Origin of the sequence: Haloplanus vescus, assembly GCF_900107665.1 — an archaeon.
GTDB lineage: Archaea > Halobacteriota > Halobacteria > Halobacteriales > Haloferacaceae > Haloplanus > Haloplanus vescus.
This window is the reverse complement of sequence record NZ_FNQT01000001.1, coordinates 714,762-932,386: the sequence shown is the minus strand read 5'-3', so window position 1 is coordinate 932,386 and position 217,625 is coordinate 714,762. Positions and strand designations below refer to the sequence as shown.

General features: G+C 67.0%; 241 protein-coding genes and 2 tRNA genes (2 of these 243 cut by a window edge). 119 read left to right on the top strand and 124 right to left on the bottom strand.

Going from position 1 to position 217,625, the window contains the following annotated elements; all coding sequences use genetic code 11:
* Positions 1-493, top strand: partial view of a CPBP family intramembrane glutamic endopeptidase gene (locus tag BLU18_RS04955; RefSeq protein WP_092632386.1) — the 3' portion only. The gene continues 248 nt to the left of window position 1, outside the view; only the last 493 of its 741 coding nucleotides appear in the window; the start codon falls outside the window, past its left edge; it ends in the stop codon at positions 491-493.
* 14 nt (positions 494-507) lie between these two features.
* On the opposite strand, the gene BLU18_RS04950 is transcribed toward BLU18_RS04955, so the two are convergent.
* Positions 508-954 (bottom strand): MGMT family protein, encoded by a 447-nt coding sequence (locus tag BLU18_RS04950; protein WP_092632382.1) that lies wholly within the window; start codon positions 952-954, stop codon positions 508-510.
* Between the two features lie 74 nt (positions 955-1,028).
* Here BLU18_RS04950 and trpC point away from each other — a divergent pair, with 74 nt between their 5' ends.
* The 8 genes from trpC to BLU18_RS04910 all read left to right on the top strand — a co-directional run bounded on the left by trpC (position 1,029) and on the right by BLU18_RS04910 (position 7,890).
* Positions 1,029-1,784 carry an indole-3-glycerol phosphate synthase gene (trpC, locus tag BLU18_RS04945; RefSeq protein ID WP_092633624.1) on the top strand — a complete coding sequence of 252 codons (756 nt, stop codon included), beginning with the start codon at positions 1,029-1,031 and terminating at the stop codon, positions 1,782-1,784.
* Positions 1,781-3,031 (top strand): tryptophan synthase subunit beta, encoded by a 1,251-nt coding sequence (trpB, locus tag BLU18_RS04940; RefSeq protein WP_092632378.1) that lies wholly within the window; start codon positions 1,781-1,783, stop codon positions 3,029-3,031. Before trpC ends, trpB begins: the two co-directional genes overlap by 4 nt.
* Complete coding sequence (gene trpA / locus BLU18_RS04935; RefSeq protein ID WP_092632375.1) at positions 3,028-3,870, top strand: tryptophan synthase subunit alpha; 843 nt, start codon at positions 3,028-3,030, stop codon at positions 3,868-3,870. Before trpB ends, trpA begins: the two co-directional genes overlap by 4 nt.
* 23 nt (positions 3,871-3,893) lie before the next feature.
* Complete coding sequence (locus BLU18_RS04930) at positions 3,894-4,685, top strand: 2-amino-3,7-dideoxy-D-threo-hept-6-ulosonate synthase (RefSeq protein ID WP_092632372.1); 792 nt, start codon at positions 3,894-3,896, stop codon at positions 4,683-4,685.
* 51 nt (positions 4,686-4,736) lie between these two features.
* Positions 4,737-5,912, top strand: coding sequence for a 3-dehydroquinate synthase II (locus BLU18_RS04925; protein WP_092632369.1), 1,176 nt, complete (start codon positions 4,737-4,739; stop codon positions 5,910-5,912).
* A 26-nt stretch (positions 5,913-5,938) separates the two neighbouring features.
* The gene (locus BLU18_RS04920; protein ID WP_342702046.1) at positions 5,939-6,691 is read left to right on the top strand and encodes an MBL fold metallo-hydrolase; all 753 of its coding nucleotides are present in this window, start codon (positions 5,939-5,941) and stop codon (positions 6,689-6,691) included.
* 37 nt (positions 6,692-6,728) lie between these two features.
* Complete coding sequence (locus BLU18_RS04915; protein ID WP_092632363.1) at positions 6,729-7,394, top strand: YkgJ family cysteine cluster protein; 666 nt, start codon at positions 6,729-6,731, stop codon at positions 7,392-7,394.
* A gap of 94 nt (positions 7,395-7,488) precedes the next feature.
* A complete protein-coding gene (locus tag BLU18_RS04910) occupies positions 7,489-7,890 on the top strand; it encodes a TRAM domain-containing protein (RefSeq protein WP_092632359.1) in 402 nt (133 codons plus the stop codon).
* Between the two features lie 55 nt (positions 7,891-7,945).
* Here BLU18_RS04910 and BLU18_RS04905 read toward each other — a convergent pair whose 3' ends face one another.
* Positions 7,946-9,667: a radical SAM protein gene (locus BLU18_RS04905; RefSeq protein ID WP_092632355.1), complete on the bottom strand. Its 1,722-nt coding sequence runs from the start codon at positions 9,665-9,667 to the stop codon at positions 7,946-7,948.
* A gap of 75 nt (positions 9,668-9,742) precedes the next feature.
* On the opposite strand from BLU18_RS04905, the gene BLU18_RS04900 reads away from it, so the two are divergent.
* From BLU18_RS04900 to BLU18_RS04895, 3 genes are read left to right on the top strand one after another with little or no spacing between them, the layout of a single operon-like run.
* Positions 9,743-11,074: a cytochrome P450 gene (locus BLU18_RS04900; RefSeq protein WP_092632352.1), complete on the top strand. Its 1,332-nt coding sequence runs from the start codon at positions 9,743-9,745 to the stop codon at positions 11,072-11,074.
* Positions 11,075-11,121: 47 nt separating this feature from the next.
* Positions 11,122-11,280, top strand: coding sequence for a DUF7559 family protein (locus tag BLU18_RS14760; protein WP_176791178.1), 159 nt, complete (start codon positions 11,122-11,124; stop codon positions 11,278-11,280).
* A complete protein-coding gene (locus BLU18_RS04895) occupies positions 11,277-11,702 on the top strand; it encodes an Hsp20/alpha crystallin family protein (RefSeq protein ID WP_092632349.1) in 426 nt (141 codons plus the stop codon). The genes BLU18_RS14760 and BLU18_RS04895 overlap by 4 nt, the downstream gene beginning before the upstream one ends.
* 21 nt (positions 11,703-11,723) lie before the next feature.
* On the opposite strand, the gene BLU18_RS04890 is transcribed toward BLU18_RS04895, so the two are convergent.
* From BLU18_RS04890 to BLU18_RS04880, 3 genes are read right to left on the bottom strand one after another with little or no spacing between them, the layout of a single operon-like run.
* Positions 11,724-12,329 (bottom strand): NUDIX hydrolase, encoded by a 606-nt coding sequence (locus BLU18_RS04890; protein WP_092632346.1) that lies wholly within the window; start codon positions 12,327-12,329, stop codon positions 11,724-11,726.
* A 38-nt stretch (positions 12,330-12,367) separates the two neighbouring features.
* On the bottom strand, positions 12,368-12,844 hold the full coding sequence (locus BLU18_RS04885) for a DUF7109 family protein (protein ID WP_092633622.1): 477 nt from the start codon (positions 12,842-12,844) through the stop codon (positions 12,368-12,370).
* A 2-nt stretch (positions 12,845-12,846) separates the two neighbouring features.
* Positions 12,847-13,941 (bottom strand): glycosyltransferase family protein, encoded by a 1,095-nt coding sequence (locus tag BLU18_RS04880; protein ID WP_092632342.1) that lies wholly within the window; start codon positions 13,939-13,941, stop codon positions 12,847-12,849.
* Positions 13,942-14,034: 93 nt separating this feature from the next.
* On the opposite strand from BLU18_RS04880, the gene BLU18_RS14755 reads away from it, so the two are divergent.
* Positions 14,035-14,205 (top strand): HVO_0758 family zinc finger protein, encoded by a 171-nt coding sequence (locus BLU18_RS14755; protein ID WP_176791177.1) that lies wholly within the window; start codon positions 14,035-14,037, stop codon positions 14,203-14,205.
* Position 14,206: 1 nt separating this feature from the next.
* Here the strand turns inward: BLU18_RS14755 and BLU18_RS04875 are convergent, their stop codons facing one another.
* From BLU18_RS04875 to BLU18_RS04815, 13 genes are all read right to left on the bottom strand, one after another.
* A complete protein-coding gene (locus tag BLU18_RS04875; protein ID WP_092632339.1) occupies positions 14,207-15,295 on the bottom strand; it encodes an aldo/keto reductase in 1,089 nt (362 codons plus the stop codon).
* A gap of 71 nt (positions 15,296-15,366) precedes the next feature.
* Entirely contained in the window at positions 15,367-16,392 is a 1,026-nt protein-coding gene (locus tag BLU18_RS04870; protein WP_092632336.1) for a DUF7972 family membrane protein, read from the bottom strand.
* A 49-nt stretch (positions 16,393-16,441) separates the two neighbouring features.
* Positions 16,442-17,599: a DHH family phosphoesterase gene (locus BLU18_RS04865; protein ID WP_092632333.1), complete on the bottom strand. Its 1,158-nt coding sequence runs from the start codon at positions 17,597-17,599 to the stop codon at positions 16,442-16,444.
* Between the two features lie 66 nt (positions 17,600-17,665).
* On the bottom strand, positions 17,666-18,532 hold the full coding sequence (locus tag BLU18_RS04860; protein ID WP_092632330.1) for an SDR family oxidoreductase: 867 nt from the start codon (positions 18,530-18,532) through the stop codon (positions 17,666-17,668).
* Positions 18,532-18,957 carry a DUF5791 family protein gene (locus tag BLU18_RS04855; RefSeq protein ID WP_092632327.1) on the bottom strand — a complete coding sequence of 142 codons (426 nt, stop codon included), beginning with the start codon at positions 18,955-18,957 and terminating at the stop codon, positions 18,532-18,534. The genes BLU18_RS04860 and BLU18_RS04855 overlap by 1 nt, the downstream gene beginning before the upstream one ends.
* 31 nt (positions 18,958-18,988) lie before the next feature.
* A complete protein-coding gene (locus BLU18_RS04850) occupies positions 18,989-22,033 on the bottom strand; it encodes a DUF7286 family protein (protein ID WP_092632324.1) in 3,045 nt (1,014 codons plus the stop codon).
* The gene (locus tag BLU18_RS04845) at positions 22,024-22,887 is read right to left on the bottom strand and encodes a DUF7284 family protein (protein WP_092632322.1); all 864 of its coding nucleotides are present in this window, start codon (positions 22,885-22,887) and stop codon (positions 22,024-22,026) included. The genes BLU18_RS04850 and BLU18_RS04845 overlap by 10 nt, the downstream gene beginning before the upstream one ends.
* Positions 22,878-23,276: a DUF7285 family protein gene (locus BLU18_RS04840; RefSeq protein WP_092632319.1), complete on the bottom strand. Its 399-nt coding sequence runs from the start codon at positions 23,274-23,276 to the stop codon at positions 22,878-22,880. Before BLU18_RS04840 ends, BLU18_RS04845 begins: the two co-directional genes overlap by 10 nt.
* Positions 23,257-23,724 (bottom strand): DUF7283 family protein, encoded by a 468-nt coding sequence (locus BLU18_RS04835; protein ID WP_092632316.1) that lies wholly within the window; start codon positions 23,722-23,724, stop codon positions 23,257-23,259. Before BLU18_RS04835 ends, BLU18_RS04840 begins: the two co-directional genes overlap by 20 nt.
* A 38-nt stretch (positions 23,725-23,762) precedes the next feature.
* Positions 23,763-25,475 carry a hypothetical protein gene (locus tag BLU18_RS04830; RefSeq protein ID WP_092632313.1) on the bottom strand — a complete coding sequence of 571 codons (1,713 nt, stop codon included), beginning with the start codon at positions 25,473-25,475 and terminating at the stop codon, positions 23,763-23,765.
* Positions 25,472-27,370 (bottom strand): type II/IV secretion system ATPase subunit, encoded by a 1,899-nt coding sequence (locus BLU18_RS04825; protein ID WP_092632310.1) that lies wholly within the window; start codon positions 27,368-27,370, stop codon positions 25,472-25,474. Before BLU18_RS04825 ends, BLU18_RS04830 begins: the two co-directional genes overlap by 4 nt.
* 31 nt (positions 27,371-27,401) lie before the next feature.
* Positions 27,402-27,836, bottom strand: coding sequence for a DUF7311 family protein (locus tag BLU18_RS04820; protein WP_092632307.1), 435 nt, complete (start codon positions 27,834-27,836; stop codon positions 27,402-27,404).
* Positions 27,833-28,450, bottom strand: a complete 618-nt coding sequence (locus BLU18_RS04815) for a DUF7310 family coiled-coil domain-containing protein (protein WP_092632304.1) — start codon at positions 28,448-28,450, stop codon at positions 27,833-27,835. Before BLU18_RS04815 ends, BLU18_RS04820 begins: the two co-directional genes overlap by 4 nt.
* A gap of 87 nt (positions 28,451-28,537) precedes the next feature.
* Here BLU18_RS04815 and BLU18_RS04810 point away from each other — a divergent pair, with 87 nt between their 5' ends.
* On the top strand, positions 28,538-29,611 hold the full coding sequence (locus tag BLU18_RS04810) for a tubulin/FtsZ family protein (protein WP_092632301.1): 1,074 nt from the start codon (positions 28,538-28,540) through the stop codon (positions 29,609-29,611).
* A gap of 19 nt (positions 29,612-29,630) precedes the next feature.
* On the opposite strand, the gene BLU18_RS04805 is transcribed toward BLU18_RS04810, so the two are convergent.
* Positions 29,631-30,983, bottom strand: a complete 1,353-nt coding sequence (locus tag BLU18_RS04805; protein WP_092632298.1) for an alkaline phosphatase family protein — start codon at positions 30,981-30,983, stop codon at positions 29,631-29,633.
* A 212-nt stretch (positions 30,984-31,195) separates the two neighbouring features.
* Here BLU18_RS04805 and BLU18_RS04800 point away from each other — a divergent pair, with 212 nt between their 5' ends.
* On the top strand, positions 31,196-31,441 hold the full coding sequence (locus BLU18_RS04800; RefSeq protein WP_092632295.1) for a DUF7123 family protein: 246 nt from the start codon (positions 31,196-31,198) through the stop codon (positions 31,439-31,441).
* Here BLU18_RS04800 and BLU18_RS04795 read toward each other — a convergent pair.
* The 3 genes from BLU18_RS04795 to BLU18_RS04785 are packed head-to-tail and all read right to left on the bottom strand — an operon-like array spanning position 31,429 to position 33,878.
* On the bottom strand, positions 31,429-32,058 hold the full coding sequence (locus tag BLU18_RS04795; protein ID WP_092632292.1) for a winged helix-turn-helix transcriptional regulator: 630 nt from the start codon (positions 32,056-32,058) through the stop codon (positions 31,429-31,431). The two genes, BLU18_RS04800 and BLU18_RS04795, sit on opposite strands and share 13 nt — an antisense overlap.
* 53 nt (positions 32,059-32,111) lie before the next feature.
* A complete protein-coding gene (locus BLU18_RS04790; RefSeq protein WP_245697880.1) occupies positions 32,112-33,284 on the bottom strand; it encodes an SPFH domain-containing protein in 1,173 nt (390 codons plus the stop codon).
* Between the two features lie 54 nt (positions 33,285-33,338).
* Positions 33,339-33,878 (bottom strand): tRNA (cytidine(56)-2'-O)-methyltransferase, encoded by a 540-nt coding sequence (locus BLU18_RS04785; RefSeq protein ID WP_092632289.1) that lies wholly within the window; start codon positions 33,876-33,878, stop codon positions 33,339-33,341.
* A gap of 85 nt (positions 33,879-33,963) precedes the next feature.
* Here BLU18_RS04785 and BLU18_RS04780 point away from each other — a divergent pair, with 85 nt between their 5' ends.
* Together BLU18_RS04780 and BLU18_RS04775 are read left to right on the top strand one after the other, a co-directional pair.
* Positions 33,964-34,893, top strand: coding sequence for an NAD-dependent epimerase/dehydratase family protein (locus BLU18_RS04780; RefSeq protein ID WP_092632286.1), 930 nt, complete (start codon positions 33,964-33,966; stop codon positions 34,891-34,893).
* A gap of 35 nt (positions 34,894-34,928) precedes the next feature.
* Entirely contained in the window at positions 34,929-35,675 is a 747-nt protein-coding gene (locus BLU18_RS04775; protein WP_092632284.1) for a DUF2797 domain-containing protein, read from the top strand.
* 1 nt (position 35,676) lies between these two features.
* Here BLU18_RS04775 and BLU18_RS04770 read toward each other — a convergent pair whose 3' ends face one another.
* The gene (locus tag BLU18_RS04770; protein ID WP_092632280.1) at positions 35,677-35,991 is read right to left on the bottom strand and encodes a hypothetical protein; all 315 of its coding nucleotides are present in this window, start codon (positions 35,989-35,991) and stop codon (positions 35,677-35,679) included.
* Positions 35,992-36,090: 99 nt separating this feature from the next.
* On the opposite strand from BLU18_RS04770, the gene BLU18_RS04765 reads away from it, so the two are divergent.
* The gene (locus BLU18_RS04765) at positions 36,091-36,507 is read left to right on the top strand and encodes a hypothetical protein (RefSeq protein ID WP_092632277.1); all 417 of its coding nucleotides are present in this window, start codon (positions 36,091-36,093) and stop codon (positions 36,505-36,507) included.
* Here the strand turns inward: BLU18_RS04765 and BLU18_RS04760 are convergent.
* Positions 36,504-37,607, bottom strand: coding sequence for a glycosyltransferase family 4 protein (locus BLU18_RS04760; protein WP_092632274.1), 1,104 nt, complete (start codon positions 37,605-37,607; stop codon positions 36,504-36,506). The genes BLU18_RS04765 and BLU18_RS04760 overlap by 4 nt on opposite strands.
* A 24-nt stretch (positions 37,608-37,631) precedes the next feature.
* Positions 37,632-38,699, bottom strand: coding sequence for a glycosyltransferase family 4 protein (locus BLU18_RS04755; RefSeq protein WP_092632271.1), 1,068 nt, complete (start codon positions 38,697-38,699; stop codon positions 37,632-37,634).
* A 95-nt stretch (positions 38,700-38,794) separates the two neighbouring features.
* Here BLU18_RS04755 and BLU18_RS04750 point away from each other — a divergent pair, with 95 nt between their 5' ends.
* The 3 genes from BLU18_RS04750 to BLU18_RS04740 all read left to right on the top strand — a co-directional run bounded on the left by BLU18_RS04750 (position 38,795) and on the right by BLU18_RS04740 (position 40,296).
* Positions 38,795-39,070 carry a ribonuclease P protein component 4 gene (locus tag BLU18_RS04750; RefSeq protein ID WP_092632267.1) on the top strand — a complete coding sequence of 92 codons (276 nt, stop codon included), beginning with the start codon at positions 38,795-38,797 and terminating at the stop codon, positions 39,068-39,070.
* Between the two features lie 78 nt (positions 39,071-39,148).
* On the top strand, positions 39,149-39,397 hold the full coding sequence (locus tag BLU18_RS04745) for a YhbY family RNA-binding protein (protein WP_092632264.1): 249 nt from the start codon (positions 39,149-39,151) through the stop codon (positions 39,395-39,397).
* Entirely contained in the window at positions 39,394-40,296 is a 903-nt protein-coding gene (locus BLU18_RS04740) for a mechanosensitive ion channel family protein (RefSeq protein ID WP_092632260.1), read from the top strand. Before BLU18_RS04745 ends, BLU18_RS04740 begins: the two co-directional genes overlap by 4 nt.
* Here BLU18_RS04740 and BLU18_RS04735 read toward each other — a convergent pair.
* Both BLU18_RS04735 and BLU18_RS04730 read right to left on the bottom strand, forming a co-directional pair.
* Entirely contained in the window at positions 40,293-41,096 is an 804-nt protein-coding gene (locus BLU18_RS04735) for an HD domain-containing protein (protein WP_092632257.1), read from the bottom strand. The two genes, BLU18_RS04740 and BLU18_RS04735, sit on opposite strands and share 4 nt — an antisense overlap.
* Before the next feature lie 39 nt (positions 41,097-41,135).
* A complete protein-coding gene (locus tag BLU18_RS04730) occupies positions 41,136-41,609 on the bottom strand; it encodes a redoxin domain-containing protein (protein WP_092632253.1) in 474 nt (157 codons plus the stop codon).
* Between the two features lie 174 nt (positions 41,610-41,783).
* On the opposite strand from BLU18_RS04730, the gene tatA reads away from it, so the two are divergent.
* From tatA to crcB, 3 genes are all read left to right on the top strand, one after another.
* Positions 41,784-42,059, top strand: a complete 276-nt coding sequence (gene tatA, locus BLU18_RS04725; RefSeq protein ID WP_092632250.1) for a twin-arginine translocase TatA/TatE family subunit — start codon at positions 41,784-41,786, stop codon at positions 42,057-42,059.
* Positions 42,060-42,217: 158 nt separating this feature from the next.
* Positions 42,218-42,604 (top strand): fluoride efflux transporter FluC, encoded by a 387-nt coding sequence (locus BLU18_RS04720; RefSeq protein ID WP_092632247.1) that lies wholly within the window; start codon positions 42,218-42,220, stop codon positions 42,602-42,604.
* A complete protein-coding gene (gene crcB, locus BLU18_RS04715; RefSeq protein WP_092632244.1) occupies positions 42,601-42,963 on the top strand; it encodes a fluoride efflux transporter CrcB in 363 nt (120 codons plus the stop codon). Before BLU18_RS04720 ends, crcB begins: the two co-directional genes overlap by 4 nt.
* 32 nt (positions 42,964-42,995) lie before the next feature.
* Here crcB and BLU18_RS04710 read toward each other — a convergent pair whose 3' ends face one another.
* Positions 42,996-43,517, bottom strand: coding sequence for a cupredoxin domain-containing protein (locus BLU18_RS04710; protein ID WP_143025228.1), 522 nt, complete (start codon positions 43,515-43,517; stop codon positions 42,996-42,998).
* A gap of 133 nt (positions 43,518-43,650) precedes the next feature.
* Between BLU18_RS04710 and BLU18_RS04705 the strand changes: the two genes are divergently transcribed.
* Genes BLU18_RS04705 through BLU18_RS04675 form a run of 7 tightly spaced genes read left to right on the top strand, consistent with a single transcriptional unit; the run spans position 43,651 to position 52,268 of the window.
* Positions 43,651-46,611 carry a type II/IV secretion system ATPase subunit gene (locus tag BLU18_RS04705; RefSeq protein ID WP_092632238.1) on the top strand — a complete coding sequence of 987 codons (2,961 nt, stop codon included), beginning with the start codon at positions 43,651-43,653 and terminating at the stop codon, positions 46,609-46,611.
* Position 46,612: 1 nt separating this feature from the next.
* Entirely contained in the window at positions 46,613-48,646 is a 2,034-nt protein-coding gene (locus tag BLU18_RS04700) for a type II secretion system F family protein (protein ID WP_092632235.1), read from the top strand.
* Positions 48,643-49,185, top strand: coding sequence for a DUF7287 family protein (locus tag BLU18_RS04695; RefSeq protein WP_092632232.1), 543 nt, complete (start codon positions 48,643-48,645; stop codon positions 49,183-49,185). Before BLU18_RS04700 ends, BLU18_RS04695 begins: the two co-directional genes overlap by 4 nt.
* 3 nt (positions 49,186-49,188) lie before the next feature.
* The gene (locus BLU18_RS04690) at positions 49,189-49,782 is read left to right on the top strand and encodes a DUF7288 family protein (protein ID WP_092632229.1); all 594 of its coding nucleotides are present in this window, start codon (positions 49,189-49,191) and stop codon (positions 49,780-49,782) included.
* Positions 49,770-51,038, top strand: a complete 1,269-nt coding sequence (locus tag BLU18_RS04685) for a DUF7261 family protein (protein WP_092632226.1) — start codon at positions 49,770-49,772, stop codon at positions 51,036-51,038. Before BLU18_RS04690 ends, BLU18_RS04685 begins: the two co-directional genes overlap by 13 nt.
* Positions 51,035-51,508 carry a DUF7266 family protein gene (locus BLU18_RS04680; protein WP_143025226.1) on the top strand — a complete coding sequence of 158 codons (474 nt, stop codon included), beginning with the start codon at positions 51,035-51,037 and terminating at the stop codon, positions 51,506-51,508. Before BLU18_RS04685 ends, BLU18_RS04680 begins: the two co-directional genes overlap by 4 nt.
* A complete protein-coding gene (locus BLU18_RS04675; protein WP_092632219.1) occupies positions 51,501-52,268 on the top strand; it encodes a DUF7289 family protein in 768 nt (255 codons plus the stop codon). The genes BLU18_RS04680 and BLU18_RS04675 overlap by 8 nt, the downstream gene beginning before the upstream one ends.
* A 65-nt stretch (positions 52,269-52,333) precedes the next feature.
* Here BLU18_RS04675 and BLU18_RS04670 read toward each other — a convergent pair whose 3' ends face one another.
* From BLU18_RS04670 to BLU18_RS14750, 4 genes are all read right to left on the bottom strand, one after another.
* Entirely contained in the window at positions 52,334-53,791 is a 1,458-nt protein-coding gene (locus tag BLU18_RS04670) for a DUF7289 family protein (RefSeq protein WP_092632216.1), read from the bottom strand.
* Positions 53,792-53,882: 91 nt separating this feature from the next.
* Entirely contained in the window at positions 53,883-54,308 is a 426-nt protein-coding gene (locus BLU18_RS04665) for a DUF7475 family protein (RefSeq protein WP_092632213.1), read from the bottom strand.
* Positions 54,309-54,378: 70 nt separating this feature from the next.
* Positions 54,379-54,954: a response regulator gene (locus BLU18_RS04660; RefSeq protein ID WP_092632210.1), complete on the bottom strand. Its 576-nt coding sequence runs from the start codon at positions 54,952-54,954 to the stop codon at positions 54,379-54,381.
* A 71-nt stretch (positions 54,955-55,025) separates the two neighbouring features.
* Complete coding sequence (locus BLU18_RS14750) at positions 55,026-55,184, bottom strand: hypothetical protein (protein WP_176791143.1); 159 nt, start codon at positions 55,182-55,184, stop codon at positions 55,026-55,028.
* Positions 55,185-55,350: 166 nt separating this feature from the next.
* Between BLU18_RS14750 and BLU18_RS04655 the strand changes: the two genes are divergently transcribed.
* The 3 genes from BLU18_RS04655 to BLU18_RS04650 all read left to right on the top strand — a co-directional run bounded on the left by BLU18_RS04655 (position 55,351) and on the right by BLU18_RS04650 (position 56,766).
* Complete coding sequence (locus BLU18_RS04655) at positions 55,351-55,572, top strand: DUF5795 family protein (RefSeq protein ID WP_092632207.1); 222 nt, start codon at positions 55,351-55,353, stop codon at positions 55,570-55,572.
* A 45-nt stretch (positions 55,573-55,617) separates the two neighbouring features.
* Positions 55,618-55,794 (top strand) — tRNA-Trp (locus BLU18_RS14745).
* Positions 55,795-55,914: 120 nt separating this feature from the next.
* A complete protein-coding gene (locus BLU18_RS04650) occupies positions 55,915-56,766 on the top strand; it encodes a hypothetical protein (RefSeq protein ID WP_092632204.1) in 852 nt (283 codons plus the stop codon).
* Positions 56,767-57,709: 943 nt separating this feature from the next.
* Here the strand turns inward: BLU18_RS04650 and BLU18_RS04645 are convergent.
* Positions 57,710-58,528, bottom strand: a complete 819-nt coding sequence (locus tag BLU18_RS04645; RefSeq protein WP_092632201.1) for a PGF-CTERM sorting domain-containing protein — start codon at positions 58,526-58,528, stop codon at positions 57,710-57,712.
* A 299-nt stretch (positions 58,529-58,827) separates the two neighbouring features.
* Here BLU18_RS04645 and BLU18_RS04640 point away from each other — a divergent pair, with 299 nt between their 5' ends.
* From BLU18_RS04640 to BLU18_RS04630, 3 genes are all read left to right on the top strand, one after another.
* Positions 58,828-59,028 (top strand): hypothetical protein, encoded by a 201-nt coding sequence (locus tag BLU18_RS04640; protein ID WP_092632198.1) that lies wholly within the window; start codon positions 58,828-58,830, stop codon positions 59,026-59,028.
* Positions 59,029-59,086: 58 nt separating this feature from the next.
* Positions 59,087-59,314: a hypothetical protein gene (locus BLU18_RS04635; protein ID WP_092632195.1), complete on the top strand. Its 228-nt coding sequence runs from the start codon at positions 59,087-59,089 to the stop codon at positions 59,312-59,314.
* A 120-nt stretch (positions 59,315-59,434) separates the two neighbouring features.
* A complete protein-coding gene (locus BLU18_RS04630; RefSeq protein WP_092632192.1) occupies positions 59,435-60,598 on the top strand; it encodes a pyridoxal-phosphate-dependent aminotransferase family protein in 1,164 nt (387 codons plus the stop codon).
* On the opposite strand, the gene BLU18_RS04625 is transcribed toward BLU18_RS04630, so the two are convergent.
* On the bottom strand, positions 60,595-61,359 hold the full coding sequence (locus tag BLU18_RS04625; protein ID WP_092632189.1) for a GTP cyclohydrolase IIa: 765 nt from the start codon (positions 61,357-61,359) through the stop codon (positions 60,595-60,597). The two genes, BLU18_RS04630 and BLU18_RS04625, sit on opposite strands and share 4 nt — an antisense overlap.
* Positions 61,360-61,451: 92 nt before the next feature.
* Between BLU18_RS04625 and BLU18_RS04620 the strand changes: the two genes are divergently transcribed.
* Positions 61,452-62,231, top strand: coding sequence for an HAD-IIA family hydrolase (locus BLU18_RS04620; protein WP_092632186.1), 780 nt, complete (start codon positions 61,452-61,454; stop codon positions 62,229-62,231).
* Here the strand turns inward: BLU18_RS04620 and BLU18_RS04615 are convergent.
* The 4 genes from BLU18_RS04615 to BLU18_RS04600 all read right to left on the bottom strand — a co-directional run bounded on the left by BLU18_RS04615 (position 62,228) and on the right by BLU18_RS04600 (position 65,610).
* A complete protein-coding gene (locus BLU18_RS04615) occupies positions 62,228-62,875 on the bottom strand; it encodes a potassium channel family protein (protein WP_092632183.1) in 648 nt (215 codons plus the stop codon). The genes BLU18_RS04620 and BLU18_RS04615 overlap by 4 nt on opposite strands.
* Positions 62,876-62,884: 9 nt before the next feature.
* A complete protein-coding gene (locus BLU18_RS04610; RefSeq protein WP_092632180.1) occupies positions 62,885-64,324 on the bottom strand; it encodes an APC family permease in 1,440 nt (479 codons plus the stop codon).
* Positions 64,325-64,479: 155 nt separating this feature from the next.
* The gene (locus BLU18_RS04605; RefSeq protein ID WP_092632177.1) at positions 64,480-64,878 is read right to left on the bottom strand and encodes an OsmC family protein; all 399 of its coding nucleotides are present in this window, start codon (positions 64,876-64,878) and stop codon (positions 64,480-64,482) included.
* A complete protein-coding gene (locus BLU18_RS04600; RefSeq protein ID WP_092632173.1) occupies positions 64,879-65,610 on the bottom strand; it encodes a metal-dependent hydrolase in 732 nt (243 codons plus the stop codon).
* Between the two features lie 86 nt (positions 65,611-65,696).
* Between BLU18_RS04600 and BLU18_RS04595 the strand changes: the two genes are divergently transcribed.
* The 8 genes from BLU18_RS04595 to tpiA are packed head-to-tail and all read left to right on the top strand — an operon-like array spanning position 65,697 to position 72,095.
* On the top strand, positions 65,697-66,428 hold the full coding sequence (locus tag BLU18_RS04595) for a fumarylacetoacetate hydrolase family protein (protein ID WP_092632170.1): 732 nt from the start codon (positions 65,697-65,699) through the stop codon (positions 66,426-66,428).
* Between the two features lie 54 nt (positions 66,429-66,482).
* Positions 66,483-67,013 carry a gluconate 2-dehydrogenase subunit 3 family protein gene (locus tag BLU18_RS04590; RefSeq protein ID WP_092632167.1) on the top strand — a complete coding sequence of 177 codons (531 nt, stop codon included), beginning with the start codon at positions 66,483-66,485 and terminating at the stop codon, positions 67,011-67,013.
* The gene (locus BLU18_RS04585; RefSeq protein ID WP_092632164.1) at positions 67,006-68,580 is read left to right on the top strand and encodes a GMC family oxidoreductase; all 1,575 of its coding nucleotides are present in this window, start codon (positions 67,006-67,008) and stop codon (positions 68,578-68,580) included. Before BLU18_RS04590 ends, BLU18_RS04585 begins: the two co-directional genes overlap by 8 nt.
* A gap of 57 nt (positions 68,581-68,637) precedes the next feature.
* Positions 68,638-69,720 (top strand): histidinol-phosphate transaminase, encoded by a 1,083-nt coding sequence (hisC, locus tag BLU18_RS04580; RefSeq protein ID WP_092632160.1) that lies wholly within the window; start codon positions 68,638-68,640, stop codon positions 69,718-69,720.
* A complete protein-coding gene (locus BLU18_RS04575; protein ID WP_092632155.1) occupies positions 69,717-70,232 on the top strand; it encodes an adenylate kinase family protein in 516 nt (171 codons plus the stop codon). The genes hisC and BLU18_RS04575 overlap by 4 nt, the downstream gene beginning before the upstream one ends.
* The gene (locus tag BLU18_RS04570) at positions 70,229-70,831 is read left to right on the top strand and encodes a CDP-alcohol phosphatidyltransferase family protein (RefSeq protein ID WP_092632152.1); all 603 of its coding nucleotides are present in this window, start codon (positions 70,229-70,231) and stop codon (positions 70,829-70,831) included. The genes BLU18_RS04575 and BLU18_RS04570 overlap by 4 nt, the downstream gene beginning before the upstream one ends.
* Positions 70,832-70,877: 46 nt before the next feature.
* On the top strand, positions 70,878-71,408 hold the full coding sequence (locus BLU18_RS04565) for a multiprotein bridging factor aMBF1 (protein WP_092632149.1): 531 nt from the start codon (positions 70,878-70,880) through the stop codon (positions 71,406-71,408).
* Positions 71,409-71,450: 42 nt separating this feature from the next.
* Positions 71,451-72,095, top strand: a complete 645-nt coding sequence (gene tpiA, locus BLU18_RS04560) for a triose-phosphate isomerase (RefSeq protein ID WP_092632146.1) — start codon at positions 71,451-71,453, stop codon at positions 72,093-72,095.
* Between the two features lie 17 nt (positions 72,096-72,112).
* On the opposite strand, the gene BLU18_RS04555 is transcribed toward tpiA, so the two are convergent.
* Together BLU18_RS04555 and dinB are read right to left on the bottom strand one after the other, a co-directional pair.
* The gene (locus BLU18_RS04555; protein ID WP_092632143.1) at positions 72,113-74,107 is read right to left on the bottom strand and encodes a helicase HerA domain-containing protein; all 1,995 of its coding nucleotides are present in this window, start codon (positions 74,105-74,107) and stop codon (positions 72,113-72,115) included.
* Between the two features lie 55 nt (positions 74,108-74,162).
* The gene (gene dinB, locus BLU18_RS04550) at positions 74,163-75,440 is read right to left on the bottom strand and encodes a DNA polymerase IV (protein ID WP_092632140.1); all 1,278 of its coding nucleotides are present in this window, start codon (positions 75,438-75,440) and stop codon (positions 74,163-74,165) included.
* A gap of 350 nt (positions 75,441-75,790) precedes the next feature.
* Between dinB and BLU18_RS14500 the strand changes: the two genes are divergently transcribed.
* The 3 genes from BLU18_RS14500 to BLU18_RS14495 all read left to right on the top strand — a co-directional run bounded on the left by BLU18_RS14500 (position 75,791) and on the right by BLU18_RS14495 (position 77,830).
* Positions 75,791-76,219 (top strand): hypothetical protein, encoded by a 429-nt coding sequence (locus BLU18_RS14500; RefSeq protein WP_143025225.1) that lies wholly within the window; start codon positions 75,791-75,793, stop codon positions 76,217-76,219.
* A 107-nt stretch (positions 76,220-76,326) separates the two neighbouring features.
* Positions 76,327-77,241, top strand: a complete 915-nt coding sequence (locus BLU18_RS04545; protein WP_092632137.1) for a restriction endonuclease — start codon at positions 76,327-76,329, stop codon at positions 77,239-77,241.
* A gap of 157 nt (positions 77,242-77,398) precedes the next feature.
* Positions 77,399-77,830 (top strand): hypothetical protein, encoded by a 432-nt coding sequence (locus tag BLU18_RS14495; protein ID WP_143025224.1) that lies wholly within the window; start codon positions 77,399-77,401, stop codon positions 77,828-77,830.
* A 105-nt stretch (positions 77,831-77,935) separates the two neighbouring features.
* Here the strand turns inward: BLU18_RS14495 and lrpA1 are convergent, their stop codons facing one another.
* From lrpA1 to BLU18_RS04510, 7 genes are all read right to left on the bottom strand, one after another.
* Entirely contained in the window at positions 77,936-78,364 is a 429-nt protein-coding gene (gene lrpA1, locus BLU18_RS04540) for an HTH-type transcriptional regulator LrpA1 (protein WP_092632134.1), read from the bottom strand.
* Between the two features lie 61 nt (positions 78,365-78,425).
* Positions 78,426-79,364, bottom strand: coding sequence for a thiamine pyrophosphate-dependent enzyme (locus tag BLU18_RS04535; protein WP_092632131.1), 939 nt, complete (start codon positions 79,362-79,364; stop codon positions 78,426-78,428).
* 3 nt (positions 79,365-79,367) lie between these two features.
* The gene (locus tag BLU18_RS04530; protein WP_092632128.1) at positions 79,368-81,254 is read right to left on the bottom strand and encodes a 2-oxoacid:acceptor oxidoreductase subunit alpha; all 1,887 of its coding nucleotides are present in this window, start codon (positions 81,252-81,254) and stop codon (positions 79,368-79,370) included.
* A gap of 145 nt (positions 81,255-81,399) precedes the next feature.
* Complete coding sequence (locus BLU18_RS04525) at positions 81,400-82,161, bottom strand: DICT sensory domain-containing protein (protein ID WP_092632125.1); 762 nt, start codon at positions 82,159-82,161, stop codon at positions 81,400-81,402.
* A gap of 65 nt (positions 82,162-82,226) precedes the next feature.
* Positions 82,227-83,384 carry a chorismate synthase gene (gene aroC / locus BLU18_RS04520; RefSeq protein ID WP_092632122.1) on the bottom strand — a complete coding sequence of 386 codons (1,158 nt, stop codon included), beginning with the start codon at positions 83,382-83,384 and terminating at the stop codon, positions 82,227-82,229.
* Positions 83,374-84,672, bottom strand: coding sequence for a 3-phosphoshikimate 1-carboxyvinyltransferase (aroA, locus tag BLU18_RS04515; RefSeq protein WP_092632119.1), 1,299 nt, complete (start codon positions 84,670-84,672; stop codon positions 83,374-83,376). The genes aroC and aroA overlap by 11 nt, the downstream gene beginning before the upstream one ends.
* A gap of 69 nt (positions 84,673-84,741) precedes the next feature.
* Complete coding sequence (locus BLU18_RS04510; protein WP_092632116.1) at positions 84,742-87,024, bottom strand: hybrid sensor histidine kinase/response regulator; 2,283 nt, start codon at positions 87,022-87,024, stop codon at positions 84,742-84,744.
* 106 nt (positions 87,025-87,130) lie between these two features.
* Between BLU18_RS04510 and BLU18_RS04505 the strand changes: the two genes are divergently transcribed.
* Both BLU18_RS04505 and BLU18_RS04495 read left to right on the top strand, forming a co-directional pair.
* Positions 87,131-88,180 carry an NAD(P)-dependent glycerol-1-phosphate dehydrogenase gene (locus BLU18_RS04505; RefSeq protein ID WP_092632112.1) on the top strand — a complete coding sequence of 350 codons (1,050 nt, stop codon included), beginning with the start codon at positions 87,131-87,133 and terminating at the stop codon, positions 88,178-88,180.
* Positions 88,181-88,491: 311 nt separating this feature from the next.
* Positions 88,492-89,136, top strand: a complete 645-nt coding sequence (locus tag BLU18_RS04495; RefSeq protein WP_092632108.1) for a DUF420 domain-containing protein — start codon at positions 88,492-88,494, stop codon at positions 89,134-89,136.
* On the opposite strand, the gene BLU18_RS04490 is transcribed toward BLU18_RS04495, so the two are convergent.
* On the bottom strand, positions 89,117-89,548 hold the full coding sequence (locus tag BLU18_RS04490; RefSeq protein ID WP_092632105.1) for a universal stress protein: 432 nt from the start codon (positions 89,546-89,548) through the stop codon (positions 89,117-89,119). The genes BLU18_RS04495 and BLU18_RS04490 overlap by 20 nt on opposite strands.
* Positions 89,549-89,631: 83 nt before the next feature.
* On the opposite strand from BLU18_RS04490, the gene BLU18_RS04485 reads away from it, so the two are divergent.
* Genes BLU18_RS04485 through BLU18_RS04475 form a run of 3 tightly spaced genes read left to right on the top strand, consistent with a single transcriptional unit; the run spans position 89,632 to position 92,868 of the window.
* On the top strand, positions 89,632-90,693 hold the full coding sequence (locus BLU18_RS04485) for a glycosyltransferase (RefSeq protein ID WP_092632102.1): 1,062 nt from the start codon (positions 89,632-89,634) through the stop codon (positions 90,691-90,693).
* Between the two features lie 42 nt (positions 90,694-90,735).
* Positions 90,736-91,002, top strand: coding sequence for an MTH865 family protein (locus tag BLU18_RS04480; RefSeq protein ID WP_092632099.1), 267 nt, complete (start codon positions 90,736-90,738; stop codon positions 91,000-91,002).
* A 24-nt stretch (positions 91,003-91,026) separates the two neighbouring features.
* Positions 91,027-92,868: a S9 family peptidase gene (locus BLU18_RS04475; protein ID WP_092632096.1), complete on the top strand. Its 1,842-nt coding sequence runs from the start codon at positions 91,027-91,029 to the stop codon at positions 92,866-92,868.
* Between the two features lie 3 nt (positions 92,869-92,871).
* On the opposite strand, the gene BLU18_RS04470 is transcribed toward BLU18_RS04475, so the two are convergent.
* On the bottom strand, positions 92,872-93,414 hold the full coding sequence (locus BLU18_RS04470; protein WP_092632092.1) for a hypothetical protein: 543 nt from the start codon (positions 93,412-93,414) through the stop codon (positions 92,872-92,874).
* Positions 93,405-93,602 (bottom strand): hypothetical protein, encoded by a 198-nt coding sequence (locus tag BLU18_RS04465; protein WP_092632089.1) that lies wholly within the window; start codon positions 93,600-93,602, stop codon positions 93,405-93,407. The genes BLU18_RS04470 and BLU18_RS04465 overlap by 10 nt, the downstream gene beginning before the upstream one ends.
* Positions 93,603-93,692: 90 nt before the next feature.
* Between BLU18_RS04465 and BLU18_RS04460 the strand changes: the two genes are divergently transcribed.
* Genes BLU18_RS04460 through BLU18_RS04450 form a run of 3 tightly spaced genes read left to right on the top strand, consistent with a single transcriptional unit; the run spans position 93,693 to position 96,115 of the window.
* A complete protein-coding gene (locus BLU18_RS04460; RefSeq protein WP_092632086.1) occupies positions 93,693-94,106 on the top strand; it encodes a cobalamin B12-binding domain-containing protein in 414 nt (137 codons plus the stop codon).
* Positions 94,103-95,152 (top strand): methylmalonyl Co-A mutase-associated GTPase MeaB, encoded by a 1,050-nt coding sequence (gene meaB, locus BLU18_RS04455; RefSeq protein ID WP_092632083.1) that lies wholly within the window; start codon positions 94,103-94,105, stop codon positions 95,150-95,152. Before BLU18_RS04460 ends, meaB begins: the two co-directional genes overlap by 4 nt.
* 24 nt (positions 95,153-95,176) lie before the next feature.
* On the top strand, positions 95,177-96,115 hold the full coding sequence (locus BLU18_RS04450) for an alpha/beta fold hydrolase (protein ID WP_092632079.1): 939 nt from the start codon (positions 95,177-95,179) through the stop codon (positions 96,113-96,115).
* Here the strand turns inward: BLU18_RS04450 and BLU18_RS04445 are convergent.
* Together BLU18_RS04445 and BLU18_RS04440 are read right to left on the bottom strand one after the other, a co-directional pair.
* Entirely contained in the window at positions 96,096-96,470 is a 375-nt protein-coding gene (locus BLU18_RS04445) for a Zn-ribbon domain-containing OB-fold protein (RefSeq protein ID WP_092632076.1), read from the bottom strand. The genes BLU18_RS04450 and BLU18_RS04445 overlap by 20 nt on opposite strands.
* A complete protein-coding gene (locus BLU18_RS04440; protein ID WP_092632072.1) occupies positions 96,467-97,633 on the bottom strand; it encodes a thiolase domain-containing protein in 1,167 nt (388 codons plus the stop codon). The genes BLU18_RS04445 and BLU18_RS04440 overlap by 4 nt, the downstream gene beginning before the upstream one ends.
* Positions 97,634-97,794: 161 nt before the next feature.
* Here BLU18_RS04440 and BLU18_RS04435 point away from each other — a divergent pair, with 161 nt between their 5' ends.
* The 4 genes from BLU18_RS04435 (at position 97,795) to BLU18_RS04420 (ending at position 101,502) form a co-directional block, all read left to right on the top strand.
* The gene (locus BLU18_RS04435; protein WP_092632070.1) at positions 97,795-99,096 is read left to right on the top strand and encodes a M28 family peptidase; all 1,302 of its coding nucleotides are present in this window, start codon (positions 97,795-97,797) and stop codon (positions 99,094-99,096) included.
* Between the two features lie 35 nt (positions 99,097-99,131).
* A complete protein-coding gene (locus BLU18_RS04430) occupies positions 99,132-100,178 on the top strand; it encodes a PAS domain-containing sensor histidine kinase (protein WP_092632067.1) in 1,047 nt (348 codons plus the stop codon).
* Between the two features lie 154 nt (positions 100,179-100,332).
* Entirely contained in the window at positions 100,333-101,037 is a 705-nt protein-coding gene (locus tag BLU18_RS04425; RefSeq protein WP_092632064.1) for an NAD(+)/NADH kinase, read from the top strand.
* A gap of 24 nt (positions 101,038-101,061) precedes the next feature.
* Positions 101,062-101,502 (top strand): DUF7313 family protein, encoded by a 441-nt coding sequence (locus BLU18_RS04420; RefSeq protein WP_092632061.1) that lies wholly within the window; start codon positions 101,062-101,064, stop codon positions 101,500-101,502.
* 25 nt (positions 101,503-101,527) lie between these two features.
* Here the strand turns inward: BLU18_RS04420 and BLU18_RS04415 are convergent, their stop codons facing one another.
* The 7 genes from BLU18_RS04415 to BLU18_RS04385 are packed head-to-tail and all read right to left on the bottom strand — an operon-like array spanning position 101,528 to position 105,617.
* A complete protein-coding gene (locus BLU18_RS04415; protein WP_092632058.1) occupies positions 101,528-101,800 on the bottom strand; it encodes a DUF7314 family protein in 273 nt (90 codons plus the stop codon).
* Positions 101,793-102,152: a DUF7315 family membrane protein gene (locus BLU18_RS04410; protein WP_092632055.1), complete on the bottom strand. Its 360-nt coding sequence runs from the start codon at positions 102,150-102,152 to the stop codon at positions 101,793-101,795. The genes BLU18_RS04415 and BLU18_RS04410 overlap by 8 nt, the downstream gene beginning before the upstream one ends.
* Positions 102,153-102,159: 7 nt before the next feature.
* Positions 102,160-102,930: a cytochrome b family protein gene (locus BLU18_RS04405; RefSeq protein WP_092632052.1), complete on the bottom strand. Its 771-nt coding sequence runs from the start codon at positions 102,928-102,930 to the stop codon at positions 102,160-102,162.
* Positions 102,931-102,932: 2 nt separating this feature from the next.
* Positions 102,933-103,727, bottom strand: a complete 795-nt coding sequence (locus tag BLU18_RS04400; RefSeq protein WP_092632049.1) for a cytochrome b — start codon at positions 103,725-103,727, stop codon at positions 102,933-102,935.
* Complete coding sequence (locus BLU18_RS04395; protein WP_092632046.1) at positions 103,727-104,113, bottom strand: DUF7318 family protein; 387 nt, start codon at positions 104,111-104,113, stop codon at positions 103,727-103,729. The genes BLU18_RS04400 and BLU18_RS04395 overlap by 1 nt, the downstream gene beginning before the upstream one ends.
* Entirely contained in the window at positions 104,114-104,743 is a 630-nt protein-coding gene (locus BLU18_RS04390) for a halocyanin domain-containing protein (protein ID WP_092632043.1), read from the bottom strand.
* A gap of 43 nt (positions 104,744-104,786) precedes the next feature.
* Positions 104,787-105,617 carry a DUF7319 domain-containing protein gene (locus BLU18_RS04385; RefSeq protein ID WP_092632039.1) on the bottom strand — a complete coding sequence of 277 codons (831 nt, stop codon included), beginning with the start codon at positions 105,615-105,617 and terminating at the stop codon, positions 104,787-104,789.
* A gap of 118 nt (positions 105,618-105,735) precedes the next feature.
* On the opposite strand from BLU18_RS04385, the gene BLU18_RS14740 reads away from it, so the two are divergent.
* Positions 105,736-105,891 carry a hypothetical protein gene (locus BLU18_RS14740; RefSeq protein ID WP_176791176.1) on the top strand — a complete coding sequence of 52 codons (156 nt, stop codon included), beginning with the start codon at positions 105,736-105,738 and terminating at the stop codon, positions 105,889-105,891.
* 72 nt (positions 105,892-105,963) lie between these two features.
* A complete protein-coding gene (locus BLU18_RS04380; protein WP_092632035.1) occupies positions 105,964-106,443 on the top strand; it encodes a DUF7321 family protein in 480 nt (159 codons plus the stop codon).
* Positions 106,444-106,446: 3 nt separating this feature from the next.
* On the opposite strand, the gene nth is transcribed toward BLU18_RS04380, so the two are convergent.
* Complete coding sequence (gene nth / locus BLU18_RS04375; protein ID WP_092632031.1) at positions 106,447-107,133, bottom strand: endonuclease III; 687 nt, start codon at positions 107,131-107,133, stop codon at positions 106,447-106,449.
* A 109-nt stretch (positions 107,134-107,242) separates the two neighbouring features.
* Here nth and BLU18_RS04370 point away from each other — a divergent pair, with 109 nt between their 5' ends.
* The 5 genes from BLU18_RS04370 (at position 107,243) to BLU18_RS04350 (ending at position 110,779) form a co-directional block, all read left to right on the top strand.
* Positions 107,243-108,463, top strand: coding sequence for a hypothetical protein (locus tag BLU18_RS04370; RefSeq protein ID WP_092632028.1), 1,221 nt, complete (start codon positions 107,243-107,245; stop codon positions 108,461-108,463).
* 1 nt (position 108,464) lies between these two features.
* Entirely contained in the window at positions 108,465-108,953 is a 489-nt protein-coding gene (locus BLU18_RS04365) for a hypothetical protein (RefSeq protein WP_092632025.1), read from the top strand.
* Between the two features lie 38 nt (positions 108,954-108,991).
* Positions 108,992-109,858 (top strand): shikimate kinase, encoded by an 867-nt coding sequence (locus tag BLU18_RS04360; RefSeq protein ID WP_092632022.1) that lies wholly within the window; start codon positions 108,992-108,994, stop codon positions 109,856-109,858.
* Positions 109,855-110,142 (top strand): chorismate mutase, encoded by a 288-nt coding sequence (locus BLU18_RS04355; RefSeq protein WP_092632019.1) that lies wholly within the window; start codon positions 109,855-109,857, stop codon positions 110,140-110,142. Before BLU18_RS04360 ends, BLU18_RS04355 begins: the two co-directional genes overlap by 4 nt.
* Positions 110,143-110,386: 244 nt before the next feature.
* Positions 110,387-110,779 (top strand): type II toxin-antitoxin system VapC family toxin, encoded by a 393-nt coding sequence (locus tag BLU18_RS04350; RefSeq protein ID WP_092632016.1) that lies wholly within the window; start codon positions 110,387-110,389, stop codon positions 110,777-110,779.
* A 102-nt stretch (positions 110,780-110,881) separates the two neighbouring features.
* On the opposite strand, the gene BLU18_RS04345 is transcribed toward BLU18_RS04350, so the two are convergent.
* From BLU18_RS04345 to BLU18_RS04300, 10 genes are all read right to left on the bottom strand, one after another.
* Complete coding sequence (locus BLU18_RS04345) at positions 110,882-111,562, bottom strand: carbonic anhydrase (protein WP_092632013.1); 681 nt, start codon at positions 111,560-111,562, stop codon at positions 110,882-110,884.
* 43 nt (positions 111,563-111,605) lie between these two features.
* Positions 111,606-112,394, bottom strand: a complete 789-nt coding sequence (surE, locus tag BLU18_RS04340) for a 5'/3'-nucleotidase SurE (RefSeq protein ID WP_092632010.1) — start codon at positions 112,392-112,394, stop codon at positions 111,606-111,608.
* A gap of 42 nt (positions 112,395-112,436) precedes the next feature.
* The gene (locus BLU18_RS04335; RefSeq protein ID WP_092632008.1) at positions 112,437-113,822 is read right to left on the bottom strand and encodes a small ribosomal subunit Rsm22 family protein; all 1,386 of its coding nucleotides are present in this window, start codon (positions 113,820-113,822) and stop codon (positions 112,437-112,439) included.
* Entirely contained in the window at positions 113,819-114,547 is a 729-nt protein-coding gene (locus BLU18_RS04330; RefSeq protein WP_092632005.1) for a prephenate dehydrogenase/arogenate dehydrogenase family protein, read from the bottom strand. Before BLU18_RS04330 ends, BLU18_RS04335 begins: the two co-directional genes overlap by 4 nt.
* A 49-nt stretch (positions 114,548-114,596) precedes the next feature.
* Complete coding sequence (locus BLU18_RS04325; RefSeq protein ID WP_092632002.1) at positions 114,597-115,766, bottom strand: MFS transporter; 1,170 nt, start codon at positions 115,764-115,766, stop codon at positions 114,597-114,599.
* A gap of 320 nt (positions 115,767-116,086) precedes the next feature.
* Positions 116,087-117,247, bottom strand: coding sequence for a M24 family metallopeptidase (locus BLU18_RS04320; RefSeq protein ID WP_092631999.1), 1,161 nt, complete (start codon positions 117,245-117,247; stop codon positions 116,087-116,089).
* Positions 117,248-117,288: 41 nt separating this feature from the next.
* A complete protein-coding gene (locus BLU18_RS04315; RefSeq protein ID WP_092631996.1) occupies positions 117,289-117,984 on the bottom strand; it encodes a LysE family translocator in 696 nt (231 codons plus the stop codon).
* 74 nt (positions 117,985-118,058) lie between these two features.
* Complete coding sequence (locus tag BLU18_RS04310; protein ID WP_092631993.1) at positions 118,059-118,769, bottom strand: TMEM165/GDT1 family protein; 711 nt, start codon at positions 118,767-118,769, stop codon at positions 118,059-118,061.
* Positions 118,766-119,467: a metal-dependent transcriptional regulator gene (locus BLU18_RS04305; protein WP_092631990.1), complete on the bottom strand. Its 702-nt coding sequence runs from the start codon at positions 119,465-119,467 to the stop codon at positions 118,766-118,768. The genes BLU18_RS04310 and BLU18_RS04305 overlap by 4 nt, the downstream gene beginning before the upstream one ends.
* A gap of 57 nt (positions 119,468-119,524) precedes the next feature.
* The gene (locus tag BLU18_RS04300) at positions 119,525-120,691 is read right to left on the bottom strand and encodes a pyridoxal-phosphate dependent enzyme (RefSeq protein ID WP_092631987.1); all 1,167 of its coding nucleotides are present in this window, start codon (positions 120,689-120,691) and stop codon (positions 119,525-119,527) included.
* Positions 120,692-120,769: 78 nt separating this feature from the next.
* On the opposite strand from BLU18_RS04300, the gene BLU18_RS04295 reads away from it, so the two are divergent.
* Complete coding sequence (locus BLU18_RS04295; RefSeq protein ID WP_092631984.1) at positions 120,770-122,053, top strand: NAD(P)/FAD-dependent oxidoreductase; 1,284 nt, start codon at positions 120,770-120,772, stop codon at positions 122,051-122,053.
* Here BLU18_RS04295 and BLU18_RS04290 read toward each other — a convergent pair.
* Positions 122,050-122,721 carry a ribonuclease H-like domain-containing protein gene (locus BLU18_RS04290; RefSeq protein WP_092631981.1) on the bottom strand — a complete coding sequence of 224 codons (672 nt, stop codon included), beginning with the start codon at positions 122,719-122,721 and terminating at the stop codon, positions 122,050-122,052. The two genes, BLU18_RS04295 and BLU18_RS04290, sit on opposite strands and share 4 nt — an antisense overlap.
* Before the next feature lie 81 nt (positions 122,722-122,802).
* On the opposite strand from BLU18_RS04290, the gene BLU18_RS04285 reads away from it, so the two are divergent.
* Together BLU18_RS04285 and BLU18_RS04280 are read left to right on the top strand one after the other, a co-directional pair.
* The gene (locus BLU18_RS04285; protein WP_092631978.1) at positions 122,803-123,417 is read left to right on the top strand and encodes a PH domain-containing protein; all 615 of its coding nucleotides are present in this window, start codon (positions 122,803-122,805) and stop codon (positions 123,415-123,417) included.
* The gene (locus BLU18_RS04280; RefSeq protein ID WP_092631975.1) at positions 123,410-124,024 is read left to right on the top strand and encodes a PH domain-containing protein; all 615 of its coding nucleotides are present in this window, start codon (positions 123,410-123,412) and stop codon (positions 124,022-124,024) included. Before BLU18_RS04285 ends, BLU18_RS04280 begins: the two co-directional genes overlap by 8 nt.
* Before the next feature lie 28 nt (positions 124,025-124,052).
* Here the strand turns inward: BLU18_RS04280 and BLU18_RS04275 are convergent, their stop codons facing one another.
* Genes BLU18_RS04275 through BLU18_RS04250 form a run of 6 tightly spaced genes read right to left on the bottom strand, consistent with a single transcriptional unit; the run spans position 124,053 to position 126,907 of the window.
* Complete coding sequence (locus BLU18_RS04275; RefSeq protein WP_092631972.1) at positions 124,053-124,646, bottom strand: J domain-containing protein; 594 nt, start codon at positions 124,644-124,646, stop codon at positions 124,053-124,055.
* Positions 124,647-124,697: 51 nt separating this feature from the next.
* Entirely contained in the window at positions 124,698-125,456 is a 759-nt protein-coding gene (locus BLU18_RS04270; protein ID WP_092631969.1) for a proteasome assembly chaperone family protein, read from the bottom strand.
* Positions 125,457-125,461: 5 nt separating this feature from the next.
* Positions 125,462-125,644 (bottom strand): RNA-protein complex protein Nop10, encoded by a 183-nt coding sequence (locus BLU18_RS04265; protein ID WP_092631966.1) that lies wholly within the window; start codon positions 125,642-125,644, stop codon positions 125,462-125,464.
* Between the two features lie 3 nt (positions 125,645-125,647).
* A complete protein-coding gene (locus BLU18_RS04260) occupies positions 125,648-126,448 on the bottom strand; it encodes a translation initiation factor IF-2 subunit alpha (protein ID WP_092631963.1) in 801 nt (266 codons plus the stop codon).
* Positions 126,449-126,455: 7 nt separating this feature from the next.
* Positions 126,456-126,629 carry a 30S ribosomal protein S27e gene (locus tag BLU18_RS04255; RefSeq protein WP_092631960.1) on the bottom strand — a complete coding sequence of 58 codons (174 nt, stop codon included), beginning with the start codon at positions 126,627-126,629 and terminating at the stop codon, positions 126,456-126,458.
* Entirely contained in the window at positions 126,626-126,907 is a 282-nt protein-coding gene (locus BLU18_RS04250; protein ID WP_092631957.1) for a 50S ribosomal protein L44e, read from the bottom strand. Before BLU18_RS04250 ends, BLU18_RS04255 begins: the two co-directional genes overlap by 4 nt.
* A 119-nt stretch (positions 126,908-127,026) precedes the next feature.
* On the opposite strand from BLU18_RS04250, the gene BLU18_RS04245 reads away from it, so the two are divergent.
* Positions 127,027-127,281, top strand: coding sequence for an HAH_0734 family protein (locus tag BLU18_RS04245; protein WP_092631954.1), 255 nt, complete (start codon positions 127,027-127,029; stop codon positions 127,279-127,281).
* Between the two features lie 3 nt (positions 127,282-127,284).
* On the opposite strand, the gene BLU18_RS04240 is transcribed toward BLU18_RS04245, so the two are convergent.
* Positions 127,285-129,606 (bottom strand): DUF2298 domain-containing protein, encoded by a 2,322-nt coding sequence (locus tag BLU18_RS04240; protein WP_092631951.1) that lies wholly within the window; start codon positions 129,604-129,606, stop codon positions 127,285-127,287.
* Between the two features lie 107 nt (positions 129,607-129,713).
* On the opposite strand from BLU18_RS04240, the gene BLU18_RS04235 reads away from it, so the two are divergent.
* The 4 genes from BLU18_RS04235 (at position 129,714) to BLU18_RS04220 (ending at position 131,484) form a co-directional block, all read left to right on the top strand.
* Positions 129,714-130,484 carry a glycosyltransferase gene (locus BLU18_RS04235; RefSeq protein WP_092631948.1) on the top strand — a complete coding sequence of 257 codons (771 nt, stop codon included), beginning with the start codon at positions 129,714-129,716 and terminating at the stop codon, positions 130,482-130,484.
* On the top strand, positions 130,481-130,942 hold the full coding sequence (locus BLU18_RS04230; RefSeq protein WP_092631945.1) for a GtrA family protein: 462 nt from the start codon (positions 130,481-130,483) through the stop codon (positions 130,940-130,942). Before BLU18_RS04235 ends, BLU18_RS04230 begins: the two co-directional genes overlap by 4 nt.
* A gap of 56 nt (positions 130,943-130,998) precedes the next feature.
* Positions 130,999-131,073: transfer RNA gene (locus BLU18_RS04225), tRNA-Met, on the top strand.
* Positions 131,074-131,259: 186 nt separating this feature from the next.
* Entirely contained in the window at positions 131,260-131,484 is a 225-nt protein-coding gene (locus BLU18_RS04220; RefSeq protein ID WP_092631943.1) for a hypothetical protein, read from the top strand.
* 5 nt (positions 131,485-131,489) lie between these two features.
* Here BLU18_RS04220 and BLU18_RS04215 read toward each other — a convergent pair whose 3' ends face one another.
* The 3 genes from BLU18_RS04215 to BLU18_RS04205 all read right to left on the bottom strand — a co-directional run bounded on the left by BLU18_RS04215 (position 131,490) and on the right by BLU18_RS04205 (position 133,407).
* Positions 131,490-131,906, bottom strand: coding sequence for a Rieske (2Fe-2S) protein (locus BLU18_RS04215; RefSeq protein WP_092631940.1), 417 nt, complete (start codon positions 131,904-131,906; stop codon positions 131,490-131,492).
* Between the two features lie 103 nt (positions 131,907-132,009).
* Positions 132,010-132,546, bottom strand: a complete 537-nt coding sequence (locus BLU18_RS04210) for a helix-hairpin-helix domain-containing protein (RefSeq protein WP_092631937.1) — start codon at positions 132,544-132,546, stop codon at positions 132,010-132,012.
* A 45-nt stretch (positions 132,547-132,591) separates the two neighbouring features.
* Positions 132,592-133,407, bottom strand: a complete 816-nt coding sequence (locus BLU18_RS04205; protein WP_092633619.1) for a shikimate dehydrogenase — start codon at positions 133,405-133,407, stop codon at positions 132,592-132,594.
* Between the two features lie 308 nt (positions 133,408-133,715).
* On the opposite strand from BLU18_RS04205, the gene BLU18_RS04200 reads away from it, so the two are divergent.
* The 8 genes from BLU18_RS04200 to BLU18_RS04165 all read left to right on the top strand — a co-directional run bounded on the left by BLU18_RS04200 (position 133,716) and on the right by BLU18_RS04165 (position 141,328).
* On the top strand, positions 133,716-135,041 hold the full coding sequence (locus BLU18_RS04200; RefSeq protein ID WP_092631934.1) for a sodium:calcium antiporter: 1,326 nt from the start codon (positions 133,716-133,718) through the stop codon (positions 135,039-135,041).
* A 2-nt stretch (positions 135,042-135,043) separates the two neighbouring features.
* Complete coding sequence (locus BLU18_RS04195) at positions 135,044-135,877, top strand: universal stress protein (protein ID WP_092631931.1); 834 nt, start codon at positions 135,044-135,046, stop codon at positions 135,875-135,877.
* Positions 135,878-135,925: 48 nt separating this feature from the next.
* A complete protein-coding gene (locus BLU18_RS04190; protein WP_092631928.1) occupies positions 135,926-137,287 on the top strand; it encodes a D-aminoacyl-tRNA deacylase in 1,362 nt (453 codons plus the stop codon).
* A 113-nt stretch (positions 137,288-137,400) separates the two neighbouring features.
* Positions 137,401-138,558: a cell division protein FtsZ gene (ftsZ, locus tag BLU18_RS04185; protein ID WP_092631924.1), complete on the top strand. Its 1,158-nt coding sequence runs from the start codon at positions 137,401-137,403 to the stop codon at positions 138,556-138,558.
* A 157-nt stretch (positions 138,559-138,715) separates the two neighbouring features.
* Complete coding sequence (locus BLU18_RS04180) at positions 138,716-139,810, top strand: sensor histidine kinase (RefSeq protein WP_176791175.1); 1,095 nt, start codon at positions 138,716-138,718, stop codon at positions 139,808-139,810.
* A gap of 92 nt (positions 139,811-139,902) precedes the next feature.
* Complete coding sequence (locus BLU18_RS04175) at positions 139,903-140,076, top strand: protein translocase SEC61 complex subunit gamma (RefSeq protein WP_092631917.1); 174 nt, start codon at positions 139,903-139,905, stop codon at positions 140,074-140,076.
* A gap of 1 nt (position 140,077) precedes the next feature.
* On the top strand, positions 140,078-140,515 hold the full coding sequence (locus tag BLU18_RS04170) for a transcription elongation factor Spt5 (protein WP_092631914.1): 438 nt from the start codon (positions 140,078-140,080) through the stop codon (positions 140,513-140,515).
* A 78-nt stretch (positions 140,516-140,593) separates the two neighbouring features.
* Complete coding sequence (locus BLU18_RS04165; RefSeq protein ID WP_092631910.1) at positions 140,594-141,328, top strand: PHP-associated domain-containing protein; 735 nt, start codon at positions 140,594-140,596, stop codon at positions 141,326-141,328.
* Here the strand turns inward: BLU18_RS04165 and BLU18_RS04160 are convergent, their stop codons facing one another.
* Positions 141,329-141,838 carry a metal-dependent hydrolase gene (locus BLU18_RS04160; protein ID WP_092631906.1) on the bottom strand — a complete coding sequence of 170 codons (510 nt, stop codon included), beginning with the start codon at positions 141,836-141,838 and terminating at the stop codon, positions 141,329-141,331. It lies immediately after the preceding gene.
* 79 nt (positions 141,839-141,917) lie between these two features.
* Here BLU18_RS04160 and BLU18_RS04155 point away from each other — a divergent pair, with 79 nt between their 5' ends.
* Positions 141,918-143,015: a pyridoxal phosphate-dependent aminotransferase gene (locus tag BLU18_RS04155; protein WP_092631903.1), complete on the top strand. Its 1,098-nt coding sequence runs from the start codon at positions 141,918-141,920 to the stop codon at positions 143,013-143,015.
* On the opposite strand, the gene BLU18_RS04150 is transcribed toward BLU18_RS04155, so the two are convergent.
* Positions 143,012-143,338, bottom strand: a complete 327-nt coding sequence (locus BLU18_RS04150; protein WP_143025223.1) for a DUF7979 domain-containing protein — start codon at positions 143,336-143,338, stop codon at positions 143,012-143,014. The genes BLU18_RS04155 and BLU18_RS04150 overlap by 4 nt on opposite strands.
* A 78-nt stretch (positions 143,339-143,416) precedes the next feature.
* Between BLU18_RS04150 and BLU18_RS04145 the strand changes: the two genes are divergently transcribed.
* Positions 143,417-144,529 (top strand): ArsA family ATPase, encoded by a 1,113-nt coding sequence (locus tag BLU18_RS04145; RefSeq protein WP_092631897.1) that lies wholly within the window; start codon positions 143,417-143,419, stop codon positions 144,527-144,529.
* Here the strand turns inward: BLU18_RS04145 and BLU18_RS04140 are convergent.
* Positions 144,526-145,350 carry an SDR family oxidoreductase gene (locus BLU18_RS04140; protein WP_092631894.1) on the bottom strand — a complete coding sequence of 275 codons (825 nt, stop codon included), beginning with the start codon at positions 145,348-145,350 and terminating at the stop codon, positions 144,526-144,528. The genes BLU18_RS04145 and BLU18_RS04140 overlap by 4 nt on opposite strands.
* A 25-nt stretch (positions 145,351-145,375) precedes the next feature.
* The gene (locus tag BLU18_RS04135) at positions 145,376-145,858 is read right to left on the bottom strand and encodes a DUF7984 family protein (RefSeq protein WP_092631891.1); all 483 of its coding nucleotides are present in this window, start codon (positions 145,856-145,858) and stop codon (positions 145,376-145,378) included.
* Between the two features lie 237 nt (positions 145,859-146,095).
* Between BLU18_RS04135 and BLU18_RS04130 the strand changes: the two genes are divergently transcribed.
* Both BLU18_RS04130 and BLU18_RS04125 read left to right on the top strand, forming a co-directional pair.
* Entirely contained in the window at positions 146,096-148,018 is a 1,923-nt protein-coding gene (locus BLU18_RS04130; RefSeq protein WP_092631888.1) for a beta-CASP ribonuclease aCPSF1, read from the top strand.
* Positions 148,019-148,103: 85 nt separating this feature from the next.
* The gene (locus tag BLU18_RS04125) at positions 148,104-148,493 is read left to right on the top strand and encodes a DUF5684 domain-containing protein (RefSeq protein WP_092631885.1); all 390 of its coding nucleotides are present in this window, start codon (positions 148,104-148,106) and stop codon (positions 148,491-148,493) included.
* Positions 148,494-148,495: 2 nt separating this feature from the next.
* Here the strand turns inward: BLU18_RS04125 and BLU18_RS04120 are convergent, their stop codons facing one another.
* Genes BLU18_RS04120 through BLU18_RS14735 form a run of 3 tightly spaced genes read right to left on the bottom strand, consistent with a single transcriptional unit; the run spans position 148,496 to position 149,944 of the window.
* Positions 148,496-149,290: an endonuclease III domain-containing protein gene (locus tag BLU18_RS04120; RefSeq protein WP_092631882.1), complete on the bottom strand. Its 795-nt coding sequence runs from the start codon at positions 149,288-149,290 to the stop codon at positions 148,496-148,498.
* Between the two features lie 36 nt (positions 149,291-149,326).
* Complete coding sequence (locus tag BLU18_RS04115) at positions 149,327-149,737, bottom strand: DUF371 domain-containing protein (RefSeq protein WP_092631879.1); 411 nt, start codon at positions 149,735-149,737, stop codon at positions 149,327-149,329.
* Between the two features lie 51 nt (positions 149,738-149,788).
* Entirely contained in the window at positions 149,789-149,944 is a 156-nt protein-coding gene (locus BLU18_RS14735; RefSeq protein ID WP_176791174.1) for a hypothetical protein, read from the bottom strand.
* Positions 149,945-150,270: 326 nt separating this feature from the next.
* Between BLU18_RS14735 and BLU18_RS04110 the strand changes: the two genes are divergently transcribed.
* The 3 genes from BLU18_RS04110 (at position 150,271) to BLU18_RS04100 (ending at position 153,461) form a co-directional block, all read left to right on the top strand.
* A complete protein-coding gene (locus BLU18_RS04110) occupies positions 150,271-151,194 on the top strand; it encodes a coiled-coil protein (RefSeq protein WP_092631875.1) in 924 nt (307 codons plus the stop codon).
* 98 nt (positions 151,195-151,292) lie between these two features.
* Positions 151,293-152,288 (top strand): signal peptide peptidase SppA, encoded by a 996-nt coding sequence (gene sppA / locus BLU18_RS04105; RefSeq protein ID WP_092631871.1) that lies wholly within the window; start codon positions 151,293-151,295, stop codon positions 152,286-152,288.
* A gap of 45 nt (positions 152,289-152,333) precedes the next feature.
* Positions 152,334-153,461 carry a DUF373 family protein gene (locus BLU18_RS04100; RefSeq protein ID WP_092631868.1) on the top strand — a complete coding sequence of 376 codons (1,128 nt, stop codon included), beginning with the start codon at positions 152,334-152,336 and terminating at the stop codon, positions 153,459-153,461.
* Here BLU18_RS04100 and BLU18_RS04095 read toward each other — a convergent pair whose 3' ends face one another.
* From BLU18_RS04095 to BLU18_RS04080, 4 genes are all read right to left on the bottom strand, one after another.
* Positions 153,462-154,268, bottom strand: a complete 807-nt coding sequence (locus BLU18_RS04095) for an aldo/keto reductase (protein ID WP_394327319.1) — start codon at positions 154,266-154,268, stop codon at positions 153,462-153,464. It abuts the gene before it with no gap.
* A 63-nt stretch (positions 154,269-154,331) separates the two neighbouring features.
* Complete coding sequence (locus BLU18_RS04090; protein WP_092631863.1) at positions 154,332-155,570, bottom strand: digeranylgeranylglycerophospholipid reductase; 1,239 nt, start codon at positions 155,568-155,570, stop codon at positions 154,332-154,334.
* Between the two features lie 96 nt (positions 155,571-155,666).
* Entirely contained in the window at positions 155,667-156,530 is an 864-nt protein-coding gene (locus BLU18_RS04085; RefSeq protein WP_092631861.1) for a 2-oxoacid:ferredoxin oxidoreductase subunit beta, read from the bottom strand.
* Positions 156,527-158,290: a 2-oxoacid:acceptor oxidoreductase subunit alpha gene (locus BLU18_RS04080; protein WP_092631859.1), complete on the bottom strand. Its 1,764-nt coding sequence runs from the start codon at positions 158,288-158,290 to the stop codon at positions 156,527-156,529. The genes BLU18_RS04085 and BLU18_RS04080 overlap by 4 nt, the downstream gene beginning before the upstream one ends.
* 200 nt (positions 158,291-158,490) lie before the next feature.
* Here BLU18_RS04080 and acs point away from each other — a divergent pair, with 200 nt between their 5' ends.
* A complete protein-coding gene (gene acs, locus BLU18_RS04075; protein ID WP_092631857.1) occupies positions 158,491-160,488 on the top strand; it encodes an acetate--CoA ligase in 1,998 nt (665 codons plus the stop codon).
* A gap of 7 nt (positions 160,489-160,495) precedes the next feature.
* Here the strand turns inward: acs and BLU18_RS14490 are convergent, their stop codons facing one another.
* The 3 genes from BLU18_RS14490 to BLU18_RS04065 all read right to left on the bottom strand — a co-directional run bounded on the left by BLU18_RS14490 (position 160,496) and on the right by BLU18_RS04065 (position 162,929).
* The gene (locus tag BLU18_RS14490; protein WP_143025222.1) at positions 160,496-160,615 is read right to left on the bottom strand and encodes a heme exporter protein CcmD; all 120 of its coding nucleotides are present in this window, start codon (positions 160,613-160,615) and stop codon (positions 160,496-160,498) included.
* Complete coding sequence (locus BLU18_RS04070) at positions 160,612-162,093, bottom strand: sodium:solute symporter family transporter (RefSeq protein ID WP_092631855.1); 1,482 nt, start codon at positions 162,091-162,093, stop codon at positions 160,612-160,614. Before BLU18_RS04070 ends, BLU18_RS14490 begins: the two co-directional genes overlap by 4 nt.
* Before the next feature lie 80 nt (positions 162,094-162,173).
* Positions 162,174-162,929 (bottom strand): GNAT family N-acetyltransferase, encoded by a 756-nt coding sequence (locus BLU18_RS04065; protein WP_092631853.1) that lies wholly within the window; start codon positions 162,927-162,929, stop codon positions 162,174-162,176.
* Positions 162,930-163,019: 90 nt separating this feature from the next.
* Here BLU18_RS04065 and BLU18_RS04060 point away from each other — a divergent pair, with 90 nt between their 5' ends.
* The 7 genes from BLU18_RS04060 to BLU18_RS04030 all read left to right on the top strand — a co-directional run bounded on the left by BLU18_RS04060 (position 163,020) and on the right by BLU18_RS04030 (position 169,456).
* Positions 163,020-163,691, top strand: a complete 672-nt coding sequence (locus BLU18_RS04060) for a haloacid dehalogenase type II (protein WP_092631851.1) — start codon at positions 163,020-163,022, stop codon at positions 163,689-163,691.
* Positions 163,692-163,771: 80 nt separating this feature from the next.
* Positions 163,772-165,130 (top strand): substrate-binding protein, encoded by a 1,359-nt coding sequence (locus BLU18_RS04055; RefSeq protein WP_092631848.1) that lies wholly within the window; start codon positions 163,772-163,774, stop codon positions 165,128-165,130.
* 134 nt (positions 165,131-165,264) lie between these two features.
* On the top strand, positions 165,265-166,206 hold the full coding sequence (locus BLU18_RS04050; RefSeq protein WP_092631845.1) for a branched-chain amino acid ABC transporter permease: 942 nt from the start codon (positions 165,265-165,267) through the stop codon (positions 166,204-166,206).
* A complete protein-coding gene (locus BLU18_RS04045) occupies positions 166,203-167,282 on the top strand; it encodes a branched-chain amino acid ABC transporter permease (protein WP_092631842.1) in 1,080 nt (359 codons plus the stop codon). Before BLU18_RS04050 ends, BLU18_RS04045 begins: the two co-directional genes overlap by 4 nt.
* Positions 167,282-168,040, top strand: coding sequence for an ABC transporter ATP-binding protein (locus tag BLU18_RS04040; protein WP_092631839.1), 759 nt, complete (start codon positions 167,282-167,284; stop codon positions 168,038-168,040). Before BLU18_RS04045 ends, BLU18_RS04040 begins: the two co-directional genes overlap by 1 nt.
* Positions 168,037-168,780 carry an ABC transporter ATP-binding protein gene (locus BLU18_RS04035; RefSeq protein ID WP_092631836.1) on the top strand — a complete coding sequence of 248 codons (744 nt, stop codon included), beginning with the start codon at positions 168,037-168,039 and terminating at the stop codon, positions 168,778-168,780. The genes BLU18_RS04040 and BLU18_RS04035 overlap by 4 nt, the downstream gene beginning before the upstream one ends.
* A gap of 1 nt (position 168,781) precedes the next feature.
* On the top strand, positions 168,782-169,456 hold the full coding sequence (locus tag BLU18_RS04030; RefSeq protein WP_092631832.1) for a thioredoxin family protein: 675 nt from the start codon (positions 168,782-168,784) through the stop codon (positions 169,454-169,456).
* On the opposite strand, the gene BLU18_RS04025 is transcribed toward BLU18_RS04030, so the two are convergent.
* The 6 genes from BLU18_RS04025 to BLU18_RS04000 form a co-directional block, all read right to left on the bottom strand.
* Positions 169,453-169,848, bottom strand: coding sequence for a universal stress protein (locus BLU18_RS04025; RefSeq protein ID WP_092631829.1), 396 nt, complete (start codon positions 169,846-169,848; stop codon positions 169,453-169,455). The genes BLU18_RS04030 and BLU18_RS04025 overlap by 4 nt on opposite strands.
* A gap of 23 nt (positions 169,849-169,871) precedes the next feature.
* Positions 169,872-170,132: a DUF7520 family protein gene (locus tag BLU18_RS04020; protein ID WP_092631826.1), complete on the bottom strand. Its 261-nt coding sequence runs from the start codon at positions 170,130-170,132 to the stop codon at positions 169,872-169,874.
* Positions 170,133-170,336: 204 nt separating this feature from the next.
* Positions 170,337-172,043 (bottom strand): cbb3-type cytochrome c oxidase subunit I, encoded by a 1,707-nt coding sequence (locus BLU18_RS04015; RefSeq protein ID WP_092633618.1) that lies wholly within the window; start codon positions 172,041-172,043, stop codon positions 170,337-170,339.
* A gap of 145 nt (positions 172,044-172,188) precedes the next feature.
* Positions 172,189-172,482, bottom strand: a complete 294-nt coding sequence (locus BLU18_RS04010) for a DUF6684 family protein (RefSeq protein ID WP_092631823.1) — start codon at positions 172,480-172,482, stop codon at positions 172,189-172,191.
* A gap of 84 nt (positions 172,483-172,566) precedes the next feature.
* Complete coding sequence (locus tag BLU18_RS04005) at positions 172,567-172,929, bottom strand: DUF7541 family protein (protein ID WP_092631820.1); 363 nt, start codon at positions 172,927-172,929, stop codon at positions 172,567-172,569.
* 112 nt (positions 172,930-173,041) lie between these two features.
* A complete protein-coding gene (locus BLU18_RS04000; RefSeq protein ID WP_092631817.1) occupies positions 173,042-173,245 on the bottom strand; it encodes a VNG_1110C family protein in 204 nt (67 codons plus the stop codon).
* Between the two features lie 113 nt (positions 173,246-173,358).
* Between BLU18_RS04000 and BLU18_RS03995 the strand changes: the two genes are divergently transcribed.
* Together BLU18_RS03995 and BLU18_RS03990 are read left to right on the top strand one after the other, a co-directional pair.
* A complete protein-coding gene (locus tag BLU18_RS03995) occupies positions 173,359-174,471 on the top strand; it encodes an OBG GTPase family GTP-binding protein (RefSeq protein ID WP_092631814.1) in 1,113 nt (370 codons plus the stop codon).
* Positions 174,472-174,529: 58 nt separating this feature from the next.
* Positions 174,530-175,315 (top strand): VOC family protein, encoded by a 786-nt coding sequence (locus tag BLU18_RS03990; RefSeq protein WP_092631811.1) that lies wholly within the window; start codon positions 174,530-174,532, stop codon positions 175,313-175,315.
* On the opposite strand, the gene BLU18_RS03985 is transcribed toward BLU18_RS03990, so the two are convergent.
* A complete protein-coding gene (locus BLU18_RS03985; RefSeq protein WP_092631808.1) occupies positions 175,316-176,326 on the bottom strand; it encodes an NADP-dependent oxidoreductase in 1,011 nt (336 codons plus the stop codon).
* A gap of 89 nt (positions 176,327-176,415) precedes the next feature.
* Here BLU18_RS03985 and BLU18_RS03980 point away from each other — a divergent pair, with 89 nt between their 5' ends.
* Positions 176,416-176,940 (top strand): helix-turn-helix domain-containing protein, encoded by a 525-nt coding sequence (locus BLU18_RS03980; RefSeq protein WP_092631805.1) that lies wholly within the window; start codon positions 176,416-176,418, stop codon positions 176,938-176,940.
* Between the two features lie 35 nt (positions 176,941-176,975).
* Complete coding sequence (locus BLU18_RS03975; protein WP_092631802.1) at positions 176,976-178,160, top strand: alanyl-tRNA editing protein; 1,185 nt, start codon at positions 176,976-176,978, stop codon at positions 178,158-178,160.
* Here BLU18_RS03975 and BLU18_RS03970 read toward each other — a convergent pair.
* Both BLU18_RS03970 and cysE read right to left on the bottom strand, forming a co-directional pair.
* The gene (locus tag BLU18_RS03970; RefSeq protein ID WP_092631799.1) at positions 178,157-179,368 is read right to left on the bottom strand and encodes a carboxypeptidase regulatory-like domain-containing protein; all 1,212 of its coding nucleotides are present in this window, start codon (positions 179,366-179,368) and stop codon (positions 178,157-178,159) included. The genes BLU18_RS03975 and BLU18_RS03970 overlap by 4 nt on opposite strands.
* Positions 179,369-179,416: 48 nt before the next feature.
* Positions 179,417-180,064 carry a serine O-acetyltransferase gene (cysE, locus tag BLU18_RS03965; RefSeq protein ID WP_092631796.1) on the bottom strand — a complete coding sequence of 216 codons (648 nt, stop codon included), beginning with the start codon at positions 180,062-180,064 and terminating at the stop codon, positions 179,417-179,419.
* 141 nt (positions 180,065-180,205) lie between these two features.
* Between cysE and BLU18_RS03960 the strand changes: the two genes are divergently transcribed.
* From BLU18_RS03960 to idsA3, 3 genes are all read left to right on the top strand, one after another.
* Positions 180,206-180,886 (top strand): HAD family hydrolase, encoded by a 681-nt coding sequence (locus BLU18_RS03960; protein ID WP_342702045.1) that lies wholly within the window; start codon positions 180,206-180,208, stop codon positions 180,884-180,886.
* Between the two features lie 198 nt (positions 180,887-181,084).
* The gene (locus BLU18_RS03955; protein ID WP_092633614.1) at positions 181,085-182,437 is read left to right on the top strand and encodes a ribonuclease J; all 1,353 of its coding nucleotides are present in this window, start codon (positions 181,085-181,087) and stop codon (positions 182,435-182,437) included.
* The gene (idsA3, locus tag BLU18_RS03950) at positions 182,434-183,480 is read left to right on the top strand and encodes a geranylfarnesyl diphosphate synthase (RefSeq protein ID WP_092631793.1); all 1,047 of its coding nucleotides are present in this window, start codon (positions 182,434-182,436) and stop codon (positions 183,478-183,480) included. The genes BLU18_RS03955 and idsA3 overlap by 4 nt, the downstream gene beginning before the upstream one ends.
* Here the strand turns inward: idsA3 and BLU18_RS03945 are convergent.
* The 7 genes from BLU18_RS03945 to BLU18_RS03915 all read right to left on the bottom strand — a co-directional run bounded on the left by BLU18_RS03945 (position 183,477) and on the right by BLU18_RS03915 (position 189,498).
* Positions 183,477-184,418, bottom strand: a complete 942-nt coding sequence (locus BLU18_RS03945) for a metal-dependent hydrolase (RefSeq protein ID WP_092631790.1) — start codon at positions 184,416-184,418, stop codon at positions 183,477-183,479. The genes idsA3 and BLU18_RS03945 overlap by 4 nt on opposite strands.
* Positions 184,419-184,473: 55 nt before the next feature.
* Complete coding sequence (locus BLU18_RS03940) at positions 184,474-185,019, bottom strand: mechanosensitive ion channel domain-containing protein (protein WP_092631787.1); 546 nt, start codon at positions 185,017-185,019, stop codon at positions 184,474-184,476.
* A gap of 30 nt (positions 185,020-185,049) precedes the next feature.
* Positions 185,050-185,385, bottom strand: coding sequence for a DUF7116 family protein (locus BLU18_RS03935; protein WP_092631784.1), 336 nt, complete (start codon positions 185,383-185,385; stop codon positions 185,050-185,052).
* Between the two features lie 63 nt (positions 185,386-185,448).
* Entirely contained in the window at positions 185,449-187,407 is a 1,959-nt protein-coding gene (locus tag BLU18_RS03930; RefSeq protein WP_092631781.1) for a methyl-accepting chemotaxis protein, read from the bottom strand.
* A 74-nt stretch (positions 187,408-187,481) separates the two neighbouring features.
* Positions 187,482-187,847, bottom strand: coding sequence for a HesB/IscA family protein (locus BLU18_RS03925; protein ID WP_092631778.1), 366 nt, complete (start codon positions 187,845-187,847; stop codon positions 187,482-187,484).
* Between the two features lie 41 nt (positions 187,848-187,888).
* A complete protein-coding gene (hisD, locus tag BLU18_RS03920) occupies positions 187,889-189,157 on the bottom strand; it encodes a histidinol dehydrogenase (protein ID WP_092631775.1) in 1,269 nt (422 codons plus the stop codon).
* A gap of 68 nt (positions 189,158-189,225) precedes the next feature.
* Positions 189,226-189,498 (bottom strand): DUF8028 family protein, encoded by a 273-nt coding sequence (locus BLU18_RS03915; protein ID WP_092631772.1) that lies wholly within the window; start codon positions 189,496-189,498, stop codon positions 189,226-189,228.
* A 274-nt stretch (positions 189,499-189,772) separates the two neighbouring features.
* On the opposite strand from BLU18_RS03915, the gene BLU18_RS03910 reads away from it, so the two are divergent.
* Positions 189,773-190,879: a putative sulfate/molybdate transporter gene (locus BLU18_RS03910; protein ID WP_092631769.1), complete on the top strand. Its 1,107-nt coding sequence runs from the start codon at positions 189,773-189,775 to the stop codon at positions 190,877-190,879.
* Here BLU18_RS03910 and ggt read toward each other — a convergent pair.
* Positions 190,876-192,498 carry a gamma-glutamyltransferase gene (gene ggt / locus BLU18_RS03905; protein ID WP_092631765.1) on the bottom strand — a complete coding sequence of 541 codons (1,623 nt, stop codon included), beginning with the start codon at positions 192,496-192,498 and terminating at the stop codon, positions 190,876-190,878. The genes BLU18_RS03910 and ggt overlap by 4 nt on opposite strands.
* A gap of 188 nt (positions 192,499-192,686) precedes the next feature.
* Positions 192,687-192,977: a translation initiation factor eIF-1A gene (eif1A, locus tag BLU18_RS03900; RefSeq protein WP_092631761.1), complete on the bottom strand. Its 291-nt coding sequence runs from the start codon at positions 192,975-192,977 to the stop codon at positions 192,687-192,689.
* A gap of 107 nt (positions 192,978-193,084) precedes the next feature.
* Between eif1A and BLU18_RS03895 the strand changes: the two genes are divergently transcribed.
* Positions 193,085-194,101 carry an alcohol dehydrogenase catalytic domain-containing protein gene (locus BLU18_RS03895; protein WP_092631758.1) on the top strand — a complete coding sequence of 339 codons (1,017 nt, stop codon included), beginning with the start codon at positions 193,085-193,087 and terminating at the stop codon, positions 194,099-194,101.
* Here the strand turns inward: BLU18_RS03895 and BLU18_RS03890 are convergent.
* The 3 genes from BLU18_RS03890 to BLU18_RS03880 all read right to left on the bottom strand — a co-directional run bounded on the left by BLU18_RS03890 (position 194,098) and on the right by BLU18_RS03880 (position 198,213).
* On the bottom strand, positions 194,098-195,738 hold the full coding sequence (locus BLU18_RS03890; RefSeq protein ID WP_092631755.1) for a potassium channel family protein: 1,641 nt from the start codon (positions 195,736-195,738) through the stop codon (positions 194,098-194,100). The two genes, BLU18_RS03895 and BLU18_RS03890, sit on opposite strands and share 4 nt — an antisense overlap.
* A 3-nt stretch (positions 195,739-195,741) precedes the next feature.
* The gene (locus BLU18_RS03885) at positions 195,742-197,046 is read right to left on the bottom strand and encodes an MFS transporter (protein ID WP_092631751.1); all 1,305 of its coding nucleotides are present in this window, start codon (positions 197,044-197,046) and stop codon (positions 195,742-195,744) included.
* 99 nt (positions 197,047-197,145) lie between these two features.
* The gene (locus tag BLU18_RS03880; protein WP_092631748.1) at positions 197,146-198,213 is read right to left on the bottom strand and encodes a hypothetical protein; all 1,068 of its coding nucleotides are present in this window, start codon (positions 198,211-198,213) and stop codon (positions 197,146-197,148) included.
* A gap of 83 nt (positions 198,214-198,296) precedes the next feature.
* Between BLU18_RS03880 and BLU18_RS03875 the strand changes: the two genes are divergently transcribed.
* The 4 genes from BLU18_RS03875 (at position 198,297) to BLU18_RS03860 (ending at position 202,930) form a co-directional block, all read left to right on the top strand.
* Positions 198,297-199,679 (top strand): cytochrome P450, encoded by a 1,383-nt coding sequence (locus tag BLU18_RS03875; RefSeq protein ID WP_092631745.1) that lies wholly within the window; start codon positions 198,297-198,299, stop codon positions 199,677-199,679.
* A 75-nt stretch (positions 199,680-199,754) separates the two neighbouring features.
* Positions 199,755-200,744, top strand: coding sequence for a ring-cleaving dioxygenase (locus tag BLU18_RS03870; RefSeq protein ID WP_092631742.1), 990 nt, complete (start codon positions 199,755-199,757; stop codon positions 200,742-200,744).
* Between the two features lie 96 nt (positions 200,745-200,840).
* Positions 200,841-202,052, top strand: coding sequence for an outer membrane protein assembly factor BamB family protein (locus BLU18_RS03865; protein WP_092631738.1), 1,212 nt, complete (start codon positions 200,841-200,843; stop codon positions 202,050-202,052).
* A gap of 41 nt (positions 202,053-202,093) precedes the next feature.
* Entirely contained in the window at positions 202,094-202,930 is an 837-nt protein-coding gene (locus tag BLU18_RS03860) for a hypothetical protein (RefSeq protein ID WP_092633612.1), read from the top strand.
* A gap of 532 nt (positions 202,931-203,462) precedes the next feature.
* Here BLU18_RS03860 and BLU18_RS03855 read toward each other — a convergent pair.
* Positions 203,463-204,830 (bottom strand): NAD(P)/FAD-dependent oxidoreductase, encoded by a 1,368-nt coding sequence (locus BLU18_RS03855; RefSeq protein ID WP_092631735.1) that lies wholly within the window; start codon positions 204,828-204,830, stop codon positions 203,463-203,465.
* A gap of 92 nt (positions 204,831-204,922) precedes the next feature.
* Between BLU18_RS03855 and BLU18_RS03850 the strand changes: the two genes are divergently transcribed.
* A complete protein-coding gene (locus BLU18_RS03850) occupies positions 204,923-205,876 on the top strand; it encodes a D-2-hydroxyacid dehydrogenase (protein ID WP_092631732.1) in 954 nt (317 codons plus the stop codon).
* A gap of 9 nt (positions 205,877-205,885) precedes the next feature.
* Here the strand turns inward: BLU18_RS03850 and BLU18_RS03845 are convergent, their stop codons facing one another.
* The 3 genes from BLU18_RS03845 to BLU18_RS03835 are packed head-to-tail and all read right to left on the bottom strand — an operon-like array spanning position 205,886 to position 208,829.
* The gene (locus BLU18_RS03845) at positions 205,886-206,608 is read right to left on the bottom strand and encodes a fumarylacetoacetate hydrolase family protein (protein WP_092631729.1); all 723 of its coding nucleotides are present in this window, start codon (positions 206,606-206,608) and stop codon (positions 205,886-205,888) included.
* 43 nt (positions 206,609-206,651) lie between these two features.
* Positions 206,652-207,389: a universal stress protein gene (locus BLU18_RS03840; RefSeq protein WP_092631726.1), complete on the bottom strand. Its 738-nt coding sequence runs from the start codon at positions 207,387-207,389 to the stop codon at positions 206,652-206,654.
* Positions 207,390-208,829 (bottom strand): APC family permease, encoded by a 1,440-nt coding sequence (locus BLU18_RS03835; protein WP_092631722.1) that lies wholly within the window; start codon positions 208,827-208,829, stop codon positions 207,390-207,392.
* Positions 208,830-208,990: 161 nt separating this feature from the next.
* Here BLU18_RS03835 and BLU18_RS03830 point away from each other — a divergent pair, with 161 nt between their 5' ends.
* Positions 208,991-210,694: a glutamate--tRNA ligase gene (locus BLU18_RS03830; RefSeq protein ID WP_092631719.1), complete on the top strand. Its 1,704-nt coding sequence runs from the start codon at positions 208,991-208,993 to the stop codon at positions 210,692-210,694.
* 14 nt (positions 210,695-210,708) lie between these two features.
* Here the strand turns inward: BLU18_RS03830 and BLU18_RS03825 are convergent, their stop codons facing one another.
* Positions 210,709-211,593, bottom strand: coding sequence for a hypothetical protein (locus BLU18_RS03825; protein ID WP_092631716.1), 885 nt, complete (start codon positions 211,591-211,593; stop codon positions 210,709-210,711).
* A 112-nt stretch (positions 211,594-211,705) separates the two neighbouring features.
* Here BLU18_RS03825 and BLU18_RS03820 point away from each other — a divergent pair, with 112 nt between their 5' ends.
* A complete protein-coding gene (locus tag BLU18_RS03820; protein ID WP_092631713.1) occupies positions 211,706-212,035 on the top strand; it encodes a 4Fe-4S dicluster domain-containing protein in 330 nt (109 codons plus the stop codon).
* A gap of 79 nt (positions 212,036-212,114) precedes the next feature.
* Here the strand turns inward: BLU18_RS03820 and tmcA are convergent, their stop codons facing one another.
* Entirely contained in the window at positions 212,115-214,325 is a 2,211-nt protein-coding gene (gene tmcA / locus BLU18_RS03815; RefSeq protein ID WP_092631709.1) for a tRNA(Met) cytidine acetyltransferase TmcA, read from the bottom strand.
* Positions 214,326-214,559: 234 nt separating this feature from the next.
* Between tmcA and rpl7ae the strand changes: the two genes are divergently transcribed.
* The 4 genes from rpl7ae to ndk are packed head-to-tail and all read left to right on the top strand — an operon-like array spanning position 214,560 to position 215,811.
* Positions 214,560-214,922, top strand: a complete 363-nt coding sequence (gene rpl7ae / locus BLU18_RS03810) for a 50S ribosomal protein L7Ae (protein WP_092631706.1) — start codon at positions 214,560-214,562, stop codon at positions 214,920-214,922.
* A gap of 6 nt (positions 214,923-214,928) precedes the next feature.
* The gene (locus BLU18_RS03805) at positions 214,929-215,153 is read left to right on the top strand and encodes a 30S ribosomal protein S28e (protein WP_049936843.1); all 225 of its coding nucleotides are present in this window, start codon (positions 214,929-214,931) and stop codon (positions 215,151-215,153) included.
* Entirely contained in the window at positions 215,153-215,350 is a 198-nt protein-coding gene (locus tag BLU18_RS03800) for a 50S ribosomal protein L24e (RefSeq protein WP_092631702.1), read from the top strand. Before BLU18_RS03805 ends, BLU18_RS03800 begins: the two co-directional genes overlap by 1 nt.
* Complete coding sequence (gene ndk / locus BLU18_RS03795) at positions 215,347-215,811, top strand: nucleoside-diphosphate kinase (RefSeq protein ID WP_092631699.1); 465 nt, start codon at positions 215,347-215,349, stop codon at positions 215,809-215,811. The genes BLU18_RS03800 and ndk overlap by 4 nt, the downstream gene beginning before the upstream one ends.
* A gap of 94 nt (positions 215,812-215,905) precedes the next feature.
* On the opposite strand, the gene BLU18_RS03790 is transcribed toward ndk, so the two are convergent.
* On the bottom strand, positions 215,906-216,964 hold the full coding sequence (locus tag BLU18_RS03790) for a methionine synthase (protein ID WP_092631694.1): 1,059 nt from the start codon (positions 216,962-216,964) through the stop codon (positions 215,906-215,908).
* On the bottom strand, positions 216,961-217,625 hold the 3' portion of the coding sequence (locus BLU18_RS03785) for a 5-methyltetrahydropteroyltriglutamate--homocysteine methyltransferase (RefSeq protein WP_092631691.1). Its footprint extends 322 nt past the window's final position; the window shows 665 of its 987 coding nt (coding positions 323-987); its start codon lies off the right edge, out of view — the gene reads right to left on this strand; the stop codon is at positions 216,961-216,963. The genes BLU18_RS03790 and BLU18_RS03785 overlap by 4 nt, the downstream gene beginning before the upstream one ends.

Here is a 217,625-nt window from a genome sequence, read left to right as displayed (position 1 = left end):
CGGCGTCCCGGCCGCGGCGCTCGGACTCTCGGCCGACGCGGTCGACCCGGTGGCGCTGGGCGCGGGCGTCGGCGTCGGTGTCGCGCTCCACACCCTGAACACGCTCGGCTCGCGTCTCGGTGACCGGTTCGGGTTCGGCGACACCGCGGCGCTCCGGGAGGCGTTGGCGCCGGAGTCGGCCGCCGGCTGGGCGGTGCTGCTGTTCGTGGCGCTTCCCCTCGTCGCCGGCTTCGAAGAACTGCTCTTTCGGGGCATCCTCGTCGGCGCGTTCGCCACCGGCTTCGGCGTCTCGCCGTGGCTGCTCGCCGCGTGTTCGTCGGTCGCGTTCGCCCTCGGACACGGCGCGCAGGGCCGGGTCGGTATCGTCGTCACCGGGCTCCTCGGGTTCGTCCTCGCGGCGGCGTTCGTCGTGACCGACAGCCTCCTGACGGTAGTCGTTGCGCACTACCTCGTGAACGCTCTGGAGTTCGTCGTCAACGAGCGCAGCGCGTGACCGTCCGCGCTGAGTTACTGCGTCTCGACCTCGCGAAGCCGTTCGGCAACGTCGCCCGGGGTGGCGCCCGGTCCCGACACGCGGTGGTCGGGGATGACCAGCGGCGTCGGATTCGCGCGGAGCGCTTCGCGGACGGTGTCGAGGTCGGCTTGGTCCTCGTCGTCGAGGCCGGCGAGACGCGCCACGCGGGCGACATCGACCGTCTCGCCGTAGGGGACGTTCCGGACGGCGTCGAGGACGGCCCGTTGGTCCGTCGGGACGGTGAGACCGACCGGCACGTCGTCGAAGTGGTCTTCGGCACCGTCCAGATACGCGAAGATACGGTCGAGAATCGGGTGGTCGGGCTCGGAGTCTGCGGGCGGGTCGTCGGGGAACGAGACGCTGATGACTCGCTCCGCGACGACGCCAATCTGCACCGCACGACCGAGTCGCGGCGATGCCCGTGCGTAGATGCCTTCCATGGAGTGTGGTGGAGCGGTCGACGCAAAAATGGGACGCAAGTCTTATGTGCAAATCAGTTCGTTAGTGTACAATGATGGACGCTAATGGTGAAGAACTCGCGCCCGCAGTGCGCTCGATTCTCTCGGCCGCTCGCGAGCGCGCGGGCGGCGACGAGCGCGTGTCGGTCGACGCACGGTCGTTTTCGGCGGCGCTCGCCGACGCCGAGGCCGACGGTCGGGTGCCAGTCATCGCGGAGATGAAACCGACCAGCCCCACGACCGAGGGGCGACGCGACGACGACCCCGTCGAACTCGCGCAGGCGATGGTATCGGGCGGGGCCGCGGCGCTGTCGGTTCTGACCGAACCCGAACACTTCGGCGGGTCGATGGCGGCGCTCGAACGCGTCAGAGACGCCGTCGACGTGCCGGTCTTGCGCAAGGACTTTATCGTCGAGGAGGCGCAACTCGACCTCGTGGAATCGGACCTGGTCCTGTTGATTGCGCGGTTCGTGGACGACCTGCCCGGTCTGGTGACGGCCGCCGAAGACCGGGGCTTCCAGCCGTTGGTCGAAGTCCACACGCGTGCGGAGTTAGACCGGGCGCTCGCGGCGGACGCGGACCTGATCGGCGTCAACAACCGCGACCTCGGGCAACTGGAGGTCGACCTCGACACCTTCGAGTCGATTGCGCCCCACGTCCCCGAGGACGTGACGCTGATCGCAGAGAGCGGTATCGGTTCGGTGGCAGACGTGCGGCGGATGCGCGAGGCGGGCGCGGACGCCCTCCTCATCGGGAGTGCGATCATGGACGGCGACGTGACCGACAACGTGCGGCAATTTACCACAGCATGAGTTCTGATACAGGAAAATTCGGCGAGTACGGTGGACAGTACGTTCCGGAGGCCTTGATGCCGGCCATCGAGGAACTGGAGGACGCCTACGAGCGCTACGTCCTGAACAACGAAGACGGCTTCATGGACGAGTTCCGGCAGCGACTGGCGGATTTCGGCGGGCGCCCGACACCCGTCCAACACGCCGACCGCCTCTCGGAGCGCTACGACTGTGACGTGTACCTTAAGCGCGAGGACCTCCTCCACGGCGGCGCTCACAAGTTGAACAACGCGCTCGGACAGGTGTTGCTCGCGAAGTACATGGGCAAAGAGCGCATCATCGCGGAGACGGGTGCGGGTCAGCACGGCACCGCGACGGCGATGGCCTGTGCCCACCTCGGCATGCCCTGCGAGGTGTACATGGGGCGGCGCGACATCAACCGCCAGCGCCCCAACGTGTTCCGGATGCGCCTCAACGACGCCGAGGTGAATCCCGTCACCGTCGGGCGCGGCACGCTGAAAGAGGCCATCAGCGAGACGATGCGCGACTGGGCGGCCAACGTCGAGGACACCCACTACGTCATCGGGAGCGTCGTCGGCCCCCACCCCTTCCCGGCGATGGTGCGTGACTTCCAACGCGTCATTTCGGAAGAGGCGCGCGCACAGATGCGGGAGAAGACGGGCGGCCTCCCCGACGCCGTCGTCACCTGCGCGGGCGGCGGGTCGAACACGATGGGCGTCTTCGCGGAGTTCGTCGACGACGAGGACGTGGACCTCTACGCCGTCGAAGCCGGCGGGAGCAGTCTCGAAGTCGACGAGGAAGCGGGCGTCGCGCCCAACTCCGCGACGCTTTCGACGGGGACGGAGGGCGTCCTCCACGGGTCGCGAACGCGCGTCCTGCAGGACCGCGACGGACAGATAATGGAGTCTCACAGCGTCTCGGCGGGACTGGACTACGCCGGCGTCGGGCCGGAACTCGCGGACCTCGTCGATAGCGGGCGCGTCACGCCAGCCAACGTCGACGACGACCGCGCTATCGAGGGCTTCCACCGCCTCTCGCAGTTGGAAGGCGTCATCCCTGCGCTGGAGTCCGCACACGCCGTCGCGTACGTCGAGGAGTCCCAGGCCGACCTCGGCGACACCGTCCTGCTCAACGTCTCCGGGCGCGGTGACAAGGACCTCGAAACCGTTCTGGAGGAGACCCACGAGCGAGATATCGAGGACGCGCCGGAGATGGACACCTTCGCGGAGACGGGAGGGTTCCAGTGAGCCGAATTGCCGAGGCCTTCGCCGACGGTCCGGCTTTCGTCCCCTATCTCGCCGCTGGCGACCCCAACTACGAGGCGTCGCTCTCGTACGTCGAAGCCCTCGAGCGCGGGGGCGCGGACATCATCGAACTCGGCCTGCCCTTCTCCGAACCCATCGCGGAGGGGCCGACCATCCAGAGCGCCATCGTCCGCGCGTTGGAGGCGGGCATGACGCCCACGCGCTTCTTCGAGTTCGTCGAGGACCTCGACGTGGACGTACCGCTGGTCTGTATGACCTACTACAACCTCATCTACCAGTTCGGCGAGGGCGAGGAGCGGGGGCCGGCGGCGTTCGTCCGCCGCGCCGCCGAAGCGGGCATCGAGGGCTTCGTCGTCCCCGACCTGCCCGCGGAGGAAGCGGAGCCGCTCCGGGAGGCCTGTGACGAGTACGACTGCGAACTCGTCTTCATCGTCGCGCCGACGACGAAGGGTGAGCGACTGGAGCGCATCATGTCGCAGGTGTCGGGCTACGTCTACGTGCAGGCCCGTCTCGGGACGACAGGTGCGCGAACGTCGCTCTCCGACCAGACCGACACGAGTCTCGAACGAATCGCCGACTGGGACGTGCCCAAGGCCGTCGGCTTCGGTATCTCGTCGGGCGACCACGCCCAGCGAGTCGTTGAGGCCGGTGCCGACGGGGTCATCGTTGGTTCCGCGCTGGTCGATATCGTCGAACAGGGCGTCGAGCGCGGCGACCCGCCCGTGACGGTGGCCAGTCGACTGGAGGCGAAAGCGCGGGAACTGAAAGAGGGTGCGCTCCGAGGTGCGGCGTCGGACCAACCGCATCCGGAACGTACATAAGCGCCACTGGTACAGGGTAACACATGAATGCGGGAACACGCGCACGCCTTCAGCGCATCTCCACGAACGACCGATTCCTCATCGTTCCCATGGACCACGGGGTAACGATGGGGCCGGTGAAAGGACTCGTCGACATCGAGGGAACCATCGATTCGGTGACGGCCGGCGGCGCGGACGCCGTCCTCACCCAGAAAGGGGTCGCGCCGCGCGTCCACGACAACAAGAACGACGCGGGCTTCATCGTCCACCTCAACGGGTCGACGAACATCGGCCCGGACGAGGCCGACAAGCGACGCACGGGCACGGTCGAGTCGGCACTTCGTGCCGGCGCCGACGCCGTCTCCTTCCACATCAACGTCGGCTCCCAGTACGAACCGGAGCAGATGACCCAGCTCGCGGACGTGACAGAGCGCGCCACCGAGCTCGGCCTGCCGACGCTCGCGATGGCCTACGCCCGCGGCCCGGACATCGAGGAAGACGACCCCGAAGCGCTCGCTCACGCCGTCCGCCTCGCCGAGGAACTCGGCGCCGACGTGGTCAAGACGGGCTACAGCGGCGACGGCGACAGCTTCGACCCCGTCTGCTCGGGGACGCGCCTGCCCGTCGTCATCGCCGGCGGCAGTCGCGGCACCGACCGCCAGACGCTGGAGATGGTCCGCGGCGCGATGGACGGCGGCGCCGCCGGCGTCTCCATGGGCCGCTCCATCTTCCAGCACGACGACCCCGGCGCCATCACGAGCGCCATTGCGGCGATTCTCCACGACGACGTGGGCGTCGACGAGGCGCTCCGTCGCGGCGGCCTCCTCGAAGCGTAGCTACCGGCACCATCCGCCACGTTGAAGCCACGCCCCGCCGACTTCCAGACAATGACACGCAGCGTGTGGCTGAAGGCCGACGGGGACGTCGGCGACTGGGAGTCGCGGAAAGAGCGCATCACCGCCGGCCTCGAAGCCGGCGTCGACTGGGTGCTCGTTGACGAAGCCGACGTGGCACAGGTCCGCGAACTCGGTGACGTGAACGTCGCGGCCTTCCGCACCGACGCCAATCTCGTCGAAGACGCAGAATCCGAGCAACCGGCCGCCGACGCGTACATCGTCGGCAAGAACGGCGAGGGCGACGGCACGGTCGACCTCCCGCCTGATTTCTCCGGCTCTGCCGACCTGTCGACGCTCCGCCGCGACGACGAGCGTGCGAACGGCGCGTACGTCCGCATCTTCGACGAAGACTACGAAGAGTTCGCCGAAACGGCCGCCGAGGACGCCGACTACACCATCGTCGTCGGCGAGGACTGGACCATCATCCCGCTGGAGAACCTCATCGCCCGCATCGGCGAGGAGACGGACCTCATCGCGGGCGTCACCACCGCGGAAGAGGCCCAGACCGCCTTCGAGACGCTGGAACTCGGCGCCGACGGCGTCCTGCTGGATTCAGGTAATCCCGACGAGATTCGGAAGACCTGCGAGGTGCGCGACGCCGCCGACCGCGAACACCTCGACTTGCAGTTCGCGGAAGTGACGAAAGTCGAGCGAACCGGGATGGCCGACCGCGTCTGTGTCGATACGGGGTCGCTCATGGAACACGACGAGGGGATGCTCGTCGGGTCGATGTCGCGCGGGCTCTTCTTCGTTCACGCCGAGACGGCCGAATCGCCCTACGTCGCCTCCCGACCCTTCCGCGTGAACGCAGGCGCCGTCCACGCCTACGCTCGTTCGCCGGGCGGCGGCACGACGTATCTCGCCGAACTCCAGAGCGGCGACGAGGTGCAGGTGGTCGACACCGACGGGACGACACGGGAGACTGTCGTCGGCCGCGTGAAAATCGAGAAACGCCCCATGTTCCGGATTCAGGCGGAGGTCGAAACCGAGGAGGGCGTCGACCGCATCGAGACACTCCTCCAGAACGCCGAGACCATCAAGGTCCACACCCAGGAGGGGCGGACTGCCGTCACCGACCTCGAAGCCGGCGACGAGATTCTCGTCTACTACGAGGACGTGGCTCGGCACTTCGGCGAGGCGGTCGAAGAGAGCATCATCGAGAAGTGAGCGGGCGGGCCGTCCGACGCGTCTCGGTGCCGACGGAGACGACGGCGCCCGGCGGCGCGACGAACGCCTATCTCGTCGAGGCCGACGCGGGAACCATCCTCGTCGACCCCGCCGGACGCATCGACGCCCTTGACGCCGCCGTCGCGGAGGGAAGCGTCGACCACGTCCTCGTCACGCACGCGCACCCGGACCACGTCGGTGGCGTCGCGGCTTACGCGGCCGAGACGGGCGCGACCGTCTGGGCGCGGCGCGGGCGGGAAGCACGGTTCGAGGCCGCGACCGGCGTCGCCCCCGACCGCACCTTCGCCGAGGGCGAACGGGTAGCGGGGGCGACGGTCCTCGACACGCCCGGTCACGCGCCGGACCACGTGGTCATCGAGACGCCGGACGGCATCCTCGCGGGTGACCTCGTCCGGGCGACGGGGAGCGTCGCCGTCGCGGCCCCCAAAGGCGACGTTCGCGCCTACCTCGTCGCGCTCCGTCGTCTGCTCGCCCGCGACCCGCCGCGCCTGTATCCAGGGCACGGGCCCGTCGTCGACGACCCGCGGGCGACGATTCGCCGTCTCTACGACCACCGACTGGACCGTGAGCGCCGCATCGAACGCGCCGTCCGGGAGGGGGCGGCCTCCGTCGACGCCGTCCTTGACGCCGCGTACGACCGCGACCTCTCCGGGGTGCGTTCGCTCGCGGCGGCGACGGTGCGCGCCCACCTCGACAAACTCGCCCTCGAGGGGCGGATTCGAATCGACGCCGAGACGGGACGCCTCGACCCGGCGTAGCCGACGGCCTTTTTTCGTTCCTCCGCCCAGCGGGGGTATGGACTCGCTCGAAGCCGAACTCGACCGGGCGCGGGCCCTCGACGTGAGCGACCTCGCCGACGGCATCGAATCCATCGGCTTCGAGTGTACGCGCTGTGGGGCGTGCTGTAAGGCGAACGAGGGCGACGACGGCGAGAGCGACCCGCACACGGCGACGGTGTTCCCGGACGAGGTGCGCGAGCTGCAGGCGACGACGGAGTACGACTGGCGCGACGTGGCGCGACCGATGCCCTACGGACTCTCTGCCGACGAGACGGAGGGAGAGACCTTCGAGTGGGCGCTCCAGACCGACGCCTGCGGCGACTGCACCTTCTACGAGGAGGCGGACGGCCAAGGGAAATGTACCGTCCACGAGGACCGCCCGCTCATCTGCGAGACGTATCCGTTCAGTGTCGCGCTCGGCGGGACGAGCCAGCCCATGGGCGAGGCCGTCGACGAGGCGGGGATGGTCCGCGCCCACGAGTGCGAGGGCCTCGGCCGCGACATCTCGCGCGAGGAGGCGGAGGACCTTGCTGCGGCCCTCAAAGAGCGCGCGGTTCGCGAACTCGAGGAGGCTATCGGCGTCCGCGACAACTACGAACCGACGGACGCCGAGGGCGTGGTGGTCCACGATTCGGAGGGGCAGAAGCGCCCCGACGGCACCCCACTCGGCGCTGACGAGTGACCGCGACGCCGGGAGCTACAGTTCTCGGGGCTGTGACCGCTGCGTCGGTACTCATTTAACGGTCGCGACACAGGTTGACATGGAGGTTTACACTATGGAGATCTCAGATAACCTGTTGTGTCTGTTCAGCGCGCGAGTGCAGTCGGAAGACGGATCGTACGTCATCGAGATTCCGCAGCGCGAAATCGAGACTGGGTCCGTCGAGGCCGACGAGACCTATCGCGTCGCTCTCATCTCTCGTGAGCGGGCGGAGTCAACGACCGAGGAGACCGAGACGGAGTCAGCGACCGCCGAACCCCAGCCACCGGTCGAACCCGGCGAGATTCGCTACGTCGAAATCGAGGACATCGGCAAACAGGGCGACGGCATCGCCCGCGTCGAGCGTGGCTACGTCATCATCGTCCCGGGAGCCGAAATCGGCGAGCGCGTCAAAATCGAGGTCACGGAAGTCAAGTCCAACTTCGCGGTTGGCGAGATTATCGACGAAGACCTCTGACTGCCGCTATCTCTGACACCGTTTCTCGGCGCGGGCGACTCGCCCGCACACGCCGTCAATCCGCCGAGCCGATGGCGTCGACAGCGGCGAACGCCGACAGGTCGGCGTCGACGTTCACTTCGTCCAGCGAGGCGTAGGGTCGGTTCACGACGATATCGCCCGCCGTCGACTGGCCGACGCCCGGGAGCGCCGCGAGTTCGTCCATCGACGCCGCGTTCAGGTCGAGCGGGTGCGGGACGCCCGTCACCGACCGGTAGCCGTGGTCGACGAGGGCCACGTCGAGTGTCGTGCCCAGGTCGTACTCGCCGGGGATGGCGACGAGGAGTGGGTAGGTGCCGAGTTGGCGGCCGAACGTCTTGCCGCCCTCGTGGTACTCCAGGTGGACGTTCGGCAGGACGGTCCCACGGGGGGCGACCCGACGAAGCATCGGCTGGTCGATTTCCTCGCGCACTTCGCTTTTGTACTGCTTGAACTGCTTCTTGTGGTCGCGAGCGATGTCGGCGCCGGTGTCGTTCATCTCCGTCCCCGCGAAGGCCATCACCTGTCGGATGTTGATGCGCCGGAGCATCAGGCCCTCGTCGTACACCTGCTGGAGGAAGCGCTTGTTGTGCTCGAACGTCTCCTCGCGCTCTCCCGCGAGGCCGTGGACGAGGTTGATGCCCGGGAGGAGCTTGGGCAGGCGGTTCGACGCCGCTTCGCCCGTCGTCGGCGCGGCCGAGGGGTCGTCACCGGGGCGCCAGCCCGCTTCCTCGTTGACGACGCGGACGGCCTCGAGACACTCGTCGGCGGAGACGAGGAGGTTGTTCTCCTCGCGGACGACGGGGTCGGCGGATTCGAGGCCGAAGGCGGCGGTGTCGCCCGCCGTGTTGTGTTCGGCGATGATACGGATGGCCTCTCGCGACTTCTCGGGGTAGTCGACGATGGTTACCGGGTTCATGTTGTCGAGGTGGAGTGTCTTCAGGTCGGGCGCCACCTCGCGAATCCCGGCGTAGAGTCGGCGGAGTGCGTCCGGATTCGGGGCCTCGCCGTCGCCGCCGAACGCGAGGATGTCCGCCTGTCGGCCCAGTCGGAAGTGTCGGACGCCCCGTTCGTAGAGCGCCTCGACTTCGCGGACGACCGATTCGGCGGTTCGGAAGGCCGGGTTGCCGTAGAGGGGTTCGGTGCAGAACGAGCATCGGTAAGCGCACCCGCGCGACGTTTCGAGTTCGGCGATGAGGTAGTCTGGGTGGTTGGGGTGGTCCTCGACGACGAACGCGCCTTTCGCCGCCCAGCGGTCGAGTTCCTCGTTATCGCGCATACGGTCGCCGAAGCCTTCCAGACCACTCGCGACCAGGTCGTGGGCCGCGGCCTCCACGTCGCCTTTGGCGACGAAGTCGTAGTCGAGGTCCTTGCGTTCCATCTCCTGGCCGCCCGCGTTCTCGTCGCCGACGCCGAAGCGGACGGGGCCGCCCATGAGCGTCGTTCCGTCGGCGGTCCACGCGAGTTCGCGCACCTCGTCCGGTTCGGCGGGAGTGCCACCGACGTACTTGCCGGGGACGGTCATGCCACCGAGGTAGACGAGGAGGTCGGCGTCGGCGACGTCGCCCCACTTCGACCGCTCGTCGCGGAGTTCGTCGATGGTGTGGTAAGCGATGTGGGACTCGGGGACGCCGGCGTCGACGAGGGCGCCAGCGGTGAAGCGGGGGTACGTCGAGACGTACGGCGGGACCCCGAAGTGTGCGGGTTCGTCGACGTAGCCGTCGACGATCGTAACCGTGAGTTCGGCGGGGTCGGTCATGCGCGATCGTTCGCGTCCGACGCGTAAAACCGTGTTCGTCCAAGGGTACAAGTCGGTCACGTCCCACGTGACGACATGTCTCGAACCCTCCCGGAGCCACCGGACGCCGGTATGCTGAACGCGATTCGATTCGGGTCCGATACGTTCCGATTCCTCGAGGGAGTGCAGGCGAGATACCCCGACGGCGCGGCCGTCCCCATCCCCGGCCGCGCGCCCCTCGTCGTGGTGACGAACCCCGAACTCGTCCACGACGCCCTATCGCGTCCCGACGACTTCCGACGCGTCCCCGCCCAAGCCTCGGCGGCGCTCATCGCGGAAAACGGCCTCGTCCAGAGCGACGGCCCACTCTGGCGCCAGCAGCGTCGCATCATGAACCCCGCGTTCGACAGCCGGCAGGTCAAGACCTACGCGAACGAGGTCGGTCGCCGAGTCGAAGGGCTGGCGGACGATTGGGCCGACCGCGTCCCCTTCGAGACCAACCTCCACCGCGCCATGACCCAACTGACGGTCCGAGTCGCCAGCGAGGTGTTGCTCGGCGAGGACATCGGGCCCGAACGCGCCGCGCAGTTCCACGAGTGGATGCAGACTGCGGGCGCCGAGTTCGAGTTCGACCTCACCAGCGTCGCACCCGACTGGCTCCCCGACCGTATCTCCCCCGAGTTCCGCGAGGCTGCTGAGGGCATCCGCGGCCTGAGCGAGGACATCATTGACCGACGGCGGGACCTGCTGGCCGAGGGCGACGACGATGTGAACTTGGTGACGATGCTCCTCCGTGCGGCCGACGACCCCGACGTCGACTACCCGCCGAACCAGATTCGAGACGAGGTGGCGACCTTCCTCATCGCCGGGCACGAGACCACGGCCCTGAGCCTCACCTACACGCTGGCTCTCCTGTCGTGGCACCCCGAGTGCCGCGAACGGGTGCGCGACGAGGCGGCCGCCCTCAATTCCGACTCGCCGACCCACGACGACCTGTCTTCCTTGCCGTACACCCAGCGTGTCTACCGTGAGGCGTTGCGACTCTACCCGCCCGCGTGGGCGACGTTTCGCCGCGCGAGTCGGCCGGTTCGGCTCGGCGACTACCGGGTGCCCGAGGGAGCGGCCGTCGTCATGCCTCAGTGGTCGATTCAGCGCTCCGGGCGTCACTTCGAGGCGCCGACGACGTTCGACCCCGACCGCTGGGAGCGACGCTCACCGACCGACACGCCCGCGTACTTCCCGTTCTCGACCGGGCCGCACGCCTGTGTCGGCCGCAACTTCGCGCTCTCGGGTGCGACGCTGACGCTCGCGCGCTTGGTCCGCGAGTTCGATATCGAGGTGGCCGAAGACGCCCTCGACGACCTGCGAATCACGCCGACGCTTCGGCCCGTGGGCGGCGTTCCGGCGCGGATACGCCCCGCCGACTGACCCCCGTCTCCACGCCACTTATGCCGGTCGCGGCACTATCCGAGCGTATGCCCGCGACGAAGGAACTCGTGTGTACCAGCGACGACTGCGAGCTCGACATGTTCGAGAACCACTACACGTACGACATCGCCGACGACCACTCGGTGAGCGACCTCTCCTGTCCGCTCTGTGGGGGGACGGACTGCCTCGAAGAGATAGAGCTATGACGGGGTTCAAGGAGTTCGGCAAGTCGGCCGCGAGCGCGGTGCTGGAACGCGTCGGGCGCGGCGTCAGCAAGGTCCAAGAGCGCAAGCCCCTCCCGTACGACGTCCTCGAATCCGAGGACGCCTACCTCGTCGTCTTCGACGCGCCGGGCGTCACCCAGAGTGACGTGCAGGTGCGCTACGTCGAGGGCGAGGTGCAGGTGCGTCTCGACCGCTTCCGCGACCACCGCGAGGGCTTCGAGATGCGCTTCCCGGGTCGCGGCCTCTCGCTCGACGGCCGGGCGCGCCTCCCGCCGGACGCCGACGTGGACGCCGACGAGGCGTCGGCCACGCTGAGCGAGAACGGGACGCTCCGCGTCGAGGTACCGAAGCGCGGCACGGGCACCGACGTCGAAGTCACGGCCGAAGACGGCGACGACGCCTAATTCTCTCGGTTTCGCGGGCCGTCACGTCGGGAAGTCGGCGTCGGGGTCGACCACGCGGTCGACCTCCGGCGGCATCTCCCAGTCGGTCGTCAGTTCGAGCAACTGGACGAGCATCCGCCCGGTCGCCCCCCAGACGGTGTAGCCGTCGACGTGAAAGAAGTGGAGGCGAACCTCGCCGTAGTGGGGGTGGTCGCGGCGCTCGGACTCGTAGTTCGAGTCGTCGGTCAGCGCCTCGGCGTCGAGGACGGCGATTTCCGCCACTTCGCGCTCGTCGGGGACGTACGTCCGGTCGGGGACGCGCGAGACGAACGGGCGGACCGCGTACTCGCTGACGGTGGGAATATCGTCGAGTTCCCCCACGATGTCGACTTCGTCGCGGCGAAGTCCGATTTCCTCCTCGGCCTCGCGACGCGCCGTCGCCTCCAGGTCGGCGTCGCTGGGTTCGCGCCCGCCGCCGGGGAAGCTCATCTGTCCCGGGTGCTGGCCGAGGTGGTCCGCGCGCTTGGTAAAGAGGAGGGCGTCGTCGCCGTCTCGGTCGACGACGGGGGCGACGACCGCCGCTTCACGCTCCGCGTCGTCGATGCGTCGTGGCGTGTGGCGGCCGAGCGCGGCGAGGTCTAAGCGCATGGTGCGGCGTGGTCGGGCCTACGCACCCAGGGGTGCTTTCAGTTGCGGTTCTCGAGTGCGTCGTCCAGTCGCTCCCGAATCTCGCTGGCGTCGGTGTCGCCCCACGTCTCCAGGTCGTAGCTCACGTCGAGGAGGTGTTCGATACGGTCGGTGTCGCCGTCGTCGACGGCGCTGGCGGCGTCGGCCCGGAGGCGACGCTCCACGGCCTCTACGAGTGTCTCGCGGTCGACCGTGCGGTCGGGCACGTCCATGATGTGTGGCAGGTCCTCCGCCCCGTCCGAGAGCGTCGGGAACGCAACCGGGCCGGGAACGAGCAGCGATTCGTCATCCTCGTCGACGGCGACGAGGTAGTACGCCTCGATGGCGTCCGCGACGGTGGCCTCGATGGCGTCTTCGTCTGCGCTCTCCCCGCGCTTGAACGCGAGTTCGTCGAGCGCGCTTTCGAGTTCGTCGCGGGTCAGCGCCCCGAAGAGGTCGACCACGCCCGCGAGTTCGTCGCCCGTCGACGACGGGATGCTCATCGCACCGCCTCCACGTCTTCGGCGGCGGCGTCGGCGACGTCGCCCGGCGAGAGCGGCGCGTCCGCCCACGCGGGCAGGCGCCGGTCGGTCCCCGGCGGGTCGATGGCTTCCGCGTACGTCTCGATTTGGTCGAGTTCGTCCGCTCGGTCGTACGCCAGTCCGTTGAATCTCGCATCGAGTTCGTAACTGCGGACGAGCGACTTCGCGGCCGACCGATAGCGGTCGGGCAGCGTCTCGTAGTCGGGGTCGATGCCGCCCTCGGTGACGACGCGAAAGAGCGCAGCGCCGACGTGTTCGCTCATGTCGGAGAGGCCGGTCGGTCCGCTCACCGCGCGGTGGTCGTGTTCGTACGTCCCGAGGTCGACCTGCGCGCTCCCATCGAAGCCGGTGTGGTCGAAGGCGTCGCCGAGCGTCCCGACTTCGAGCCCCCACGACCGCTGTGGGCGGAACGTCGCCGCGAGGTCGGTCGTCGCCGCGAACTCCCCCGCGAGCGCGTAGCGAAACGCCTCCAGATAGCGAAGCACGGCCGCGTCGTCGCGGCCCTCGCTCAGCGCCCGTACCAGCGGGACGAAAAACAGGCGGAACAGCCGGCCGTAGAGCCGGTCGTTCTCGACGCGCGCGTAGTACCCCTTGGCGAAGTCGTAACCGTGGGCGAGGGGGAAGAGCAGGCGCGACACGTCGGCCCGGGAGTAACTCTTGGTGTCGGCGTCGTGGACGACGACGTACTCCCGGTCGAGCGCTTGGCCGAGGCCCAGCCACACGTCGCGACCCTTGCCCACCGCCCCGTCGAGTCCGTGCTCGTCGAGGAGCGATTCGAGACGAGGGCCGTTACACCAGAGCACCGACAGCGAGAGGTCGAAGCCGTCGAGCCAGTCGTAGAAGTCGTCGACGCGGTCCGCGGTGGCCCGGAGCGGAACGACGACGTGACCCGGGTCGAGCGCTTCGAGTTCCGAGAGGACGCGGTCCGGTGCCAGCCCGCCGTACTCTCGTTCGGTCATGGGAACGACGACGGCGGCCCGGTCGGTCGGTGCCGCCGGCGTCGGGTCGGTCAGGTCGTGGAGCGTCGTCACGCGTTCCTGGACGTACTCCATCACCTCTCCCTGTGGCCGGGGCGACCAAAAGCCCGCGGGTCCATCGTCGAGTTGGCCGGTCCGTTTTTTAAAGAGGGCGCCCAAGACAATTGCATGAAATCGACGCGGAAGGGGCTCCGGGACGGCGAGCTCGAGAAGGACACCTACGAGCGCCTCACCTGCGCGGAGTGTGAGAAGGTGCTCAAGAAGCGCGACGACCCCGACGAGATTTTCACCCTCCGCATCTGTCCCGAGTGCGGACGGGAGTGGAAGGACCTGCACTGAGTCACTCGAAGACGGCGTCGAACGCCCGCGCTCCCATCGGGTCGAACGTTCCCGCCGCGATGTTTTCCGCGACGTGCGCGGGGTCGTGTGACCCGACGAGCGCACAGGTGACGGCGGGCGCGCTCCGCGCGAAGTTGATGGCGCGTTGGGCGGGCGTCTCCCCCGTCAGTTCGGCGTCGACTGCCTCCGGAAGTCCCGAGACGAGCTCTCCCTGTCCGAGACTCGCGCTCGTGACGACGTCTAAGTCGAGTGCATCCGCGACGGCGAGTGCCGACCGGCGCTCGCCCTCGAACTCGTGGGCTGCGACGCTGAACGCATCGGCCATGTGGACGTTGAAGGGGAGTTGCACGACTTCGAACCCCGTCTCCTCGCGACCGACCGTCTCAGCGGCGGCGCGGGCGCGGTCGACCACCGCCGGCAGCGAGAGGTAGGCGTCGTCTTCCGGCGGGACGCGAAACGCCTGCCACGTCGCCACGCCGTACCGACCGATGTCGCCCGCGGCCACGCGGCGCTCGAGGCGTTCGAACGTCGCTTCGAGTTGGTCGTAAACTGCCTCTCGTGACCGCTCTCGAAGCTGCGTCTCCGGGTTGTGAACGTAGTAGCAGTCGACCGTTTCGACGCCGAGTGCGTCCAGCGAGCGGTCGAGCGACGCTTCGATGGCGTCGGGCGCGATGCAGTGGTAGCCGGCGACGAGGTCCGCGGGGTCGACGGGGCCGTTCTCGACGAAGCGCTCGCGGACGTAGCGCGCGGGGTCGTCGGGTCGCTCGCCGTCGAAGGGGAGGAACCCGCCCTTGGTGGCGACGACGACGGCCTCCCGGTCTACGTCGGCGTTCTCCAGTGCGCGCCCGACCACGCGCTCGCTTCGCCCGCAGCGGTAGTTGGTCGCGGTGTCGACGACGTTGCAGCCACCTTCCAGCCCCGCGACGAGTGCGCGTTCGTACTCGGCGTCGACGGTATCGGTCGGGTCGCCGAGGTAGGTGCCGAGGCCGACGCTCGACACCACGCCGGGGCCGAATCGCCGGAAGTACGTCCGCCCGAAGGCGTCGCCGAACTCGTCTCGGTACGCCCACGTGCCGCGAGTGGTCGCCATACGCTCGCTACGCGCGATGGGCCCATATGATCGGCGATGCGGGTCATACTATTGACTTACAGCCGACAGTATCAGTCGTCGCGGTCCGGCGGGGCGATGCCCTCGATATCGCCCGTCACGCTGTCGCTGACGACGAACTGGCCGGCGGCGTTCGTCCGGCGACTCACCGCCGACACACGGAGGACGTAGCTACCGACGAGGACGAACGGCGCCAGTGCGATGGCTTCGACGCCCGTGACGAGCAGGTTCGTCGCCGGAATCGACTCGAGAAAGTGCAGGAACGACGCCGTCGTGGCCACGGACACGATGGAGGTGAACACGAGGTTCCGGGAGAGGTTCGCGAACTCCTGCCGGATGTAGAGCGACTTGAAGTAGGCGCGACCGGTCGCGACGTACTGGAGGAGCTGCAGGAGGTCGTCGATGGCCTCGTTCGTTCGCTCGGGAAGGGCGTCGCTGTGGCTCGACTGGAGCCGTCTCAGGTCGTGAATTTGTCGGTCGTGATTGTAGTCCATCATCGCGATGACGAGGTCGGCGTTCGACGCCGCCCGCGCCAGTTGGTCGTTCATCTCGCCCGTCTCCGTCGCGAGCGAGTCGAGGTAGCTGTCGAAATCCGCCCGCAGGTCCACCTCCGTCGCGTGCAGGTCGTCCTCGATTGATTGCGCGCGCGTCAGAATCTCGGCGGAGAGCAGTCGGACGAACTGCACCGGTTCTGCGGGGACGTGGTCGACGTCCAGGATGTCTTCGAGTCGGCGGCGATACTCCACGACGCTCTGGATGCGCCCGAACTCTCGGTCGAGCGCGGACACCTCCTGCGTGACGAACAGCGAGTTGACGGAGACGACGATGGAAAACAGGAGGAAGTTACCGCTGAGAAGCGCGCTAACCAGTGGGACGGTGGTCCGACTGTGGTCGCGCAAGGCCGCGGACAGCGGCTCTCCGGCGACCACCGAGCCGACGACGCCGACCAGGAGAAACCCGCCGACGAGCCCCGCCCCCGCGACGGCGACGCGATTGCCGTCGAGGAGCACCCATCGGTACAGCCGACCGAGAACGGGCATCCGCCGCGTCCCGTCGGTGGGACCACTCGTCGCCGTCATCGTCCGTCCATGTCGCCCACATCCGGCGACTTAGTGATTGCGCAGTCGGTCACAGGTCGCCTTCGAGCGCCCGCCAGAGGCGGTCGGTCAGTGTCGTTTTCCGGGCCGGCCAGACGAAGTCGTCGTCGTCGATCGGGACCTGTCCCCCGCCCATTCGGGCGTGGCCGCCACCGCTCGCGTTCGGCACGTCCGACAGCGCCGATTCGATGGCCCGCCCCATGTGAACTCGGTCGTCGCGGGACCGCCCCGAGAGATAGAGCATCCCGTCTCGGGTGCCGTAGACGATGGCCGCGGTGACGCCTTCGAGCAAGATGAGTTCGTCGACCGCCTGTGGAATCGCGTCCACGTTCGACACCGCACCCACGTTGCTGATGGCGAAGGCGCCCTCTACCTCGCGTTCGCGGATGGCGGTCGCCTTGATTTCCAGCGTCTCCGCGCTCACCTGCGGGTTGGCGATTCGGTCGAGGAGGCTCTCGTCGACGCCGGGGGAGAGGAACCGACTCGCGTCGAAATCGGCGGCGTGGATGCCCGAGGTGAGTCGGTTCGTGTCGGTGAGAATCCCGAAAAACAGTCCCGTCGCGACCCGTGAGGGGACGACGTACGTCGAGTCGATTTCGCTCTCGTGGTTCTCCGGCGGCACCGGTGTCGCGTCGAGGTCGTCGAAATACTCCGCGATCACGCTCGAACAGGCGCCGTAACTGGTCCGAACGTCGGTGAACGCCTCGCCGCGTCCCTCGCCGGGGTGGTGGTCGACGACGGCGACGGGGCGAACCGTCTCCGACCCGGCGAAGCCCCGTGGCTCGTTGTGGTCGACGAGTACGACCGTCTGCGACGTCAGATCCTCCGCTCGCTCGATTGGGTTCAGTTCGGCTTCGAGGACGTTCCGAAACGCCCGGTTCTCTTGGTGGCGAATCTGGCCCGAAAACTGAATCGTTGCGGCCGTCCCCACCTGCTCGGCCAGCGAGGCGACGCCCATGGCTGCCGCCATCGCGTCCGGGTCGGGGTTCGGATGCGTGAGCACCGACACGTCGTCGTACTCCGCCAGCATCGCCGCGAACCTGACACCGCGCGGCCGCGACAACCGATGCATGACGTAGCCGCCGCCGACCAGAACGACCAGCGTGACCAAGAGCGCCGCCAGCAACTCCGGATGCGACTGCGCGAACGCCACCGCACGGCGAACGACATCGTCGGCGGCGACTGACATACTCGTGCCGACTCGGGCGAGTCGGAAGAGTATTCTCCTGTTACGTCGTCGCGCTCCCGACGGAATTCACGCCGACCGGAACGCGTGGATTGCGGAGCGATACCCCGCCCAGACCGTCGGATACTGGAGGTCGTATCCGACCGCGTGCAAGCGGTCGTTGATGCATCGCTTGCTCGCTCGCACCCGCCGACTCGCGTCGTCGCCACGCTCTTCGACCGTCTCCTTGGGCGGCCGGTCGACGCCGCACTCGTCGGCCAGCCAGTCGGCGAAGGCCCACTTCGAGACGGGTTCGTCGTCGACGGCCAACACCACGTCGTCGCGGCCCTGGTCCGTGGTGAGCAGATGCGCGACGACGCCGGCGGCATCGTCGCGGTGAATCGAGTTGAGATACCCCTCCGTCACCGGGCCGTCGAGATAGTAGTCCAGGCGGTAGCGGTCCGGACCGTAGAGGCCACCGAACCGCACGACGGTACCGTCTATCGGGCCGTCGAGCGCTATCTCTTCGGCCTCCACGAGGACGCGCTGGCGCTCGGTCGCTGGCTCCAGCGTCGTCGCTTCGTCAACCCACGCACCGTCGTGGTCGCCGTAGACGCCCGTGCTCGACGTGTAGACGAGGCGGTCCGGCGGCGACGGCCGCTCGCTGAACGTCTCCACGGCGGTCCGCAACCCCTCGACGTACGCCGCGCGCGCCGCCTCCGGCCCGCGACCACCCGCGCTGGCGGCGTAGACGACCCAATCGACATCCGGGACGGCGTCGAGCGACGCCGCGTCGGTCACGTCGGCGCGGACGGCGTCGAATCCCGCGTCTTCGATGGCTTCGAGGCCCGCGTCGGACCGGCGGACGCCGACCACGTCGTGGCCGGCGTCGGTCAACTGGCGCCCGAGTTCGATGCCCACGTAGCCACAGCCGAGAATGGCGACCTGCACGGTAATCAGTGGGCGTTCCGCCCCGCGACGTAGTTGTGGATGGCAGCGAGTTCGGCGAGCGTCATCCGCGTTCGCCCCTCGATTGCCTGCTGGACTTCCTGTCCAGAGAGGTCGAGGTCGACGTTCGAGGCGATGGTGTCGACGTCGAGGACGCCGGTCGTCATCCCCATCAGCAGGTGGTCGCGTACCTCTTGGACGATGGCGTCGGCGTCCGGACCGTCCACCGCGAGAATCGCGGCTGCCTCCGACAGGGTGAGCGACGGCGACTCGCCGGCGGCGAGGGCTCGAATCGTCTCCGCCGACACCCCCGTCTCCGAAGCGACAGCGTCGGCGTCCAGTCCCTCGATTGCGGCTCGTAATTCTGCCTCGTATGCCTCGTGGAGTTCGGCCGGCGTCAGCGTCGCCGGTTCGTCCGCGGCGTCGTAGAGCATACGCCGGTTCAACGCCCCGCCGACAAAAGTGTCACTCTGTGTCGCTACACGCCGCCGACCACGACGTGCATCCGGGCTGGGGCCACGTCCCCGAACGTTCGTCGGCGTTTCCGTCCACGTCGCCAACGCCGCTCCGAGACGGAGGTACGGCTACCGTGACGACCGTTTCGGTCCGGAACTCGACGCGCTCGTCACGGCCGAGGTGTTCGGCCGTCCCGTCGCCGTCCACGTCGACCCGGACCGCGGAGCCGTCGCGGACGTACCGAATCGCCGTCTCGGGTGTCGCCCCCGGCGCTCCGCGGTCCGTCTGGAGCGTGAAGCGAGCGTACGCGCCCTTGACCTCGACGGTCCAGACGTTCACCGTCGCGTACCAGTAGCCCGGAACCGGCGCGACTGGCAGGCCAGCGGGCGTGACCTCCAGCGTCTCGTTCACTCGCTCGCGGACGCGAGCGCTCCCTCGCTCCGCCGCCCGCGTCACGAGTCGTTGCTGGACGCGACGCAGCGTCTCGTCGACTCGCTCCTCGTCGACCGTCGTGGCCGACGACCGCCGCGCCGCCGCGAACGTCGCGTCGAGACGCGTTTCCAGTCGGTCGACGCGTCCGGGTTCATTCCCCGGTGCCCGTTCGTCGGCGGCGACGGCGATGGATTCGGCCAGCGATCCGTTGCTCGCCGCCAGCGCCCGGCGTGCGGGGCGGTCCCACTCTCCCATTCCCTCTGCGACCGCCGCCTGCGCCTCGGACCGGGTGAGTCGCGTCTCGTTCGCGACGGCTCGCCGCGCACGCGACCGAATCACGCCGACGCCGTCGGCCACGGATTCTCGGAGCTGGCGACGTGACTCGTTCGACCCCGACGCGAGCAGGGCCTGCGCCCCCGACCGTAACCGAACGCCGGACGAGCGGTTGGACGCATCTCCCGCCACCGCGTCCGCGGCGTCGCCGTACGGCGTCGCGAACAGGTTGACGTTCTTCGCGGAGAGCGGGTGATACGAGCGGGATGGCGGGACGCCCGTCGCTCGGTCGTGACTCACCGACGCCACGGTGAGGTAGGAGGGCGAGCCACGCGGCACGATGCCGACGGCGCCGCCCGGCGGTGACCCGGCAATCGTCGCCCGCCCCCGCGGCATCGGCGTCTCACGCCGTTCGAGGATTTTCTGTAGCGTCGCTACCGACCCGACGCCGGTCGCTTCGAGCACCGCGTCGAATCGCTGTCGCGTCGCGTTATGTCTCGCTGCACGCCGCTCCAACCTGCGTATCGTCGCGTCTATCAGCGCCACTCGCGCACCGACGCGCGCCCTATCGGCGGCCCCGCGGTAGCGGTCCGGGGCGTCGATGAGTTCCGACCGACGCTCGCGAAGGGCCGCAGCGAGTCGTTTCGGCGGGTTCGCCGAGTACGTCGCGAGGGCTCCCGCTTCGACCGAGACGTTCTCTGCGTCGAGTCGCTCGGCGAGGGTGGCGAGGTCCGCGTTCGTCCACGGTCGAAGCGACGATGGTCGGTCACCGTAGACGACACGACCGCTCGCATTCAACTCACCCGTCGCCGCCGCCGTCGCTACCGCGTCCCGTCCGCCTCGACGCTCGACGAGCACGCGTTCGGCTTTCCCGGCCACGTCCGCGAGGTTCGGGCCGTCGAGCGGCCCACCGCGTTCGAATTGGGGACTCGTCGGCCGGTCCGGCGCCGTGCCGTTCGGGGCGTATCGTCCGACGACTGTGACGCCGATTCGGTAGCGGTCCGTCCACTCGGCGGACGTGGTCGTCGTGTCGTTCTCGTGGCTCCACTGCCACGTCACTCGGCGTTCGAGCGTGACTTCGCGGACGAACCCGTCGAGTCGGTGCTCGTCGTCGTAGACCGCTGGTGTCGAGCCAGTTCCGGATTCGACCGTCGCCGTCGCCGATTCGCTCACGTCGGTGAGCGACCACTCCTCGCCCGGTTCTTCGGGGTCGGGCCGTGGCTCGTCGTGTGTCTGGCGTCGCGCCGTTCGAAGCTCCGTTTCGACCCGATAGGCGGCCCGCAAGACCGCTTTGAGCGAGCGGTTCGACCGGAGCGCTTCGGTTCGCATCCCCGCCGCGGCGTGTGTGGCCAGCGGGTCGACGCCGACCGAAACGTTCCGGTCGGGTGAGGCGTTCGATTCGTGTCGACGCGGTATCCCGACCGTGGCGTTCCGGTTCAGATTCGGGCGCGCGAGCACTCGGTCCGCCCACGCGCTGTCTGCAGACGTCGCCGCCGTGAAGTCTCGAACACCGAGTTCGACGAACGCACGCTGGGTCGCCCGTTTCCCTGCGGGGTCGCTCCGTCCGAAGACGGCCCGCTGCGTTTCGAGGACCGCACCGTTCGTCGACGTCTCGACGTGTCGGTTCGCGACGACGTTGGCGATGGGCGCGCCGTAGTACTGCCCCCAGCCTCGCGTCCACGCGACGGGGTAGAGACGCGCGGTCAGTCGCCGTCCCAGCCCCGGACCGTCGAGCGGGCCGCGATTCAGGCGCGTCTCGAACGTCGTCGCCCGGTCGTGTAGTGCGAGCACTGGCGTCGATACCGTCACCGTCCGGGTGCGCTGCTCTTGGGCGACGACCCGTCCTGACTCCCGAGCGGTCACCGTCAGGTTCCGGACGGTCACGCGAAGCGCCGTCCCGTTCTCGACCCCGCGAACGTCGATTCGAGCCATCCCGTCCCGGAGTTCGGGCACCGTCGTCGCTTCCGGCACCGACGCGACGGCGACCACGTCGCCCCGGCGGTACTGCGTCGACGCCAACGCCTCCTCGACGGCCAGATAGATCCGGAGACGAAGCGAGTCGCGGAACGGCGTGTCGTGGCTCAGGAGCCGTCCGTACGCCGTGTCGGCGGGTTCGGTCACCGGCTCGCTGGCCGCCTCGCGCGCTGCGTCGTCGACTGCCGACCGCAACGCCGTCGTCGTCGCGGCCGTTGTCCGCTCCATCGCCACGTCGACGTCTTGGTCGATGCGCGACGGCCCCTGCGTCGAGAGCGCCGTCCCGAACGTCGCCGCCCCGACCAGCAACAGCGCACCGACCAGCGCGAACGGCACCCGCGCCCGCCGGTCGTCGGCGAGGCGAGTCACGGCCACGTCCTCACGACGATTCGCACGTGACCGACGCGCACCGTCTCGGCCGTCTCGACCGTCGATGCGTTTCGAGAGCGAAGGTCCTGTTCGACCCGTCCAGCGAGCGCCGTGGCGAGTCGGTCGTTGGCGGTGTCGACGCCGCCGTCGACGAGCGTGGACGAGTGCGTGACGCCGAGCACCTGTTCGGCGCGACGGTAGCGGTGACGGACCAGCGACGCGGACGCCGAGGACTCGCCCGCAGCGATTCGGGTTCGGGTCGGTGGGAACCAGCCGTCGACGACGCTTCGTGCGACGACGGCCGCCGTCCCGTTCGCGCCGCGTGCGCGAGCAGCGTTCACGGCAGCGGCTCGCGTCGGTGGCAGGCCACTCGGCGCCTCCAGCGTCGCCGCGTGGACCGTGCGCCCCCGCGGCGGCGGGTCGCCGATTACAACTCGGCCACGCACCGACGAGCCGCGATGGAGACGCCACGTCGCGGTGATTTGGGTGTGGTTGGTCCGAATCGCGCCCCGGACGGCACGGACGACAGCGCGCTCGAACCCCTCCTCCACGTGCCACAGGCGTTCGCCGCCGACCGTCGTTCGACTCACAGCGGCTCGCGCCAGCAGTCCGGCGAGCGTCCCGTGGGCCGTGCGCTCGGACGCGCTCGCTTCGTCCGGCACGTCGACGCTCGTCGTCTCCGTTCTCGGCGTGAGAGAGTAGTTCACCGACGCCGTCGTCGTCGCGAGCGTCGAAGCCGTGGCGGGTGCGTTCCCCTCGCCCGCTGGCGCACGCGGCGTCGCCGTCGTGACGGTCACCACCGCGGCGCTAACGAGGAGGAGACAGAGCACGCCGTCGAGGACGGTACTCGTCACGTCCACACCACCACCCGGACGCGACCCGGACGGACCCGTCCCGGAGCCAACCGAACGCCGAGCCGACGGACCGCCGTGTCGACCACCTCTCTCCGCCGACTGGGCGGCGTCGGTCCCGCGCTCCAGCGCTCGCCCGCCGCCGCAATCGTGACCCGACAGCGATAGCCGCTCGGTCCCGCGTCCTGCGCGCGGTCCAGTCGCTCCGTGTGCGCGACCCCACCCGTGACGAGTCGGTCGGTCACGCGGTCGAGCGTCGGCGACGCGAGATTCCGACGTTCTGCCATCCCTGCGCCGTCGAGTGCGACCGCGTACGTCGACACGGCGCTACACACCGCGAGGAGGACGACGAGCGCGGCGGTCGGCTCGACCTGTCCCCTAGCCGACGAGTGTGACATCACACTCCTCCCAGACGACGTGGCGGACGATTAGCGGGCCCTCGGCGGGACGCCAGCGCGGCGTCTGCGCGCGGGCCTCGGCGCTGGCCTCGCAGAGTGCGTCGCCCGTTTCGAACCGCGACTCCGGCGGTGCGCCCCGGAGGACGGCACGGAGCGCCTGCGACCCCGTCGCTGGTGTCACGGGGCCGAACGCGAACGCCGCGTGCGTCGTTCCGGCATCGTTTCGCAGGCCGATGCGGCTCGCTCCGATTCGAATCGCCGTCGCGTCCAGCGGGTGTTCGGCTGTGGCCGACCGCTCCGTCGCCGCTAGTCGGTCGACCGTGTCGGCGGCCGACGCTGCGGCGGGCGGCGGCGCCGTCGGCAGCGTCGCGCCGACGCCCACGAGGACGACGCCCGCGAGCGACAGGCCGAGCCAGACGTGCCACGCGTCGACTGGAGGTCCGAGCATGGGCCGGCGTGGCCCCGTCACCCTACTTGAAGTCGGGGTCAGAGGAAGAGTCCCGCGCCGACGTACGCCGCGAGGTAACAGAGCGTGGCGAGCGACAGCGCGACGCCGACGCGGTGCCCGACGAGCGTCCGGTCGAGGCCGCGCGTCAACCCGACCGAGAGGACGGTGAGCGCGACGGCTAGCCAGAGGACGTACGCGCCGACGACGAGGCCGAGGTGGGCCGTCGGGAGCGCGCTGGCGCCGAACTGCGCCGCCGTCCCCTCTCGGGCGACCCGGGCGGACAGCGCGACGGTCGTTCCCCCCACGACCGGCCCGAAGACCGCCGCCGTGTTCGAGAGGGTATCGGTCAGTCGCGAGAGGTCGCGCCGCGCCGCACGCTCGACCCGGCCGAGCTCCTCGATGTGCTCGGCGGTCGACACCAACGCGTCACCGGCCGGCTGCCCCTCGACTGCTGCAAGGTCGAACAGCGACGCCACCTCTCGCAGTCGCTGGCTCGGGACCGTCTCGACTGCGTCCGCGCACGCCTCGCCGACCGGCACGCCGAGTCGTCGTTGGCGGCGGGCGACCTCGTCGAAGAGCGTCCCGGTCGCACCGGGAACCCGTTCGGCGGCGTCGGTGAGTGCCGTTTCGACGGCGTCGCCCGCGGCGACCCGACGCCCCACGAGATAGCAGGCATCGTGTAACTCGGCTTCGACCGCTTCGACGTGCTCGGCCACCTGCTTTGCTTCGCGAGCGTCGAGGACGAGTGCGACTCCGCATCCGAGTCCGACCGCAGCGATAGGCGCCGTCCACGGGTCGAGGGCGTGGAGGGCGACGCCCCCGCTGCCGACGGCCGCGACTGCGCCGCCAGCGACGGGGACCACCCGACTACTCGGTACGTCGGGGTGGTCGCGCGTGATTCGCGGCGGCGGGAAGGCGACGGGGCGACGAGCCAGCAGCCACGCTCCCGCCACCGTCACTCCGACGGGGAGCAGACCGTCGTATAGGACCGTGAGAACGGGGATTGAGAGCCTGACTCCCGTCGCTCGGGCGGCGGGGAGCACGCCGACCAGCGCGAGCGGGAGGAGGACGCCGAACGCGTACAGCCCGGTCACGGCGCCCCTGATGTCGCTCGTGAACGACGCCAGTTCGTCCCGGACGCCATCGAGCGACGCCTCGACGGCGCGGTCCAGCTGTCGCTCCCGCTCCGCAGGCGGCGCGGACGCGGCGGCGCCGAGTCGGGCGACCGACCGCTCCAGCGCCGGGAAGTCCTCCTGCCATTCCCGTGCGAACCGCTCGAACCCACTCCGTGGCGTTCCGGCCGCGCGGGTAACGTGTGCCTCGAGACTCGCAGCGAGCGCGCCAGTCCCCGAATCGGCGGCGAACGCCGCGGCACGCTCGACCGTCGGGTCGATTCGAAGCCGAAGCGCGGCCCGGCCGATGAGCGACGCCGCCGCCCCCAGCGCCCGCGTCCGCGCCATCGTCGCCAGAAACGGCGGGCCGTGGCGCGCGGCGACTGGGACTGCGAGACCGACCGCACCGATACCTGCACCCACGCCGATGCCCACCCGAACTGTCGTTTCGGTTGCGAGCACCGTCCCGACTGCGACGCCGAGGACGAACACGGCCGTCGCGACGACATACGCCGCTCGAACCAGCGTCTCGCCGTCGACGCCCGCGTCGAGATACGTGAGCGCTCGGTCGAGGTTCGGGTCCGGGTCGACACGCCACGGCCACCACGAGGCCACCCGAGCCATCCAATCGTCACTCATTCGTCCACCCGCTGACGGTGGGCCGCGTCCACCTCTCCGGGTGCCGTTCGGTTGGCGGTGACGAGACGCTCCAGCGTCGATTCTCGCTCGTCGAGTGCCTCCAGTACGTCCGCGTACGACTCCGTCGGGCCGGCGAGCGACGCCACGAGGTGACTGTTCCCGCGCCGGACGACGCCAGTCGTGGCTATCCCGTCGTCGCCGAGTTCGAACAGCGTCTCGAACGTGACGCCGTCCTCGGTGGTGCGGACCTCCTCGATGCTCGCCACGCGCCGACGCTCGTCGCCGGCGAGCGTCACGAGGAGGTCCGTCGCGGCGAACGACGATGCCGGCACGCCGAGGTCGGTGACGACGCGTTCGACCACTGCGTCGGCGCCGTCGCCGTGAATCGTCCCGAGGACGGCGCTCGACGCCGCGCCGACGCGCATCGCCTCGTAGAGCGTCGCTGCCTCCTCGCCGCGCACCTCGCCGACGACGAGAGCACCGTCGCCCAGTCGGAGCGCCGTTCGCAGCGCGTCCGTCGCCGAGAGTTCCGGCCCGTCGTCGGCCTCGGTCCGAATCGCCTGCACGTCGCGGTCGGCGTCCCGGAGCGTCGACACCGGGAGTTCCGGCGTGTCTTCGACGACGACGGTCCGCGTCGCCGGCGGGAGCTCCCAGAGGAGCGCGGAGAGAAACGTCGTCTTGCCTGCGCCACGCGGTCCGGCGATGAGCCCCGCCGCGGCGCGCTCGACGGCGAGCGAGCAGAGCGCCGCCGCTTCGACCGAGAGCGTGCCGTTGGCAACGAGCGCTGGCAAGGTCCACGCCGACGTCCCGTGACACCGGAAGACGAACCCCGTGCCGGTGCTGGCGGGGTCTGTGACGCCGGCGACGCGGACGCGTTCGCCGAACGGTCCCGTCGTCGTCGCGTCCAGCGTCGGCGCCGCTCGCGAGAACCCGCGGCCGCTCTCGCGCCGGAACCGCGCCGCGAGCGCGGCCACGCCCTCTGGCGTCAGGTGGACGTTCGTCGGCACGCGCTCGCCGTCGATGGCCACCCGAACTGGGCCGTCGCTCACCGGCGCGGTGACGGTCACTTCGGCCACCTTTGGGTCGGCGAAGAGGTCGTCGAGGACGCCGTGGCCCGCCGTGTGCTTCCGCAGGACGCGTTCGACCGCCGCGGCGGACGCAGCGTCGATATCGACGGCTCCGACAGCGCGGGTGAGCGCTCGGCCGTCGTTCGCGCCGTCGCTCTCCGAGAGGCGAGCGTACGCGGCCGAGAGCGCGCGTAGCGCCTCGTCGTCCAGCCGCCAACCGAGCGGGTTGAGAGCGTACTGGTCGCCTCGCTCCGTCCGGTATCGCCGCACCGTCGCGCCGGTGTCGATATTCCACGTATCGACCAACGTCGCGCCCGCGGGCGGCCGCTCGACGAGTCGCGCGTTCGCCACCGTCGGCCCAACCGTCGCCCCGAGGGCGTCCGCGTAGCCGTCGACGCGACCTGCCCCTGCGGCCAGCCCCGTCGTCGCCGCCAGTCGCTCGACCGGTCCGGCGCGACCGGTCGCCTCGCGAGCGGCGCCCAACGGGTCGCGGCGAGCTCGCTCGGCGAGTCGCTCGTCGTGGACGGCCACGCGCGCCGCGAAGCGTCCGGCGGCGACCAGCAGTCCGACCGCATCGTCGTCGTAGACGCGTTCGCGCCCCGACCGTTCGACGTGGACGGCGTCGGCCTCGCGTTCTGCGAGCGTGCCGACGACCGTCGCTCGGCAGTCGGGATTGGTCGCGAGGTCACCGTCGCCTCCGCAGTCGTTGGCGTCGACGACGAGCGTTCCGTCCGACCCACCCGCGTCGCGAAACGAGGGGTCGCAGTCACACGACGACTCCAGCGGTCCGTCGTTCCGCCGCTCGCGTAGTCTATCGAGCAGTCGCATACGGCGGGTGCCGCGCTATCGCTCTTGAACCTCAGCCCCGAGTGACAACGACGCCGACCCCGTCAGCGCGCACGAGCGAGAGTTCGAGCCGGTAGCGACCCGCAGCGTCGAACCGAATCGGCCCGTTGGGTGTTCGGAGGTCAATTTCCCGAAGCGTCGTCCGATGGGGTCGCTCGCCCGCGAGACGGTAGCCGATCTGGTCGTCCTCGCCGTCGACCCACAGGCTCGCGTCGACGGCGGTCCACGACCGTTCGAGGAGCCGAAGTCGGACGAGGCGGCGCGCACCGGGCACGCCCGGCGCAGTCGGGTCTTCGTGGGCGACGAGGGAGTTCGCCGCTCGCGCCACTCGCTCCGTCACGCGGTTGAGATGGATAGCCGTCCGCGACGTTCGGCTCTCGTCGATGGCGGGCGTGACTGCCGCCAAGAGAGCGACCGTCAGGAGCACCGCGAGGACGACGCGAATCACAGGAGTCGCCGGAGTCGCTCGCCCAGCGACGCCGCTTCGGAGTCGTCGTCCTCAGTCGGCTGGTCGGCCGCCGCGGCTGTCGCCGCGAGCGTCGCATCGGTTTCGGTTCGGACTCGTTCCTGTAACCCGTCGGTCGCGTCCTGTGGGCCGACCGTCGTCGCACGCGGGTTCGTCTCCGTGGCGCGCTGGTCCATCGCCGTCGTTCGGTCTTCGTCTGTCGCCGTCGAGTCCGGGGATTCGAACCCTCCTGACTCGGTGGCGGGACTGGTATTGCCCTCGTGAGTGGCGTCTAGCGTGCTGCTCTGCTCGGCGCGGTCAAGTCGCTCCTCGACCGCTCGCAGTTCGGTTTCGAGGCGCTCGGCCCGGGCGACGGCGTCGTTCGCCCGGCGCTCGACCGCTTCGTCGACGGCGCGGACGCCGCCCGCGAAGCCGCGAAGTGCTTGGACTGTCGCTTCCAGTTCGGAAACTCGGTCGTCGAGCGCCGACGCCCGTTCTTCGACTTCGTCGAGACGAGCCGAGGTTCGGGCGGCGTCGGGCAGGCCGTCGTCGGCGTGTCCGTCGGTGACTGCGCGTTCGAGTGCGGCGACGCGGTCTGCCAGTGTATCCTCGACCATACCGGCCGGTGGTCCCGCTATCGTACCTAAAGGTTCGGCGTCGTGGCGGCGGTGCGTTGAAGGGGACGCACGACACACGTCAGACGTATGAAGTCCGTCCTGATTGGTGTCGGACAGGCCGGCGGCAAGGTGACCGCCGCGCTGTCCGACTTCGACGCGCGGCACGGCTTCGACGCGGTCACCGGGTCGCTCGCGATAAACAGCGCACGGTCCGATCTCCAGTCCCTCCCACTCGACACCGTCCTCATCGGCGGCGCGACGGTGAACGGTCACGGCGTCGGCGGCGACAACGAACTCGGCGCCGAGGTGATGCGCGACGACATCCAAGAGGTACTCGGCGCCATCGACGGCCGAACGACGGCCGAAGCCGAGGCCATCTTCGTCGTCGCCGGCCTCGGCGGCGGCACCGGGAGCGGCGGCGCGCCCGTCCTCGTCGAAGAACTCCAGCGAATCTACGACATCCCCGTCTACGGCTTGGGTATCCTCCCCGGCCGCGACGAAGGGTCACTGTATCAGGTGAACGCCGGGCGCTCGCTGAAGACGCTCATCCGCGAGGCCGACGCGACGCTCCTGATAGACAACGACGCGTGGCGGTCGTCAGGCGAGAGCCTCGAATCCGGCTACGAGGCCATCAACGAGCGCATCGCCCGACGCGTCGGCCTCCTCGTCGCGTCGGGCGAGGCCGTCGACGGCGTCGGCGAATCCGTGGTCGACAGCTCCGAAGTCATCAACACCCTCCGCGGTGTCGGGGTGGCGACGCTCGGGTTCGCCGCCGCCGACGCCTCCTCAGACACCGCCGCCAACGTCAACGTCGTCACGAGCACGACCCGCCGAGCGGTGCGCTCGGGGTTGAGCCTCCCGGACACGACGCGGGCGGAGCGCGGACTCCTCGTCGTCGCCGGCCGCCCAGACGCCATCTCCCGGAAGGGTGTCGAGAAAGCGCGCTCGTGGCTGGAGACGGAGTTGGAGACGATGGAGGTTCGCGGCGGTGACTTCCCGCTTCGACAGGACCGCCTCGCGTCGCTCGTGTTGCTCGGCGGCGTCGCCGACTCCGACCGCCTCGACGACTTCCTCGAGCGAGCCAGAGAGGCGGCGCGAGAGAAAGAAGATGACGACGACGAATCGTCGCTCGTCGACGACCGAATCGACGGGTTGCTCTGAGGCCGACGGCCGAACGGCGTTACTTCGACGTGACGAGGCTGCCGCCGTCGAAGTCGGTGCGGCCGTAGTCGACGTCCATCAGGTCGAGGATGGTCGGCGCGATGTCGAACAGGTCCGCGTCCGTAATCGAGACGTTGGGGTCGTCGACGAACAGCGTCGCGTTGTCGAAGCTGTGCATCCCGTTGCGCGGGCCGATGCCGAACACTTCGTCGTGGCCCCTGAAGCCGGACTTGAGGTCGAACCCGTGGTTCGGGATGGCGACCAGGTCGGGCGCGATGTCGTCGTGGTCGCCGCGGAAGGCGTCCTCCTTCTCGACGACGCGTTCACACACCTTCTCGCCGTTCGGGCCTTCGAGCGCTTCGAGGGCCACCTTCAGTTCGTCGCGGGTCGCCTCGTACTCCTCCTGGGGGACGGATCCACGCGGCTCGCGGCCTTCGAGATTGATATAGAAGCGACCGGGGATGAGCGAGTATGCGCGCGACTCCTCGGCGATGTCGGTCAGGTCCTCGTGGTCGTCGTCCTCGTAGGAGAGCCAGCCCTCCTGTTCGAGCCACGCGTTGCAGTGGACCTCGTGGTCGAGCGTGGTGAACCCGTGGTCGCTGGCGACGACGAGCGTCACGTCGTCCGCGAGGAGGTCCCGAATCTGGCCGATGTAGTCGTCGACGGCGCGGTAGAACTCCATGAACGCCTCCTTGTTCGGACCGTCGCGCTCGTAGTCCTCGAACAGGAAGTGGTTGACGCGGTCGGTCGTCATGAAGACGCCGAAAAACAGGTCCCAGTCGTCCTGCTGGAGGTACTTCGAGAAGGCCTCGAAGCGCGTATCGAGCGTCTCGTGTGCGTCCTCGATGAAGTCGCTCTTGTCGTCTTTGTGCCCGAGCTTAGCGTTCACGTCGATGGCGTAGTCGATGGACTGGAGGTAGTCCCGGAGCTCGTCCGGGGTGGCCGCCTTGTCGACGCCGGGCGAGAGGAACCCGGAGACCATGCGGGAGACGTTTCGCTGCGGCGGGAACGTGACGGGGACGTTCATCACCGTCGCGTCTCGGTCGGCCTCGTCGACCCGGTCCCAGAGACGCGGCGCCTGCACGTCCTGCCCCATCGGGACGTACGTGTCGTAGGAGCCGACTTCGCGGTCCTGGAAGCCGTAGACCCCGGTTTCGCCAGGATTGACGCCCGTCGTCAGCGACGGCCAACAGGCGCTCGATTCCGGCGGGACGATGCTGTCGATAGCGCCAGCGCTGCCCTCGTCGGCGAGTGCCGCGAAATTCGGAAATTCTTCGGGATGATTCTCGAGAAGACTGAACGGCACCCCGTCGATGCCGATAAACGCGACGCGCGGATGGTCCTCGCCGCGCAATCGATCGAACAGGCCCATATCACCGTATACCTATGTCACAAATAAGTATCTTCGTTTCCCGACGGATACGGACGCGAGCGACGACGCGGCCGCCAACTGTTAGGGAACCGTACCTCGTGGTCCGGTTGGCACCCCCGTCAGCCACCACCGAAGCGCGATAATCGACAGACTGGAGCGTGTTAACCGCGCGTACCAAACCCCCTATTATCGTCTCGGCCATCGGTAGTGCCATGAGCACGACTGCCGCGGGAAGCGACCTGAACGAGAAACAGCGACGCATCCTCGGCTACCTGCGCGAAGAGGCGCCGACGAAGACGTATTTCAAATCGCGACTCATCGCCCAGGAACTCGGGATGACCGCCAAAGAGGTAGGTGCAAATATGACCGCTATTCGGACCGGCGAGTTCGACGTCGACGTGGAGAAGTGGGGCTACTCCTCGGGGACGACGTGGAAAGTCGACGTTCAGGGTTCGTAACGCAGGAGGGTGTCGGCGTCGGCGGCGAAGTCCCGCGTCTCGTCGTCGAAGGAGTCCGCGTATCGCACCAGCAGCGTGATGACCGTCTCGGGGCGAGCGATTTCGTAGCCGTCCGTCCGGTCCAGCAGTCCGGCCTCCTCCAGCTGTGAGGCGTACGTGCTCACCGTCGCTCGCGACACGTCGAGCGCCCGAGCGACGTCGCTCCCCGACGCAGTCGGGTGGCGCAGAAGCGCCAGTATCATCCCTCGCGGCGTCTCGCGCCGGAGGTAGCCGAGCGCGACCTGTTCGAACGTCGAGAAGCGGTCGGCGACGAAGAAGCGACGGTAGTCGCCGTCGCGTCGGGAGACGAGAATGTCGTCGTCGAGGAGTCGCCGGAGGTGGTGTTGGGTCTCTCCCGTCCCGAGTTTCAGGTCGTCGCGGAGCTTCGAGAAGTGAGCGCCGGGCGTCGTGTTCACGTAGCCGAGGATGGCGTCGCGGGCGTCGCTCCCGTCGGTCGCCGCCCGTGCGTCGCCCGTGCTCAATCCAGCGAACGGCGCAGCGGCTCCGAGTGCAGCGAAGCGCCGTAGCGTCGCTCGTTTCTCGGCGTCGACCCCCCGTTCCCGGTCCCCATCCGGCATAGACACCTACACGGTTGCGTCGGGCCGGCAAAAGGGTGTCGCCGACCGTTCGCTTACTCCGGTTCCGTCTCGGGGTCCGTCTCGCCGTCGGGCGTCTCTGCAGGACCTTCTCCATCCATCTCCGGTGGTTCTTGGGCGTCTTGCATCACTTCGTCCGCGCTCTTGATGCTCGTCCCCGACCCGGACTTGATGGCTTCGGCCTCCTGTTCGAGCTCTTCGATGTCCATCTCGGCTGCTTCGTCGATCTGTCCGAGAATCTCCTCGATGTCGTCGAGACCGATCAGTTCTCGCGTCTCGTCGTCGAACTCCAGCGAGTCCAGTCCGTCCATCTCTTGGACGTCGCTTCCGCTCAACTGCTTGCCGTAGCGACCGACCAGTGACGTGAGTTCCTGCGGGAGGACGAACGTCGTCGACTCGCCCTGTCCCATGCGTTCGAGCGTCTCCATCCCCTTGTCGATGACCGCGCGTTCACCCATCGACTCCGCCGACTTCGCGCGGAGAACCGTCGAGATGGCGTCACCCTGCGCTTCGAGAATCTGGCTCTGCTTTTCACCCTGCGCGCGGATGATGTTCGACTGCTTCTCACCCTGTGCCGTCTCGACGGCGCTCCGTCGCTCACCCTGCGCTTCGAGAATCATCGCCCGCCGGCGACGCTCCGCGGAGGTCTGTTGCTCCATCGCCTGCTGGACGTCCTTCGAGGGGTTGACCTCACGGACCTCGACGGACTCGACGCGGACGCCCCACTCGTCGGTGGGTTCGTCGAGTTCCTTCCGGATGCGCGCGTTGATCTCTTGGCGCTTGTTCAGCGTGTCGTCGAGTTCCATGTCGCCCAGCACGGCGCGGAGCGTGGTCTGGGCGAGGTTCGAGACGGCCATCTTGTAGTTGTCCACCTCGAGGAACGCCTTCCGGGCGTCCATCACCTTGATATAGACGACGGCGTCGGCCGTCACCGGCGAGTTGTCGCGCGTGATTGCCTCCTGTCGCGGCACGTCGAGGGTCTGTGTCCGCATGTCGAAGGCGTACGTCCGGGAGACGAACGGGGGGATGAACGTGATGCCCGGTTCGAGCAGGCGGCGGTACTCACCGAACACCGTCAGCGCCTTCTTCTCGTATGCGTTGACGATTTCGACCATCTGGTAGACGGTCACGATGGCGAGAATCAGTACGAGGATGCCGACCACCAGCGACCCGACACCCAGACCGAGTTGTAAGATAACGGGGGCCATGGTGGGCATTAGGCGCTGGCCATCAAAAGCGTTCGCCCGGATTGCGATTTCGCCCTAGTCGTCGACTTCTTCGACGCGTTTGCCCGTCGCCTTCGGGACGACTCGGCGGTCCGCGTTCTCCCACTCGCGGTCGAGTTCCTCGCCCTCGAACAGGCGGTCCAGAAACACCGCCAGCGCCGCCACCTCGGAGTGGGGTTGGTTCGTCACGCCCACGTTCCAGTCGGCGCGGTCGTACACCTCGAAGTCCACTTTCCCCGCGCCGACGACGACTAGGACCGGCGCCTCGACGTGGTCCGCTCGAATCTCCGGCGTGACCTCCTCGACGGGTTCGCCGTACATCGTGAGGTGGACGACGGGCCCCTCCCAGTCTTCGAGTGTCGGGCGGTAGGAGTCGGTCACCGTCACCTCGAACGGCCCGCCGAAGCGGTCGGTGATGTCTTCGACCGTCTCCGCGGCCTGTGTCGTCTCGCCGACGAGGACCGCCCGGTCGGCGCCGAGGGCCCGCGCCGTCAGAGCGACGTGCGTGGTCATCCGGTCGTCGCGGCCGGGGCGATGCCCCAGTCGCAACACGACGACCTCCGGTGAGTCTTGCATGGCAGAGCGATGGGCGCGGAGGTGGTAACGGCTTTCGAATCCGCCGTATCGGAAGGCACTTGCGCCGGCCGGGGCATGCGTCGCTATGGACCTCACCGACCAAACGGTCGTGATAACCGGCGGCGCGGGCCTCATCGGCTCCCACCTCGCCGCCCGTCTCGCCCCCGACAACGAGGTTATCGTCGCCGACGACCTGTCGAAAGGCGACGCGGACCGTCTCCCGGACGACGCCCGCCTCGTCGTCGCCGACGTGACCGACCCCGACGACGTGGCCGACGTCGTCACCGAGGACGTGGACATCGTCTTCCACCTCGCGGCCTACACCGACACGAACTACGCCGACCCCCGGCAGCTGTTCGAGGAGAACACCGAGATGACCTATACCCTCCTCGAACGCGCCGACGAGGTGGGTGTCGACGGCTTCGTCTTCACCTCCTCTTCGACGGTCTACGGCGAGGCGCCCCGCCCCACGCCGGAGGACTACGCGCCTCTCGAACCCATCAGCGAGTACGGCGCGAGCAAACTCGCCGACGAGGGTCTCGTCTCGACGTATGCCCACTCCTACGACCTGCAGGCGTGGACGTTCCGCTTTGCCAACATCGTCGGCCCCCACCAGCGCGGGAACGTCATCCCCGACTTCATCGAGAAACTGCTCGACGACCCCGAGACGCTCACCATCCTCGGCGACGGCCGACAGGAGAAGTCGTATCTCCACGTCGAGGACTGCGTCGACGCCATCTGTCACGTCGTCACCCACGCCGACGCTCCCCTCAACACGTACAACCTCGGGTCGCGGACGACCACCTCCGTCAACCGCATCGCCGACATCGTGAGCGAGGAGATGGGAATCGACCCAGACTACGAGTACACGGGCGGTGACCGCGGGTGGACGGGCGACGTGCCGAAGATGCGCCTCTCCATCGAGAAGCTCTCGGCGCTCGGGTGGGAGCCGCCGGAGTCGAGCGACGACGCCGTCCGCCGGGCGGCCCGCCAACTCCTCGACGAACTCGCATAGACACCCCTTTACTCGTCGCTCGCTAGGCTCCGGGCGTGCAAATCGTCGGCTACGACGCGAGCGACGGCCGCCTCGTCGTGAGCGACGACGCCGGCGTTGACTTCGTCTCGCTCGACCCCGGGGCGACGCTCTCCTACCGTCTCGGTGACCGGCACTGCGCGGGCGTCGTCGCCGACGACGGCCACCACGCTTGCGACGCCGACGCCGCCCCCCACTGCCCCCAACACACCTCGACGTGGGTCTGTGCGCGGTGTACGGGCACCTGCCTCAAAGACGAGATGGACTGTTTCGACGACCACGCCATCTACCTCGCCGCCTTCGCACCGGACACGTTCAAGGTCGGCGTCACGAAGGCGTGGCGACTGGAGACGCGTCTCCGCGAGCAGGGGGCGGACCGCGGCGCGCACATCCGCACGGTGGAAAATGGACGCATCGCCCGCGAAATCGAGGCGGAACTGGCGGCGGAAATTCCCGACCGGGTTCGCGTCCCGACGAAACGGGCCGGCCTCGGCCAGTCGGTCGACGAGGCGGCGTGGCAGGCCCTCAGTGACGACTTCGACCCGATAGAGACGTTCGCGTTCGACTACGGGCTGGACCTCTCGGAACGCCCGGTGGCGGAGACGCTGGCGACGGGGACGGTTCGCGGGACGAAGGGGCGCTTGCTCGTTCTCGACCACGCCGGCAGCACCTACGCCGTCGATATGCGTGACCTCGTCGGCTACGAGGTGCGCGAGGGCGAAACCGACCGACGGCTCCAGTCCAGTCTGGGTGCGTTCGGATGACTCATCCAATCCGCTCCCACGACGGCGCGTCGTCGAGTCGCGGGAGGGCGTCGCCGATGTCCATCAACGCGGCGCCGTAGAACCGCTCGCGGCCGGTCGGGGTTCGGACGCGCACCACGACCGTCTCGCCCGTCACGCGAAAGACGGCGAGCGACCGCGTCGACTCGACGTGCGTCCAGCGCCCGAGGCGGGTCGCTTCGTCGTCGTCGACCACCCGAGAGCCGAGTTTCCAACTCAGCCGGCTCAGACAGGAGAGGTCGAGGGGGACGGCGGGTGGGAGGCATGCTCCGCCGTCGCTATCGTTGCGTGTGGCCATACCACGCCTCACCGTCCGTCGATAAAAACGCAACCGGTTCGGTCGCGCGCGACTCGGGAGACGACAACCCTTTTCGGCGTGGCTTGCGAACTCGCTGGCATGGCAGACGACGAACCCAACGACGACGGTGCAGAGGGTGGCGAGGCCGACGGCGAGGAGAAGTCGTTCCGCGAGCGCGTCGAGGAGATTCGCGAGCGCCGCGCCGAAGAGCGCGAAGAGGGCGAGCGCCCCGACCCCGAAGAGATGATGGGTGGCGAGGGCGGCCCCGGCGGCAACCCCTTCGCACAGATGATGAGTGGCATGATGGGCGGTGGCGGCCCCGGCGGCATGGGCGGCGGTCCCCCCGGAATGGGCGGCGGTGGCGGCCCGCCGGGCATGGGTGGCGGCCGTGGCGGCGCCGAGGAGGACTCGGTCGGCAACGAAGAACTCGTCCGCGAAGTGCGTCAGCTCCGCGACGAAGTCCGTGACGCCACGCGGCAGCTGCAGCGCATCGCGCAGGCCATCGAAGACGACTAACTCACGCGGTCGTACACGTCCACGAGGCGGTCGACCGAGCGGTCGACCCCGTGGTGCTCGCGCCGTTCGAGACACCGTTCTCCGAGTGCCTCCCGCTCCGCCAGCGTCCGCTGAATCGCGTCGCGGAACGACGCTACGTCGCCCGTCTCGAAGTGATACCCCGTCACGCCGTCTTCGACGGTATCAGCGAGTGCGCCTTCGTCGGCGCCGACGACGGGCGTGCCGCAGGCGTTCGCCTCCAGCGCCACGAGGCCCTGCGTCTCGACGGGACTGGGGAAGACGAAGGCGTCGAGTGCGCTGTAGAAGGCGGGGAGGTCCGCGCGGTCGAGGAAGCCGAGGAAGCGAGCGTCGACACCGCGCTCGGTCGCCTGCCGTTCGAGGTCGTCTCGCGCTGGCCCGTCGCCGCCGAAGACGACGGTCACGTCGAGCTCGGCGGCGGCGTCGATGACGTCTTGGAGGCGCTTCTCGTAGCCGTGCCGCCCCGTGTAGCCGACGAGCGTGTCGGCGTCGTCGAGGCCGTGGCGCGCCCGGAATGCCGCGCCGTCGACGGGCTGAAACTGCGTCAGGTCGATGCCGTTCGGGATGACGGTCACGGGCGTCGAGACACCCACCTCGTCGGTGAGGTGGGTCGCCGTCGCCTCGCTCGGCGTGAGGACGGCGTCGGCGTGGTCGAGGAACCAGCGCTCGTAGCGCTCGCTAATCCGCTCGATGCCGGTTTCGATGGCCTCGGTCGGCGCCACGTAGTCCGCGTACTCCGCCGTCGGCGTGTGATAGGAGGCGACGAGCGGGCGGTCACGCTTTCGCGCGAGTCGAAGCCCCGCGAGGCCGACGGCGAACGGCGTGTGCGCGTGGACGATGTCGACGTCGCGCACCCGGCGCGGAATCACGGGCGTGCCGAGTCGAAAGCCGGGGTAGAAGGGAAAGGGGAGGCTGGAGACGGGATACTCGCCCGCGCGGGCGGCGTAGCCGCCGGTCCGGGGGTAGACGATGTCCATCCGGCCACCGCGCTCCGCCCAGCAATCGCGCCACGCTTTGACGGCGTAGGTGACGCCGTTGACCGTCGGCAGGTAGGTGTCGGTGAAGACGGCGACCGAACGCATTGGCTCCGTTTCGGCGAGCAGCCGTTAATCGTTTGTGACTTCCTCGTCCAGCACGCGCTCATACGTGTCGACGAGTTTCTCGCCCACTCGCTCCAGCGAGTGTTCCGCCGCCGTCTCCTTCGCGTTCGCCCCGAGTCGCTCGCGCAGGTCCGGGTCGTCGGCGAGGCGGTCGAGCGCCTCGCGGAACTCCGCTCGCGTCTCGCATTTCAGGCAGTCGTGACCGTGAGTGTAGAACTCCTCGAAGACGGGGATGTCCCGGAGGACGACCGGCTTGCCACACGCCATCGCTTCGAGGACGGCGATGCCCTGATTCTCCGCCTTGGTCGGGAAGCAGTAGACGTCGCCGGCGGCGAAGGCGCCGCGCTTGTCGTCGACCCAGCCGGTGAAGGTGACGTTTGCCGGCGGATTCTTCGTCCAGCGCCGGACCGTCTCGGAGGCCTGCGGCCCCGAGTCGTAGGGGCCGAACCACGCAAACTCGTACTCCGTCTCCTCGGCGAGACGGCAGAACGTCGTCAGCCCCTTGCGCTCGAAGACGTTGCCGACGGAGAAAACGACGAGGCCGTCGAGGTCGAACCGCTCGCGATACTCCTCGCGCAGGTCCTCGAACCCGGCCAGCGACGCGGTGTCGACGCCGTTGGTTATCGGCTGAATCGGCGCGTCGATGGGGTAGGCTTCGAGGATGCGCTTCGTGTACGCGCTCGGACAGAGCACGAGGTCGGCCTGCGAGTAGAACCAGCGGAGATAGCGACCCAGCGGCCCGGCGAGATACGTCGACCCGCGGAAGCTCTCGGCGAAGTCCTCGGCGGTGACGTGGGCGTGGAGGACGAGTGGCGTGTCCGTCCGGGCGGCGTGGCGAGCGACGGCGACGGTTCCCGGTCCGATCATGTTGCAGTGGGCGACGTCGTAGTCGCGGAACGCGCCCCGGCCACGAAGGGCCGCGGCGGCGGTCCCGACGGGTGACTCGCCCCGCCACGGCGACGTGACGACCGACACGTCGGTCGTCGCGAGCGCGGCCCGTTGCTGGTCGGCGGCGGTGCCGATGCCGCTCCGGTCGAGTCGCTCCGCCAGTTCGAGGTAGTTCAACACCCGCACGGGCGGCGATTGCGCGGTGACGCTCTTGACGCTACCGATAGCGCGAGCGCGGCCGTGGTCGGAAGGCCTTTGCCACCCGGCGCCCCGCGCCGTGTATGGGCATTCCCGAGGAGCGCGTGGACCGACTGGCGGCGCTCGCCCGCGACGCCGTCGCCGAGGGCCACGAGGACCGCGCCCGCGAGTACGTCCGCCTCGCCCGTCGCATCGCCGAGCGCAACCGCCTCACCCTCCCGCGCTCGTTCCGGCGGTTCACCTGCGATGCCTGTGACACCTACCTGCTCCCGGGGCGGAACGCTCGCGTCCGCCTGCAGGACGGTCACGTCGTCGTCCGATGTGACTGCGGGGAGACGGCCCGGTATCCGTACGACTGATACCGCCGACTCATGCCGACACTCTCCCCGAGGACGGTAGTATAAAGTTTCAAACCGATTCGGCACCAGGTTCGGCCTATGGATACGCAAGCGCTGCGCAAGCAGGCCCACGACCTCGACGTGACGGTGTGGGTCGGCAAGAGCGGGCTGGACGCGGTCGTCGACGAGTGCGACGACCAACTGACCGACCGAGAGCTGGTGAAGGTGAAGTTCCTGCGGTCGGCCCGCGGTGGCACGGACGTGCCGTCGCTGGCCGACGAGTTGGCCGAGCGGACCGACTCGTCGGTCGTCGAGACGCGGGGCAACACCGCGGTGCTGTATCGATGAGCGCCACGCCCCTCCAGGCCGGTAACGGGGGCGGCATCATCTCGGAGCTACTCGCCGACAGCGGCGTTCCGTACGCCGACACCCTCGGGGCGGCCATCGCCTTCGTCGTCGCCCTCGCCATCGTCTACCTCATCGGCCGCGTCGTCGTCATCCCCCTCGCGGACCGAGTGATGAACTCGCGGGGACTGGAGGTGCACGCTCGCCGACCGCTTCGGAAGCTCCTCCTCGTCATCGTCGTCTTCGCCGGCATCGCCATCGCGTTCGGGTTCGCGGGCTACGGCAACTTCCTGCAGTCGCTGGCGACGATTGCCGCGGCGGCGACGCTCGCCATCGGCTTCGCCATGCAGGACGTCATCGCCAACTTCGTCGCCGGCATCTTCATCTTCACCGACAAGCCGTTCCGCATCGGCGACTGGATCGAGTGGGACGGCAACTCCGGCATCGTTGAGGACATCAGCTTCCGCGTCACGCGGGTCCGAACCTTCGACAACGAACTGTTGACGGTGCCCAATTCCCACCTCACCGACGGCGTCATCAAGAATCCCGTCGCGAAGAAACAGCTTCGCCTGCAGGTGCCCTTCGGCATCGGCTACGACGACGACATCGAACTGGCGAACGAGATAATTCTGGAGGAGGCAGAGGCCCACCCGGAGATTCTCGACGACCCCGCGCCGACGGTCCGACTGACCGAACTCGGTGACTCCTCGGTCGTCCTCAAGTCTCGTATCTGGATCGACGAGCCGAGCCGTGCGGACTTCGTGAAGACTCGCGGCGAGTACGTCACCACGGTGAAAGAGCGCTTCGACGCGGAGGGAATCAACATCCCCTACCCCAACCGGACGCTCGGTGGCTCCCTCGAACTCGACGGCGTCACCGAAGAACGCGTCGTCGACGACTAGAGTTCGATTCGCTCGACCAGCCCGCTCTCCTCTTTCGTGTTTATCGCGACGATGCGGACGTACTCCTCAAGCATCGAGTCTTCGAGTTTCTCTTTCAGCAGGTTGTCGACCTGGTAGACGCCCGCGGCGTTCACCATCTCGATTTCGACCAGCACCGGCGCGTCCTCGCCTTCGGCGAGCGTGACGTTGCGAATCGCCTGACTCGAGAGCGTGTTGATGCCACGCCCGCCCTTCTCGTAGGGGATGCGTGACCGCCCGCGCTCCATATCGAGGGCGTCGGCGACGCGGATGACGCCGGCCTCGCGGGTCAGCGGGTCCTCCTCCGTGTGGTGACAGAGGATGGCGTGGAGCGTCTCGGCTTTCACCCGCACCGCGTCGGCCGTGTCGTAGAACTCGGGGAGGAGTCGGTCGAGGAGGTCCGCCGCCAGCGGGATGGAGTAGTAGGCGTGGCGGTCACGGTGGACGACGTGGCCCACGTCGTGGAGCGTGGCCGCGAGGGCGACGATGACGGGTTCGTCGGCTTCGTCGAGGCCCTGGTCGCTCGCGCCGTTGAACGGCACGTCCGCGCGCTTCAGCAGTTCGTACAGGCGGAGCGCACGGTTGCGGACGATGTCGATGTGTTTCGGGCCGTGGTCGTTGTACTCCTTTCGCGTGACAGCGTTGACGTTCTGGGCTTCGAGATACGCCGTCACCTCGTCGTCGTCGAGCAGCGTCGACAGGACGCGATTCAGTCGCTCGTCGGGGAAGGCGTGGTCGGCGTCGGGGTCATAGGTGTAGCGGCCGTCATCGTCCGTGCTCATACGGGTCGTTTCGCGTCGGCGGAAAAAAGTGCGCTGGCTTCAGCGCCGTGCCTCGGCGGCCGCCTCTCGCACCGCGTCGTAGTCCGGTTCGTCTTTCGCGCTCCCGCGCCAGACGTACGTCACCGTCCCGTTGCCGTCGACGACGAACACGGACCGCTGTGCGACGCGCATATCCAGCGGCGAGAACGTCGTCTCCACGTCGTACGCGTCGATCAGTTCGCGTCGCTCGTCGCTGATGAGGCCGAAGTTGAGGTCGTTCTGTCGCCGGAACTCGTTGAGCGTGAACGGGAGGTCGACGCTGATTCCGTACACCGTCGCGCCGACATCCTCGAAGTTCGACAACTGGTCCCGGAACGTACACATCTCGGTAGTGCAGGTACCGGTGAACGCCGCGGGGAAAAAGGCGAGGACGATTGGCGCTTCCTCCAGGTGGTCCGAGAGGGTGAACGTCTCGACGTCGCTGTTCGCGAGCGGAGCGGTGAAATCGGGTGCCTCGTCGCCAGTGTCGAGCATAGCTATCCGTTGGTCGACCGCTGTATATACCCTCGGCTGCCGGCGATTCGTACGTGCTACGCGGGGAGCGTGTCGGTCGGTCGGCTCGTGAGTGGCGACTCGGGTCGCCCCCGTTTTGCGAGAGTCAGGACAGCAAAAAGCCTATAATTGCGAACTGGCTAGCAGGTGGTAGTGATGCAAAACGCAATCGTGCCACTGTTCCCCGGGTTGCCCGGCGGGCCGGAGTTGCTCATCGTGCTCTTCGTCCTCGTCTTGCTGTTCGGGGCGAACAAAATCCCCAAGCTCGCCCGTTCGACCGGGCAGGCGATGGGTGAGTTCAGACGCGGCCGCGAGGAGATCGAGGAGGAACTGCAGGAGGGCGCCGAGGAGTCCAGCGCCGACGCCGACAGCGACGTGTCGAGCACGGAGTCGTCCACAGAGTCGACCGCCGACGCCGAGAAGTCGAGCTGATTCCACGGCCTCTCTCCCTTTCTCCGTTTTTCACCGCCCAGCGGCATCGCTCTGAACCGTAACGACTGTACGCTCGCTCCACCGTCGATGGGTATGCATCGCGCTCGCTCTCCTCCGCACACCGCTCGGTCGCCGGCATCCGTCCGCCGTCCCCCACGATGAGTGAATCCGCACCCCTCCAGACGCTGGAGGTACTCTGTCTCGTCGCCCTCGGTGGCTTCGCGGGCGCCAATCTCAGACACGCCTTCGCGCTCGCGATTCCCGGCCTCGGTGGCACACTCGCCGCCAACGTCCTCGGTTGTCTCGCCCTCGGCGTCGTGGTCTACGAGGCGGAACTCGCGGGCGTGCTCGCTCGCGAGACTCGCTACGCCGTTGCGACGGGATTTCTTGCCTCGTTCACGACCTACAGCACGTTCGCGCTCGAAGTCATCCAGTCGCCGACGCCGGCCGGTCTCACCTACGTCGGCGCGACGTACGCACTCGGATTCGCCGCGGTCCTCCTCGGTCGGCGATTGGCCCGCATTCTGGCGGGGGTGGCGGGATGAATCCGGCGTATCTGATCGGCACCGGCGCGGCCGTCGGTGCTGTCTTGCGCCATCTCACGGGACAGTGGGTCGGCGGCCTGCGCGTGTTCGACGACCGTCGCTTCCCGTACGCCACCGCCACGGTCAACGTCGTCGGCGCGTTCGTCCTCGGCCTCGTCACCGCGCTCGGTGCGCCCGATAGCGTGCAGTATCTGGTCGGGACGGGTGCCTGTGGCGCGTACACGACGTTCTCGTCGTTCTCGGTCGACGTGGTGCAGCTGTGGGAGACGGGTGCGCGACGCCTCGCCACGTGGTACGCCGCGAGCACGCTTGCCGGCGCTCTCGGGAGCGTCTGGCTGGCGTTTGCACTAGTCGGGTGAGAAGTCGACGGGGTGACCGACCCCAAGGACCGTTACTGCGGTTCGCAGGGCAGCATCTCTTGGTCGTAGTCCTGGTCGCCGACCACGACGGCCGCACAGCCGCCGATGTGACCGAAGTCGTAGTTACACTTGTACTCGTAGACGCCCGGTTCGGGGAAGTAGTGGGTGACTGGCTCGCCGCCCATGTCCTCGTTCATCTCCCATTCCGACGCAACCTCGGGGTTCCATGCCCTCCGCCCGCTCTCCGAGGCCGACGGGTACATCGACGTGACGCTGTGGGAACTCAGGCTCTCGGTCGTCCACTCGACGACGGTGCCCGGGTCCACCTCCGCGACCATGGGGATGAACGTCTTGTTCTCGTTGGTGACCGTGAACGTGGGCGCGTCTTCCGGCGGGCCGGAGGGCGTCGCCGTCGCAGTCGCCGTGGGTTCCTCCGTCGCCGTCGCCGTCGACGTTGCCGTGCCCTCGCCACCGTTTCCACCGCTCGAACAACCAGCGAGTGATCCGACGAGTCCAGCTGCCGCCGCCACAATCTTCCTGCGACTATATGTCATGGTTCGGTCGTGCAAGGCGCTTAGCGATACCCCTTCAAAAAACATTCGAGGTTAATCGGCGCACGTCTGTTCGATTATCAACCACCTAGATCGGCCAACAGAGTTTATATTCGTGAACGCCGTCATTCGCACAATGGCTATCGACGACGCCGAGAGCTCCGTCAGTTCGGAGTTCGACGGCGCAGTCGCCGACAGCGAGGGTCATCCCGGGAACGACGACACCGACCTCGCGTCACTACTCGCAGCCGGCGAGGCGGCGGCGACCCGACTCAACGCCGTCGTCTCCCAAGAACTCGAGGCCGGGACGCCCGTCGTCAAGGACCTCTGGACGTGGGAGGATTACAAAGCCGAGTTCTACTACGACGACGACGGGACGCCGCCGACCAACAGCGAAGGGGAGCCGGTGCCGTTCGACCCGAGCGACGCCCTCGGATTCGACCCCGAGAAGACCGAAAACGTGCTGTCGTACGCCCAGAATCTCGGCGCCCAACTCGACGACGTCGTCGACGAGCGGACGGTCGACGTGGACGAGAACCTCGACGAAGACGCCTTCTTCACCACCGAGTTCGGCACCACGACGGTCACCAACCGCTACGACTTGGAGAAAACCGTCCCGCTGGAGAAGAAACTCCACTTCCGGGAGATAGACCGCTACTGGGTGAACAAACCCTACGCGTTCGTGGTCATCTTCCAGTCGAGCAAGGAAAACGAGAAGAAGTACTACGTTATCCAGCCCCACACGACGCCCATCGAGGACGACCTCCTTGAGTTCCTCACGACCAAACTCCAGAACGCCATCAAATACGCCGACGTGGAGGTGGCGAGCGGCCTCGACGAGCGAGAGCGCGTCATCCAAGACGAGACGTACGACCTGCTCGAACGGTACGACCTCTACGCTCGGACCGATGGGACGAGCCTCCTCGACACCATCGCCCGCCGTGCGGGCGTCGAGGATGCCGAGGGGACGGTCGGACGGCTCCTCTCGCGACTCGGCTGGCGGCCGGCGACGACGGAGGTGGACGAGGAACTGTCCGGCCTGAGCGTCCGCCCCGAACCCGCTATTATCGAGGAAGACCCCGACGACCTCTCGGAGTACCAAGTCGAGAAGCTGCTCTACTTCCTCAAGCGGGACTTCATCGGCTACGAGCGCATCGACGGCATCAAACACGACATCAACGTCGAGGACATCTCGTGTGACGGCTACCACTCGCCCGTCTTCGTCTACCACAGCGACTACGAGCAGATCATCTCGAACATCTACCACGGCGACGACGAACTCGACGATTTCGTCGTCAAACTCGCCCAGCGGTCGGGGAAGGGCATCAGCAAGCGTCGCCCGCAGGTGGACGCCACCCTCCCCGACGGCTCGCGTGCCCAGCTCACTCTCGGGAAGGAAGTGTCGGACCACGGCACCAACTACACCATCCGGCAGTTCAAGGACGTGCCGTTCACGCCAGTCGACCTCATCAACTGGAAGACGTTCTCGCTGGAGGAGATGGCGTACCTGTGGCTCGCCATCGAGAACAACAAGTCGCTCATCTTCGCGGGCGGGACGGCGTCGGGGAAGACGACCAGCCTGAACGCCGTCTCCCTCTTTATCCCCTCGAACTCCAAAATCGTCTCCATCGAGGACACTCGCGAGGTCGAACTCCCCCAGCGCAACTGGGTGGCGTCGGTCACGCGGCCCTCCTTCTCCGACGACGAACAGGGCGAAGTCGACGAGTTCGACCTGCTGGAGGCCGCCCTCCGCCAGCGACCCGAGTACATCGTCATGGGCGAGATTCGAGGCGAAGAGGGGCGGACCCTCTTCCAGGTCATGTCGACCGGGCACACCACGCTCACCACCTTCCACGCCGACTCCGTTGGTGAGGTGCTGAAGCGATTCACGACCGAACCCATCAACGTCTCGAAGACCATGTTCTCCGCGCTGGACCTGGTGTCGATTCAGACCCAGACTCGCGTGGGCGGGCGGAAGGTGCGCCGGAACAAGAACCTCACCGAAATCAACTTCTACGACGCCGAGAACGACGAAATCAACGTTCAGGACGTCTACCAGTGGCAGGCCGAAACGGACGAGTTCCTCCGGATGAGCAACTCCAACACCCTGGAAGAGATTCGGTTCGACCGCGGGTGGACTCGAGCTACGTTGGAGGAGGAACTGTTCAAACGGCAGGTCGTCCTCGCGTACCTCATCGAGAACGGACTCAACACCTACACCCAAGTGGCGGCGACGGTGCAGGCGTTCATCAACGACGAGGAGACCATCCTCGCGCTGATGGCCAACGACCACCTCGAACGGAGCCTGGAGGACCTCCGCGAGATGGAATCTGTCCTCATCGACATCGACCCCGAGAAGGAGGCGATGGTCCCGCGCCCGGACCCGGCGGAGGAGGAACTGGGTCGGTGTGCGGACATCCTCGAACGCGCGGAGACGGAACTGCTCGAGGAGTACCGCGGCGAGGCCGTGCCCGGTATCGAGACGGCGCTCTCGGACGTGTCTCCCGAACCGGACGTGACGCCCGACCCGACGCCGTCGTCGACGCCCGACGTGGGCGAGGACGCCCCCGCGGACGAGGAATCGACCGATACGTCTCCAGACGAGGCGTCCCCCGACACGTCACCCGACGAATCACCGGCGGGCGAGCAATCGGCTGATCCAGACCCCGTCCCAGAGACGGAGACGGGAACGGAGATGGGGGCCACCGGTGGCTCGGCCGACCTTGACGAGGAGATTTCGTTCGGTGGCGAAACGGGCGCTGGCGAGGATGACTACGGCATCTCCTTCGACGACGGTGCCGCGTCGGTCGGGGAGTCGACCGAGGGCAACGAGTCGGTGGACGGGTTCGACACCGGTGCGACCGACGATTCAGGCGAGTTCGACACCGGTGCGACCGACGATTCAGGCGAGTTCGACACCAGCGCGACCGACGATTCAGGCGAGTTCGACACCAGCGCGACCGACGACTCGGACGAGGACGAATCCGACGAGGACGAGAAAACGGACGACTCGGCCGCCGAGGCGGCGGACACGGCGGACGTAGACGAGTGGGGGTTCGGTGACGTGACCGACGCTGACGCGGACACGGAGGGCTAACGTGAGTCTGGACTCTGCCGGGGGACTGGACCGCAGCGTCGACAGCCTCGGTGACCTGTTCTACCCGCTGTACCAGCTGATATTCGACGACGATGGTGACTTCGTGAGCGAGGTCGAGACGAAGCTCGTGCAGGCGCGGATGGCGACGACGGTCGAACTCTACCTGTCGCGAGCGCTCGCGGTCGGCGTCCTCCTCGGCGGCGTCCTCTGGATAGTTGGCACGCTCCTCGGCTACAGCCTCTTCGCGTTCGGCATCGTCACCCCGGAGACGTTCTCGACGGGTGCGCGCATCCCCAACGAGACGGTCGTCGCCATCTTCGAACGTCTCAAAGTCCCCCTCGCCATCGGTATCGTCGGTATCCTCGCCGGCTCCATCGGATTCACGACGGGGTTCGGGACGCTCATCGCCATCCCCTACTCGAAAGCCTCCTCCCGGGAGCGCGAAATCAACATGCTGCTCTCGGACTCGATTTCGTTCATGTACGCGCTGTCGGTCGGGGGACTCAATCAACTTGAGATTCTGGAGGCGATGGCGCGCGCCGACGACACCTACGGCGAAGTCGCACGGGAGTTCCAGAGCATCGTCCAAGAGACGGAGTACTTCGGGACGGACTACCGCAACGCCATCCAGCAACAGGCCGTCGAGACGCCGAGCGACGACCTCTCGCAGTTCCTGACGGACATGCTGTCTATCGTCAACTCCGGCGGGAACATGCAGGCGTTCCTCTCCGACAAGAAGGACAAGCACATGCGGACCGCCAAGCAGCAACAGGAGGTCACCCTCGACACGCTGGAACTGTTCGGCGAGATGTACATGACGCTCTCGCTGTTCCCGCTGCTGCTGATAATCATCCTCGTCATCATGAGCATGCTGGGCGAGGCCCAGTCGTTCATGCTGTTCGCGACGGTCTACGGCCTGATTCCCATCACCGGCGTGATGTTCATGGTGTTGGTGTCGACGGTGAAACGCGACGAACCCGGTGACGGCTACCTCGAAACGCCAGGTGGGAACGACCGCACGCAACGAGCGTCCAACGACGGCCTGTTCAGCCTCGGCCTCATCGAGAACTACGTGGGCGAGTTCGGCATCTTCGACCGCATCAAATTCCGCGAGGGAACCTTCCAGACCAAGCAGCTGCTCCAGAAGCCACACCTCTTCTTCCGCAACCATCCCGGGTTCACGCTCGCGTTGACCGTGCCCGCTGCGCTCGTGTTGGTCGGGTTCGCCGCGGTGAGTGGCGCGGCGCCGACGACGTGGGACGGTCTGGTGCAGGCACCCGTCTGGGGGACGTTCGTCTGGCTGTACGTCCCGCTCTATCTCACCCTCATTCCCCTCGGCGTCTTCCACGAGTGGAACGTCCGTGCTCGCGCCGCCATCACCGGCAAGCTCTCCGACAACCTCCGGAAACTGTCGAGCGCCAACGACACGGGCCAGACCCTCTTGGAGTCGATTCAGACCGTCGCCGACACGTCCTCCGGGAAGCTCGCAGACGAGTTCGACGTGATTTACGCGAAGGTGAACTACGGCATGAGTCTGCGGAACGCGCTCATCGAGTTCAACAACAAGTACCACGTGCCGCGACTGGCGCGGACGGTCAAACTCATCGGGAAGGCACAGGAGGCGTCGAGTCAGATCACGCAGGTGCTGACGACGGCCGCGCAGGCGAGTGAGAACCAAGACGACATCGAGCGCGAACGCCGGTCCCGGACCCGGATGCAGGTTGCCATCATCCTGATGACGTATCTCACCCTGCTCGGAGTCATGGCCATCCTGAAGACGCAGTTCCTCGACGTGATGGCAGGGCTGACTCAGCAGGCGGGAAGCGGCGGCGGTGGCGGTGGTGGCTCCTCGCAGTTCGGTGGCAACATCGACACGCAGCTACTCTCTCTTCTGTTCTTCCACGCCGTGACCCTCCAGGCCATCCTCTCGGGTATCATCAGTGGCTACATCCGGACCGCTCGGCTGATGTCCGGAGTCAAGTTCGTCGTCATCCTGCAGACAATCGCACTCGCCGTGTGGTTGGTGGTTGGATGAGTCGCGGCCAGACGACCATCGACTTCGCCATCGGGACGAGCGTCTTCCTTCTCGTGGTCGCGTTCGTCGTCGCGTTCATCCCCGGCATCTTTCAGCCGTTCACCGGCGGGCCACAGGAAGAGCTTGCGGGCATCGACCGCGTCGCCGATACGGTCGTCTACGACCTCCTCGACGGCGACGGTGACGGGAACCGCGCGACGCTCGACCGTCGGTGTACGATTGCCTTCTTCGACGATGACGGGACCGACACAGGGTGTGCCTTCGACGACAGCGAACCGCTTTCCGAACAGGTGGCGCTCACGAGCGGCCACCACGCGAACGTGACCGTCGTCGCGGGCGACCCGGACACCGCTGGCGGCAGTCAGTACCCCGTCTGTGCCGACGGCGGCCAAATCACGGTCAGCGACACCGATACGTGTTCGAGTGGGGTCGCGCTCGACGCCGGCGAACCGCTCCCGCCGAACGGCGCGTCGGTCATCGGCCGACGCGTCGTCTCCGTCGACGGGATTACGGCGACAGTCGTCGTCAGGATGTGGTAACTCGTGCGCGCACAAGCCCACACGCTGGAGGCAATCGCGGCGAGCCTCATCGTCCTCGCGAGCGTCGTGTTCGCCCTGCAGGTGACGGCAGTCACGCCGCTGTCGGCCAGTACGGCCAGCCAGCACATCGAGAACCAGCAGCAAGCGTCGGCGGAGGGCGTCCTCGACGCCGCCCGCGAGAACGGCGCCCTCGACGCCGCCGTCACCTACTGGGACGACACGAACGGGACGCTCCACGGCGTCACGGCGGGTGCGTACACGACGGACGCGGAGGTCAACCAGACGCGGTTCGGCGCGATGCTCCTCAACACCTTCGAGTCGCGTGGCGTCGCCTTCAACGTCTACTTCACGTACACGACGGACACGCAGACGTTCGTCAGCAAGCAGTTCATCTACCGCGGCGAACCCAGCGACAACGCGGCGACGGCGTCGGCAACGCTGTCGCTCTACGACGACCACCCGCTCTACGACGCCGACGGTCACCCGACCGACACGACGGTCAACGAGTCGGCGTCGTATCGGACGTACATCCCACCGGATTCGACGACTGGGCTGTACAACGTCGTCCGCGTGGAGGTGGTGGTATGGCGGATGTGAGGCGTCACGACCGGGCGCAACTCCTCCTCGTGGGTGCGCTCGCCCTCGCAGTCATCCTGCTCTCGCTCAGTATGCTACTCAACTCCGTCATCTTCACGGAGAACCTGGCGACGCGACAGACTCACGCCGACGCCGAGAAGGTGAGTAGCCTCGAATCGGCCGTCGTCGAGGGGGTCGGCGGCGCTATCGAACACGCCAACCGTCGCGATACGACCAGTTTCGCCGACCGGAACGACACCTACTACGACGTGACGAACGCGCTGATACCCACCCTCGCCAACTACTCCGCGACCGACGGCGTGGCCGCGGGTATCGAGCGAGACGGCGTCTACCAGGGGACCCGTATCGTCGACGCCAACCGGTCGACCGGACTGACAAACCGCGCCAACGAGTCGGACTGGACTATGGTGAACGATTCACGCGTCCGCGCGTTCCGCCTCCAAGTCAACGTCTCCTCGGTCGAATCCGGTGACGAGGTCCACATCCAACTCGACAACGGCACGACTCACGAAGTCATCGTCGAACCCGACGGCGGCGGCGGCGCGCACGTCCGTATCGAGCGCCCGGGTGACACGTCGACGTGCGCGTTGGAAGCGGGGCAGATAGACGTCACTGCCGGGAGCGTCGACGGCGAGTACTGTCGCGGACTGGCGGACCTGAGTACCGACGCTCCCTTGGACGAGCCGGTCAACGTCTCGGTCACGAACGGTGACCAGATTCGGGCCACATACTCGCTCGTCGTCGACCGCCACCAGACGGGGCTTCGCACCGCCGTCGACGCCGACAACTACCCCGGGAGCTGTTCGCCCCCGAGTCCGCCGACCTACGGCACGGCGAGCGGCGACGACCCGTACACGACACCCGCCATCTACGCCGCGACGACGTACCTCGACGCCGGGACGACGGACCTCGACTACCAGCGGACCCTCCGACTCGCGCCGGACGAGGTCGGTCCAGCCGCGACGGGGCCGACGTTCACGACGTTCAACGTCACGGCCGGCGAGACGTCCACCATCGACTGGAAAGTGGCCGATCCGGACGGCAGCAGTGACGTCGGGACCGTCAACATCAGTATGGCGTACGCCTCCAACGGGACGGGCATCGCCGACCAGACCTACAACGGTGATACGGACCAGACGACGACCTTTACGGGCGTGCCCAACGACACGGCGGTGTACGTCAACGGGAGCGTGTCAGACGGGGCCTCGCTCCGTCAGGTGACGGAGCGACACGACACCGGGGGGTGCTCGCCGTGACGCTCTCTCTCGACCGCCGGGCCACGTCGACGGCGCTTGGTTACGTCCTGTCGCTCGGCATCGCCGCCATCCTCATCACGGGACTGCTCGTCGCCGGCGGCGAGTTGGTGCAGAATCAGCGCGAGCAGTCCGCCCACACCGAACTCGAGGTGATCGGACAGACCATCGCCGACGACTTGGCGAGCGCCAGCAGACTCGCGGACTGTGACTCCTGTGAACTCTCCCTGCGGATTTCCGTCCCCGACCGCGTCGCCGGCGAATCGTATTTGATCGACATCGTCGAAGTCGAAGCCAACCCGGCGTACCCCGAGTACATCTACCGACTCGACCTGGAGACCGGTCGCTCCGGTGTCACCGACTCCGTGATGGTTCGGACCCGACTGCCCGTCGCGGAGACGAGTCTCGCCGGCGGGTCGCTCGTCGTCGACTACGATTCGGGGGCGGGGCAGTTGGAGGTGCGAAATGCCTGACCGAGCCGTCAGCGAGGTGTTGAGCTTCGTCCTCGTGTTCTCTCTGATCACCCTTTCCGTCGGGACGGTGTCGGTGTTCGGCCTCTCGAGCCTCCAAGACACCCGCAATCTCGAACGCATCGACAACGGCGAACGCGCCTTCGACGTGCTGGCGGACAACCAGCTCGACATCGCCCACGGTGGGGCGCCGTCGCGCGCCACGGAGATCAAACTCGCGGAGACGACGCTCACGCTTGCCGACTCACTGGATTCAGAGGTGACGCTCTCGGACGGGACGTCGCTCGGAAGAACGGAGTCCAGGCCGGTCGTGTTCGGGCAGGCAGGCGATAGCGGGAACCTCTCGCGGGGTGTCGTCTACGAGATGGGCGCCGTCCTGCGCGTCGACCAGGGCGGCGCCGTGATGCAGCGGACGCCCCCGTTCAGATTCGACGAGAATCGGACCGTGATTCACTACCTGACGCTCGAATCGCAGACGGGCACGGTCCAGCGCCGAAGCGGGTCGACGACGGTGCTCGTCCGGTCCGTGCACGGGACGACGACGCTGCTTGCCCACCACGAACCGTCGGACGAAGTGACAATCACCGTCGACACGGAGCCACGACGGGCGGAAGCGTGGAAGCGATACTTCGAAACCGAACTCGACGGGATGTCGGACGGCACGCCCTGTCAGCCACTCGATGGCTCGGGGACCGTCACGTGTTCGTTCGAGACGGAGGACATCCGCATCACGCGGACGACCATCCGCGTCCAGATTGACTGACCGCTGGCTCGTGGCGTTTGCTGGAAGTCAGAATGGTGACGACACACCGGCACCCCCAATCACCGTCAGTCGACCGTCGCGGTCACGTTGTGCTCGCTGATGTGGAGATACGTGACGACCTTCCCACTCCCCTCGTAGTCGATGTAGCCCGCCGACCCGGACTCGCCGACGCCGGCGTTGTTACCGTCCGCGACGACGAGGTCGAAGCCGGGGCCCATCATCGCGAAGTAGTGTCGAGTGACGAGCGCCAGTTCCTCGGTCTCACCGTCGCTGTAGGCTTCGTCCGGGTCGTCCGCGTGGCCGGTCTCGTTGAACCGTGCGTCGGTGGCGAGCGACGTCGACCCAGATTTGAACTGCGTCATATCGTTTTTCACGTCCTGGTAGGTCAGGTCGGCCGATTCGTTGGTCAGGTCGACGTCGACCCAGATTTCGTCGCCGTCGGCCGGCTTGCCGTTCACCTCGCCACACTCGGTCTGGAGGTAGTCGTCGGAGTACCAGCCGTGGTGGGTCGCGCCCCCGTCGTCGCTGTAGTAGATGGCGAGTGCCACGTCCTCGCCACACGAGTTGACGCCGTTGCCGCCGATGTGAATCTCGAACTGTTGCTGCCCCTGTTCCGCGTACAGCGACCAATCGAGATTCGAGAACGAGGACGATTCGGTGTCCTGCGGGCGGATGGTGAAGGAGAAGTCGTTTAGCGAGTGACCGCTGTCCATCCCGCGGATGGTGAGTCCCTGCGTCTCCGGTGGCATCTGGAAGTTGCCGAGCGTCCCGATACTGACGAGTTCGACGGCCACCGTGTTCGGACCGGGGTACGAGACGTTGCCGTCGGTCCGCGTCTCGAAGTACGACCCCCACGCCGACGCGTACTCGCTCTGGATGATGACCTCGACCGTCCCGTTCTCGACGGGATTGCTGTTGGTGGCGTTGGGATATATCTGCGTGCCGTCGCCGGTCGAGCGCGCACTTATCGTCGCCTGACCGGTCGCGCTCCCGGAGCCCTGAATCCGGACCAGCGGGAACGTGAGCGTCCCCTGCCGGTAGTGGAACTCGGGCGGTGAGACCATCTGGCTCGAACCGCCTTCGTGTGCCCGCCAGACGCCACCGCCCTGATACGCGATGGACTGGCCGCCCTGTCGGTAGACGATGGCGCCGAGCGAGGTGTTCGAGACGATGTCCTTGTCGCTAGTACCCTCGCCGCTGGCGTTTCGGTGAACGATGCGGATGGTGCCCGCGTCCGGGTCGACGGTGTAGCCACCGCTCGTCGTCGGGAGGTCGACCTGCTGGCTCTCGGACTCACCGAGCGCCACCGTTGAGAGACGGGAGTCGAGGAGCGTCATCCCGTTTTCGGCACGGTCGAGTTCCGACTGCGACTGCACATCGCCGATGGCCGCCGACCCGAACGTGAGGACGGCCGTCGTCGAGACGATGACGAGACCGAGCACGAGAATCACGCCCACGGGGGCGGCCTGTGAGCGCCGGTCGCGCTCGAATCCGGGCCGCCAGGGGATACGTGACCGCGTCATTGCTCTACAGAGGGTTGCGAGACGTAAAAGACGACTGGCCGATTCTCGGGGCTGAGAGCCTCACGGCCAAGAGCGAGGCGTCTACGGCGGTTCAGCTCTCCGAATTCGTGAACAGGGCGAGCGAGCAGACGACCAGCAGCAGTTCCGCGGCTTTCGCGCCGACCGCGTTCCAGTTGAGGCTCCCCTGCATGTAGAACGCCGAGACGACGCCCTCGAACCCGCCGTACACGAAGAAGGCGACGAACGTCACGAGAGCGTAGCCGGCGGCGACGAGGTAGAGCTCTCGGCGCCAGTAACTGGTCATATAGACCGCGACGCCGCCGATGAAACCCAGTCCATTGAGGGCGAAGAGAATCCCGAGCGTCGAACTGAAGCCGATGACCTGCGGTGCCAGAAGCAGGTGTATCACGCCCGTGATTACCGCCAAGTCGTTCGCGATGATACCCAGCAGATTCGTGGGAAGACTCACAACTGAGTTCGCGCTACCCCCTGCCGTACCGCTGTCGGCGCGTGCCATACCCAAGTATGTCACCGCCGCGAAATAAATGTCGATTGGTACGATTCTCGAAACCCGACCCGGGCGCTGATTACAGGTCGATCTGGTCGAAGTCGTAAAACACCGCATCGAAGTCAGATTCGCTCATCTCCGCTTCGAGGGCTTTCACGCGGTCTTTCGCGCGTTCGAACGCCTCCCGGGCGTGCCGATACTCCTCGCTGTCTTCGAGTTCCTCGGGGCGTTTGTGCGCTTCGAGTGCGGCGAGTTTCGACGCGGAGGCGAAGAGTTCGGAGAGTCGCTTGTCGTACGCGTGTCGCTCAACGAGGCCGTCGACGAGGCGGCGGACGTCCTCGCGAAAGACCGGTTTGACGACGTAGTCGTCGAACCCCATCCCGAGCACGTCGAAGTCGGGTTCGACGGCCGTCACCATCGCGACCCGGCAGTCATACTCTTGGTCACGGATGGTTTCGAGGACTTCGTCGCCGGAGATACCGGGCATCAGGCGGTCGAGCAACACCACGTCGACGTCGGCGTCGATTTCGGCGAGCGCTTCCTCACCCGTCGTCGCAATCCGCACGTCGTACTCCGCGTTCAGCCACTCCGCGAACAGTTCGGCCAGTTCGGTCTCGTCCTCAACGACGAGGACACTGGGTGGAGACGAGGTCATAGCAACGCCGAGTCCAGCCGGCTACGTCCCCTTGTCACGGCAGGGTGATATAACTGTGTTCGCCTAATTGTTCAGGACTCTGCGGAAGGTGGCCGACGCTCGACGGTCAGCGTCCCACAGACTGGACAGAGATACTGGTCGTCGTCGAACGTCGAGTCACAGCGAGAACAGACGTACTCCGTTCCGTCTTCCGGTCCCAACATCCCATCGTAGCTATACGGTGCGGTCACCGTCGCCACACCTCGCCACCGTTTCGGCCGCTTACGCCACCGTACATAGTGATTGGTCTGTATCCCTCCATACTCCTCCATAGTACCAAAAGGTATCGGTCGGCGAACCCCGTCGCTCGCGGCGCGGTACACAGGGCTTACCTGCATGCGCAACTAGCGTCGGACCATGTCAAATCGCGTCGTTCAGGGGCGGATGGTGACCGCCGAGCGCTTGGCCGAACTGATAGAGGGCGAGTCGCCGATGGAAGCCGACGGCATCGAGGACGCCGACCGCGACTGTCCCGAGTGCGGTGGCGACGTCATCACCGTCGACTACATGCCGTCCGTGACGGAACTGGTGACGGGCTACAAGTGCCAAGACTGTGACTGGTCGACGACGGACCGATAGCCGAATCGAAATCCCTTTACCGTCCTTTGGATAACGGGCTATCGAGGGGTCGTGGCCAAGCCCGGCATGGCGACTGACTCCAGAGGCAACGCTCGGTGACGACACTCCAGACTGATATTCCGAGCGCGCGACTGATCATCGTCGCGCGATGACGACCCACTGGAGTACCGAGGCGGAACCGGAGATATCAGTCGATCGGGGGTTCAAATCCCTCCGACCCCATTCTTAATCTCCTCACTCACATCTTGGAGAGTCTCGTCTCTGTACGATGAATAGCCGTAGAGAAGCTCTCGTCAGCGGAGAGGGCTGGGAATTAGTAGCCTGCGAGAAAAGTAGTCTGTAATGACCGATACGGCGGTCCGCCGATCCATCACGTTGGACGCTACCGCTCTTCTTTCGATTCCCCTCCTCCTCATCGCAATCCACTTCCTCACTCCTACCACCCTCCAGAACCTACTAGTCTTCGACCACACCCGCTTCAATATCTACACCCTCCTCACCGCCGCTTACGTCCACGCCTCCAACCTCCACCTCTACAGCAATCTCCTCGGCTACGGCCTCACCGCCACCTACACCTACGCCCTCTGTCTCGACGTCGACGAACTCCCGTGGTTCCGTCGTACGCTCCCGCTTCACCTCATCGCCCTCCCAATCCTCGTCAACCTCACCAGTTACGCCATCTTCCAGTTCCAGTACCCCGAGGCGGACCCCGTCTCCCGCGGGTTCTCCGGCGTCGTCGGCGGCCTCGGTGGCTTCCTCCTCGTCGCTCTCTACGTGTTCGTGAAAGAGCGCCACGACGGCGAACTTGCCTACGCCATCGGATTGGTCGTCTTCCTCCTCCTGATGCAGTTGATCGACCTGCGCTACGCGGGCGGATTCCGGTCCTCCGTGACGGGCCTCGTCGTTCTCGGCGGACTACTGGTGTTCGTCCCGTACGTTCGGAACGGCGTCGAGATTCCCGACGGCGCGGCGCGACGCGAGGCCGTGATTACGGCGGGCGCGGTGGGGTTGGTGGGCGTCGTCCTCGGCGTGTTGATTCTGGGGCTGTTTCCCGACTCCGAGGCGCTTGTGGAGGGTGGGACGTTTACGAACGTCTTTGCTCACGCGGCGGGGTTTGTGTGGGGGATAATCATAGGACTACTCAGCAGAGTGGGCTTCTTCAAGAACAAGGAGATACTGCGGGATGTCAAATGATGTGATGATGGACCTTACTCAACTTGAGACTGGTAAATAACTCGTGTGGAGTAGCCGATCGTCCAATTTCGCATTTTGGGACCCATGTTCAAGTAAAGATTCAATACCTTCCGCAAGGTTCATCGGTCAAATAATTTCTAATTACGAACCCCGATTGGGGGGCCAGTCCGTTTCAACTCGATCTGGCTGAATAGAATCATACTCCTGATTCCGGAGGTTTCGAATCTTTTCAGATAGCTTGGGTGGTATTTGAGTGGCCTTTTCATGCGCTTTATAAAGAAATGCTAGCATAATTATGAGGATCAATGCTAGGATTTGAACGGCTAATTCTGGGATTCCCTGTAAAACTAGCGCCGTGACAAATCCAGCAAATGCGCCGCCAATAACATCGCTACTTGCTTTGAACAAGGCGCTCTCGGATTCAGTCAACCTGTATATTAATATACATTCGGGTGACAAAAATCAATCGGCATTATTGACTGGGTAAATCTCTCGCCCTCCTGGAGTTGTCCACCAGTGCTGCCATTTCCTTCTTTCTCCGATAGGATATGACAATTATATAATCAAATTTACTAATTATTCACGCAGATCTCTGTGGATATAATTCGCCTGAGCCGAACACCGGAGCCGTTTTATACCACCGACGATACCTATAGAATAGGCGGCACGGTCAGCAGTCACCTTTCGCTCACGTGTATTCCACGTGTAGTTTCGCACTGACTGACCTACACCGTCTCTCTAACATTCCTGAGCGACGGCTATCGTCTCGCTGATTCCACCCCAAGAAGAGCGACGGCGCCGACGCGCCATCCGAACGGTCGACGATACAACTCTCTTGGTCGATTCGGATGGGCAGAAAAATGACCTGACGCGGCGATGCCGCGAGAAGAATTTCAGCTGTGGAGGGATAGTCGTCAGGGCGTCCCGACGAACTCTACCTGTATCAGTCTCGGCGGAGCAGGAGCGTCACTGCGACGACGGCGAGTAGCGCCGTGACGGTTCCGAAGCCGGGACCGCTCCCGCTGGTTTCGGTAGGCGTCGCGGTGTCTTCACCCATCGAGCTCTCGGTGGGGGTCGCCGTGCCTTCGTCCATGGAACTCTCGGTCGGCGTTGCCGTCGATTCGCTCGTGGCGGTGGTCGTCGCGGTAGCCGTCGACGTACTGGTACTCGTCGCAGTCGCCGTGGACGTACTCGTCGCGGTGGCCGTGCTCGACGTACTGCCGGCGACGACGGTGATGGCGTCCGTGGCCGTGGTTCGGGCTTCACTCGTCGACGAGTCCTGCGCGATGACCGTCACGTCGTAGGAGGTGTCCTCCTCGACCGTGGGATGGGTCAGGCTGAACTCGTAGGTCGCTCGAATGTCGTCGGTGTCGTAGTCGGCGTCGTTGCTGATGCCGGTACGGAGCGTCTCCTGCACGCCGTCACCGTCGGGACCGTCGACGATGCTCGTACTGGAACTGACCGAGACGGTCGCCCCGCTCGTCCGGTTGACGAACTCGGCGCCCGAGACGGAGATGTTCCCGGCGTACGTGTCGGGGAAGCGGACGAACAGCACGTCGGTCGTGCCGTCGGCGCTGATGCCGTCCGCCTGATATTCGAGCGTGTGCGTCGTCGTCTGTCCGCTCTCGACCTCTGCGTTCGTGAGCGAGGTGACCGACAGACCGCTCACGGCGAGTGTCGACCCGCTCAGGACTGCGAGCGCGAGGAAGACGACCCCGACGACCGTTCCGATCTTCCGCAAACTCCGCTGATTTCGCTGCATGTTGTGAACGTCTGATAGCCGGGTGGCTCGGGGATAAACCCTCTCAATACTGGGTGTCACTGCCACGCAGCGGCAGTATCGGCGATACTCCGATAGCGGAGGGGGTGCCTCGAGGGGGGACGCTATCGGAGTCCGGGCCACGCTGGCCCGTCTCGCATCCAGAACTGTCGATAGATAATGGTGTCGGCCGTCTCTGTGGTCAAAAAGGGCTGAGAATCGCGCGCTCGCTCGCGGCGCCCACCGCGAGCCTAAGTAATTACCCCCCGGGCTTACCCCGCGGAATCGGTGACGACCCGACAATGACTGAGTTTCCAGTCCGATATTTTATCGGCGGGGGCTGTGGCGTCGTCGCGTTCGCCGTGATGACTCCGATTCTCGGGATTCCTGCTTCCTTCGCCGCGTTCGTGGCGCAGGCGCTTGCTATTCTGCTCGGGTCAACTGCCCTCGGAATCTGGCTGTTCGACCGCTACGTCGCGGACGGAGACAGGCCCCAGTCGTGATGGCGACATTTCGGGCGGTCGTCCCCGCCCTTTTGGGACCGGCGACCCCACGCGACGTATGACGACTGACACGCCGATCTCCACCGCCGACGACTCGTCTCTACTCGGACTGACTTGGTATCACCACGCCGTCGCGTTCGCCTACAGCGTCAGCGCGGCCGTCTCGGCTTCCCCGGCGCCACTTGACCGCCTCGCGGTCGAATTCGTTGGCTCGCTGCTGGGCGCGTACATCGTCGTCGTCCTCTTGACGTTCGTTTGGCGCCGCGTCGTCCCGCGATTCCTCTGACGAGGCGTGTTACTCGGTCACGCATTACGCGGTAACACACGACGCTCGTCGAACCACCTCTTCGACAATATATTGCCACCAACACGCAGGTTTTTATTCCGTTCGGCCGTCATCCGAGATATGAGGAGCCCACCCGAGACGAGCGAGCTCGACACACCGTCACGAATTCTGATGGGTCCCGGCCCGAGCATGATCGACCCGCGCGTGCTCCGCGCGATGTCGACGCAGGCGCTCGGGTACATGGACCCGTCCTTCCTGGAGATCATGGACGACATCCAGGAACTGCTTCGCTACACGTTCCAGACCGACAACGAGTGGACACTCGCGACGAGTGGCACGGGGACGGCAGCGATGGAGACGGCCATCGGCAACATCGTCGAACCCGGCGACACGATGCTGGTGCCCACCAACGGCTACTTCGGCAACCGGATGGGGAAACTCGCCAAGCGCGCCGGCGGCGACGTGGTGACCGTCGACGCGCCGTGGGGCGAACCCCTCGACCCGGCGGACGTGGCCGACGCCTTCGACGAGCACCAACCCGACGTGTTCGGCTTCATCCACGCCGAGACAAGCACGGGCGTCTGCCAGCCCGACGTGCCGGAGCTCACCGACATCGCCCACGAACACGACGCTATCACCATCGCGGACTGTGTCACGTCGCTCTCCGGTGTCGAACTCCGTATCGACGACTGGGGCATCGACGCCGCCTACGGGAGCCCGCAGAAGTGTCTCTCCTGTACGCCGGGAGCGACGCCCCTGACCATCGGCGAGCGCGCCCGTCAGAAAATCGAGAACCGCGACACCGACACCGGGTCGTGGTATCTCGACCTCGACCTCGTCATGGAGTACTGGGGCGACGAGCGCAACTACCACCACACTGCGCCGACGACGAACTTCTACGGCCTCCGCGAGGCGCTCCGCCTCGTCGCCGAGGAAGGCCTCGAAAACCGTTGGGAGCGCCACCTCGAAGTTGCTGGCGAACTCCGTTCGGGCCTGCAGGAACTCGGCCTTGAACCCGCCGCCGAGAAGGAGTACTGGCTCCCCAGCCTCAACTCCATCGAGGTGCCCGACGGCGTCGACGACACCGCCGTCATCGACTACCTGATGGACGAGTACGACATCGAAATCGCCAGCGGCCTCGGTGCGCTCGAAGGCGACATCTGGCGCATCGGCTGCATGGGGTACTCCGCTCGTCGACAGAACGTCGCGTGCCTCCTGACGGCGATGGAGGACGCGCTCGAAGCGCAGGACTTCGACGTGGAAGAGGCGGCTATCGAAGCCTAAGACTCCGACTCGTTCATTTCGACGACCGTCCCGCGGTGCCGGCACTCTTCGAGTGCGTGTTTCGCCGCCATGCCGGCGTCGTGTGCCGTCTCACCCTGCCCGACACCGACCTTCAGGTCCACGCCGACCGTCTCCTCGACGTGGTCGATGGCGGAGCGGTAGGCGTCGGCGTCTAGGTCGGGCGTGACGGCGATGATGTTGTCGCCGCCGACGAAAAACGAGAGGCCGCCGTGTTCTTCGCGCAGGTGTCGCATCAGCGTCGCGTACCCCTGTTCAATCTGGATGAACGAATCGAACTCATTGAGTCGGTCCGTGTACTTCTCCGTCGCGTCGTTGACGTCGAAGTGAGCGATGGCCACGTCGTCGTCCGCCGACGCCTCGACGGGCGTTCCGGCCAGCACCTCGCGTCGCTCGCGGTCTTGCGCGCTGCCGGCGTGTTGGAGGTGTTCGGTCGCTTGCTCCAGCGCCACGACCGGGTTGGCGTCGACGGCGATGCCGAGGCTGACGGTGACGGGGTAGCGGTTCCCCGTCGACTCTTGGAGCAGTCGGTGGTCGTCCGCGTCGAGGCCGTTGGTCACGGCGACCATGTTGTCGAAGCGGGTGAAGAAGGCGTAGCCGCCGCGGTGGCCGACGAACTGCGCGATGTCGGCGAAGAGTCGCGACTGGAGCGTCTGGAGGTCCATCTCGCGGCGCGGCTCCGGCGTCACCGTCCACGGCCCGTAGTTGTCTATCTGAACGAGCGTCAGCTGCGTGTTCGTCACGGTATCGGAGTCAGGGTCGGCCCACCCATTTCTCTTTGGTTCTGTGCCGGCGGAGCGCGGGATTCATGCGGGTCGCCCCCCTATCGCCGCCAATGCCTTACCGAGGCGTCGTCCTCGACGTGGACGGAACCGTCGTCCGGGGCGACGAGCCGATACCCGGCGCCGCCGAGGGACTCGACCGACTGGCGGACGCGGGTCTCGACCGACTCTTCGTCTCGAACAATCCGACCAAGCGCCCGCCCGCCTACGCCGAGCGACTCCGCCGCGCCGGTTTCGACGCCCACCCCTCCGAAATCGTCACCGCGGGGACCATCACGGCGTCGTATCTCGCCGAACGACACGCCGACGACACGCTCTTCGTCGTCGGCGAACCGTCGCTCGTCGAGCAACTCACCGACGTTGGGCTGACGGTCGCCACCGAGGGGACAGACGCCGACACCGTCGTCGTCTCCATCGACCGTTCGTTCGACTACGACCGCCTCTGTGCCGCGCTCCGGGCTTGTGCCGACGACGACGTCACCATCGTCGGCACCGACCCCGACATGGTGATTCCGGCCGCCGAGGGCAACGTCCCCGGGTCCGGCGCCATCATCAACGCCGTCTCGGGCGTCGTCGGGCGCGACCCCGATGTCGTCCTCGGGAAACCCTCGAAACCGGCGCGGCGAGTCGTCGACGAGCGACTCGGTCTCCCGGCGAGTGACTGTCTGGTCGTCGGCGACCGCCTCGACACCGACATCGCACTCGGCGAGCGAGCGGGGATGACCACGGTACTCGTCAAGACCGGCGTCACGGACGACCGCGATTTGGCGCGGAGCGAGGTGACGCCCGACCACGTCGTCGACTCGTTGGCCGACATCGGGGCGGTCCTCTAACCGCGCAACAGGTTCAGCACCTCGTCGACCACGTCGGGTTCGACGGCGATGACGTAGCGTTTCCCCGGCGTGAGCGTCGTCTCCGGGCGCGCGACTCGCTCGCCGTCGTCGTCCGAGATGACGAGCGTCCCCGCCGGGAACCGCACCGATTCGAGTTTCTTGCCCGCGGCGGAGGCGCCTTCCTGCACTTCCACCTCCATGATGTCGAGCGTCCCCGTCACGTCCGAGAGCGTCCGCACCGCCAGTCCCTCGATTTCGTTGACGGCGATTCGGGCGCCGGCTCCCTCCGGAAACACTGTCTCGTCGACGAACTGCGCGTACTCTTCTTGGTCGCGTTCGGCAATGCGCGCGACGGTCCGTATCTCTGGATTCATCTCGGCGGCCGCCATACAGATCGCGAGGTTCAGTCCCGGTTCGCCGGTCAGGCCGGCGATTACGTCGCTCCCCGTCACGTCCGCCTGCCGGAGGATGTCCGGGTTGGCGGCGTCGCCGCGGATGACCGTCGCGACGTATTCGTCGGCTATCTCGTCGCATCGCTCGGCGTCGGATTCGACGACGGTGATGTCGTGCCCGCGGTCACCGAGGAGGGTCGCTGCTTCGAAGCCGACGCGCCCGCCGCCCGCGATGATGATGTCGAGTGTCATGGTCGTGAGTTAGTCGTCCGCGACCGTGGTCGTTTCCCCGCCCGTCTCGTCGCCGTCCGAGAAGACGGTGTAGACGCCGTAGGCGGCCACGCCGAGCAGAATCCACCCGCCGCTCAACACGAGCGCCAGCACGTCCGTCCGGAGCAGGTACCGAACCAACACGCCGGTCAGTACGAGGTTGAGCAGGATACCGAGAATCGGCGGAATCGGGTAGTAGGGGATTTCGTACGGTCGGTTCATGTCCGGGCGCTCGCGCCGGAGTTTGATGACCGAGCCGTTGACGACGATGAAAGAGAGCAGGAAGAAGAGACTGGACATGTTGCCCGCGCTCTGGGTTGGGAGGACGACGGAGCCGAGCATCACCACACCGCTGGCGAGGATGGCGACGAAGGGCGTCCCGTAGCGGTGATGCAGCTGGCCGAACGAGGGGAGAAGTTGGTCTTCTCGCCCCATCGAGAACGCGACGCGCGAGGAGGCGATGACCACCGCGTTCAGCGCCGTCAGCGTCGAGAAGACGGCGCCGAAGACGATTATCGCGCCGCCGTTCTGAATCACCGGCAGCCCCGTGGGCATGAATTCCGTCGCCGCCTGCGCGATGCCCGCCTCGCCCGCCTCGGCCAGTCCCTCTGCGCCGAGCGTTCCCACCGCGACGCTCACCACGGCGAGGTAGACGACGACGGTCACGGCCAGACTCAGGAAGATGGCTTTGGGGATGTTCTCCCGCGGGTTCTTCACCTCCTCCGTCACCGTCGTGATGAGGTCGTACCCCTCGAACGCGATGAACGTCAACCCCATCGCGGGGAGGATGCTGAACGCGCCGCCGTCTCCCGGGAACAGGGGTTGGAACTCCGCCGTCGAGAACATGGGCGCCGTCGCGCCGAAGGCGACGAAGACGACCAGGATGCCCACTTTGACGAGCGTGAATATCGTCTCGACGCTCCCGCTCGCGGCCGTCGAGACGGCGTTCAGCGCCACCAGTCCGAGGACGGCGACGAACGCGAGGCCGACGGCCACCGGCACGTCGATGCCGACGAGGGGGAGGGAAACGGCGCCCACCTGCCCCGGCGCCGGCGTCACGTCGTAGACGTGCAGGAGTTCGAGGAAGTTGGGCGCGAACCCGAGGGCGTACAGCCCCCCGGCGATCATGTACGCGAACCAGAGCATCCACCCCATGACGAACGAGGGGAGGTCCGCGAACACCTCGCGAACGAACGCGTACCCGCCGCCACTCTTGGGAATCGACGCCGCGAGTTCCGCGTAGGACAGCCCAGTAAACGCCGTGACGACGCCGTTGAGCGCGAACACGAGGATGGCCGCCGGCCCCGCGAGCTCGGCGGCTAACCCCGTCAGGACGAAGATGCCCGCCCCGATCATCGCTCCCATGCCGATCATGGTCGCGTCGAGGAGGCCGAGGTTGGCCTCCGGGGCGCGCTCACCGTGACTGCTCACGGGTTCCCCCGTCCTGTCCCGTCGAGACTGTCGACGCAGTCGCCCGATTTACTGCGATCCATCAGGGTATCCCACACGAGAGCGACACCGCACAAGAAAGTACGGCCTGACTATCAGCGGTCGGTAACTCGCAGATTCACGGCCGCGTGCCCCAGTCAGAACGCGTCGGGGTAGACGTCGACCGCCGCGTGCAGGCCCTCGCGGAGCGCCGCGTGCACGTGACAGATATCCTCGGCACGTTCGACGATGTCGTCGACGGCCTCGTCGTCGAGGTCGGCGGCGACGTGGACGGCGAAGTGGATGGATTCGAGGTCGTCGTCCTCGTCCACCTCGGCGCTCGCGTCGATCTGAATCTTGCCGAGGTCGTCGTGGCCGCGCTGTTGCCCGCCGACGCGGAACGCCGGCAGGAAACAGGAGGCGTACGTCGCGACGAGCGTCGCGTTCGGGTTCGGCCCCGTCTCGTCGGTGGCGTCGACGGTGAACTCGAAGTCGCCGACCTGGTTGACGGAGGCGAATCCCTCCTCGCTGACGGTGCTGGTCTCGATGTCGCTCATCTATTCGCCCCCGTACGGGCGCTCGAAGGTGAAACTCTCGTCGCCGTCGAGGACGTGGACGTCAGCGGTCGACCCCGTCGCCGCCACCTCTCGTTCGAGGTCCTCCACCTCGATTTCGATTGGCGGGAAGGTGTCGTAATGCATCGGGAAGACGTGGTCGACGTCCAGCCAGTCGGCGGCGATGGCGCCCTGCGCCGGGCCCATGGTGTAGTGGTCGCCGACCGGGAGCGCCGCGGCGTCGGGTTCGAGGAACGGGCCGATCACGTCCCGCATCTCGCTCATCAGCGCCGTGTCGCCGGCGTGGTAGAACGCGAAGGAGTCCTCGTCGGTCTCTTGGGTCGGCACCGTGTCGCCGATGACGTAGCCCGCCGGCGGCCCGGCGCTGTACTCGTAGTCGGTGCCGATGCCGTTCGTGTGGTCCGCGCGGTGCATCGTCACGTACGCGTCGCCACACTCGACGGTGCCGCCGAGGTTCATCCCGAGGGTGTCCTCGGCGCCGTGTTCGTCCGCTACCCACGCCGTCAGCTCCGGCGTGCCGACGATTGTCGCGTCGGTGAACTCACCCACGTCGCCGACGTGGTCGGCGTGGGCGTGGGTCAGGAGGACGTAGTCCGGGTCGAGCTCCGCGGGGTCGACTGACGTGAACGGGTTGTCGAAGAAGGGGTCGATGAGCAGCGACGTGTCGTCCACGGTGACGTACCAAGTCGAGTGGCCGTGCCAAGTGAGCTCCATGTGCGAACCTTCGCCCGAGACGAACGTGAATCTTACCCCGTGCCGAACGAGGAAGGCTTATCTCGTCCGCGATTGACGCCCCGTGCATGCGACGCGTCCGATTCCGCGACCCTGCTGGCATGGTCCGCACGGGCGAATGGCACGGCGACAGCGTCAGTTTCGCCGACTCGACCTACGAGCTCAGCGAGGTCGACGTACTCGCTCCCACGGACCCCTCGAAGATAATCTGTATCGGCATCAACTACGCCGACCACGCCGAGGAGACGGGCATCCCCGTCCCCGACCGGCCGATGCTCTTCCTCAAGACGCCGAACACCGTCGCCGCCCACGGCGACACCGTCACACTCCCCGAGGGCAAAGAGCAGGTCGACTGGGAGGCCGAACTCGGCGTTGTCATCGGCGAGCAGTGCCGCAACGTCGACGCTGCGGACGCCGAATCGGTCATCGACGGCTACACCGTCGTCTGTGACCTCTCGAACCGCGATGACCAGCGAGAGGAACAGAACTGGGTGCGCGGCAAGGCCTTCGATGGCGCCGCACCCATGGGCCCCGTCGTCGCCGACCCCGACCACCTGCCCGACGACGCCGAGGTCTCCCTCCGCGTCAACGGCGAGACCAAACAGTCCTCCGACATCTCACAGCTCATCTTCGGCGTCCCCGAACTCGTCGAGGAAATCTCCTCGTACATGACGCTGGAACCGGGCGATATCATCTCGACGGGCACGCCCTCGGGCGTCGGCGGCCTCGAAGACGGGGACGAGGTGGCCGTCGAAATCGAGGGCGTCGAAACCCTCGAGTTCACGGCGCGACGCGACTGACTGCCCGAGCCGCAAAGACAAGCCCTAAATTTAGGCTACCCTAATCCGGGCGCAATGGAACTGAGCCGACGGGACGCACTCGTCGCCCTCGCGGCCGCTGGCGTCGCCGGCGCCGCGGGCGCGACGCTCCTCGACGACGACTCCTCTGACTTCCTCTCCGACGACGCCCGCGCCGTCCTCGTCGCCGTCGCCGAGACGGTCTACCCGACCGAGGCCGAGGGCGTCGCCTCGTTCGTCGAGACGTACGCCGAGGGCCGCCTCGACGACGCCGACCGCCGCGAGGGCGTCGTCGAGGCCGCGGCCGACCTCGACGCCACCGCGCGCGACTGGCGCGACGCCCCCTTCGCCGACCTCGACAGACAGGCCCGCGACCAGTTGCTCCGTGACCTCGGCGTCGACACCGCCGACCCGTCGCCCGACGGCACCGTCCCCAACCGGATTCGCTTCTATCTGGTGAACGAACTGCTCTACGCCTTCTACGCGTCGCCGACCGGCGGGCGACTGGTCGGCATCGAGAACCCCGTCGGCTACCCCGGCGGCACCGAAAGTTACCAGCGCGCCCAGATGGAGGACTCGGATGGCTAGGGAGCCAGTCCCCGACGCCGACGTCTGCATCGTCGGCGCCGGGCCCGCGGGCGCCATCGTCGCCGCCCGCCTCGCTGAAGCGGGCCACGAGGTGGTCGTCCTCGACGCCGGGCCGCGCTTCGACCTCGACGACCGCACCGAGCAACTCGACGCCCACCTCCGACCGGGAATCGAGGGGCTCTGGGGGATGGGCGGCCCGCGCGACGCCTACACCTCCAGCGGTCCGAAGGGCTACCCCCTGAACGCCGCCCGCGTGAAGGGCGTCGGCGGGTCGACGCTCCACTGGCAGGGGATGGTGATGCGCCTCCACGAACGTGACTTCGAGATGGAGTCCCGGCACGGCGTCGGCGCGGACTGGCCCATCGACTACGCCGACCTGCGCCCCCACTACGCCGCGGCCGAACGCGAACTCGGCGTCGCCGGCGCCGACGACAACCCATTCGCCCCACCCCGCGAGGAACCCCATCCCCTCCCCGCCTTCCCGCCCTCGCACAGCGACGCCATCTTCGCCGAGGCCTGCGAATCGCTCGGCCTCCCAACCCACTCCGTGCCGAACGCGCGCAACTCCGAACCCTACGACGACGCCTCCGCGTGTGTCGGCTACGGCACCTGCAAGCCAGTCTGCCCCTCGGGCGCGAAGTACACCGCCGAGCGCCACGTCGCCCGCGCGGAAGCGGCAGGGGCCCGCGTCATCGACCGCGCGCCCGTCCAGCGTCTCGACCACTCCGGAGAGCGCGTCGACGCCGCCGTCTACGCCACCCCCGACGGCACCGAACACCGACAGGAGGCCCGCGCCGTCGTCCTCGCCTGCGGCGGCGTCGAGAACGTCCGCCTCCTCCTCCTCTCCGCCTCGGACGACCATCCCGACGGCCTCGCCAACTCTTCCGGCGCCGTCGGCCGCTACTTCATGGACCACTGCTTCGCGGGCGCGGGCGGCCGCATCGACCGCGAGACGCGACAGAACCACGTCGGCTTCAACACCACCGAATCCCACGCCCTCTACGACGGCGAGGATCCGCTTCCCGGCGTCAAACTCGAATTCCTCAACTACGCCGGCCCCTCGCCGGTCATCGAAGCGCTCAACGGCGACGACTGGGGCGACTCACTCCTCGCCGACCTGCGAGAGTCCTACGGCACCCACCTCGCCGTCGGCGCCCTCGTCGAGCAGTTCCCGCGGGCGGAGAACCGCATCACCCTCGACCACTCCACCACCGACGACCACGGCAACCCCGTCCCGGACGTTCGGTGGTCGGTCGGCCCCGAGACCCACGAGGCCATCAAACGCGTCAACGAGGTCCAACGCGCCATCCTGACCGAACTCGGCGCGGACATCGACTGGGTGGTCGGCCCCGACGCGACGGGGCCCGCTTTCCACCACATGGGGACGACGCGCATGGGAACCGACCCGACCGAGAGCGTCGTCGCCCCGGACTGTCGCGCCCACGACTGCGACAACCTCTGGATAGCCGGCAGTAGCGTCTTCCCCACCGGCGGCGCGATGAACCCGACGCTCACCATCGCGGCGCTCTCCTGTCGGCTGGCCGACCGCCTCGACAGTTGGCTGTGACCGGCGACGAGTGACCGAGTAATCACGCTTAAGCGTCGGCGTCCGCATGCTCTCACCATGCAACCACGGGATCTCTCCGACCTTTCGCCGTACGTTCCCGGCCGCGGGGCCGAGGAGGTGGCCCGCGACTTGGGGATGGACCCCGACGACCTCACCAAACTCTCGTCGAACGAGAACCCGCACGGCCCGAGTCCGGCGGCCGTCGACGCGATTCGCGAGACGGCGCCCCGCGTCGGCGTCTACCCCAAGGCCTCTCACACCGACCTCGGCGAGAAACTCGCCGCCCACTGGGACTGTGCGCCCGAACAGGTGTGGGTGACCCCCGGCGCCGACGGCGCTATCGACTACCTCTCGCGGGCCTTCCTCGAACCGGGCGATCGGATTCTCGCGCCCGACCCCGGCTTCTCCTACTACCAGATGAGCGCCCGCTATCACCACGGCACGGTGACGACCTACCCGCTCTCGAAGGCCGACGACTTCGCCCAGACGCCCGACACCGTCCTCGACGCCTACGACGGCGAGCGGATGGTGTACGTCACCACGCCACACAACCCCACGGGAGCGGAGTTCTCCCGCGACGCCATCCGGACCCTCGCGGAGTCCGTCGACGACCACACCCTCCTCGTCGTCGACGAGGCGTACGCCGAGTACACGGACACGCCCTCGACCATCGACTTGCTCGACACCTACGACAACGTCGCCGTCCTGCGGACCTTCTCGAAGGCGTACGGACTGGCGGGCCTCCGTGTCGGCTACGGCGTCGTGCCCGAGGCGTGGGCGGACGCCTACGCCCGCGTCAACACGCCCTTCGCCGCCAGTGAAGTCGGGTGTCGGGCCGCCATCGCCGCCCTCGACGACGACGACCACCTCGAAAAGACAGTCGAGACGGCCCGCTGGGCGCGGTCGTATCTCCGCGAGAACCTCGACGCGCCGACGTGGGAGAGCGGCGGCAACTTCGTCCTCGCGGAGGTTGGCGGCGCGTCGGCCGTCGCCGAGGCGACCCAACGGCAGGGCGTCATCGTCCGCGACTGCTCCAGTTTCGGCCTGCCCGAGTGCATCCGCGTCTCCTGTGGCACGCGCGAGACGACGCCCGCGGCCGTCGACACTATCAACGACGTACTCGCGGAGGTGGTCGCATGAGCGACGACGCCGACTACCGCGTCGCCGTCACCGGCACGCCCGGAACCGGCAAGACCACCGCGACGACGCTCCTCGACGCGCCGGTCATCCACGTCAACGAACTGATTCGGGAGGCCGGCCTGTGGTCGGAGCGCGACGCCGACCGCGACTCGCTTGTCGCGGACCTCGACGCCGTTCGGGAGGCACTCGGCGACTGGTCGGGCGTCGCGGAGTCGCACTTGGCCCACCACCTCGACGCCGACCGAGTGGTCGTCCTCCGCTGTCGGCCCGACGTGCTCGAAGAGCGCCTGCGTGACCGCGGCGCGGACGAGTCGAAGGCGGCCGAAAACGCCGAGAGCGAGGCGCTCGACGTCATCCTCTCGGAAGCGGTCGACCGCCACGGCGTCGAGAACGTCTACGAAATCGACACGACCGAGCGCACGCCCGCCGACGTGGCCGCCGACATCCAAGCGGTCGTCGACGGGGACCGCGAACCGAGCGCCGGCACCGTCGACTTCACGGACTACCTGTGACGCTTGACCGCCTGCGCCACGTCGCCGAAATCGCCCTCGACCCGATGGTCGCCGCCGCCGACCGGGTTGGCCTCACCCCCGACGGCGTCAGCGTCATCGCCTTCGGCTTCGCCGTCGCCGCCGCGGGCGGGTTCTACCTCGCCACACCCGTCAGCTACGTCCTCGGTGCGTTCTGCGTGCTCGCAAACGGGTGGCTTGACCTGCTTGACGGCGCCCTCGCCCGCACGCAGAACGCCGAATCGCGGGGCGGTGACCTCCTCGACCACGTCCTCGACCGCTACGCCGACATCGTCCTCGTAGTGGGACTGGCCGCCGGCATCGGCCGCTACGACCTCGGTCTCCTCGCCGTCACCGGCGTCCTCATGACCTCCTACCTCGGGACGCAGATTCAGGCGGTCGGCCTCGGCCGGGAGTACGGCGGCCTCGTGGGGCGGGCGGACCGCCTCGCGCTCATCGGGGTCGTCGCCGTCGTCGCCGCCGTCGTTCCCGAACCGGTTGGCCCGCTCTCGGCCGTCGGGTGGCTCCTCGTGTTCTTCACAGTCATCGGCCACCTCACCGCATTCCAGCGGTTCTGGGGCGCGTGGCACGACCTCTCCTGACCGGCCGGGCGTACCTTTTATCCCCGGCGACCCGCTACGACTGGGTATGCCCCAGTGTGAAATGTGTGGCGCCGAGAGTTCGTCGCTCACCACGACGAAAGTCGAGGGGGCCGAACTGGAACTCTGCGACGAGTGTTCCGACTTCGGCACCGAGGTTCGGACCCAATCGAGTGGGTCGTCCTCGACGAAGTACTCTACGTCGTCGTCCTCGGACTCTTCCTCCTCGTCTTCGTCCTCGACGTCGGGCGGGTCGGGGTCGTCCGGTAGCACGCGACGCCGGCAGGACATGTTCGACGACATGGACGAGGTGGCCACCGACTACGACGAACGCATCCGCACGGCCCGCGAGGACCGCGGCTGGACCCAAGAGGACCTCGCCAACGAACTCAACGAGAAGGCGAGCCTCATCCGCAAACTCGAACGCGGTGACGTCCTCCCCAGCGACGAGGTGCAGACGAAACTCGAGAGCGAACTCGACATCTCGCTCTCGGAGGGCGGCGGCGGCGACGACTCCGACTGGTCCGGCGGTTCCTCCACGACGACGACGCTCGGCGACGTGGTCAAGCGCAAGGACTAGCAGATAACCACGTTTTTTCCCCTGCCCGTTGCTTCCCCCGGTATGTTCGTTCTCGTCAACCTGAAGGCGTATCCCTGTGACCCGGCCGCCGTCGCCGCCGCGGCCCGCGACGTGGCCGAGGCAAGCGGTGTCCGCATCGCCGTCGCCCCGCAGGCCGCACACCTCGACCGCGTCGCCGCCACCGGCGTCGAGACGTGGGCCCAGCACGTCGCCCCCGTCGAGCACGGCAGTCATACCGGCCACACGCTCGCCGAGGCCGTCGCCGACGCGGGCGCCGAGGGAACGCTTCTCAACCACTCCGAGCACCGCCTGACGCTCGCGGACATCGACGGCGCCCTCGACGCCGCCGACCGCGCCGACTTGGAGACGGTCGTCTGCGCCAACAACCCTCAGCAGGTGGGCGCAGTGGCCGCACTCGCCCCCGACGCCGTCGCCGTCGAACCCCCCGAACTCATCGGCGGCGACGTGTCGGTCAGCACCGCCGACCCCGGCATCGTCGAAGGGGCCGTCGCTGCCGCCGAGGCGGTCGACCCCGCGGTCGACGTCTACTGCGGCGCCGGCGTCTCGACGGGCGAGGACCTCGCCGCCGCCGGATCGCTCGGCGCCGAGGGTGTCCTCCTCGCCAGCGGCGTCGCGAAGGCCGACGACCCGCGGGCGGCGCTCGAAGACCTGGTTTCCGGCGTCTGAAAGGATAGCAAGGCCGTCTAGAGAATCTCCGCGTCGGTCCGCGCTTCGTCCTCTGACTCCGAGGACATCTGCTGGCGCGTCGCGTCGTCCGCCGACGCTGGCGCCCCGTCGCTCTCGTCGACGAACTCCGCGTCTTCCGCCACGAAGCCGTCGTCACCAGCCACGTCCTCGTCGACGAACTCCGCGTCTTCGTCCACGAACCCGTCGTCGCCGGGTACGTCCTCGTCGACGAGTGCCACCTCGTCGCGTTCGTCGGGCGCCCGCGGGTCCGTCGCCTCGGCATCGAGCGTCGCTTCGTCGACGAACGACCGTTCCACCTCGCGCACGGCGTCCTCGAGAGCGTCCGCGTCGAGGTGGTCCTCGAAGGCGCGGGCGACTCGGTCGGGGAGCGCGTACCGATACTCGTCGCCGTCGACGCGTTCGACGAAGCCGGCCGTCCGGAGCGGTCGGTTCCGACCGTACGCCATCGGCTGGTCGGGGGTCCCGCCCGCGGCGACATGGGCGTCCACCGGGGTCGACGTGCGCTCGCGTCGGTAGTGGGCCAGCATCTCCCGGGAGAGTCGCGGCAACTCCTCGATTTCGGTGCGGAGTTGGGTGACGACTGCCCCACGCGTGGCGGGCGTGGCGTCGGCCGTCGGTCTGTCGCCATCCGCGTCGGCCGCCGGTCCGTCGTCATCCTCGTCGGCCGTCGCCGTGTCGCCGAAGGTCACGTCGGCCTGTTCGTCGGCCGCGTTCGACTCCGTCTCGTCGGCTCTCTCCTCCGCGGCCTCTGCCATCACGTCGGGCGTCGGCCACTCGTTTGGCTCGATTTCCGGCCGGTCGTCCTCCGTCGCCGCTTTCTCTTCAGTCTCGTTGGCCTCCGTCTCGTTCGATTCTTCGTAGTCGTGGAGTTCGGCTTGGTCGTCCGCGGGCGCCGCCGCAGTCGGCCGCCCCTCGCCGCCGCGGTACGGCGCCTCCGCCTTCTGGAGCATCGCCTGCGCGAAGCGGTCGGCCATCCGCGACAGGTCGCGGGCGTCCTCTAACTCCGCTTCGAGTTCGCGGATGCGCTGTTCCTTCTTCTCCACCTCTTGGCGCAGGTCCGCGAGTTCGCTCTCGCGGCGCTCTTGTTCGTCGCTGATTTCGCGGAGGTCGGAGACCAAATCGTCGCTGATGGACTTGAGTTCGGGGCGCTCGAAGTCGTCGAGTCCGGGCGTCGCGCCCGCGTCGAAGGTACGCTTGCGGTGGAACTGCACCCGCCGCACCGATTCGCTCCAGTCGGTCATCAGGAACGCCTCGCCGTCGCCCAAGTCTTCCACTGCGTTCGCGTGTTCGGCGTCGATGATGCGGCTCACCACGTTGGTGTCGTTGTTCCACGTGAGCCGGTGCCACACCAGCCAGTCACACTGCGTGATGAAGTCTTTCTTCACGTCCGCCGGGCGCTGACTGATGCCGACGATGCCGAGGCCGTGTTTCCGGCCTCGCTTCCCGATTTTGATGAGCATCTTCCCCGTCTCGTCGAGGCCGCCGCCCTCGGGGATGTACTCGTGGACCTCCTCGATGAGCATCAGGAAGGGCTTCTTCAGCTTCTTCTCCTTGGCGAACAGGTGGCGCGCGACAGAGAGGAGGAGCTCTTTCGCCTCGTCTTCGTCGAGATAGCCGGACACGTCGAGGATGATGGGGACGTTCCCCTCGAGCGCGAGACTCGCGATTTTCTCGGCGTGCTCCGGGCTGACCTGGATGTCGCACTCGTCGTCGGCGCCGGCGTGGAGGAGTTCGAACTCCTCTTTCAGGCCGTAGTACTCGCCGTCCGTGTCGACCACGAGGACGGGAAAGTTGTTCGCGAGTAGATTCTCCACCAGTACCGACGCGGTGTTCGACTTGCCCGAACCGGATTTCCCCGTGACGAACCCGCGGCCAGTGAGTAGTTCCACGACCGGGAGCGAGACGGACGTTCCCGGGTCGGCGTCGGCGTCGCCACCGGGTCCGTCGCTCACGTCCGCGACCGTGATGGTTTCCGTGTCCGTCTCCGTCATCGCTCCGAGAGTTGGTCCCGGCCCCCATAGTACCGCGTCAGACGGGCGTCCGATGCTACCCCTCGAAATCCGTCAGCGACGACTGCCCGTCACGCTCCCGTGACTCGGTGGCCGACTCCTCGCCCTCCGTCTCCCACCCGTCGAGCCGTGCCTGCGACGCCGCGTCGAACTGGAGGTTCGAGACGCGCACGCCGAGTTTGCGAACCGCCGTCCCCGCGAACTCTTGGAGGAGGTCGAGCGCCACCTCGCGGACGAGGTCCGGGTCGGCGACGGGACCCGGCAGCGACCGCTCGCGCGTGTTCACGTCGTACGGCGGCGTCACGGCCTTGATGCCGATGGTCCGGTAGAGCGCGTCCTCGCCCTCGGCTCGCTCGGCCACGTCCGCCGCTAGCCCCGCGACCGTCTCGCGCTGTCGGTCAGCGTCGTCCGTCGCCTCCGTGAACGCCGACTCTCGCGAGAGGCTCTTGGGCCGGCCCGTCGGCGTCACCTCCCGGTCGTCGTCGCCCCGCGCCCGGTCGTAGAGGGTCTGACCGCGCTCGCCGAACCGCTCCCGGAGCACGCCGGGGTCGGCAGCAGCGAGGTCACCCGCCGTCTCGACGCCCAGCTCGCCCAGTTCGCGCGCCGTCACCGGGCCGACGCCGTGGACCGCCTCGACCGGCAGCGGCGCGAAGAACTCGCGGACTGCGCCCGGTTCGACCACCACCAGTCCGTCGGGCTTGTCGTGGTCGCTCGCCACCTTCGCGGCGCTCATCGTCGGCGCGACGCCGACGCTCGCGGGCACGCCCACCTCGCGGGCGATGCGCTCCTTGACGTGGCGGGCGTACCCCGCCGCCAGCGGGCGGCCGTCGACGACGGTCCACGCCGTCCGCTCGGTCACGTCCAGATACGCCTCGTCGATGCTCACCTCGCGCACCCGGTCCGCGCAGTCGTGGAGAATCTCCTTGATTTGCCCCGCCACCTCGCGGTAGTAGTCGAGGTCGACCGGGCGGTAGTGGCCGGCGTCGGCGCGGTCGAGGTCCGGGTCGTCTTCGGCCGTCGTCACTCGCGGCAGGCGGTCGAGCGCCGTCGAAATCGGCTGGGCGCTCTCGACGCCGTACGCTCGCGCCTCGTAACTCGCGGTGGCGACGGCGCCGTGTGGCTCCCCGCTCTCGTAGCCCATGCCGACGACGACCGGCTCACCCCGTAGCGACGGCTCTCGCAGGCGCTCACAGGAGGCGTAGAAGCAGTCCATATCGACGTGACAGACGATGCGGTCTTCGGCGTTTGGACTCACTCCGGGCGTATTCTCGTCAGACCAATCTTCGAGATTCCGCTCTGATTCGGGGGGATTCATAAGGCAACTATGACCGAATTTGAGCCGATTACTCCTCGTGACGCTTTGGAGATGTACCTCCAAGACGTTGACGGGGATCTAAGTCTCAACTCAGTCCAGGCGAAGGAATACTAACTCGGATTCTTTGTCCGATAGTGTGAAGGCAAGGATGTTGATAAGACATAAGTTGAGAATCTCGACGTAGTAAGTGACGGCCGCCACACGTGGCTGCGGTAATTGTATCTTCTTGGCTGATCTCTGAGTGTACTAAGCAGAGGGAGTGAGTGCGGCTTGGAATAAATCACCATACAAATATCATCACTGGCTATACTGTCGCCACTATTTTTGTCAACAAGACATATATTTCACGTATGGATGTGCAAAGTTACGTTCGGGAGCAGGAAGATCCCGAACTTCCATCACAGGCGATAAAGGAACAGTTTGAGCTGTGGCATGAAGAATACACAGTGGACTCACTCTCCGATTTGACCCCTTCAAAGTTGGATCTACAGAGAGCGGATTTTGAAGGTGAAGTAGGTACTTTGCTGGCGAAACATAACCCAGGTAAGCAGATAGCGAACAGGCCCGCCTTAGCATACGTAGTGGATAAACCACCGTATACTGCTGAAGAGTGGGAGCGTGCTAGAGAGATGATTAGGAATGAAGCAAAGAAAGTACGACTCCGATTTGATCGAGCCGAGAGCATTGTCGGACGAGATCAAACTGAGCGAAAACGAGAGTGGATTATTCGACTGGTTGATTCCCTCCCAAGTCCTAATTTCAACCTTAATCTACGATAGTTCGTAGATTCATAGACTGATCTGCAATCGCTGTGAAGAGTTCGCTATCGCTCATCTGTTACTAATTGAGATAAATATCAAGTAATCGTAGGAGTCAACACTGTAACATGGATGCCGACCGATTTGAAAGGACTGTGGCCCGTTGGCTGCAGAAAGAAGGTTTTAGGACTGAACTCACTCCACCAACAAATGATAGAGGTGCGGACATTATAGCCAAGAAGCATGGCAGAAATTATGCCGTCCAGGCAAAGGCATACGCTACTGGAAACCGCGTTGGTAGCCCTACAGTACAGAAAACATCTGGTCTTTTGACACGGCCAGATATTCACGGTGCGATTGTTATTACTACTAGTTCATTCACTTCTGAAGCGAAAGCAGTCGCCGAAAATCGCGGGGTCAAACTTGTCTCTATTGATGGCAACTCTCCAACCTACTCTCAAAGCCGAAACAAGAGGCATTCATCTTCGGTAAACAAAGATTTCCACTCTGACCCTCGTATTCAACATCATCAAGAGGAGGCTGGTATCTCTCCTGTAGATGACGAGGATGACAGTTCTGATGGAGACTTCACAGCGTCAATTACCTGTCCGACGTGTGGCGAGAAGATAGACGGAGATCAGGTGGCGTTCGTGAGCCATTGGGTGAATTGTAGTATACCTAATGAACGCCCATCGGAGATACCAACGAAATATTGGTGGAACATTAAGGATAAGGTCGATACGAGTAGTCCAGACTTGGAGTTTGACGGGGTAGCTTCTGAGACAGACATTGAGAATGCAATAACCATGTTGTCTCTTGTGAGTCAGAAACAAGACGAGGTTGATTCCTCCGATCCAGAGGGGGCACCAAGGAAGGAAGTGATCTCAGAGTGCGAAAACGAATTTGGAATGGAGACTTCCTATGCGGAAAAATTGTTGCGAATACTCCGAAACGAGGGAAAAATATATTCTGTTAATTTTGGTGTATCTTTAAGAACAGAAATCAAAAATCCCGACGACAAACTGCCTTCCGAAATTTCATAGGGACCTCTGCGGACAGAGGCATAGTTTGCTCGTCTCTATATGGCCCTGATTCACCAAATCAACAGAAAGAAAAATTTCAATCTACTAGTGAGATACCCCTCTGATAGTGCCTGATTCCTAGCATTTTTACTTCTATATATTCGCATGACATTTGGATATGATAGATGAGATCAAGGAATATGCCTCCGTAGGTGCTGAAACTACTCTTATCATCGCAATTGAGAATGACGCTGTCCGCTCAAAGGCTCCTGAAGATTCAGATAAATTCGATTTGGGTGAGGAAATACTTGAATATACAGATGCCTTCACCGGGACGGTAAAAACCGAGACTGGTATCAGAGAATCATACGGTGAGGATGGATGGTGTATCTATGTCGATCCTCGTACAATTCTTGCTGAACTTGCCCACGAATACGATGGAAAAGTCGCTAGATGGGCTATCGGGGAGGTCCTTGAACTCAACCACAAGGGTCACACCGTTCGTAATGTCGAAAACGTTCGTGAGTCTGACCCTGATGATTCGATTGATATCGATACTGCAGTTGGTCCATCCATTGCGAATAAGACGACGACCGATGACAGGTCCTAATCGGGGAACGGCCGCAACATAATTTCAACATCGTCAGCCCCAGGCAGCGTCTCGCCCTCACCAGCCATACCTACGCTTCGGCGCCGCAGACCCTCGAGAGTCCGCTCACTTCAGACGCTCTTGGAGGAAAGAGGGATGCGTCGCGGTCACGCCGTCGATGTCGCGAATGTCGTCGCTGATTACGTCGCCGAGAGCGTCGCCGTCCGGCGCCCGGACTTCGGCCATCAGCATGTGGTCGCCGGAGGACGTGTAGAGTGCTTCCACGGCGTCCATCGCCTTGAGCGCGCGCGTCACTTCGACGTAGCGTTCGCTCTCGACTTCGATGCCGACCATGGCAATCGACTGCCCCGAGAGTTTCTTCGGGTCGACTTCGGCGGAGTAGCCGACGATGATGCCGTCTTCTTCCATGCGTTGAATGTACTTTCGAACCGTCGGCTTCGACACCCCGGCCCGGTCGGCAATCTCGCCGTAGGAGGCCTGTGCGTCCTCCTCGAGGATAGAGAGAATGCGACGTTCCGTATCGAGCGTACCCATACCTCTTCGTTTCTGTTCCCGGAAAAAATATGTTCCGAAGACGAAAATCGATTCGTCTCGGCTACTTGTGACGGTCGAGGAACATGTCGTGGGTGCGCTCCCACTCGTAGTCCTCGTCGAAGTAGCGCTCTGCGAGGGGGTCGTCGGGCATCTCGCCGATGGCCTGTTTCTCCTCGGAGTAGGACGGTCGGTCCTCGTCGACGTAGAACCGGCCGGTGAGGACTTCACCCTCGTACAGCGTCCGTTCGGCCTCCGTGGCCATTCTCGACGCCTCTTCGCGGTTGGTCGGGTCGAAGTCGTAGTCGTCGGAGTCGTTCACGTCGGTGTAGGGGACGTACTGTCGGGCGTCCTTGTTCCAGGTCGGACACTGGGTGAGGAAGTCGACGTGGGCGAAGCCGTCGTGTTGCATCGCCTCGACGAGAATCTCCTTCGCCTGGTTGGGGTTGACCGCCGCCGTCCGGGCGACGTAGGAGGCGCCGGAGGTGATGGCGAGCGACAGGGGTCGGATGGGGTCCTTGGCGCTCCCGTGGGGTTGGGTCTTCGACTTGTGGCCCTTCGGCGACGTGGGCGAGGTCTGCCCTTTCGTCAGGCCGAAGATTTCGTTGTCGAAGACGATGTAGGTCATGTCGTGGTTCTCGCGGGCGGTGTGCATGAAGTGGTTCCCGCCGATGCCGTAGCCGTCGCCGTCGCCGCCGGCCGCGATGACCTCGAGTTCGGGGTTGGCGAGTTTGGCCGCGCGCGCGATGGGCAGCGAGCGTCCGTGAATCGAGTGGTAGCCGTAACACTCGAAGTAGCTGTTGAGCTTGCCCGAACAGCCGATGCCGGTGACCAGCAACACCTCGTCGGGGTTGCGGCCGATTTCCGGCATGGCCTGTTTCAGCGCCTTCAGGACGCCGAAGTCGCCACAGCCCGGACACCACGTCGCCTGCGGTTCGAGGGTGGGCGTGAACTCTTCGCGGTCTATCTCTCGCTCTTCGCCGATGGCTGAGAATGCACTCATTGGTTAGTCACCTGCCGCTGGTACGTACGTCGTCTGCTGGTCGGGGACGTCCTTCCCCTCGATGCTCGCTTCGAAGCCCGCGACGATTTCGGCGGGTTCGAACGGTTCGCCGTTGTACTTCAGGAGGCTCGACAGCTTCTCGCCGAAGCGACCGAGCTCCTTCTGGGTGAGGCCGCGGAACTGCCCGGAGGCGTTCATCTCGACCACCAGCGCCTCGTCGACGCTCTCGAGGAACTCCGTCATCTCTGCCTCGGGGTAGGGCATCATGTCGCTGACGCCGATACCCTTCACGGAGTGGCCGGCGTCGTTGAGGCGGTCGACCGCCTCCGCGACGGTGCCCTGCTGACTCCCGAAGGTGATGAGGCCGTACTCGGCCTCGTCGGGCCCCATGTACGTCTGAGTCGACTTCCCGTCGAGTTCCTCGCGGATGGCGTCGAGTTTCGACATCCGACGCTCCATCTGCGTGACGCGGTTCGTCGGACTCTCCTCGATGTGCCCCGCCTGATTGTGCTCGTTCCCGGTGACGAGGAAATGCCCGCCCTTCTGGCCGGGGATGGAGCGCGGACTGGCGCCGTCCTCGGCGTCGTAGCGGTAGCGGTGGAACTTCCCACCCGGTCCGTGGGGGGCGTCCTCCAGCGCTTCCTCGGTCATCACGGCGCCGAGGTCCGCGTTCGGCTCGCGGTCGAAGTGACTCGCGGGCACGTTCATCAGTTCGCCGCCGAGCTTCTGGTCGTAGAGCAGGATGACGGGGATGTTGTAGCCGTAGGCGAGTTCGAACGCGATTCGGGACTGTTCGTACGCCTCGGCGACTGTCCCCGGCGCCAGCACGACGCGGTTCGAGTCACCCTGACTCGTGTAGAGGACGTGTTCGAGGTCGCCCTGTTCGGGCTTGGTCGGCAGGCCCGTCGAGGGACCGGTCCGCATCGCCTCGACCAGCACGACCGGCGTCTCCGACATCTCGGCGAGGCCGAGCGGTTCGGACATGAGCGCGAAGCCACCGCCGGAGGACCCGGACATGGACTTCACGCCCGCGTGAGAGGCGCCGAGTGCGAGCGCCGCCGCCGCAATCTCGTCTTCCACCTGCTCGGAGATGCCGCCGATTTCGGGCAGGGCTTGAGACATGATGGTGAACACTTCGGTCCACGGCGTCATCGGGTAGCCGGCGATGAACCGACAACCCTCATCGATGGCGCCGTAGGCGATGGTGTCGCTGCCCGAGAGCAGCACCTGTTCCTCCTCGTGGCTCCCCTGCGGCACGCGGAGGTCGTGGGTGAACTCGAACTCCTCTTTCACCATGTCGTGGGTGTAGTGGAGAATCTCCACGTTGGGTTCGAGAATCTCCTCCGGCATCGACTCGGCCATCAGCTCCTCGAAATACTCGAGGTCGATGCCGAGAAGCGCCGCCGTCGCGCCGACGCCGGCGGTGTTTCGCATCACTTCGCGGCCGTGTTCGCGTGCAATCTCTCGGAGGTTGAGGGGGTAGACGTGCCAGTCGTTCTCCTCGACTCGCTCCTCGAAGTTCGGGATGTCGTCGGCGTCCAGAAGTCCGGTGTCGTAGACGATGACGCCGCCCTCGTTGAGTTCGTCGAGGTTCTCGGCCAGCGGCTTGATCTCCTCGTCGCCGTAGTAGGCGTCCTCCTGTGGGTTGCGGGCGAAGGAGTCGCCGAGCGCCAGCAGACAGTTGAACCCGTCGCCGCGGGAGCGTACCGGCTCCGTGTCGGCGCGTACCTCCGTGTACGTGTGGCCGCCGCGAATCCGCGACGGATAGTGTCGGTGCGTAAAGACGTGTAGCCCCGCTCGCATCAGGGCCTTGGCGAAGTTCTGGCTGGTCGACGCGATACCGTCGCCCGAGCCACCAGCGATTCGCCACATGAGCTCGTGGTCAGTCATATTTACATCACGGCCCTCCGCGGGCCACTACTGAGACGGTTGGCTATGGCTCGACTAAAGCCTTTGCTATACGTTACCATGCAAAAATGATGTAAGACTCTCTCTCACGGGGGTCTCGCTTTCACGCACCGTCGCCGCTCGCTACTCAAAATCCCCGTTCGAGGTAGTCGTCGACGCGGGCTACCATCTCCGCGTCGTACGTCCAGAACCCGCGCCAGTGGTTCGGCTCGTACTGGTAGGCGAGCAGCGCCGCCCCGCTTTCTCTCGGCGAGCGGAACACGACACACCATGCGTTTCGGTACTCGTCGCTGGTGCCGCCGTGGACGGTCACATCGAGGCGAGTCGGAACACGGTCCGGAACTCCGTAGACGTGGACGTCGACCGGCCGCTCTGCGATTCGCTCGTACGCCGTTCGCGTGCCGTGCTCGTCTTGGAGCCGCGAGAGCTGCTGGAATGTCGACCGGAGCCGTCCCTCACCGGCCTCGTATGCTCGCCGCTCGATGTGTCTGGACAGCAGAATCAGCAGGAGTTTCTCCTTGTTCGACTGCGGATACCCCCGAAGGTCGAATAGCGTCTCGTCCAGCCCCTGGAGGACGGCGGGAATCTCGCGGTCGAACCCCGTCTGCGTCCTGAACCGGTCGCTGTTTACGAGCAGGAACGACTCCATCACCTCCGTCAGCGGCGAGACAGCGCTGAGTCGGCCGTCCTTGCGAAGCGCGAGTAGGTTCGCGTCCCGGTCCGGCACCGACCGCTCGGCCAGTTCGACCGACTGCGTGTCGAAGGCGTCGGCCAGCAACGCCTGAATCTGCTCTGGCTGCTGGCGGTTGATGGTCACTAGCGACACGTCGCTCTCATCCACGTCCTCGAAAAACTCGCGGATACTGGATGGACTGGCGTCGACAGCCATCTATCCGTTCAGGCGGCCCCCGTCGGTATATATCACTGGGGCCAATTATCAGCCGTGAGAGCGCGTCAGGAGTCGATGTTATCCGGACTGCGGGGATGGTAGTCAGTGTCGTACTGCCCCGGTTGGTCGTCCATCCGGTCGGGGTTGATGCGCCCGCCGAGGAGCATGTAGTCCACCAGCGTCAGCGCCAGCATTGCCTCCACGACCGGGACGCCACGCGGCGGCAGCACCGGGTCGTGTCGCCCGACGACCTGAATCTCTTTCTCCTCGCCCGTCTCCCAGTCGACCGTCGTCTGGGACTTCGGAATCGAGGTCGGCGCGTGCAGCGTCACCTCGCCGCGGATGGGCTGACCGGTCGTGATGCCGCCCTGAATCCCGCCGTGGTCGTTGCCGACGGGCACGGGGTCGTCGTCCGCGTCGAACTCCCAGTCCTCGTTGCGCTCGGAGCCGGTGTACTCGCGCGCCTCGCGCCCGAGTCCGAACTCGAATGCGGTGGCCGCGGGCACCGACATCATGGCCTGGCCCAGTCGGGCCGACATCGAGTCGAATCGCGGTGCGCCGAGGCCGCGGGGGACGCCCCGCGCCTCGAACTCGATGGCGCCGCCGATGGAGTCGCCCTCCTCCTGATACGTGCTGATGGCCTCCAGCATCTCCTCGGCCACCTCGGGGTCGCCACACCGGACCTCGTTGTCCTCGCTGTGTTCGACCATCTCCTCGAAGCTCACGTCGGGCGCCTCGATGTCGCCGATTTGGTTGACGTGCGCTTTGAGTTCGATGCCGTTCGCGGCGAGAATCTTCTTCGCCACCGCACCCGCCGCGACCCAGTTCACCGTCTCACGGGCCGAGGAGCGCCCGCCGCCGCCCCAGTTGCGCGTCCCGAACTTCGCGGAGTACGTGAGGTCGCCGTGGGAGGGTCGCGGCGCCGTGATGAACGGTTCGTACTTCCCCGACTGCGCGTCCTTGTTCTGAATGACCATCCCCAGCGGCGTCCCCGTCGTGTAGCCGTCCTGCAGGCCGCTGTGGATGCGTACCTCGTCGGGTTCGCCGCGGCTGGTCGTGATCATGGACTGGCCGGGCTTGCGTCGGTCGAGGTCACGCTGAATATCCTCTTCGGACAGTTCGAGGCCGGCGGGACAGCCAGAGACGACGACGCCCATCGCGTCGCCGTGACTCTCCCCGTAGGTCGTCACCTGAAACAGACGACCGAATCGGTTACCGTTCATGTTCTTCCAGTTCGGCCCCGAGGTCATAAAGTACGTCGAAGAATCCCGGGAACGAGACGTCGACGTGGTCGGCGCCCTCGACGGTGGTCGTCCCCTCGGCCACGAGTCCCGCAATCGCCAGCGACATCACGATGCGGTGGTCGTCGTGGCCCGCGACCGACGCCCCCGTCAGCGTCGACTCGCCGCCGTGAATCGTCAGCGTGTCCTGTGTCTCGGTCACCGACGCGCCCAGCGTCTCCAACTCCGTCGCCATCGCGCGCACGCGGTCCGTCTCCTTGTACCGGACGTGCTCGCAGTTGACGATACGCGTCTCGCCGTCCGCGACGGCGCCGAGGACCGCGATGGTCGGAAGCAGGTCCGGCGTGTCGCCCACGTCGACCTCCACGCCCGACAGCGCGCTCTCTCGGACCGTGATTTCGCCCGCTTCGCGGTCCCACGAGATATCGGCGCCCATCTGCTCCAGTACGTCGACGATGGCGCTGTCGCCCTGCGCGCTCGGTCGCGCGCCCTCGACGACGACGCCCTCGTCGCCGCCGGCCACCGCCCCCGCGGCGAGTAGGTACGACATCGAGGAGAAGTCGCCAGGGACTGCGTACGGGTCCGGTCGCTCGTAGCGCTGGCCGCCCGGCACTCGGTAGCCTGCCTCGGTCTCCTCGGCGTTGATACCGAAGTCGGCCAGCACTTCGAGCGTGATGTCGACGTACGGCGCCGACTTCAACTCCGTCTCCAGGACGATTTCGACCCCGTCGACCGTCACCGCCCCCGCCATCAACAGCGCCGTGATGTACTGCGAGGACACGTCGCCGGGAATCGACACCGTCCCGCCGTCGATGGGACCGCCGACGACCAGCGGCGCTTGGCCGTTGGCGCGGGTGCTCTCCGCCCGCCCGCCGAGTTGCCGGATGGCGTCCAGGAGCGGCCCCTGCGGTCGCGAGCGGAGCGACGCGTCGCCGGTCAGCACCGTCAACCCGTCCGCGAGCGCCGCGCACGCGGTCACGATGCGCGTCGTCGTCCCGCTGTTCGCACAGTCGATGACGTCCGCTGGGACGCTCGGCGTCCCGCCAAAGCCGTCGATATCGAGGCGTCGGTCGTCCTCTGCGCGGTCGACCTGGCCGCCGAAGGCCTCGACCGACCGCATCGTCGCTCGCGTGTCCGCGCTCACGAGTGGGTCCGAGACGACGGCGCCGTCACTGTACCCCGCGGCGAGAATCGCTCGGTGCGTGTAACTCTTCGACGGCGGCGCGCGCGCTCGTCCCCCGACCCGTGAGCGGGTGATGTCCACGTCCATACCCGAGGGTCGGGCGGCCCCCGTATCAGCGTACCGACCGCGGCGCTCTCGTCGGCGTGTCTGCCCTCGTCAGTCCGCGGTCTCGACGCCGGTGAACTCGAACCGTGCCCCGCCGTCCGCGCTGTCGGTCAGGCGAACCGCCCACCCGTGCGCGTCGGCAATCTCTTTGACGATGCTGAGTCCGAATCCCGTCCCGTCTTCGGACGTCGTGTAGCCGGCGTCGAACACGCTCGCGCGGTCGGCTTCGGGCACGCCGACCCCGTCGTCGGCGACGTAGAATCCATCCTCTAGGTCGCCCACGGTGACCACGACTGGGGCTTCGCTCTCACCGCCCGTCCGTCCCGCCCCGTCGCTGGTTCCGTGCTCCACGCTGTTTCGCACGAGGTTCTCGACGAGTTGCTGGAGTCGACTCCGGTCGACCCGGATGGTCTGCTCGGTCTGTATCTCGATTCTCGCGTCGCCGGTTTCGACGGTGTTCCAGCACTGTTCGACACAGCGGGCGAGGTCGACCGGTTCGAGTGTCCCCACTTCCTCGCCGTTCCGCGCCAGCGACAGCAAGTCGTCGATCAGCTCGTTCATCCGCTCGTGTGCGTCCGAGACGGCGTCCAGATGCTCGCTGTCGATATCGTCACGGAGGATTTCGAGGTGGCCGTCCGCCACGTTCAGCGGATTCCGAAGGTCGTGGGACACGACGCTCGCGAACTCTTCGAGGCGGTCGTTCTGTCTCGCCAACTCCCGCTCTCGGCGCTTCTGCTCCGTGACGTTCTGTGAGACGGCGATGCCGGTGGTGATTTCGTCGCCGCCGTCTCGGACCGGCAGGGTCTGGATGCGATACTCCTTGTTCTGATACTCCTGTTCGAACGTGTGACGCTCGCCCTGCAGGGCGGCCCGGTAGTTGTCGGCGAGTTCGTCCGCGATATCGGCGGGGAACAGGTCGTGCGGTGTGGCGCCCTCCAAGCCGGCCGACGATGGGCCGACCGACGACAGTTCGGTCCCGCCAGCGAGTATGTATTCGAGGTCTTCATTGAAGAGGAACACGGCGCCGTCGGGGAAGTTTTCGACGAGCGTTCGATACCACCGCTGGCTCTCACGGAGCGTCCGCTCGCGCTCGATTCGCGAGAGCGCCTCCTCGGCGTTGGCGGCGAGCGTCCGTGCCAGCGTGATGTCCGCGTCGTCGAACGCGCCGGGTTCGGTCGCAGCGACGTACATCACTCCGTGCTCGCCCAGCGGGAGGATTATCTCCGCGCCGAACGCCGTGTCGTCGTTGTAGCGACCGGGTTCGGTGGAGACGTCTTCGAAGACGCGAACCTTGCCGTCTCGGAACGCGTCCCACGACAGGCTTTCACCCGGGTCGTACGTCGGCGCCTCCCCGATCAGCTCCAGTGCCTCGTCCGTCGTCGCTGTCGGGACGAGTGCGTCGCGGTCGTCGTCGTAGAGGTAGACGCTGTTCATGGGGAGGCCAAGCACGTCCCGCGCCGTCTCGACCGAGAGTTCGGCGACCGCCTCGCGCGTCGACGCCCCCATCAGCGACCGCGTCGCCTCGTGGAGCGCCTCGATGCGACGCCGGCGTTCGTGGCGCTCGGTCACGTCCTGGAACTGCGAGAAGACCGCGACCACCTCGCCGTCCTCGTCGGTCACGACGCGGTTGTGCCACTCGCAGACGATGTGCTCGCCGTCTTTCCGCACGTTCTCGTCGATGCTGTGGTACCCGCCTTCGGCCTCCGCCAGCGCCGAGGTGACCGCCTCGACGCTCTCGTAGCTGTCGTCGGCGACGATTTTCTCCCACGTCTCGCCCCGAAGCTCCGCCTCGGAGTAGCCCAGAATCTCCTCGCCAGCCTCGTTTATCCTGACGATTTCGAACTCGTCGTTGTACTCGATGACGCCGAGCGACGACTGCTCGACGAACAGGGACAGGCGTTGCTGGCTGGCTTTGAGGTCGCGTTGCGAGCGATACTGGTCGACGGCGTTCCTGATGCGATTGGCGAGGACGGCGTACTGGCCCGTCTCTGCCGCGCTCCCCGCCTCCTTCTCCAGATAATCCGTGACGCCCGCGGAGATGGCCTCGCTCGCTATCTCCTCGCTCCCCTTGCCCGTGAACAGGATGAACGGTAACTCCGGGTGCGCGTCACGGACCTCGCGGAGGAACTGAAGCCCGTTTTTCCCGGGCATGTCGTAATCGGAGACGATGCAGTCGAACGACGCGTCCGCGAGTCGGTCCATCCCCACCTCGGCGTTCGGCGCCGTCTGCACGCGCAACTGCGAGTCCTCGCGTTCGAGAAAGTCTGCCACTAGATCCGCGAACCCGGGTTCGTCGTCGACGTGGAGTACGCGAATCGGCGAGTCTGTAGACATGGATTGGCGTTCGATTCCAGTTCTCACTCGAAAGAACGCTCGTCGCAGTTAAAAGATATTGGGGCGGACCCTCATCTTCTAAATGTTTCCATAAAGTAGGGCGGGTATGTTCGAGAAGTCGACGTGGATCAAGCTCCCGCGGAACGTCGTCGTGGGTCACGGCGTCCTCGACGACCTCGGCGACGTCGTCGCCGACCTCTCCGTCGCCGGGCGACCGCTGGTGGTCACGAGTCCGACGCCGAACGACCTCGTCGGCGACCGGGTCCGTGCCCACCTCGGCGGCGACCCCGCCACCGTCACCGTTGAGACGGCTGGCTTCGGCGCCGTCGAACGCGTCGTCGACGCCGCGGAAGCCGAGTCCGCCACGTATCTGGTCGGCCTCGGCGGCGGCAAGCCAATCGATACGGCGAAGATGGCCGCTGACCGCCTCGGGCTTGGCTTCATCTCGATACCCACCGCCGCCAGTCACGACGGCATCGTCAGCGGGCGCTCCTCGATTCCAGAGGGAGACACCCGCCACAGCGTGGCCGCTGACCCGCCCCTCGCCGTTGTCGCCGACACGGAGGTCATCGCGGCCGCACCGTGGGAACTCACCACCGCCGGCTGTGCCGACATCGTCTCCAACTACACCGCCGTCGAGGACTGGAAACTCGCCCACCGCCTGCAGGACGTTCACTACTCCGAGTACGCGGGCGAGCTCGCGCGCATGACCGCCGAACTGCTCGTCGAGAGCGCCGGCTCCATCAAACAGGGACTCGAGGAGTCGGCGTGGGTGGTCGTGAAGGCCCTCGTCTCCTCCGGCGTCGCCATGTCCATCGCTGGCTCCTCTCGCCCCGCCAGCGGCGCCGAACACCTCTTTTCCCACCGTCTGGACCGTATCGCCCCCGACCGCGCCCTCCACGGCCATCAGGTCGGCGTCGGCTCCATCATCGTCGCCTACCTCCACGAGGGCGAGAAGGGAATGTGGCGCAACATCCGCGACGCCTTGGACGTCATCGGCGCGCCGACGACGGCCGCGGACCTCGGCTTCGACGACGAGACGATTATCGAGGCGCTGACGACGGCCCACCGCATCCGTGACCGCTACACCATCCTCGGCAACGGCATCAGCGAGGCGGCCGCCCGCGAGGCGGCGGTGACGACGGGCGTCATCTGATACTGCCGCTGACGACTATCGCGAGTTACTGAAGCGAGCAACCGAGAATCCGACGAGGACACCTAACGAGATCGTGATTAGATCGGAGTCCACAGTTACCACACCGAATAAACTGAGGTAATTGATGAGGAGGAAGAGGGCGAACCCGAGAATCAATGCACCAAAGAGGGGGACGACGTCTTCTTGGTGAGTTATGGGCATCATCCGACAGATTCTCGCCGCTGGTAAGTGCTTTGTCTGTATGCAGCGCGGTCTCGCCGAGATATCCGATAAGCGCAACACCAAAGCCGGTCCGTACCCGACCCTCACTCATGGCAACGGCCAGCGCTAGCGGCCCGGTCAAGGAGCATCCCGCCGCCGTCACCGCTCTCCTCTCCGTCGTGGGCTACGCCCTCGTCGTGGGGACGTTCGTCGGCGTCTTCCCCGAGTCCATCTACCCCGACCTCTCGCTCCAGCAGGTGAACCGCTTCAGCGACGGCATCGCCGTCGTCAACACGCTCGCGACGCTCTCGCTCGTCGCCGGGTGGCGGTGGATTCGCCGCGACGAGGTGAAAAAACACGCCGCCGCCATGTCGACGGCGTTCGGTCTCATCCTCGTCTTTCTCGTCCTCTATCTGGCGAAAATCGGCGGCGGCGGCACCAAGGAGTTCGTCGGGCCGCAGCTCGTCTACTACGCTTACCTCCTCATGCTCGCGATTCACATCATCCTCTCTATCGTCTCCGTCCCCGTCGTCCTCCACGCCCTCGTCCTCGGTCTGACCCACACGCCCTCGGAACTCCGAGACACGGCCCACGCTCGCGTCGGGCGAATCGCCGCCGGCGCGTGGATTCTCTCGCTCTCGCTCGGCGTCGTCGCCTACCTCCTCCTCAACCACGTCTACAGTTGGGAGTTCACGGCGGCGGCCGTCGTCCTCGCGGCCCCTGCTTCTCGCTCGCTCAGGGCCCTCGCACCGTGACGACGGGCACGTCGCTCCGGCGGACGAGCCGTTCGGTGACGCTCCCGACCAGATATCGGTCCAGCCCCTGCCGGCCGTGGGTCCCCATCACGATCAAGTCGATACCCGCCTCGTCAGCGTACTCGCGGATGGCCTCCTCCGGGATACCCTCGCGGACGGTTTCGACCGTCTCGACGCCCGATTCGGTCGCTCGCTCCGCGACGGCCGCCGTCGCCGCCGCGCCCTCCTCCCGGAGCGTCTCGCGCAGGTCGTCGAGGCTCAGTTCGGGCGCCGCGTGCGCCACGGCGTCCACGTCGACGACGTAGCAGGCGTGAAGCGTGGCGTCGAAGCGGTCCGCGATGGTCACGGCGTGCTCCGTCGCCGCTGCCGCACACTCGCTGCCGTCGGTCGGCACCAGAATCCGTTCGTACATACCTCACCTTCGTCCCCCGGCCCCTCAATCCCGTCGACCGGTCGACAGAAGGACTTTTTGTCCGGTCCGTCGTGGCCCTGCGTGTGCGCATCGCGTTCGTCGCGACGACGACTGCCCACCACGGCGACGACTGGAACGCTCGGCGGATGCGGGGCGTCGCCGAGCGACTGGCAGCGCGCGGCCACGACGTGACCGTCTGCTGTACGCAGTGGTGGGACGGCGACCACCCGGCCTTCGACTTCGAGGGCGTCACGTACCGCCGCGTCACCGCCGAACCGGCGCCGCGAGCGTTTCTCGCCAGACTCCCACTCGTCCTCAACGGCCTCGCGCCCGACGTCATCCACGTCGCCACCGATCCGTATCTCGCGGTGTCGGCCGCGAAGGTGGCCGGGATGATTCGGCGTACCCCCGTCGTCGTCGAGTGGTGGGCGCACCCCGACGACACGGCGCCGCCCTGGCGTCGGTACCGGGCCGCCCGCTCGGCCCACCGCGTGTTCGTCCCCTCTCGCACCGTCGAGACGACCGTCCGCGAGTATGGCGCCGACCCCGACGCCATCGACGTGCTTCCCGACAGCGTCGACATGGCTGGGATTCGGAGCGCGCCGGTCGACACTCGCGCCGACGTGGTGTACGCCCGGGACCTCGACGAACACGCCAACGCCGAGGAGTTCCTGCTGGCGATGGCGGAACTCCGTGACCGCGAGTGGAGGGTAGCGATTATCGGCGACGGCCCCGCCCGTCCCGATATCGAACGCACTGCCCGCGACCTCCGCATCGACGACCGGGTCGAGTTCCTCGGCGCCCTCGACCCCGAAGCGCAGCGACCGATTCTGAAGGGCGCGCACGTCTTCGTCCAGACGGCGACGTGGGCGCCGTTCGCGACGGAACTGTTGCGCGCGCTCGCCTGCGGATGCGTCGGTGTCGTCGAGTACCAGTCGGGGTCCGCGGCACACGAACTCGTCGAGGAGGACCCGCGCGGGTCGCTGGTCACGTCGCCACAGGAGATTGCGGACGAAATCGCCGCGGCCGCCTCGATGGAGTCGTGGACGGTCAACGAGGCCTACGCCCCCTACGACCACGACGCAGTCCTCGACCGATACGTCGACTGCTACGAACGCGCCGTGGACGATTATGGCCTGTTCTGACGTTTCGGAACGCTTTTCCGCCTGATACATCCACGAACGGGCATGAGCGACGACGTTGCGGCCGAACTCCGCGAGCAGTTCCGAACGGCCTTCGAGGGTGCCGACTTCCCCGTGACCGGGCAGATGGACCTCGTCCCCGCGCTTCCGGACGGGCCGGGCACGCGCTTCGAGGCCGGCGACGGCGCTATCTCGATGTCGGCGATGGAACTCGCATCGAAACTCGACGGCCACCAGAACTTCCCCTACGACTCCGTCGACGAACTCGTCGACGACGTGATGGCGGCGCTCGAAGCCGAAGACATACTGTAAGGTTTTGGTCGTTGCCGACCTACGGTGGGTATGTTCGACATCGAGCGCTATCTCAACGTGCGGAGCGCCCACGGCGCCTCGGTCGGCCCGGATGGTGACCGCCTCGCCTTTCTCATGGACACGACTGGCGTCCCGCAGGTGTGGACGCTCGATGCACCCAGCGCGTGGCCCGAGCAACGCACCTTCTTCGACGACCGCGTCACCTTCGCTACGTGGTCGCCCGAACGTCCCGAACTGATAGTCGGCCGTGACCGCGGCGGCAACGAGAAGGAGACACTCTACCGTCTCGACGTTGGTGACGGGTCGATAACCGACTTGACCCGCCACCCCGACGCCAAACACCGTTTCGGCGGATGGAGCCCCGACGGCGACCGCTTCGCCTTCGCCGCCAACCGCCGCGATACCGCCGTCTTCGATATCTACGTGCAGGCCCGCGACGCCATCGGCACCGACGCCGAACTCGTCTTCGAGGGCGACGGGTGGCTCTCGGTCAACGGGTGGGCGCCGGACAGCGACCGCCTCCTCCTCACCGAATCCCACTCCAGTTTCGACCAAGACGTGTACGTCCTCGACGTGACGACGGGCGAGCGTCGCCACCTCACGCCCCACGAGGGGACCGTCCGCCATCGTAGCGCCACGTGGGGCCCCGACGGCGAGAACGTCTATCTCGTCACCGACCACGACACCGACACGCTCTGTCTCTCGCGAATCGACCTCGCGACCGGCGACCGCTCGCGCGTCACGGCCGCGGGCGACGCGGACGGCCTCGCGGACGACGAGTGGAACGTGGACGGCGTCGCCCTCGACCAAGACTCTCGTCGTCTGGTCTACTCGCGCAACGTCGACGGCTACACCGAACTCGGCGTCGGCGAACTCGTCGCCCCCGGGCGTCTGGACCACTTCCCGGCGCCCGACCTGCCAGCCTCCGTCGCCGGGGGCGTGAGTTTCGGCCCCGACGGCGACCGTTTCGCCCTCACCGTCACGCGGAGCGACGACACCGCGAACGTCTACGTCGTCGACGCCCGCAGCGGCGACGCCGAACGCTGGACTCGCGCCTCCACCGCGGGCATCCCGCGTGACTCCTTCGTCGCGCCCGAACTCGTCCGCTACCCCTCCTTCGACGGCCGCGAGATACCCGCCTTCTTCTCGCTGCCCGACTCCGATACGGGCCACGGCGAGACGCCAGTCGTCGTCGACGTTCACGGCGGCCCGGAATCACAGCGCCGCCCCTCCTTCGGACGGGTGAAACAGTACCTCCTCTCGCGGGGGTACGCCGTCTTCGAACCCAACGTCCGTGGGTCGACGGGGTACGGCAAGGCCTACACCCACCTCGACGACGTGGACAAGCGGATGGACTCGGTGGCAGACCTGAAGGCGGGCGCCGAGTGGCTTCACGACCACCCTGCGGTCGACCCGGACCGCATCGCGGTCATGGGTGGGTCCTACGGCGGGTTCATGACGCTCGCCGCGCTGACGACCTATCCAGATATCTGGGCGGCTGGCGTCGACGTCGTCGGCATCGCCAACTTCGTCACCTTCCTCGAAAACACGGGCGACTGGCGGCGCGAACTCCGCGAAGCCGAGTACGGCTCGCTCGATGCAGACCGCGAGCTGCTCGAATCAATCAGCCCCATCAACCACATCGAGAACGTCGAGGCACCGCTCTTTGTCCTCCACGGCGAGAACGACCCTCGTGTGCCCGTCAGCGAGGCTCGACAGGTCGTCGAGGGCGCCCGCGAGGCGGGCGTGCCGGTCCGCGAACTCGTCTTCGAGGACGAGGGACACGGCTTCACGAAACTGGAGAATCGCATCGAGGCCTACGCCGCCATTGCGGAGTTCCTCGATACGCATCTGGCCGCTGAGTAGCGCCTACGTCGCGCGCTGATCGTCGGGATTCTCGGCGCGGTTGGCGACGGTGTTCTCCTCGTCCTCGCTCCGCCGCGGGTCGGCGGCAGCGGCGAGGTCCTTGGTCGGCATATTCTCATCGCCCTCGTCTTCGTCCTCCGCTTCGGCCTCCTCCGCCTCGTGGTCGTCGGGGTTTTTCGCGCGGTTGGCGACGGTGTTCGCCTCGTCTTCGCTCCGCCGTGGGTCCGCGGCGGCGGCCAGGTCCTTGGTCGGCATGTCCTCGTCGCCCTCCTCTTCCTCCTCTGCTTCGGCTTCGTGGTCTTCGGGATTCTCGGCGCGGTTGGCGACGGTATTCTCTTCCCCGTCACGTCGCCGCGGGTCCGCGGCGGCGGCGAGGTCCTTCGTGGGCATGTCCTCGTCGCCCTCCTCTTCCTCCTCCGCTTCGGCCTCTTCCTCGCCGTCGGGTTCGGGTTCTGCCTCCGTCTCGGGTTCGGGTGCTGGTTCGGATTCCGTCGTCGACCCACCACCCAGCCCGAGCAGCGACCGAATTGCGTCGATCAGACCCATGGCGACGCACCTCCCTTCACCTCGGCGGCGTCAACCGTCGGTGTCGATTCGGTGGTCTCGGACCAGCCGAGTTGGTCGGCGTGTGTCGTCAACCCGGTTCGGACGAGTGCGAGAACGGTCGAAACGATACTCAGCACGGCGGCGACCACCGTCGCCCCCGCTCCGACAAGCCGTGTGCGTCGGTGCATGTCTTTCGTTAACAATCTTGTTGGATATAAAGGTAGGTCCCGATTGGGGGGTCCGTTAGAATCAAACGGACAGGTGGCGAACGGTCGCGCATGAGTACGGGGCAGGAACAGCGGGCCATCCGGTGTCTCGTTGCCAAAGTCGGCCTCGACGGCCACGACCGTGGGGCACACGTCATCGCGCGCGCCTTCCGCGACGCCGGGTTCGAGGTGATTTACTCCGGGCTACACCGCGCCCCCGAGGAAATCGTCCAGGCCGCGGTCCAAGAGGACGTGGACGTACTCGGTATCTCCATCCTCTCCGGCGCGCACAATACGCTCGTGCCGAAGGTTATCGAGGGCCTGAAATCCTACGGCGCCTTCGAGGACACCCTCATCCTCGTCGGCGGCATCATCCCCGACGAGGACCGCTCCGACCTGAAAGCAGCGGGCGTCGCCGAGGTGTTCGGCCCGGGGACGCCCATGAGCGAGACCATCGACTTCGTCCGCGAGCACGTCGACCGATGAGCGAGGCGCGCGTCGACGTGGACGACCTGGTGAGGGGCGTCCTCGACGGCGAACATCGAGCGCTCGCCCGCGCCATCACGACCATCGAGAACCGAGAGCCGGGCTACCGCGACCTGGTATCGGCGCTGCACGGGCACACGGACGGCACCGCGGTCGTCGGCGTCACCGGCAGTCCAGGTGCCGGGAAGTCGACGCTGGTGGACAAACTCGCCAAGGCCTACCGCGACGCGGGCCTGACTGTCGGCGTCATCGCCGTCGACCCCTCCTCGCCCTACTCCGGCGGGGCCGTCCTCGGTGACCGCATCCGGATGGCCTCCAACGTCGGCGACATGGACGTGTTCTTCCGGTCGATGAGCGCCCGCGGCCAACTCGGCGGCCTCTCGACGGCGACGGCCGACGCCATCACCGCCCTCGACGCCTTCGGCAAGGACCGCATCATCGTCGAGACGGTCGGCGCCGGGCAGAACGAGGTGGACGTGGTCCGGACCGCCGACTCCGTCGTCGTCCTCGTCCAACCCGGCAGCGGCGACGACGTGCAGATGCTCAAGGCGGGCATCCTCGAAATCGGCGACCTGTTCGTCGTCAACAAGGCCGACATGGACGGCGCGGCGACGACGGTCACCGACCTCCGCGAGATGCTCCACCTGCGCGACGGGTCGACCGGCGGTGGCGGGCATCACGGCCTGGAAACGCACGACTCGGTCGACGGCGACGACGACAGCGACGATGCGTGGGACCCGCGCGTCCTCGAAACCGTCGCCACCGAGGGCGAGGGCGTCGACGACCTGATAGACGCCCTCGACGACCATCGCGCCCACCTCCGAGAGACGGGTGAACTCGACGAGCGCGCGCACACGCGCTACGCCGAGGAGATTCGGCAGTTGCTACGGGCCGACGCCGCCGACTTGCTGGAGACGGAGCTCGACCGCCACGGCGGTATCGACGAACTCGCCGACGCGGTGCAGGCCCGCGAGACGGACCCCTACTCGGTCGTTGACCGCGTGCTCGACCCGCTAGCGGACTGTGTCGAACGCCGCCGAGAATAAGGCCACGGCTGCCCGAGGTGACGTATGAACGGCAAACGCCTCGGTCTCGCCGTCGCGGGACTGGCTGGCGGCCTCGCGGCCGGCGACCGACTCCTCCGCGACGCCGCGGGCGAACTCGAACCGGCGCTCGACGCTCCCGAACGAACCTATCACTGGCGCGGACTCGATATCGCGTACGCGGAGCTGGGCGACCCAGCGGACCCGACGCTCGTCTGTCTCCACGGTATCAACGCCGCGGGGTCGAGCGGCGAGTTCCGACACGTCGCCGACGCGCTCGCCGAATCCCGTCACGTCGTCGCCCCCGACCTGCCGGGCTTCGGTCGCTCCGACCGCCCGCCGCTCCGCTACTCCGCGGCGCTCTACGAGGACTTCGTCGCCGACTTCCTCGCTCGGTACGACGCCCCTGCGGTCCTCGCCTCGTCGCTCTCGGGCGCCTACGTCGCGCGCGCGGCCGACGACCGGCGCGTGTCGCTCGACTCCCTCGCACTCGTCTGCCCAACCACCGTCGGCGGCCCCGACCCACCGAAGGCGTGGCTTCGCGAACTCCTCCGGGCGCCCGTCGTCGGCGCCGCCTGCTTCGACGCCCTCGTCTCGAAGCCATCGATTCGCTACTTCAACGCCGACCACGCCTACGCCGACCCGGACGCCGTCGACCCCGCGTGGACCGACTACCAGTGGCGGACGACCCATCAGCCGAACGCCCGGTACGCCGTCGCCTCCTTCGTCGCCGGCTACTGCAACTCCGACATCGACCTCGAAGCGGCGCTTCGAGACCTCGATATACCCATAACGGTCCTCTGGGGTCGTGACGCGACGCTACCCCCGCTCTCGACGGGGCGTGACTTGGCCGAGGCGGCGGACGCTCGGCTGGTCGTCTTCGACCGTGCCAAACTCCTGCCCCACGTCGAACACCCCGACGCGTTCGTCGCGGAAGTCCGCGAGGCTATTGGGTCCGGAGCGTAAGTAGGTCCTCGCCCGTCGTCTGGTTGGTCCCGATGCGGGGCTCGACGGTCGCGCCGACCGTCACGTCCTCGGGGTCGACGCCGCGAACGACGCCGGTCAGGCGCACCGCGCCGAAGTCGGCGACGGCCGTCGCGTAGGGTTCCTCGTCCTCGAACTCCGGGCCACCCACGTAACAGACGGTGTAGGTTTCGACTGTCCCCGTCGACGGCAGCGCGGTTCGATTCAGGTCGGTCGTCCCGCAGTGGGGGCAGACACGCCGCGGCGGGAGCGAGCCGTGGCCCTCCGTGCATTCGAGGTAGTACCCCTCACCGTCGTCGATGGCGTCGAGCCACTCGTCGTAGCCGGCGTCGCTCATCGGTCCACCTCCAAGACGTGGACGACGGCGGAGGCGACGGTCCCACCCGCGTTGTGAGTGAGGCCGACCGTCGCGTCCTCGACGTGTTCGCTGTTCGGATGGTCGCCGCGGAGGAGTCGCGTCATCTCGACGACCTGACTCCCGCCGGTGGCGCCGACGGGGTGGCCCTTCGCCTTCAGCCCGCCCGAGAGGTTCACCGGGCGCTCGCCCGTCGCCGTCGTCTCGCCGCGGCGGGCGGCGCCGATGGCTTCGCCGGAGTCGTAGAAGCCCAACCCTTCGAGCGCCATCACCTCGGCGATGGTGAAGCAGTCGTGGACTTCGACGGCGTCCACATCGCCGGCGGTCACGCCGGCGTCGTCGTAGGCTTCGGTCGCCGCGCGCTCCGTCGCGGGCGTGACCGCGAGGTGGTCGCGGTCCTGAAGTGCGAGGGTGTCGCCGCCCTGTCCCGATCCCGTAATCGACACCGGGGCGTCGACGTCGTGTTCGACGGCGTACTCGTCGCTGACGAGGACGAGTGCACTCGCGCCGTCCGTGACGGGGCAGGCGTCGAGCAGGCCGATTGGGTCTGCGACCATCGGCGCGTCGAGCACCTCGTCGACGGTAATCGCCCGATGGAACTGGGCGTAGTCGTTCGGGAGGGCGTTGTCGTGGTTCTTCACCGAGATGTGTGCGAGGTCCTCGCGCGACCCACCGAACTCCTCGAAGTAGGCTCGCTGCATCAGCGCGTAGGCGCCGGGGAAGGTCATCCCCGCCCGAATCTCGTAGAGTTCGTCGGCGGCCGTCGCGAGCGCTTCGGTCACCGCCGCCGTCGAGAGGTTCGTCATCCGTTCGCAGCCACCGACGAGGACCACGTCGGCCTCGCCGGAGCGAACGGTCTTGACCGCCTCGCGCACCGCGACGCCCGCGGAGGCACACGCCTCTTCGTAGCGCGTGGCCGGACACCGCACCCCAACCATCTCGGCCATGAGCGGCGCTTGGTGGCCCTGTCGCTCCGAGAGCGACCCCATGAAGTTGCCGTAGTTGATTGCCTCGATGTCCTCCGGCGGGACGCCCGACTCCTCGCGTGCCGCCACGGCAGCTTCGCCGAACAAATCACGGCCGGTCCGCTCCGGGTGCCGCCCGAACTGCGTCAAGCCGACGCCGGCGACACGAACGCCTGTCATACCGGCACATAGGCGGACGAGCAGATAAAGGCCTGCCGGATTTGGAACCTCTCGCGCCCGAAATCGGGCGTTTGGGGTTCGACACCTGTCCGTCGACCTGTCGACGTTCGACGTGTGCGTGTGACCGAAACCGTTAGTCGCGCGGATGGAGACGACCACCCATGCACGACTGGATTGGCGAGACGTTCACGAGCGACGCGGGGTGGGACCACCTCGAACGACTGGTCGATATCGGCTCTCGGATGGCGGGCACGCCCGGCGAACGCGAGGCGCTGGAAGCGACGCGTGACGCCCTTGACGATATCGGCGCTCGCGACGCGCACATCGACGACTTCGAGATACAGGGCTGGGTTCGTGGGTCGAGCCATCTCGACACGCCCGACGGCGACGCCGAGTGTATCGCCCTCCCCCGAAGTCCGGCCGACACCGCCGCGGGTCGCCTCGTCGACTGCGGCGACGGCCTCCCCGAGGACTTCGAGGACGCGGAGTTGGACGGCGCCATCGCCCTCGTCTCCGCCTCGGTGCCCGACCACTACGACCGCTTCATCCACCGCCGCGAGAAGTACTACCGCGCCGTCGAGGCCGGCGCCGTCGGCTTCGTCTTCCGCAACCACGTTCCGGGCTGTCTCGCGCCGACGGGCAGCGTCGGCACCGACGACACGCCGCTGGGCCCCATCCCCGCCGTCGGCGTCAGCAGAGAGGTCGGCGCCCGCCTCGCGCGTCGGTTCGCGGGTGACCGTGTCACCCTCACTGTCGACTGCGAGACGCCGACGGCCGAGAGCGGCGTCGTCCGCGCCGACATCGGTCCGGACACCGACCGCGCGGTCTATCTGACCAGCCACGTCGACGCCCACGACATCGCGGAGGGGGCCGTCGACAACGGCGCCGGCACCGCGACGGTCCTCGAAGTCGCTCGCGCACTCCTCGCGCGCGACGACCCCCTCGGCCGCCGCGTCCGGGTCGTCTGCTTCGGCGCCGAGGAGGTGGGGCTTCGTGGGTCGAAACGCGAGGCCGACCTCGTCGACGCCGACAGCGTGCAAGCGGTCGTCAACTGCGATGGCGTGGGACGCGGCCGGACGCTCCAGTTCTACACTCACGGCTTCGACGCCCTCGGTCAGACGGTCGACGCCGTCGCCGACGACTTCGGCCACCCTGTCTCGCGACTCCCGAGCCAGCACCCCCACAGCGACCACTGGCCGTTCGTCGCCCGCGGCGTCCCCGCGCTGTTGGTGTCGAGCGACGACGGTGACCGCGGGCGTGGCTGGGGGCACACCCGCGCCGACACGCTCGACAAGTTGGAGCGACGGACGCTCCGCGAGGGCGCCATCCTCGTGACGGGCGTCGTCGCCGCCCTTGCGGACGCCGACCACGTCGACCACCGCGACCCGGACGCCATCGCCGCCGCCCTCGAACGCGAGGACCACGCCGAGGGGATGCGCGTCACCGGCGACTGGCCGTTCTGACCGAACTTTATTCCCGTCCGTGTGTATAGCCCACTATGGCATACACTTCGCTCGGGAAACGGACCGATTTCCGGATGCTGTTCGACCAACTCGATGGCGTCGCACTCTGGACGGCGACCGAGCCCGGCGAGTTCGATTACATCAGCGCCGGCTTCGAGGATATCTGGGGACTCCCTCCCGACGAGGTCATGGACGACATCACGGTGTTGCTCGATGCCATCCATCCCGACGACCGGGACCGTGTCCGTGCGAATATCGAGGCCTCAGCGCAGGGGCTCCGAGACGAGGCGTACGAGGGTCGCGTCGTACAACCGGATGGGTCGATTCGGTGGGTCCTCACCCAGCAAGCCCTCGTCCGAGACGACGATGGCGAAATCGCAGAGGTCGTCGGCATCTGTACGGATATCACGGAGCAAAAGCGCCGCGAGCAAGAACTCGAACTCCTGAACCGAATCGTCCGCCACGACATTCGCAACGATATGGCCGTCGTGCTCGGTTGGATGGAGATACTCCAAGACCACGTGGACGCCGATGGCCGCGAGTACGTACAGAAAATCCTCGCCAGCGGTGAGCACGTCGTCGAACTGACCGAACTCGCACGCGAGTACGTCGAGACAGTCGTCTCGAACGAGTCGCTCTCCGTGGAGCCGGTGTCGCTTCGCTCGACTCTCGAGACGGAGGTGGCGCTTCGCGAGGAGTCGTTCCCGGACGCAGAGTTCGTCTTGGAGGACCCGCTCCCCGACGTGGACGTCGTGGCGAACAGGATGCTCTCCTCGGTCTTCCGGAATCTGTTGAACAACGCCGTCCAACACAACGACAAGGAGTCCCCACGCGTCGAGGTGTCCTGTACAGTCCGCGACGACAGCGTCGAGGTTCGAATCGCCGACAACGGTCCTGGAATCGCAGACGACAACAAAGAGTTAATCTTCGGGAAAGGAGAGCATGACCTCGACAGTCCCGGAACGGGAATCGGACTCTATCTCGTCGACACGCTGGTCACTCAGTACGGCGGCGAGGTTTGGGTCGAAGACAACGAACCGACGGGGGCCGTCTTCGTCGTCGAACTCCCACGTGTCGACTGAGGCGCTCGGTACTGCACTTTCGCGGAGCGAACGGTCGTCTTCCACTGGGGAGGTTTTTAACGCCGTGGGTCGACGTACCCCCCATGAGACGGACGCGACGTGACCACGGGCACACGCCGCACGCACCGCTGTCGAACGGGGGGAGGGCGCGACGGTGAACGTCGCCGTTCGAGGCGGGACCGACGACGACTCGGCCGCCATCGCCGTCGGCGGTGGCTCGGTAGTCGACGAGGACGACGACCACGACACCCTTGTCGCCGTCGGCGACGACGCCATCCGGTCGCTGACGACGGAGCCACCCTCGGCGCCCGTCCTCCCCGTCACGGCCGAGGCGGGTCGCCACCGCGTCGCTCGCGACGACCTTGACGCCACCGTGGCCGCCCTCGCCGCCGGCGACCGACGCGTCGACGCCCACCCCGTCCTCGGCCTCAGTCACGAGGGCTCGGCCATCGCGCGCGCACTCCGCGATGTGACCTTCGTGACCGACGCGCCCGCGAGCATCTCCGAGTACGCCGTCGCGACTGGGGAGGAGCAGCTGGGGTCGGTCCGCGCCGACGGCTTCGTCGTCGCGACACCACTCGGGAGCGACGGCTACGCCGGCGTGGCGGGCGGGGCCGTCCTCGAAGCCGGGACGGGCGTCACCGTCGTCCCCATCGCCCCCTTCTCGACGGAGACGGAGACGTACGTCGTCGACCCCGCGCCCGACGCTCCGCTCTCGGTGTCGGTGGAGCGCGACGGCGCGGTCGCACTCGTCGCCGACGGGGTGCGGTACGGCGCGGTCGACCGCGGGGCCGACCTTCGCGTGGAGCGTGTCGACACCGTCGACCTCGTGCTGCCGAATCGAACGGAAAACTTCTAATGAATCAGCGGTACAAGGTAACGTATGCAACCGCTACAGTTCGCCGTCCCGGTCGGCGCCCTCGACGCGCTCGAACCGTACATCGCCCACGTCGTGTTGGCGCTCGTGGTGGTGAACATGTTTACGCGGATTCGCGCGCACGCCGTCCACGAGCAACGGGTCGAGGATGGCGCTGACGACCTGAGTCGATACCTGCCGCACTCGCTGTCGACGATTGCGCTCGTCCTCGCCTCCTTCGCGTTCCTCGTCGTCGAACCACACGGTGGGATGGTGATGGCAGTCATCGCCGTCGGCCTCTTCCTCACCGACTTCTTCGAATTCGAGTCCCGACAGGTCGAGGCTCGCAACGACATGACCTTCGAGCGCCCCAAGGGCGCCGTCGCGGCGTCCCTCCTCGCGCTCCTCTACGCGGGCTACCAGAGCCTCTTCGTCTTCATCCAGCCGCTCTGGCGGCTCGTGGTGTAAGAACGGAAAAACTCGTTTTCGCGGATTACGCGCTGTCCATCGCTTTTCGCGCCTGCCGCAGCGCCGGCAGGAGCACCCAGAACGCGAGGGGGCCGAGGAGTGCGAACCAGAAGAGCGCGTCCATCAGGCCGATGGCGAGCAGGTTGAACAGGTCCGCGTTCGCCGGATTCGGCGACACCGGACTCACGAGTTGGCGCGTGCTCTCGAATCCCGGCGTTCGGTACCAGCCCGCGAGCACGAGCCATCCGAGGCCCGCGCCGGTGAAGATGCCGAGCCCTTTGATGAATTCGTCAGCCATTGTCGGAGGGTTCGTCGCCGTCCTCTTGAGCGTTTCCCATTCCCGGGGCTCGGAAGCGCGTTCCAAGCACGTAGACGCCGGCGCCGAGCGCAATCGACGCGAGGCCGAAGACGGCGAGGACGGCACTCAACACCGACGCCGGTGCCACGACCCCGACCGCTCGGAGGACGCCGGTCACGAGGCGCCGCAGGAGGCTGAGCCGAATCGTCGCGGCGTCCAAGAGCACGAACCCGAAGACGACGCTACAGATGGCGATGAGCGTGGAGAAGACGGTGACAGTCTTGTACAGTCGCATCGGGACGACGACGTCGCGCCCGCCGTCGGTGTCGTCGTCGGCAGAAGGTGACGCCATGCCCGCGCTACTTCGGCGGGCGGAGCCGGTAGTACCGACGGTTCAGGTCGTACATGTACCCCTCGCGCATCGTCTTGAGCACCGCATAGGTGACGGTAGTGGCCACGATGGGCAGGAGGAAGGTCAGGTCGAAGAGCAGGTGGACGTCCATCGGCATCAGGTTCTTGACCGCGAGCAGACTGATGGTCAGCGCGAAGACGACGCCACCGACGCCGACGGCCGACCAGAACGGCTGTTCGACGGGGCGCCGAGCCGATCCCTTGTTCAGGAAGGGGACGATGGCGATGAAGCCGACGACGACGACGTTCGCCAACACGCCGTAGGTTCGGTCCGCGGTGAGTTTCGCCCCGCCGAGGATGGCCAGCTCGGGGTTCAGCGGCCCGAGTTTCAGCAGGCCGAACGACCAGTAGAGATACCAGTCGGGCAGGATGATGGCCGGCGTCGAACTCGGGTTGGCCGGCGCGCCGATGTGTGGCGGCATCGTCGCCGAGAGGAAGAATATCATCCCGAGGAAGAATGACGCGATGGAGAGGTTGCGGACCGTCTCGTGGGGCCACGTCGGGAACGCGAGCACGTCGCGTTCCACGTAGTCGGACTCGGTCCGGAGGTCTTGGTCCTCGCGGCGGGACCGCTCAAAGTATTCGTAGGTGAGCCGTGAGAGGCCGGTCGTTCGCTCTTTGCGTTCGCGCCACGTCGGCGTCTCGTCGTCAGGTGCGACGATACCGGGGCTGCCGCCGTCGGTTCGGGGGTCGTCCGTGGTGGATTCGTTCTCGCTCATGATTAGTGGGGTTCTGCGATGCCCTGCATCCAGACGATGCCGATGTGGATGGCAATCAGCGTCGTCACGACGAACGGAAGCAGGAACACGTGGATGATGTACATCCGCTGGAGCGTCGACTGGCTGAGGGTGAAGCCGCCGAACAGGAGTTGGGCGACCCACTCACCCGCCAGCGGGATGGACAGCGACATCTCGACGCCGATCTGGCCGGCCCAGAAGGCCAGCTGGTCCCACGGGAGCAGGTAGCCCGTGTATCCGAACACCATCGTCAGGCTGATGAGGACGATGCCGAGTAGCCAGTTGAGTTCGCGCGGTTCCTTGTACGCGCCCGTGAAGTAGACACGGAGCATGTGGAGGAACACGGCCGCGACCATCACCTGTGCCGACCACCGGTGGATGGACCGGAGCATGAACCCGAACTGGAGGTCGGTCATGATGAACGTAATCGAGTTGTACGCCGTGCTTGGGTCACCCGCCTGCGCGGGAGCGTAGTAGAACCCGAGCAACGCGCCGGAGACGGCGGCGACGATGTACGCGAGCGTCGAGAACGACCCCAGCGCGTACAGCGGATACCAGTACCAGAACTTGTTGTCGAGGTCGTACTGTTCGGTGTGACTCTTCGGCATCTGGAGGTTGACCTTGTAGTAGAGGTTCTCCAGCAACTCCAGGTAGTCGACGATGCGGAGTCGCTTGTCCATCCAGATGAGCGCCGTGAGGAAGGTGGCCTCGACGGGCGTCAGATCCTTCCGTTTCATCCACCCCTCGTGGTCCATCTCGTCTTTCTTTTCCAGGCTCATTATCGCTTGTAGTACGGGTAAACTGCGCGTTTGACTGTGTCCCACGTCCCGTCACCGAGCGCCTCACCGTCGACGTCCTCCTCGCGGATGTAGAGGTCCTCCCACTTGCGACGCCGCTTCTTGACGATGACGACGTCGGGCAGGAACTCCTTGCGATACAGCGCGAGGATGAACGCGAGGTCGACGAAGATGACGGCGAGGATGGCGCCGAGGAACATGTTGCCCGTCTCGGTGAGGCCCCAACCGCTCACGAGGCCGTAGGCGAACATGAACACGAAGGCCACCTCGACGACCGTCAGCAGGACGATGGCGATGGCTGCCGCCGTGCTCTCGCGGGCCGGTTCGTATCGATGGATATCGCCGTAGGTGCTACCACTCGATGACATTCACTCTCCCCTCCCGGTTCCGGTGTGTGGTGACTCGCCGTATTTCAGGACGTAGAAGCTGAATATCAGCGAGAGGATGATGCCGAGTATCGTCGCCGCGCCGACCCAGTGGGCCTGGATTGGCACGCCGAGCTCGTGCAGTTCGACTTCACCGCCGCCGCCACCGCCTCCGCCGCCACCGCCGGAGTCGGGAATCTCACCGACGGCGACGACGCCTTTCATCCCCAGTCCCTGGTGGGGCTGGCAGTAGTATTTGACGACGCCCTCCGAGTCGAAGGTCTGTTCGAAGGTGAAGCCAGCTTCAGAGCTGAGTTCGCTCTCGAAGTCGCCGCCTTCCTCGGCGACGACGTTGTGCTGACCGCCTTCGCCGTTCCACTCCCAGACGACCGTCGTTCCAGGGTCGACCTGGACGGCCGCGGGGTCGAATCCGAAGTTGCCACCGTTGCCCTGTGCGCCGACCGTAATCGTCACTTCGTCCTGCCCGGTCGCGTCGGCGACCTCGCTGTAGTTACCAACGTCGCTCATCCAGCCGCCGAACGACGCCTGTGCGGCGGCGGGCGTCGCCGTGGCGGCGGCCGTTCCGACAGCGGCGGACCCACCGGCCACTCTCAGGAAGTCCCGCCTATTCATACGCCGGATTTCAGGATGGAATCCGCTTAAACCCACCGACTCCTCACGCCTCTTCGTCGCTTTCGTCACCGCTCGACGCCCCCGCATCGGCGGTCTCCGCGTCGGACTCGTCGAGCGGCGGCAGAAACTCCGGCCGGTCGCCGTCTTCGACGCCCGCCGCGCGCAAGCGAGCGCGGAACTCCTCGGCCCGGAATCGGTCCGAGAGGCGCGCGTTGGCGACGACGGCGAAGAGGAAGACGCCGATGCCGATGAAGATGAACCCCATCAGCGGCGCCACGAGGTCGACGTACCCTCCGGGCGTCGGAATGGCGTCGGTGAACATCCAGACGCCGATGAGGCCGACGCCGGCCACCAGTTGCGACGCCGCCACGAGCTGCAGGAGGTTGTTCCCCAGCTGTCCGGTCCCCTCCGGCACGTCGGCGGGGTCGGGGAGAGACACGTCTTCTGGACCCTCGCGCACGTCGTAGGAGTCCATCGAACACAGTGCGACAGTCGGCTTCACGTCCCGCAGCACCGTCCCCTGCCCCTCGACGCTCCCGTCCGGCGAGACGATGGCGTACCCCTCGTCGGAGTACGCGACCAGTCGCGGCTCTCCCTCCATCTCGACGCGTTCGAGGACGGCGAACACCTCGCGGCTGGCGATGCGACGCTTGAGGTCCGTCTCCACCCGGTCGAGCAGTTCGTCGCCGACGATCCACGTCTCGGGGTCGAATGCCGCCTCCCACTCCTCGGCGCTCATCTCCGCCATGTCGCTCGGGCCGAAGTCCTCGAAGTCGTACCGCTCCTCGACCCGTTCGCGGAGGTCGGCGTCTTCGTCGGCCACCGTCTCCGCCACGCTCGTCTCGCGCCCCTGCTCGTCCGACGAGTCGCTCATTGTACCCGACTTGTGTTGGGACCACCGTTAGGGTGACGGTCCCCCGTCGACTACTCCGCTCGTGGCCGATTAGGTCGCTCGTTTATAGGGGGAGCTCCGCTCGGCCTAGTCGGAACTTATGACGTGCTTTACCTGTGACTCGGAGGCCACGAGCCGATACACCCTCCACATCGACGACGGCGAGGCTATCGAGGACAAGCAGCTCTGCGAGGTGTGTCTCTCCGATTTCCAACGCACCGAGTGGATAGAAGTCAAGCGGGTCGAACCGGCGTAGCGACGGCGCGGGCCGGGCGCCTCCCCGCTCCGAGCCGGACCCGTTTTAACGGCGCCGTCCCAACCGCCGCCGATGGTGAGCGAAGCGACGGTGGCGACGCTGGCCGCGATTGCGGTGACCGCGAGTTTTCCGTTCTACCTCTACGGGGCGTGGATAGTCATCGACACCGAGACGGTGACGTGGCGCGTCCTGCTCCGACATTTGCGATACATCGTCGTCGGCCTCGTGTTGACCACGGTCCCCGTCGCCGGGTGGATGGTCCCCCGACTCGCCGACCAGTTCGGCGGCCTCGCCGTCCTCCACGCGGTTCTGGGGTTGCAGGCCTACGCCATGCTCACGTTCGCGCTGACGGGCATCGTCCGCATCTTCCAGGCGAAACGCGCCGCGAACCTCTATCGGGAACCGGACCCCGACGCCGACCTGAACGACCTCCACGAGAACATGAGCGCGTGGCGTGGCCGATTGCGGGTCGGCGTCTTCGGCTACATCCTCTTCTGGCTTGGCGCCTACCTCATCGGCGTCGTGCGGTACCTTCAGCTGTACGTCCTGTGAGCCTCAGCCCCACGCCTCGCCGCTCGCGAGGTCCACGTCCGAGTCGACTTTCGACGAGGGACAGATATCTTCGAGGACGCAGGCCTCGCAGTCGGGAGAGCGCGCGTCACACACCGCTCGGCCGTGGCTGATGAGCAGGTGGGTGAGCTGTTGCCAGTCCGCCTCGGGCACGAGGGCCATCAGGTCGCGTTCAATCGTTTCGGGCCGCTCCTCGGTCGTGATGCCGAGTCGACGCGAGAGCCGGCGGACGTGCGTGTCGACGACGATGCCCTCGACCACGTCGTGGCCGTGTTGGAGGACGACGTTCGCCGTCTTGCGCCCCACGCCGCTGAGGTCGGTGAGTTCCGTCATCGTGTCGGGCACCTCGCCGTCGTGTTCCTCCACGAGCGTCTCGCCGATGGATTTCAGATAGCCCGCCTTGTTGTTGTGGAAGGTGATGCCGTAGATGTCGTCGGCGAGTTCGCTCTCGTCGGCCTGCGCGAAATCCGCCGCGGACGTGTACTTCTCGAAGAGGTCGCTCGTCACCTCGTTGACGCGCTCGTCCGTACACTGCGCCGAGAGGACGACGGCGATGAGTAGTTCCAGCCGGTTCGAGTAGTTCAGCGAGATGGTCGCCTCGGGGTACTCCTCGTACAGTCGGTCCAGCACTTCCTCGGTCTGTGCGGCCCGCGAATCGAGTGGCGTGCCCATAGCTCGCGGTGGGGTCGCGTCCACGTTGAGTCTTCGGATGCTTCGGTCCGTTCTCGGCGCTGATTTCCGGGCCGCACCTTATTTACCGAGTGCCGCCCTTGACGCGGCTATGAAGCTGACGCGCCGGGGACTGCTGGGCGTGGGGACGGCACTCGGACTCACCGGCTGTCTGTCCGGTGGGTCGAACGTGTCGTACCCCGAGACGGCGACACGGACGCCGCCGCCGACCGACGCGCCACTCGAGAGCGCGCGACCCGACTCCGCCGCCGACGACGAGTCGGTGCAACAGCGCGAGCCGTCGGTGCCGAACCGCCGACTCGCGACCGAGACCGAGCGCGTCTACGGCGAAATCGAGTGGTTCGCCACCTCTTACGACGACGCGATAGAGACCTATCGCCGGTCGGTCGGGAAGGCCATGGCCACCGTCCAGCGCGTTCGCGCCACCGCGGACTTCGACGCCGACAGCCTCGGCCTGGTTCGACGGGCCACCGACAGCGCCGTCGCGACCGCCGAGACCGAACTCGGCGGGCACTTCGGACACCCCGGGCAGATGCGTGACACCGTCGACAACCACATCGCGACCATCGAGCGCTTCGCCAATCGTGGCGACCTCGACCGCGTGGACGAGGAGCTCGAACGCCTCTACGACTACCTCTCGGGGATTCGCAGTCCCCTGTTCGTCCGGCGCGTCCTCTCGGACCGACAGATCGACGCCGAGCTCTATCGCCACCTCCACGACGAGACCGCCGGCTCAGACGACAACGATGACGACGACGAGGCCGACCCCGGCCTCTTCGAACTCCATCACTCGGCGGACTACTCGGGCTACGCCTACAATGGCCCTCAACACCTCGAACGCGACCCCTTCGGCGACGTGCCCGGCACGCCGGCCGGCGCCGACCGCAACAGGGGCGCCGAACTGCTCGCACAGCAACGTGTCGACTTCGACCCCGTCGGCGAGGCCACCGGCCGAACCGGCTTTGCGTACGTCGTCAGCCACGCCATCCCCGACGAGGAGGACCAGCCGGCCGACCTTGACCCCCTCGATTACGAGCACACGTCGCTGTTCATCCAGCGATACGAGAGCGTCGCCGCCGCGGCCACCGCCGTCGAGACGCTGCTCGACACGGCGGTCAGCCGCGAGGGGGAGTACTCCTTCGGCCGCGAGACGTGGCACCGCGTCTACTACCACGCCGACGGCGACGTGGTCTACGCCTTCCTGATTCAGGCGGGGCCGTTCGTCCTCGTCGCCGCCCCCTCCGAGGTGGCGTGGGAGGAACGCCTCGACTGGACCGACCCGCTCGACCGCCTGTGGCTCTGGAGGCGGTAGCGTGTCGGGGCGGTCGCTCCCCTCGCCGACGCGACAGGCCGGCCTCATCGTCGGCACCTTCGCCCTCGTCGGTGTCGCCCTCGGCCTCGTGGGCTTCGTCGCCGGCGACTGGGCGCGCACGCAGTTCGTCACCGGCGCGACCGGGTCCGACCCGGACACCTTCGGTCCCGTCTTCCTCGCGCTCTCGGTGTTTCAAATCACGGTGACGCTCTTTCTCACCGGGCCCATCCTCGCGACGGTGCTCGGCCTCCTCTCGGGGTCGCGCTTCGTCGACTGGAGCGCCGCGGCGTCGGTCAGCGCCGGCGGTGCACTCGTCGGCTTCTTCGTCATGGCCGGGTTCGGCGTCCTCGGCGTCTCGCTACTCTCCGGCCCCGGAACCGAGCAGGTGTACTCGCTCCGCGCCGCCACCGGTCCCCTCCTCCTCTCCGGCGTCGCGACGACGGCCGCGGGCGGCGGCGCGGGTGCGCTGGGGTCGCAGTTCGTCCGGTAACCGGCACACATAACTGTCCGGTCCCCGGGGGTAGCGATATGCACGGTGAGGCCGTCGCACTCGGGGCCGGAACGGTCCTGAACGCCCTCGCGACGGGCGTCGGATCGGCGTTCGCCATCGACGCGGAGACGACCGCACGGGTCGAACTCGACGACTCGGGGCGCGTCGACGGCGAGATTGCCGGCGCGCCCGACGGCGACACGCGCCTGATTCGACGCTGCGTCGAGCGCGTCGTCGACCGCTTCGGCGACGGGCAGGGCGGGCACGTCCGCACCGAGAGCGACGTGCCGATGGCCGCCGGCCTGAAGAGTTCGAGCGCCGCCGCGAACGCGACGGTGCTCGCGACGCTCTCGGCGCTCGACGTCCCCGTCGGCGAGGACGCCGACATCGACCGCGAAGACGCCTGTCGCATCGGCGTCGCCGCGGCCCGCGACGCCGGCGTCACCGTCACCGGCGCGTTCGACGACGCGAGCGCGAGTATGCTCGGCGGCGTCACCGTCACCGACAACACGGCCGACGACCTGCTCGCTCACGAGACGGTCGGTTGGGACGCCCTCGTCTGGACGCCGCCAGAACGGGCGTTCAGCGCCGACGCCGACGTTGAGCGCTGCGAGCAGGTGGCGCCGATGGCGGACCTCGTCGCCGACTTGGCGCTCGACGGCCGCTACGGCGAGGCGATGACGGTCAACGGGCTAGCCTTCTCCGCGGCGCTCGGGTTCCCGACCGACCCTGCTGTGGAGGCGATGCCACACGTCGACGGCGTGTCGCTCTCGGGCACCGGCCCGAGCGTCGTCGCTGTCGGCGACCGAGACGGACTGCAACGCGTCCGCGACCAGTGGGAACAACGAGAGGGAGACACATGGCTGACGACAACACGAACGGACGGCGCATGGGTGATAGAATGACCGACGCGACTGAGGACATGTCGCTCGCAGAGCTGCGCGAAGAGATAGAGGAGATAGACCGCGAACTCGTCGAACTCATCGCCCGCCGCACGTACGTCGCGGGCACCGTCGCGCAGGTGAAAGAGGAGCGCGACCTGCCGACGACCGACGAGTCACAGGAAGCGCGCGTGATGGAGCGCGCGGGGGAGAACGCGCAGGCGTTCGACGTCGACGACAACCTCGTGAAGGCGATTTTCCGGCTGCTCATCGAGTTGAACAAAGTTGAGCAGCGGGAGTCGCGATAGGACGAGACACTCCCGAACGCTCACGACTGTCACCGAATCAGGGACAGCGTGGGACCGGCCAAACTGATTTATGATCATCTCCTGTACTCGCCAGTATGGGGAGTTACGCGACGCCGCCGGATTGGTCGCGACAGAACGACAGAGACGACGAGTCAGGGAATAAGCTCGGCGACCTGCTGTCGGGACGACTGGCTGATGTCGATATCGACTCCGTCGCGGCGGTACGCGAAACACGAGAACGTCGATGAAGGTGTTCGTCGACACGAACGTTTTCGTCGCCAGCCTCACAGACGAACCGGGCCGGGGCGACGTAGCGACCGAACTCCTGAACGAGAGTCACGAATTCTGTACATCGATTCTCAATTTGATGGAGATTCGATCGGTGTTGGCGAAGAAGAAACGCGTAGAACAGGAGCGTGTTGAGGAGATACTGACGGACGTCTACCGAAACGTCGACATCTACGCACCGGAAATCAGCGACCAGATCGCGGCGTACAGTCTGCAGCAAGACACGCTACTGTACACGCTCGATTGCGTCCTTCTCGCCCTTGCCGAGGATATCGACGCGACGCTGGTCACGTTCGACGGCGAACTGCTGGATAACGGTGCCGTCCCACCGGCAGAGCTGCTTGACTAGCGTTGATTCGGAGAAGGCGGTGAAAACCGGTAATCAGCGCCGTCTCTGTCACATCAGTCTACTCCCTGAGAAAGGCTGACCAGCGAGAGAGCCGATAACGCGTCAATACTCCCAGAACCGGTAGATTCGCCCGTCGGTGGCCAAGTGCCGACGCCGAAGTTCGTCGACGCGTCGCTCTCCGTCGACGTTGACGACGTACACCTCACCCCGTCGCCCGGGGTACGCGTCCTGAAAGTCGTAGACACAGCCGACGAGTTCCACTCCGTCGGGCACCTCGTCGCTCTGGCGGAGCGTCTCTATCTGTCGGTCGACGTTGTACTCGACGAGGTGGTTGACCGTCGCCGCGCGGTCTAACCCCTCGGGGAGTCGGTCGAGCGCCGACGCGAGATGTGGGGTCAGTGAATCGAGACAGTGCCGGACGCCCGGCGACACGTCCACGCCCTCGGTCAGGTCGTCGTACGCCGCCGTGACCGCGCCACACCCCGTGTGTCCGACGACGACGGCGACGTCCGTGTCGAAATACTGGAGCGGAAAGAGCACGTCACCGGTGACGACGGGCCCCGACTCCGTCGACTGGCGCACGCGGTTGCCGATGTTGCTGCAGGTGAAGAGTTCGCCCGGTTCGTCGTTGTCCCACATCTGGTCCTGCAAGACTCGGGAGTCGGCACAGCACACCGTGACGGCGTTCGGATGCTGGGCCTCTTGCACGTCGTCGAAGCGGGCGTCGAACGCCTCGGCGTGGGCCGCGTTTCCCCGCAGGAGGTCGACCACCGTCTGATGCATGGGGTGGGCAGTACCGCGCCCGCGACCATAGTGGTTCCCCGCGTCAGTCCCGATACGTCTCCGCGAGGGCGTCCAGCGCCTCGTGGTGCTGGGTCGTGTGCGGGGCGGTGAGCGGCGAGACGCTGACCCGGCCCTCGACGATGGCCCGGCGGTCGGTCCCTTGGGGGTCCGGGAGGTCGCCGTCGCGCATCCGCGCCCAGACGTTGTCGGTGAGGCTGATGCGCTCGCCGTCGCGGTCGGCTCGCATGTCGTACAGCGTCGAGGGCTCCGTAATCTCCAGCGGTGCGAGGTCGTCGCCCTCGCTCCAGATGGGGGCGTTGACGTTCAGATATTCGGCCTGATCGAACACGCCGGCGTCGAGGGCGTGGTCGACGAGGTAGGTCGTCGCCTCGGTGGCGTTCCGGTAATCTTCGATTTGGTCGGCGGCGTGTTGCCACTCGCCGTCGCTGCCGGGAACGTACAGCGAGACGGCGATGGCGGGCACGTCGAAGAAGGCCGCCTCGACGGCGGCGCTGACTGTGCCGGAACGCCCGAGGACGTACGCTCCGAGGTTGGCGCCGCGGTTACAGCCCGCGACGACCATGTCCACGTCCGGACACAGCGCTTCGAGGCCGACCACCGTGCAGTCCGCCGGCGTCCCGTGGATGGCGTAGCCGAGGTCGTGGTCCGTGACTTCGACCTCGCGGGACATCGCCCGCCCGACGGCACTCTGGTCGCCGCTCGGGGCGACGGCGGTCACCTCCGCGAACTCCGACAGCGCGTCGTAGAGGGCGCGAAAGCCGACGGAGTCGATGCCGTCGTCGTTCGTCAGGAGAACGTGTGGGTCGTCCATATCCTCCCGTTGGATTCGGGCGAGAAAGGCGCACCGCTTCCGTCAACCGACGATATCGACGACCGCCTCCGCGTCGACAACGAGGTTGTACGCCCCTTCGTCGTCGTTCCAGAGCGCGAGGACGTTCTCGAACTGGCAGACGGCGCCGTAGTCGGCCTCGCCGAGCGAACGATTCAGCCCCGACTCTCGGGTCACCACCGCGTAGTGTTCGAGTTGCTCGCTCCCGTCGCCGATTTTGTAGAGCGGGTTCCCGTCCTCGGCGAGGTTGCGACTGAGCTTCACCGCGAGCAGGTCGATGCGGTCGGTGACGTGGTCTTCCATGTCCGCCATCCGGGCGTGACGCGACGGGTCGGCGCGCACGTCAAGGCGCCGCGTGCCGTCCGTCCGGAGGTGGACGTGCGAGAACTTCACGCGCTCGTTGCGGAAGGTGCCGGGTTCGCCGCCGGCGTCGTCAAGGCGGCGCTGGACCGCGGGCGCTTCTATCTGTGGGCACTCGTCGAACGACCACCCGCGGTCGGACGGCTCCATCCCCGGCCACAGGCGAAGCGTCGGCGCGTACACCGTCGCTCGGTCCGCCACCGACCGCTCCACCGACCGGAGGCCGGTACTGGTTTCGAGGTCAGCAGGGGCGAGCGCCAGTAGGGTGCCGTCGTCCGCGAGGGCGTCGAGGCCGTCCTCGACCACTGCGACCGGGTCGTCGAGCTCGCTCAGCACGTTCGCACAGAGAATCAGGTCGTAGGTGTCCTCGAAGTCGAACTCCTCAACGCGCTCGCGGTGTATCGTCGGGCGGAAGTTCTGCCGCGTCTCGTCGAGCAAGTCATCGAGCACGTCCGCGGCGGCGCTGGGTTCGACGGCGTGGTAGTCCACGAGGGCGTCGTCGGGCAGGTAGTCGTGGAGGCCCAGCGCCGGGCCGCCGACGCCCGCACCGATGTCGAGGACGCGGAGGCGGCGGGGGAGCAGCGACTGCTCGACAAGGTCGTCGAGGGCGTAGCCCGCGGCCGCGTAGTAGTCCGGCAGGTGATAGATGGCGTAGCCGAGCGCTACCTCGCGGTCGTACTCGACGGGATTCTTGTGGTAGTAGTCCTCCTTCAGCCGGCGAATCACCTCACGGAGTCGCTCGCCCGACTCGTCGCGGTGCCAGTTGACTCCGTCGCGCTCGACCAGCATGTCCTCCACTCGGTTGGCGTAGCGGTCGGGCAACTGCTCGGGGCGCCAGCCGGGGTCGGGCGCTGGCTCCTCGGAGACGGGGACGAACGTGCCGTCGTCGCGTTCGAACAGGCCGAGGTCGTACGCCTCCTCTCGGAGGACGCGCCGGACCACCGCCGGGTGGGGCGTCCCCTCGATGTACTCCGAAATCTCGTCGGGGTCGATGGGGCGGACCTGCCGCAGGTACTTGGCGTTCGACCGGACGGCGTCGCGGTCGATCATTCGCTCGCCTCCCGATACAGGTCGTCGAACGCGTCGCCCTCGGCGTCGGCGACGCGGCGGGCGGCGTCGGCGACCCGGTCGGCGCCCTCAAAGGTCTCCTGAATCTCCCGATACACCCGCGGTGTGCCGTCGGTCACCGTCGTGACGAGGTCGTCCAGCGTCTCGGAGACGGGCGTCGCGAACTCCTCGCGAACGTCCGCGGCGGCGAGAGCGTACGCCAGTACGGCGGTGTGAGCCCCCGCCTGCACCGTCTCCATCGCCGTGTCGTGTTCCTCGACGGTCGTCTCGAAGGGGTTGTTGCCCGCGGCCCGCAGGTCGGCCCGGAGTGCGTCCGTCGCCGGCCCGGCGGCGTCGGCGACGACGGCGACGTTGCCGGGGGCGTTCGCTGCCGCGAACAGCGGATGCAGCGAGACGCGTTCGCGCTCCGGCAGCGCTGCGCGCATCGCCGCGACGGGCGCGCGCATCACGCCCGACACGTCACACATCGCTCGCTCGGCGTTGTCGGCGTAGCGCGAGACGGCCTCCTCGACGACCGAAATCGGCACCGCGAGACAGACGATGTCGAACGTCTCCGCCGTGTCCGCCGGCACCGCCCGCACGCCGTCGAGTGCCGTTGCGGTCCGCTCGGCGACTGCCGCGTCGACGTCGGTGACCGCGACCGGTCGGTCGGCGGTGCGGGCGACCCAACGGCCCATCTCGCCTGCGCCGACCACCAGCATATCCATGCGCGTGGCTTCCGCCTCTCTGCTCAAAAGGTGTTCGATGCGGGCAGTCCTACAGGCCGAGTCCGAGGACGCGGTTCCCGACGAGGAGCGCGAACGCAAGTCCCGTCACGCCGACGAGCAGGCCGTACGCCGCCCCCCACCCCGCCACGTCGGAGAGCGTCCCGACGGCGACGCTCCCCGTCGCGCCGAGGACCATGTACGCGGTGCGGACGAGGCCGAACGCGGCGCCGCGTTCGTCGGCCTCGAACACGTCGAAGAAGCGCGACTGCACGGGCGCGCCCCACGTCATCGCGGCGGCGACACAGACGATGGCGGGGATCAACGCGACTCGCGGTCCAACCACGAGGAGGCCGTAGCCGACGACGCCGAGGCCCATCGCACCCGCCGCGGCGCCGTCCCGCCCAATCTTGTCCGACACCAGTCCGGTCAACGGTTGGACGAGACCGTTGACGACGAAGTAGGCAGCGAAGAGGAGGCCGGCGCTCGTCTCGGCCAGGCCGCGGAAGCCGACGAGGAAGGCGGGGAGGAACGAGGCCGTCGCCTGCCACGAGAAGGCGCCGAGGACGGACACCGCCGCCGTGAACGCAATCTGGGGGCGGGTGAGCAACTCGACGAGCGGTTTGACCGCCATGCGGTCGCGCATCGACTCGTCGGGGCGCTCCGGCGGCGTCGGATCGATTCGCCACGCGAACAGGCCGAAGACGGGGATGGCGACGGCGGCGCCGACGGCAATGGCCGCCCGCCAGTCGTAGCGCGCCGCCACCGCCGTCGCGGCGATGGGCGCTATCAGTCCCGCGAGCGGCCCGCCGGCGACGTGGACGCCGATGGCGCGGCCGATGTCGTCGAACTCCTTCGTCAGCAGGGAGGTGGCGACGCTGTAGTGGAGTCCCGCGCCCGCGCCGAGGGTGACGGTCAGGACGGCGAACACCGCGAACGTCGGCGCGAAGGAGAGGGCGAGGCTAGCCGCGCCGGTGATTCCGACCGCCGTGAGGATGATTCGTCGCTCGCCGAAGCGGTCGCCGAGGATGCCCGAGGGAAACTGCGAGAGCGCGTAGGCGGCCCACATCCCCGAGAGCGCGAGGCCGACCGCCCCCGTCGACACGTCGAAGCCGGCCGTCACGTCCGGGACGACTGGACTGATGACCAGTCGCGCCAGCATCGTGGACGCGAACGCGAGCGTACAGAGGCCGAGGACCGTGTACCGATACCGCCAGTGCACATCGACGCTCGGCCGACGCCGAGGAAGTGCCTTGCGGTCGTCGTCGCGATTGCCGGCTATGCTCGGGTTACTGTTCAGATTAGCGCGGTTTTGTTGGAGACACCTCGAAAGCCCCGCCGCGCTGGAGTTGGGGGGCTCGCTGCGCGCGCTCCCTGCGGTCGCGTGCTTACATCGCCCGCCTTCCTCCAGCGCGGCGCCTCTTTCAGCCCCGCCCACAGCGGCTGGCCAATCAAGCGCCGCAGGTGGGACTGAAAGGGGGCTTTCGAGGTAGTCACAGTTTCATCTGTTTCTCTGAACACTTTGGTGCTCAGGTTTCACACCTACAGTTCGACGGGGTACTCCGTCAGATTCTCGTAGCCGTCTTCGGTGACGACCACGAGGTCCTCGATGCGGACACCGCCCACGTCGGGGTCGTACAGCCCCGGTTCGATGGTCACGACGTTCCCCGGTTCGAGCTCGCCCCCGTCCGGTGCGATGCGCGGGAGTTCGTGCACATCGAGGCCGACGCCGTGGCCCGTGCTGTGGATGAAGCCCGTCTCAGCATCCGGGTCGGCCCGGAGCGTCGGGAGCCCGGCGTCCTCGTAGACGTCACAGACCGCGTCGTGAACTGCCGCGCCCGTCACGCCCGGTTCGACGGCGTCGAGGGCGGCCCGCCGCGCCTCGTCGGTCAACTCGAACCACTCCCGGACTGTCTCGCTGGGCTCCCCCCGCACGAACGTCCGCGTCATGTCCGCGTGATACCGCGTCTCCTTGTCGCGGGGGAAGATGTCGACGACGATTGGCTCACCTGCACGAAGGGGTCCCGACCCTCGGTCGTGGGGGTCCGCGGCGTCGGCGCCGCAGGCGACGATAGTCTCGTCGAGCGCACACCCCGATTCGAGGAGCGTGAGTTCGATTTCCCGTCGCACCGCTTCGCTGGTCAGCGAGTCGCCCTCGTGGTGCAGGACGCCGTCGACGACGCTCGCCGAATCGATGAGCGTCTCCGCCGCCGCCATCGCGCGTTCGTTCGCGCGCTGTGTGCGGCGCACGTGCTCGATTTCCTCGTCGGTCTTGACGGCGCGAATCTCCGCGACGGCGTCGGATTCGTCGACTTCGACACGCACGCCCGACCCGCGGAGGCCGTCGGCGGTGCCGAGCGGGAAGCGTCCCGGCACGAGCACGGACTCGACGCCGTGTTCGGCGAGGAAGTCCGCGACGACGGCGCCCCGACCGGTCTCGCGCCCGAGTTCTTGCACCCGGTCGCGGTAGTCGTAGGCCGACAGTCGGTCGACGGTGTCGGCGCGGGCGTCTGCGTTCGCGCGGCCGTACTCCAATCCGGAGACGAGGAGATGCGTCCCCTCGGGCGTGTAGCAGGTGACGAACGGGTCGGGGGCGTCGAAGCCAGACAGGTAGCGCTGCGTGGAGTCGGTGCCGTCGGCGTCGAGGAGATAGCCGTCGTGGTCGCCGAGTGTCGCATCGAGCGTCGAGAAATCCGGCTGCATGGGTAGCCGTCGGTGATGCGAGGGCAAAACCCTTGTCCGCGTCAGAGCAGCGTCCGCACGGCATCGACGAGAAAGAGCACGCCGAACCCGGCGAGAACGAGAGCACTCACGCCCGAGACGACCGGTGCGAAGGCGGCGACGCGGCGCTGGGCCGCCCGGAGCGTCGCCGGGAAGCCCGTTATCCAGACGCCGATGCCGGCGAAGAAGCCGACGATGAGCGCCGGGCTCCCGGTGCGGACGACGAGCAGACCGGCGAGGTCGGCGCCCACGTACGGCGTGTACGACAGCACGTCGAGGGTGCCGGGTCGCAGGAGGCCCACGCCGATGGTGAGCCAGAACAGGACTTGATAGGGGTTGGTGAGCGCGAGGACGAACGCTTTCCGGAAGCCGGTCGCGGCCCGGTCGGCGGTGCCGTCAGCGGCGCCGCTGGGGACGAGCGACGCCTCGTCGAGGGCGTCGAGCGCCGCTCCGTAGGCGAAATAGCACATCAGCAGGCCGCCAACGCCGACCATCGCCGCTCGGACCGTCGGAAAGCGGTCCACGAAGGCGACGACGCCGAGGAGCGACCCGATGAGGAAGACGGCGTCGGCGGTCATCGCACCGAGGCCGGCCCGGACGCCGGCCAGCCAGCCGTTGGTAACCGATTCCTCTGCGATGACGGCGTTCATCGGTCCCGGCGGCGCCGCGAGAGCGAGGCCGAAGACCGCGCCGGCAAAGAGCGACGGGAGGGGGTTCACGAACGCCCGTCACCAGTGACGGAAAATAACGGTTCCGGGCGCTCGTCGCTCGGCGGGAGCCGTCCCGTCCGGAATCACACCAGCGACAGCACGGCGGTGGACACCACCTCTATCACCGTCTCCCAGACGGAGAAGCCGGTGACGATACTCAACACGGTGTCGGTCGCGAAGAACGCGAACAGGCCCGCCGAGAAGAAGTGGACCGTTCGCATGTTGAGGCGGTGAGCGAAGCGGTGGCTGAAGTAGGCGTTCGCGAGACTCACGGGGACGATGGCGAGCATCTCGCCCGCCCAGATGGCCGGGTGGGCGCCGTACTGGGCGGCGAGGCCGATGGTGACGAGTTGGGTCTTGTCGCCGAACTCGCCCGCGGCCATCATCGCGAAGATGGGGAAGAAGCCGCCGAACACCTCGGGGAGTTCGCGGCCGAACACCTTCGGCTGGAAGTCACTGCCGAGCGAGGTGATGCCGCCGTCGGTCGCCGTCGGGTCGACCTGGTCCCAGTCGCCGCTCGACGGCGCCGAGCGGTAGAGGAGGACGGCAAAGAGCAGAAACAAGCCCGCGGTCAGGGCGTCGAGGACGACTGGTGGGAGCGCGCTCTGTAGCGCCTGTCCGAAGAGGATTTCGAGCACCGTCCACCCGGCAAAGGCGGCGCTCGCGGCGCTCACGACGACGAGCGGATTGTATCGCGTCGCCAGCCCTGCGATGATGAACTGCACCTTCTCGCCCGGCAACACCACGAGCTGCGAAACGAAGGCGACGGTGAGAATCTCCATCCACCCCGTCATGCGTCACCCACCTCCGCGGGTTCGGGGTCGCTGTCCTCGGCGCCGACGGCGCGGACGCGAATCGTCCGCGCCACCGACTCGGGAAGGCTCTGCTCCGAGTCACCGATACGAACGGTGACCATCCCGAACGGCGCCACGTCGACGATTTCGAGGTCGGTCCCCGGTCGGACGCCTGCCTCGTCGAGGTAGGCGAGTTCCTCCTCGTCCCGGTCACGGACGCGACTGACGACGACGCGCTCGCCCGCCCCGTGGTCGCTCAGGGGCGTCGTGTCGTCGTGCTCCAGCGGCTTGAGGTCCGCACAGGGTATCGGGTCGCCGTGAGGGTCGACTTCGGGGTCGCCGAGCGCCTCCGCCAGCCGACGCTCGAACTCCTCGGAGATGTGGTGTTCGAGCGCGTCGGCCTCGTCGTGGACGTTCGTCCACGAGTAGTCCAGATGCTCGGTGAGATACGCCTCGAGGAGTCGGTGGTGGCGGAGCACCTCCAGCGCCACCGTCTCGCCCTCCGGCGTGAGTTCGACGCCCTTGTACTTCTCTCGCTCGACGAGCCCCCGGTCGGCGAGTTTCTGGACCATGCTCGTCACCGTCGGCGCCGTCTTCTCCACCTCGTCGGCGATGGCCGAGGTGGCTACCGGCACGCCTCCCTCCGCCTGTAGCCGGTAGATGGCCTTGAGATAGTCCTCCATGGCGTCGCTTAGCATCACGTACTCCGAATTAGATACATCTAAACAATAAGTCTATCGCAGACAATATTCTGTTTAGACGCCCTGTCCCATCAGGTGACTTCGGAGGACGTCGGCCGTCTTGACGCCTGCGTCCGCGTTGAGGAGGAGTACGGTGTCGTCGTCGGTCAGGTCGCCGCGTTCCGCGAGCGACCACGCGCCCGCCGCCGCCGCGCCGCCCACCGCGCCGACTTCCGTCCCGAGTCGCTGGGTGAGTGCGACGGCGCTCTCGAGGATGTCGTCGTCGCTCACGGCGACGGCACCGCCCGCCGTCTCCTCGACGGCGTCGAGAGCCAGCGCCCCGCCCGCGGGGGCCGGGATTTCGAGTTCGCCACAGATGGTGTCGGGGTACTCCACCGCCGAGACGGCCTCCGCGCCGGCGTCGTGGGCTTCGACGACGGGCGCACACCCCTCCGGTTGGACGGCGTAACACCGCGGTACCCGGTCGGTCAGGCCGAGGGCGACGAGGTCACGGAACCCCTGCGCGACGCCGGCGAGCGTCTCGCCCGTGCCCACGGCGACGACGGCGGCATCGGGCGCGGTCCAGTCGCGGGCCGCGGCCACCTCGTACGCCAGCGTCTTCGCCCCGTCGTGGCGGAACGGCGTCGTGAACTCTTGGAGCGAGTACCACTCCCGCTGGAGGTCGGATTCGAGGGCGTCCAGCGCGTCCGGGAAGCGCCCACCGATCACCCGCATGTCCGCGCCGTGGACGTTCACCATCGCCTTGTTCGGGAAGGGCGCTCGCGAGGGCAGGTAGGCGTAACAGTCAGCGTCGATTCGGCCCGCGTAGGCGGCCGCGGACTGCCCCGCGTCGCCCGGCGCCGCGAGCGCCAACAGGTCGGCGTCGTGGGCGCGCGCCATCGTCACCGCGACCGACAGCCCCCGGTCGAGGACGCTCCCGGTCGGATTTCGGCCCTCGTCTTTGAGCAACACGCCGTCGACGCCGAGGTCGGCGGCGAGGCCGTCGGCGTCGAGAAGCGGCGTCGCGCCCTCGCCCGCGGAGACGGCCTGCGATTCGGGCACGGGCAAGAGCGCGTCGTACGCCCACATCGAGTCGGGGTCGGTCGGCAGCGTCGAGACGGCGTCGAGGTCGTAGACGGGGTCGAGCGGTGCGCCGGCGTCGCTCCGCCCGACGTGGTCCGGGTCGTATCGGTCGCCGGTCGCCGTACAGTCGAGGCCGACGAACGCGTCGGAGGTGTGCATGCGCGGCGGTTTCGCCCGGAGGGGCAAATCCCTGTCCCTGTCGGGGGGTTCTTTGGTTCGGCCGGGTAACCGACGCGCATGGACGACTCATCATCGGTCGCCGTCGTCGGCGCGGGACTCGCCGGCCTCGTCGCAGCTCGCCACCTCGCCGGCGCGGGCGCCGACGTGACCGTCTTCGAGCGTCGCGACGACGTGGGCGGACGCGTCCGTACCCGCCACCGCGACGGCTTCACCCTCGACCGCGGGTTTCAGGTGCTCTTCACCGCCTATCCCGCCGTCAGGCGCGAACTCGACCTCGACGCGCTGGACCTGCACTCGTTCTCGCCCGGCGCGGTCATCGCCCGCCCCGGCGAGCGCTCGGTCCTCTCCGACCCCCTGCGCGACCCGTTCGCGCTCACCGAGACGCTGTTCAATCGCGAGGTGACGACCACCGACAAACTCCGGACGCTCGCGCTCCGCCAACACGTCGGCAGCCAGACCGAAGCGGAGATTTTCGACAGCCCGGACGCCCCCATCGACGAGTACCTCCGCGACTGGGGCTTCTCCGACGACTACATCGACAACTTCGTCGCTCCCTTCTACGGTGGCATCACGCTCGACCGCTCGCTCGCCACGTCGAAACGCGTCTTCGAGTACACGTTCAAGGCGATGAGCGAGGGCCGAGTCGCGCTCCCCGCAGAGGGGATGGGCGCCGTCCCGGCCCAGTTGGCCGCTCGTGCCCGCGAGGCCGGCGCGACAGTCCGCCTCAACGAGGCCGTCGCGGCGGTTACGCCCGACGACGGTCGGGTGACCGTCGAGAGCGAGGCGCGGACGGGCGAGTACGACGCCGTCGTCGTCGCCACCGACCCTCGGACGGCCCGCCGACTCACCGGCGTGGCGTCGATTCCGACCGCCGCTCGCTCCGCCGTCACGCTCTCCTGCGCCACCGAGACGCCCGTCGACGGCAAGAAAATCCACCTGAACGTCGACGGGCCGCGGCCGAACGTCGTCGCGCCCCTCTCCGCCGTCGCACCGTCGTACGCTCCCGACGACCGTCACCTCCTCGCCGCCACGTTCCTCGACGGCCCGGACGCACCGAAACCGCTCGATGCGAGCGACGACGACCTGTTCGCCGCGACGCGCGACGCCCTCGACGCGTGGTACCCCGACCGACTGTTCGACGACGTCGAACACCTCCACACCGACCGCATCGAGTTCGCGCAGTTCGACCAGTCGCCGGGCGTCCACGACGACTTGCCCGACGCCCGCGACCCGGCTGGCGCCGTCTACCTCGCCGGCGACTACACCGCGTGGTCGTCGATTCAGGGTGCGATGCGGAGCGGTCGCGAGGCCGCCGAGGCCGTCCTTGACGACGCGGCTTAATCGAAGTTCGTCTCGGTCCCCAGATACCGACCGGTCACGTCGACGCCAACGTCGGCGTAGAAGAGTGCGAGCGTCGCCTCCAGGTCGCCGGTCAGGTAGTGGTCCATCACCTCGGTCAGACGCTCGCGAAAGCGCCCGCCCGTCTCGGTGCCGAGCGTCCGGAGATACGCCGGGCCGAGTTCCTCGCCGAAGCGCCCGTTCGTGAGCGGTGCGCCGCGCCAGCGAGTCGTCGCCGGCGCGTGGCCGTACGCCTCCAGACAGGCTTCGAGCGTCGGCCACTTGCTCCCCTCGCGCTCCGCTCGCTCCTTCCGGTCGAGAAAGAGGTCGAGGTGGGCCGGTGGCTCGGTCACCGGCGGCCAGTCGACCGTCGCGCCCAGTCGGTCGAGGCGGTCCGTCAGGAAGGGAAGGTCGAACTCCGCGCCGTTGTAGGTGACGAGGCGGTCGACGCCGGCGTCGTCGAGCCGCGACATCGCGCGAGCGACAAGCGCCGCTTCGCCGTCGCCGCGACGGTGGAAGGTCTCGTAGGTCGCGTCGGTCAGGGGGTCGCCCCGGTCGTGGATACCGACGCCGACGGAGACGAGTTCGCCCGCGTCGGGGTCGGTCGCCGTCGTCTCGATGTCGACAGTCGCCACCCGGTCGTGACCCGGGTCGTCGCGGGGGTAGCGCATGACTGTCGCCGACGTGTCTGGGGATGTTGAGGATGTCGGTCGGGCCCACACTTTTTCCACCCTCGACGGAGACACGACGGTATGGCCCGTCCCGATTGGCTCTCCCTCGAATCTGACGAGACAGTCGTCTGGCAGGGTGGCCCACGCCTCCGGCGCATCCTCCCAACCGCCGCCGCGGCCGTCCTCTGGATTGCCGCCCTCGTGCTCGCGCCCCAATTCGTCCCGACTCGGGCCCTGCCAACCGCAGTCCTCGTCGGCGGCATCGTCTTGCTCGCACTCCCGGCACTCGCCGCCGTCGCGTGGGCGTACTTGCGCACGACGAACGTGGACTACGTCCTGACCGACCGGAACCTGTACCGCAAGTCCGGCGTGCTGTCGACGCACGTCTCCCGCATCGGACTCTCGACCGTCCAGCAGACCAGCCTGACGAAATCCGTCTGGGGCAACGCCTTCGACTACGGCACCATCGAACTCAGCACCGCCGGGTCCGATGGTGTCGACCTCCGACTCACCGACTTGGACGACCCCGCGCCCGTCCGCGAAGAGATTCGCCGACGCATCGGCCCGGACCAGTCCGACCGCGACACTGCGGCGACGCTCGTCGACGCCGCGACGGCCGACACGCTCCGCGACGAGTTCCGGGCGCTCCGTGACGCCGCCACCCGCGTCGAACGGGGGTGCGTGAGCGATGAGTGAGACGACCGACGGCGACGAGACGGTCCCCGAGTGGCTGTCGCTCGACCCCGGCGAGGAGGTGGTCTGGATGGGTCGGCCGGCCTTCGAGACGCTCTACGGCACCATCGTCAGCGGCCTGCTCCTGACCGTCGTCCTGATTGGGGTGCTGATTCTCGTCGGCGTCCCCTTCGCCTACCTGCGCATCCAGAACACGGACTACGTGGTGACCACCGAGTCGCTGTACGTCAAGTCGGGTGTCTTCTCGACCAACATCGAGACAGTCGACCTCGACCGCATCCAGAACACGGAGTACAACCGGAGCTTCTGGGGCAAGCAGTTCGGCTACGGGAGCATCTCAATCAGCACCGCCGGCAGCAGCGGCGCGGAAATCTCATTCAGCGGGATTCCGGACGCGCCGACCGTCCGCGACCGAATCACCGAACTCCAGCGCGGCCAGTCGGGCGGGACGGACGGAGAGCAGTCGAGTCGCACGCCCGCCAGCGCCGACCAACTCGAAGAACTCATCGCAGAGGTGCGCGCCACCCGTGAGGCGTTCGAGCGCATCGAGCAACACCTCTCAGACGAGTCGGCGACCCCCGAAGACGAGACGGACGAATCGACCGACTGACCGCCGACGACTCACCGTCGACTGCGACTCACTCCGCGTACTCTGTCGCCGTCGCGTAGGCCTCCTGTAACGCTCGGAACGACTCGCGGTCGCCGCCCTGGTCGGGGTGGACGTCTTTCACTCGCTGTCGGTACGCCGTCCGCACCGCCTCGGCGTCGGCAGTCGGCGCGAGGCCGAGCTGGGCGAACGCTCGCCGGGCGTCCGCGGGTTCGGTCACCGCGCCGCCGCGCCCCGGCGTCTCGAACGGCAGGCGGTCGCCGAGTTGGGTCGCCGGCATCTCGTACTCACAGAGGACAGCGTCGGTGCCAGCGCGTTCGACCCGGAAGAACGCCTGCGGGTCGAAGGTAATCGCTACGTCGCGCTCGGGTAGGTAGAAGGCGACCGTCTCGTCGCTGACGACGGCATCCTCGACGTACCGTTCGCCGAGACTGCCGAGGTAGGTCCGTATCTCGTCGCGCCGACGGTCCAAGCCGTCGATTCGCGGCCCTCGTTCCGGCGGTGGCGTCGGGAAGCGGCGGCTGGCGACGACGAAGACGCCCGCCACCACCACGGCGACGGCGAGTCCGCCGCCGACCCCGACGAGCAGCCACGACGGCAGGAGGCCGACCCACTCGGGAAGCACGCGCACCCGTTGGTAACGAGCCGTAAAGAACGTCTCGCCGGGTCGACGGCCTCAGCCGATGTAGCGCAGGTCGTCGTCGGTGGGCATCTGGTTGCCCTGATTCTGCATCTCCTGAATCTTGCCGACGACCTCTTCCATCTCCTCGGCCCGGTCTTCGAGCGACTCGTAGTTCAGGTCGAAGCCGATGACCTCCTCCAGCACTTCGAGGACGGCGCGGGCGCTCTTGGGGTCGACGAGGTAACCGCTGGTCTCGCCCATGAGACAGGTGGCGTCGAGGCCGCGACGGCCGCCGAGGCCGAGCAACAGACCGCTGACGCCGACGATGCCGCCGGCGGGTTCGTCTTCACGGAACTCGACGTCCTCCGCTTCGAGGTCGGCTTTCAGGTCCGCGTCCGTCACCGCGCCGAGGACGTGGTACTCCTCAATGAGCTCGCCCGTCGGGACGCCTCCGAGGGCGAACACCGACTCGACGCCGAAACTCTCGGCGATGTCGAGGAACGACTCCGTGAGGTGGTAGTGGCCCGCGTTGCTCCCGGCTTGGTGGTCGCCGGTGAGGACGAGGAGGTCGCGCCCGTCGGTCTCGACGGCGTGAAACTCCGCGCAGACGAGGTCGGCGACGCCCTCCTCGTCGATGCTCACCTGTGGCGGGAACTCGTCGGCGTACACGCGGCGGACGAGCTCGCTGTCGAACTCCTCCAAAAGGTACTCCGCGGCGAGTTTTCCGACGTGTCCGACGCCCGGCAGTCCCTCGATGAGTACTGGGTCCGACAGCGTCGGCTCCGCGACCGTCTCGATCTCGATGGCGTCCATACCGCCTATTCGCGTTCGCGCCGCTTAAGAGCGCGTCGGTACTCCCCGTACGGGTCCGCAGGATCGAACGGCGCCGGCGCGCTGTTGACGGCGTCGGCGCCGCAGTCCGGACAGGTCTCCCCGAGCGTGTAGACGGGGCGGTCGTGACGCGCCTCCCACGCCGAACACACTCGGATGTCCGATTTCATCGGTTATTCGTCGTCGGTCTCGCGCTCGCGGTGGTAGCGTCCCGTGCCACCGACCGCGGCGATGGCCTCGCGCGCTCGCTCCGCGCTGGCTTCGAGTTCCGACTCCGCCGTCTTGTAGTCGGGCGCCTGCACCTTGATGCGGTACTCCGGCGACCCAACGTACGAGACCGAGAGCTCGATTTCGTCGCTCACGTCGCCGTTGCCCTCGGCGGCCTTCAGCGCCTCCTTGATGTGGTCGACGCCGTCGCCGGTCGGGCATTCGAGGTCGACGTAGCCCGTGACGTTGACGTACGGCACGGAGACGTTGTCGCGGGCCGTCTCGACGATGCTGTCGACGTCGTCGTCGTCGAGGTCGACGTCTTCGAGGGCCTCGTCGCCGTGGATGGCCGCGGACTCGAAGGCGTCGTAGAGGCTCTCGAACTCGTCGAGGAGCGCGTCTGCGACCGCTTGGTAGCGCTCGTCAGCGACGTCCTCCCCGAAGGCGATTGCCATCCACTTGTCGGCCTTCTGCTCGTTTTTCCACTCCTGAATCTTCTCTTTGCGCTGGTGCTCGTTGACGTCCTTTATCGAGAGGTCTATCTGCTGGGACTCCTCGTCGACGTCGAGCACCTTCGCGACGACCGTCTGTCCCTCGCGGACGTGGTCGCGAACGTTCTTAATCCAGCCGCTGGCGACCTCGCTGATGTGCGCGAGACCGCGTTTGTCCTCGTACTCCTCGAGGTCGACGAACACGCCGAAATCGGTTATCTCGTCGACTTTGCCGACGACGAGTTCACCCTGATCGGGCCAGCCACTGTACTTCATGGTGGAGTTAGCGTGCCTCGACGGTGTCGACGATGTCGCCCTCGAACGCCGTCTGGCCGCCGCTCGGGCGAGCGAGCGTGCTGCCACAGACGGCGCAGTTCACCGTCGTCGACACCTTGCCGAAGACGGTCTGTTCGTTACCACAGTCGGCGCACTCGACGGTGAAGAAGCTCCCCGTCATTCCTGGAACTCCAGTCGACCAGCCCGCCATCCCTCGCGCATGTGGGCCTTCCCACACTCGGAGCAACGGTACTTCAGGTTGGTTTTCTTCGTCGGTTTGTCGCCACCAGGCACCTTCGAGAACTTGCCGGCGTTCCCGATGGTGGACGTGTTACGTTCGCGCTGACGGTCGATCCACTTCATCCCCGTCTCACGACCGCGACGCACTTTCTCGACCTCGTGCTCGAAGTGCCCGTTGCAGTGCGGGCAGTACGTGTTGAATCGGCGTGGCATCTGCATAGATATCTACCTTGTCGGCAATTTCGGGTCGGGCGTTAAAACCCGTTTGGTTCGGCGGCGCCGGCGACCCCCTACTAGCCATCGAAGCGATTAAGCCCGGACTGGCCGAACGCCCGTCCATGCAGTACCTCATCGTCAGGGGGGACCCCGGCATCCGAAAGGACGCCGTCATCGACTACGACGGCGAGGAGCACGTCTGTTTCTCCATCCAACGTCAGGGCGACTACCACGGCCCCGACGAAGTACAGCTCTGGTGTACCATCGGGACGCCCGACGAACGCGAGGCGTTCGAGAAGCGTCGCTTCGTGCCCCACTGGCTCGACGTCGACTCCATCGACGCCGACTCCCTCGACGTAGTGACGGCGCGCCCCTGAGTCTCACGCCGCACTCAGTTCGTCCTCGTCGACGCGGTAGATAGTCACCGTCTCGGTGTCGAACACCGGTGTGACGCCCTCGACACCGCCGAACGACACCGACCCGTAGCGCGCTCGTTCTGCCGGTCCCACCCACACGTACGCCACGTCGTAGTGTTCGAGCACCGCGACCGTCTGTGCCGGCGTCCCGGTGTACGCACGGTCCACGTCACGCACGCGCTTCAGGTACGCGTCCGAGCCGCGATAGCCGACTTCGTGGTGCCAGCCGGCGACAGTCGGCACGCCGGTGAGACTCGCCGCCGGACTCGACTCCCAGCTGTACATGCCCGGCGGCGCCCCCGACTCGCCGCCCGGTCCCGGATATCGACCGGTCGCGGGCGCGGACAGGAGTGTCGGCTGTCCCGACAGGTCGTCGATGTAGTCGATGGCCGGCGCCTCCGTCGGATGCTCGCGTTCGACGAACGCCGTGGCGTCGAGCGTCGGGTCGCCACCCCGCTCGACGTGGGCCGACAGCGCCAACCCGGCGTAGGGAATCGTCGCGAGGACGACAGCGACGGCGAGGCCCGTCCGGAGCCACCGCGAGCGCGTCCCCGGCACCGACGGGGACCGCGTGCCGACCCAGCGGACGAACGCCGGGAGCGCCACGCCCGCGGCCACGCTCCAGAGCACCCACACCTGCATGTACGTCTTGAACACCGTGTTCATGCGGAGCGGCCCAGCCTGCTCTTTGACGTAGACGAGTTCGACGAGTGCGACCAGTCCCGCGCCGGCGACGACGAGCACCGTCTCGAAGCCGACCGGGCGGTCCGTCCGACAGGCCGCCCAGCCGAAGACGAGCAGCGGGCCGACGGTGACGGCGACGGGCAGGGCCGTAGCCACGGCGACGACGCCGAACGCACCGAGGCCGACCACGAGCGGCAGCACGCGGTCGACGCCCAATCTGTCGAGCAGGTAGGCGTAGAACGTCGCGAGGAAGGCGCCGTGGACCAACAGGAGACCGCCCAGACTCGACCGCTCGGCCGCGGCGAGCACCGCCACCTCGCGTCCGCCGGCGGTGCCGAGTAGGAAGGGGAGCGCGAGTGCGCCGCCGAGCACGCCCGCGACGCCGGCGACACAGAGCGCCCCGACGAGGCGACCGGTCTCTTCGACGAGCGGTCCGTCGTCGCGCGCCCGCCGCCACGCGGCGACTCGCCGGGAGAGAATCGGCCACGGGTCGTCGGGGCCGAGCGCGAGTGCGAGACAAAGGAGGCCGAACAGCGAGGGGACACTCCACGTGTCGACGACGGTCTGGAACCCCGCGAGGAGGGGGATGGCGACGAAGGCGAGGACGCGCCGCCGCCGCAGGTCACGGGGCGCGGTCCGGTAGAGCGCGAAGGCGACGGCGGCGCCGAGGAGGAGGAACGGCGTTCCCATCATGTGCGCGTGGAGGTCGCCGTTCAGCCACGCGAACAGGGGGAACTCGTTGATGGTCCCGGGGATGACGCGACTCGCCGTCCAGTACGAGAAGGAGTCGATGCCCCCGAGGACGGCGTCGGCCGAGTAGCGCGACCGCGAGGCGACGGTGGCCGCGACGCGCTCTTGAAGTGCGGGCGGCAGCGCAGATATGACGAGACGCCCGGCCGTGACGAGGTTGCTCGCCAGGCCGACGAAGAAGGCGGCCGCGAGGGCGGCGGGCCGGCGCGCGTTCGCTCGCTCCTGCGCTATCGCCCCCGCGAACCCGTACGCCGCCGTCACGAGCGTGGCGTAGAAGCCCGCGAGCGAGAGGTTGTAGGCGTAGCGGGGCGCCGTTCCGGTGAGGTCGGAGAGCAGCGCCGTCAGGAGGTGGCCGCCGTAGTAGTAGACGACGGGTTCGTTCGCGAACCACATGTCCTCCGGCGGGAGCGTCTCGGCGCGTTCGAGCGTCTTCAACAGGCCGAAATCGAGGAACTTCTCGCCGCCGACGGGGTAGACCGCGGGGTCGAGTGCGCGGACGCCGACGAGCAGACAGAAGGCGGCGACGAAGACGAGGGCGGCCTCGACGTGGACCCGGCCCGGACGGACGCCGTGAGCGAGTTCGAGGCGTCGCTGACGCAGGGCGTCGTGGTCGAGGCCGGTGAGGAGGGCGAGTGCGAGGAGGACCAGGAGGGCGGCCCCGAGAGCGACGGGACCGAACGCGAGGTGGCCGACCCAGTACGCGACGGTTCCGAGGACGACGAGCGCCGTCGGGAGCGCGAAGCCGACGCCGCGGCCCGGAATCGTCGAGAGCAAGCGCGCGGCGACGGGTCGCCCGAGTGCGGCGAGGGCGCCGTAGACGACCAGCCAGCGAACGACGAGGCCGTACTCCATCGATGGAAAGCCCGCCCAGCGGCGGTAAACCGTTTGTGATGTGGCGCGCGCCGCCGCGAACGCCCGAAGTCGGTCGGTTTTTTAGGTCGGTCACGAAAGGGTGTCGCATGACTCGCTCCGTGGGGATAGTCATTCCCGCGTACCACCCGGACGTCGACCGCCTCGACGCGTACGTCCGCGCCCTCCGCGATGCCGTCGACCCCGACGAGATTCGCGTCGAACTCGACGCTGCCACCCCCGAGGTGCGAGCGCAGATAGCCGCCCTCCCAGTCACGCTCAACGAGGCGTCCAGCCGCCGCGGCAAGGGCGCCGCCATCACCGCCGGCTTCGAGGCACTGTCGACCGACGTGATGGCCTTCGCCGACGCCGACGGCAGTACGCCGGCGTCCTCCATTGCCGACGTCGTCGCGCCCGTCGTGGGCGGCGACGCCGACCTCGCCGCCGGGTCGCGCCGCCACCCCGACGCCACCATCCAGTCCCACCAGACCGTCGCCCGGCGCTACCTCGGCGACGGGTTCGCGTGGCTGGCCCGTCGCTTGCTCGACGTCCACCTCTACGACTACCAGTGCGGCGCGAAGGCGCTCACGGCCGACGCCTGGACGCGAATCCGGCCACACCTCCGCGAACCCGGCTTCGCGTGGGACATCGAACTCCTCGCCGTCGCCGACGCCGTCGACTGTCGCATCGTCGAGGTGCCGGTCGTCTGGGAGGACCGCCCCGAATCGACTGTCTCGCCCGTCGAGACGACGCTCCGGCTCGCACGCGGCTTGCTCACCTCCCGGCATCGGGCGCGGCTCATCCGCAACGACCGACTGCACACCATTCTCGACCGCTCGCGGGACTCGCCGCCCGCTCTCGTCGACCGTGATCACCGATGAGTGACGGCCTCGGCAGACTCGAGGAACTCTACTCGGGGATTCGGTTCGGAAAGTTCGTCTCCGTCGGCGCCGTCGGCGCCACTGCGGAGACACTCGTCGTCGCCTTCCTCACCGCCGGCTACGGCGTCCTCCCGCAGCTCGCGAAGGCCGTCGGCGCCGAGGTGTCTATCACGCTCATGTTCCTCATCAACGACCACTGGACGTTCCCGAACGCGGGCGCGATGGGGTGGCTCGCACGCATCCGGCGTTACCTCAAATCCCACGTCGTCCGCGCCGGGGGGTTGGTGGTCGGGTTCGCCGTCCTGACCGTGCTCACCTCGTGGACCGATATAACGCTCGTCGTCGCCGGGGCCGACCTCTGGCCGACGGTGGCGAACGTCATCGGCATCGGGTGTGGGATGCTCCTCAACTACCTCACCGAGGGGCTGTTCACGTGGCGTGTCGGCGCCGACCAGTGACCCTGCAGGCTCCGGGAATCACAACCCTTAATGCCGCGACTGGATTCGATTCCGGTAGCGGGATGGGATAGCCAGGAGATTCCGCCGGGCTCATAACCCGGAGATCGGTAGTTCAAATCTACTTCCCGCTATGTTTTGGCGACCACTGTGACCGATGAGCAACGCGAGGAGGGAACCCAAAACACTCGCACGTAGATTTGAACGAGAGAACGGCGAGCGAAGCGAGCCGTTCGCGTAGTTCGAATCTACTCCCCGCTATTTCTGCTGTCGGCTCCGCACCCACAACGATTACCGCCTGCCGGCGAGAATCCGAGTCTATGCTTCCCCTCCAGATGGGCCTCCCCGGTGGCATCGAGTTGCTGGTCGTCACGCTCCTCGTTTTTGTCCTCTCGTTCGTCGGGGCCTACTGGGTCTATACGGACGCAGAGAAACGCGGCGACGAGTACGCGGCGTTCTGGGCGCTCGCTGTCGGCGTCCTCACGCTCTTCACGGGCCTCGGTGGACTCCTCGCACTCGCGGTGTACGTCTGGCAGCGGGACTGAGGAAATTAGAACTCGTACGTCTCCGACGCCGAGGGGCCGCGCTCGTCCTCGAGTGGGCCGTTCGCGACGAACGCGTAGTCGTCGTCGGTCAGATACACGTCGCCGTCGGTGACGGTGACGGCGACGGCTTCGAGCGTCGCGCCCTCGCACGGGCCGAAGGTACAGTGGCCGGTGTCGGCCTCGAAGTACGCGCCGTGGTTCGCACAGACGACTTCGCCGTCGCGCATCGGCGCCCCGGACCCCTTGTCGAGTCGCACGTTGAGGAGGTGTCGGCAGTAGTTCAGCCAGCCGCGAACGCCGTCGTCGGTGCGGACGAGAATCGCCTCGCGTTCCTCGCCGTCCGCGTCACGAACGGTAAAGAGGTGAGTCGTGTCGGTGGGGACGGCATCGAGCGACGTGATTCGTCGGTCCGCGTCGGGCATAGGCCGCCGTAGCCGTCGTCCGAATATATACGCCGCGCTTCCGGCGCGTGGTCGTAGGTTGGCGGAAACACCAAATGCTCGCCGCGACGGTTCGACGGGACAGTTAGGATTGGTGGTCGTTCGCGCGCTCTATCCAGCGCCCGACGCGGGTTTCCGAGAGGTCGATGTCGGCCGCGAGGGACTCGGCGTCCGCCGCCGCGAGGTCGGCGACCGAGTTCACGCCCGCATTCGCGAGGCGGTCGGCGTAGGCCGGGCCGATGCCCTTGATGACCTCGACGGGTTCGTCGGCTGGGGTCGGTTCGTCGTCGGCCTCCGCTTCGTGTTCGCCCGTGGACTCGCCTTCCGACTCCGATTCGGCGGTGTCGAGTTCCGTCTCGGACTCGTCGGCATCGACGGCTTCGGCGGGTTCGGCGGCCCCGCCGTCCGGGTCGCTGTCGACGAGCGACCCCGTCGACGCCGTCGCGTCCGTGCCGGCGGCGCTCGGCGATTCGCTCTCGCCCGCCGCGTCGGTCCCCTTGACCGCCGCTTCGGTGTCCGTGTTGGCCTCGCGTTCCACGCTGACAGTCGTCTCGCGGTCCTCGTCGCCCGCAGATGAGGAATCCAATCCGAGCACCGATAGGAGCGTGTTCAGGATACCCATTACTACCCGTTAGGGCACCCCGGCACTTAATAACCTTCGAGGCGGTCAGAGGTGGCGCCGAAGCGCGTCATTCATGGCCTCGACCGGCGCGTCCCGTCCCGTCCAGTGTTCGAACGCGACGGCGCCCTGGAAGAGGAGCATCCAGCCGCCGTCGATGGTCGTGGCGCCGGTTCGAGCAGCCTCTCGGAGGAGCCGCGTCTCGACAGGGGTGTACACCGCGTCGAGGACGGCCATGTCGCCGTGGAGCAGGTCGGCCCGAACCGGCGTCTGGTCTTCCTCCATCCCGACGCTCGTCGCGTTGACGAGGATATCCGCCGCGGGGACGCGGTCGGCGAGCGTATCGAGGCCGCCACCCGTCACCGTCGCCGGCGCCGACTCGCGGACCTCCGCGGCGAGGTCTGTCGCCCGCTCCGCCGTCCGGTTGGCGATATGGACGGTGTCGCAGGCGTCCGCGAGCGTGAAGGCCACGGCCCGCCCCGCGCCCCCGGCGCCGACGACGACGGCGTCGTTGCCCGTCAGCACCACGTCGTGGTGTTCGAAGGCGCGGCGCACGCCCGCGGCGTCGGTGTTGTAGCCGCGGGGCGGCGAGGTAGAGAAGTCGACCGTGTTGACCGCACCGATTCGCGCCGCGAGGTCGTCCGGTTCGACCAAGTCGAAGACGTCCTGTTTGAACGGGATAGTGACGTTGAGGCCGTCGATGCCGAGGGCTGCCGCCCCGTCGAGCGCCGCTTCGGCGTCGTCGGGGTCGGGTTCGAAGGTGACGTATCGGGCGTCCATGTCGAGCTCTCGGTACGCCGCCTCGTGCATCGGCGGCGACAGCGAGTGCCCGACCGGGTTGCCGATGAGGCCGAAGACGTGCATCGTCATCCCGTGACCGTTCTCACGACGCGAGTAAAAGACTGCGTGTGCCCGCTACGAGTCCGTTCTATCCCCGAATCTGTAGTTTGAGTGGCTGTAGAGCCCGTCTAACGGCGTATTCGACGAGATGGCGCTATTCTGGGGATTCGACGCTGAAACCGGCTCAAGACCTCGAAATCGCGGAGAACGGGTACAACTTGTATTTTATTACGTGGGGCGATGGTATCGGTAGACACGAACTGGCTCATGACACAGATACAGACTCCTGTCACGGTGACCGTCTGCGGGGCTGTGGCGCTCGGAGTGGTACGATGAGACGACAGTCGCTTCTCGCACTCGGCGGGGCCGTCGCGCTGACGATTCCGTGGATCGTCAGTTGGCTGAGCGGCGTCGCTCACGGGTTCTCGACCGTCGCTACCGTCGCGATAAGTGGCCTCTCGGTGCTCGGTGCCTCGTTCCTCCTCGCGTGGGGGGCCGAGACGGCGGAGAAGGACGTGCCCCGGGCGTTCGCCATCGCTATCCTCGCGGTGCTCGCCGTCGCTCCGGAGTACGCCGTCGACGCCCTCTACGCGTGGAACGCGGGGGCGTACGCCGGCACCGAACGCGGTATCGAAGCGGGGAACCTCGCCGTCGCCAACATGACGGGCGCGAACCGCATCCTCATCGGTATCGGCTGGGCGGGGGTCGCCCTGTTCACCGTCTTCCGAAACGGCTCGGACGAGGACGCTGCCGTCGTGAACCGGCCGGGCTTCCTCGCTGACGCCGTGGCGCTCGACCGCGACATCGGTCTCGAAATCGTCTTCCTGTTTCTCGCCACGCTCTGGGCGTTCGTCGTGCCGTTCAACGGCATTGACATCCTCGATATGGTCGTCCTCGTCGGCCTGTACGTCGCCTACATCGCCGTCGTGTTGAAAGGTGACATGGAGGCCGAGGAGGCCCACGTCGGGGTTCCGGCGTACCTCCAGACCTTCTCGAAGCCGCTTCGAGCGCTGACGGTTATCACCCTCTTCGCGTACTCGGGAGGCATGATATTCACCGCGGTCGAGCCGTTCGCGCACGGCCTCGAACAGCTCGGCCAGAACGTCGGCATTCCCTCCTTCTTCATGATTCAGTGGATTGCACCGCTGGCCTCCGAATCGCCGGAACTCATCGTCGTCGTCTATCTGGTGAACAAGGCTCGGTCGACGGCGGGGTTCAACGCGCTCATCTCCTCGAAGCTGAATCAGTGGACGCTGCTCATCGGGACGCTCGTCGTCGTCTACTCGATTGCGCTCGGGCAGTACGGTGCGCTCCCGTTCGACCAGAAGCAGTCGGGCGAAATCTGGCTGACTGCGGCGCAGTCCTTCTTCGCCATCTCGCTCCTGATAAACTTCGAAATCTCGGTGCGGGAGGCCATCGTCCTGCTGGTGCTCTTCCTCACGCAGGTGCTCTCGGAGTTCCTCCTCATCCGCGGGGTGCTCGAACTCCCGATCAACGACTACCAGCTCTTGCTCGTGTTCGCGGGCATCTACGTCGTCCTCGGGACGGCGCTGTTCGTCTCACGCCGCCGGGCGCTGGGTGGTATCCTCCGCGATTCCGCGGGCACGGTGAACGAGGCGTTCTTCGGAAGCGACGACCGACCAAAGGGGGCTGACTGACCATGTTCGACCGACTCCTCATCGCCGTCGACGGCAGCGACTGCTCGACTCGGGCGGCCAAATACGGCTTCGAACTCGCCGCCCGCTACGGCGCCGACGTAGAGGTCGTCTCCGTGTTCAGCGGCGACATGGAGCGCGCGCAGGCGGTCCTCGACGCCGCCGCCGACCTTGCGACGGACGTCGGTATCGGCGCCGATACTGCGGTGCTGTCGGGCAAGCCCGGTCGAACCATCGCCGCTCGCGCGAGCGAGCGCGATGCCGACCTCGTCATCGTCGGTCGGAGCGGCCGCGCCGGCGTCAAAGAACGCTTGCTCGGGAGCGTCGCGGAACGCGTCCTGCGCCGGAGTGAAGTGCCGGTGCTGACCGTTCCCGACGGTGACCTCGACAGCGACACCGGCGCCGACTACGCCGACGTTCTCGTCACGACCGACGGGAGCGCCGTCGCGGAGGCCGCCGGTCCCTACGCCGCCGATATCGTTCGCCGGTACGAGGCCGCGCTACACGTCCTCGACGTGGTGGACGTACAGTCCGAGGCGGGCGTGTTCGACGCCGGCGGTGTCACTCAGGAGTACGTCGAACGGCTCGAAGCCGACGCCCGAGAGGCGGTCGGTGACATGCTCGACGGTCTCGACACAGCCGACCTCGACGTGCGGGAGGCGGTCGTTCGCGGCGCCGCCGGGGACACCATCGTCGACTACGCCGACGACAACGACGTGGGTATGATCGTCATGTCCTCCGAGGGACAGTCGAACCTCGCCGGCCAACAGGTCGGCACCGTCGCGGGTCGCGTCCTCCGGACGGCCGAGCGACCGGTGCTGGTCGTCACCTCGCACTGACGCCGCCGGACCGAGCCGGTTTTGACGCCGCGGCCGCGAACTTCCGTCGTGATTGCAATCGTCGTCAGCCGCGCCGACAGCGCCTCCGAACACATCGGCGAGGCGCTCCTCGATATCGGCGACTGGACCGAGCACCGCGACGACGCTCGGCCGGACGCCGACGGCGGCGGCACCTACTACCGAACCGACGGCTTCGAACTCCGAACGTTCGACGACCTCCACATCCACCTCGACGACCCCGACGCGGCCTTCGACGACCCGGACCTCCTCGTGGTCGTCTCCCGACACTCGGGCGAGACGGGGGCGCTCCTGACCGCGCACTTCACCGGCAACTTCGGCGACGCGGAGTACGGGGGCGACCCGGGTCACTTCGCCCGGGCGTGCCCCGACGCCGCAAAGCGGGTCGTGCAGGCACTCGCTCGCCACGCGCCCGAGGAGTACGAGGTCGGCACCGAATGCACCCATCACGGCCCGACCGACGTGGGCGTTCCCTCGATGTTCGTGGAACTCGGGAGCGACGAACCGCAGTGGTCGGACCCCGAGGGCGCCCGCGCCGTCGCCCGCGCGGTCCTCGACCTCCGCGACGCCGACGCCGACCGGGCGAAACAGCTCGTCGGCTTCGGCGGCGGCCACTACGCCCCGACGTTCGGTCGCATCGTCCGCGAGACGGCGTGGGCCGTCGGCCACGTCGGCGCCGACTGGGGGCTGGAGGCGATGGGCAACCCCGCCACCAACCGAGACGTTCTGCGCCGGGCCGTCGAGGCGAGCGCGGCCGACCACGCCCTCGTCGAGGGCGACCGACCGGGCCTCGTCTCCGTCCTCGACGACCTGGGCTGTCGCGTCGTCTCCGAGACGTGGCTTCAGGAGACGAGCACGCACCCCCTCCCCGTCGTCGAAGCGGTCGAATCCCGCGTCGCCCCCGTGAGCGAGGGGCTTCGATTCGGCGACGTGGTGCCCGAGTCCGACGACGACCCCGCGGACGCCATCGTCGTCGCCGACCTCCCGACCGGCCTGCTGGATGCGGCCCACGGTGCCGACGCCGAAGCGACGCGCGCGGCCGTCGCGGCCGCCACCGTCGCCTTCGAGACGACCGAGGGCGGGACGCGACCCACGGGGTGGGCCGTCTTCCCCGCGAGCGACCCCGCGGCGGCCGCCGACGAACTCACCGATTCGCTGGTCGGGATTCTGCGCGAGTCCTACGACGAGGTGCGCCGCGAGGACGGGTCGGTGGTCGCCCGGACGGAGGCGTTTGACCCGGCGGCGGCCCGCACGCTCGGTGTGCCAGAGGGCCCCGAGTTCGGCCGCCTCGCGGACGGACAGGCCGTCGAAGTCGGCGGCGAGCGAATCGAACCCGAGGCGGTGCGGACCGAACGCGTCGAGACGTTCGAGACGGTGCGCGCCGACGAGTGACTGCGACGCGTCTCTAATTCGTCATATCGCCGCGTTCACACGCTGAGCGTCAGACGCGCGCGTGACAACGGGCGGAAGGATAATGTGGTTGCCTTCGAAACGCGTGTGCATATATGGACTCCATCGTGGAGGATGCAATAGAGGATGCCGAGGAGCCGGGGGATGGGACCGCGGCCGATGCCGACGCCACTCCCGTAACCGACGCGTCACAGGGTGAATCGAATCGCACCGGCAAGATGACTGACGACGAACTGCAGGACGTTCTGGAAGACCTCCAGACGGACATCACGGTCGTCGGCTGTGGGGGCGCCGGCGGCAACACGGTCAACCGGATGGCCGAGGAGGGAATCAAGGGCGCCAACCTCGTCGCGGCCAACACGGACGTCCAGCACCTCGTCGACGTCCAAGCCGACACGAAGATTCTGATGGGCGAGGAGAAGACCGGCGGGCGCGGCGCCGGGTCGCTCCCGCAGGTGGGTGAAGAGGCCGCCATCGAGAGTCAGGACGACATCTACGCGGCCATCGAAGGCTCCGACATGGTGTTCGTCACCGCCGGTCTCGGTGGGGGAACCGGCACCGGGTCGGCACCGGTCGTCGCCGAGGCGGCCCGCGAGTCCGGCGCGCTCACCATTGCCATCGTGACGACGCCCTTTACCGCCGAGGGCGAGGTTCGGCGCACCAACGCCGAAGCGGGCCTCGAACGCCTGCGCGACGTGGCCGACACCGTCATCGTCGTGCCCAACGACCGCCTGCTGGACTCCGTGGGTAAACTCCCCGTCCGGCAGGCGTTCAAGGTGTCCGACGAGGTGCTGATGCGCTCGGTCAAGGGCATCACCGAACTCATCACCAAGCCAGGGCTCGTCAACCTCGACTTCGCTGACGTGAAGACGGTGATGGAGAAAGGCGGCGTCGCCATGATTGGACTTGGCGAGAGCGACTCCGAGCAGAAGGCACAGGACTCGGTCCGCTCGGCGCTTCGCTCGCCCCTCCTCGACGTCGACATCTCCGGCGCCAACTCGGCGCTCGTGAACGTCACCGGTGGCACCGACATGGCCATCGAGGAGGCCGAGGGCGTCGTCGAGGAGATTTACGACCGCATCGACCCCGACGCCCGCATCATCTGGGGGACCTCCATCGACGAGGAACTCGACGGCACGATGCGGACGATGATTGTCGTCACCGGCGTCGAGTCGCCACAGATCTACGGCCGCGGCGACGAGGAAGCCACCACCCCCGAAGACACCGGCGGCGGTATCGACTACGTAGAGTAGTCGGTCCGCGGCATCCTCGGCGGCCGGCGGCGTTCTTTCATCTTTCTCGCGACTCACCGACCAGCCGTCACCGTCGGGCGCGGGCGGCGTGTGCGAATCAGTAACCCCTGGTGAACCAGTCTTAACTTATATGCCGGTCGGCGGCGTTATTCCCACAGTGAGAACCGGTCGGCGACTCGGCGGCGACGACGGACGTTGGCCGCTGGTCATCAGCGCGTTCGGTCTGCTCGTTTGGCTCGGATTCCTCTGGAATTTCGCCGTCGAACTGCGGACGCTCCCCGTCGTCATTCCGCCTCTCTTCGCCTTCCTGCTCGGCACGGGACTCTGTCTCACAGTGATGTACACCGGCGTACGGTTCCACTGCACGGATTGGGTCGACGACCGGGCCGGGCAACACATCGTCGGGTGGGCGGTCGGCGGACTGCTCGTCCTGACGCTCATCACGGCGACGACGATTCTCATCCGTCTCGCCGAAGGCCGCTCGTTTTCGGAGGGGCAACTCGAACTCTTGGTGAGCATGAGTAGCGGCCTCCTCGTGGGGTCGCTGTTCGGCTACCTGTACGAACGGACGCAGTACGACGCCGCGCACGTTCGACGGACGCGAGACGCCTTCGCGTTCTTGAACCGGACGTTACGCCACGAGTTCCTCAACGGGTTGAACATCGTCCAGGGACACGCCACACTCGTCCGGACGGAACTGGACGACGAATCGCTACAGGCGCAGGCGGAAACCATCGAAACGCGGTCCGAGGACCCCTCCGAGATGGTGCAGGACTTCCGCTTGTACGCCAACACCTTCGTCGGCGAAGCGGACATCGAACCGGTCGACCTGTCGCCGATGCTCTCCGAACGCGTCGAGAACCTCCGCCGGAGCTTCCCGAACGCCGAGGTGACCGCCGACATCCCGGACGAGGCTCCCGTGATGGCGAACCGGGCGGTGGGCAACGTCTTCGAGAACTTGCTTCAGAACGCCGTCGAACACAACGACAAGGCGACGCCGACGGTGACCGTCCGCGTGGAGACGACGGAAACCACCGTCTCGACGCACGTTGCCGACAACGGCCCGGGCATCGACGAGGCCGAACGGGAGCGCATCTTCGACCCGCAGGAACGGGACGGGCAGGGGTTCGGTCTGTATCTGGCCGACACGCTGGTCTCGCGATTCGGCGGCCGACTGACCATCGCGGATAACGACCCCGAGGGGACAGTCGTCACGGTTGACCTCCCGCGGGACGACGCGACCGATTCCTGACGGGTCTGTGCACCGGGTCGACGCGCGAACGAGGGCGATGCGCGGGCGCAGTTTATCAATAGATAGAAAAAGCCGGCTCACGTAGCGACGATATGGACGTCAAATACGACCTCGCAAGCTACGTCCGCGTGCTCAAGATGGCGAGCACGCCGTCGTGGAACGAGTTCTCGCAGATTGCCAAAGTCGCGGGGGCGGGTATCTTCCTCATCGGTCTCATGGGGTTCGTCATCTTCGCCGTCATGACCGTGCTCCCCGGAGGCATCTAAGATGGGCATTTTCGCTGTCAAAACCACGGCCAGTCAGGAACGCACCGTCGCCGACATGATCGCCAGCCGTGAGGAAGACGAGGTACACGCCGTCCTCGCGCCGGATTCCCTCACCAGCTACGTCATGGTTGAGGCGGACAACAGCGCCGTCCTCGAACGCGTGATGGACGAGATTCCCCACGCTCGGAGCATCGTCCCCGGCAAGTCCTCGCTCACCGAGGTGGAGCACTTCCTCTCGCCCACGCCGGACGTGGAGGGCATCGCCGAGAGCGACATCGTCGAGCTCATCGCTGGGCCGTTCAAGGGCGAGAAGGCCCGCGTCCAGCGCATCGACGAGGGCAAGGACCAGGTGACGGTCGAACTCTACGAGGCAACGGTCCCGATTCCGGTCACCGTCCGCGGCGACCAGATTCGCGTCCTCGACTCCGACGAGCGATAGTCTTCTCGAATAGCAACCCATAACTTCGCCGTCCATCCACTGTCGCTCGTGACGTCGGCCGATTCGACCCGCGTAGATATGCATGTCAAAACGCTCGACGAGCGTGTCGTCTCCCGGGCCAAGGCTCGCGGCCTCGACGTCCTCGTCTACGCGCCGCATTTCACGCGGCTCCCGGACATCCGCGCGCGAGCCGAGCGCTTCTCCGACGACGACCTACTCGTCGTCCCCGCCCGCGAGGTGTTCACCGGGCCGTGGCACGACCGACGCCACGTCCTCGCCATCGGGCTCTCCGACCCCGTCCCCGATTTCATCTCGCTCTCCGGCGCACTCGATGAGTTCGACCGACAGGGCGCCGCCGTCCTCGTCCCGCATCCCGAGATGCTGAACGTCAGTTGCTCGCGGGGGGATGTGGCTACCAACGCCGACGTCGTCGACGCCGTCGAGACGTACAACGCGAAGTGTCTGACCTATCAAAACCGTCGCTCGCGCACTGTCGCCAGCGAGACGGGACTGCCCGGCTTCGGGTCGTCCTACTCTCACCTCGCCGGGACGGTCGGTGAGGCGTGGACAGTCCTCGAAACGGCCGTCGAGACGGAAGCCGACCTCGTCACGGCGCTTCGCTCCGGCGTGTCCCGCCGCGTCGCTCACAGGCGCGGCGTGAGCCATCGCCTGCGCTGTCTCGCGGAGTTCGCTCACCTCGGCTACGAGAACTCGTGGGAGAAGGTCGACCGCCTCTTCCTCTCGGGTGACGAACCCACTCATCCCGGAAACGTCGCGTACGGCGGCCGGTTCGACGACGTACGGGCGTACTGATTAGCCGAGGAAGACGGCGCTCATCGTCCCTGCGGTGCTGTCGAGTGGCATCACGTAGACGTGAAAGACGCCGAGGAGGGCGAGTTCGAAGCCGGTGACGAGCACCGTGACCGCGTTGGCGTAGTCGCTACTCGTGGTGACGCCGAAGGGCAGGCCCCACTCCTGACTCGTCAGCGGGTACAGCAGCGCGAGGCCGCGGCGACTCCCCACCAGGTCGAGGAGGTAGTGGGTCGCGATGCCGATCCAGACGAACTGGAGGTTGTCGAACACGATGGGGTAGCCGGCGACGATGCCCAACACGAACAGGTTGTGGAGGGTCTTGCGGTGCTTGCCGAAGGCGGTGTCCACGTCCGGGAAGAGTGCGCCGAGGACGACCGGGACGGAGAGCTTGGCTATCATCTCGACGGTTTCGAGCGCCGTGTCGACGCCGGGCGTCGTCGGCCACACGAGCACGATCCCGAGGCCGATACTCAACAGCGCCGCGTTGAGTACGTGTCCTTCTTTGTTCATCTGTGCCTGCCTTCGACCCCACCCTTCACGAAGCTGTCGGGAGCGAAAGAGGGATTTGCCGGCCGGTCACAGACCGACCATGGACTACGAGACGCCACTCTTCTTTCACGTCATGCAGTACGCGGCGGACGCGGACCGCGACGTCATTGACCTGGTGAGCGGCGGCCCGGACTGGGAGCCACCGACCGCGCTCCGTGACGGCCTCCGCGAGTACGCCGACAGCGACCCGGACGCGTTTCAGTACCCCCCGAGCGACGGCCTCCGCGAACTCCGCGAGGAGATTGCGGCCCGACGCGGCGTCGACGTGAATCGCGTCGTCATCACGAACGGGGCGGGCGAGGCGAACTACCTCGGCATGGCGGCGGCGATGGAACGCGATGCGGGCGAGGAGATTCTCCTGACCGACCCCGTCTACCCCTACTACCCCGGGAAGGCGAAGATGCTCGGCGCGGACGTACGCCTCGTCCCCGTCGGCGACGACGGTCACCTCGACGTGGACGCGATGGCCGACGCCGCGAGCGACGACACCGCGGCCATCCTCATCAACTCGCCGAACAACCCCACCGGCGCGGTGTACGACGCCGAGACGATGGAGGCGATGGTCGACATCGCCGCCGACAACGACGCCCTCCTCCTCTCGGACGAGGTGTACGACCACTACGACTACTCCGGGCGGTTCGAGAGCGCCCTCGCCTTCGATGCGGACCACGTCGTCGTCACCAACTCCTTCTCGAAGTCGATGGCCGTGACGGGGCTTCGCGTCGGCTACGCTGTCTTCCCGTCGTGGCTCGTCGACGACGCGCGCACGCGGCACATGCTCGTGAACGTCACCAGCGCTCGCCCGTCACAGGTCGCGGTGCTTCGTGCCCTGCGAGAGACCGACGCAGCGTACTACGAGGCGTCGCGTGACCTCCTGCGGGAGCGAATCGACGCCTTCACCGACGCCCTCGACGCCGCGGGCGCGGAGTACATCGTCCCCGAGGGCGCGTTCTACGTCTTCGCGCGCTTCGAGGGCTTCCCCGGGACGCTGGAGAACGTCGAACGCCTCGTGGACGAGGCGGGCGTGGCCTGCATGCCGGGCGACACCTTCGGCACGCACGACGAATGGGTCCGGTTCGCGCTCGTCACCCCGCGGGCCGAGGAAGCGGCCGAGCGACTGGCCGACTACGACTTCTAACAGACCACGACCCCCGCGCGGTAGTACGTCCCCTCGTAGGCCACGAGGTCGATGTCGTACCACTCTCGGTCGAACGATTCGACGCTCCCGTTGCGCGCCTCGTGGAAGGTGGCCTGCTGGTCGGCGGTGAGGTTCGCGTAGTCGGCGGCGCTGTCGGGGTCGGTTGGCTCCGCCCCGACTTCGTAGACGGTCAGCGCGGGCGGACAGTCCGTGTTGGCGGTGGCCGTGGGGGTGGGCGTCGCGTCCGGCGACCCAGTCCCAAGACAGCCAGTCACTGCGACGAGGACCACGAGGGCGGCGACTGCTTGGCGGGCGGGGGACATGGTCGTCTCTCCCGCACCCATGAGTAAGTGTCTTCCCCGTATCGACGGGTACAGGTATCTCGCCCTGTTGCGCCCGATATGAGCGATATAGACGTCGAGGCAGTCGACGAAGTCGAGGACGACGCGACCGAGGGCGAGGTGGTCGAACACGAAGACGCCGACATCGATGTCGAGGCAGCGACCGACCTCCCCGAGGGCGTCGACGCGCCGGAGTACGTCCTCTACGGCGGCAAGGGCGGCGTCGGCAAGACGACGATGGCGGCGGCGACGGCGCTCTCCTCCGCCGCGGACGGCACCGCGACGCTCGTCGTCTCGACGGACCCCGCTCACTCCCTCTCGGACACGCTCGACGTCGACATCCCGCCGCGGCCGACGCGAATCCGTGACGACAGCCCGCTGTGGGCGGCGGAAATCGACCCCGAAGCGGCGATGGAGGAGGGGATGCTCGGCGAGGGCGGCATCGGCGTCGACGACGCCCCACTCGGCGGCTTGGGTGACATCGGCGACGCCCTCGGTGAGGACGCGGTCGACCCGCTGATGGGCGGGTCGATGCCCGGCGCCGACGAGGCGGCCGCGATGCGACAGTTGCTGGAGTATCTCGACGACCCCCGATTCGACCGGGTGGTCATCGACACGGCGCCCACGGGTCACACCCTCCGACTGCTGGAACTCCCCGAGGTGCTCGACTCGATGGTCGGGCGCCTGCTCTCGATGCGCGAGAAGTTCTCGGGGATGATGGAGGGATTCAAGGGCATGTTCGGCGTCGGCGACGAGGGCGAGGAGGGACCGGACCTCGACGAACTCAGCGACCGCATCGAACGCCTCCGTGACGTCCTGCAGGACCCCACGCGCACCGACTTCCGGGTGGTGATGGTGCCCGAGGAGATGAGCGTCGTCGAATCCGAACGACTCGTGGCTCGGCTGGACGAGTTCGACATCCCCGTCAACACCATCGTCGTCAACCGCGTGATGGAGGACCTCGCGGACGTAGCAGAGGTCGACCCCGAGTGGGTCGTCTCGCCGAACCTGGAGGACTGCGAGTTCTGCCAGCGACGCTGGGACGTGCAACAGCGTGCGCTCCGACGGGCGACCGACCTCTTCCGCGGTCACGACGTGAAGCGCGTCCCCCTCCTCGCCGACGAGGTGCGGGGCGAACGCGCCCTGCGCGTCGTCGCGGCGTGTCTGGCCTAGCGGAGGCGGTCCAGCAGGCCGAACGCGCGGTCACGGAGCGAGTCGGGGACGAACCGCCCGAGGACGGTCACGCGGGCGAGCGTCCCGACGGGGACGCGGCTCGCGGGCTTGGTCGAACTCGCGGCGTTCAGGATGTCCTCGGCGACGCGCTCCGGCGACACCGCGCCCAGTCCGCCGCCGCCGATGGCCTGCGTGTCCTCGAACACGCCGTAGAAGGACTCGTAGGCGCCCGAGCGCTCCACGCCCGAGAGTTCCTCCTCGGCGCGTTCGGTGAAGCCGGTGTCGACCGGCCCCGGTTCGACGAGGACGGCGTCGATGCCGTACTCGGCCACCTCTGAGCGGAGCGCATCGGTCATGGCTTCGAGTGCGAACTTCGACCCGCAGTAGACGCCGCCGCCGGGGAAGGAGAGTCGCCCGGCGACGCTGGAGACGTTGACGATGGTTCCCTCGCGCCGCCGTCGCATGTGGGGGAGGACGGCCCGAATCAGTCGATGCGGGCCGTAGACGTTCACGTCGAACTGGTCGTGGACGGCGTCGGTCGGCACGTCCTCCAGCGGGCCGAACTGCGCGTAGCCGGCGTTGTTGACGAGGCAATCTATCCGTCCCTGTTCGTCGAGCATCCGGTCGACGACGCGCTCTATGTCGTCGGGTTCGGTCACGTCGAGGGTGGCGATGGTGCAGCCACGGTCCCCGAGCGTCTCGATGTCCGCGGGGTTGCGCGCCGTGGCGTACACCTCCCAGTCCTCGTCGAGGAAGGCCTCCGCAGTCGCACGACCGATGCCGGACGAACAGCCCGTTATGAGGACGGTCTTCGGTTGCATACCTCGCTCGTCGGCCCGGCGGCAGTTAATCGTTCCCGACGGCGAACGGGCTGTCACGTTCGGTCCACGCCCACCCTGGCAGGCGAGTCTGGAACCCAGCCGCGAGGGCGGCGTCCAGGTCGTCGACTCCCGCACCCCCGTCGCTGTGGATCAACACGTCCGCGATGTGGAAGGTGGCCTGCGCGAGGAGGCCGAGTGGCTCGCCTCCGGCGATGGTCCCCGCCAGCTCTCGGCCGAGGACTTCGTCGACGACGAAGCCCGGGTAGTCGCCCTCGACATCGAGGTCGCGGAGGATGGCCACGTAGGCGGCGACGTTGACCGCGCGGTCGCCGTCCGCGAAGACGGCGTCTACCTCGTCGCGATACGCCTCGACCGTGACCGACCCCACCTCGACGCCGAACGCGTCGGCGAGGCGGGTGCGCGTGTCGTCGATGAGCGTCACCGTGGTGGGCGCCCGGCCGTGAACCCAGTCGTACTCGTCTCGAACTCTCGCCGGTGTGAGTTCCATACCGGCAGTGCGAGGGCCAATTCCTTCGAGTTTGCGAAGGCTTTTATAATACTGGACTGATAGGGTGACTCAAGCGGGTTTTCGCTGCCTCTTCCCGCAGTCGAGCACCTCCCAGACAGGGCGTTCACCGATGCCTACACACGGTACGACAGTGACGAACGACCGTCGACACTCGTCGCCGGTCACGACTGACCATCGGCCACGAACGACCCTCGGGAGGGCTTACCACCGGCACCCATGAGCTCCGTAGACAAGCAACTCGAGGACCTGAAAGCAACGATTGAGGACGAACTACCGCCGGGCATCTCCGTCTCTGATGTCAAATACGAGGGCCCGGAACTGGTCGTGTACACGCGCGACCCGAAGGACTTCGCCAGCGACGGCGACCTGATTCGGAAACTCGCGAGCAAACTCCGCAAGCGCATCACGGTCCGTCCCGACCCCGACGTGTTGATGGACGTGGACGCGGCCCGCGAGCAACTCCGAGACGTCATCCCCGACGACGCCGGGGTCACCGACCTCGACTTCCACGCCGACACCGGCGAAGTCGTCATCGAAGCCGAAAAGCCGGGGATGGTCATCGGCCGGCACGGGTCGACCCTCCGCGAGATTACGCAGGCCATCGGCTGGACGCCCGAAGTCGTCCGCACGCCGCCCATCGAATCCTCCACCGTCTCGAACGTCCGCAACTTCCTCAAGCAGGAACGCGAGGAGCGACGCGACATCCTCGAACGCGTGGGGCGCCAGATTCACCGCGAGGAGATGTCCGACGACCAGTGGGTTCGCATCACCACGCTCGGTTGCTGTCGCGAAGTCGGGCGCGCGAGCTTCATCATCTCGACGGCGGAGACGCGCGTTCTCGTCGACTGCGGCGACAAGCCCGGCGCCGAGGGCGAGGTGCCCTACCTCCAAGTGCCCGAAGCGGCACCGCTCAACTCCATCGACGCCGTCGTCCTGACCCACGCCCACCTCGACCACTCCGCGCTCATTCCGCTCCTGTTCAAGTACGGCTACGACGGCCCCATCTACTGTACCGAACCGACGCGCGACCTGATGGGTCTGCTCACGCTGGACTACCTCGACGTGGCCGCGAAGGAGGGTCGTACCCCGCCCTACGACAGCGAGATGGTCCGCGAGGCGATCAAACACTGTATCCCGCTGGAGTACGGCGACGTGACCGACATCGCGCCCGACGTGAAACTCACGTTCCACAACGCGGGTCACATCCTCGGTTCTGCCGTCTCTCACTTCCACATCGGCGACGGCCTCTACAACGTCGCGTTTTCGGGCGACATCCACTACGAGGACACGCGTCTGTTCAACGGCGCCGTCAACGACTTCCCTCGCGTCGAGACACTCGTCCTCGAATCCACCTACGGCGGGCGCAACGACTACCAGACCGACCAAGCGGACTCCGAACGTAACCTGCTCGAAATCATCAACGAGACGTACGAGCAGGGGGGGAAAGTCGTTATTCCCGCGTTCGCAGTCGGGCGGTCACAGGAGATTATGCTCGTCCTCGAGGAGGCGATGCGGAGCGGGAAGATTCCGAAGATGCCCGTCCACCTCGACGGGATGATTTGGGAGGCGACGGCCATCCACTCCACCTACCCCGAGTACCTGCGTGACGACCTTCGGGACCGCATCTTCCACGAGGACGAGAACCCCTTCCTCGCCGAGGAGTTCAACCACATCGACGCGGGCGAGGACGAACGGCAAGAAGTCGCCGACGGCGATCAGGCGATCATCCTCTCTACGTCGGGGATGGTCACCGGCGGGCCCATCATGTCCTGGCTTCGCCACATCGGTCCCGACCCGGACTCGAACCTCGTCTTCGTCGGCTATCAGGCACAGGGGACGCTCGGCCGCCGGATTCAGAACGGCTGGGACGAGATTCCGATGAACGAGCGCGGCGGCCGTGGCGGCCGCGGCAACACCCTCTCGCTCAACATGGGCGTCGAAACGGTCGACGGCTTCTCCGGCCACGCCGACCGACAGGGCCTCGAAAACTTCGTCAAGACGATGAACCCACGCCCGGAGAAGGTGCTCTGTGTCCACGGCGACGAACGCTCCGTGCAGGACCTCTCCTCGGCGCTCTATCACGACTACAACATGCGGACGTTCGCGCCGAAGAACCTCGAGACCTTCCGGTTCAAGTAGCCGCCGCCGTCCGACGGTTCGGATGCGTTCTGGTACGCGACGTTACACGTCTGATTTTATATGATTGGCGTAGAAACGCGCGTGTATGCCACTTACTGATATGGCAGTTGCCCTCCAACAGGGGGGCGGTGGTGCAGGTGGAATCCTGCTCTCGATAGTGTATCTCGCACTGGTCGTGGCCTACATCGCCGGAACGTGGAAGGCCTTCGTGAAGGCAGACCAGCCTGGATGGGCGGCGATTATCCCCATCTACAACACGTACATCATGCTCAAAATCGGCGACAACGCTTGGTGGTGGCTGCTCGTCTTCTTCGTCCCCATCGTAAACCTGTACGCCCTGTACCGGATGTTTGCCGGCGTCTCGCGGGCCTTCGGACAGGGACTCGGATTCGCACTCGGGCTCTGGTTCCTCGGGTTTGTCTTCTGGCCGCTCCTCGGGTTCGGCGACTACTCCTACCAGGGTCCGTCCGCGTAGCGTCAGGTCGTCTCCGTGGGGTCGACGCTGGTCCCCGCGTCTGGGTCGACGCCGACGCGGTCACACTGGTCGGCGAGCGGACAGGCGTCGAGGCCGTCGAGACAGGCCGGTTTTCTGGCCGCGCAGAACTCCCGACCGAACTGAATCATCGCCGTGTGCCCGAAGCCACACTTCGCTTCGGGAACGGCCGCTTCCAGCGCCGCCCGAACGCCCTCGTGGTCGGCGTCGGGGGGCGCCAGTCCCATCCGGCGGGCGATGCGGTGGACGTGCGTATCGACGGGGAAGACGCCGTTCTGGCCGCCGGCGAACAGCAGGACGCAGTCGGCGGTCTTCGGGCCGACGCCACGCATGTCGAGGAGGCGGTCACGGACCGTCGCCGGGTCGCCTTCGCGGACGAACGCGTCGAACGCGTCGGCGTCGCCGAACTCGGCGATGATTTCCTCGGCGGCCTCGATAATGGCTCGCGCCTTCTGGTTGTAGAGGCCGGCGCTGGCGATGGTGTCCGCGAGTTCGTCGTGGTCGGCCGTCGCGAGTGTCGCCGCCAAGTCGCCGTCGTAGCGCTCCACGAGGGCGTCGAAGGCCGGTTGGCTGGCGGTATCGGTCGTGTTCTGACTCAGAATCGTCCGCACGAGACAGGGGAGGGCGTCGCGGCCGCCGTAGGTCTTCTGCCAGTAGCGGTCGCCGAGGGCATCGACGACGGCTTCGGCCCGGGTGTCGGGGTCGCCCGACGCGAAGCGCGTGTCGATGCCGCCGCCGTCCGAACCGCCGCTGACGTTCGCTGCGGGTTCGTCAGCCATGGCGGGCGTAGGGATGGCGGCGTCAAAAACGCGGCGTCACACGGACAGCGTGCAGGTGAGCGTGCCGTCGGCGTCGAGGTCGGCGATGAGGTCACGGTCGAGGTCCGTCGCCGCGGCGTCGGCGCCGACGGCGATGGTCCGGTCGTCGACGTACGTGCTGGTGCGAACGACTGCGCTCCGGTCGCTCTCGAAGGTGAGGTCGGGATGGCCGCGGGCCTGCACCGTCTGGCTCGCCGTCTCCGTCTCGAGCGTGAGGGTAATCGTCGCGTCGGGGTCGCGACAGGCGGCGACGAAGTCGTCGTCGAAGTCCGACGGCGCGCGGTCGGCCTCGATGCCGACGATGCAGTCGCCCGCGGGCGTCAACCAGTCGTCGGTCGTCAGTTCGAACGTGGTTTCGTGGGTCGCGGCGACGTGTTCGTGGCCGTGCGCTCGAATGACTTCGCGCATGGTCGACTCACGGCGTCGCCTACCGATAGCGGTGCCGATTCGTCCCGCCGCTCACCCGCGAACGACCGTCACCGTCACCGCACCGCAGGCACACTCGTAAGCCCGGCGCTCTCCTGACTCCGTCTGCATCCGGAGGATGAGCGCGTCGTCGTCCAGGGACCGGTCACAGCCGGCCGCCTCGCACGTGCTGGTGAGGTTCTCGAGCATACTTCGGGATAGTTGTCCCACCGACATGAAGCCGAGCCAACCCCGGAGTGAAAGTGAAAGTGGTCTGACCGGCCGTCGTTCATTTATATACTATTGGTAGTTAGTGTGAATCATTCACACGCCCGTTTTCGGGCGTCTTGGTACCGTTTCACAGCGGTCGGACCACCGAAGCACTTATACATATGTCCCGTGTATCTGTTAGTACCAACGCGCCTTCGGCGTCTTGGCGGCATCGCACGCAGAATGATCGGAAATTCTTATACACGGCCGGTCGAAGCACGCAGAGCCGCCAGTATCGCCGGAGCGATGGTATCGAGGTTTCAACAATGGTAACAACAGAAGAAGTACTCGACGAATTCGACATCGACCCCCTCAAAGAGGAGAACAACGTCAACCTCACCGACGACCAGCTCGAAAACGACTCCAAGGGCCAGCTCATCAAGCTCGCGGGCCAGCTCCGTGACCGACGGAACGAGCTCAACCAGATGGCGTCGGAGCGCGCGTCCAAGCGCGACGACCTCAACGCCGAGACCCGAGAGAAGGTCGACGAAGCACAGGAGCACCGCGAACAGCGCGACGACCTCAACGAGCAGGTTCAAGAGCACAAGGAGAGCCGGAACGAGCTGAACGCGAAGGCCAACGAACTCTTCGACGAGGTCGAGGAGCTGAAACAGGACCTCGAGCTCGGCGACGGCAAGGACCTCGAAGAGCTCGAAGAGGAGATCGAACAGCTCGAATTCCGACAGCAGACGGAAGTGCTGAGCGCCGAGGACGAGCGCGAACTCATCGAGAAAATCGAGGACAAGCGCGAAGAGTATCAGCAGCGAAAGGAAAAACTCGACGACGCGAGCGAGCTCGAAGAGCTCGTTGAGGAGGCCGAGGAGGTCCGCTCCGAAGCGTCCCAGCACCACCAGGAAGTGACGGAGCTCGCGGACAAGGCCCAGGAACATCACAACCAGATGATCGAGGCCTACCGCGAGGCCGACGAGATTCGTGACAAGGCCGACGAGATGCACGAACTCTTCGTCGAGGCCCAGGAAGCGGCTGACCGCCACCACGAGGACTTCGTCCGCGTCCAGAAGCGCCTGCGCGAACTCGACAAGGAAGAGGAAGAAGAGCAGGAAGACGAGCGCGAGGCCGAACGCGAGGCCGCCAAGGAAGAGGCCGAAGAAATCTACCAGAAGTTCAAGGAAGGCGAAACCCTCGACACCGAGGACCTGATGAAGCTCCAGAAGACGGGGCTGCTGTAATCGCCGACTAACTCTCTCTTTACCGACGACGCGCGTCGCACTCGACGTGCGTGTTTTTATACGCATCCGCTCCCCAGCGGTGCCTATGGTGAGACAGCGTGAGTGATGTCGACGAACTCGGCCGCCTCGTGGTCGTCGCCGGCGGGGCCCTCCTCGCCGCCGTCCTCGGCTTCGTGCTCTTCGTCGCCGTTCCGGAATCGCTCGCCGACTTCCTCGGCGTCCTCGTCGTCCTCGGCCTCGTCGTCCTCGCGGGCCGCATCGCGACGACCCTCGCCGACTCGGTGTTCCCGACGTACAACGTCGCCGAAGTCCCTGTCGAGGGCCCTATCACTCGCGACGGGGGCGCTCCCGGCCCCCTCCCGGGCGGCGCCATCGGCACCCCCGCCGACGACATCGTCGAACAGATCGAACGCGCCGACGAGGACGACGCCGTCGACGCCCTCTTGGTGAAACTCAACACGCCTGGCGGAGAGGTCGTCCCGAGCGACGACATTCGAAACGCCGCGATGGCGTTCGATGGGCCGACAGTCGCCTTCGCGACCGACACCTGTGCGAGCGGTGGGTACTGGATCGCCAGCGGGTGTGACGAGCTCTGGGCGCGGCGCGCGAGCATCGTCGGCAGTATCGGCGTCATCGGCTCTCGGGTCAACGTCTCCGAACTCGCCGAGGACCTCGGCGTCTCCTACGAGCGTTTCGCCGCGGGCAAGTACAAGGACGCCGGGATGCCCCTGAAAGAGCTCTCCGACGACGACCGTGAGTACCTCCAGGGACTCATCGATGGGTTCTACGACGACTTCGTCGAACGCGTTGCCGAGGGGCGCGACATGGACCCCGAGACGGTGCGCGAGACGGAGGCCCGCGTGTTCCTCGGCGAGGATGCCCGCGACAACGGCCTCGTCGACGCCCTCGGCGACCGGGACGACGTGACAGACCACGTCGAGGACTTGCTCGACGAGTCGGTGTCGGTCCGCGAGTTCGCCCCGGAACAGGGGTTGGCCGCCCGACTCCGCGGCGGGGCGACGGCCGTCGCGTACGCCGCGGGCGCCGGCGCGGCGAGCGTCCTCACCGACGACGAGTTCGACCTCCGATTCTGACCGCTCGCCGAGTAATATTTATTCCAGTAGATAGTTCTCGAACCTGTGACCACGCTGGTGCTGTGTGTCGACCGCGCCGACGATATCGGCCGGACCGTCGGCGTGTCGATGCCAGTCGATGGGTGGGACGCGGTACGCTCGTTGGTGACAGAAGTCGGCCTCGCCGACCCCGAGGATTCGACGGTCAACTGCCTCCTCGAAGGCCTGCGAATCACGCGTGACCTCCGCGCAGACGGCGAGTCGGCAGTCATCGCCGTGGTCTCTGGGTCCGGCGACTCCGCCGTCGGTGCCGACCGGTCGGTCGCCGCCCAGTTAGACACGCTCATCGACCGCCACGACCCCGAATCAGCCATCATCGTCACCGACAGCGCCGAGGACGAACGACTGGTCCCCATCGTGGAGAGTCGTCTCCCCGTCGACTCCGTCGACCGCGTCGTCGTCCGGCAGGCCCGCGACATCGAGTCCACGTACTACCTCCTCAAGCAGTTCCTCGCCGACGAGCAACTCCGCTCGACGGTGCTCGTCCCCCTGGGCGTGGGCCTCCTCCTCCTGCCAGCGTTGCTCGTGCGGTTCTCCGTCGGCGTCGCCCTCGCCGGTCTCGCCTCGCTACTCGGCGCGGCGGTGCTCTACAAGGGTCTCGCTATCGACGTCTATCTCGCTCGCCTCCCCGACCAGATACAGGACGCCCTCTACTCGGGACAGGTGTCGGTCGTCACCTACGCCGTCGCCGCCGGTCTCGCCCTTGTCGGCATCTTTCTCGGCGGCCTCGCCGTCTCGCCAATCAGCGACGGCGTCGTCCTCGTTCCGGCCATGCAGTTTTTCTACAGCAGTATCCCGTGGCTGGCCCTGGCGGCACTCACCGCGAGCGCCGGGCGCCTCCTTGATGAACTCATCGAGGCGGGCCACATCCCCCGCCCATATCTCAACGTGCCCTTCGGCGTCATCGCACTCGGTCTCGTCGTCCGCGGCTTCGCGGGCTACTTCCTCGAACGCGAGAACGCTCTCTCGCATCTGCAGGTGGCGGGACTCACCGTTCACCCGACACAGCGACTCGCGGTGTTCGTGGTGTCGGCCATCGTCGTCTCGCTGGTCGGCGTTCGCGTGGCCGCAAAAGTCGCGTCGGACCATCCCGAGGCGGTCGAGAGCGACACCGAACCGGCGGACCGCTCCTGATTACCAGGGCGAGAAGTCGGGGTCGACCTTCCGGTCGCGCTGGTCGATGTTGTCGATGGTCGCCACGTCCTCGGCGTCGAGGTCGAGCGTCCGCGACGCCCAGTTGTCGCGGATGTGTTCCTCGCCGGTCGCCTTCGGAATCGGGGTGACGTCCTTCTCGTGGAGCCACGCGAGCGACACCTGCGCCTCGCTGGCGTCGTGTTTCTCGGCGACCTCCTGAATCTCGGGCACGTCGAACACCTCGCCGCGGGCGAGCGGCGAATACGCCACCACGTCGACACCGTGGTCGGCACAGGCTTCGCGAAGGTCCTCCTGGGGCAGGAGTGGGTGACACTCGATTTGGTTGGCGAAGATGGGCGCGTCGGCCGTGTCGATGGCCGTCGCCACCTGCTCCGGCTGGAAGTTACTGATGCCGATTCGCTCGATGAGGCCGTCGTCGTAGAGCTGGTCGAACGCCGCCAGCGTCTCCTCGGCGTCGTACTCGCCCGCCGGCCAGTGGACGTACAGCAGGTCCGCGTAGTCGACGCCGAGCTTGTCGAGGCTCTCCTCGGTCGACGAGACCACGTCGTCGGCCGCGAGGTTGTCTATCCACACCTTCGTCGCGAGGAAGATGTCCTCGCGAGGCACGTCGGCCTGTTCGAGGCCGTCGCCGACGGACTCCTCGTTGTCGTACGCCTGTGCGGTGTCGATGTGGCGATAGCCCATCTCGAGCGCCGTCGCGACGCTGTCTGCACACGCCGCCGGGTCGGTGTTCTGCCACGTTCCGAGGCCGAGGCTCGGCATCTCGTCTATCGGGGACTGAGACATAGCCAAAATGAAGGCCGAGGCGCCAAAAGGAGTTGCGGAACCGCAGGTTCGTGCCGCTACGTGCTACCCGCCGGTCAGTCGCTCCTTCGCGAACTTCCCGAGCAGGGGCACGTCGCGCAGGTGGAGAAGGCGCAACATTGCACCGACGTTGCCGGCGTTGGCCTTCGCCAGCATGTCGCTGTCGGCGTCCCGGAGGTCGGACAGCAGCGTGTCGTAGCGCTCGTTGGGCGCGAGATAGAGCAACTCTGTCATCAGGAGGCGCTCGCGCATCCGGGGTGCAACCTCGCTGTGCCAGAGTTTGCTGTAGACCGACATCGCCTCCGCGGAGGTGTCGGGGTCTGCCTCCGTGAAACAGCGGTCGGCGGTGATGGCGGCCATCCGCCCCGACTTCATCCCCTTGTGGATTCCCTCGCCCCACAGGGGGTCGATGGTCGGGACGGTGTCGCCGATGGCCATGAAACTATCCGTACACAGACTGCCGGGCATCTGAATGTGTGCCGAGCCGCGGTGTTGCTGCTTGCCTGAAATGCGCTCGGCGTCTGCAAAGCGCGGGTCGGTGTCGAGCCAGCTATGGAGGTAGTCGTCGATGGCCGCGCCATCTTTGCCGTACTGCTCGTGGCTCTCGTTCTGAATGTAACAGAGTCCGACCTTCGCGGTGTCGCCGCCGGTGTGGAATATCCACGCGTAGCCACCGGGGGCGTAGTTGTGGTCCAGTCGGAGCATCATCGTGTCGGTCAGGTCGGCGTAGTCGGGGTGGTTGACCTCGACGCCGTCCATCTCCCACTCGATGCCGATGGCCTGATGCTTGCGGTCCAAATCGCTGACGCCGAGTTCCTTCGCCAGCGGTGCCGCCGGGCCCGTCGCGTCCACGACGATGTCGGCGTAGGCCTCCTCGCCACCCGCGTAGCGGACGCCGGCAATCGTTCCGTCGTCCATAATCGGGCCATTGACGCGCGAGTCGAAGTGGTAAGTCGCGCCCTCCTCGCGCCCCTCCGCGACGAGCCACTGTTTGAACTCAGCGAACTCGAGGACAGCGCCCGGTTGGTGCTGGACGTAATGGTGGTTCGGCGACTCCAGCACCACGTCGTCGGTGTAGTTCATCACCACCTCGTCCGGCACGCCGAACGAGGCCATCATGGAGGGGAACGTACCGGCGGTCGACTTGTTGCTCTGACGCGGGAAGTCGTCTTCGGGCTCGGCTTCGAGAACGAGGACGTCGTACCCCCGCTGCGCGATGTCGCGGGCGCATTGGGCCCCGGCAGGCCCCGCGCCAGCGACGATCACGTCGAAACGGTCGGACATATCTCTCGATACCCCGAGAGCGTAATCAGTCTTGCTAACCGCGGAGGAAGAGGGTGGTGTGCGAGCGCTCGTCCTGTCGACGTCCAGCCGACAGTATCAGTAGAACTCGCGGACGAGGTCGGTCGCGTCCTCGGGAGCACCGTCGGGGATGTCGGTCATATCGGCGTCGACGCCGTGGCTCTCCTCGTAGGGGACCGAGTCCTCCTCACGGTAGAGGATCCCCTGATACTCCGTGCCTGGGTCGAGGATGCGCGAGCGGGCGTCCTCATAGTCGGTCGGGTCGTGGTCCGTCTCCGCCAGGTCGACGATGGAGTCACGGAAGTAGTCGTACGTGTCCACATCGTTGAACGTCACGCAGGGCGAGAACACGTTGACGAAGCCGAAGCCGTCGTGTTCGACCGCTTCCTTGACGATTTCGGCGTGGCGCTGGGCGTCCGTCGAGAACGACTGCGCGATGAAGGTTCCGCTCGCGGCGAACGCAAGGGCGAGGGGGTTGACCGGCGGCTGCTGTGGCCCCTCCGGCGTCGTCGACGTCTCGAAGTCCTCGCGACTGGTCGGCGAGGCCTGCCCCTTCGTCAAGCCGTAGATGCGGTTGTCCATGACGACGTAGGTCATGTCGATGTTGCGGCGGACGGCGTGGACGAAGTGTCCGGCGCCGATGGAGTAGCCGTCGCCGTCGCCGCCCGCGACCATCACCTCGATGTCGGGGTTGGCGAGTTTGACGCCCGCGCCGACGGGGAGCGCGCGGCCGTGGACGCCGTGGAGGGCGTAGGAGCGCATGTAGGTCCCGATTTTCCCGGAACAGCCGATGCCCGCGACGACGAACGTTTCGTCGGGGCTGTTGCCGGTTTCGGCGAGGGCTTTCATCATCCCGTTCATGGTGCCGAAGTCGCCGCATCCCGGACACCACGTCGGCTGTGCGTCGGACTTGAAGTCAGTGAATCGAACGTTGGAACTCATGCAGCCACCTCCGTGTCGTCGGCCAGAATCGCACCGATTCGCTCCGCGAGTTCGTCCGCGTTGAAGCGGACGCCGTCGTACTTGTTGACACGCGTCACCCGCGTCAGCGCGTCGTGTTCGATCAGGTCCGCGAACTGCCCCGTCGCGTTACACTCCACGACGATGACCGTCTCAGCGTCCTCGATGGCCTCGGTCAGGTCGGGCCGCGGGAAGATGTAGGGCACCGAGAGGAATCGAACGTCGATGCCTTCCTCGTCGAGGTACTCTATCGCCTCGGTCATCGCACCCTCGTTCGACCCCCACGAGACGACGAGTGTCTCCGCGTCGGGGTCGCCGAATTCGCGGGCCTCGAAGGGTTCGCGTTCTTTCGCCGTCTCGACCTTGCGGGTGCGCTTGTCGACCTGGTCGACGCGCATCCCCGTCTCCTCGGTCCGGCGCCCGAGTTCGTCGTGTTCGAGGCCGGTCGACATGTGAACCCCGCCTTCGGTGCCGGGGAAGGCCCGCGGACTGATGCCGTCCTCGGTGATGGCGTGGGGTTTGAACCGCCCCTCCTCGTCCTGCCACTCGCCGACCGTCTCCTCGTCGACGACCTTCCCGCGTTCGATTTCGACGGCGTCCATGTCGAACTCCTCGGGCGGATAGGTCTGTTCCGTGACCGCAAGCGAGAGGTCGGCGGTGAGATACACCGGAATCTGGTATTTCTCCGCGAGGTTGAACGCCTCGACGGTCTTGTGGAAACACTCGGCGATGGTCGTCGGCGCGAGGACGAACCGCGGCACCTCGCCGTGGCCGCCGTAAAGCATGGCGTTCAGGTCGCCCTGCTCCTGTTTGGTCGGCATCCCCGTCGACGGTCCCGAGCGCATCACGTTACAGATGACCAGCGGCGTCTCGCTGGTGGCGACGAGGCCGAACGTCTCGGTCATGAGGTCGATGCCGGGGCCGGAAGTGGCGGTCATCGACCGCGCGCCGGCGCGGGCCGCGCCGAGGGCCATGTTGATGGCCGACAGTTCGTCCTCGGCCTGCACGACGTGGCCGCCGTAGCGCTCGATTCGCCCGGTGAGGTACTCCATCACGTTCGTCGCGGGCGTGATTGGGTAGCCGGCGTAGAACCGACACCCACCGGCGATGGCGCCCATGCCGATGGCCTCGTCGCCGTTCAGGAGGACGTAGTTCTCGTCGGTACACTCCAGGTCGTAGCCGTACTCGTGGTCGTAGTTCTCCCGGACGTAGTCACGGCCCTTCTGAGCCGCCGTCATGTTGTTCTCGACGATGGCCGACCCCTTGTCGCCGAAGCGCTTCTCGAGTGCGCTGTCTAAGTTCTCGAGGGGGAAGTCGCTCACCGCACACGCCGCGCCGAGGGCGACGACGTTGCGCATGATGGCCCCACCGGCCTCCTCCGCGAGGCCCTTGAGGGGGACGTCGAGGCCGATGACCTCGTCCGGAATTTCGACGTCCGCCATCGTGGTGCGGTCCCCGTCGTAGATGATGACGCTCCCCTCGTGGAGTTCGTCGAGGTTCTCGTCGATGGTCCGTTGGGTGAGTGCGATGAGCACGTCCAACCGGTCGACGACACTCTGTACCTGCGATACTGACGTGCGGACTTTGTACGCCGTGTACCCACCGCGGATACGCGACGCGAAGTCCTTCGACGTGAACACGTGCCGACCGGCCCTCGATAACGCCTGGGCGAAGATTTTCCCGGTGGAATCGATGCCGTCGCCGGCTTCACCACCGATTGCCCAGTTGAAGTCCGCAGGCATGCTGGGTTGAAGTATCGCCGGACCAATCAAAAGCCTTCTGTATGGTTCGGGTTCCCGCAAATACCGACGGTCTCCGCCCGCTGTGCTCGCCGATTCGGCCTGATTTGGCCTCGGCAAATCGACAGACAGGACGGCTGACACGCCGTCGAGAACGGATGGCGTAGGTTTATCACGAATGATTGGAAACTCTACCGTGAGTTATGTCCGACGACGACGACATCGAACTGGAGGCACGCCTCGCTGAGCAGGCGGTGTTCGAGCCGTCCGATTCGTTCGTCGAGCAGGCGAACGTCTCGGACCCCGGCATCTACGAGGAGTTCGAGGAGAACTGGCCCGACTGCTGGGAAGCGGCGGCCGACCTCCTCGAGTGGGACGAGGAGTACGACCAGGTGCTCGATGATTCGAACCCGCCGTTCTACGAGTGGTTCACCGACGGCAAACTGAACGCGTCGGCAAACTGTCTGGACCGCCACCTCGACGAGCGCGGTGACGAGACGGCCATCGAGTGGGTGGGCGAACCCGTCGACGAGGACGACCGGTCGTTCACTTACGAGGAGCTCCACCGCGAGGTCAACGAGTGCGCCGCTGCGCTCCGTGACCTCGGCGTCGGCGAGGGCGACGTCGTGACGATGTACATGCCGATGATTCCCGAGCTGCCCATCGCGATGCTTGCGTGTGCGCGCATCGGCGCACCCCACAGCGTCGTGTTCGCGGGCTTCTCGGCGGACGCCCTCGCGACGCGGATGAACTCCGCCGACTCCGAGTATCTGGTCACGTGTGACGGCTACTATCGTCGCGGCGACCCCCTCGACCACCTCGAGAAGGCCAACGAGGGCCTATCCGGCGTCGAACACGAGGTCGAGGACGTCATCGTCACCGAGCGACTCCGCGACGGCGACGGCTTCGGTCACGACTACGCCGACAACCAGCACACCTACGACGACCTCATCGCCGACCACGAGGGCGCGACGGTCGACCCGGTCCAGCGCGACGCCGAGGACATGCTGTTCCTGATGTACACCTCGGGGACCACCGGCCAGCCCAAGGGCGTCAAACACACCACGGGTGGCTATCTCTCCTGGGCCGCGTGGACGAGCCAAGCCGTCCTCGACGTCAAGCCCGATGACACCTACTTCTGTTCTGCCGACATCGGTTGGATTACCGGCCACACCTACATCGTCTACGGCCCGCTCACGCTCGGGACGACGACGATGATGTACGAGGGGACGCCGGACCACCCCGACCGCGACCGCCTCTGGGAAATCGTCGAGGAGTACGAGGCGACCCAGCTGTACACCGCTCCGACCGCGATTCGAGCGTTCATGAAGTGGGGCGCGGAGTACCCCGACCAGCACGACCTGTCCAGTCTGCGACTGCTGGGCACCGTCGGCGAACCCATCAACCCGCGGGCGTGGAAGTGGTACTACAAGCACATCGGGAACGAGGACTGCCCCATCGTCGACACCTGGTGGCAGACGGAGACGGGCGGTATGATGGTGACGACGCTCCCCGGCGTCAAGGACATGAAACCCGGCTCCGCCGGTCCGCCGCTCCCCGGCATCGACGCCGACGTGGTCGACACCAACGGCGAGGCGGTCGGCGCCGGACGCGCCGGTTATCTCACCGTCAACAAGCCGTGGCCCGGCATGCTTCGGACGCTGTATAAGAACGACGAGCGCTACATCGAGGAGTACTGGGCCGAATACTCCGACACTGACTCCGACGACCCCGAGGACTGGGTCTACTTCCCGGAGGACGGCGCCAAACTCGACGAGGACGGGTACGTCACCGTCCTCGGCCGCGTCGACGACGTCCTCAACGTCTCCGGGCACCGCCTCGGGACGATGGAAATCGAATCCGCCATCGTCGGCGTCGAGGGCGTGGCAGAGGCCGCCGTCGTCGGCGGCGACCACCCCGTCAAGGGCGAGGCCGTCTACGCCTACGTCATCACCGAGGACGGATACGAGGAGACCGACGAACTCCGTGACCGCATCATCGCGGGCGTCGAAGACGCCATCGGGCCTATCGCGCGTCCCGAACGCGTCGTCTTCTCGCCCGACCTGCCCAAGACCCGCTCCGGGAAAATCATGCGTCGCCTGCTCGAAGACATCGCCAACGAAGCGGAACTCGGCGACACCTCGACGCTCCGCAACCCCGACATCGTCGAGGACATCCAGCGGAAGATTCGCGACAACTAACCGCGGTTCAGCGGTCCGCTTCTTTTCGGTCGCGCCACACCGCCAGCAGTTCGTAGACGAACACCAGCGCAACGAGCGCCACCGCCCCCCAAATCAGGACGGCGAAGCCGAGCGCCGAGAGCGTCATCGCCGCTCACCTCCGTCGTCGAGGTGGCGAACCCCGTCTCCCAGTCGGTCGAGGTCGTACTCCCGACCGCCGAGCCGCGCGGTCAGCAGCGCCAAGATGGTCGAGACGCCCGCCGCGCCGAGGAAGGAGACGAAGTACGAAGCGGTGGGCAGTCCGCCGAGGGGGAGGACGCCTCGGGCCGGCGGGAAGAAGGCGAGGCCGACGGCGAGGGCGACGGCGCTCGCGAAGAGGGCGCCGCCGGACCACGCCCGCGTCGAGTAGAGACCGTGGAGGAGGGGGATGAACGTGGCCGCGGCGAGGAGGTCAGCGAGGAGAAAGAGGGTGAGGACGGAGTAGCCCTGCGCGCCGACGACGGTGGCGGCGGCGGCGACGACGACGGTCACGGCCCGCGCGGCCGTCGTCAGGTCGTCACCGGCGAGGCCGGTCAGTCGCGGCAGGTCGACGGTGACGATGCTCGCGATGGCGTTGAAGAGCGTGTCGGCGCTCGACACGACGAGGAGGACGGCGAGGACGGCGACGGCGATGACCGCCGGGTCCGGCAGCACCTCGTTCACGACGAGGAAGAAGGAGACGCTGGCGTCGGCGGGCGCCTCGACGAGGCCGAGGCCCACGGCGATGGGGCCGAAGATACCGGCGAGAAAGACCATGGGCACGACGGCGACGGCGGCGACGAGGAAGGAGCGCCGGAGCGTCGCGGCGTCGCGGGCGGCGTACACGCGCTGCCACCACGCCTGATTCAGCATCTCGGCGCCGACGACGGCGACGACGACGTACGCGCCGAACTCCAGCCCCGTCGCGGAGCCGAGGTCGAGGAGTTCGGGCGACGCCTCGACGACGGTGGCGTGGGCGGCGTCGGTGCCGCCGAGTGCAACGAGCGTCACGACGACGCTCACGATGAGCAGGGGGAGGATGAGCACCGTCTGGACGGTGTCGGTGACCATGCTCGCTCGAAGGCCGCCGTAGCCGGTGTATGCGAGGACGGTCACGCCGACGGCCGCCGCCGTCTGCCACCCGGGCACGCCCGCGATGAGCGAGAGCGCGCTCGCGATGCCCGTGAACTCCGCGGCGAGGAAGACGAACATGTACGCGACGCTCACGACGAGGACGTACGTGTACATCGCTGTCCCGTAGCGGGCGTGGGCGTACTCGGTGAGGCTGTGTCCCTCGGGCAGTCGGTCACGGATTCGCGGCCCGATGACGGCGAAGCCGGCGAGTGCGAGCGCCGACCCCGCAGCGTAGCCGGCGACGGCGGTGATGCCGCCGAAGGCCGCGCCCGCCTCCGCAGGGCTGAACAGAATCCACGCCCCCATGCTGGAGGCGACGAGCGTCGCCGTCAACGCGCCGCCGCCCGTCGAATCGCGGGCGGTGATGTAGTCTTCGACCGTCTCGATGCGTCCCCGGGCGTACCACGCGCCCAGCGCCGCGAACGCGAGCAAGACGACGGCCGAGACGGCGACGAGCGTCGTCGCCGTCACCATGGCGTCGTCCCTCCGATTGGGTGATGCATGCTCATCGGTCGACGGTCGACGGAGTAATAGTTTGTGTTATAACTGGGTAATCAGAGGTAACTGGCGTCCCACCGCGTCGGTTTCCGGCGGTTCTCGCAGTCGTTGCAGACGACACGACCCATGGTGTCCATCGAGATGCCGAAGCTATCGCAGTTGGCACAGAAGTAGCCGTAGCGTTCGGAGCGGTCGCGGTCGAGATAGACGGAGTAGAACGGGCCGTCGGAGCCACGGACGCTCTCGTCGAGGGCGACGTACACCTGCCGGCCGTCGGGGAGTGTCGCGGCTTCGGTCAGGACCTGCCGGCCGCCCGTCTCCGGGAACTTCGAGTAGAGTTTCTCGACGAAGGGTTCGCCGCCGATTTCGACGGTTCGCTCGCCGATGCCCTCGAACTGTTCGCGTTCGAAAAAGCCCGTTCCGGCCTCGTTGGCGGCGAGGACGCGCCCCTCGATGCGGGAGACGCCGTGGTCGAGCAAGCGGCGTTCGAGCGCCGCCAGCAGTTCGTCGCCGATGCCACTTCCCCGGCTGTCGGGTTGGACGTGGAGCCAGTCGATTTCACCCACCGTCTCGCGACGGTCGACAACGTAGCTCTGAGCGAAGCCGACAATTGCCCCCTCGTCGTCGGCGACGAGGAACTCCGTATTGGGGTCGTCGAGGTCGTCGGTGAGTGTCGCCTCGTCGTACCAGCGCTCGACCGCCTGTGCGATGATATCATCTTTCAGCGCGTGTCCGTACGACGCGGCGAGGGAGTCGTGCGCGACTGCCCGAATCCCGTCGATGTCCGCCGCCGTGGCCTCGCGGATGTCCATGGTACTGTGTGCACAGGACGAGCCTTAAATTGTCGCGATGGGCGTGCGTCGAGGGAACGAATCAAGGGCCTCCCACTCGTCGCCCAGACCATGGCCGGCCTCTGTTTCGACATGTACGGAACGCTGTGTGACACGAGTAGCGTGCGGACGCGCCTCGGCGAGACGCTCGCTGTCCCCGACCGACTGGTCGCCGCCATCGACGAGACGTGGCGACGAAAGCAGCTCCAGTACTCGTATCAGAGCGCCCAGATGGACGATTACGAGCCGTTCTGGGACATCACGGCTCACGCCCTCGATTACGCGCTCGCGGCGTACGATGTCGACCCCAGCGCGGACGACCGAGAGCGGATTCTGACGGGGTACGACAACCTCGACCCGTTCCCCGGCGCCGCCGAGGCACTGGACCGACTGTCCGCCGCGGGCCACGAGGTGGTCGTGCTCTCGAACGGCAATCCCGCGATGCTGAAGCGACTCGCGGATGACGCCGGTCTCTCGCCGCATCTCGACGGCATCCTGAGCGCCCACGCCGTGCGGACGTTCAAGCCCGACCCCGCGGTGTACGAACACGCCGCCGACTCGCTCGGCCTCCCTATCGGCGACTGTCGACTCATCTCCTCGAACGCGTGGGATATCGCCGGCGCGGGCAACGCCGGAATGGCGACGACGTGGGTGAACCGGACCCGCGACCCGCCCGAACACATCGGCGCACGTCCAGACCGAGAGGTTCGGACGCTCCCCGAGGTCGCCGACGACCTCGCCTGACCGTTTTTCCACTCCAATTCCTGACGAAAATTATTGCAAGAACAGAAACTATTATTACCTTTCTCTCTCCCCCATTGTGCATGGGTAGCAATGATGGTCGTTTGGACCGACGTGACGTTATCAAAGCCGCCGGTGCCGCGGGGACTGCCGGCCTCGTAGGGCTCGCCGGTTGTTCTGGCGGTGGCGGCGGTGGGGGTGGCGATTCGGAGTACCCCGAACTCGGTAACTATCCCATCGAGGGTGACACGGCGACGCTCGGGTTCAACGTCCCGCAGTCCGGGCCGTACGCCTCGGAAGGTGAAGACGAGCTTCGAGCCTACGAACTCGCCGTTCAGCACCTCAACAACGGTGGCGGGTGGGTCGACTCGCAGTTCGACGACCTTTCCGGTGACGGCGTGCTCGACTACGAAATCGACTCCGTGAACGGCGACACGGCGACCGACGCCGACACCGCGCGCCAGTCCGCCTCCCGGATGATTCAGCGCGACGACGTGATTATGGTGACCGGCGGGTCCTCCTCCGCCGTCGCCATCTCGGTGCAGGAGCTGTGTCAGCGCGAGAAGGTCATGTTCATGGCCTGTCTGACCCACTCCAACGACACCACAGGGAAGAACTGCGTGCGCTACGGCTTCCGCGAAGTGTTCAACGCGTACATGACGGGGCAGGCACTCGCGCCCGTCGTCCGCGACGAGTACGGCGAGGACCTGGAGTTCTACCAGCTCTACGCCGACTACAGCTGGGGGCAGACCCAGCAGGCATCGATGAACAAGTTCCTGACCGAGACGGCCGGCTGGGAGCAGGTCGACTCTGTCGCCACACCACTCGGCACCAGCGACTACTCCTCGTACCTCTCGCAGGCGTCCAACTCCGGCGCGGACGTGCTCGTCCTCAACCACTACGGTCTGGACGGCGCGACGTCCGTTCAGCAGGCTGTCGACGCCGGTCTCGACGAGGACATGGAGATCATCGTGCCGCTGTACAACCGGCCGATGGCACAGGCCGCCGGCTCCGCCATCGAGGGCATCTTCGGCACCGTCGCGTGGGACTCGCAAATCGACAACACGCCGTCCAACGAGTTCACGCAGGCGTTCCAGGACGAGTACGACCGCATCCCCTCGGGCGTGGCCCAACTCGCCTACGCCCAGACGCTCCAGTACGCGGCCGCCGTCGAGCGTGCGGGGACGTTCTACCCGCCCGAGGTTATCCGGCAACTCGAGGACTACGAGTACAACAACATCGGCATGGGTGAAGAGATGATGCGCGGGTGTGACCACCAGGCACAGCGCGACGTTCCGGTCGTCCGCGGGCTCCCCGAATCCGAGCGGTCCGAGGGCCAGTTCTACGAAATCGTCAACATCACGAGCCGCGACAATCTCGGCTACGCCTGTGACGAAGGACCGGCCGCGGAGTGCGAACTCGGCGAGTACGGGGACGAGTAACACACCCTCCTCTCCGGGCCGTCGTATAGCGCAAAACTATAGTCAATTATGAGCAACCTACACGTAGACATGACACCAACTGTTATTCGGCAACGCCCCCCAGGGTATCGGGATTGCCACGGTGGGGTGAGACGATGAGTTTCCACATCGAGGCGATTACCGTTCTTCTCAACGGACTTCAGCAGGGCGCTATCTACATCCTGCTCGCGGTGGGGCTGTCGATTATCCTCGGCACCCTAAAATTCGTCAACTTCGCACACGGCGCGCTGTATCTGATCGGCACCTACGCCGGTCTGTTAATCGCGCTCGAAGTCAACCTGACCAGCGGCCTCCTCCAAGAGTGGGGCTACGGACAGCTCGGCCTCGGGTTGGGCTACATCCCGGCGCTGATAATCGTCCCGTTCGTCGTGTTCGTCGTCGGCCTCGCGATGGAGCGCTGGGTCGTCGAACCGTTCAAGGACCGCCCCGACACCGACCAGATTCTGGTCACCTTCGGGCTGGCTATCGTCGTCCAAGAGGTGTTCCGAACCTTCTTCGGGTCGAGTAGCCTGCCCTTCTCCCAGCCCTCGTGGGCGGAAGGTGCGCCGCAGGTTCCCTTCCTCGCACAGATTCCCATCTCGTCGTGGCGGTACTACGTCATCGTCATCACGGCGGTGCTGGTCGCCATCGTCTATCTCCTCGTTGAGTACACGGACTTCGGCCTCATCGTCCGGGCCGGGACGCGAGACCCCGAGATGGTCGAACTGCTCGGTATCCGGCTGAGCCGGCCCTACATCATCGTCTTCGGTATCGGCGCGGCGCTCGCGGGCGTCGCCGGCGTCGTCGGCGGCCCGCTCAATCCCGTCAATCCGACCATCGGGAACGACATCCTCGTGCCCGCGTTCCTGACCGTCGTCATCGGCGGCGTCGGGTCAATCGCGGGCGCGACGCTCGGCGGCGTACTCTTCGGACTCACGTACGCTATCCTCGTGGCGACGTTCTCGTCGTGGGCACAGGTCGGCCTCTACGCCATCGCGGCCGTCGTCTTGCTGGTGCGGCCACAGGGCCTGCTCGGTGAAGAGGGGGTGGCCCCATGAGCGACGAGGCAGCCACGTCGGACGGGGCGCTCGCTCGGCTCGCCGGTATCTGGAAACCCCGTGGGAACGAGGCGCGCGTGATGGCCGGGACGGCCATCCTCCTCGCTCTCTTCCCGTTCGTGTTCTCCCGGATGCCCGTCGTGAGCGGCTTCCTGCAGGGGTATCAGAGCCTCGCGACACTCATCCTCGTCTGGGGTATCTTCGCGCTCGGCTTCGACCTCTTGCTCGGCTATACCGGCCTGCTGTCGTTCGGTCACGCCGCCTTCTGGGGCGGGGCCGCCTACGCGGCGGGCGTGTTCAGCCAGTACGTCTCTGGCTCGCCGATTCTGATGGTGCTCGCCGGCACGACCTTTGCCGTCTTGCTGGCGTGGTTCCTCGGCTTCCTGTCGCTTCGACGCGGCGGCATCTACTTCGCCATCCTTACGCTCGCGTTCGCACAGATGCTGTTCTACATGTCGTCGTCGCCACTGGCGTTCATCACCGGCGGTGAGAACGGCTTTACGGGCGTCGAAACCGCCGAACTGTTCGGCATCTTCGCGCTCGAAAGCGAACTGCCGCTGTTCCCACTGGAGATGCTGCTGGGGACGTGGCTCTACGTGTTCGTCGCTGCCATCGCACTCCTCTGTATCGCGCTGGGTTACCGCATCCTCAACTCGCCGTACGGCATGGTCTTCCGCGCCATCCGCGAGAACGAACAGCGCGCGGAGTTCGTCGGCCTGAACGTCTGGCGCTACCGTCTGATGTCGTTCATCATCTCGGGCTTTTTCGCGGGTGTCGCGGGGAGCCTCTTCGTCATCCACGGCACCTACGTCCCGCTCTCGTCGCTGTACTGGACCGCCAGCGGTGAAGTCGTCATCATGACCGTCCTCGGCGGCACGGGGTCGCTGTTCGGCCCCCTCATCGGTGCCGGCATCTACCTCTACGTCGAGAACATCGTCAGTGGCTTCGACACTATCGGGCCGTTCTGGCATCTCATCCTCGGTGTCGTCTTCGTCGTCACCATCTGGGTCTTCCCCCGTGGTATCTGGGGCTTCGTCCGCGACGTTCGTGACCGAGTCACGGGAGGTGATGACTGATGGCGCTGCTCGAAACCGAGAACCTCGTCAAGGAGTTCGGTGGCCTCGTCGCCACCGACGACGTGAATCTCTCCATCGAAGAGGGTGAACGCGTCTCGATTATCGGCCCGAACGGCGCCGGGAAGTCGACGCTCATCAACCTCATCACCCGTCGCCTCGACCCCACGTCGGGCGACATCCGATTCAAGGGTGAGTCCATCGTCAACCGCGACCCACACGAAGTCGTCCAGATGGGGGTCAGCAAGTCCTTCCAGACGGCCTCCATCTTCTCGGACCTCACCGTCCGCGAGAACGCCGAAATCGCGGCGCTGGCATCCGAACACGGGTCGTTCGGCTTCAAATTCCTCCAGCATCGGGACAGCCTCGACGAGGTCCACGAGGTGGCGGCCGACACGCTCGACGCCGTCGGCCTACTGGGCCAAGCGGACCGCACGGCCTCCGAGCTCCCCTACGGCGACAAGCGACGCCTGGAAATCGGTATCGCGCTCGCCGCCGAACCCGACCTCCTCCTGATGGACGAACCGACGGCGGGGATGTCGCCGGAGGAGACGGAGGCGACCGTCGACCTCGTCGAAGAGGTCAAACGCGAACTCGGCTTGACCTTCGTCCTCATCGAACACGACATGGAAATCGTCTTCAGCATCTCCGACCGCATCGTCGTCCTCAACCGCGGGCAGATCATCGCCGAGGGGACGCCCGACGAAATCAGGGGCAATCCTGCCGTTCAGGAGGCGTATCTCGGAGGTGTCGAGCTGTGAGCCTGCTTGATGTCGACTCCGTCGACGCCTACTACGGCGAGAGCCACATCCTGCGTGACCTCTCCCTGACCGTCGAGGAGGGCGAAATCTGCGCGCTCCTCGGCCGCAACGGTGCGGGCAAGACGACGACGCTTCGCTCGATTGCCGGCGCGAAACCGCCCGAGGTTCGGTCCGGCTCTGTCACGTTCATGGGAAGCGATATCACCGGGATGCCCGCAGACGACGTGGCCATGCAGGGCATCTCGCTCGTTCCCGAGGAGCGACGGGTCTTCCCCAACCTCACCGTCGCCGAGAACCTCCGCATCGCGGAAGTGTCGCGCAACGCCTCGAACACGTGGCGCCGGTCACGCACCGGGACGGGGCAGTCCATGACCACCGAAGAGGTGTACGAGGACTTCCCACGCCTCCGCGAGCGCAAGTCACAGCACGCCGGCACGCTCTCGGGCGGCGAACAGCAGATGCTCGCCATCGCCCGCGCGCTCAAACAGAGCACCGACCTCCTCTTGCTCGACGAACCCTACGAGGGCCTCGCCCCGAAAATCGTCGAGGACGTGGAGGCGGCCATCGAGCGCATCAGCGAACAGGGCGTCACCATCCTGCTCGTCGAACAGAACGCCGCGGCGGCGATCAAAATCGCCGACCGGGCGTACGTCGTCGACCAGGGCCAAATCGTCTTCGACGGCTCCGCCGACGAGCTCCGCGACGACGAGGAGACCCGCGAGCGGTACTTGGGTGTCTGAGATGGCAGGCCCATCTACCGCGGCGCTGGAGGACGCCCTCGACGACCTCATCGACGCCGGTCTCGTCGCCGAACGCGACGACGGGTCGCTCGTGACGACCGACACCTTCGAATCCGCTCGGCGGGTGTATCGCGACTCCTACGCCGATATCGACGATGCCACCTTCCGGACGACGGTGGCCGAAGCGTTCGGCGTCGACGAGTCGACGGCGGCCGAGCGCATCGACGCCGGTTCGGTCACGCGCGCGGACCTCATTGCGTATCTCTCGCTCGATTCGACGCTGGACGGCGTCGACGACGAGCGACTGGCGACGATGGCGACGCTCGTCGCCGAACTCTCGCCGGGGTCGCCCGTCCCGCAGTCGCTCACGGAGGTCGACGACGACTCGTGGCGTAACTTCCTCGACGAGCATCCGGACGCCGTCGTGACGGTGTGGCGCCACGACTGTGCGCCCTGTGCGGGGTTGAAAGAAGACCTCGACGACATACTGTCGACGCTCCCGGACGGCGTGGCCGTCGCGGGCATCGACGGCGAGTCGGCGCCCACCTTCCGACGGGCGACCGACGTCGACAGCGCGCCGGCCGTCTGCTGTTTCCGTGACGGCAACCTCGAAACGGTGGTGACGGGGCGGCGTTCGCCCGCCACTTACCGCGAGGAGTTCGACGCGCTGTACTAGTCCAGTTCGCCCGCGACCATCACCGGGCGATCCGCGTTCAGAATCACCGTCTGCGTGACGCTACCGAACAGCGCCTTCCCCGTCGGTGAGCGCTTCCGTCCGCCGACGACGATAAGGTCTGCGTCCGCGTCGCGGGCGGCGTCGAGCAACTGTTCGGCGGGGTCGCCACTCGATTCGTTCACCTCGACTTCGAGGCCCTGTTCTTCGAGATACTCCGTCGCGTCGCGCACGGAGGCGAGTTGGGACGCCGAGGCACCGCTCGGGTTGTCGGTGAAGCTGTGAATGACCGTCACGCGTTTCTCGGCGGCGTCGCCGGGCAGGTCCGCGACGGCACGCGCACACGTCATCGCTCGTTCCTCGTTGTCGTCGACACCGATCACGACGTGGTACATACTACCCTGTCAACCAGCCAGGGCTAAGTGTCTTTATCGTCCACGCGGCGGGAGACGAAGCCGACGAGCACGAGCGGTAGCCCGAGACCCACGCCGACGGTCACGATGCCGAACGTCGCGAACCCCACTGCCGTGGCCGGGAGGTCGATTACGAAGAACAGCTCCGGGCTGCTGCCGGCGAAGACGTACTCCCCGAGGATGAGGCCGAGGACGCCCGCGATGCCGACGATGACCGTGTAGAGTGCGAGGACGAACCGCCGACCGTTGCGACGCGTGGTGCTCACGTCGCGGCGTTAGGGGGCGCTCGGATTAGCGCTTTCCCTTCGGACCGATGGGCCTTTGCCCACGCCAGCCGTCGTTCCAGTATGAGCAACAAGGACATCCTCGGAATCATCCTGGGGAGCGTCGCGCTGTTGATGTTCGTCACCGGCATCTTGCTCGCGACGTAGCGGTCGAACGGCGAACGCGGAAAAGAGACGCGACGGGAGTTAGTCGTCAGACGGCTCGGCAGTCTCGTCGCCGCCGTCGGCGAGCGCCTGTTCCTGCTGGTGTTCGAACCACTGCCACTCGTTGGTGTACATGCCGGTCTCGCGGAGGTTCCACGGGTCGCCACCCTGAACCTTCGGGCCTTCGAGCCACGAGACGACGAAGTTGTACGTCCAGATGAGGCCGCCGATGAACATCAGGACGGCGCCGAGTGTCGCCACCTGATGGAAGGTGGCGAACTTGGGCAGGTACGTCGCGTACCGGCGCGGCATCCCGCCGTAGCCGAGGACGATCATGGCGATGAACGTGATGTTGGTGCCGATCATCCAGAGCCAGAAGTGGGCCTTGCCCAGGCTACGCTGGTACATTCGGCCGGTGTACAGGGGGAACCAGTAGTAGAGGCCGGCGAAGCCAGCGAAGGCGATGGCGCCCATGACGACGTAGTGGAAGTGACCGACGACGTAGTAGGTGTCGTGAAGCACCAGGTCGACGGGGATGGACGCGAGGAAGACGCCCGTCACACCGCCGAGGATGAAGTTCGAGACGAAGCCGATACAGAAGAGCATCGGCGTCGTCAGCGTGAGTTTTCCGTTCCACATCGTCGTGATCCAGTTGAACGTCTTCACCGCCGAGGGGATGGCGATTGCGAGCGACACCGCCATGAACGACGCGCGTAGGCGCGGGTCCATGCCCGTCGCGAACATGTGGTGTGCCCAGACGCCGTACGAGAGCACGCCGATGGCGAGTGTGGAGTACACGACGAATTTGAAGCCGAACAACTGCCGTCCAGAGAACCGCGGGAGGACGTAGCTGACGATGCCCATCGGCGGCAACACGAGGATGTACACTTCGGGATGGCCGAAGAACCAGAACAGGTGTTGCCAGAGCATCGTGCCGCCCGCTTCGATGGCGAAGAACGTCGTTCCGAGGTTACGGTCGAGCAGGAGCATGATCAGCGCGCTCCCCAGCAGCGGGAACGCAAAGAGGATCAGCCCCGACTGGGTCAGGATGGTCCACGAGAAGATGTCGAGGTTGGCCCACGTAACCTCCTCCGCGCGCTCGGTGAGGATGGTCGCGATGAAGTTGATCGACCCCATCGTCGCCGAAACGCCGGTGAGGTGGAGGCCGAGGATCATGAGGTCGACGCCTGCGTTGCCCTGACTGCCACCGCCGACACCCGCCGAAAGCGGGGTGTAGAGCGTCCAGGCCGTCTGCGCGGGCACGATGTCACCGAGCGGGAAGAAGCCCGCCCAGATCAGCAGTGCGCCCGGCGGCAGCAGCCAGAACGCGATAGCGTTGATCCGGGGGAAGGCCATGTCGTCGGCCCCGATGAGCAGGGGGATGAGGTAGTTCGAGAACGCCGCGATGATGGGCGTCCCGAACAGGAAGAGCATGGTGATCCCGTGACTCGTTAACAGGGAGTTGTAAAACGAGTTCGAGAGCAGCGTCATGCCCGGGTCGATCAGTTCGATGCGCATTACCATGACCATCAGGCCGCCGACGACGAAGGCGAGGACGCCATAGGCGCCGTACAGCATCCCGATGTCTTTGTGGTCGACCGTCGTCAGCCACCGACTGAGTCCGGCCGGCTTCTCTTTGGAAACGTACCCTGACTCGCCGGCCGCGCCACCGCTTCCCAAGGGTGTGTACGACCGCCAGTCTTCGATCCGCGCGAGCCACGCGGCGATGATCACGAGGAAGAGCCCCATGACCACCGTCAATGCTAGCTGTCCGGTGATCTGCATGGACGTTGCTCAGGAACCCAGGGTTAAGAAATATTCGGGTATGATTCGCTCCGTTTGAAGACGATACGCGACGCTCTCGGGGTCGGACTGTCCCGTGCTCTGACGGGACTTACTCTTCGTGTTCTTCGATCGGTTCCGCGTCGTCGACGGTCGCCCCACCAGGCATGTACACCGGGTCAGACTTCTCTGCCGTCGAGATGGCCTTCCCCGACAGATACGTCAGGATGGACAGTAGCACGAACGGCGCGGTCAGCAGCACGTACTGGAGGTTGCGCGCCATCGAGTCGATCCCGAACGGGTCGTACACCGCGTATCCGACGATGAAAAAGAGGAGGATGAACAGCGGAACGAAGTTCACCGTCAGATCGAGGAGGGTGTCCCGATCGAACACTTTCGTCGCCATGTCCAAGCCATAACACACCCCAGACAAATAGGTTTCTATCGTCCCGGGTCGTTGTAACTGATTCGAGGACTACAGTCGACAGTCTCAGACTGGCTCGCGTTTCGGGACGAACAGTTCGCCGCCGATGCCCGCGGCGGCGAGCACCGCGCCCGTGGTGATGATGGCGTAGCCACGCGCCACCAGACTCACCTCAGTGAACGCGAGGACGCTACCGATGGCGAAGAGGAAGACGGCGAAGACGAGGAGCGGCCGCCACACCGTCTCGACGTAGTCGGCTTCGCGGAGCATCCCGGTCACGCTCCCACAGAAGAGTAGCAGGCCGCCGACGGCGACGACGAACACGCCGAACAGGATGCCGAGTTCTGCGATGGGAATTCCGAGTGCCACGAACAGGGGCCAGGGACTCGCCATCCGATACTGGTCGCTCAGTCCGGCTTGGTCGCTCATACCTGCCGTAGTTACCGGACCGTAGAAAACGCTTCGACCGCCGGGTACGGATTACTGTAACTGTTTTCCGGTGGTTCGCCGAGACGGGTCGGTACTGACTCACAGTACCGTCTCAGGCCACGTTGACACCGTGGCGGGCCAGAAACTGGCCGACAGCCTTGATTTCGACCGGGCTCCCGATGATTCGACAGGTCGAGTCACCGTCGGCGAACACGCTCACGGCGTAGTCGGATTCGAGGTCGTCCCGGAGCCCTGTCAGCGACTCACACGGGACGACGATCTGGGTGCTGTCTCGCAACCGCTCGGGAGCGGGCATCGGTTGCCCCAACTGTCTTCGCACCGCGATATAACCGTGTCGAAAGTCTATCACTTGGTCGCCGTCGGTCGGAAGGAACAGATTTTTCGACGCCGACGGCGGAGAGTCGGGTAATGGGTTTGGAGGAGGAGATAGAGGACCTCCGCGAGGAGATTTCCAACACGCCGTACAACAAGTCGACCGAACAGCACATCGGCCGGCTGAAGGCGAAACTCGCGGAGAAAAAGGAGAAACTCGAGCGGCAAGCCTCCTCGGGCGGCGGGCAGGGGTACGCCGTCGAGAAGACGGGTGATGCTACCGTCGGTCTCGTCGGCTTCCCTAGCGTCGGTAAGTCGACGCTGCTCAACGCCTTCACCAACGCCGAGAGCGAAGTCGGTGAGTACGAATTCACCACCCTCGACGTCAATCCGGGGATGCTCAAATACAACGGTGCGAACATCCAGATACTCGACGTGCCCGGCCTGATCGAGGGCGCTGCCGGGGGGCGCGGCGGCGGACAAGAGGTGCTGTCGGTCGTCCGCACCACCGACCTCGTGGTGTTCGTCCTCTCGGTCTTCGAGATTCAACATTACGCCCGCCTCAGCGAGGAACTCTACCACAACAAGGTCCGTCTCGACACGTCGCCGCCGAACCTCTCCATCTCCAAAACGGGGAAGGGCGGACTCCGTGTGACGACCGGCGACGGCGTCAGCCTCGACGAGGAGACGATCAAGAGCGTCCTGCGCGAACACGGCTACGCCAACGCCGACGTGACGATTCGCGGTGACTGCAGTATCGACGAACTCATCGACGGCATCCAGGACAATCGGGAGTACCTTCCTTCCATCGTCGCCGTCAACAAGGCCGACCTGATAGACCAAGACTACCTCCCCACGGTCGAGTCGGAGCTCCGCGAATACGGCCTCGACCCCGACGAGGTAATCTTCATCAGCGCCGAGGAGGAGAAGGGCCTTGACGCGCTCAAAGAGGAAATCTGGAACGCGCTCGGTCTCATCCGCGTCTATATGGACAAACCGAGTCGCGGCGTCGACTACGACGAACCGCTGGTGTTGCGCGAGGGCGAACACACCGTCGACGACGCCCTCAACAAGCTCGGCGGCACCCTCGACGAGCGCTTCCGCTTCGCGCGCGTCACCGGTCCGAGCGCCCAACACGACGAACAGCAGGTTGGCCGTGACCACGAACTCCAAGACGAGGACGTGATGCGCGTCGTCGCCCGCCGATAACGCCCCGCAACCTTCGCCGAGCGGTACGCTTTTCGGCGCGCCACCCCACGATTTTCCCATGTCCGGGACGCTCGATCACGTCATGATGCGAGTCGCCGACCTCGACGACTCGCTCGACTGGTATCGGTCGCATCTCGACTACGAGGAGAAAGACCGCTGGGCGGCCGAGGACTTCACCATCGTCTACCTCGGCCCCGAGGACATGCACGAGGAGGGCGCGATGCTCGAACTCACGTACAACCACGGAGAGTCCGACTACGAGACCGGCGACGCGTGGGGCCACATCGCCGTCCGCGTGGAGGACGTCTACGAGGCCTACGAGGAACTGATGGACGCCGGCGTCGACGACTACCGCGACCCCGACTCCTGTGGCGGCAGCTACGCCTTCGTGAAAGACCCCGACGGGCACGAAGTCGAACTCGTCGAACGCGACCATGGCGCCCGCTGGAGTCTCGACCACACGATGATTCGCGTCGAGGACGCCGACGCCGCCCTCGGCTACTGGGTTCGGAAGTTCGAACACGTCCCCACCGGCCGCTGGGAGTCGGACACCTTCGCGAACTACTTCACGAAACCCCGCGACGCCGCCCCCGAGGCGATGGCGGTCGAACTCACCTACAACTACGACGGCCGGACCTACGACATGGGCGACGCGTGGGGCCACCTCTGTGTCCGAGTCGACGACCTACACGACGATTGGGACCAGCTCCTGACTCGGGAGGCGCCCGACTACCGCGACCCCGCCTCCTGTGACGACATGTACGCGTTCACCAAGGACCAGGACGGCCACGAAATCGAACTCCTCGAACGCGACAGTCCCGAACCGCCGCTGTTCCCCGAGTAATTACTCGGAGACGCGAACGACCTGCTTGCCGATGTTCTCCCCGGAGAAGAGACCGAGGAACGCGTCGGGGGCGTGTTCCAGTCCCTCGACCACCGTCTCTCGGTGCTGTAGGTCTCCCGACGCCACCCACGATTCGAGCTGCGCCTTCGCGGCGCCGAAGCGCGTCGCGTAGTCGCTGACGAGGAGGCCCTGTACCTTCGCTCGCGGCGCGATGAGTTGCGGGAGCTTCCGTGGCCCCGTCGGCACCGACTCGTCGTTGTAGTGGGCAATCTGTCCGCAGACCGCGACCCGCGCGTCGACGTTCAGCTTCGGGAACACCGCGTCCGTAATCGGGCCGCCGACGTTGTCGAAGTAGACGTCGATGCCCTCGGGCGCGGCGTCGTCGAGGGCGGCCCCGTAGTCGTCGGTCGTCTTGTAGTTGATTGCCGCGTCGAAGCCCAGGTCGTCGGTGAGCCACGCGGTCTTCTCGTCGCTGCCGGCGAAGCCGACGACGCGACAGCCGTTCAGTCCGGCTATCTGCCCGACTGTCGAGCCGACCGCACCCGCCGCGCCCGAGACGACAACGGTGTCGCCCGGTCGGGGGTCGCCCACGTTGAGCAAGCCGAAGTAGGCCGTCCGCCCCGGCATGCCGAGGATGCCGAGATACGCCGGGAGGTCGGCCACGTCGGGGTCAACGGGCGCCGCGTCGTCGGCGTCGAGGACGGTGTAGTCGCTCCACGTCCCGCGACCGGTGACGAGGTCACCCGCCTCGTACTCGTCGCTCTCGCTGGCGACGACTTCGCCGACGACGCCGCCCTGCAACGGGTCGCCGACGGCCCACGGTTCGGCGTAGGACTCGCTGTCTCGCATCCGGCCCCGCATGTAGGGGTCGACGGAGAGATAGCGGACGCGCACGAGCAGTTGGCCGAACTGCGGGTCGGGCACGTCGCCCTCCCGGAGGTCGAAGGTGTCCATCGTCGGTTCGCCGTCGGGACGCGCCGCGAAGTGCCACGTTCGGTTCGAATCGCGCATGCGTCTCCTTCGGCGTCGCGACGGAGATGCCTTCCGCTCGCGGCGGCCCGTACCGGGAGTTAAAATAGCACGACCGGATACACGAAGGTATGACCAAATACTCGACGGGGTCGGGTGGTGGCGGCGGCGACGGCGACGCCTGCGAACTCTGCGGGCGCGAAACCTCGAATCTTCAAGAGGCCAACGTCGCGGGCGCGGACCTCCTCGTCTGCTCGGAGTGTGCGCCCCACGGCGACTCCAGCGGCCGGGACCGAGGCGGCAGCGACGACGACACCTCGCGGACCGACGCGGACGAACCGAATCGCAAGAAGCGCGCCGCCCAGAACACGGCCCGCGTCATGGACGCCGCCAGCGCGAACACGAAACACTGGGAAGAGGAGGGGACCGACTACGAGGAGGACCGCCTCCCATACCTCGTCTCGGACTACGGTGACCGCGTCGAGGCCGCGCGACAGGACGCCGGTCTAACCGTCGAGGAACTCGCCGCGGAACTCGACGCCGACGAGGACGACGTCCTCGCCCTCGAACAGGGCCGAGCCACCCGCGCGGGCGTGGGTGGGTCGCTCGTGCGCGCCGCCGCGGAGCGATTGGGCATCGACCTCGTCGACGAGTAGGGATGCTTTTACTGACCGGTGCGTGAGTGGCGGGCATGCAGACGCTCGCCCCCGACAATCCCGAGGTCCGGGAGTTCGAGGCGACTGTCGAACGCGTCGATACCGATGCGCTCGTCCTCGACGAGACGTACTTCTACGCCGAGAGCGGCGGCCAACCCGCCGACCGCGGAACGCTCGCCGGCGTCCCCGTGACTGACGTGCAGGCCGAAGACGGCGCCGTCGTCCACTATCTCGACGAGGACGCCGGGGTCGAACCCGGCGAGACGGTCGTCGGCGTCGTCGACGACGACTTCCGAACGTACTGCACCCGCGCCCACACCGCGAGCCACCTCCTCTACGGCGCCGGGCGACGCCTGTTCGACGAGTTGGGTTACGGTGGCTTCGGCATCGACGCCGAGAAGGTCCGCGTCGACTTCGCCACCTCGACGCCCATCGACGACGAGGCGCTGGTCGAACTCGAACGCCTGACGAACCGCGCCGTCTGGGACGCCCGCTCCGTCTCGTGGGATCGGGTGCCCGTCGAGGACGCACGCGCCCGCGATGACGTGGCCTTCAACACCAAGACCGAGGACGGCGTGATGGCCGACGCCGACACGGTCCGCCTCGTCGACATCGAGGACTGGGACGTGGCCGCCTGCGGTGGCACGCACGTCACGAACACCGCGGAAATCGGGCCGGTCGAGGTGCTGGAGCGCTCGAACCCCGGCGAGGGACTGACGCGCGTCGAGTTCGCCGTCGGACCGCCGGCCATCGACCACCGCGCGTCCGTCAACCGAGCAACCCGCGAGGCGGCACGGGCGCTGGACGCGAGCCCCGACGCGCTCGACGACGCCGTCGCCGACCTCCAAGCGGCGCGCGAGGACGCGGAGGCCGAGGCCCGTGCGTACAAGTCCGAGGTGCTCGCCGCTCGACTCGACGCCCTCCCCGCGACGGAGCGAGACGGGCGGCGCTGGCGCGTGGGAACCGTCGCGGAGTTCGGCCCGAACGAAGTCGGCGAGGCCGCACAGGACCGCGTCGGCGACGACGCCGACGTCATCGCTGCCGTCGGCGAGGGGCCGTCTCCGTACGTGGTGGTTGCGACGACTGGCGAGGTGGACGCCGGCGACGTGGTCGACGACTTGACCGACGCCTTCGGCGGCGGCGGGGGCGGCGGGCCGACGTTCGCGCAGGGCGGCGGTCTGGACGCCGACCCCGAAGCAGTCGTCGAGGAGCTCCGCTAGCGGCGCACGACTCGGACCGCGGCGACGCCGGCGAGAGTGGAGACGAGAGCGACGAGCGCCGAGAAGCCCGGCCCGGACTCCGTCGTGGTCGTTTCACCGGGTGCCGTCGTCGTCGCGGTGGGCGTCGCGTCCGGCGTGTCGGTGTCGGCGCTGATAGCCTCGACCGTCACCTCGTTGGACTGGACGCCGTCGTCGGCCACGGAGAGGGTGTGCGTGCCGGGGTCCGCGACGCGGACGGCCACCTCGCCCTCGCCGTCGGTGGTGCCGACGCGTTCGCCGTCGAGCGTGACGGTGGCGGCGGGAACCGGGTCGCCGTACGCGTTCGTCGCCGTGAGGACGACTCGCTCGCCCGCGACGATGCGCTCGTTGGCCGATTCGAGCGTTATCGTCCGGTTGCGCGAGAGGCCGACAGACACGTTACTCCTCTCCGCCCCGACGGACGCCTCCCGCGTGACGGTCCTGTAGCCGGATTTCGTCACGCGAAGCGTCGGTTGCGTGTTGACTGGCTGGTCGAGACTGACCGCGCCGCTCCGGTTGGTCTGTCCGGTCGCGTCGCCGAGTTCGACCGTCGCCCTGTTGACGGGACGTGGCGAATCGAAGTACGGGTCGGTGACGGTCACATTCACGCTCGTCGACCCGCGGGTGAGCGCCACTCGGTTCGTGATGTCGCCGTCGATTTCGAGGGGCTTCTGGCGCGTGTAGTAGCCGGGCTTGCTGACGGTTATCTGGTAGTTGCCCGCTTGGAGCGTGCCCGACTCGAACACGCCGTCCGAATCGGTCGTTCCCGTCGCCACGTCGAGCCCACCGCGCTCGACGAGTACCGACGCGTCGGCGACCGGGCCGTCGTCGTCTCTGACTTCGAGCTGGACCGAACTCTTCCGATACACGCGGACCTCGACGTCGCGTTCCGACGCGTCGGTGATGACGTAGCCGCCGTCGCGGACGTACCGCGAGTGGGTCACTTGGACCGTCGCGCGAGCGCCCTCGGGCACGTCGACGAACGCCTTGCCGTTCGCCGCCGTCGTGGCCGTCGTCGACCCGCCGTCCCACGTCACGTCGAGGCGCGCGTCGGAGACGGGGTTGCCCGCTTGGTCGTGAACCGTGACCGTGACGGTGACGCGGTCGGCCGACTGTGCGCCGACGCCGCCGGTCGCGACGACGAGCGACAGGACGAGGGCGATACACATCACTTCGGGGACCAGTCTCATGGACTGGTGTATGTCAGCGGATGGTAAAATGCTCGTGGCGGGTGTGGCTCAGTCGTCGGTCGGCGTGTCGTCGGGGTGGTCTCCACCGTCGCAGACGATGCGGTCGAGTTGCGCGCCCTCGGCCGCCTCTTGGGTGTCGTTCAGTTCCGGCACTCGGTCGACCGGCTTGGCGGGGTTGCCGACGACAGTCGTGCCCGCCTCGACGGGTTGGACGACGACGGCGGCACCGCCGACGGTCGCGCCGTCGCCGATTTCGATGGGTCCGAGGACGGTGGCGTTGGCGCCGAGCAAGACGTCGTCGCCGACGGTCGGGTGTCGCTTGCCTTCGACCGGGCGGCGGTTGCCGAGCGTGACGCCGTGGTAGAGGAGCACGTCGTCGCCGATTTCGGCGGTCGAGCCGACGACGACGCCGGTGCCGTGGTCGATGACGCAGCGTCGTCCGATATCGGCCGCGGGGTGGATTTCGACGCCAGTCACGAAGCGCGCGAACTGCGAGAGGAGGCGCGCAGTCGTGTGATTGTCGCGCTCCCAAAGGAGGTGTGCGACCCGGTAGGCCCAGAGCGCGTGCAGGCCGGGGTAACAGGTGAGGAGGACGAGGAGGCTCCCGGCGGCGGGGTCGCGTTCGCGGATGGCGTCGAGGTCCTCGCGGACGCGTTCGCGGGCCGCCCCGAGCAGGCGTCTACTGCGCTCGAACATGAGCCAGGGACCGCCCACGGTCGCCCGATACGGGGGCGACCGACGGACGCGTTGCCACGTGGGCCGAGAAGTGCGCGGACGACGCCGTCGGCGTGCCGAGACACGGACGACAGCACCTCGTGCGCGACGGCGGGCGCTCGAGTGCTATCCGGTCGCCTGAAGTGCCGACGGTCGTCAGCATATTCAAACGTACCTTACACGGAAACAAAAGCGTTCTGTCGGCGGTCGAGACGGCCGATTGTCCGAAGGCTCATTGCTCGGCGTCGCTACACGATACGTGTGAACACCAGCGACTACGGCGCCGTCGTCTACGACCTCGACGGGACGCTCGTCCGCCTCGCGGTCAACTGGAACGCCGCCGCGGCCGACGCCGTCGACGCCTTCGACGCGGCGGGCGTCGACGTCGCGGGCGCGGACCTCTGGTCGCTGTTCGAGCGCGCCCCCGAACACGGGTTGGCCGACGACCTGGAGGGGATTCTCGCCGACCACGAGCGTCGGGGTGCCGAGCGGTCCATCCGGCTCTCACACGCCGACCGCGTCGCCGACTGGGAGGTTCCGGTCGGCGTCTGCTCGCTCAACGCGTCCTCGGCCTGTCGGGTGGCACTCGACCGCCACGACCTGCTGGACCACGTCGACACCGTAGTGGGCCGCGATTCGGTCGCGACGCACAAACCCGACCCCGAACCCCTGCTGACGGCCATCGACCGCCTCGGTGCCGACCCGTCTACGGCGCTGTTCGTCGGCGACACGGAGCGCGACGAACGCACGGCGGCGCGGGCGGGCGTCGCCTTCGAGTGGGTCGACGAGGCGCCGGCGCCGTAGCCGACGCCGACCCACGTGCTTTTTATTACCCCGGCGTGTAGTCCCGCATACCAGAGACCCGCGGGCAAATGTGGCAGCGGCCACATGGCGGGGACCAGCGACCGACGTGCTGCAAGACGCCGGGGCCGGTGGCCCCCTTAGCGGGATTTGCGTGAGCACCCCTGCCACAGTTGTGGCATTTCAATGCTCGGTGAAATCATGGAAGTAGAAATCGCAACAATCGGCGGCTACGAAGAAGTTGGACGGCAGATGACTGCTGTCCGCGCCGGTGACGACGTCGTCGTCTTCGACATGGGTCTGAACCTGTCGCAGGTGCTGATCCACGACAACGTCGAAACCGAACAGATGCACAGTCTCGACCTGATAGACATGGGCGCCATCCCCGACGACCGGGTGATGAGTGACCTCGAGGGCGACGTGAAGGCCATCGTCCCCACGCACGGCCACCTCGACCACATCGGCGCCATCTCGAAACTGGCCCACCGCTACGACGCACCCATCGTCGCGACGCCGTTCACCATCGAACTGGTCAAACAGCAGGTGGAAGGCGAGAACAAGTTCAACGTGAACAACGACCTGGTCAAGATGGACGCGGGCGAGACGATGTCCATCGGCGACTCCGGGAAAGTCGACCTCGAGTTCGTCAACGTGACGCACTCGATTATCGACGCCATCAACCCCGTCCTCCACACGCCGGAAGGGGCCGTCGTCTACGGCCTCGACAAGCGGATGGACCACACGCCGGTCGTCGGCGACCCCATCGACATGGAGCGCTTCCGCGAAATCGGTCGTGAAGGCGAGGGCGTCCTCGCGTACATCGAGGACTGTACCAACGCGGGCCGGAAGGGCCGCACCCCCAGCGAGTCCGTCGCGCGCAAGCACCTCCGCGACGTGATGTACTCCATCGAGGACTACGACGGCGGCATCGTCGCTACCACGTTCAGTTCGCACATCGCTCGCGTGACCAGTCTCGTCGAGTTCGCGAAGGACATCGGGCGCCAGCCAGTCCTCCTCGGGCGCTCGATGGAGAAGTACTCCGGCACCGCAGAGCGACTCGACTTCGTCGACTTCCCCGACGACCTGGGGATGTACGGCCACCGCAAGTCCGTCGACCGCACCTTCAAGCGAATCATGAAGGAGGGCAAGGAGAACTACCTGCCCATCGTCACAGGCCACCAGGGCGAGCCGCGAGCGATGCTCACCCGAATGGGCCGCGGCGAGACGCCGTACGAACTGGAGGACGGCGACAAGGTCATCTTCTCGGCACGCGTCATCCCCGAGCCGACCAACGAGGGACAGCGCTACCAGTCCGAGCGCCTCCTCCGCATGCAGGGCGCCCGCATCTACGACGATATCCACGTCTCCGGTCACCTCCGTCAGGAGGGCCACTATGAGATGCTGCAGGCGCTCCAGCCCCAGCACGTCATCCCCGCTCACCAGAGTCTCGAAGGGTTCTCCCCCTACGTCGACCTGGCCGAGAGCGAGGGGTACGCGGTGGGTCGGGACCTGCATATCACGCGCAACGGCAACATGATCCAGCTGGTGGAATGACGACCGAATCGACGGAAGAGCGGGTGCTCGCGGCGGTCCGCGAGCGTCGCGAACAGGTCAACGCAGCCATCGACGAGGACCTCCCGCTGACGGAGCCAGAGCGGCTCTGGGAGGCCTCGCGCTACCTGCTGAAGGCGGGGGGCAAGCGACTTCGCCCCACCGTCTCCCTGCTCGCCGCCGAAGCCCTCGCGGACGTGCCGCCGCTCTCCGTCGACTACCGCCAGTTCCCCGCACTCGACGGCGAAACCGTGGACGTGATGGCCGGGGCCGTGAGCCTCGAAGTCATCCAGTCGTTTACCCTCATCCACGACGACATCATGGACGACGACGCCCTCCGTCGCGGCGTGCCCGCCGTCCACAAGGCCTACGACGTGGATACCGCCATCCTCGCCGGCGACACGCTCTACTCGACGGCGTTCGAAATCATGGCCGAGACGGGCGCCGCGCCCGCGAACGGTCTCGAAGCGATGCGGATGCTCGCGGATACCTGCACCCGCATCTGCGAGGGGCAGGCGATGGACGTCGAGTTCGAACACCGGACCGAAGTCCTCCCCGAGGAGTACCTCGAGATGGTCGAATCGAAGACGGCCGTGCTGTATGGCGACGCGGCGGCGACGCCCGCCGTGTTACTCGGCGCCGACGACGAGGCGGTCGACGCCCTCTACAACTACGGCATCGCCGCCGGGTCGGCGTTCCAGATTCAGGACGACGTGCTCGACCTGACGGTGCCCTCGGAGCAACTCGGCAAGCAGCGCGGGTCCGACCTCGTCGAGAACAAGGAGACGCTGATAACGCTCCACGCCCGCCAGCAGGGCGTCGATGTCGACAATCTGGTCGACGCCGAGACGGCCGAGACCCTCACCGACGACGCCGTTGAGGCGGCCGTCGAGACGCTGAACGAGGCGGGGAGTATCGAGTACGCCCGCGAGAAAGCGCGGTCGCTCGTCGAACAGAGCAAGGCCGACCTCGAAGTCCTCCCGGACAACGAGGCGCGTAACCTGCTCGAAGACATCGCCGAATACCTTATCTCTCGCGGCTACTAGCTGATAACGACGTACGCGACGGCGTACGCCGCCCACGCTACCGTTATCGTACTCAATCCCGTTAGCCCCGCGCCCAGCCAGTCGGGTGACTCGATGGTCCTGGCGACGAGTCGAACGCGCGGGAGTGCGCCGACGAGGCCGACGCCGAGCACCGAGAACACGAACGGATAGGAGAGTTCGAGCGTCGGCGCCGGGATGAGGAGGATGCTCGCGGCGTAGCCGGCGCCGAGGGTCGCGCGCGGGCTGACGGCCGTCGTGGGGCGCAGACCCGTCGCGAGACAGGCCACGCAGACGGCGGCCCACACCGTCGCGAGTTCGATGCCGAACGCGCCGAGCAGGTGGAGTGTGGGGTCGGTAGCGAGGGCGACCCGTTCGGTCACCAGCGCCGAATCGAGGGGGTAGAGCATCGCCGGCGGTTCGCCGGTGAACAGGTCGCCGAAGGGGTGACTGACGAGGCCGAGGAGGGCGGCGCCGAACACCTGCGGCGCGGTGAGGTCGGTGTAGCGGTCGGCCACCGTCGCGACGGCGACGGCGGCGACGAGAAACAGGCCGGTGACCAACGTCGCGAGCGCGCCCCCGTCGACGGTGATGACCGTCACGAGCGCGGCGCCGAGGCCGAGCGACAGCAGCTGCCGGCGACGCGTGGGCGACACCTGTAACGCCGCGAGCAGCGCGACTGGCGGCGCGATGACGAGCGAGTGCGTGACGGCGCGGTGGACGACGTTCCCGGTCGACCAGAACGCGCCCGCGATGGCGAGGGCGTCGCCGCCGGCGGCGCCCGCGATGCCGACGAGCGCGTACACCATGTCCACGTCGGGGACGGTGGCGAAGGCGCCCGCGAGGAGGGCGGCGCTGAGCGCGGTCCGTGTCGACCACCCGCGAGCGACCGCGACGCTCCCCACGATGGCGAACGCGAGTGCGGCGTGGCCGACGAACATGCCCTCTATTCTCGGCCCGGAGGCATAAACCGCGCGGGGCGCGTGCGAACAGTTCTCAATCGCCGTCGTTGACCTTCGTCCACCGGGATTCGATGTCCGAGTTGCCGCGCACGACGGTGTCGGCGCCGACGGCAAAGCGCGTCTTGCGGAGTTCGATGGTCTGGACGACGCCCTCCATATCGCCGACGCGGACGGTGTCGCCCGCCTCGAAGTCTGGGTCGCGGAGGAGATACACGCCGGCGACGGCGTCGGCTATCATGTCGCCAGTCGCGTAGGAGACGCCGAGGGCGACGAAGCCAGCGGCGGTGCCCAGCGACGCCGCGATGCCCTCCAGTCCCACCACGGAGAGCGCCGACAGGCCGACGCCGAACCAGAGGAAGACGGCGACGATGGTCGTGAGGAACTGCCGATAGACGGGCGACTCGCCGGGCATCGTCCGCTTGAGGACGGCCTTTAGCACGGTGAGGACGCCCTTGACGAGAATCGCCGCGAGGACGATGAAGACGAGGCCGGTCAGAATCGTCGGGATAGCGTCGACGAGTCGTTGGAAGAAGTCGAGGAATGCACGCTCGACGAGCGTCGACTGCAACGCGACGGTCATGGGCGGTCTGGGACCGCCCGACACTAAAACCTACGCGCCGACGGCGTGGTCGACGACTTCGTAGTCGTCGTCCTCGACGCCGATGACCGCCCACTCGTAGTCGGGATTGGTGCGCGCGAGTCGGTCACGGAGGTCCCCTGCCGCCTCCATCCACGTGACGAAACAGCGGAGACGATACTCCGTCGTTCCGCCGTCTGCCCGGAGTTTGTCGGGCGACGATGCCTCGTCGGCGTCGAGTGCGGTCACGTGGACGGTCCGCCACTTCCGTTCGGCCCTGAGGTCGACCCCGTCGCGCTCGACGGAGTATCCGAGGCGGCGAAAGACGTCTTGGGCCGCCTCGACAGGTGGCATGGTAACAGGGGCCATGTGACTCTCTATACGGTAGAACGGGTGATAAGTGTTACCACGATAACCTGTGGCCCGAGCGGGCTACTCGGGTCGCCCGCCGTCTTCCATCGCGACGGAGCGATTCGGCGTCCCCGTCGGGTGGTCGTCGGTCGATTGGACTGCGAACGACGACAGGAGCGACTGGAGGCGTTCGGCTCGCTCCGTGAGCGTCGTGACGCTGGCGTTCACCTGCGACGTGGCCGTCGCCTGCGCGGACGCGGCGGTGGACGCGGCGTCCGTCTCCTCGGCCGTCGCGGCGCTGATGTCGGCCACTTCCTCGACCATCGCCACCGCCTCCTCGGTGCTCGCGGCTTGGTCGTCGGTCGTGTTGCTAATCTCTTGGATGCCGCTGTCGGTCTCGTCGGCGTTCTCGGCCACCTGCGTGAACGCGTCGACGACTTCTTGGAACGCTTCGACGCCGGCTTGCATGTCACGCTCTGCCACCCGCGCCTCCTCGACCGTTGTCTCCGTCTGTGCCTGCGTCTGCTCGATCAACTGCTCGATTTCCGTCGCCGATTCCTGCGTCTCCTCGGCCAACTGCTTGACTTCGTCCGCGACGACGGCGAAGCCGTCACCCGTGCCGTCCCCGCTACTGGCGCGGGCGGCCTCGATGTTCGCGTTCAACGCGAGGAGGTTCGTCTGCTCGGCGATGTCGCTGATGAGGCCGATTATCTCCTCGATTTCCGCCATCCGCTCGTCCAGCGTCTCGACGTTCGACACCGTCGTGTCGATGGCGTCCTGCACGTCGCGGGCGTCGCCGATGGCCTGCTTGGCCGTCGCTTCGCCCGACTCGGCGATGTCGGCCGTCTCGCGGGAGCGTTCCGCGACCGTGTTCGCGGAGGCCGCCACCTCCTCGACCGTCGCCGAGAGGTTCGTCATCTCGCCCGAGACGGTTTCGAGCATCTCTCGTTGCTCGTTTGCCCCCTCCGAAATCTCGCGAATCGACTCGCTCACGTCTTCGCTGGCGGCTTTCGTCTCCTCGGTGCCGTCGCTCGCTTCCTCGCTCGCGGCGGCGACTTCGTCGGCGAATGCCTGAATCTCTCGCATCGCCGTCTCCGTCTCGACCATCATCTCGTTGAACGCCTCGCCGATCTGTGCCATCGCCTCGCTCTCGCTCTCGGTGTCGACCCGGACGGTGAGGTCGCCGCTCGCCGCTCGCGCCATCGCGTCGCTGTACGCGTCCGCCCGCGCTTCGAGGTGGTCGTTCATCTCTTCGACCGCCTGCTGTCGGGCCTCTGCCTCGGCTTTCGCCTCCTCGGCTTCGGCTTTCGCGCGTTCGATTTCGGCCTGCTTGGCCTCCAGATTCTCGACTTCCTCGCTTTTGGCGCGTGCCTCTTCGAGTTGGATCTGTGCCTCCTCTCGGGAGCGCTCCGTGGAGTACCAGTGTGCCATCAGCGCCGCCGCGAGCATCAGGACGAACACGCCGTGAATCAGCCCCCAGACCCACGGGTTGTTGATGGCCGCCGTGTGGTTGTAGACGCGACTCGGATTTATCATCCCGAAGACGCCGTGGGTGAGCACGACGTAGCCGATGCCGAGTGCGAACGGCGCCCAGTCCTCGTACACCGCGACGACGGCCATCCCGACGAAGAAGTAGAAGTGTGCCTCGATGAATCCGCCCGAGAAGTGAACGAGCAGGACGGACACCGAAAGCACGCCGAGCGTCCCGAGTCCCGTCCGGACGCGCCGGGGGAGGCCCGGAACATGCGCTGCGGCGAGGAGGGCGGCGACGATGCCGATTTCGACCAGCACGGTCGTCAGCGGGATTTCCGGAATCGTTGCGCCCGTCACGAGCGATTCGGTTCCGTCGTACAGTCCCAGTGCGAAGAGGAAGGGCAGCTGCGCCAGCACGAGGATGGTAACGTTTCGGTGTCGACTCCGCCACGTCGACTCCGGAATCGAGTGTCCGTCCGGAATGTACCGGACGAACTCTCGAAGCACGGCTCCCCAGCGGCCCGGCTGGAAGAGTGCAGACCCGGAATCAGCTGTAATATCCGCCATCCTCCGCTGATACTCAGTGGGCCGTTAAAACCGCATCCCACCAAATATCACGGCTGATACCCCGTGCGCGGGGATTAGGTTCGGAACGACTCGCCGCAGCCACATTCGGAGACGACGTTCGGGTTCTCGACGTGGAAGCCCTCGGCTTGGAGGCCCGATTCGTAATCGAGCACCGACCCGCCGATGTAGTCGACGCTCGCGGGGTCGACGAACACGCGCAGGCCGTGGCGCTCCACGATGGTGTCGTCCGGTTCGGGTTCGTCGTCGAAGCGCATCCCGTAGGAGAGTCCGGCACAGCCGCCCTGCTGGACGAACAGTCGCAAGCCACCCATGTCCGCGTCCATCCCCTCGCGGTCCATCAGCGAGCGGGCTTCCTCCGCGGCCTCGGGCGTGACCTCCACCACTCGGTCGCTCGCCCGCTCCGCGCTTTCGGTACTCATGGTCGCAGTTACTCCGCGAAGCCTGTTAACCCTGACGGGGCTCAGTCGAAGCGGCGTCGCACGCTCTCGGCGTGGCCGGTGAGTCCCTCGGCGTCCGCGAGCGTCGTAATCGTGTCGGCGAGGCCGTCGAGCGCATCGCGGTCGAGTCGCTGGACGGTCGTCGACCGGAGGAACGTCTCGACGGACAGGCCGCCGAAGCGCTTGGCGCCGCCGCCCGTCGGCAGGACGTGGTTCGTCCCCGAGGCGTAATCGCCCGCTGCGACGGGCGTGTACGGGCCGAGGAAGACGCTCCCGGCGCTGTCGATGCGGTCGAGGAGCGCCTCGTCGTCCTCGGCCTGAATCGAGAGGTGTTCGGCAGCGTACTCCTCCGCGAAGAGCACCGCTTCGGACATCGAGCGCGCGAGGAAGACGCCGCTCGCGTCGTTGGCGAGGGCGGCCGCGATGGTCTCCTGTCGCTCACGCTCGACGAGTTGCGCGTCGACTTCGTCGACGATAGCGTCGGCCAGGTCGGCGTCGGCGGTCACCGCGACCACTGACGCGTGGTCGTCGTGTTCGGCCTGTGCGAGGAGGTCCGCCGCGACGAAGGCGGGGTCGGCCGTCTCGTCGGCGAGAACGAGCACCTCGCTCGGGCCGGCGAGGAAGTCGATTTCCACGTCGCCGCGCACTTCGGCTTTCGCCGCCGTGACCCAGCGGTTGCCCGGGCCGACTATCTTCTCGACCGGCGTGACCGTCTCCGTACCGTAGGCCATGGCGCCGACCGCCTGCGCGCCGCCGATGCTGTAGACGGCGTCCGCGCCCGCCTCGTGAATCGCCGCCAGCGTCGCGGGGTTCAGCTCCTCCGCGGGCGGCGTCGTCACCACGACGTGGTCGACGCCCGCAACCTTCGCCGGGATGATTCCCATCAGCGCGCTGGAGGGGTAGGCCGCGGCGCCGCCGGGCACGTAGACGCCGACGCTGGAGAGCGGGCGGAAGCGCCGACCGAGTTCCCGGTCGCCGAAGTCGTCGCGCCAGTCCTCGGGCAGCTGTCGCTCGTGGAACTCGCGGACGTTGTCCGCGGCGGTCCGAATTGCATCGAGCAGGTCGTCGTCTACCTCCTCGTGGGCGCGTTCGGCGGCGTCGGTCACGTCCAAGTTGCCGACTTCGACGCCGTCGAACTCGCGGCAGAACTCTCGAATCGCTACGTCCCCCTCGTCGCGAACCCGGCCGACGATGTCGCGCACGTCCTCGCGGACGGCCTCGACGCCGGCGTCGCGCTCGAACAGCGACTGCCGGTCGCCCGGCCCGAGCGCGTCGATGTCACGTACGTCCATACCCGCGTTTGCATGGGCGGGCGAAAAGGGATTCCGGTCCGACCGTCGTGGGGCCAGTCGCCGCCGGGCTATTCGGGGCGGTTGTGCCCGTGTCCGGCGACGAACGCCACGGCGTTCAGACAGACGAGTCCCGCAAAGGCCGTACTGTGGGACATCACCATCCCCGTCGCGAGCATCGGGAGGTACGTCAGCGGGAGGAGCGTCGCCACCCAGAAGGCGACGAAGCGGACGGGCCGTGCTGCGAGTTCGGCGAGGGCTTGGAGGGCCGGAAGCGATTGCGACGCGGTGCGTGCGAGGGACGATGAGCGAACGGACATGGTGACTGGCTCCACCTGTACCATGTAGCCACACCATCATATAGGGGGCAAATCGTTGCACTGGATTCAGGCCAATTTGACTCCGTGAGTCCGAGTAATCCAGTATTTGTGTCGTTTTACGACCGTTTCAAATTCTCTTAGAGATTTTATACAGGCTTTAGAACCGACAAACACCGATATCAGGGGTTCACGGCCGTCTGTCCCGTCCCGTAATCGTAACAGGTTACATCTCGTCCCCAGCGATACATATATCAGTTTCTCGATAATTGTATACGGGGTGAGCGGATAGTCGGCATCGATGCGAACGTTGGACGGTGGGACGGCGTCGCGGTTCGGCGTGGCGTGGGGCGAAGTCACGGGTGCGGTTGGCGACACCGTGACGGTCTTACCCATCGTCGTCGCCGTCGCCGCACTCACCGACCTGTCGCTCGGCCACATTCTCCTCGGCTTCGCCGCCTTTCAGGTCGTCTGGGGGCTCTGGTACGGCCATCCCATGTCCGTCGAACCGATGAAGGCGCTCGCCGCGCTGGTCATCGCCGGCGGTCTCTCCACGGGCGAGTACGTCGCTGCCGGCCTCGTCGCCGGCGTCGCGTTGCTGGTCATCGGCAAGACGGGGGCGCTCGCGCGCCTCGCACCCTACGTCGGCGAACCCGTCGTGCGCGGCATCCAGATCGGCGTCGCGCTCATCCTCCTCCGCACCGGGTTGACGACCAGTCTCGACGCCCCGGCGCTCGCCGGCCTCGCCGTCCTCGTCGCCCTCGGCGCCGTCGTGACCGGACACCGCGAGGTGGCGGCTCTCGCCGTCCTCGGCCTCGGGTCGGTGCTGGCCTTCGCCGACGTGGGGACGCTCACGCCACGCCTCCCGCAACTGGCGCTTCTCGACCCCGGTGCTCTCTCGCTCACGCGAAACGCCATCGGCGCGACGGCCGGACAACTGGCCATGACCGTCGGCAACGCCGCCGTCGCAACCTCGCTGCTCGTCGACGAGTACTTCGACGCCGAGGCGTCGCCCGACGACCTCTCGACCAGCATGGGCGTCATGAACCTGCTTGCTGTCCCACTCGGCGCGATGCCCATGTGCCACGGGAGCGGCGGCGTCGCCGGCAAGTACGCTTTCGGTGCCCGGACCGCCACTTCGAACCTGATTCTCGGGGGCCTCTACCTCCTCCTGGCTGTCGTCGCCGTCGATGTCGTCGCCGCGTTCCCGATGGCCGTCCTCGGCGTCGTCCTCGTCCTCGTCGCCATCGAACTTGGACGCTCGGGCGTGGACACGAACGACCCCCTACTGACCGGTGTCGTCGGCGTCGTCGCCCTCCTCGTCAACGTCGGCGTCGCCTTCGGCGTCGGCCTCCTCGGGTCGTATCTCCTCGCCCGAGTACGCGATGGCGACGGCGACCCGGCTTAGAAGCCCGCGGCCGTCCCGTCCTTTCGCGGTTCCGTCGCGCCCGACATGACGCTATCGGCGAGTCGCGTAATCTCGCCGCCGCCGAACGCCGAGGGCGGCCTGACGACCACGTCGTGCCCGCGACGCACGAGCTTCGGGACGACGCCGTCCGGGAAGCGGTCCTCGACGGCGAGCGAACCGTTTTCGAGGTAGCGCCACCGCGGCGCGTCCAGCGCCGCTTGGAGCGGCATATCGTAATCGAGGAGGTTCGAGAGCACCTGCAGGTGCCCCTGCGGTTGCATGTACCCGCCCATCACGCCGAAGGCGGCCCAATCGTTGTCGTCGAACCGCGCCAGTCCCGGGATGAGCGTGTGGAAGGGCCGCTTCCCCGGTTCGAGGCGGTTGGGATGCTCCGGGTCCAGCGTGAACGAACTCCCGCGGTTCTGGAGCGTGATGCCCGTCTCGGGCACCACCACGCCGCTTCCGAAGTGACCGAAGATGGAGTTGATGAAGGAGACGACGTTCCCCTCGTCGTCGGCGACGGTCAGGAGGACGGTGTCGCCGTCCTCCGGCGGTGCGCCCGGCCCGCCGATGGAGACGTTCCCCGCCCGCTCACCGACCGTCGTCGCGCGCTTCGCGGCGTAGGCCTTCGAGCCGAGTGCGGGCACGTCCTCGAACTCGGGGTCCGTGATGTAGTGGTGGCCGTCGTGGAAGGCACGCTTCAGCGATTCGGCGAAGTAGTGGACGCGCTTGGCCGAGTCGTAGTCGTAGCTTCCGGCGTCGAGCTCTTCCGCGATGTTGAGTGCCTCCAGCGCCACCAGTCCCTGGTTGTTCGGCGGGAGTTCGTAAATTTCGGCACCACGGTAGGTGGTCGAGACGGGGTTGACGTACTCCGGTTCGAAGTCCGCGAGGTCGTCGGCCGAGAGCAGACCGCCGCGCTCCCGGACCGCCTCGGCGATGTGGTCGGCCAGCGGTCCCTCGTAGAAGGCGTCGGCACCCTCCGTGGCGATGGTCGAGAGCGTCCCGCCCAAATCCGGGAGGCGCATCACGTCGCCGGTGTCGGGCGCTCGCCCACCGAGCAGATACTCCTCGCGGGCGTGCGATTCGGTGAACAGCGTCTCGGCGACGGTCCACATGTCGGCGATGACTTCGCTCACCGGGAACCCCTCCGTGGCGTACTCGATGGCGGGTTCGAGCGCCGCGGCGAGCGACCGCTCGCCGTGGTCGTCGAGCAGTCGGTCCCAGCCACGGACCGTCCCGGGCACCGTCACCGTGAGCGGTCCGGCGCCGGGCATCGTCGCATCCGCGGGGTCGACGCCCGACTGCTCCGAGACTCGCCGCCGGACCGCGTCGCGCGTCGCGTCGGCGGGCGCGCCGCCACAGCTTCGAAACGCCCCCACGTCGCCGTCGGCGGTGCGATAGAGGGCGAACGCGTCGCCGCCGATACCGGTGCTCATCGGTTCGACGACGTTCAACGCGGCCGCCGTCGTCACCGCGGCGTCGAAGGCGTTGCCGCCATCACGGAGGGCTTCGACACCCGCCTGCGCGGCGAGTGGCTGACTCGTCGCCACCATGCCGTTCTGTGCGTAGGCCGTGGACCGCCGCGAGTCGAACCGGTCGAGGTCCGGATTACCGTCCATGCCAGTCACAACCTCGCACCGGTACAAAATCGTTGGGTATCGGGCCAATCTATCCGACTAAACGGTCACTAACACCGCGCATCTGTGCCCGAATAGGGGAGCCGGAGCTAGTAAATCTGAATAAATGAATATATAATGGATATTCGGGGAGAGACGGCAAGTTCGTCTCCCCCATCGGTCGGGACGAACTAGTCGATGTGGCCTTCGCGGCGGAGCTGGTCCGCGTCCTGCCCGTCGTAGCGCCACTCGATGTTCGCCTTCTCGTCCTGCCAGTCCCACGGTTCCACGAGGACCACGTCGCCCTCGCTGATCCACGTCCGGTATTTCATCCGACCGGGGATGCGGCCCATCCGGTTCTCGCCGTCTTCACAGCGTACACGGACGTGATTCCCACCGTTGTGTTCGGTCACGACCGCGAACAGCTCGTCGTCGTCGGGCATTCGGAGATTCCGACGCCCGCCGTCTTCGTTTTGGCTCATACCTCTAGTAGGTGACCCGCACGGTTAAGTCGTTGGAGTCGAGCGTTAGCGATTCACACGACTCGAGCGCCCCCGAACCTTTGCCGCCGCGGATCGAATGGCCGGTGATGCGTGCCGCAGCTTTCACCGAACTGACCGGACCGGACGGCGTGAACATCGTCGAACGACCGACGCCTGAACCCGACCCGGGCGAGGCCGTCGTCGACGTTGAGGCGTGCTCAATCAACCGCCACGACCTCTGGATTCTCGACGGCGACTCCGCCATGGTCGACCCCAGTGACCTTCCCTTCGTCACCGGTCTCGACGTCGCGGGCGTCGTCTCTGCCGTCGGCGACGGCGTCACCGACCTCGAACCCGGCGACCGTGTCCTCCTCTGTCCCAACCAGACGTGTGGCACCTGTCGGTTCTGTCGCGAGGGCCCCGAGAACCTCTGTGAGTCCTTCTCGCTGTACCACGGCGGCCTCGCGGAATCGGCCCGCGTCGATGCCGACCGCCTGATTCCGCTCCCCGACGACGTGGACGCGACGACGGCGGCGACGCTGCCGACCGCCTATCTGACCGCGTATCACATGCTCCGCCGGGCCGATGTCGAGGCCGGCGACCTCCTCTTCGTCCCCGGCGCGACCGGCGGCGTCGGCGTCGCCACCGTCCAACTCGCGGACGTACTCGGCGTCCGAACCGTCGGCACCTCCTCGTCGGCGTCGAAGCTCGACCGACTGGCCGAACTCGGCGCCGACCACACCGTCCGCGGGACCGACCCCGACGCTCTCCGGCCCGCCGTCGCCGACATCGGCACCCCCGACGCGGTCGTCAACCACCTCGGCGGCCCCTACACCGACCTCGGACTCAACCTCATGCGCCGCGGCGGGCGGATGGTCATCTGCGGGCGGACTGCCGGCGGCACCTCAGAAATCGACATCCCCGACCTGTTCCTCGGCCACAAGCACGTCGTCGGGAGCACGATGGGAACCCAGGCCGACCTAGAGCGGTTGGTCGACCTCGTCGCCGCCGGCGACCTCGACCCCGTCGTCGACCAGACGTTCCCGCTGGCGGCGACGGACGAGGCCTTCGCCACGATGAAAGACCGAGAGTCGCTCGGCAAACTCGTCGTGACGATGGACTAGCTCTTCCCCATCGTCTCGGTGAAGTGGTTCGTCCCCTCGTCGGTGCCGGCGACGATGAGTTCGTCGCCCTCGCGGACGCGGAATTCCGGCCCCAAGTCCGTGACTACCTCGCCGTCGCGTTCGACGCCGACGATGGTACATCCCGTTCGGGCGCGGACGTCCGCCTCGCCGAGCGTTCGCCCCACCAGTCCCGGCGCAGAGGTGCGAATCACCTCCACCTGCTTGTCCAGCGAAATGACCTCCTCGTCTTCCAGAATCGTCGAAGCGAGCATCCGACCGCTGACCGTCGCGAGCGAGAGGACGTAGTCTGCGCCCGCGCGGTACATCTTCTGGACGTTCTCCGTCTCCTCGGCGCGAGCGATAATCTCGATGGAGGGGTTCAGGTCCCGAAGCACGAGGATGGCGAACTCGGTGAGCGTGTCGTCCGGAATCGCGAGGATGACCGAGCGCGCCTCCTCGACGCCCGCCTGCGAGAGGGCGTCGGGGTCGGTCGCGTCGCCGACCACGTCGACGCCCGGCCCGTCCGTCAGGTCCATCGCGACGTGTGAGACGTCCGCGCGCGAGAGCGCGTTCGTGACCGTCGTCCCCACCTCGCCGTGGCCGACGACGAGCGTCTGCCCCCGCCGGAACCGACGGATGTCGGACGTGGTCATCTGCTTCAGTCGTTCGAGTTGGGCCTCGTGTCCCGTGACGAGGAGGACCGTCCCGCCGTCGAGGGTCGCATCGGGCGACGGCGGACTCTCGAACTCGCCCCGGAACCACGCGCCGATGATGTTGACGCCGGCGCGTTCGCGGACGCCGCTCTCGGCGATGGTCCGGCCGACGAGGTCGCTCCCCCGCTGAATCGGGAGTTCGGCCACCTCGAAGTCCTCGCCGACCTCGATTGCCTCGCCCAACTCCGCCGAGATGCCTGTCGTCACCTTCGAAGCGAGGCCTTCGCCGAGGAGCGCACGCGGCGAGAGCACGGCGTCGGCGCCCGCGAGTTGGTGGTACTGCTCGCGTTCGGGGTCGTCGACGACGCTCACCGTTCGCACGTCGTCGGCGACTTCCTTCGCCGTGAGGACGATACTCGTGTTGACGGGGTCGGAGTCGTCGGCGACGAGACACCGCGCCTCGGGGAGGCGGGCCGCCTCCAGGCCGTCGACGGACTGCGGGTCGGCGTGAATCACGTCGTACCCCGCTTCGTAGTGGTCTTTCGCCCGGTCGCGGTCGGGTTCGAGCACGAGGTGGTCGACGCCCCACGAGTCGAGTTCGTCGACCAGCGTCTCACCGCGCGGGGTCAGCGTGCAGATGACGACGTGGTTTTCGAGGCCCTCCGGCGCCACTGTCGGCACCGTCGTCGAGATGGCCTCCTCGAACAGCGGGAAGACCAGCACCGGCAGCGCGAGGAAGATGAGCACCACGCCAGTCAGGTCCATCACGATGACGAGGACGTTCATCTCCGCACTCTGCCACGGGGCGTCGGAGCCAAAGCCCGTCGTCGTGAACGTCTCGACGACCACCTGGAGCGCGTGGAGGAAGGTTATCGGCGACCCCTCGAAGACGCTCATCCCCGTATCGTACACGGTGGCGTACGCCAGCATCACGGCTACCAACCCGACGACGTACACGAGCGTCCGGCGCTGCCACGTGTCCATACCTCACTCTGTGGCGTCGGCGGAATAAACCGTCTGCTCCGGGCGGGCGTCCGGACCCACACGCGTTCTGAGCACCAACACGATAGCCACGCCGGCAAAGACCAGCGCCCCCGCGAGCCCGAAGGCGTAGCCGTAGCTGGTCGCCGCGACCCAGCCACCGAGGACGCTCCCAATCCCGCCGGCGACGGCGGAGAGCGCGCTGTAGACGCCGAGCGCTTCGCCGCGGACGATGGGCGGCGCGAGTCGCGTCACGAGCGTCGCCGCCGAGACGGCGATGACCGCCCACGTGAACCCGACGACGACGAAAATCGGTACGGCCGCCGCGAGCGACCCGCCGGCGACGACGACGAGTGGGAGGGCGACGCCGCGGACGGCGAGGCTCCCGACGTGGACCAGTGCCACCTCGTAGCGCGCCACGAGCGTCGCTGCGACGCCGAAAAAGACCGCGGCCCCGGCGTTCAGCGCGAAGTAGAGGCCGAAGACGGCGTCGGAGCCGAAGCCAGCCTCGCCCAGATACGCCGGCAGGGGGGCGAAGAAGGCGCCGAAGCCCGCGAACGCGAGCGTGACAGCGACGAAGTAGAGCGCGAGCCCCGGCGTGAACCGCCGGACGAAGCGACGCGGGTGGAAGCCGCGCACGTCCATCCGGACCGGCGTGAAGGGGAAACTGGCGCCGCGGACGCCGAAGCGCGTCGCGGCGGTGATTGCCCGCTGAAGACGCCGGGGGGCGGGCATCGACTCTCTCTCTTTCGGGAGCGCGCTCGCGGTGACGAGGCCGCCAACGCCCGTACTCACCGCACAGACCAGACAGACGAGTCGCTGGACGGTGACCGGCGCCAGCCCCACCACTCGCTCCCCGACGAGGACGACCACGAACCCGACCAGCAGGCCGAGCGCCCACCCGACCCCCTGCCACTCGTTGAGGCGGGCGATGCGGTCGCTCCACTCGGATTCGGGCGCGTCGACGACGACGAGGAGCGTGAGGACGGGCGTCGCCGCCGCGAACGCGAACCAGATGGCGGCGTTGGCGACGATGACCAGCGGTATCGACTCGACGGCGGCGACGCCGGCCAACCCCGCCGCGACGACGCCGATAGCGCCGAGGATGTACCCCCGCCGGTGGCCGGTCCGGTCCGCGAGGCGGCCGACGACCAGCGCTCCCGGCGCGCCCGCGACGGCGGCGACGGCGGCGAGGACGCCGAGCACCGCCGGGCCGCCACCCAGCGAAACGACGTACAGCGGTACGATGAGCGACGCTCCACCGAGGCCGATGGACGCGAGTCCCCAGCCGTACAGCCACCGATCAGACACGGTCGACGGCTCACGCCCCGCGAACTTATATGGTCCGTGTAACTGCGTCGGTGCCCCCCGACGACGCCGCGCCCGTTTCGAGACTCACCGGGGGGTGGCTTACAGCGACCCGGTGATGAACAGCTCGAACACGATGAAGAAAATCGGGAGCAGTATCGAACTGACCAGTCGGGTGATGATGCCGATAGAGAGTGGGTAGAGTTGGACGCTCTGGTAGTCCTCGAACTCCCGGCGGGCACGGCGAATCTCCATCTCCAGCAGTTCGTCGTCCGTGTCTGCGAGGTGGTCGTCCGGTAAGTCGCCGTCTCCCTCCGCCAGCAACGCCAGTCGGTCTTCGAGCGTGCGGATGCGCTCGCGGTGTGCGTCGAGCATTCGCTCGCGCAGGTCCTGAGCCCGCCGGTTCACCTTGTAGGTCGGATAGAGGAAGTTGAGGCCGACCAGCAGGACGAACAGCCCCACGCCCACGTAGACGACGGATTCGTACTGGATGTTGGACGCGATTTGGAAGGCGAGTGGGAGCGCGAACGACCCCAGCGACGTGATGACCGTCATCCGGATGGCGAACGTCCCGACGGTACTGAGGCCGCCGAGGCCGTCGGGGTGGAGGGGGTCAACGTCGAGTTGGACTCGCTCCGCGAACGACCGGATGACGAAGACGGTGAGCACCGCGCCGTGCGAGCGAAGCCCCGCGAACAGCAGCCAGTAACAGAAGAAGCCGAGATACGCCCCCTGCTCGACGGGGCCGGTGATGCCCTGTGACTGGAAGTAACTCTGCCCGACGACGAACACCGTCAGCACGAGTCCGGCCCACACGAGCGTGCTCGCCCACCAGTACGAGGAGTAGAGGCGGTCGTACCGCGTCGCCAGTTCCTGCAGCGTGTCGTGGTCCGATTCGGCGGTGATGAGCTCCACGTCGTCGAAGAACTTCGGGAGGAGCCGTTCGTCGTAATACCACACGTCGTAGGGGGCCGAAACCACCATCAGGCAAGCGAGGATTTGCCCGACGAGAAACCCATTCGACGCCTCGGACGGGTCGAGGGCAATCGCCGTCGTCACGACCGGAATCCAGCCGAGCGTACACAGCGCGGCGGCCGCGGGATGGTCGACGTAGCCGCGCCCCCACTCGACGATTCGACTCACCCAGAGCGACGTCTCGTTGTACTCCATCCTTCGCCACTCACGTCTCGATTCAAAGACATTTGTTTTTGGGTCCCCCGAAGAGATAAACCGCAGACTCCGTATGCCCGACCATGGGCGCGGACCGTGCCGACGACGGCGACGAGGCGGACCGAGCAGTCACGCAGTCGCTCCCGCCGTATCCATCGACCGTCGGCCACCACCTCACCCACACCGTCGGTGCGATGCGGGACGTGTTGGGCTTTCGCTCGCGGGCGATGGCGGAGCGTGACCTCGTCCGCATCCACCTCCTCGGCCCCGGCGACGTCTACCACCTCGGCCACCCCGACCACTTCGAGCGCGTCCTCCTGAACGACCGCGACAGGTTCCGGAAATCCGACGACTTCCAGCTGGCGTTCGAGGGCGGCCTCGTCGCCGTCGAGGGAGAGACGTGGCAGCGCCAGCGCGACGTGCTCCAACCCCTGTTCGCGCGTGACCGCCTCGTCGACTACGCCGACGGCATGGTCGAGCAGATTCGGCGTCGGTGTCGGCGCTGGACGCCGGGCGAGCGAATCGACCTCGCGGCGGAGTCGAGCGACCTGACGCTCGACGTGCTCTTCGCGACGCTGTTCGGCCGCGAACTCGCCGTCGACGGCGACGAGGAGATTCGAACCGCCGCCTCTCACCTGCATCACTGGTTCGCACCCACCTCCTACCCGCTGCCGACGTGGATTCCGACGCCCGCGCGACTGCGGTTCAAGCGTGGGAAGCGCCGCCTCCAGGATGTTGCGACCGACCTCCTCGAAGAGAAGGCCGACGACCCGCCCGCCGACCCATCCGAGGCCGACGACCTCCTCTCTCTGCTCGTCGCGCTCCGGGAGTCGGGCGTCGAGAGCGAGGCGCTGTCCGACGACCGCCTCCGCGACCAGGTGGTGACGATGATCTTCGCCGGCCACGACACCACCGCCACCGCCATCTCCTTCGCCTGCTACGCGCTGGCCCACCATCCCGAGGTCCGCGACCGATTCCACGCCGAAGTCGACACCCTCGACGGCCCGCCGACGCTTGACGACTTGGACGACCTCTCGGTGACGGAGCGAATCGTCACCGAGGCGCTTCGGTGCTACCCGCCGGTGTACACCATCCCGCGCGAGACGACGACGGACGTGACGATGGACGGCTACCGGATTCCGGCGGGAGAGCCCGTCTGGCTCACCGTCGACCAAGTCCACACCGACTCCCGGTTCTACGACGACCCCGAAACCTTCCGCCCCGCGCGCTGGGACGGGTCGCTCCGCGAGCGGATTCCCGACTTCGCGTACGTCCCCTTCGGCGGCGGGCCGCGCCGCTGTATCGGGCGGCGGTTCGCGCTGATGGAGGCGAAACTCGCCCTCGCGACCATCGGGCGCGAGTACCACCTCGCGTGGCCGGGCACGGAGCCGGACGACCCGCCACTCCTCGCGGGAATGACGGCGCGGATGGCTCCCGGCACCGAGTTCCGCGTCCAATCACGGTGAGCACCTGACGCTGATGTGACCAGGTAACACGCGTGTCAGCGCGGATTCAAGTCGGTGCGACACCTAGAACGGAGTATGACAGAACCGACACCGACGCCGGGCATCCACCACGTCACGTGTATCGCCGGCGACCCCCAGCAGAACCTCGATTTCTGGGTCGAGACGCTGGGACTTCGCCTCGTGAAGCGGTCGATAAATCAGGACGACCCGAGCACCTACCACTTCTTCTTCGCCGACGCGGAGGGGACGCCCGGGACGAGCATGACGTTCTTCCCGTGGAGCGACCTCCCGCAGGGGAAAGTCGGGAGCGGCCAAGTGTCGCGAACCGCCTTCCGCGTCCCCGAGGGCAGCCTCGACTTCTGGGAAGCACGATTCGACGACCACGGCGTCGACTACGACGACCGAGTCGAGCGCTTCGGCGAGACGGTCCTCCCCTTCCGCGACCCGGACGGACTGCCCGTCGAACTCGTCGAAGTCGAGATTCCGGAGGATGACCCGACCGTCCCGTGGACGGAGTTCGTCTCCGAAGACGTGGCCATCCGTGGCTTCCACTCGGTCACGCTTTGGCTCGCCGACCCCCATCCGACGATGGGCTTGCTCCGCACGATGGGCTTCGAGGAAGTCGGTACCGAAGAAGCACAGGGCGACACGCCCGGTGACGAGCGAACTCGCTTCGCCGCCACCGGGACAGTCGGGCAGTACGTCGACATCCTCCCGACCATCGAGGGCGGCCGACAGGGCCACGGGACGGTCCACCACGTCGCCTTCCAGACGCCGACCGACGAGGACCAAGAGGCGATGCGCGAGGCCATCCGCGGCGAGGGCCTGAACCCCACCCAACAGATAGACCGCCACTGGTTCCGGTCGGTCTACGTCCGCGAACACGGGGGCGTCCTCTTCGAGCTCGCGACGAAAGACCCCGGCTACACGAGCGACGAACCGCTCGACGACCTCGGCGGCCGCCTCGTCCTCCCCGGTTCCTTCGAGGACCGCCGCGAGGAAATCGAGGCCGGTCTGCCCGACGTGACGGTGCCGGGCGCCGACACCGCCGAAGCCGACGACTGACGGACGAAGTCGAGAGGGGCGAGCGATTCGGCGTCACCCTCTCACGTCTCGGCTAACCGGGTTCCTTTTTGACGGAGCGGGAGCAATCCCTGCCCGATGCCCTCCATCACTCGCCGCCGTCTCGTCGGCGGTGCCGTCGCTGCCGCGGCCGCCTACGGTGGTCACCGCCTCTATCGCGGGAGAGCCAACGCGACGTTTGCGTCGTGGACGCCGGCCGACGGTACGTGGCCGCTTCGCCGCTTCGACCCCGCGAACACCGCTCACAACCCGTCGGCGACGCCACCGAACGACGCGCCGACGAGCCGACGCCTCACTACAGCGTCGACGACGGCGAAGAAGCCGCGATTTCACCCACTCGTCGGCGACGACACGCTCGTTTTGCACGGCTCCCGGCTGGAGACGCACGCCCTCGACGGCGAACTGCGAGACGCCCACGACGCGACCACGCCCTTCGCGGGCCTCAGCCCTGACGGCACGCTCCACGCCGCGCAACTGAATCGGGACTCGCCCGCGACGCTCGTCGGATACGCGCCCGACGGGAACCGCATCTATCGGCACTCGTTGCCGGACGACGACCCGAGCGGTCTCACCGTCGGCACGCGTGAGGTGTACGTCGGCGTCGAGAGCGGCGACCTCGTCGGCATCGACGTCGAAACGGGACTGCGCTGGCGCGCCGAGGGAGCGAAACCCGTGCTCACCGACGGCCGACTGTACGGTGCGAGCGCCCCCCTCGACGGCACAGTCGCCTACGCGCCGCGGACGGGGATGGACCGCTACCTCCACCCCGGCCCGGCGCGTCGCTGGCACACCGGCACCGAGGGAATCCCCGGTTTCTATCACCCGCCTGCGGTCGCCGACGGCCGCCTCATCCACGGGTCCTACGCCGTCCGTGGCGGTGCAGTCACCGCCGTCGACACTGAGACTGGGGCGTTCCTCTGGGAGCCGCGCTCGCTTGGCGCCGACGTGGCGACGCCCGCCCTCGTCGGCGACCGGGGATTCACCGCTGTCGGACTCGGCGACCGGACTCGCGGGCGTGTCGTCGCTCTCGACCTGACGACGGGCGAGACAGCGTGGTCCGACGAGACGGATTGGTACCCGTACGCACCCGCCGTCGGCGGCGATACCCTCGTCGTCGCCGGCGAGCGACGCCGCGACGGCGAGTCAGTCGGCGGCGTTGTTCGTGCCTACGACACCGGCTCCGGCGACCGACTGTGGACGCGAGAACTCGAGACGGAAGCCGGTGGGTTGGCACTCGTCGGTGATCGGATCCTCGTCACGAGCGGCGCCGACCTGCTCGAACTCCGGTGACGCGGCCGGACGCTTACGGTCACGCGCGCCCTACGCCGACCGTGCTCCGCGGTTCGAACGCTCGACTCGTCGGTATCGTCACTTGCGCCGCCGCCCTCGGATGGGCCGTCGCGGGGGCGCGCGACGTGCCCCTCTCGCCCCATCACGGCAACGCTCGCGTCGGCCCGGACTGGCCCGACCGACACGGACTCCGCGGCGAGCGCGTCGCCGGCGAGATGGCGTCACTCGACGCCTACGAGCGTCCCGGATTCGACCCCGAGGCCGTCCATCCCGACGTGCGGGCGCTCTACGAGCGAACGAGTGACTTCGAGATGACCCTTACTGCGGCGTGGCACCGACCCTTCCGTCTCGGTGCGCGCCTCGCGAGTTGCTGGACCAGTCGGGTCGAACAGCTGAATCTCCCGGAACCGGGCGGCGACCCGAAACGCGTCACGAGCGACCTGTTCGCGCTCTCGCCGGTGGGGGCGGCCGCCGACCCGCGCGACGACCCGCGACTCTGGATACGCACCACCGAGGACGGCGAGGGAGTCTTCGTCGCCGTCTACGCCAGTCACGTCGCCGACGGGGAACGCGTCGTCAACGTCGCCGTCCCACTTCCCGGCGCCAGCCTCGCCACCGTCCTCCGGATGGAGAACCACGGTACTGGCGTGGCGCTCACGACGGACTGTCCCGACGGCGGGCTGTATCTTCACACCGACGCCGGCGCGGTTCGGCTTCCGGCGAGCCAACGCTTCGGCGTCGCACCCGCGGGCGACCCCGATGCACCAGCCCCGCCCGACGCCGATGGGATTGCGGACGCCGCCGTGTTCGCGGACCAGCGTATTCGCCTCTGTGGCTGTCCGCTCGTCACCGTCCGCTACGCCGCGACGCGAGCGTAGAAGCGTCGAAACTGGCCGTAATGTCCGCTCGGGACGGTGGAGGATTCACGGTCGGTGGACACGTCGGGGCCGAACGGTCGACGCCGAGTAGTCCGAAACTCCTGACTCGCCGTCGATTCACTCGCGCGAACGAACGTCAGCGCGAGGCCGACGCGTGACCATCCGGAACGAGGGGTGCTTTTGGTCGAGCGTTTACCGAGCGCTGGCTTCGCCAGCGCGCAGCGTAAAAGGTCGATGTACGCCCGGAACACTAACGTCTAGCCTCATCCCTGGCGGCGTGCCGTGGTCGGCTAGCTAACCCTCGTGCCGGGCGACCGTCGGATGCGTGAGACGGCGTCACGTTCTGGAGGTCGGTAGACCTCCCCGCTGGCTATTCCGGAGTCAGTGAGTCCCGGATTCACCCATGTCGCGTGCCCGGGTTCTCCGCGCTGTCATCGCGCCCTGACGGGCGTACTCGGGCGGGGACTAAAGGCACGCAGCCGTGCTACGACACGGAGGGGTTAACGCCTTGCGGGTCGCCTGCGTGACGGCGTCAGTAGACGTAGTCCGACTCGTGGATGCTCACGAACTCGCGGTTGCGGTACTTACCCCACCGATATCTGAGGAGGAGTTTGGCGGCGTCGAGTCCGGCGCTGAACTTCTGTTCGAACATCTGATACCCGCCTTCGTCGGCGAGCATCTTTCGCCCGGTTCGGAAGATGTCGTCCCAGTCGTCCGGGCCGTAGTCCTGCACCATGTCGGCCATGGTGACGTTGCGCAGGATTTCGTCGCCGATGGCGTCTTTCCAGCGGTCGTTGTACGTCGAGAGGTCGCCCCGCGCGGCGAGTTCGCCAGCGATGGCACCGGTGCGGACGGCGACGTGGTCGCCGCCCTCGTGGAACGCCGACGTGGTGCCCATCGCGCCGCCGGTGACCGCGATGCCGGCGTCGACCGGGGAGTCGACCGGGCGCGTCGAGGAGATGGGGTACGTCTCCGTCCCGCTGGATTTCCCGCGCTCCTCGACGAGGGGGAAGTCCTCGGGCACGTCGTACTCGTCGCCGTACTCGTGTTCGAGCAGTCGGCGGAGATACTCGCCACCGCTCGGAACGGTGTCGTCGTCGGGCCGGAGAAGCGCGTAGGACTCCCGGTCGTCGACCGACGACAGGTCGAGACCGATGGGCATCGTCAACCCGATTCGGGCCACGTTGTCGTCGTTCGGGAAAATCCACGGGTAGGCGGTGTGGCCGGGGATGTGTCCCCACCAGAAGGTAATCGACCCGCGGAGTTCCTCGGCGAGTTCGGCGGGCAGTCGGCGGTGCTCTTGGTAGGCGATGTGGTTCGCCGTCGTCGTGCCGAGGTGGTCGGTGACGGGCGAAGCGAGATATCGGTCCAGCACGCGGTTGGTCACAGTTCGCTGCGGGCCGTCGGCGAGGACGAGGAAGTCGGCGCCGACGGGGTCGCGGTCCGCGAAGCGAAGGGTGTGACGCGGGTCGCTCCCGAGGTCGGTCTCGACGTCTTTCACCGTCACGCCGAGGTGGTAGTCGGCGCCGACGCCTTCGGCGCGTTCGCGGAGCCAATCGTCGAACGCCGCGCGGTCGAAGGTGTAGCCGAACGTGTCGTAGGAGGAGTCGATGCCCGTACTCCGGAGGACACAGGATTCGGTCGGGCCGACGAACGTCGCTCGGTCGAGTTCCGACAGCAGGATTCCGTCGGGGAACTCGTCGGGGTGGATGCCCATGATGTCGACCCAGTAGTCGAGGATGCCCGCGGCGTCGGTGGAGTCCGGGCCGAGGCCGTCGCGGTCCGCTCGGGGGACGCCCTTCTCGAAGACGAGGGCGGACGCGCCCGCTTCGGCGGCCGCGTGGGCCGCCGCCGACCCGGCGGGGCCGCCACCGACCACGGCTACGTCCACGTGTTCCATACTCTACGTCCGAACGGGCGGGGGTATTAATCGCCCGGAACGGACCGGCCGACCTCGTTGCCTCTTTAATGGAGGCGGCTGCATCCACACGCATGTCCGACCCCGACGTACTCGTTTTGCGACAGAAAGTCCACGGTGTCTCGCCGGAGCAGTACGCCGACTGTCTCCGTGACCGCCTCCCCGACCACGACATCGCCGTCGCCAAGACGCCGAGCCAAGAGCGAGAGTTGATTCGACACGCCCGCGTCGCCACGGGCGTTCACTTCGACAGCGAACTCCTCGCCGCGGCCGAGGACCTCGAGATGTTCGCCTGCGCCTACGCCGGCACGGGCCACCTCGACGTGGACGCCATCGCCGACGCGGGCGTCGCCGTCACGAACGCCGCGGGCGTCCACGGCCCCAACATCTCCGAATACGTCATCGGGTCGCTCATCGCCCACGAGCGACGCTTCCGCCGGGCGTGGGAGCAACAGCAACGCGCCCACTGGCAGTCCTACTCCGCCGGCGAACTCTACGACAGCACCGCCGCCGTCGTCGGCCTCGGTGCCATCGGGTCGGCGCTGGTCGAGCGACTCGACGCGTTCGGCGTCGACACCATCGGCGTCCGCTACACGCCCTCGAAGGGCGGCCCGACCGACGAGGTGGTCGGCTTCGACTCGATTCACGAGGCCGTCGCGCGCTCGGAGTACGTAATTCTGGCCTGCCCACTCACCGACACCACCCGCGGCCTCATCGACGCCGACGTGCTGGCCTCGATGCGGGCCAACGCCCTCCTCGTCAACATCGCGCGCGGGCCCGTCGTCGACACCGACGCACTCGTGACGGCGCTTCGCGACGACGACATCCGCGGGGCGACGCTGGACGTGACCGACCCCGAACCGCTCCCCGATGACCATCCGCTCTGGGCGTTCGAGAACGTCCAGATTACGCCCCACAACTCGGGGAAGACGCCGAAGTACTACGCCCGCCTCGCCGACATCCTCGCAGCGAACCTCCGTCGCATCGAGGCCGGCGACGCGGACGAACTCGAAAATCAGGTCGTCTGAACCGGGCCCTTACTGCTCCGGTGGCGCGACTTCGTTTCGAAGCGTGCCGACGCCCTCGTAGGTGATTTCGACGGTGTCGCCGGGTTCGATGACGCCCGGATTCGCCGGGCTCCCGAAGGCGATGACGTCGCCCGGGCGGAAGGTGAACCGCTCCGAGAGGAACGAGACGATTTCGTACGGATCGAAAAGCATGAGCTCCGTGTTGGCTTCCTGTCGACGCTCGCCGCTAATCTCGGTGTGCATGTCGATGCCGTGGGGGTCGAGGTCAGTCTCGATCCACGGGCCAAGCGGGCCGGACCCGTCGAAGGCCTTGCGGGCCGTGCGCCCCGGTTGGTCCAGCGCGTCCACGTCGTTCATGATGGTGTACCCGCGAATCACGTCGGGCGCCTCGGACGCCTCGATGTCGTGACACCGCTCGTCGATGACGGCACAGAGTTCGCCGGCGTAGGTCACCTCGTCGGAGAACGTCGGGTACGGAATCGGTTCTTCGTGGGGGACGATGGACGCGGGCGGCTTGATGAAGAAGGCCGGCTGGTCCGGCACGTCGTACTCCATCTGGTCGAGCGTCTCCGCGAAGTTCCGACCGACACAGTAGAGCGCCGACGGTTCACACGGCGGCGCGAGCGACCCGTCCTCGCCGACGACGAAGTCGCCGGCCTCAGTCTCGACGACGCCGTCGCGGTACTCGCCGGCGTACACCTCGCCATCGACCTCGATGCGTGCGCGTTTCATACGCGCCCGTCCCGCCCGACCGACAAACCGCTTGTGGATTCGGCTACGCTTCGTCGTGTCGCTCCCGAACGATGAGCACCGGCGCGATGGCGCCCTCGGCGACTCGCTCGGATTCGTCGCCGAAGAGCAGCGACGAGAGGCCGGCGTCGCCCTCGCCCATGACGATGACGTCGAACTCGTTCGAGCGCTCGACGATGTCGGCGACGGGGCGGTCCGACGCGGACACCTCCGTCGTGAGTACGTCGGCCTCGACGCCTCGCTCTCGGAGCGTCTCGCGGGCGTCGGCGACGGCGGCCTCGATGTCGAAGTCGCCGTCGTCGGGCGCCACGCCCCACACGGTCACGCGGCGGTCGCTCCCGCCGACGAGCGTCGCGACCAGGTCTGCGAGGCGGTCCGTGTCGATGGCACCGCGGATGGCCACCAGTACGTCCTCGATTTCGCCCGCGGGATTCGGCAGCAGCGTCGCCGTGGCGTCTACCTCGGCCGCGACGCGAGCGACGGTCTGGTCCCGGTCGTGCGTGAACGCGACGCGGGTCTCGACCGTTCGCCCCGCCGTCTCGAACGCGTGGGCAACGTCGTCGACGGCGGCCTGTGCGCGCTCCTCGAACTGCATGCTGGCCTGTTCGGTCGGCGTCTGTTCCGGGAGGACGTGGTAGCCGAGGACCACTATCTCCGCGGGCGCGAGGAAGTCGACCAGCGTCTCCGGCAGCGTCTCTCCCTCCAGCACTCTGACGGGCACGAGGAGCTTCGGCGGTTCTCGGATGGTGAGGTCGTCAGTCATCTACAGCACCCCCTTGAGCGACACGTCGCTCGCGTAGTACTTGTACCATCCGGCGGCCGCGAGCATGATGGCGACCCCGATTATCTGGGAGGCGCGCTGCATGAAGGCGATGAGGCCGAAACTGGCGAGCGCGCCGGGGATGGCGATCAGCGGGTAGGCCGGCACCCGGAAGTCCGGGTCGTACCACTCGGGTTCGTCGCGTCGCATAACCACCAGCGCGACACAGATGAGGCCGTACATCACGAGGTGGAGGAAGGAGGCGACTTCCGCGAGCACCTCCACCTCGCCGAGGGCGACGAGGACTAGCGTCGGCCCGCCGCCCATCGCCAGCGCGACGTGTGGCGTGCCGTACTTCAGGTTCATTCGGCTGGCCACCGTCGGCAACAGGGCGTCCTTGCTCACCGCGAAGACGGCCCGCGACGTGGAGAGAATCGAGGCGTTCGCGCTGGAGACTGTCGCCAGCAGGCCGGCCAGCAGGATGGCGATAGCACCGAAGCGACCGGCGAAGGCCCGCGCCACCTCGACGATGGCCGTCTCGCCGAACGACGACAGCGCGGCGCTCCCGAACGCGCTCGTCGCGATGAAGATGGTCGTGACGTAGAGCACGCCGACGATGAGCACCGACCCGACCATCGCTACCGGCAGGTTCCGGCCCGGGTTCTTGATGTCGCCGGCGATAGTCGCCACCTGCGCGAAGCCGAGATACGACGTGAACACCAGCGCGGCGGTGGTGAACATCGGAACCGGACCGAAGGGCATGAACTGCTCGGGCGTGCTGGCGCTCCCGAACACGCCGAGGGCGTCGAGACTGCCGTAGCCGAGGAAGATGACGAGAATCGTCAGCAGGAGGCCGACGACGTAGTTCTGGAGCGTCGCGGCGTTCTCCGTCCCGAAGAGGTTGAGTCCGGTGAGGAGGACGCCGAACACCAACGCGAGTGGGACGACGACGCCGCTCCCCCCGAGGGAGACGCCCGCCTCGGCGAGGACGGCCGCGGCGTAGTTGCCGAAGCCGACGAGGTAGAACGCCGTCGCGAAGACGAGGCCCAGCCAGATGCTGATGCCCACCACCGCGCCGGGGAGCGCGCCGAGCGCCCGCGAGATGAAGTAGTAGCCACCGCCCGACCGCGGCATCGCTGTCGCGAGTTCCGAGGCGGGCAGCGCGACCAGGAGCGCGATGACCGCCCCGATGGCGAACGACCCTGCGGCCGCCGGCCCCGCCTGACCCGCGGCCAGCCCCGGGAACACGAAGATACCAGCGCCAATCATCGTCCCGACGCCGACCGACAGGCCGCCGACCAAGCCAATCGACCGCTCCAGTTCCGTGCCCGACTCCGTCACCGACGCTTCGTCCGCCTCTGCGGACGGGTCGATAACCGTCGCGGGCGCCTCGCCCGTGCGATTGGCGTTCTCGTCACCGCCCGAACCGTATCCTGTGTCCATAGTCCGACATGTATGTCTCCCCGGCCACACATAAGCCCCCGACCAAGCCAGAATCGACCGGCGCGAAACGCTCTTGTATGTTGAATGCTAACACGAACCGTACCCCTACCCCTGACCCCGACCCACGCCAGTTTTTACCCGCGGGCGGATACGGACGCGTAATGGATTCCGAACTGCGCGAGCGCGTCGAGCGTGCGGCGCGAACGCACGCGCTCCTCAACGCGGTGAAGTACGACAGCGACGCCGAGGTCGGTGCGGTCATGGGACCGCTGATGGGCGACAACCCCGAGTTCCGAGAGCATAGCGACGATATTCCCGGCATCGTCGGGGGCGTCGTGAGCGAGGTGAACGGCCTCTCGGCCGACGAGCGCCGAGCAGAACTCGAAGAACTCGCGCCCGAGGAACTGGCCGAAATCGAAGCCGAGGACGAGGAAGACGAACACACCCTCCCCGACCTGTCGAACGTCGACGACGGCGTGGTGATGCGGGCGGCGCCGAACCCCAACGGCCCGTGGCACCTCGGCCACGCCCGGATGCCCGCAGTCATCGGGACGTACAAGGACCGCTACGACGGGCGCTTCATCTGCCGGTTCGACGACACCGACCCCGAGACGAAGCGGCCGGACCTCGACGCCTACGACGCCATCCTCGACGCCATCGAGTATCTCGGCTTCGAACCCGACGAGGTGATTCGCGCGAGCGACCGCCTCGAAACCTACTACGACCACGCGCGCGAACTCATCGACATCGGCGGCGCGTACACCTGCTCCTGTCCGCAGGGCGAGTTCTCCGACCTGAAGAACGCGGGCGAGGCCTGTCCCCACCGCGAGAAGGACGCCGAGACGACACGCGAGGAGTTCGAGGCGATGATCGACGGCGACTACTCCGCGGGCGAGATGGTCCTCCGCGTTCGCACCGACATCACGCACAAGAACCCCGCGCTCCGTGACTGGGTCGCCTTCCGGATGATCGACCGCGCGCACCCGCGACCCGAGGCCGCCGACTACCGCTGTTGGCCCATGCTCGACTTCCAGTCGGGCGTCGACGACCACCTCACGGGCGTCACCCACATCATCCGCGGCATCGACCTCCAGGACTCCGCCAAGCGCCAGCAGTTCGTCTATGACTACTTCGACTGGGAGTACCCCGAAGTCGTCCACTGGGGCCACGTCCAGGTCGACGAGTACGACCTGCAACTCTCCACGTCGAGCATCAAGGAACTCGTCGACGCGGGCGAACTCGACGGCTGGGACGACCCGCGTGCCCCGACCCTCGCCAGCCTGCGCCGTCGCGGGATTCGCGGCCAAGCCATCGTGGACGCGATGATAGAACTCGGCACCTCGACGAGCAACGTCGAACTGTCGATGAGCGCCGTCTACGCCACCAACCGCGACCTGATAGACGACGACGCGAACCGCTACTTCTTCGTCCGCGACGGTGTCGAGAAGGCCGTCGAAGGCGGCCCCGACGCGGGCCATCCGCCCGTCCACCCCGAACACGAGGACCGAGGCCGGCGCGACGTGCCCGCCGACGACGCCGTCCTCGTCGAACCCGACGACGTGCCTGCCGAGGGCGAACGCGTCTGGCTGAAGGGCTTCGGCTGTGTCCGCCACGTCGACGGCGCGTTCGAGTACGTCGGCGACGACATCGATGCCGTCCGCGAGGAGGGCGTGCCCGTGGTTCACTGGACGCCCACCGACGGCGTGTCCGTTCGCCTGCGGACGATGGACGGTGACGTGACAGGCGTCGCCGAACCGGGCTTCGCCGACACCGCCGTCGACGACGTGGTGCAGTTCGAACGCGTCGGCTTCGCGCGCGTCGACGCCCACGGCGACGAGTCGGTCGCCTACTTCGCCCACGAGTAGCGACGGGGCGGCGATCAGATGACGGCTCGTATCGCTAGTAACGCGATTCCGACAAGCCCGGTGAACACGCCGAAAAGTAGAGGGCCCCCGATGTCGGTGGCCTCGTCGAGCGGCGGGACAGAGAGATAGACCGTGGTTTCATCCGTCTGTGTGAGCACCACGTCGTCTGCGTGTCTCGCTGGCGAGTCCGTACCGTGGGGGATCGCACGGCCGACGATACTCACTTCGTCGCCCAGCTGGAGCGTCTGTTCGCGATACCGTCGCTCGCTGTCGTCTACATTGATGCGTCCGAGGGCCGTCGTCATCGGTCCGACGGAGATGCCATCGGTTCGCTCCAGGAAGTCGGCGATCCGTGGCGGCGGCGACTCGTCGTATCCGGTTCGGACACGAACGTCGAACGACTCGAACTCACAGCGCAGGCCGTCGACCGACACGCCCGTCGACGTGAGGAGTGTCTCCGGGGTGAACACGTCGTCCGTCTCGTTGCCGACGACGATATCGTCGAGGTCGACGCGTATTCGACCTGTGCCGTCGGACAGGGAAAACGGGGTCGAGCGGACACCCCACGCGGATTTCTCCCAACTCTCGTTGCCGATCTTGTCGTATCGCTCTTCGATTTCCCACGCCGACAGGACGGTACGTTCGTCGTCCCCGATGGGGGAGTGGAAGGTATCGTGTGGTGTCTGGGTGACGATTTCTCCCCGCACGTGAACGACGCCGGGTGCGTCGAGGGCGCCGATGTCGCTCTGAGGCGTCTCGTCAACCACCGATGAGCGCCTCCATCGTCCCCACCCCTGATAGAACGAGAGCGTACTGGCGAGGAGTAGCAGCGCTCCACCCCAGAGAGCGAGCGTCCGGCCGAGCGTGACGAGCCAATCGGCGATGGAGCCAAGCGCCATCGGCACGGTGACTCTCCCCGCGAGTAGTTATAGCCCGGGTTTGGCGGGTATCGACGCTCGCGGCACGCGGCCATCAACTACTGTTATCCGTCTCGACCCCCGAGCGACGTGTATGGCCATCGACCCGAACTTCGAACGAACCCGAGAGAAAGTCGACGAGAACGACGGCGTCGCCGTTTGGGGGCCCGTCGAACCCCCGGAGAAGCGCGGCATCCACGGCACCCACGTCGCGGTCGATTTCGACATCTGTCTCGCTGACGGCGCCTGCCTCGAAGACTGCCCTGTCGACGTCTTCGAGTGGGTCGACACGCCGGGCCACCCCGAGAGCGACATCAAGGCCCACCCGACTCACGAGGACCAGTGTATCGACTGCATGCTCTGTGTCGACGTCTGTCCCGTCGACGCCATCGACGTCGACGGCAGCCGCGAGAACCGCGTCTGATACGCTTTATTGTAAGGCCGGTGGGTCGCCCGCCCGTCTCGGCGACCCACCGGCAAACAGTTACACTAATCCGTATGAATCAGTCGTATCGGCGACGCTCTTCTTCTGCGGCACCGCTACCGTACCGCTCGATGGCCGGCTTGCTCGCCTCGCCGAACGCCCGCATGCACTGGCGCGTCGAGACGTAGTCGAGGTCATCGGCCACCGTCTCCCAGTCGTGGGCTTGCAGCGCTTTGGCGACGAGGAGGCGCGCCTCGTCGGGGCTGTGGGCGTCGAGTGGGTCGACGAGGCTCGCGAGCGCCAACTCCCGGAACGCGCCGGGCGCGGCGTCGTAGAGGCCGGGGCCGTACGCCGCGGCGGCGACGACGCGCCACTCGTGTGCGGTCAGGTCTGGAATCGGTTCGTGCGCGGTCGCTCGCAACACCGCCCGCGCCACGTCGGGCACGAGGTCGTCGAGCGCGTCCGAGAGACCGTCGCGCATCCGGGCGCAGAACCGGCGGGCGTGCCGGTCGTGGAGCGACTGGCCGTCGGGGCTCGTCGGGCGGAGCATGACCGCCGAATACTCGCCGCTCGTGGCGTTGCGCGTCGTCGAACAGTGGACGGTGTGGTAGTCGTTCCGCTCCCAGAAGCGGACGAGCTGCGGCGTCGCGCCGAAGCCGACGCCGAACCAGTCCACCTCGCTGGCGAACTCCTTGTGGCAGTTGGCGAGGAGTCGAGAGCCGAAGCCAGACGACCGGACCGCGTGATGGGTGGCGATGCGGAGCACGCGGTAGCCGACGGGGGCGCCGGCGTGTAGGTCGCGCAACTGGCTCGTCAGCACGTCCGGGAGCATGTTGCCCCGGACGCGTTGGCCCTCGTACATCGACTCCCGGAGCGAGGGCGAGAGGCCGCCCTCGCGGGCGAGGAGGGCGACGGAGACCACGTGGCCGTCGACCGAGAGCGCCCGACAGTCCAGATTCGGCGCGTCGAGCAGGCGGTGCAGGTCGTCGGGTTCGGTCCGGTAGTGTGCGAGGACGAGGAGGCCGAACGCCTCGCGAAGCAGGTGTTCGTCGGCGGTGAGGTCGGCCGCGTCGAGCACCCGATACGTCGCGTCGTCGGGCGTCGCGTCCGCGACGAGTTGGTCGACGGCGGGGCGGGCGTCGAGCAAGAGCGCGCGGAACGCCCACACCTCCACGGGGTCGCCCCCGGCGTAGCGGATGGGTTCGTCGAGGAGAACCTCGGTCACGTCGTGGCCGTGTTCGGCGAGGCGCTCCCGAAAGCGCACGTCGAAGCCGCGGCCCGTGCCCTCGTAGCCGTGGACGGTGGTGACGAAGGCGACGGCCGGCGCGTCGAGGAAGGAGGTCAGCCGACGCACGGGCAACGCGGCGGCTTCGTCGACGACGACGGCGTCCGGGTCATCGGGTAGGTCTATCGCGGCCGCGGGGTCGAGATATCGGACTCGCCCGCCACCGGTCGCGGTGAGTGTGTGGTCGTCGCGCGCGTCGAGTGCGTCGAGCGTCGAGAGGAGGGCCGCGGCCCGGTCGAACACCTCGGCGGCGTTGCGGTAGGTGGGCGCGGTGACGAGGATATCCTTTCCGTCGGCGGCGAGACTGCCGGCGGCGAGGCCGGCGGCGGCGGATTTCCCCCGGCCGCGGTCGGCCTCGACGACGACGGCGTTGCCCGCCTCGCCGAGCCGTTCCAACGCACCCACGGCGTCGACTTGGTCGCCGGTGCGGCAGGCGGCGTAGGCCGCGTCGGGGAACGCCGCTCCGTCGGGCGGCGTTCGCGCCACCGCGCAGGTCTGGGGCGGTATCGGGTCGGTCAGGCCGTCGCGCTCGACGGCCCCTGTGTCCACGTCGACAACGGCGACGCCGGGATGCGTCCGCAGCGTCTCGACCAGTCGGCGCCGGAAGTGGCCGGTCACCTCGTCGACGGTGAACGGCGGGACGGCGAGTCGCTCGTCGCCGGGGCAGTCGGGCCAGTCGTCGAGCGTCGGTGTCAAGAGAATGAGTAGGCCGCCGCCGTCGACGGCGCCGACGACGCGCCCCAGACGGTTGGCCGAGAAGTCTTCGTGGCAGTCGAGGACGACGGCGTCCCGGGTCGTGCCGAGGAGCTCCGCGACGTGTTCGGGGTGGTAGTCGGCGTCCTCGCGCGTGCTGACCGTCGTCGCGTCGGGGTCGTCCAGCGCGGCGAGGGCGTCGCGAGCGGCGTCGAACCCGCTGTCTCGGTCGCCGGCGAGCACGAGCAGTCGTCGCTCGTTCGCACGCTCGGCCTCGGCCACGAGCGCATCGACGAGTTCGGCACGGTCCATACTCGGCGTACCCAGGCGGCGACCAAGGGCCTTGCCCTCCGCGCGGCGTGTGTCCTGCTCACACGCTGTGGCGGCTTTGAAAGCGCTTTTATGGTGGCCCTGGCTAATGATGCGTACAGCCTGCCCGGGGTTGATGATGCGCCTCGCCATCAGGGACTCTGAGTGGCGTCGGACCGGCCGACGCTCGCTCGCACTCTGGTGAGGTGTGCGAGCCCACGGGCGGGGGGTACAATCATGTCAGTTTACGTCAATTTCGATGTCCCGGCGGATCTCGCCGAGAGCGCTATCGAGGCGCTCGAAGTAGCGCGAGACACAGGCAGCGTCAAGAAAGGAACCAACGAGACGACCAAGGCGGTCGAGCGCGGTAACGCCGACCTCGTCGTCATCGCGGAAGACGTCCAGCCCGAAGAAATCGTGATGCACCTTCCCGAACTCGCAGACGAGAAGGGCATCCCCTACGTCTTCGTCGAGACGCAGGATGACGTTGGTCACGCCGCCGGCCTCGAAGTCGGGAGTGCCGCGGCAGCCATCGTCGACGCGGGCGACGCGGACGAACAGGTCGAAGACATCGCCACCAAGGTCGAGGACCTCCGGTAAGCCACTATGAGCGCCGAAGAGAGTGCCAGCGACTCGATGCCGGCAGAGGTCATCGAGATCGTCGGCAAAACCGGCATGCATGGTGAGGCCATGCAGGTCAAATGCCGAATTCAGGAGGGCTCGAATCAGGGGCGAATCATCACGCGCAACGTACTGGGCCCCGTCCGCGAGGGCGACGTGCTCCAGCTGCGCGAGACACAGCGAGACGCCGACTCCATCGGAGGACAGTAATGGTCGACACACGCACCTGCGACTACTCGGGTGAAGAGATCGAACCGGGAACGGGAACGATGTACGTCAAGAAAGACGGCTCCATCCTCCACTTCAAGGACTCGAAGGCCGAGAAGAACTACTTCCTCGGTCGCGAGCCCCGCGACCTCGAGTGGACTCAGGAAGGGCAGGCCTCCGGCGGCCAGAGCGAGGAATGAGCGACACCGAGCGCACCTTCGTGATGGTCAAGCCCGACGGCGTTCAGCGCGGCCTCATCGGGGAGATTATCTCTCGCTTCGAGGACCGCGGCCTGAAGCTCGTCGGCGCGAAGTTCATGCAGATTTCCGAGGACCTCGCACACGAACACTACGGTGAGCACGAGGGCAAACCCTTCTTCGAGGGGCTCGTCGACTTCATCACCTCCGGGCCCGTCATGGCGATGGTCTGGGAGGGACAGGACGCGACGCGGCAGGTCCGCCGCATGATGGGCGAGACCGACCCCGCCGAGTCCGACCCCGGCACCATCCGCGGTGACTTCGGACTCGACCTCGGTCGGAACGTCATCCACGGCTCCGACCACGCCGACGACGGCGCGAACGAGCGAGAGATCGACCTCTTCTTCGACGAGGACGAACTCGTCGACTACGAGACGGTCGACGAAACCTGGCTCTACGAGTAACGCCGCCCGTTTCTTTTATTGACCCGCCGCGACGCTGAGTCGCGACTGTCGCATTCGATTGTCGAAAAAATACCGTCGAGAGCCGCCGGCGCGGTCAGTCCGCGCGAATCTCGGGGTCGATGTCGATTTCGCCGGCGTCGAGTTCGGCTTCGATTTCGCGGGTCGCCGTGACCATGTTCTCTATCTTCTGGTACGCGACTTCGCGGGGCAGGAGTTTCACGCCGCAGTCCGGGCTGACAGTCAGGTTCTCCGGGGGCACGACCTTGAAGCCCTGCTTGATGTTTGCCTTGATCTCCTCGACGGATTCGACTTCCGTGGTGTGCACGTCGACGACGCCGAGAGCGAGGTCGGTCGTGAACTCGGGGTCGGTGAACACGTCGATCTGTTCGTAGTCGCCGTTACAGAGTTCGAGGTCGAACTCGTCGATGGGGTATTCGAGGAGTTCGGGGTAGATGCGGGAGTAGTCGCCGTAACAGACGTGGAGGCCGATGCGGACCTCGTCGGGGATGTCGGCGACGATGCGCTCCAGACATTCGCCGACGATGGCGTGGTCGTCGGGCGTCGTCGCGAGGGCGGGTTCGTCGATTTGGATGTACCGGGCGCCGGCGTCGACCAGCGCCTCGATTTCCTCGTTGACGAGGTCGGCGAGCGCGTAGGAGAGTTCGGCGTCGTCCTCGTAGGCTTCGTTGAACGACCACGAGGCGAGCGTGTAGGGGCCGGTGATGGGCACCTTGACCGGCTTGCTCGCGGCGTCGCGCGTGAACTCGAACTCGTCGACGAGCCACGACTCGTCGTACTGCACGTCGTTGACGACGGAGGGCTTGTCGAAGTAGTTGTGTCCCCAGACCTTCACGGGGCCGTTGAACTCGTAGCCGCCGATGCGGTCGGCGAAGAACTCGACCATCTCGTTGCGGCGCATCTCGCCGTCGCAGACGGTGTCCAGTCCCATGCGTTCGTGTTCGTCCACGATGACGCGACAGGCGTCGTCGTGGGCCTCGTGGAGCTGCTCCTCGGTGAACTTCGAGTCGTCGTCCTCTGCGAGGTCGGACACCCGGTTGAGCCACTTGGGCTTGGGGTAGGAGCCGACGATGGAGGTGAGCAGGAAGTGGTCGTTAGCGTGGTCCTCGGGCCGGAACTGCTCGCGGGTGTTCATGCGTCCACCTCCGCGAGCGTAGCGGCGTCACCGAGTGCCTGCAGTTTGTCCTCGAACTTGTTCACCGGCAGATAGAACAGTTCGGTGTTGGCGGTGAGGTAGGCCTGGTCGAACTCCTCGTGGGCGTTCTCCAGGACCCAGTCGGCACGGTCACGAATCGTCTCCGGCGACTCGACCAGCGTGTTCTGGCCGTCGACGACGCCCATTGCGATTTGATTCTTGGTGCCGTACTCGTTGATGTTGTAGAGCGACTCGTCGGCGTCAGTCACGAAGTCGAAGCCGATGGCATCGACGTCCGCGTCCATCAGGTACGCGTACGTCTTCTCCGGGATGGCGCCCCAGTAGGTGTGGACGACCACGTCGGCGTCGGTGGCGTCGGCCACGCGGTCGATGGCCTCGCTCGCGAGCTCCTGCGTGTCGTCGTCCGGCGCGTTCTCGACGAGCGACGGTTCGAGCAGGAAGAGCGTCTCGTGGCTCGGGAACGCGTCGATTTCGCCGGCGAGGTAGTCGGCGATGGCGTCGAGGAATTCCGCCTCGTCGCCGTAGTGCTCGTCGGTCGCGAGGTCGGAAAGCGAGTACGGACCCGGCAGGACCGCTTGTTGCGGGCCGGCGTCGACCGATTCGAGTTCGGCCGCCACGTCGCCGGACGCCGTGAGTTCGT

Excerpts from the sequence above, each read along its gene's own strand:
- BLU18_RS04950 (WP_092632382.1), bottom strand. The coding sequence starts at position 954 with ATGGAAGGCATCTACGCACGGGCATCGCCGCGACTCGGTCGTGCGGTG.
- trpC (WP_092633624.1), top strand. The coding sequence starts at position 1,029 with ATGGACGCTAATGGTGAAGAACTCGCGCCCGCAGTGCGCTCGATTCTC.
- trpB (WP_092632378.1), top strand. The coding sequence starts at position 1,781 with ATGAGTTCTGATACAGGAAAATTCGGCGAGTACGGTGGACAGTACGTT.
- BLU18_RS04930 (WP_092632372.1), top strand. The coding sequence starts at position 3,894 with ATGAATGCGGGAACACGCGCACGCCTTCAGCGCATCTCCACGAACGAC.
- BLU18_RS04925 (WP_092632369.1), top strand. The coding sequence starts at position 4,737 with ATGACACGCAGCGTGTGGCTGAAGGCCGACGGGGACGTCGGCGACTGG.
- BLU18_RS04915 (WP_092632363.1), top strand. The coding sequence starts at position 6,729 with ATGGACTCGCTCGAAGCCGAACTCGACCGGGCGCGGGCCCTCGACGTG.
- BLU18_RS04910 (WP_092632359.1), top strand. The coding sequence starts at position 7,489 with ATGGAGATCTCAGATAACCTGTTGTGTCTGTTCAGCGCGCGAGTGCAG.
- BLU18_RS04905 (WP_092632355.1), bottom strand. The coding sequence starts at position 9,667 with ATGACCGACCCCGCCGAACTCACGGTTACGATCGTCGACGGCTACGTC.
- BLU18_RS04900 (WP_092632352.1), top strand. The coding sequence starts at position 9,743 with ATGTCTCGAACCCTCCCGGAGCCACCGGACGCCGGTATGCTGAACGCG.
- BLU18_RS14760 (WP_176791178.1), top strand. The coding sequence starts at position 11,122 with ATGCCCGCGACGAAGGAACTCGTGTGTACCAGCGACGACTGCGAGCTC.
- BLU18_RS04895 (WP_092632349.1), top strand. The coding sequence starts at position 11,277 with ATGACGGGGTTCAAGGAGTTCGGCAAGTCGGCCGCGAGCGCGGTGCTG.
- BLU18_RS04890 (WP_092632346.1), bottom strand. The coding sequence starts at position 12,329 with ATGCGCTTAGACCTCGCCGCGCTCGGCCGCCACACGCCACGACGCATC.
- BLU18_RS04880 (WP_092632342.1), bottom strand. The coding sequence starts at position 13,941 with ATGGAGTACGTCCAGGAACGCGTGACGACGCTCCACGACCTGACCGAC.
- BLU18_RS14755 (WP_176791177.1), top strand. The coding sequence starts at position 14,035 with ATGAAATCGACGCGGAAGGGGCTCCGGGACGGCGAGCTCGAGAAGGAC.
- BLU18_RS04875 (WP_092632339.1), bottom strand. The coding sequence starts at position 15,295 with ATGGCGACCACTCGCGGCACGTGGGCGTACCGAGACGAGTTCGGCGAC.
- BLU18_RS04870 (WP_092632336.1), bottom strand. The coding sequence starts at position 16,392 with ATGACGGCGACGAGTGGTCCCACCGACGGGACGCGGCGGATGCCCGTT.
- BLU18_RS04865 (WP_092632333.1), bottom strand. The coding sequence starts at position 17,599 with ATGTCAGTCGCCGCCGACGATGTCGTTCGCCGTGCGGTGGCGTTCGCG.
- BLU18_RS04855 (WP_092632327.1), bottom strand. The coding sequence starts at position 18,957 with ATGCTCTACGACGCCGCGGACGAACCGGCGACGCTGACGCCGGCCGAA.
- BLU18_RS04840 (WP_092632319.1), bottom strand. The coding sequence starts at position 23,276 with ATGTCACACTCGTCGGCTAGGGGACAGGTCGAGCCGACCGCCGCGCTC.
- BLU18_RS04835 (WP_092632316.1), bottom strand. The coding sequence starts at position 23,724 with ATGCTCGGACCTCCAGTCGACGCGTGGCACGTCTGGCTCGGCCTGTCG.
- BLU18_RS04830 (WP_092632313.1), bottom strand. The coding sequence starts at position 25,475 with ATGAGTGACGATTGGATGGCTCGGGTGGCCTCGTGGTGGCCGTGGCGT.
- BLU18_RS04825 (WP_092632310.1), bottom strand. The coding sequence starts at position 27,370 with ATGCGACTGCTCGATAGACTACGCGAGCGGCGGAACGACGGACCGCTG.
- BLU18_RS04815 (WP_092632304.1), bottom strand. The coding sequence starts at position 28,450 with ATGGTCGAGGATACACTGGCAGACCGCGTCGCCGCACTCGAACGCGCA.
- BLU18_RS04810 (WP_092632301.1), top strand. The coding sequence starts at position 28,538 with ATGAAGTCCGTCCTGATTGGTGTCGGACAGGCCGGCGGCAAGGTGACC.
- BLU18_RS04805 (WP_092632298.1), bottom strand. The coding sequence starts at position 30,983 with ATGGGCCTGTTCGATCGATTGCGCGGCGAGGACCATCCGCGCGTCGCG.
- BLU18_RS04800 (WP_092632295.1), top strand. The coding sequence starts at position 31,196 with ATGAGCACGACTGCCGCGGGAAGCGACCTGAACGAGAAACAGCGACGC.
- BLU18_RS04795 (WP_092632292.1), bottom strand. The coding sequence starts at position 32,058 with ATGCCGGATGGGGACCGGGAACGGGGGGTCGACGCCGAGAAACGAGCG.
- BLU18_RS04790 (WP_245697880.1), bottom strand. The coding sequence starts at position 33,284 with ATGGCCCCCGTTATCTTACAACTCGGTCTGGGTGTCGGGTCGCTGGTG.
- BLU18_RS04785 (WP_092632289.1), bottom strand. The coding sequence starts at position 33,878 with ATGCAAGACTCACCGGAGGTCGTCGTGTTGCGACTGGGGCATCGCCCC.
- BLU18_RS04780 (WP_092632286.1), top strand. The coding sequence starts at position 33,964 with ATGGACCTCACCGACCAAACGGTCGTGATAACCGGCGGCGCGGGCCTC.
- BLU18_RS04770 (WP_092632280.1), bottom strand. The coding sequence starts at position 35,991 with ATGGCCACACGCAACGATAGCGACGGCGGAGCATGCCTCCCACCCGCC.
- BLU18_RS04765 (WP_092632277.1), top strand. The coding sequence starts at position 36,091 with ATGGCAGACGACGAACCCAACGACGACGGTGCAGAGGGTGGCGAGGCC.
- BLU18_RS04760 (WP_092632274.1), bottom strand. The coding sequence starts at position 37,607 with ATGCGTTCGGTCGCCGTCTTCACCGACACCTACCTGCCGACGGTCAAC.
- BLU18_RS04750 (WP_092632267.1), top strand. The coding sequence starts at position 38,795 with ATGGGCATTCCCGAGGAGCGCGTGGACCGACTGGCGGCGCTCGCCCGC.
- BLU18_RS04745 (WP_092632264.1), top strand. The coding sequence starts at position 39,149 with ATGGATACGCAAGCGCTGCGCAAGCAGGCCCACGACCTCGACGTGACG.
- BLU18_RS04740 (WP_092632260.1), top strand. The coding sequence starts at position 39,394 with ATGAGCGCCACGCCCCTCCAGGCCGGTAACGGGGGCGGCATCATCTCG.
- BLU18_RS04735 (WP_092632257.1), bottom strand. The coding sequence starts at position 41,096 with ATGAGCACGGACGATGACGGCCGCTACACCTATGACCCCGACGCCGAC.
- BLU18_RS04730 (WP_092632253.1), bottom strand. The coding sequence starts at position 41,609 with ATGCTCGACACTGGCGACGAGGCACCCGATTTCACCGCTCCGCTCGCG.
- tatA (WP_092632250.1), top strand. The coding sequence starts at position 41,784 with ATGCAAAACGCAATCGTGCCACTGTTCCCCGGGTTGCCCGGCGGGCCG.
- BLU18_RS04720 (WP_092632247.1), top strand. The coding sequence starts at position 42,218 with ATGAGTGAATCCGCACCCCTCCAGACGCTGGAGGTACTCTGTCTCGTC.
- crcB (WP_092632244.1), top strand. The coding sequence starts at position 42,601 with ATGAATCCGGCGTATCTGATCGGCACCGGCGCGGCCGTCGGTGCTGTC.
- BLU18_RS04710 (WP_143025228.1), bottom strand. The coding sequence starts at position 43,517 with ATGACATATAGTCGCAGGAAGATTGTGGCGGCGGCAGCTGGACTCGTC.
- BLU18_RS04705 (WP_092632238.1), top strand. The coding sequence starts at position 43,651 with ATGGCTATCGACGACGCCGAGAGCTCCGTCAGTTCGGAGTTCGACGGC.
- BLU18_RS04695 (WP_092632232.1), top strand. The coding sequence starts at position 48,643 with ATGAGTCGCGGCCAGACGACCATCGACTTCGCCATCGGGACGAGCGTC.
- BLU18_RS04685 (WP_092632226.1), top strand. The coding sequence starts at position 49,770 with ATGGCGGATGTGAGGCGTCACGACCGGGCGCAACTCCTCCTCGTGGGT.
- BLU18_RS04675 (WP_092632219.1), top strand. The coding sequence starts at position 51,501 with ATGCCTGACCGAGCCGTCAGCGAGGTGTTGAGCTTCGTCCTCGTGTTC.
- BLU18_RS04670 (WP_092632216.1), bottom strand. The coding sequence starts at position 53,791 with ATGACGCGGTCACGTATCCCCTGGCGGCCCGGATTCGAGCGCGACCGG.
- BLU18_RS04665 (WP_092632213.1), bottom strand. The coding sequence starts at position 54,308 with ATGGCACGCGCCGACAGCGGTACGGCAGGGGGTAGCGCGAACTCAGTT.
- BLU18_RS04660 (WP_092632210.1), bottom strand. The coding sequence starts at position 54,954 with ATGACCTCGTCTCCACCCAGTGTCCTCGTCGTTGAGGACGAGACCGAA.
- BLU18_RS04655 (WP_092632207.1), top strand. The coding sequence starts at position 55,351 with ATGTCAAATCGCGTCGTTCAGGGGCGGATGGTGACCGCCGAGCGCTTG.
- BLU18_RS04650 (WP_092632204.1), top strand. The coding sequence starts at position 55,915 with ATGACCGATACGGCGGTCCGCCGATCCATCACGTTGGACGCTACCGCT.
- BLU18_RS04645 (WP_092632201.1), bottom strand. The coding sequence starts at position 58,528 with ATGCAGCGAAATCAGCGGAGTTTGCGGAAGATCGGAACGGTCGTCGGG.
- BLU18_RS04640 (WP_092632198.1), top strand. The coding sequence starts at position 58,828 with ATGACTGAGTTTCCAGTCCGATATTTTATCGGCGGGGGCTGTGGCGTC.
- BLU18_RS04635 (WP_092632195.1), top strand. The coding sequence starts at position 59,087 with ATGACGACTGACACGCCGATCTCCACCGCCGACGACTCGTCTCTACTC.
- BLU18_RS04630 (WP_092632192.1), top strand. The coding sequence starts at position 59,435 with ATGAGGAGCCCACCCGAGACGAGCGAGCTCGACACACCGTCACGAATT.
- BLU18_RS04620 (WP_092632186.1), top strand. The coding sequence starts at position 61,452 with ATGCCTTACCGAGGCGTCGTCCTCGACGTGGACGGAACCGTCGTCCGG.
- BLU18_RS04615 (WP_092632183.1), bottom strand. The coding sequence starts at position 62,875 with ATGACACTCGACATCATCATCGCGGGCGGCGGGCGCGTCGGCTTCGAA.
- BLU18_RS04605 (WP_092632177.1), bottom strand. The coding sequence starts at position 64,878 with ATGAGCGACATCGAGACCAGCACCGTCAGCGAGGAGGGATTCGCCTCC.
- BLU18_RS04600 (WP_092632173.1), bottom strand. The coding sequence starts at position 65,610 with ATGGAGCTCACTTGGCACGGCCACTCGACTTGGTACGTCACCGTGGAC.
- BLU18_RS04595 (WP_092632170.1), top strand. The coding sequence starts at position 65,697 with ATGCGACGCGTCCGATTCCGCGACCCTGCTGGCATGGTCCGCACGGGC.
- BLU18_RS04590 (WP_092632167.1), top strand. The coding sequence starts at position 66,483 with ATGGAACTGAGCCGACGGGACGCACTCGTCGCCCTCGCGGCCGCTGGC.
- BLU18_RS04585 (WP_092632164.1), top strand. The coding sequence starts at position 67,006 with ATGGCTAGGGAGCCAGTCCCCGACGCCGACGTCTGCATCGTCGGCGCC.
- hisC (WP_092632160.1), top strand. The coding sequence starts at position 68,638 with ATGCAACCACGGGATCTCTCCGACCTTTCGCCGTACGTTCCCGGCCGC.
- BLU18_RS04575 (WP_092632155.1), top strand. The coding sequence starts at position 69,717 with ATGAGCGACGACGCCGACTACCGCGTCGCCGTCACCGGCACGCCCGGA.
- BLU18_RS04565 (WP_092632149.1), top strand. The coding sequence starts at position 70,878 with ATGCCCCAGTGTGAAATGTGTGGCGCCGAGAGTTCGTCGCTCACCACG.
- tpiA (WP_092632146.1), top strand. The coding sequence starts at position 71,451 with ATGTTCGTTCTCGTCAACCTGAAGGCGTATCCCTGTGACCCGGCCGCC.
- BLU18_RS04555 (WP_092632143.1), bottom strand. The coding sequence starts at position 74,107 with ATGACGGAGACGGACACGGAAACCATCACGGTCGCGGACGTGAGCGAC.
- dinB (WP_092632140.1), bottom strand. The coding sequence starts at position 75,440 with ATGAATCCCCCCGAATCAGAGCGGAATCTCGAAGATTGGTCTGACGAG.
- BLU18_RS14500 (WP_143025225.1), top strand. The coding sequence starts at position 75,791 with ATGGATGTGCAAAGTTACGTTCGGGAGCAGGAAGATCCCGAACTTCCA.
- BLU18_RS04545 (WP_092632137.1), top strand. The coding sequence starts at position 76,327 with ATGGATGCCGACCGATTTGAAAGGACTGTGGCCCGTTGGCTGCAGAAA.
- BLU18_RS14495 (WP_143025224.1), top strand. The coding sequence starts at position 77,399 with ATGATAGATGAGATCAAGGAATATGCCTCCGTAGGTGCTGAAACTACT.
- lrpA1 (WP_092632134.1), bottom strand. The coding sequence starts at position 78,364 with ATGGGTACGCTCGATACGGAACGTCGCATTCTCTCTATCCTCGAGGAG.
- BLU18_RS04535 (WP_092632131.1), bottom strand. The coding sequence starts at position 79,364 with ATGAGTGCATTCTCAGCCATCGGCGAAGAGCGAGAGATAGACCGCGAA.
- BLU18_RS04530 (WP_092632128.1), bottom strand. The coding sequence starts at position 81,254 with ATGACTGACCACGAGCTCATGTGGCGAATCGCTGGTGGCTCGGGCGAC.
- BLU18_RS04525 (WP_092632125.1), bottom strand. The coding sequence starts at position 82,161 with ATGGCTGTCGACGCCAGTCCATCCAGTATCCGCGAGTTTTTCGAGGAC.
- aroC (WP_092632122.1), bottom strand. The coding sequence starts at position 83,384 with ATGAACGGTAACCGATTCGGTCGTCTGTTTCAGGTGACGACCTACGGG.
- aroA (WP_092632119.1), bottom strand. The coding sequence starts at position 84,672 with ATGGACGTGGACATCACCCGCTCACGGGTCGGGGGACGAGCGCGCGCG.
- BLU18_RS04510 (WP_092632116.1), bottom strand. The coding sequence starts at position 87,024 with ATGTCTACAGACTCGCCGATTCGCGTACTCCACGTCGACGACGAACCC.
- BLU18_RS04505 (WP_092632112.1), top strand. The coding sequence starts at position 87,131 with ATGTTCGAGAAGTCGACGTGGATCAAGCTCCCGCGGAACGTCGTCGTG.
- BLU18_RS04495 (WP_092632108.1), top strand. The coding sequence starts at position 88,492 with ATGGCAACGGCCAGCGCTAGCGGCCCGGTCAAGGAGCATCCCGCCGCC.
- BLU18_RS04490 (WP_092632105.1), bottom strand. The coding sequence starts at position 89,548 with ATGTACGAACGGATTCTGGTGCCGACCGACGGCAGCGAGTGTGCGGCA.
- BLU18_RS04480 (WP_092632099.1), top strand. The coding sequence starts at position 90,736 with ATGAGCGACGACGTTGCGGCCGAACTCCGCGAGCAGTTCCGAACGGCC.
- BLU18_RS04470 (WP_092632092.1), bottom strand. The coding sequence starts at position 93,414 with ATGGGTCTGATCGACGCAATTCGGTCGCTGCTCGGGCTGGGTGGTGGG.
- BLU18_RS04465 (WP_092632089.1), bottom strand. The coding sequence starts at position 93,602 with ATGCACCGACGCACACGGCTTGTCGGAGCGGGGGCGACGGTGGTCGCC.
- BLU18_RS04460 (WP_092632086.1), top strand. The coding sequence starts at position 93,693 with ATGAGTACGGGGCAGGAACAGCGGGCCATCCGGTGTCTCGTTGCCAAA.
- meaB (WP_092632083.1), top strand. The coding sequence starts at position 94,103 with ATGAGCGAGGCGCGCGTCGACGTGGACGACCTGGTGAGGGGCGTCCTC.
- BLU18_RS04450 (WP_092632079.1), top strand. The coding sequence starts at position 95,177 with ATGAACGGCAAACGCCTCGGTCTCGCCGTCGCGGGACTGGCTGGCGGC.
- BLU18_RS04445 (WP_092632076.1), bottom strand. The coding sequence starts at position 96,470 with ATGAGCGACGCCGGCTACGACGAGTGGCTCGACGCCATCGACGACGGT.
- BLU18_RS04440 (WP_092632072.1), bottom strand. The coding sequence starts at position 97,633 with ATGACAGGCGTTCGTGTCGCCGGCGTCGGCTTGACGCAGTTCGGGCGG.
- BLU18_RS04435 (WP_092632070.1), top strand. The coding sequence starts at position 97,795 with ATGCACGACTGGATTGGCGAGACGTTCACGAGCGACGCGGGGTGGGAC.
- BLU18_RS04430 (WP_092632067.1), top strand. The coding sequence starts at position 99,132 with ATGGCATACACTTCGCTCGGGAAACGGACCGATTTCCGGATGCTGTTC.
- BLU18_RS04420 (WP_092632061.1), top strand. The coding sequence starts at position 101,062 with ATGCAACCGCTACAGTTCGCCGTCCCGGTCGGCGCCCTCGACGCGCTC.
- BLU18_RS04415 (WP_092632058.1), bottom strand. The coding sequence starts at position 101,800 with ATGGCTGACGAATTCATCAAAGGGCTCGGCATCTTCACCGGCGCGGGC.
- BLU18_RS04410 (WP_092632055.1), bottom strand. The coding sequence starts at position 102,152 with ATGGCGTCACCTTCTGCCGACGACGACACCGACGGCGGGCGCGACGTC.
- BLU18_RS04405 (WP_092632052.1), bottom strand. The coding sequence starts at position 102,930 with ATGAGCGAGAACGAATCCACCACGGACGACCCCCGAACCGACGGCGGC.
- BLU18_RS04400 (WP_092632049.1), bottom strand. The coding sequence starts at position 103,727 with ATGAGCCTGGAAAAGAAAGACGAGATGGACCACGAGGGGTGGATGAAA.
- BLU18_RS04395 (WP_092632046.1), bottom strand. The coding sequence starts at position 104,113 with ATGTCATCGAGTGGTAGCACCTACGGCGATATCCATCGATACGAACCG.
- BLU18_RS04390 (WP_092632043.1), bottom strand. The coding sequence starts at position 104,743 with ATGAATAGGCGGGACTTCCTGAGAGTGGCCGGTGGGTCCGCCGCTGTC.
- BLU18_RS04385 (WP_092632039.1), bottom strand. The coding sequence starts at position 105,617 with ATGAGCGACTCGTCGGACGAGCAGGGGCGCGAGACGAGCGTGGCGGAG.
- BLU18_RS14740 (WP_176791176.1), top strand. The coding sequence starts at position 105,736 with ATGACGTGCTTTACCTGTGACTCGGAGGCCACGAGCCGATACACCCTC.
- BLU18_RS04380 (WP_092632035.1), top strand. The coding sequence starts at position 105,964 with ATGGTGAGCGAAGCGACGGTGGCGACGCTGGCCGCGATTGCGGTGACC.
- nth (WP_092632031.1), bottom strand. The coding sequence starts at position 107,133 with ATGGGCACGCCACTCGATTCGCGGGCCGCACAGACCGAGGAAGTGCTG.
- BLU18_RS04370 (WP_092632028.1), top strand. The coding sequence starts at position 107,243 with ATGAAGCTGACGCGCCGGGGACTGCTGGGCGTGGGGACGGCACTCGGA.
- BLU18_RS04360 (WP_092632022.1), top strand. The coding sequence starts at position 108,992 with ATGCACGGTGAGGCCGTCGCACTCGGGGCCGGAACGGTCCTGAACGCC.
- BLU18_RS04355 (WP_092632019.1), top strand. The coding sequence starts at position 109,855 with ATGACCGACGCGACTGAGGACATGTCGCTCGCAGAGCTGCGCGAAGAG.
- BLU18_RS04350 (WP_092632016.1), top strand. The coding sequence starts at position 110,387 with ATGAAGGTGTTCGTCGACACGAACGTTTTCGTCGCCAGCCTCACAGAC.
- BLU18_RS04345 (WP_092632013.1), bottom strand. The coding sequence starts at position 111,562 with ATGCATCAGACGGTGGTCGACCTCCTGCGGGGAAACGCGGCCCACGCC.
- surE (WP_092632010.1), bottom strand. The coding sequence starts at position 112,394 with ATGGACGACCCACACGTTCTCCTGACGAACGACGACGGCATCGACTCC.
- BLU18_RS04335 (WP_092632008.1), bottom strand. The coding sequence starts at position 113,822 with ATGATCGACCGCGACGCCGTCCGGTCGAACGCCAAGTACCTGCGGCAG.
- BLU18_RS04330 (WP_092632005.1), bottom strand. The coding sequence starts at position 114,547 with ATGGATATGCTGGTGGTCGGCGCAGGCGAGATGGGCCGTTGGGTCGCC.
- BLU18_RS04320 (WP_092631999.1), bottom strand. The coding sequence starts at position 117,247 with ATGCAGCCGGATTTCTCGACGCTCGATGCGACACTCGGCGACCACGAC.
- BLU18_RS04310 (WP_092631993.1), bottom strand. The coding sequence starts at position 118,769 with ATGACGGGGTGGATGGAGATTCTCACCGTCGCCTTCGTTTCGCAGCTC.
- BLU18_RS04305 (WP_092631990.1), bottom strand. The coding sequence starts at position 119,467 with ATGCTAAGCGACGCCATGGAGGACTATCTCAAGGCCATCTACCGGCTA.
- BLU18_RS04300 (WP_092631987.1), bottom strand. The coding sequence starts at position 120,691 with ATGCACACCTCCGACGCGTTCGTCGGCCTCGACTGTACGGCGACCGGC.
- BLU18_RS04295 (WP_092631984.1), top strand. The coding sequence starts at position 120,770 with ATGGACGACTCATCATCGGTCGCCGTCGTCGGCGCGGGACTCGCCGGC.
- BLU18_RS04290 (WP_092631981.1), bottom strand. The coding sequence starts at position 122,721 with ATGCGCTACCCCCGCGACGACCCGGGTCACGACCGGGTGGCGACTGTC.
- BLU18_RS04285 (WP_092631978.1), top strand. The coding sequence starts at position 122,803 with ATGGCCCGTCCCGATTGGCTCTCCCTCGAATCTGACGAGACAGTCGTC.
- BLU18_RS04280 (WP_092631975.1), top strand. The coding sequence starts at position 123,410 with ATGAGTGAGACGACCGACGGCGACGAGACGGTCCCCGAGTGGCTGTCG.
- BLU18_RS04270 (WP_092631969.1), bottom strand. The coding sequence starts at position 125,456 with ATGGACGCCATCGAGATCGAGACGGTCGCGGAGCCGACGCTGTCGGAC.
- BLU18_RS04265 (WP_092631966.1), bottom strand. The coding sequence starts at position 125,644 with ATGAAATCGGACATCCGAGTGTGTTCGGCGTGGGAGGCGCGTCACGAC.
- BLU18_RS04260 (WP_092631963.1), bottom strand. The coding sequence starts at position 126,448 with ATGAAGTACAGTGGCTGGCCCGATCAGGGTGAACTCGTCGTCGGCAAA.
- BLU18_RS04255 (WP_092631960.1), bottom strand. The coding sequence starts at position 126,629 with ATGACGGGGAGCTTCTTCACCGTCGAGTGCGCCGACTGTGGTAACGAA.
- BLU18_RS04250 (WP_092631957.1), bottom strand. The coding sequence starts at position 126,907 with ATGCAGATGCCACGCCGATTCAACACGTACTGCCCGCACTGCAACGGG.
- BLU18_RS04245 (WP_092631954.1), top strand. The coding sequence starts at position 127,027 with ATGCAGTACCTCATCGTCAGGGGGGACCCCGGCATCCGAAAGGACGCC.
- BLU18_RS04240 (WP_092631951.1), bottom strand. The coding sequence starts at position 129,606 with ATGGAGTACGGCCTCGTCGTTCGCTGGCTGGTCGTCTACGGCGCCCTC.
- BLU18_RS04235 (WP_092631948.1), top strand. The coding sequence starts at position 129,714 with ATGACTCGCTCCGTGGGGATAGTCATTCCCGCGTACCACCCGGACGTC.
- BLU18_RS04230 (WP_092631945.1), top strand. The coding sequence starts at position 130,481 with ATGAGTGACGGCCTCGGCAGACTCGAGGAACTCTACTCGGGGATTCGG.
- BLU18_RS04220 (WP_092631943.1), top strand. The coding sequence starts at position 131,260 with ATGCTTCCCCTCCAGATGGGCCTCCCCGGTGGCATCGAGTTGCTGGTC.
- BLU18_RS04215 (WP_092631940.1), bottom strand. The coding sequence starts at position 131,906 with ATGCCCGACGCGGACCGACGAATCACGTCGCTCGATGCCGTCCCCACC.
- BLU18_RS04210 (WP_092631937.1), bottom strand. The coding sequence starts at position 132,546 with ATGGGTATCCTGAACACGCTCCTATCGGTGCTCGGATTGGATTCCTCA.
- BLU18_RS04205 (WP_092633619.1), bottom strand. The coding sequence starts at position 133,407 with ATGCACGTCTTCGGCCTCATCGGCAACCCGGTCGGGCACTCGCTGTCG.
- BLU18_RS04200 (WP_092631934.1), top strand. The coding sequence starts at position 133,716 with ATGAGACGACAGTCGCTTCTCGCACTCGGCGGGGCCGTCGCGCTGACG.
- BLU18_RS04195 (WP_092631931.1), top strand. The coding sequence starts at position 135,044 with ATGTTCGACCGACTCCTCATCGCCGTCGACGGCAGCGACTGCTCGACT.
- ftsZ (WP_092631924.1), top strand. The coding sequence starts at position 137,401 with ATGGACTCCATCGTGGAGGATGCAATAGAGGATGCCGAGGAGCCGGGG.
- BLU18_RS04175 (WP_092631917.1), top strand. The coding sequence starts at position 139,903 with ATGGACGTCAAATACGACCTCGCAAGCTACGTCCGCGTGCTCAAGATG.
- BLU18_RS04170 (WP_092631914.1), top strand. The coding sequence starts at position 140,078 with ATGGGCATTTTCGCTGTCAAAACCACGGCCAGTCAGGAACGCACCGTC.
- BLU18_RS04165 (WP_092631910.1), top strand. The coding sequence starts at position 140,594 with ATGCATGTCAAAACGCTCGACGAGCGTGTCGTCTCCCGGGCCAAGGCT.
- BLU18_RS04160 (WP_092631906.1), bottom strand. The coding sequence starts at position 141,838 with ATGAACAAAGAAGGACACGTACTCAACGCGGCGCTGTTGAGTATCGGC.
- BLU18_RS04155 (WP_092631903.1), top strand. The coding sequence starts at position 141,918 with ATGGACTACGAGACGCCACTCTTCTTTCACGTCATGCAGTACGCGGCG.
- BLU18_RS04150 (WP_143025223.1), bottom strand. The coding sequence starts at position 143,338 with ATGTCCCCCGCCCGCCAAGCAGTCGCCGCCCTCGTGGTCCTCGTCGCA.
- BLU18_RS04145 (WP_092631897.1), top strand. The coding sequence starts at position 143,417 with ATGAGCGATATAGACGTCGAGGCAGTCGACGAAGTCGAGGACGACGCG.
- BLU18_RS04140 (WP_092631894.1), bottom strand. The coding sequence starts at position 145,350 with ATGCAACCGAAGACCGTCCTCATAACGGGCTGTTCGTCCGGCATCGGT.
- BLU18_RS04135 (WP_092631891.1), bottom strand. The coding sequence starts at position 145,858 with ATGGAACTCACACCGGCGAGAGTTCGAGACGAGTACGACTGGGTTCAC.
- BLU18_RS04130 (WP_092631888.1), top strand. The coding sequence starts at position 146,096 with ATGAGCTCCGTAGACAAGCAACTCGAGGACCTGAAAGCAACGATTGAG.
- BLU18_RS04125 (WP_092631885.1), top strand. The coding sequence starts at position 148,104 with ATGCCACTTACTGATATGGCAGTTGCCCTCCAACAGGGGGGCGGTGGT.
- BLU18_RS04120 (WP_092631882.1), bottom strand. The coding sequence starts at position 149,290 with ATGGCTGACGAACCCGCAGCGAACGTCAGCGGCGGTTCGGACGGCGGC.
- BLU18_RS04115 (WP_092631879.1), bottom strand. The coding sequence starts at position 149,737 with ATGCGCGAAGTCATTCGAGCGCACGGCCACGAACACGTCGCCGCGACC.
- BLU18_RS14735 (WP_176791174.1), bottom strand. The coding sequence starts at position 149,944 with ATGCTCGAGAACCTCACCAGCACGTGCGAGGCGGCCGGCTGTGACCGG.
- BLU18_RS04110 (WP_092631875.1), top strand. The coding sequence starts at position 150,271 with ATGGTAACAACAGAAGAAGTACTCGACGAATTCGACATCGACCCCCTC.
- BLU18_RS04095 (WP_394327319.1), bottom strand. The coding sequence starts at position 154,268 with ATGTCTCAGTCCCCGATAGACGAGATGCCGAGCCTCGGCCTCGGAACG.
- BLU18_RS04090 (WP_092631863.1), bottom strand. The coding sequence starts at position 155,570 with ATGTCCGACCGTTTCGACGTGATCGTCGCTGGCGCGGGGCCTGCCGGG.
- BLU18_RS04085 (WP_092631861.1), bottom strand. The coding sequence starts at position 156,530 with ATGAGTTCCAACGTTCGATTCACTGACTTCAAGTCCGACGCACAGCCG.
- BLU18_RS04080 (WP_092631859.1), bottom strand. The coding sequence starts at position 158,290 with ATGCCTGCGGACTTCAACTGGGCAATCGGTGGTGAAGCCGGCGACGGC.
- acs (WP_092631857.1), top strand. The coding sequence starts at position 158,491 with ATGTCCGACGACGACGACATCGAACTGGAGGCACGCCTCGCTGAGCAG.
- BLU18_RS14490 (WP_143025222.1), bottom strand. The coding sequence starts at position 160,615 with ATGACGCTCTCGGCGCTCGGCTTCGCCGTCCTGATTTGGGGGGCGGTG.
- BLU18_RS04070 (WP_092631855.1), bottom strand. The coding sequence starts at position 162,093 with ATGGTGACGGCGACGACGCTCGTCGCCGTCTCGGCCGTCGTCTTGCTC.
- BLU18_RS04065 (WP_092631853.1), bottom strand. The coding sequence starts at position 162,929 with ATGGACATCCGCGAGGCCACGGCGGCGGACATCGACGGGATTCGGGCA.
- BLU18_RS04060 (WP_092631851.1), top strand. The coding sequence starts at position 163,020 with ATGGCCGGCCTCTGTTTCGACATGTACGGAACGCTGTGTGACACGAGT.
- BLU18_RS04055 (WP_092631848.1), top strand. The coding sequence starts at position 163,772 with ATGGGTAGCAATGATGGTCGTTTGGACCGACGTGACGTTATCAAAGCC.
- BLU18_RS04050 (WP_092631845.1), top strand. The coding sequence starts at position 165,265 with ATGAGTTTCCACATCGAGGCGATTACCGTTCTTCTCAACGGACTTCAG.
- BLU18_RS04045 (WP_092631842.1), top strand. The coding sequence starts at position 166,203 with ATGAGCGACGAGGCAGCCACGTCGGACGGGGCGCTCGCTCGGCTCGCC.
- BLU18_RS04040 (WP_092631839.1), top strand. The coding sequence starts at position 167,282 with ATGGCGCTGCTCGAAACCGAGAACCTCGTCAAGGAGTTCGGTGGCCTC.
- BLU18_RS04030 (WP_092631832.1), top strand. The coding sequence starts at position 168,782 with ATGGCAGGCCCATCTACCGCGGCGCTGGAGGACGCCCTCGACGACCTC.
- BLU18_RS04025 (WP_092631829.1), bottom strand. The coding sequence starts at position 169,848 with ATGTACCACGTCGTGATCGGTGTCGACGACAACGAGGAACGAGCGATG.
- BLU18_RS04015 (WP_092633618.1), bottom strand. The coding sequence starts at position 172,043 with ATGGGGCTCTTCCTCGTGATCATCGCCGCGTGGCTCGCGCGGATCGAA.
- BLU18_RS04010 (WP_092631823.1), bottom strand. The coding sequence starts at position 172,482 with ATGGCGACGAAAGTGTTCGATCGGGACACCCTCCTCGATCTGACGGTG.
- BLU18_RS04005 (WP_092631820.1), bottom strand. The coding sequence starts at position 172,929 with ATGAGCGACCAAGCCGGACTGAGCGACCAGTATCGGATGGCGAGTCCC.
- BLU18_RS04000 (WP_092631817.1), bottom strand. The coding sequence starts at position 173,245 with ATGCCCGCTCCCGAGCGGTTGCGAGACAGCACCCAGATCGTCGTCCCG.
- BLU18_RS03995 (WP_092631814.1), top strand. The coding sequence starts at position 173,359 with ATGGGTTTGGAGGAGGAGATAGAGGACCTCCGCGAGGAGATTTCCAAC.
- BLU18_RS03990 (WP_092631811.1), top strand. The coding sequence starts at position 174,530 with ATGTCCGGGACGCTCGATCACGTCATGATGCGAGTCGCCGACCTCGAC.
- BLU18_RS03985 (WP_092631808.1), bottom strand. The coding sequence starts at position 176,326 with ATGCGCGATTCGAACCGAACGTGGCACTTCGCGGCGCGTCCCGACGGC.
- BLU18_RS03980 (WP_092631805.1), top strand. The coding sequence starts at position 176,416 with ATGACCAAATACTCGACGGGGTCGGGTGGTGGCGGCGGCGACGGCGAC.
- BLU18_RS03975 (WP_092631802.1), top strand. The coding sequence starts at position 176,976 with ATGCAGACGCTCGCCCCCGACAATCCCGAGGTCCGGGAGTTCGAGGCG.
- BLU18_RS03970 (WP_092631799.1), bottom strand. The coding sequence starts at position 179,368 with ATGAGACTGGTCCCCGAAGTGATGTGTATCGCCCTCGTCCTGTCGCTC.
- cysE (WP_092631796.1), bottom strand. The coding sequence starts at position 180,064 with ATGTTCGAGCGCAGTAGACGCCTGCTCGGGGCGGCCCGCGAACGCGTC.
- BLU18_RS03955 (WP_092633614.1), top strand. The coding sequence starts at position 181,085 with ATGGAAGTAGAAATCGCAACAATCGGCGGCTACGAAGAAGTTGGACGG.
- idsA3 (WP_092631793.1), top strand. The coding sequence starts at position 182,434 with ATGACGACCGAATCGACGGAAGAGCGGGTGCTCGCGGCGGTCCGCGAG.
- BLU18_RS03945 (WP_092631790.1), bottom strand. The coding sequence starts at position 184,418 with ATGTTCGTCGGCCACGCCGCACTCGCGTTCGCCATCGTGGGGAGCGTC.
- BLU18_RS03940 (WP_092631787.1), bottom strand. The coding sequence starts at position 185,019 with ATGACCGTCGCGTTGCAGTCGACGCTCGTCGAGCGTGCATTCCTCGAC.
- BLU18_RS03935 (WP_092631784.1), bottom strand. The coding sequence starts at position 185,385 with ATGGCCCCTGTTACCATGCCACCTGTCGAGGCGGCCCAAGACGTCTTT.
- BLU18_RS03930 (WP_092631781.1), bottom strand. The coding sequence starts at position 187,407 with ATGGCGGATATTACAGCTGATTCCGGGTCTGCACTCTTCCAGCCGGGC.
- BLU18_RS03925 (WP_092631778.1), bottom strand. The coding sequence starts at position 187,847 with ATGAGTACCGAAAGCGCGGAGCGGGCGAGCGACCGAGTGGTGGAGGTC.
- hisD (WP_092631775.1), bottom strand. The coding sequence starts at position 189,157 with ATGGACGTACGTGACATCGACGCGCTCGGGCCGGGCGACCGGCAGTCG.
- BLU18_RS03915 (WP_092631772.1), bottom strand. The coding sequence starts at position 189,498 with ATGGTACAGGTGGAGCCAGTCACCATGTCCGTTCGCTCATCGTCCCTC.
- BLU18_RS03910 (WP_092631769.1), top strand. The coding sequence starts at position 189,773 with ATGCGAACGTTGGACGGTGGGACGGCGTCGCGGTTCGGCGTGGCGTGG.
- ggt (WP_092631765.1), bottom strand. The coding sequence starts at position 192,498 with ATGGACGGTAATCCGGACCTCGACCGGTTCGACTCGCGGCGGTCCACG.
- eif1A (WP_092631761.1), bottom strand. The coding sequence starts at position 192,977 with ATGAGCCAAAACGAAGACGGCGGGCGTCGGAATCTCCGAATGCCCGAC.
- BLU18_RS03895 (WP_092631758.1), top strand. The coding sequence starts at position 193,085 with ATGCGTGCCGCAGCTTTCACCGAACTGACCGGACCGGACGGCGTGAAC.
- BLU18_RS03890 (WP_092631755.1), bottom strand. The coding sequence starts at position 195,738 with ATGGACACGTGGCAGCGCCGGACGCTCGTGTACGTCGTCGGGTTGGTA.
- BLU18_RS03880 (WP_092631748.1), bottom strand. The coding sequence starts at position 198,213 with ATGGAGTACAACGAGACGTCGCTCTGGGTGAGTCGAATCGTCGAGTGG.
- BLU18_RS03875 (WP_092631745.1), top strand. The coding sequence starts at position 198,297 with ATGGGCGCGGACCGTGCCGACGACGGCGACGAGGCGGACCGAGCAGTC.
- BLU18_RS03870 (WP_092631742.1), top strand. The coding sequence starts at position 199,755 with ATGACAGAACCGACACCGACGCCGGGCATCCACCACGTCACGTGTATC.
- BLU18_RS03865 (WP_092631738.1), top strand. The coding sequence starts at position 200,841 with ATGCCCTCCATCACTCGCCGCCGTCTCGTCGGCGGTGCCGTCGCTGCC.
- BLU18_RS03855 (WP_092631735.1), bottom strand. The coding sequence starts at position 204,830 with ATGGAACACGTGGACGTAGCCGTGGTCGGTGGCGGCCCCGCCGGGTCG.
- BLU18_RS03850 (WP_092631732.1), top strand. The coding sequence starts at position 204,923 with ATGTCCGACCCCGACGTACTCGTTTTGCGACAGAAAGTCCACGGTGTC.
- BLU18_RS03845 (WP_092631729.1), bottom strand. The coding sequence starts at position 206,608 with ATGAAACGCGCACGCATCGAGGTCGATGGCGAGGTGTACGCCGGCGAG.
- BLU18_RS03840 (WP_092631726.1), bottom strand. The coding sequence starts at position 207,389 with ATGACTGACGACCTCACCATCCGAGAACCGCCGAAGCTCCTCGTGCCC.
- BLU18_RS03835 (WP_092631722.1), bottom strand. The coding sequence starts at position 208,829 with ATGGACACAGGATACGGTTCGGGCGGTGACGAGAACGCCAATCGCACG.
- BLU18_RS03830 (WP_092631719.1), top strand. The coding sequence starts at position 208,991 with ATGGATTCCGAACTGCGCGAGCGCGTCGAGCGTGCGGCGCGAACGCAC.
- BLU18_RS03825 (WP_092631716.1), bottom strand. The coding sequence starts at position 211,593 with ATGGCGCTTGGCTCCATCGCCGATTGGCTCGTCACGCTCGGCCGGACG.
- BLU18_RS03820 (WP_092631713.1), top strand. The coding sequence starts at position 211,706 with ATGGCCATCGACCCGAACTTCGAACGAACCCGAGAGAAAGTCGACGAG.
- tmcA (WP_092631709.1), bottom strand. The coding sequence starts at position 214,325 with ATGGACCGTGCCGAACTCGTCGATGCGCTCGTGGCCGAGGCCGAGCGT.
- rpl7ae (WP_092631706.1), top strand. The coding sequence starts at position 214,560 with ATGTCAGTTTACGTCAATTTCGATGTCCCGGCGGATCTCGCCGAGAGC.
- BLU18_RS03805 (WP_049936843.1), top strand. The coding sequence starts at position 214,929 with ATGAGCGCCGAAGAGAGTGCCAGCGACTCGATGCCGGCAGAGGTCATC.
- BLU18_RS03800 (WP_092631702.1), top strand. The coding sequence starts at position 215,153 with ATGGTCGACACACGCACCTGCGACTACTCGGGTGAAGAGATCGAACCG.
- ndk (WP_092631699.1), top strand. The coding sequence starts at position 215,347 with ATGAGCGACACCGAGCGCACCTTCGTGATGGTCAAGCCCGACGGCGTT.
- BLU18_RS03790 (WP_092631694.1), bottom strand. The coding sequence starts at position 216,964 with ATGAACACCCGCGAGCAGTTCCGGCCCGAGGACCACGCTAACGACCAC.